Annotated in this window: 164 protein-coding genes and 2 pseudogenes; 86 read left to right on the top strand and 80 right to left on the bottom strand. The window is 69.3% G+C overall.

Features of this window, described 5'->3' with window-relative positions:
- The coding region (locus tag GGR04_RS16960) for a hypothetical protein (RefSeq protein ID WP_183201117.1) at nt 1-395 on the bottom strand (395 nt) is incomplete at its 3' end.
- A gap of 639 nt (nt 396-1,034) precedes the next feature.
- Here GGR04_RS16960 and GGR04_RS16955 point away from each other — a divergent pair.
- From GGR04_RS16955 to GGR04_RS16905, 12 genes are all read left to right on the top strand, one after another.
- Nucleotides 1,035-1,967: an NAD(P)-dependent alcohol dehydrogenase gene (locus tag GGR04_RS16955; protein WP_183201116.1), complete on the top strand. Its 933-nt coding sequence runs from the start codon at nt 1,035-1,037 to the stop codon at nt 1,965-1,967.
- Nucleotides 1,968-1,970: 3 nt separating this feature from the next.
- Nucleotides 1,971-2,669: a helix-turn-helix transcriptional regulator gene (locus GGR04_RS16950; RefSeq protein WP_183201115.1), complete on the top strand. Its 699-nt coding sequence runs from the start codon at nt 1,971-1,973 to the stop codon at nt 2,667-2,669.
- Between the two features lie 230 nt (nt 2,670-2,899).
- Nucleotides 2,900-4,684, top strand: a complete 1,785-nt coding sequence (locus GGR04_RS16945; protein WP_183201114.1) for an IucA/IucC family protein — start codon at nt 2,900-2,902, stop codon at nt 4,682-4,684.
- Complete coding sequence (locus tag GGR04_RS24020) at nt 4,668-6,368, top strand: IucA/IucC family protein (protein ID WP_312857476.1); 1,701 nt, start codon at nt 4,668-4,670, stop codon at nt 6,366-6,368. Before GGR04_RS16945 ends, GGR04_RS24020 begins: the two co-directional genes overlap by 17 nt.
- A 20-nt stretch (nt 6,369-6,388) precedes the next feature.
- A complete protein-coding gene (locus GGR04_RS24015; RefSeq protein ID WP_246393244.1) occupies nt 6,389-7,657 on the top strand; it encodes an AMP-binding protein in 1,269 nt (422 codons plus the stop codon).
- Entirely contained in the window at nt 7,654-8,964 is a 1,311-nt protein-coding gene (locus tag GGR04_RS16935) for a DUF6005 family protein (protein WP_183201113.1), read from the top strand. The genes GGR04_RS24015 and GGR04_RS16935 overlap by 4 nt, the downstream gene beginning before the upstream one ends.
- Nucleotides 8,961-9,803, top strand: coding sequence for a sugar phosphate isomerase/epimerase family protein (locus tag GGR04_RS16930; RefSeq protein ID WP_183201112.1), 843 nt, complete (start codon nt 8,961-8,963; stop codon nt 9,801-9,803). The genes GGR04_RS16935 and GGR04_RS16930 overlap by 4 nt, the downstream gene beginning before the upstream one ends.
- Before the next feature lie 60 nt (nt 9,804-9,863).
- The gene (locus tag GGR04_RS16925; protein ID WP_183201111.1) at nt 9,864-10,142 is read left to right on the top strand and encodes a DUF2218 domain-containing protein; all 279 of its coding nucleotides are present in this window, start codon (nt 9,864-9,866) and stop codon (nt 10,140-10,142) included.
- Nucleotides 10,143-10,195: 53 nt separating this feature from the next.
- Entirely contained in the window at nt 10,196-11,113 is a 918-nt protein-coding gene (locus tag GGR04_RS16920) for a siderophore ABC transporter substrate-binding protein (RefSeq protein ID WP_183201110.1), read from the top strand.
- Between the two features lie 15 nt (nt 11,114-11,128).
- Complete coding sequence (locus GGR04_RS16915; protein ID WP_183201109.1) at nt 11,129-12,091, top strand: ABC transporter permease; 963 nt, start codon at nt 11,129-11,131, stop codon at nt 12,089-12,091.
- On the top strand, nt 12,081-13,049 hold the full coding sequence (locus GGR04_RS16910) for an iron chelate uptake ABC transporter family permease subunit (protein WP_183201108.1): 969 nt from the start codon (nt 12,081-12,083) through the stop codon (nt 13,047-13,049). Before GGR04_RS16915 ends, GGR04_RS16910 begins: the two co-directional genes overlap by 11 nt.
- Nucleotides 13,046-13,804: an iron ABC transporter ATP-binding protein gene (locus tag GGR04_RS16905; protein WP_183201107.1), complete on the top strand. Its 759-nt coding sequence runs from the start codon at nt 13,046-13,048 to the stop codon at nt 13,802-13,804. Before GGR04_RS16910 ends, GGR04_RS16905 begins: the two co-directional genes overlap by 4 nt.
- 130 nt (nt 13,805-13,934) lie before the next feature.
- On the opposite strand, the gene GGR04_RS16900 is transcribed toward GGR04_RS16905, so the two are convergent.
- From GGR04_RS16900 to GGR04_RS16890, 3 genes are all read right to left on the bottom strand, one after another.
- The gene (locus GGR04_RS16900) at nt 13,935-16,232 is read right to left on the bottom strand and encodes a TonB-dependent receptor (RefSeq protein WP_183201106.1); all 2,298 of its coding nucleotides are present in this window, start codon (nt 16,230-16,232) and stop codon (nt 13,935-13,937) included.
- 344 nt (nt 16,233-16,576) lie between these two features.
- A complete protein-coding gene (locus GGR04_RS16895) occupies nt 16,577-17,575 on the bottom strand; it encodes a glycerophosphodiester phosphodiesterase family protein (RefSeq protein ID WP_183201105.1) in 999 nt (332 codons plus the stop codon).
- Nucleotides 17,576-17,816: 241 nt separating this feature from the next.
- Nucleotides 17,817-18,524 carry an OmpW/AlkL family protein gene (locus GGR04_RS16890; RefSeq protein ID WP_183201104.1) on the bottom strand — a complete coding sequence of 236 codons (708 nt, stop codon included), beginning with the start codon at nt 18,522-18,524 and terminating at the stop codon, nt 17,817-17,819.
- A gap of 372 nt (nt 18,525-18,896) precedes the next feature.
- On the opposite strand from GGR04_RS16890, the gene GGR04_RS16885 reads away from it, so the two are divergent.
- Nucleotides 18,897-20,087, top strand: a complete 1,191-nt coding sequence (locus GGR04_RS16885; protein WP_183201103.1) for a GGDEF domain-containing protein — start codon at nt 18,897-18,899, stop codon at nt 20,085-20,087.
- 198 nt (nt 20,088-20,285) lie between these two features.
- Here the strand turns inward: GGR04_RS16885 and GGR04_RS16880 are convergent, their stop codons facing one another.
- The 4 genes from GGR04_RS16880 to paoA all read right to left on the bottom strand — a co-directional run bounded on the left by GGR04_RS16880 (nt 20,286) and on the right by paoA (nt 24,812).
- On the bottom strand, nt 20,286-20,891 hold the full coding sequence (locus GGR04_RS16880) for a flavodoxin family protein (protein ID WP_183201102.1): 606 nt from the start codon (nt 20,889-20,891) through the stop codon (nt 20,286-20,288).
- Between the two features lie 114 nt (nt 20,892-21,005).
- Entirely contained in the window at nt 21,006-23,216 is a 2,211-nt protein-coding gene (gene paoC, locus GGR04_RS16875; RefSeq protein WP_183201101.1) for an aldehyde oxidoreductase molybdenum-binding subunit PaoC, read from the bottom strand.
- A 4-nt stretch (nt 23,217-23,220) separates the two neighbouring features.
- Complete coding sequence (locus GGR04_RS16870; protein ID WP_183201100.1) at nt 23,221-24,171, bottom strand: FAD binding domain-containing protein; 951 nt, start codon at nt 24,169-24,171, stop codon at nt 23,221-23,223.
- Complete coding sequence (paoA, locus tag GGR04_RS16865; protein ID WP_183201099.1) at nt 24,168-24,812, bottom strand: aldehyde dehydrogenase iron-sulfur subunit PaoA; 645 nt, start codon at nt 24,810-24,812, stop codon at nt 24,168-24,170. The genes GGR04_RS16870 and paoA overlap by 4 nt, the downstream gene beginning before the upstream one ends.
- Nucleotides 24,813-25,125: 313 nt before the next feature.
- On the opposite strand from paoA, the gene GGR04_RS16860 reads away from it, so the two are divergent.
- From GGR04_RS16860 to GGR04_RS16850, 3 genes are all read left to right on the top strand, one after another.
- On the top strand, nt 25,126-26,034 hold the full coding sequence (locus tag GGR04_RS16860; RefSeq protein WP_183201098.1) for a LysR substrate-binding domain-containing protein: 909 nt from the start codon (nt 25,126-25,128) through the stop codon (nt 26,032-26,034).
- Between the two features lie 428 nt (nt 26,035-26,462).
- Nucleotides 26,463-28,160, top strand: a complete 1,698-nt coding sequence (locus GGR04_RS16855) for a methyl-accepting chemotaxis protein (RefSeq protein WP_183201097.1) — start codon at nt 26,463-26,465, stop codon at nt 28,158-28,160.
- Nucleotides 28,161-28,549: 389 nt separating this feature from the next.
- Nucleotides 28,550-30,145, top strand: coding sequence for a hypothetical protein (locus GGR04_RS16850; RefSeq protein ID WP_183201096.1), 1,596 nt, complete (start codon nt 28,550-28,552; stop codon nt 30,143-30,145).
- Between the two features lie 147 nt (nt 30,146-30,292).
- Here GGR04_RS16850 and GGR04_RS16845 read toward each other — a convergent pair whose 3' ends face one another.
- Nucleotides 30,293-31,357 (bottom strand): spore photoproduct lyase family protein, encoded by a 1,065-nt coding sequence (locus tag GGR04_RS16845; RefSeq protein WP_183201095.1) that lies wholly within the window; start codon nt 31,355-31,357, stop codon nt 30,293-30,295.
- A 178-nt stretch (nt 31,358-31,535) separates the two neighbouring features.
- Here GGR04_RS16845 and GGR04_RS16840 point away from each other — a divergent pair, with 178 nt between their 5' ends.
- Nucleotides 31,536-33,059, top strand: a complete 1,524-nt coding sequence (locus tag GGR04_RS16840; protein WP_183201094.1) for a YcaO-like family protein — start codon at nt 31,536-31,538, stop codon at nt 33,057-33,059.
- Here GGR04_RS16840 and GGR04_RS16835 read toward each other — a convergent pair.
- The 9 genes from GGR04_RS16835 to GGR04_RS16795 all read right to left on the bottom strand — a co-directional run bounded on the left by GGR04_RS16835 (nt 33,042) and on the right by GGR04_RS16795 (nt 44,837).
- Nucleotides 33,042-34,004: a carbohydrate ABC transporter permease gene (locus GGR04_RS16835; RefSeq protein WP_210291842.1), complete on the bottom strand. Its 963-nt coding sequence runs from the start codon at nt 34,002-34,004 to the stop codon at nt 33,042-33,044. The genes GGR04_RS16840 and GGR04_RS16835 overlap by 18 nt on opposite strands.
- Nucleotides 33,998-34,870 carry a carbohydrate ABC transporter permease gene (locus GGR04_RS16830; RefSeq protein WP_210291841.1) on the bottom strand — a complete coding sequence of 291 codons (873 nt, stop codon included), beginning with the start codon at nt 34,868-34,870 and terminating at the stop codon, nt 33,998-34,000. Before GGR04_RS16830 ends, GGR04_RS16835 begins: the two co-directional genes overlap by 7 nt.
- A 34-nt stretch (nt 34,871-34,904) precedes the next feature.
- Nucleotides 34,905-36,173, bottom strand: a complete 1,269-nt coding sequence (locus tag GGR04_RS16825; RefSeq protein WP_183201091.1) for an extracellular solute-binding protein — start codon at nt 36,171-36,173, stop codon at nt 34,905-34,907.
- 355 nt (nt 36,174-36,528) lie between these two features.
- Nucleotides 36,529-37,683 (bottom strand): mandelate racemase/muconate lactonizing enzyme family protein, encoded by a 1,155-nt coding sequence (locus GGR04_RS16820; RefSeq protein ID WP_183201090.1) that lies wholly within the window; start codon nt 37,681-37,683, stop codon nt 36,529-36,531.
- Between the two features lie 39 nt (nt 37,684-37,722).
- Nucleotides 37,723-38,931, bottom strand: a complete 1,209-nt coding sequence (manD, locus tag GGR04_RS16815; RefSeq protein WP_183201089.1) for a D-mannonate dehydratase ManD — start codon at nt 38,929-38,931, stop codon at nt 37,723-37,725.
- Nucleotides 38,932-38,941: 10 nt separating this feature from the next.
- Entirely contained in the window at nt 38,942-40,666 is a 1,725-nt protein-coding gene (locus GGR04_RS16810) for an ABC transporter ATP-binding protein (protein WP_183201088.1), read from the bottom strand.
- Nucleotides 40,663-41,826: an ABC transporter permease gene (locus tag GGR04_RS16805; RefSeq protein ID WP_183201087.1), complete on the bottom strand. Its 1,164-nt coding sequence runs from the start codon at nt 41,824-41,826 to the stop codon at nt 40,663-40,665. Before GGR04_RS16805 ends, GGR04_RS16810 begins: the two co-directional genes overlap by 4 nt.
- The gene (locus GGR04_RS16800) at nt 41,823-42,809 is read right to left on the bottom strand and encodes an ABC transporter permease (RefSeq protein ID WP_183201086.1); all 987 of its coding nucleotides are present in this window, start codon (nt 42,807-42,809) and stop codon (nt 41,823-41,825) included. Before GGR04_RS16800 ends, GGR04_RS16805 begins: the two co-directional genes overlap by 4 nt.
- A gap of 87 nt (nt 42,810-42,896) precedes the next feature.
- Nucleotides 42,897-44,837 (bottom strand): ABC transporter substrate-binding protein, encoded by a 1,941-nt coding sequence (locus GGR04_RS16795; protein WP_183201085.1) that lies wholly within the window; start codon nt 44,835-44,837, stop codon nt 42,897-42,899.
- Nucleotides 44,838-44,966: 129 nt separating this feature from the next.
- Here GGR04_RS16795 and GGR04_RS16790 point away from each other — a divergent pair, with 129 nt between their 5' ends.
- From GGR04_RS16790 to GGR04_RS16765, 6 genes are all read left to right on the top strand, one after another.
- A complete protein-coding gene (locus GGR04_RS16790; protein ID WP_183201084.1) occupies nt 44,967-45,728 on the top strand; it encodes a GntR family transcriptional regulator in 762 nt (253 codons plus the stop codon).
- Between the two features lie 329 nt (nt 45,729-46,057).
- Nucleotides 46,058-46,729: an amino acid ABC transporter permease gene (locus GGR04_RS16785; protein ID WP_183201083.1), complete on the top strand. Its 672-nt coding sequence runs from the start codon at nt 46,058-46,060 to the stop codon at nt 46,727-46,729.
- Nucleotides 46,729-47,400: an amino acid ABC transporter permease gene (locus GGR04_RS16780; protein WP_183201082.1), complete on the top strand. Its 672-nt coding sequence runs from the start codon at nt 46,729-46,731 to the stop codon at nt 47,398-47,400. Before GGR04_RS16785 ends, GGR04_RS16780 begins: the two co-directional genes overlap by 1 nt.
- Before the next feature lies 1 nt (nt 47,401).
- Nucleotides 47,402-48,136, top strand: coding sequence for an amino acid ABC transporter ATP-binding protein (locus GGR04_RS16775; RefSeq protein ID WP_183201081.1), 735 nt, complete (start codon nt 47,402-47,404; stop codon nt 48,134-48,136).
- A 3-nt stretch (nt 48,137-48,139) separates the two neighbouring features.
- Entirely contained in the window at nt 48,140-49,057 is a 918-nt protein-coding gene (locus tag GGR04_RS16770) for an isoaspartyl peptidase/L-asparaginase (RefSeq protein ID WP_183201080.1), read from the top strand.
- A gap of 22 nt (nt 49,058-49,079) precedes the next feature.
- On the top strand, nt 49,080-49,871 hold the full coding sequence (locus GGR04_RS16765) for a transporter substrate-binding domain-containing protein (RefSeq protein ID WP_183201079.1): 792 nt from the start codon (nt 49,080-49,082) through the stop codon (nt 49,869-49,871).
- A gap of 39 nt (nt 49,872-49,910) precedes the next feature.
- Here GGR04_RS16765 and GGR04_RS16760 read toward each other — a convergent pair whose 3' ends face one another.
- Nucleotides 49,911-50,930 carry a LacI family DNA-binding transcriptional regulator gene (locus tag GGR04_RS16760; protein ID WP_246393242.1) on the bottom strand — a complete coding sequence of 340 codons (1,020 nt, stop codon included), beginning with the start codon at nt 50,928-50,930 and terminating at the stop codon, nt 49,911-49,913.
- Nucleotides 50,931-51,100: 170 nt separating this feature from the next.
- On the opposite strand from GGR04_RS16760, the gene GGR04_RS16755 reads away from it, so the two are divergent.
- Together GGR04_RS16755 and GGR04_RS16750 are read left to right on the top strand one after the other, a co-directional pair.
- Nucleotides 51,101-52,111, top strand: a complete 1,011-nt coding sequence (locus tag GGR04_RS16755) for an SIS domain-containing protein (protein ID WP_183201077.1) — start codon at nt 51,101-51,103, stop codon at nt 52,109-52,111.
- 37 nt (nt 52,112-52,148) lie between these two features.
- Nucleotides 52,149-53,096, top strand: coding sequence for an ROK family protein (locus GGR04_RS16750; protein WP_183201076.1), 948 nt, complete (start codon nt 52,149-52,151; stop codon nt 53,094-53,096).
- Here GGR04_RS16750 and GGR04_RS16745 read toward each other — a convergent pair.
- Nucleotides 53,063-53,431, bottom strand: coding sequence for an ArsR/SmtB family transcription factor (locus GGR04_RS16745; RefSeq protein WP_183201075.1), 369 nt, complete (start codon nt 53,429-53,431; stop codon nt 53,063-53,065). The two genes, GGR04_RS16750 and GGR04_RS16745, sit on opposite strands and share 34 nt — an antisense overlap.
- 103 nt (nt 53,432-53,534) lie before the next feature.
- Between GGR04_RS16745 and GGR04_RS16740 the strand changes: the two genes are divergently transcribed.
- The gene (locus GGR04_RS16740; RefSeq protein WP_183201074.1) at nt 53,535-54,626 is read left to right on the top strand and encodes an NADH:flavin oxidoreductase/NADH oxidase; all 1,092 of its coding nucleotides are present in this window, start codon (nt 53,535-53,537) and stop codon (nt 54,624-54,626) included.
- 73 nt (nt 54,627-54,699) lie between these two features.
- On the opposite strand, the gene GGR04_RS16735 is transcribed toward GGR04_RS16740, so the two are convergent.
- The gene (locus GGR04_RS16735) at nt 54,700-55,569 is read right to left on the bottom strand and encodes a DMT family transporter (protein ID WP_183201073.1); all 870 of its coding nucleotides are present in this window, start codon (nt 55,567-55,569) and stop codon (nt 54,700-54,702) included.
- A gap of 114 nt (nt 55,570-55,683) precedes the next feature.
- Between GGR04_RS16735 and GGR04_RS16730 the strand changes: the two genes are divergently transcribed.
- Nucleotides 55,684-57,108 carry an aminotransferase-like domain-containing protein gene (locus GGR04_RS16730; RefSeq protein WP_246393235.1) on the top strand — a complete coding sequence of 475 codons (1,425 nt, stop codon included), beginning with the start codon at nt 55,684-55,686 and terminating at the stop codon, nt 57,106-57,108.
- Here GGR04_RS16730 and GGR04_RS16725 read toward each other — a convergent pair.
- A complete protein-coding gene (locus GGR04_RS16725; RefSeq protein WP_183201072.1) occupies nt 57,089-58,285 on the bottom strand; it encodes an aminotransferase class V-fold PLP-dependent enzyme in 1,197 nt (398 codons plus the stop codon). The genes GGR04_RS16730 and GGR04_RS16725 overlap by 20 nt on opposite strands.
- Before the next feature lie 98 nt (nt 58,286-58,383).
- On the opposite strand from GGR04_RS16725, the gene GGR04_RS16720 reads away from it, so the two are divergent.
- Nucleotides 58,384-59,208: an IclR family transcriptional regulator gene (locus GGR04_RS16720; RefSeq protein WP_246393233.1), complete on the top strand. Its 825-nt coding sequence runs from the start codon at nt 58,384-58,386 to the stop codon at nt 59,206-59,208.
- A 32-nt stretch (nt 59,209-59,240) separates the two neighbouring features.
- Here the strand turns inward: GGR04_RS16720 and GGR04_RS16715 are convergent, their stop codons facing one another.
- The 18 genes from GGR04_RS16715 to GGR04_RS16630 all read right to left on the bottom strand — a co-directional run bounded on the left by GGR04_RS16715 (nt 59,241) and on the right by GGR04_RS16630 (nt 76,914).
- Complete coding sequence (locus tag GGR04_RS16715; RefSeq protein WP_183201070.1) at nt 59,241-59,732, bottom strand: RidA family protein; 492 nt, start codon at nt 59,730-59,732, stop codon at nt 59,241-59,243.
- 53 nt (nt 59,733-59,785) lie between these two features.
- Nucleotides 59,786-60,787, bottom strand: coding sequence for an ABC transporter ATP-binding protein (locus GGR04_RS16710; RefSeq protein ID WP_183201069.1), 1,002 nt, complete (start codon nt 60,785-60,787; stop codon nt 59,786-59,788).
- Nucleotides 60,784-61,848, bottom strand: coding sequence for an ABC transporter ATP-binding protein (locus tag GGR04_RS16705; protein WP_183201068.1), 1,065 nt, complete (start codon nt 61,846-61,848; stop codon nt 60,784-60,786). Before GGR04_RS16705 ends, GGR04_RS16710 begins: the two co-directional genes overlap by 4 nt.
- Nucleotides 61,845-63,041: an amidohydrolase/deacetylase family metallohydrolase gene (locus GGR04_RS16700; RefSeq protein ID WP_183201067.1), complete on the bottom strand. Its 1,197-nt coding sequence runs from the start codon at nt 63,039-63,041 to the stop codon at nt 61,845-61,847. Before GGR04_RS16700 ends, GGR04_RS16705 begins: the two co-directional genes overlap by 4 nt.
- Before the next feature lie 3 nt (nt 63,042-63,044).
- Nucleotides 63,045-63,914, bottom strand: coding sequence for an ABC transporter permease (locus GGR04_RS16695; protein ID WP_183201066.1), 870 nt, complete (start codon nt 63,912-63,914; stop codon nt 63,045-63,047).
- Nucleotides 63,914-64,855 (bottom strand): ABC transporter permease, encoded by a 942-nt coding sequence (locus GGR04_RS16690; protein WP_183201065.1) that lies wholly within the window; start codon nt 64,853-64,855, stop codon nt 63,914-63,916. The genes GGR04_RS16695 and GGR04_RS16690 overlap by 1 nt, the downstream gene beginning before the upstream one ends.
- A gap of 78 nt (nt 64,856-64,933) precedes the next feature.
- A complete protein-coding gene (locus tag GGR04_RS16685) occupies nt 64,934-66,463 on the bottom strand; it encodes an ABC transporter substrate-binding protein (RefSeq protein ID WP_183201064.1) in 1,530 nt (509 codons plus the stop codon).
- 301 nt (nt 66,464-66,764) lie between these two features.
- A complete protein-coding gene (locus GGR04_RS16680; protein ID WP_183201063.1) occupies nt 66,765-68,081 on the bottom strand; it encodes an MFS transporter in 1,317 nt (438 codons plus the stop codon).
- A gap of 200 nt (nt 68,082-68,281) precedes the next feature.
- The gene (locus tag GGR04_RS16675; protein WP_183201062.1) at nt 68,282-68,446 is read right to left on the bottom strand and encodes a hypothetical protein; all 165 of its coding nucleotides are present in this window, start codon (nt 68,444-68,446) and stop codon (nt 68,282-68,284) included.
- A 137-nt stretch (nt 68,447-68,583) separates the two neighbouring features.
- Nucleotides 68,584-69,357, bottom strand: coding sequence for an SDR family NAD(P)-dependent oxidoreductase (locus GGR04_RS16670; RefSeq protein ID WP_183201061.1), 774 nt, complete (start codon nt 69,355-69,357; stop codon nt 68,584-68,586).
- 17 nt (nt 69,358-69,374) lie between these two features.
- Nucleotides 69,375-70,052 (bottom strand): class II aldolase/adducin family protein, encoded by a 678-nt coding sequence (locus GGR04_RS16665; protein ID WP_183201060.1) that lies wholly within the window; start codon nt 70,050-70,052, stop codon nt 69,375-69,377.
- Entirely contained in the window at nt 70,049-71,485 is a 1,437-nt protein-coding gene (locus tag GGR04_RS16660; RefSeq protein ID WP_183201059.1) for a rhamnulokinase, read from the bottom strand. Before GGR04_RS16660 ends, GGR04_RS16665 begins: the two co-directional genes overlap by 4 nt.
- Nucleotides 71,485-72,210, bottom strand: a complete 726-nt coding sequence (locus GGR04_RS16655; protein ID WP_183201058.1) for an SDR family oxidoreductase — start codon at nt 72,208-72,210, stop codon at nt 71,485-71,487. Before GGR04_RS16655 ends, GGR04_RS16660 begins: the two co-directional genes overlap by 1 nt.
- A gap of 14 nt (nt 72,211-72,224) precedes the next feature.
- A complete protein-coding gene (locus GGR04_RS16650) occupies nt 72,225-73,286 on the bottom strand; it encodes an ABC transporter ATP-binding protein (RefSeq protein WP_183201057.1) in 1,062 nt (353 codons plus the stop codon).
- Between the two features lie 124 nt (nt 73,287-73,410).
- Nucleotides 73,411-73,650, bottom strand: coding sequence for a DUF2160 family membrane protein (locus tag GGR04_RS16645; RefSeq protein ID WP_183201056.1), 240 nt, complete (start codon nt 73,648-73,650; stop codon nt 73,411-73,413).
- A gap of 4 nt (nt 73,651-73,654) precedes the next feature.
- Nucleotides 73,655-74,491 (bottom strand): carbohydrate ABC transporter permease, encoded by an 837-nt coding sequence (locus tag GGR04_RS16640; RefSeq protein ID WP_183201055.1) that lies wholly within the window; start codon nt 74,489-74,491, stop codon nt 73,655-73,657.
- A complete protein-coding gene (locus tag GGR04_RS16635) occupies nt 74,491-75,372 on the bottom strand; it encodes a carbohydrate ABC transporter permease (RefSeq protein WP_183201054.1) in 882 nt (293 codons plus the stop codon). Before GGR04_RS16635 ends, GGR04_RS16640 begins: the two co-directional genes overlap by 1 nt.
- A 108-nt stretch (nt 75,373-75,480) precedes the next feature.
- A complete protein-coding gene (locus GGR04_RS16630) occupies nt 75,481-76,914 on the bottom strand; it encodes an extracellular solute-binding protein (protein WP_183201053.1) in 1,434 nt (477 codons plus the stop codon).
- A 385-nt stretch (nt 76,915-77,299) separates the two neighbouring features.
- On the opposite strand from GGR04_RS16630, the gene GGR04_RS16625 reads away from it, so the two are divergent.
- The 4 genes from GGR04_RS16625 (at nt 77,300) to GGR04_RS16610 (ending at nt 81,138) form a co-directional block, all read left to right on the top strand.
- The gene (locus GGR04_RS16625) at nt 77,300-78,184 is read left to right on the top strand and encodes a sugar phosphate isomerase/epimerase family protein (protein ID WP_183201052.1); all 885 of its coding nucleotides are present in this window, start codon (nt 77,300-77,302) and stop codon (nt 78,182-78,184) included.
- A 125-nt stretch (nt 78,185-78,309) separates the two neighbouring features.
- Nucleotides 78,310-79,551, top strand: coding sequence for an ROK family transcriptional regulator (locus tag GGR04_RS16620; protein WP_183201051.1), 1,242 nt, complete (start codon nt 78,310-78,312; stop codon nt 79,549-79,551).
- A gap of 62 nt (nt 79,552-79,613) precedes the next feature.
- Nucleotides 79,614-80,378: an SDR family NAD(P)-dependent oxidoreductase gene (locus GGR04_RS16615; protein ID WP_183201050.1), complete on the top strand. Its 765-nt coding sequence runs from the start codon at nt 79,614-79,616 to the stop codon at nt 80,376-80,378.
- Between the two features lie 31 nt (nt 80,379-80,409).
- Nucleotides 80,410-81,138 (top strand): SDR family oxidoreductase, encoded by a 729-nt coding sequence (locus GGR04_RS16610; protein WP_183201049.1) that lies wholly within the window; start codon nt 80,410-80,412, stop codon nt 81,136-81,138.
- A 27-nt stretch (nt 81,139-81,165) separates the two neighbouring features.
- On the opposite strand, the gene dhaK is transcribed toward GGR04_RS16610, so the two are convergent.
- The gene (gene dhaK, locus GGR04_RS16605; protein WP_183201048.1) at nt 81,166-82,863 is read right to left on the bottom strand and encodes a dihydroxyacetone kinase subunit DhaK; all 1,698 of its coding nucleotides are present in this window, start codon (nt 82,861-82,863) and stop codon (nt 81,166-81,168) included.
- Between the two features lie 219 nt (nt 82,864-83,082).
- On the opposite strand from dhaK, the gene GGR04_RS16600 reads away from it, so the two are divergent.
- The 3 genes from GGR04_RS16600 to GGR04_RS23730 all read left to right on the top strand — a co-directional run bounded on the left by GGR04_RS16600 (nt 83,083) and on the right by GGR04_RS23730 (nt 86,251).
- The gene (locus GGR04_RS16600; protein ID WP_183201047.1) at nt 83,083-83,664 is read left to right on the top strand and encodes a TetR/AcrR family transcriptional regulator; all 582 of its coding nucleotides are present in this window, start codon (nt 83,083-83,085) and stop codon (nt 83,662-83,664) included.
- On the top strand, nt 83,661-84,494 hold the full coding sequence (locus tag GGR04_RS16595) for an EamA family transporter (RefSeq protein WP_183201046.1): 834 nt from the start codon (nt 83,661-83,663) through the stop codon (nt 84,492-84,494). The genes GGR04_RS16600 and GGR04_RS16595 overlap by 4 nt, the downstream gene beginning before the upstream one ends.
- 551 nt (nt 84,495-85,045) lie before the next feature.
- A complete protein-coding gene (locus GGR04_RS23730) occupies nt 85,046-86,251 on the top strand; it encodes a hypothetical protein (protein ID WP_210291840.1) in 1,206 nt (401 codons plus the stop codon).
- Here GGR04_RS23730 and GGR04_RS16580 read toward each other — a convergent pair.
- The 3 genes from GGR04_RS16580 to GGR04_RS16570 form a co-directional block, all read right to left on the bottom strand.
- Nucleotides 86,248-86,739, bottom strand: a complete 492-nt coding sequence (locus GGR04_RS16580) for a GtrA family protein (RefSeq protein ID WP_183201043.1) — start codon at nt 86,737-86,739, stop codon at nt 86,248-86,250. The two genes, GGR04_RS23730 and GGR04_RS16580, sit on opposite strands and share 4 nt — an antisense overlap.
- Complete coding sequence (locus GGR04_RS16575; RefSeq protein ID WP_183201042.1) at nt 86,736-87,812, bottom strand: glycosyltransferase family 2 protein; 1,077 nt, start codon at nt 87,810-87,812, stop codon at nt 86,736-86,738. Before GGR04_RS16575 ends, GGR04_RS16580 begins: the two co-directional genes overlap by 4 nt.
- An 87-nt stretch (nt 87,813-87,899) precedes the next feature.
- Nucleotides 87,900-88,298, bottom strand: a complete 399-nt coding sequence (locus GGR04_RS16570) for a hypothetical protein (protein ID WP_183201041.1) — start codon at nt 88,296-88,298, stop codon at nt 87,900-87,902.
- A 288-nt stretch (nt 88,299-88,586) separates the two neighbouring features.
- On the opposite strand from GGR04_RS16570, the gene GGR04_RS16565 reads away from it, so the two are divergent.
- The 5 genes from GGR04_RS16565 (at nt 88,587) to GGR04_RS16545 (ending at nt 94,243) form a co-directional block, all read left to right on the top strand.
- Complete coding sequence (locus GGR04_RS16565; protein ID WP_183201040.1) at nt 88,587-89,654, top strand: LacI family DNA-binding transcriptional regulator; 1,068 nt, start codon at nt 88,587-88,589, stop codon at nt 89,652-89,654.
- Nucleotides 89,655-89,734: 80 nt separating this feature from the next.
- Nucleotides 89,735-91,021 carry an ABC transporter substrate-binding protein gene (locus GGR04_RS16560; RefSeq protein WP_183201039.1) on the top strand — a complete coding sequence of 429 codons (1,287 nt, stop codon included), beginning with the start codon at nt 89,735-89,737 and terminating at the stop codon, nt 91,019-91,021.
- Nucleotides 91,022-91,060: 39 nt separating this feature from the next.
- On the top strand, nt 91,061-92,002 hold the full coding sequence (locus GGR04_RS16555; RefSeq protein ID WP_183201038.1) for a carbohydrate ABC transporter permease: 942 nt from the start codon (nt 91,061-91,063) through the stop codon (nt 92,000-92,002).
- A gap of 11 nt (nt 92,003-92,013) precedes the next feature.
- A complete protein-coding gene (locus GGR04_RS16550) occupies nt 92,014-92,856 on the top strand; it encodes a carbohydrate ABC transporter permease (RefSeq protein ID WP_183201037.1) in 843 nt (280 codons plus the stop codon).
- Nucleotides 92,857-92,926: 70 nt separating this feature from the next.
- Nucleotides 92,927-94,243, top strand: coding sequence for an alpha-glucosidase/alpha-galactosidase (locus tag GGR04_RS16545; protein WP_183201036.1), 1,317 nt, complete (start codon nt 92,927-92,929; stop codon nt 94,241-94,243).
- 34 nt (nt 94,244-94,277) lie between these two features.
- Here GGR04_RS16545 and GGR04_RS16540 read toward each other — a convergent pair whose 3' ends face one another.
- Nucleotides 94,278-95,273, bottom strand: coding sequence for a LysR family transcriptional regulator (locus GGR04_RS16540; RefSeq protein ID WP_183201035.1), 996 nt, complete (start codon nt 95,271-95,273; stop codon nt 94,278-94,280).
- Nucleotides 95,274-95,484: 211 nt separating this feature from the next.
- On the opposite strand from GGR04_RS16540, the gene GGR04_RS16535 reads away from it, so the two are divergent.
- The 6 genes from GGR04_RS16535 to GGR04_RS16505 all read left to right on the top strand — a co-directional run bounded on the left by GGR04_RS16535 (nt 95,485) and on the right by GGR04_RS16505 (nt 102,316).
- The gene (locus GGR04_RS16535) at nt 95,485-96,783 is read left to right on the top strand and encodes an MFS transporter (RefSeq protein WP_183201034.1); all 1,299 of its coding nucleotides are present in this window, start codon (nt 95,485-95,487) and stop codon (nt 96,781-96,783) included.
- A complete protein-coding gene (locus tag GGR04_RS16530) occupies nt 96,780-97,745 on the top strand; it encodes an amidohydrolase family protein (RefSeq protein WP_183201033.1) in 966 nt (321 codons plus the stop codon). The genes GGR04_RS16535 and GGR04_RS16530 overlap by 4 nt, the downstream gene beginning before the upstream one ends.
- Before the next feature lie 161 nt (nt 97,746-97,906).
- Complete coding sequence (locus GGR04_RS16525) at nt 97,907-98,263, top strand: DUF2946 family protein (protein WP_183201032.1); 357 nt, start codon at nt 97,907-97,909, stop codon at nt 98,261-98,263.
- A 272-nt stretch (nt 98,264-98,535) separates the two neighbouring features.
- Entirely contained in the window at nt 98,536-99,981 is a 1,446-nt protein-coding gene (locus GGR04_RS16520; protein WP_183201031.1) for a PepSY-associated TM helix domain-containing protein, read from the top strand.
- 104 nt (nt 99,982-100,085) lie between these two features.
- On the top strand, nt 100,086-100,598 hold the full coding sequence (locus GGR04_RS16515; protein ID WP_183201030.1) for a copper chaperone PCu(A)C: 513 nt from the start codon (nt 100,086-100,088) through the stop codon (nt 100,596-100,598).
- Between the two features lie 131 nt (nt 100,599-100,729).
- On the top strand, nt 100,730-102,316 hold the full coding sequence (locus tag GGR04_RS16505; RefSeq protein WP_210291839.1) for a copper resistance CopC/CopD family protein: 1,587 nt from the start codon (nt 100,730-100,732) through the stop codon (nt 102,314-102,316).
- Nucleotides 102,317-102,338: 22 nt separating this feature from the next.
- On the opposite strand, the gene GGR04_RS16500 is transcribed toward GGR04_RS16505, so the two are convergent.
- Both GGR04_RS16500 and gbd read right to left on the bottom strand, forming a co-directional pair.
- On the bottom strand, nt 102,339-103,193 hold the full coding sequence (locus GGR04_RS16500) for an amidohydrolase family protein (protein ID WP_183201027.1): 855 nt from the start codon (nt 103,191-103,193) through the stop codon (nt 102,339-102,341).
- Nucleotides 103,194-103,260: 67 nt separating this feature from the next.
- Nucleotides 103,261-104,373, bottom strand: coding sequence for a 4-hydroxybutyrate dehydrogenase (gbd, locus tag GGR04_RS16495; RefSeq protein WP_183201026.1), 1,113 nt, complete (start codon nt 104,371-104,373; stop codon nt 103,261-103,263).
- A gap of 172 nt (nt 104,374-104,545) precedes the next feature.
- On the opposite strand from gbd, the gene GGR04_RS16490 reads away from it, so the two are divergent.
- From GGR04_RS16490 to GGR04_RS16480, 3 genes are all read left to right on the top strand, one after another.
- Complete coding sequence (locus tag GGR04_RS16490) at nt 104,546-105,271, top strand: GntR family transcriptional regulator (RefSeq protein ID WP_183201025.1); 726 nt, start codon at nt 104,546-104,548, stop codon at nt 105,269-105,271.
- 163 nt (nt 105,272-105,434) lie between these two features.
- Nucleotides 105,435-107,006: a GMC family oxidoreductase gene (locus tag GGR04_RS16485; protein WP_183201024.1), complete on the top strand. Its 1,572-nt coding sequence runs from the start codon at nt 105,435-105,437 to the stop codon at nt 107,004-107,006.
- A 46-nt stretch (nt 107,007-107,052) separates the two neighbouring features.
- Nucleotides 107,053-107,847 (top strand): SDR family NAD(P)-dependent oxidoreductase, encoded by a 795-nt coding sequence (locus GGR04_RS16480; protein ID WP_183201023.1) that lies wholly within the window; start codon nt 107,053-107,055, stop codon nt 107,845-107,847.
- Between the two features lie 42 nt (nt 107,848-107,889).
- On the opposite strand, the gene GGR04_RS16475 is transcribed toward GGR04_RS16480, so the two are convergent.
- Nucleotides 107,890-108,735 carry a helix-turn-helix transcriptional regulator gene (locus GGR04_RS16475; protein ID WP_183201022.1) on the bottom strand — a complete coding sequence of 282 codons (846 nt, stop codon included), beginning with the start codon at nt 108,733-108,735 and terminating at the stop codon, nt 107,890-107,892.
- 99 nt (nt 108,736-108,834) lie between these two features.
- On the opposite strand from GGR04_RS16475, the gene GGR04_RS16470 reads away from it, so the two are divergent.
- Nucleotides 108,835-109,716, top strand: coding sequence for an SDR family oxidoreductase (locus GGR04_RS16470; RefSeq protein ID WP_183201021.1), 882 nt, complete (start codon nt 108,835-108,837; stop codon nt 109,714-109,716).
- A gap of 58 nt (nt 109,717-109,774) precedes the next feature.
- Here GGR04_RS16470 and GGR04_RS16465 read toward each other — a convergent pair whose 3' ends face one another.
- Genes GGR04_RS16465 through GGR04_RS16455 form a run of 3 tightly spaced genes read right to left on the bottom strand, consistent with a single transcriptional unit; the run spans nt 109,775 to nt 115,064 of the window.
- On the bottom strand, nt 109,775-112,846 hold the full coding sequence (locus GGR04_RS16465; protein ID WP_183201020.1) for an efflux RND transporter permease subunit: 3,072 nt from the start codon (nt 112,844-112,846) through the stop codon (nt 109,775-109,777).
- Nucleotides 112,843-113,919: an efflux RND transporter periplasmic adaptor subunit gene (locus GGR04_RS16460; protein WP_312857475.1), complete on the bottom strand. Its 1,077-nt coding sequence runs from the start codon at nt 113,917-113,919 to the stop codon at nt 112,843-112,845. The genes GGR04_RS16465 and GGR04_RS16460 overlap by 4 nt, the downstream gene beginning before the upstream one ends.
- Nucleotides 113,916-115,064: an efflux RND transporter periplasmic adaptor subunit gene (locus GGR04_RS16455; RefSeq protein WP_183201019.1), complete on the bottom strand. Its 1,149-nt coding sequence runs from the start codon at nt 115,062-115,064 to the stop codon at nt 113,916-113,918. Before GGR04_RS16455 ends, GGR04_RS16460 begins: the two co-directional genes overlap by 4 nt.
- A gap of 116 nt (nt 115,065-115,180) precedes the next feature.
- Here GGR04_RS16455 and GGR04_RS16450 point away from each other — a divergent pair, with 116 nt between their 5' ends.
- Nucleotides 115,181-115,909 (top strand): TetR/AcrR family transcriptional regulator, encoded by a 729-nt coding sequence (locus tag GGR04_RS16450; protein WP_183201018.1) that lies wholly within the window; start codon nt 115,181-115,183, stop codon nt 115,907-115,909.
- Between the two features lie 610 nt (nt 115,910-116,519).
- Here the strand turns inward: GGR04_RS16450 and GGR04_RS16445 are convergent.
- The 3 genes from GGR04_RS16445 to GGR04_RS16435 form a co-directional block, all read right to left on the bottom strand.
- The gene (locus GGR04_RS16445) at nt 116,520-117,422 is read right to left on the bottom strand and encodes a GGDEF domain-containing protein (RefSeq protein WP_183201017.1); all 903 of its coding nucleotides are present in this window, start codon (nt 117,420-117,422) and stop codon (nt 116,520-116,522) included.
- A gap of 506 nt (nt 117,423-117,928) precedes the next feature.
- Nucleotides 117,929-118,678: a PspA/IM30 family protein gene (locus GGR04_RS16440; RefSeq protein ID WP_183201016.1), complete on the bottom strand. Its 750-nt coding sequence runs from the start codon at nt 118,676-118,678 to the stop codon at nt 117,929-117,931.
- Complete coding sequence (locus GGR04_RS16435) at nt 118,675-119,106, bottom strand: YjfI family protein (protein ID WP_183201015.1); 432 nt, start codon at nt 119,104-119,106, stop codon at nt 118,675-118,677. The genes GGR04_RS16440 and GGR04_RS16435 overlap by 4 nt, the downstream gene beginning before the upstream one ends.
- A 93-nt stretch (nt 119,107-119,199) precedes the next feature.
- Between GGR04_RS16435 and GGR04_RS16430 the strand changes: the two genes are divergently transcribed.
- The 4 genes from GGR04_RS16430 (at nt 119,200) to GGR04_RS16415 (ending at nt 122,093) form a co-directional block, all read left to right on the top strand.
- Nucleotides 119,200-119,868, top strand: a complete 669-nt coding sequence (locus GGR04_RS16430) for a DUF2491 family protein (RefSeq protein ID WP_183201014.1) — start codon at nt 119,200-119,202, stop codon at nt 119,866-119,868.
- Between the two features lie 71 nt (nt 119,869-119,939).
- Nucleotides 119,940-120,341 (top strand): DUF350 domain-containing protein, encoded by a 402-nt coding sequence (locus GGR04_RS16425; protein ID WP_183201013.1) that lies wholly within the window; start codon nt 119,940-119,942, stop codon nt 120,339-120,341.
- Nucleotides 120,342-120,354: 13 nt separating this feature from the next.
- The gene (locus GGR04_RS16420) at nt 120,355-120,933 is read left to right on the top strand and encodes a DUF1190 domain-containing protein (protein WP_183201012.1); all 579 of its coding nucleotides are present in this window, start codon (nt 120,355-120,357) and stop codon (nt 120,931-120,933) included.
- A gap of 2 nt (nt 120,934-120,935) precedes the next feature.
- A complete protein-coding gene (locus GGR04_RS16415; RefSeq protein ID WP_183201011.1) occupies nt 120,936-122,093 on the top strand; it encodes a glutathionylspermidine synthase family protein in 1,158 nt (385 codons plus the stop codon).
- Nucleotides 122,094-122,097: 4 nt separating this feature from the next.
- On the opposite strand, the gene GGR04_RS16410 is transcribed toward GGR04_RS16415, so the two are convergent.
- The 4 genes from GGR04_RS16410 to GGR04_RS16395 all read right to left on the bottom strand — a co-directional run bounded on the left by GGR04_RS16410 (nt 122,098) and on the right by GGR04_RS16395 (nt 127,245).
- Nucleotides 122,098-125,283, bottom strand: a complete 3,186-nt coding sequence (locus GGR04_RS16410) for an efflux RND transporter permease subunit (RefSeq protein WP_183201010.1) — start codon at nt 125,281-125,283, stop codon at nt 122,098-122,100.
- Nucleotides 125,284-125,310: 27 nt separating this feature from the next.
- Entirely contained in the window at nt 125,311-126,528 is a 1,218-nt protein-coding gene (locus GGR04_RS16405) for an efflux RND transporter periplasmic adaptor subunit (protein WP_246393231.1), read from the bottom strand.
- A 62-nt stretch (nt 126,529-126,590) separates the two neighbouring features.
- Entirely contained in the window at nt 126,591-126,815 is a 225-nt protein-coding gene (locus tag GGR04_RS16400) for a hypothetical protein (protein WP_183201009.1), read from the bottom strand.
- 103 nt (nt 126,816-126,918) lie between these two features.
- A complete protein-coding gene (locus GGR04_RS16395) occupies nt 126,919-127,245 on the bottom strand; it encodes a hypothetical protein (protein WP_183201008.1) in 327 nt (108 codons plus the stop codon).
- Between the two features lie 385 nt (nt 127,246-127,630).
- On the opposite strand from GGR04_RS16395, the gene GGR04_RS16390 reads away from it, so the two are divergent.
- Nucleotides 127,631-128,224 (top strand): TetR/AcrR family transcriptional regulator, encoded by a 594-nt coding sequence (locus GGR04_RS16390; protein WP_183201007.1) that lies wholly within the window; start codon nt 127,631-127,633, stop codon nt 128,222-128,224.
- Between the two features lie 377 nt (nt 128,225-128,601).
- Here the strand turns inward: GGR04_RS16390 and GGR04_RS16385 are convergent, their stop codons facing one another.
- From GGR04_RS16385 to GGR04_RS16365, 5 genes are all read right to left on the bottom strand, one after another.
- The gene (locus GGR04_RS16385; protein WP_183201006.1) at nt 128,602-128,784 is read right to left on the bottom strand and encodes a DUF3606 domain-containing protein; all 183 of its coding nucleotides are present in this window, start codon (nt 128,782-128,784) and stop codon (nt 128,602-128,604) included.
- A gap of 18 nt (nt 128,785-128,802) precedes the next feature.
- Nucleotides 128,803-128,970, bottom strand: coding sequence for a hypothetical protein (locus GGR04_RS16380; protein WP_183201125.1), 168 nt, complete (start codon nt 128,968-128,970; stop codon nt 128,803-128,805).
- Nucleotides 128,971-129,177: 207 nt separating this feature from the next.
- Nucleotides 129,178-130,053, bottom strand: coding sequence for an SDR family oxidoreductase (locus GGR04_RS16375; RefSeq protein WP_183201005.1), 876 nt, complete (start codon nt 130,051-130,053; stop codon nt 129,178-129,180).
- 135 nt (nt 130,054-130,188) lie between these two features.
- Nucleotides 130,189-130,482 carry a hypothetical protein gene (locus GGR04_RS16370; protein WP_210291838.1) on the bottom strand — a complete coding sequence of 98 codons (294 nt, stop codon included), beginning with the start codon at nt 130,480-130,482 and terminating at the stop codon, nt 130,189-130,191.
- Between the two features lie 87 nt (nt 130,483-130,569).
- On the bottom strand, nt 130,570-131,649 hold the full coding sequence (locus tag GGR04_RS16365; protein ID WP_183201003.1) for a helix-turn-helix transcriptional regulator: 1,080 nt from the start codon (nt 131,647-131,649) through the stop codon (nt 130,570-130,572).
- 289 nt (nt 131,650-131,938) lie between these two features.
- On the opposite strand from GGR04_RS16365, the gene GGR04_RS16360 reads away from it, so the two are divergent.
- Nucleotides 131,939-133,300 (top strand): ABC1 kinase family protein, encoded by a 1,362-nt coding sequence (locus GGR04_RS16360; protein WP_183201002.1) that lies wholly within the window; start codon nt 131,939-131,941, stop codon nt 133,298-133,300.
- 128 nt (nt 133,301-133,428) lie between these two features.
- Here GGR04_RS16360 and GGR04_RS16355 read toward each other — a convergent pair whose 3' ends face one another.
- Nucleotides 133,429-134,502 carry an MBL fold metallo-hydrolase gene (locus tag GGR04_RS16355; protein ID WP_183201001.1) on the bottom strand — a complete coding sequence of 358 codons (1,074 nt, stop codon included), beginning with the start codon at nt 134,500-134,502 and terminating at the stop codon, nt 133,429-133,431.
- Nucleotides 134,503-134,628: 126 nt separating this feature from the next.
- Nucleotides 134,629-135,366 (bottom strand): RDD family protein, encoded by a 738-nt coding sequence (locus tag GGR04_RS16350; protein WP_183201000.1) that lies wholly within the window; start codon nt 135,364-135,366, stop codon nt 134,629-134,631.
- 693 nt (nt 135,367-136,059) lie between these two features.
- On the opposite strand from GGR04_RS16350, the gene pqqA reads away from it, so the two are divergent.
- The 5 genes from pqqA to pqqE are packed head-to-tail and all read left to right on the top strand — an operon-like array spanning nt 136,060 to nt 139,339.
- Nucleotides 136,060-136,167 carry a pyrroloquinoline quinone precursor peptide PqqA gene (pqqA, locus tag GGR04_RS24590; RefSeq protein WP_376769870.1) on the top strand — a complete coding sequence of 36 codons (108 nt, stop codon included), beginning with the start codon at nt 136,060-136,062 and terminating at the stop codon, nt 136,165-136,167.
- 7 nt (nt 136,168-136,174) lie between these two features.
- Nucleotides 136,175-137,176 (top strand): pyrroloquinoline quinone biosynthesis protein PqqB, encoded by a 1,002-nt coding sequence (gene pqqB / locus GGR04_RS16345; protein ID WP_312857474.1) that lies wholly within the window; start codon nt 136,175-136,177, stop codon nt 137,174-137,176.
- Nucleotides 137,173-137,943: a pyrroloquinoline-quinone synthase PqqC gene (pqqC, locus tag GGR04_RS16340; RefSeq protein WP_183200999.1), complete on the top strand. Its 771-nt coding sequence runs from the start codon at nt 137,173-137,175 to the stop codon at nt 137,941-137,943. The genes pqqB and pqqC overlap by 4 nt, the downstream gene beginning before the upstream one ends.
- Before the next feature lie 29 nt (nt 137,944-137,972).
- Nucleotides 137,973-138,236, top strand: a complete 264-nt coding sequence (gene pqqD / locus GGR04_RS16335) for a pyrroloquinoline quinone biosynthesis peptide chaperone PqqD (protein WP_312857477.1) — start codon at nt 137,973-137,975, stop codon at nt 138,234-138,236.
- Nucleotides 138,233-139,339, top strand: a complete 1,107-nt coding sequence (gene pqqE / locus GGR04_RS16330; RefSeq protein ID WP_183200997.1) for a pyrroloquinoline quinone biosynthesis protein PqqE — start codon at nt 138,233-138,235, stop codon at nt 139,337-139,339. The genes pqqD and pqqE overlap by 4 nt, the downstream gene beginning before the upstream one ends.
- 137 nt (nt 139,340-139,476) lie before the next feature.
- Here the strand turns inward: pqqE and GGR04_RS16325 are convergent, their stop codons facing one another.
- The 4 genes from GGR04_RS16325 to GGR04_RS16310 form a co-directional block, all read right to left on the bottom strand.
- On the bottom strand, nt 139,477-140,226 hold the full coding sequence (locus tag GGR04_RS16325) for an ATP-binding cassette domain-containing protein (protein ID WP_183200996.1): 750 nt from the start codon (nt 140,224-140,226) through the stop codon (nt 139,477-139,479).
- Complete coding sequence (locus GGR04_RS16320; protein WP_183200995.1) at nt 140,219-141,298, bottom strand: ABC transporter permease subunit; 1,080 nt, start codon at nt 141,296-141,298, stop codon at nt 140,219-140,221. The genes GGR04_RS16325 and GGR04_RS16320 overlap by 8 nt, the downstream gene beginning before the upstream one ends.
- A 106-nt stretch (nt 141,299-141,404) precedes the next feature.
- Nucleotides 141,405-142,403 (bottom strand): ABC transporter substrate-binding protein, encoded by a 999-nt coding sequence (locus tag GGR04_RS16315; protein WP_183200994.1) that lies wholly within the window; start codon nt 142,401-142,403, stop codon nt 141,405-141,407.
- A gap of 204 nt (nt 142,404-142,607) precedes the next feature.
- Nucleotides 142,608-143,504: a sugar-binding transcriptional regulator gene (locus GGR04_RS16310; protein ID WP_183201120.1), complete on the bottom strand. Its 897-nt coding sequence runs from the start codon at nt 143,502-143,504 to the stop codon at nt 142,608-142,610.
- Between the two features lie 137 nt (nt 143,505-143,641).
- Between GGR04_RS16310 and GGR04_RS16305 the strand changes: the two genes are divergently transcribed.
- Both GGR04_RS16305 and GGR04_RS16300 read left to right on the top strand, forming a co-directional pair.
- The gene (locus GGR04_RS16305) at nt 143,642-144,556 is read left to right on the top strand and encodes a tagatose-bisphosphate aldolase (RefSeq protein WP_183200993.1); all 915 of its coding nucleotides are present in this window, start codon (nt 143,642-143,644) and stop codon (nt 144,554-144,556) included.
- Between the two features lie 6 nt (nt 144,557-144,562).
- Nucleotides 144,563-146,077, top strand: coding sequence for an ROK family protein (locus GGR04_RS16300; RefSeq protein ID WP_183200992.1), 1,515 nt, complete (start codon nt 144,563-144,565; stop codon nt 146,075-146,077).
- 246 nt (nt 146,078-146,323) lie between these two features.
- Here the strand turns inward: GGR04_RS16300 and GGR04_RS16295 are convergent, their stop codons facing one another.
- The 3 genes from GGR04_RS16295 to GGR04_RS16285 form a co-directional block, all read right to left on the bottom strand.
- Complete coding sequence (locus tag GGR04_RS16295) at nt 146,324-147,388, bottom strand: YdcF family protein (protein ID WP_183200991.1); 1,065 nt, start codon at nt 147,386-147,388, stop codon at nt 146,324-146,326.
- 569 nt (nt 147,389-147,957) lie between these two features.
- A complete protein-coding gene (locus tag GGR04_RS16290; RefSeq protein WP_183200990.1) occupies nt 147,958-149,190 on the bottom strand; it encodes a Gfo/Idh/MocA family protein in 1,233 nt (410 codons plus the stop codon).
- 185 nt (nt 149,191-149,375) lie between these two features.
- A complete protein-coding gene (locus tag GGR04_RS16285; RefSeq protein ID WP_183200989.1) occupies nt 149,376-150,119 on the bottom strand; it encodes a TetR/AcrR family transcriptional regulator in 744 nt (247 codons plus the stop codon).
- Between the two features lie 128 nt (nt 150,120-150,247).
- Between GGR04_RS16285 and GGR04_RS16280 the strand changes: the two genes are divergently transcribed.
- The 10 genes and pseudogenes from GGR04_RS16280 (at nt 150,248) to GGR04_RS16235 (ending at nt 161,124) form a co-directional block, all read left to right on the top strand.
- The gene (locus tag GGR04_RS16280; protein ID WP_183200988.1) at nt 150,248-151,531 is read left to right on the top strand and encodes an ABC transporter substrate-binding protein; all 1,284 of its coding nucleotides are present in this window, start codon (nt 150,248-150,250) and stop codon (nt 151,529-151,531) included.
- A gap of 89 nt (nt 151,532-151,620) precedes the next feature.
- Nucleotides 151,621-152,487: pseudogene (locus GGR04_RS16275) on the top strand (carbohydrate ABC transporter permease); the annotation flags it as partial.
- Nucleotides 152,480-153,370, top strand: coding sequence for a carbohydrate ABC transporter permease (locus GGR04_RS16270; protein WP_183200986.1), 891 nt, complete (start codon nt 152,480-152,482; stop codon nt 153,368-153,370). The pseudogene GGR04_RS16275 and the gene GGR04_RS16270, both read left to right, overlap by 8 nt.
- 17 nt (nt 153,371-153,387) lie before the next feature.
- On the top strand, nt 153,388-154,398 hold the full coding sequence (locus GGR04_RS16265) for a Gfo/Idh/MocA family protein (protein WP_183201119.1): 1,011 nt from the start codon (nt 153,388-153,390) through the stop codon (nt 154,396-154,398).
- Nucleotides 154,395-155,468 (top strand): Gfo/Idh/MocA family protein, encoded by a 1,074-nt coding sequence (locus tag GGR04_RS16260; RefSeq protein WP_183200985.1) that lies wholly within the window; start codon nt 154,395-154,397, stop codon nt 155,466-155,468. Before GGR04_RS16265 ends, GGR04_RS16260 begins: the two co-directional genes overlap by 4 nt.
- A 31-nt stretch (nt 155,469-155,499) precedes the next feature.
- Nucleotides 155,500-156,579 carry an ABC transporter ATP-binding protein gene (locus GGR04_RS16255; RefSeq protein ID WP_183200984.1) on the top strand — a complete coding sequence of 360 codons (1,080 nt, stop codon included), beginning with the start codon at nt 155,500-155,502 and terminating at the stop codon, nt 156,577-156,579.
- A gap of 376 nt (nt 156,580-156,955) precedes the next feature.
- Nucleotides 156,956-158,482, top strand: coding sequence for a sensor histidine kinase (locus tag GGR04_RS16250; RefSeq protein WP_183200983.1), 1,527 nt, complete (start codon nt 156,956-156,958; stop codon nt 158,480-158,482).
- Nucleotides 158,479-159,927: a sensor histidine kinase gene (locus GGR04_RS16245; RefSeq protein WP_183200982.1), complete on the top strand. Its 1,449-nt coding sequence runs from the start codon at nt 158,479-158,481 to the stop codon at nt 159,925-159,927. Before GGR04_RS16250 ends, GGR04_RS16245 begins: the two co-directional genes overlap by 4 nt.
- Nucleotides 159,924-160,301 (top strand): response regulator, encoded by a 378-nt coding sequence (locus tag GGR04_RS16240; RefSeq protein WP_183200981.1) that lies wholly within the window; start codon nt 159,924-159,926, stop codon nt 160,299-160,301. The genes GGR04_RS16245 and GGR04_RS16240 overlap by 4 nt, the downstream gene beginning before the upstream one ends.
- 61 nt (nt 160,302-160,362) lie before the next feature.
- Nucleotides 160,363-161,124 carry a ZIP family metal transporter gene (locus tag GGR04_RS16235; RefSeq protein ID WP_183200980.1) on the top strand — a complete coding sequence of 254 codons (762 nt, stop codon included), beginning with the start codon at nt 160,363-160,365 and terminating at the stop codon, nt 161,122-161,124.
- 50 nt (nt 161,125-161,174) lie between these two features.
- On the opposite strand, the gene GGR04_RS16230 is transcribed toward GGR04_RS16235, so the two are convergent.
- A complete protein-coding gene (locus GGR04_RS16230; protein ID WP_183200979.1) occupies nt 161,175-162,068 on the bottom strand; it encodes a LysR family transcriptional regulator in 894 nt (297 codons plus the stop codon).
- Between the two features lie 148 nt (nt 162,069-162,216).
- Here GGR04_RS16230 and GGR04_RS16225 point away from each other — a divergent pair, with 148 nt between their 5' ends.
- From GGR04_RS16225 to GGR04_RS16205, 5 genes are all read left to right on the top strand, one after another.
- The gene (locus GGR04_RS16225) at nt 162,217-163,653 is read left to right on the top strand and encodes an arabinose transporter (RefSeq protein WP_183200978.1); all 1,437 of its coding nucleotides are present in this window, start codon (nt 162,217-162,219) and stop codon (nt 163,651-163,653) included.
- Nucleotides 163,654-163,807: 154 nt separating this feature from the next.
- Entirely contained in the window at nt 163,808-164,272 is a 465-nt protein-coding gene (locus GGR04_RS16220; protein WP_183200977.1) for a (R)-mandelonitrile lyase, read from the top strand.
- Between the two features lie 109 nt (nt 164,273-164,381).
- Nucleotides 164,382-166,781, top strand: coding sequence for a membrane-bound PQQ-dependent dehydrogenase, glucose/quinate/shikimate family (locus tag GGR04_RS16215; RefSeq protein WP_183200976.1), 2,400 nt, complete (start codon nt 164,382-164,384; stop codon nt 166,779-166,781).
- Between the two features lie 27 nt (nt 166,782-166,808).
- Nucleotides 166,809-167,573 (top strand): glucose 1-dehydrogenase, encoded by a 765-nt coding sequence (locus GGR04_RS16210; protein WP_183200975.1) that lies wholly within the window; start codon nt 166,809-166,811, stop codon nt 167,571-167,573.
- Nucleotides 167,574-167,611: 38 nt separating this feature from the next.
- Nucleotides 167,612-168,316 (top strand): isochorismatase family protein, encoded by a 705-nt coding sequence (locus GGR04_RS16205; RefSeq protein ID WP_183200974.1) that lies wholly within the window; start codon nt 167,612-167,614, stop codon nt 168,314-168,316.
- Nucleotides 168,317-168,513: 197 nt separating this feature from the next.
- Here GGR04_RS16205 and GGR04_RS16200 read toward each other — a convergent pair whose 3' ends face one another.
- A complete protein-coding gene (locus tag GGR04_RS16200; RefSeq protein WP_183200973.1) occupies nt 168,514-168,882 on the bottom strand; it encodes a hypothetical protein in 369 nt (122 codons plus the stop codon).
- A gap of 308 nt (nt 168,883-169,190) precedes the next feature.
- On the opposite strand from GGR04_RS16200, the gene GGR04_RS16195 reads away from it, so the two are divergent.
- The gene (locus tag GGR04_RS16195; RefSeq protein ID WP_183200972.1) at nt 169,191-169,910 is read left to right on the top strand and encodes a response regulator; all 720 of its coding nucleotides are present in this window, start codon (nt 169,191-169,193) and stop codon (nt 169,908-169,910) included.
- A complete protein-coding gene (locus tag GGR04_RS16190; RefSeq protein ID WP_183200971.1) occupies nt 169,907-171,415 on the top strand; it encodes an ATP-binding protein in 1,509 nt (502 codons plus the stop codon). Before GGR04_RS16195 ends, GGR04_RS16190 begins: the two co-directional genes overlap by 4 nt.
- Nucleotides 171,416-171,459: 44 nt before the next feature.
- On the opposite strand, the pseudogene GGR04_RS24585 reads toward GGR04_RS16190, so the two are convergent.
- A pseudogene (locus GGR04_RS24585) lies at nt 171,460-171,729 on the bottom strand (4'-phosphopantetheinyl transferase family protein); the annotation flags it as partial.
- A gap of 227 nt (nt 171,730-171,956) precedes the next feature.
- Here GGR04_RS24585 and GGR04_RS16185 point away from each other — a divergent pair.
- The gene (locus tag GGR04_RS16185; RefSeq protein WP_183200970.1) at nt 171,957-172,208 is read left to right on the top strand and encodes a DUF6894 family protein; all 252 of its coding nucleotides are present in this window, start codon (nt 171,957-171,959) and stop codon (nt 172,206-172,208) included.
- 7 nt (nt 172,209-172,215) lie between these two features.
- Here the strand turns inward: GGR04_RS16185 and GGR04_RS16180 are convergent, their stop codons facing one another.
- From GGR04_RS16180 to GGR04_RS16170, 3 genes are all read right to left on the bottom strand, one after another.
- On the bottom strand, nt 172,216-172,428 hold the full coding sequence (locus GGR04_RS16180; RefSeq protein WP_312857473.1) for a DUF2934 domain-containing protein: 213 nt from the start codon (nt 172,426-172,428) through the stop codon (nt 172,216-172,218).
- Nucleotides 172,425-172,952 carry a MarR family winged helix-turn-helix transcriptional regulator gene (locus GGR04_RS16175; RefSeq protein WP_183200969.1) on the bottom strand — a complete coding sequence of 176 codons (528 nt, stop codon included), beginning with the start codon at nt 172,950-172,952 and terminating at the stop codon, nt 172,425-172,427. Before GGR04_RS16175 ends, GGR04_RS16180 begins: the two co-directional genes overlap by 4 nt.
- Nucleotides 172,953-173,117: 165 nt before the next feature.
- Nucleotides 173,118-173,393 carry a hypothetical protein gene (locus GGR04_RS16170; RefSeq protein ID WP_183200968.1) on the bottom strand — a complete coding sequence of 92 codons (276 nt, stop codon included), beginning with the start codon at nt 173,391-173,393 and terminating at the stop codon, nt 173,118-173,120.
- Between the two features lie 159 nt (nt 173,394-173,552).
- Here GGR04_RS16170 and GGR04_RS16165 point away from each other — a divergent pair, with 159 nt between their 5' ends.
- Complete coding sequence (locus GGR04_RS16165) at nt 173,553-173,813, top strand: hypothetical protein (RefSeq protein ID WP_183200967.1); 261 nt, start codon at nt 173,553-173,555, stop codon at nt 173,811-173,813.
- Here the strand turns inward: GGR04_RS16165 and GGR04_RS16160 are convergent.
- Nucleotides 173,810-174,052, bottom strand: coding sequence for a DUF6894 family protein (locus GGR04_RS16160; protein ID WP_183200966.1), 243 nt, complete (start codon nt 174,050-174,052; stop codon nt 173,810-173,812). The two genes, GGR04_RS16165 and GGR04_RS16160, sit on opposite strands and share 4 nt — an antisense overlap.
- 110 nt (nt 174,053-174,162) lie before the next feature.
- On the opposite strand from GGR04_RS16160, the gene GGR04_RS16155 reads away from it, so the two are divergent.
- The 3 genes from GGR04_RS16155 to GGR04_RS16145 all read left to right on the top strand — a co-directional run bounded on the left by GGR04_RS16155 (nt 174,163) and on the right by GGR04_RS16145 (nt 175,974).
- Nucleotides 174,163-174,450: a hypothetical protein gene (locus GGR04_RS16155; RefSeq protein WP_183200965.1), complete on the top strand. Its 288-nt coding sequence runs from the start codon at nt 174,163-174,165 to the stop codon at nt 174,448-174,450.
- 209 nt (nt 174,451-174,659) lie between these two features.
- Nucleotides 174,660-175,421 carry a Crp/Fnr family transcriptional regulator gene (locus tag GGR04_RS16150; protein ID WP_183200964.1) on the top strand — a complete coding sequence of 254 codons (762 nt, stop codon included), beginning with the start codon at nt 174,660-174,662 and terminating at the stop codon, nt 175,419-175,421.
- A 79-nt stretch (nt 175,422-175,500) separates the two neighbouring features.
- Entirely contained in the window at nt 175,501-175,974 is a 474-nt protein-coding gene (locus GGR04_RS16145) for a MarR family winged helix-turn-helix transcriptional regulator (RefSeq protein WP_183200963.1), read from the top strand.
- Nucleotides 175,975-176,514: 540 nt separating this feature from the next.
- Here GGR04_RS16145 and GGR04_RS16140 read toward each other — a convergent pair.
- Nucleotides 176,515-177,414, bottom strand: a complete 900-nt coding sequence (locus GGR04_RS16140) for a dihydrodipicolinate synthase family protein (protein ID WP_183200962.1) — start codon at nt 177,412-177,414, stop codon at nt 176,515-176,517.
- Nucleotides 177,415-177,801 lie beyond the last annotated feature (387 nt).

Raw genomic sequence — 177,801 nt, 5'->3', positions numbered from 1 at the left:
TCGCGGCTGATCGTGCCGCCGAGAGACTCGAACGCCCTCGACGCCTGTTCCTCGCGCATTTCGCCGAACCCCACCAGAATGGCGCGGCTGGGCTGTCCGATGAACGTCTCGCGGGGGTTGCGCCGAAGCAGGCACCCTTGCGTGATGAAGCGGATGCTGACGAGGTCCGCCTCGAACTTCGGGACGGTTCGGAAGCCCTCGTTCGCCCGGGTGTGCCACAGGCAAAGAAGCTCCTTCTTGGCGCCGGCGATCTCCATGCGCCCGGCCATCGCCTCGAGCCGGATCGCCAGACCTTCGGCTTCGTTCAACTGCTCGATCTGTCGCGCGCCTTCGATGCGGTGGGCAAAGTAGCCTTGTGCCTGCGGAGCGGCTCGGATTTCCGTAGCGAGTGTCATCTTAGACGGCTCTTCGCGCTTCTTCGGTCAAGACCAACTTCCCACCTTCGGCGCAATGCATGACCACCATCGCCGAAACAAATCTGACGAGTGCTTTGTAGCATGTAAGACTTATCGATTCACAAACAAAGAGATCAGAAAGCATCCATCTCGGACGGCGATGATGGTTCACACCTCGATCACCAGCCAGCAGACGATGGCATCCATCTCACTAAGACCGAATTCGAGATTTTTGGACGTACGATTTGCTGGCCTACCCATCCTAACCGTCGGTAACCTTACCGTCGATGTCGAACGAATATCTGGACCCTTGGCACCGTGGTCGCCAATTGCAGCGTTCAATCAGGATTGCTTGGCTAGAATAAGATGGGAGCGCCGGAGGCCGCATGGAGACCGGCCGTCTACCGTTGGCATCCTGCGGACTCATTGCAACCAAAAGACGAAGTGCAGGAAGAACGACACGCAGTCGAAAGATTGTTGGCTGATCGTGTCCGTTCGGCGAGCGACGCTGCCGAATGAAGCGGGCGCGCCCCAGCGAGGCGGGCCCGCACCATCGGTCGGGAGGCCAGACCCATGGTGACAGAAATTGGCACCACTGGGATCTAAGGTCCCCTCGCCCCTCTTCGAAAAGAGCCCGAGATGAAGCGCATTCAATATCACGCCTATGGCGGACCCGAGGTCATGCGGCTGGAGGCGTTCGTGCCCGAAACGCCGGGGAAGGGCGAGGTTTCCGTCGCCGTCCGATTCGCCGCGATCAACCCGATCGACTGGAAGATGCGCGCCGGCGCGATGAAGATCGTGACGGGACGTTCCTTTCCGCGTGCCATGGGCATGGACCTCTCGGGGACGGTCGTCGCGGTCGGCGCCGGCGTGACGCGCTTCGCGGTCGGCGACGCGGTGTTCGGGATGGCGAGGTTCAAGCAGGCCGGCGCGCTCGGCGAAGTGGCGATCGCTAGAGAGGTCGCACTCGTCCGGAAGCCGGACGGCGTGTCCTTCGAGGATGCAGCCTGCCTCGCCACGCCCGGCGTCACCGCCTGGAACGGCCTCGTCGACAAGGCCCGGCTGGCAGCCGGCCAGCATGTCTTCGTCAACGGCTGCGGCGGCGCGGTGGGCGAGGCGGCCGTGCGGATCGCGATCTCGCGCGGCGCCCGCGTGTCCGGCAGCTGCGGGGCGGAGGCGATGGAGCGGGCCCGCTCGCTCGGGATGCACGAGGTCAGCGACTACCGGGTCACCGATCCCGCGAAGTTCCGCGGCGCCTTCGACGTCGTGTTCGACGCGGCTGCGACGATCCCGACGGCGGTCGGCCTCGCCATGCTTCGCAAGGGCGGCACCTTCACCACCGTGGACCCGACGCCGGCGCGGTTCGTACGCGCGCTGTTCGACCGCCGGATGAAGCCGATCGTCGCGACGCCGCGTGCCGACCTGCTGGACGCGCTCGCCACGGCGGCAGCCGAGGGGACGTTCCGCCTTCCCATCGCCGAGATCGTTCCGCTGACGCAGGCCATCGCCTTGATCGGCGATCTCGAAAAAGGGAGAAAGCTGCGCGGCAAGGCCGTCGTCGCGATCGGATAGCCGATGTCCCGCAGCCACCGCCTCTTCGACCTTCTGCAGAACCTGCGGCGACATCGCGGGGTCGTCTCGGGCGCCGTCCTGGCGGCCGAGGCCGACGTGTCGCTGCGCACCATCCGCCGCGACATCGCCCTCCTGCAGGCGATGGGTGCCGACATCGACGCGCAGGCGGGCGTCGGCTACGTTCTGCGACCCGGTTTCCTGCTGCCGCCCCTCTCGTTCACCGAAGAAGAGCTGCATGCCCTCGTGGTGGGCGCACAATGGGTCGCGCGCCAGCCGGATGCCGCCCTCGCCCATGCCATCCGCAACGCGCTGGCCAAGATCGACGGCGTGCTCGCGCCGGAGATGCGCTCGGCGCTCGACGACAGCAGCTTCTACGTCGGCAACGGCACGAGACGATCCGCCGAAGGCCTGGACATGGAGCAATGTCGCCGGGCCCTGCGCGAACAGCGCAAGATGAAGATCGCCTATCGCGAGGGCGACGCCGTCTCGGAGCGGGTCGTCTGGCCGATCATGCTCGGCCTCGCCGAGGCCGATCGCAGCGTCGCCGCCTGGTGCGAGACGAGCGGCGCTTACGTCGTCTTCCGAAGCGATCACGTCGTTCGTGCGGACGTGCTGGAGGAGCGGTACCGCCGGAACCGGCGGCAGATGGTGAAGGAGTGGCGCGCGAGCCCGGAGCACCCTTGCACCCGCGCCAACGCATGAAAGACGCCTGAGCGGACGAGGCTCGATCGCATGCTCACTGCCGCGATCGGCACGGCGGCCGTTGCTCGATAAGGCGTCCGACCCAGTCCGAGAGGGTCGGCGCGTCGCGACCGCGGTTCCAGTCGCAATCGCGTGACCGCGGGATTGCCGGTTGCGGTTAAAGTTGAGTGCGTTTATCAGCTTTCATCGTCGTGGACCGCCGTTTCGGGGTTCGGGTTGGGTTCCGTCGCATGCAGCCGTCACCACAGAGCCTTGCCGAGGCCGCCGCGTTCGCCAGCTTCGCGAACGGATACCTGCGGGAGATCGATGCGGGCATCCGGGTGCATCACGCCGTGTCGGACGGGCCGCCGGCGCGCTGCGTGGAATGGAGCCTGCGTGCGCAGCGCGCCGCCATCCGCGCCGAGATCGCATCCCCGTCGCTCTGCGGCGCGCAGCGCTTCGGGGCGATCTGGACCCGCCACCTGCACGAGCCCCGCTGGCGGCCTGCGGCGCCGATGGACGCGGTCGCGGTGCTTCTCCGCGAGGCCTACGCGAGCGTCGAGACCGGCGCGGACGAGACAGTCCGCGCACGCGAGCTCGAGCTCCTCGGCCGCGTTCTCGACAGCTATCGCGAGACCGCGCGCCAACTGGAACTCGCGAGCGCTGCGCCGAGCGACGACACGAGCTTCATCGGGGCCGAACGCTCGCTCGTCTTCGGTCACTGGCTGCATCCCACCCCCAAGAGCCGGCAGGGACTGACAGCCTGGCAGGCGCGCGCCTACGGACCCGAGGAGGCCGGAACCTTCCAGCTTGCGGTCTTCGCGGTGGATGCGGCGCGGGTGCGCCAGGGCTCGGTCGCCGCCCGCCCCGCCCCGGCGATCGCGCTCGACCTCCTCGGGGTCGATCGCGCCGCGCTGGCGCTCGAAGCCCACGAGATCGCCGTGCCGATGCACCCGTTGCAGGCCGAGGCGCTGATGCTGGAGCCCCATGTCGAGGCGATGGTGCGGGCCGGGCACGTGCGCCCGCTCGGCGCCTTCGGCCGCCGCTTCACCGCCACCTCCTCCTTGCGCACGGTCTACGCGGAAGACGGCCCGTGGATGGCGAAGTTCTCGCTGCCGGTCACCCTCACCAACTCGCTGCGCGTCAACCGCTTCGCCGAACTCGAGGCCGGGGTCGCCATGGCAAGGCTGATCGCGCGCTCGGGCTTCGCGGAGCGCCATCCCGACTTCCGCATCCTCGCCGATCCCGCCTATCTGGCGCTGCGCTGCGAGGGGCGCGCGGAGAGCGGCTTCGAGACGGTGTTCCGCGAGAACCCGTTCCGCGGCGGGGCGGAACGAGGGATCGCCACGCTCGCCGCCCTCACCGCCGAGGCGCTTCCCGGCCGCCCCTCGCGGCTCGAAGCGCTGCTCCGCGGGCTCGCGCCCAGTGGCGGCGATCTCGCCGGCACGGCGCGCCGCTGGTTCGCCCGCTATCTCGACTGCATGCTGGAGCCCGTCGTCGCGCTCTACGAGGCGCACGGCATCGCGCTCGAGGCGCACCAGCAGAACGCCCTTCTCGACGTCGCGGCCGGCTGGCCGCGGCGCAGCTTCTACCGCGACAACCAGGGCTTCTACCTGTCCGAGGCGTTCCGGCCCGCACTCCTGCGCCATGCCCCGGAAACCGCGTCCATCCCCTCGCTTTATTTCGAGGACGGCGAGATCCGACGGCGCCTCGCCTACTATCTCGTGGTGAACCAGATCTTCTCCGTGGTCGCCCGCATGGGCCATGACGGGGTGATCGGCGAGGCCGTGCTCGTCGCCGACCTCGCCGCCCGGCTGGAGGCGATGGCGCGGCGCATGACCGGCACGGGACGCGCCTTCGCCCGCTCGGTCCTCGACGGCGCCACGCTCTGCACGAAGGCGAACCTGCGCATCCGCCTCGCCGGCCGCGACGAGCTGGATGCGGGCGCGGAGGCCGGCCTCTACATCGACATGCCGAACCCGCTGGCGCCCTTCGCCTCGGGCCGCCACGAGACGCCCCGTGCCGCTGCCTCTTGAGATCAGCGGGCAGCCGGAAGAGCGCGTCCTGCGCCAGCTCAGCGAAGCTCTCCTGTTCGAGGGCATCGCGCATCGCGACGCGCCCGATGCTGGCGCGCCCGGCCGGCTGCGATGGCGGCTCGGCGCTCGGTGCTTCCGTGCCACCGGCACGATCGGCCCCTTCGCGCGCCCACGCCTCGAACCCGCGACGATCGAGACGGCGGGGACGGACGGGCGATGGCGGGCCGCCGATCTCGCGGCGCTCGTCGACGCGATTCCAGCCACGCCGGAACGCCTGGCGCAGCTTGGGGCGGAACTGCGGCAGACGGTCGAGCTCTGCCGCTGGAACGCGGCGAACGTCGCCGCATCCGAGCGCCGCGCCCTGCCCTTCGCCGCGCTCGACGCGGCGCTGGACGAGGGCCACCCCTATCACCCCTGCTTCAAGGCGCGCACCGGCTTCACCTTGGATGACCACCGGCTCTACGGGCCCGAGGCGGCCCGGCCGTTCCGCCTGGAATGGCTGGCGATCCGGCGCGACGCGGTCGCCCTCGCGCTCCCCGAGGCGGACGCCGACGTCGGACGGCGCGAACTCGGCGATGCGCTGGACGTGCTGAATGCGCGCCTTCGCGAGGCCGGCCATTCGCCGGAGACCCATGCGTTGCTGCCCGTCCATCCCTGGCAGTGGCACTACCTCCAGAGCAGCCCGCTGGCGCTCTGGCTCGCCGACGGGCGCGCCGTCGCGCTCGGCCCTGCCGGCGCGTGCTACCGCGCCAGCCAGTCGCTGCGCACGCTGCACGATTGCGACGATCCCGCGGCCGCCAGCGTCAAGCTCGCGCTCCACGTCGTCAGCACGTCGAGCCTGCGCACGCTCGATCCCCATTTCGTGCTGACCGCGCCGGCCCTCTCGCGCTGGCTGGCGGCGGTCGTCGCGGGCGATCCACTGCTGCGCGGGCGCTACCGGCTGGATCTCCTGCCGGAATATGCCGCCGTGCTCGCCGACCGCGACGGACCGCTGCGGGGCGAGCTCGCGGCGATCTGGCGCGAGAGCCCCCGGCTGGCGCCCGGCGAGGCCGCCGTGCCCTTCAACGCGCTGACGGCGGTGGAGCCCGACGGCGCGCCCTTCGCCGCGCCCTGGATCGCGCGCCATGGCCTCGACGCCTGGCTCGATCGCCTCGTCGAGGTCGCGGTGCTGCCGGTCTGGCATCTCCTCGTCGCCCACGGCATCGCGCTGGAGGCGCACGGGCAGAACATGATCCTCGTGCATCGCGGCGGCTGGCCGGAGCGGGTGATCCTGCGCGACTTCCACGAGAGCGCCGAATACGGCGTGGATTTCGTGGCCGATCCCGCCGGGGTGCCGGATTTCGGCGCGATCGACCCCGCCCATGCCGGCCCGGTGGACGACCGGTTCCACGCGATGCGCTCGCCGGCCGTCCTCGCCGAACTCGTGACCGACAGCCTCTTCGTCTTCAACCTCTGCGAGGTCACGCACGCCCTGCGCCTCGCCTACGGACTGGACGAGGCGGGCTTCTGGCACGGGCTCGGCGCCCGCCTTCGCCGCCATGCCCGCGAGCACGGGCTGGAGGATCGGCTGGCCCGGCTCGGGCTGGACGCGCCGACCCTCAAGGTCGAGCCGCTCCTGTCGCGCAAGCTCGGCCTGCCGGGCACGGCGGGCGGCCTCCTCGTGCCCAACCCACTCTGCCCATGACCCTGCCTTCCGGAGCCCCCATGATCGAGATCGACGCACGCACGCTTTCGGCCGACGAGATGGACGCGGCCGTTCTTCGGGTCAGCCAGGAAGCCCGCCTTGCCGGCGGCAGCGGCGAGCGCGTCGCCGCGCGTTTCCGAGACACCACCGAGAGCCTCGCCTTCATCCTCGCGGCGCGCCGACTCGGCGCGACGCTGCTGCCGATCCATCCGGCGCTGCCGGACGAGGGCGCGCGCCGCCTCGCCGAGCGCGCCGGCTGCCACCGCCTGTTCCTCGACACGACCGAAGGCGAACCGGTCGAGGGCGCCGCGCCTCCCGTGCCCGGCGAGGGCGAACTCCTGCAGATGAGTTCGGGCACCACGGGCGAGCCCAAATGCATCGCGCGGCGCTGGAGTGCGGTGGAGCGCGAGATCGAGAGTTACGTCGCGGCCTTCCCCGAGCCGGACACGATGACGCCCGTCGTCGCCTGCCCGATCACCCATTCCTACGGCCTGATCTGCGGGGTCTTCGCGGGGCTGCGCCGCGGCCGGGCGCCGGTGGTGGTCGATCCCACCAATCCGCGATACCTGCTGCGCCGGCTCGCCGAGATCGAGCGCCCGCTCCTCTACACCTCGCCCGCCATGCTGCACACGCTGGCGCGCCTTCTGCCCGAGGGCGAGCGCATCCATGCGGCGATGACCTCCGGCACGCTCCTGCCCGGTCCTTGGTTCGCGGCGATCCGCGCGCGCGTCGAGCATCTCTTCCAGCAGTACGGCTGCTCGGAAGCCGGCTGCATCGCGGTCAACCCGGACTTGCGCCAAACCGACGCGATCGGCCGCCCGCTGCCGCATCACGTCGTGCGTGCCGGCGCGAGCGCCGAGGAGCCGGCGGAGATCGTGGTGGAGGGCGAGGCCGGCACGGTCCGCACCGCCGATCTCGGCTATCTCGACCCCGACGGCATGCTGGTCTTCCTGTCGCGCATGGACGACACGATCAACGTCTCCGGCCTCAACGTCTATCCGCGCGAAGTGGAAGACGTCGTGATGGCGATGCCCGGCGTCACCGATGCCGTGGCCTTCGCGCGGCCCGACGCCTTCGCCGGCGAGCGGGTGACGCTTCTCTTCAGCGCCGAGGCTCCGGTGCCGCCGCGCGACCTGCAGGAGTGGTGCCGCCGTTGGCTGGCGGGCCATCAGGTGCCCGGCGAGGCCGTGCAGGTCGCCGTCCTTCCGCGCCAGGCCAACGGCAAGATCTCGCGCCGCGAGGTGGCCGAGCGCTATTCGAACGGCGAGACGACGGAGGCCCGGCCATGAACCGCATGGCCGTCGTCGAGGCCATCGGCACCATCCTGCGCGAGGAGATGCGCCACGCCCATCTCGACGGCTTCGGGCCGCAGGCGCGGCTGAACGAGGACCTCTATCTCGATTCCGTGCAGCTGCTGCAGCTCATCCTCGCGCTGGAGCTCACCCACGGGCTGGCGATTCCCGAAGAGGCGATCGCCCGGCAGGACGTCGCCACCGTCGCCGATCTCGCCGCGCTGCTGGCGCCGGACGACGGCGAACCGGCGGCCGAGCCGACCGTGCCGGAAGCCTCGCCCGAGGGCGTGCACGGGGAGATGCCCTACGACCTCAAGATCCACTGCTTCGTCAGCTGCGTCTGCCATGGGCTGAAGGCTGAGGGGATCGACCACCGCCCGTTCTACGCCCTCGTCTGGGACGCCGAGTTCACGATCACCGAGGAATTCCGGCTCGCCTACCACTCGGATACGACCGACCACGAGTCCTTCCGCTACTGGTTCGAGCGGCTCTACGGCGTGCCGCTCGACGCCTGGTACGACCATTCGCGCTCGAAGGAGGAGAACGTCGCGGCGCTTCTCGGCATCCTCGCCCGTCGCGCGCCGGATGAGTGCGTGATGGTGATGCTCGACATGTTCCACCTGCCGGAGCGCGAGAACAAGTTCAACCAGAACCCCTTCCCGCACTACCTGCTGGTGGAGCTGACGGACGATCCCGCCCTCTGGCAGGTGTGCGACCCCGACTTTCGCTGGGAAGGGCGGATCGAGCGTGACAAGCTGCTGCATGCCATCCACCAGCCGAGCGTCGCCGGCGGCTACCGCTACGATCCCTCGCTTGCCCGCCCGCCGCGGGATGCCGATCTCGCCGCCTTCTTCGCGGCGTGCTTTCGCCCCGACGCCAATCCGCTGATCGACGCGGTGCGCGCCATCGTCGGCGCCCATGCCGACGAGCGCGGCGGGCTCGATCTCGGCGACGTCGGCGAGGCCCTGCGCGAACTGCCGGTCGTCACCATCCGCAAATGGGCCTACGAACATGGCTTCGCCTTCTTCTGGCGGGCGCTGCGCTGGCCGCATGCCGGGTTCGAGGCGATCTGCGACGAGATCGAGCGGCTGGTGGAGGGGCTGACGGCCCTGCACTACGCCGTCCTGAAGCTTGCCAAGACGCGGGAGCGCGCCGAGATCGCATCGATTCTCGCTCGGCTCGACGCGCTCGACGCGCTGGAATTTTCGATCAAGCGCCGGCTCGACGCCGCCTTCGAGGCGTGGCGGACTGCCCGCCCGAGCCTCGGCGAGGGCGTGCCCGCGCGCGAAAGGATGCCGGCATGAAGGTCTCGCTCTGCACCATCAGCTTCCGGCACCATCTCGTGTCGCTGCGTGAGATCGCCGGCTTCGCGGCGGCCAACGGGTTCGACGGTATCGAGCTCTGGGGTATCCACGCGCGCAACCTCGGACCCGGCCTCGACGCCGACGGACTGGCCGCCCGCGGCTTGCGCGTGCCGATGATCAGCGACTACCTGGCCCTCGACGCCCCCGACGACGTGTTCGAGAGGCGCACGGCCGAACTCTGCGCCCTGGCGGCGCGGTGGCGCGCGCCGCGCCTTCGCACCTTCGCCGGGGCCAAGGGCAGCGCGGCCACCTCGCCGGAGGAGCGCGCGCATGTCGTGCGACGGCTTCGCCACGCCGCAGGGGTGCTGGCGGGCCATGGCCTGCGGCTTCTCGTGGAGACGCATCCCGGCACGCTCGCCGACACCACGGCCTCGCTGCTGCGCCTTCTCGCCGAGGTCGATCACCCGGCGCTGAAGGTCAATTTCGACGTGCTGCATGTCTGGGAAGGCGGCGACGATCCGGGAGAGGCCCATGCGACGCTGGCCGGGCATATCGACTATTACCACCTCAAGAACGTGCGCGGGCGCGCCGATCTCGCCGTGTTCGAGCCGGCCAACGTCTATGCCGCCGCCGGTCGGCGCGAGGGCATGACCGCGCTGTTCGAGGGCGTCTTCGACTACGCCCCGTTCCTGCGCACGCTGGAGCCGGAGGCCGAGGGCTCGCTCGAATGGTTCGGCGACGCCTGCTACACCGTGCTGGCGGACGACCTGTCGAAGCTGCGCACCGTCACGGCCGCCCGCCCGCACGAAGCTGCGCCTCGCGTCCGGGCCACGGCCTGACGCAAACCGGATGACCCCAACCGAGCGGCCGCCTCGGCCGCCGATCAGCAGGATGACCGCATGCCCGACACCCGCGCCGTCGTCGCCACGGCCCACGCCTCGCGCTATCTCCAGCAGCTCTGCAAGCACTGGGCTCACAAGTTCGAGACCGAATTCACGCCGACGGACGGCCGGATCGTGCTGACGGTCGGCGAGGCCCGGCTGGCCGCCGACGCGGAAACCCTGACCGTCGCCCTCTCCGCCCCCGACGAGGAGGCACTCGCGCAGTTGAAGGACGTCGTCGCCGTCCACATCGAACGCTTCGCGTTCCGCGAGACGCTGCGGTTCGACTGGACCTGACGGGCCGCCACTCCGCCCCGAACGCTTACGCCCTCTCACCGGAACCCGTCGCCATGCCGAACGCCGCTCTCCGTCTCGCCGCCGCCCTCCTCCTCGGTCTCGCCGTGATCGCACCCGCACGGGCCGAGCCGATCCACGTCGAGCATGCGCAGGGCGTCACCGAACTCGCGGCCCCACCGAAGACCGTCGCCACCTTCGACCTCGCCTCGCTCGACACGCTGGACGCGCTCGGCATCCCCGTCGCGGGCGTGCCGGTGATCGCCATGCCCGCCTCGCTCGCCCAATATGCCGACGCCGCGACGCCGAAGATCGGCTCGCTCTTCGAGCCCGACTTCGAAGCCGTGAACGCGCTGCAGCCCGATCTCGTGATCGTCGCCAGCCGCTCCGCACCGCAGTACGAGGCGCTCTCGCGCATCGCTCCGGTGATCGACCTGACGCTCGACCCCGCCGACACGATCGGCAGCGCCGAGCGCAACATTCGCACCCTCGCCCGCCTCTTCGGCAAGGACGAGGAAGCGGAAGCGAAGCTCGCCCGGCTCGACGGCTCGATCGAAGCCCTGCGGGCCGAGACCGCAAAGGCGGGAACGGGGCTGATCGTGATGGCCACGGGCAACCGCCTCAGCGCCTATGGCCCGGGCTCGCGCTTCGGCGTGCTGCATTCCGAGTTCGGCGTGGCGCCGGCCGACCCAAAGCTTGCGAGCGCCATCCACGGCGAGGCCGTCTCGAACGAATACATCCTCGAGACCGACCCGGACTGGCTCTTCGTGATCGACCGCGACGCGGCGATCGGCCAGGGCAGCGCCGCCGCCCTTCTCGACAACGAACTGGTGCGCCGGACCAAGGCCTGGCAGAAGGGGCAGGTCGTCCAGCTCGATTCCGCCAACTGGTATCTCGTCGGCGGTGGCCTGAGCGCCCTGCAGGCGAGCGTCGATCAGCTGGCCGCGGCGATGGCCGGCAAACCCGCGAACTGACGGCCCGCCCGCTCCATGCCGATTCGCCTTCTCGCTGCGCTCGCGATCTGCGCCCTCGCCGTCGCCAGCCTCTTCGTCGGGGTGAGCGAAGTGACGCCCGCCGCGCTCCTCGATCCAGCATCGAGCGCCCGCGCCTTCGAGATCCTCTGGGCGAGCCGCGTGCCGCGCACGCTGGCGCTGATCCTCGCCGGCGTGTCGCTCGCCGTCGCAGGGCTCCTCATGCAAATGCTGACGCGCAACCGCTTCGTCGAACCCTCCACCGCCGGCACCGTGGAATCGGCGAGCCTCGGCATGCTGGCCGCGACGCTGCTCCTCCCCGAGGCCTCGATCCTGACGCGCATGCTCGTCTCCGCCGGCTTCGCCCTGGCGGGCACGGCGCTCTTCCTGCGCATTCTCGCGCGCGTGCCGCTGCGCTCGCCCCTCGTGGTGCCGCTGGTCGGGCTGATGCTCGGCGGCGTCCTCTCGGCCGTCACCACCTTCCTCGCCTATCGCTACGACCTCATGCAGGCGCTCGCCGCCTGGACCACCGCCGACTTCTCGGTGGTGCTGCGCGGACGATACGAACTCCTCTGGATCGCGTTCGCGCTGGCGCTCGCCGCCTATGTCGCCGCCGACCGCTTCACCGTGGCCGGCATGGGCGAGGACTTCACCACCAATCTCGGGCTCGACTATCGCCGGCTGATGGTGGTCGGCCTCGTGATCGTTTCGCTGGTGACGGCGAGCGTCGTCTCGACGGTCGGCATCATTCCCTTTCTCGGCCTTGTGGTGCCCAACGTCGTCAGCCTCTTCGCGGGCGACAACATGCGCCGCACCCTGCCTTGGGTCGCCGCGCTCGGCGCCGCGCTGGTGCTCGCCTGCGACCTCATCGGCCGTGTGATCCGCCCCCCCTACGAGATCCCGGTCGGTACGGTGTTCGGCGTCGTCGGCAGCGCCGTCTTCCTCGCGCTCCTCCTCAACCGGCGCGCCCGTGTCGCCTGAGGCGCGGCGGCGGCGCGAACGCTTCGTCATCGCCGGGCTGGCGTTCGCCTGCCTCGTGGCGGTAACGCTCTTCCTCACCGTCGGCGCGCGCGGCAGCTGGAGCTTCGTGCTGGCCTTCCGTGGCACCAAGGTTCTCGCCATGGTGCTCGTCGGCACGGCGATCGCGGTCTCCACCGTCCTCTTCCAGACGGTGACCGCCAACCGCATCCTGACGCCCTCGATCATGGGCTTCGACGCGCTCTACGCGCTGATCCAGACGCTTCTCGTCTTCGGCCTCGGCGCGGCCGCGACCTCCACGCTCGATCCCCGCCTCGTCTTCGCGGTGGAGGTGGCCGTCATGGTCGGCCTCTCGACGCTGCTCTATCGCTGGCTCTTCTCCGGCGGCCTCGGCTCGCTCTATCTCCTCGTCCTCGTCGGCCTCGTCTTCGGCACCCTGTTCCGCTCGATCTCGGGGCTGCTCCAGCGGCTGATCGACCCCAACGAGTTCGTGGTGCTGCAGGACCGGATGTTCGCCTCGTTCAATGCGGTGGACGGCTCGCTCCTCGCCGTGTCGAGCGCGGCGATCGTCGCGATCCTCGCCTTCCTTGCCCGGCGCACCGGGCGGCTCGACGTGCTCGGCCTCGGGCGCGAGGCGTCGATCAATCTCGGGCTCGACCATCGCCGCGAGGTGACGATCGCGCTCGTTCTCGTGTCGCTGCTCGTGTCGATCTCGACGGCGCTCGTCGGACCGGTGACCTTCTTCGGGCTGCTCGTCGCCAATCTCGCCTATCTCGCGGTCCGCTCGCACCGCCACGCCGCGGTGCTGCCGGCGGCGGCACTCATCGCGATCCTCGCGCTGGTCGGCGGCCAGTTCGTCTTGGAACGGGTCTTCCGCTTCGACACCGCGCTGTCGATCGTCATCGAGTTCGTCGGCGGCCTCGTCTTCCTCGTCCTCCTCGTCCGGGGTCTCAACCGATGATCGACATCCAGGCCGTCACCAAGCGCTACGGCCCGCAGACGGTGGTGAACGGCGTGACGCTGACCCTGCCGACGGGCGGCGTCACCGCCATCGTCGGGCCGAACGGCGCCGGCAAGTCGACGCTGCTCTCGGTGATGAGCCGGCTGATGAAGGCCGATGCCGGCCGCGTCCTCGTCGACGGGATGGACGTCGCGGCGACGCCGGGCGACGTGCTGGCGCGCCGCATCTCGGTGCTGCGGCAGGACAACGCGCTCGCCGCCCGCCTCACCGTCGCCGATCTCGTCGCCTTCGGGCGCTATCCGCATTCCAAGGGTCGCCTCACAGCAGCCGACCGCGAGCCGATCGAGCGCGCGGTCGGGTTTCTCGGGCTCGAGGCCTATCGCGACCGCTTCCTCGACGAGCTGTCGGGCGGGCAGCGCCAGCGCGCCTTCGTGGCCATGGTGCTGGCGCAGGACACCGACGCCATCCTTCTCGACGAACCGCTGAACAATCTCGACATGCGCCACGCCGTCGCGATGATGCAGATCATGCGCCGCGCCGCCGACGATCTCGGCAAGACCGTGGTGGTGGTGCTCCACGACATCAACTTCGCCGCCAGCTATTGCGACCGCATCGTCGCCATGCGCGAGGGAGCGGTGGTGCGCGACGGGACGCCGGACGAGATCGTGACCCCGGAGGCGCTGCGGGCGATCTACGACATGGAGATGCAGGTCGTGCGCATCGACGAGCGCCCCGTCTGCGTCTTCTGGCGCTGAAGGCGCGAAGGCTTCGTAAGGCCGGGAGGGCGAACGCGAAAGCGCACCGCCCGACATTCGCTTCGGGCGGTGCGTTTGGCTATCGGGCGATCGGACGGCGAGGCGGATCGCGCCTCGCCGTGAGGCGTCTTCAGAACTCGATCGAGGTCGAGAGCATGAAGGTCCGGGGCGCGCCGGCCGCCAGGAACCCGCGGGCCGACGAGGCCCAGTAGTTCTCGTCGAACAGGTTCTCGATATTGGCCTTGATCTCGACCGGCTTGTCGTAGGGGCCGACGAAGCCGTAGCGCGCGCCGATGTCGACCCGCGTCCAGTCGTCCACGCGCTGCGTGTTGGCCTGGTCGTAGCGCGTGCCGCTGGTGTAGATCACGCGGCCCGTGGCGGTGAGGCCGGGGGCGATCCAGGGCAGGTCGTATTCGCCATAGATGTTGAAGGCGGTCTTGGGAACGCCGGGTGCGCTGTTGCCGTCGAAGCGCCCGCCGAGCGTGCGCGTCAGTTCCGCGTCGATGAAGGTGACGCCGCCGAGCAGGCGCAGATTGTCGGTAACCTCGCCGAACACGCTGATCTCGATGCCCTGGTTGGTCTGCAGCCCGTCCACCGAGAAGAGGCGCGAGGCCGGGTTGGTGAAGCCGCTCGGCTGCTCGATCTCGAACAGCGACGTCGTGAAGCCGAACGTACCGAAGTCGTACTTGACGCCGACCTCCTTCTGCTCGCTCACGATCGGCGCGAAGACGGTGTTGGCGTTCAGCGCGGTCGAGGGCGCGGTTGGACCTTCGGTGAGCGACTCGATGTAGTTGCCGTAGACCGAGAAATGGTCGGTGAGGCGCACCACGGCGCCGACCGCGGGGCTGAGGCGCGAGTCCTCGTAGAAGTAGTTGATGTCGCCGACCGGCGCGGTGGCGATGCCCGGACGCGTGTTGAAGCCGCGCGAGCGGATTTCCTGGTAGCGCCCGCCGAGCGTCAGCAGGAAGCGGTCCTCGCCGAAGGACAGGGTGTCGGAAACGGCCAGGCTGTTGGCGAGAATGTCGGCGAAGGGAATGAGATTGCTCGCTCGCGGCAGGCCGTCAAGGCTCGGCGGCGTGCCCGTGAAGAGCACGGGATCGTAGATGTTCGTGGTGTAGGAGGGGAAGCGCAGGTTGCGCGGGTTGAACTCGCCGCGATTGTTCTCGTTGCGTGCGCTCGACGCGGCGACGTTGACCTGATGGCCGATCGGGCCGGTGTCGAAGGTGGAGCGCAGGCCGATCTCGCCGGAGCGGCCCTCGATCTCCTGCGGGTTGAAGCCGAAGTCGATCTGCGCGTCGCCGACGCGGGCGTTGCGAATGCGGCTGTCGCCGATCGTGTAGGAGCTGGTGAGGAAGTCCTCGCGGTAGCGGCTGGTGCCGGCGGCGGCGTAGATCGTGGTGTTGTCGAGAATGTCGAACTCGATGCGGCCGGCGGCCATGTTGTAGTCGGAGTCGATGAACTCGAACGAGTTCGAGGTGTTGACGTCGCCGTTCGGGGCGCTCGGGATGGGAACGCCGGGCGCCGCCGCGTTGAACAGCGAGGTCGGCGCCTGGATCTTCTGGTCGGAATGGTTGAGATCGATCGAGGCCCGCACCCGCTCGCCGCGATAGTCGGCACCGAGCGCACCCACCACCACCTCGTTCTCGTTGCGCTCCAGCGCGGTGTCGCCCTCGCGATAGGAGCCGTTGACGCGAATGCCCCACTCGCCCGTCGGCCCGAAACGGCGGCCGACGTCGAAATGCGGCCAGATCTGCGAGTCGCTGAGATAGGTCGTGGTGAGGCGCGCCAGCGGCGCGTCGCCGGCGCGCTTCGGCACGAGGTTGATCGTGCCGCCGACCCGCCCGACGCCGCCGTTGAGGAGCGCCGTCGGGCCTTTGAGGATCTCGACGCGCTCGATGCCTTCGAGGAAGTGGCGGCGCGGATTGGCGATGTAGAAGAGCCCGTCATAGGCGGTGTCGAGATTGACCACCGAGAAGCCGCGAATGAAGAAGCTGTCGCGCTCCGAGAAGGCCGGCGCGTCGTTGCGCACGGACGGGTCGTTCAGGACGACGTCGGCGAGCGAGCGGGCCTGCTGGTCACGGATCAGCTTTTCGGTGAAGCTCGTGACGTTGAAGGGCGTCTCCAGGATCGAGCGGTTGCCGAGCGCGCCGAGGCGCGCGCCGGAGCCGACCTGCCCACCCGCATAGGGTGCGGGCGGCTGCCCGACGGTGCCGGTCGCCGGCGGACCGCCCTCGCCTCCCGCCCCTTCCACCACCACCGTGTCGAGCACCACGGTGCCCGGCGAACTCGCACGACGCTCGGCCTGCACCGCTTGGCTTGGTGTTGGCGTACGACGCGGTTCCTGCCCGAGAGCGGAGCTGGACGTCAACGCGACGAGCGACACGCCCACGAAGAAGGGATGGAACGATGCGATCTTGCGCGTCGGCATGGGGAGCTCTCCGGGTCGCAGGCCGTTCGCCTGCAGGTTCTACCGTCTCCCGCCATACGAGAGCGCCCGTCTTCGCTTCAACGAAGAACGTTTCTAAAATATGATAAAGTTACTCATGATTGCAACACGGCAACATCAAGTCACAAATGCGGCATTTGGATGCCATATAATCAGTTCTACTGATGACCTGTGTCTTGACGCGCGACGTCCTTCTCGGAACACGGCGATCGTCTCGCCCTTTGCGACCGATGACGAGCGTGGGCCGCATGCGCAGGCGAACCGCCAGCGAACTCGCGACCGTCGTCCTTGCATGGTGCATCTCGCCGATGGCGCCGAAACGAGACCTACTCGTAGGGTTTGCGGGCGCCGATCGACTGCAGATACGCGACGAGCGCTTCCGGCTCGTCGGTCTGAAGCATCGTCGCGCCGGCACGGACCCAGAACCCCCATCCGTCGTCCGTCGCCCCCGGGCCGACCGCCAGAGGATCGCCGCGCCCGCCCGCCAGATTGGCCTTCGCCCCCTGGAATAGCGTGTTCACCCAGAGATGCGTATCATGGGCGACTGCGAGCGCCTTGGCTTCGGGGGCGAAGTTCAGCCCGCCGTCCGCCGTCAACGGAGCCCCCGCCGGCCAGCGGTTGAGAACCTCGATCGCCTCGGGCCGGAAGGCCTCGTAGGTCGCGCGGATCTGCTCGATGCCGGTGACGTCGCGATCGTCGAGAATGGGCATGAAGACGGCATCGGCCTCGATGCGCCGCAGCGTCGCCTTCGCCGCCTCGATCTCCGCCGGCTTGCCGGTCCGCGCCTTGGTGACGATCTGCCGGTCGATCCCCATGCCGCGCGCGATGCGAACGACCTCGGCGAGTTCCTCGACGCCGAGCTTGATGTCGATGTTGAGGAGGATACGCCCCCGGACGGCGTCGTAGACCTGTTCGAGCGTCGGAACGGTCTCGCTCGTCTGCCGTCCCGTTCCCTCAACGACGAGGCGACAAGCGCCGAGTTCGGCCAGCGTCTTCTCCACTACGGGCCCCTTGCAGGACGTGGTACGATCCAACGTCTCGTCATGCAGCATGACGAAGCGGCCGTCGGCGGTCTTCTGGACGTCGAGTTCGACCATCTCGACGCCGAGCGAGACGGATCGCTCGATGGAGGCGATGGAGTTTTCCGCCTCGACGATCTCGCCGTCCTTCCACCAGCTCCCGCGATGCGCGACGACCATCACGTGGTCGCGATGCGCGTTGGCGTGGAGGAGACGATCGAGGATCTGGTCGACCCGGCTTTCCTGGCCCGCGGACGCACCGCAGAATGCGAAGACGAGAACAAGCGACGCGAGAAGACGTTTCATGGACATCGGTCCTCGTTGGAGATGCCGCTGTCCTTAGGGCGACGCCATGTCGGCCGAATGACGGACGCCGCCCTGCCGATCCCGCCCCGTCGATCAGTCCCTGCCTCGCGCTCCTACTTGCAGGCGACGATCAGCGCCCCGTACGGTTCGGGCACGGGCGCCGCGAGATCGCCGCTTCCCGTCTGGAGAAAGCCCGCCATCACCCCGTGAGCGCTCGGGCCCGCCCCGAAGGCCGCGTCGTCTAGAAGCGGTAGCCGATGCCGGCGCCGACGAAGACCATGTCGGCATCCGAGGTGAACGTCGCCCCCCCACCCTCGTAGACGGTCTCGGGAACGAGCATGTATTTGGCGGCCGCGTTGGCGAACCAGTTTTGCGAGATCTGGTAGTCCGCGCCGGCCTGCACGATGAGGCTGACCTGCGGCTTCACGTCGAAGTCCGAGACGCGCTCTCCCGGCTTGATCGAGAAGGCATGGGAGTAGCTGGCGCCGACGCCGACATAGGGGTTGAAGCGCGCCTCGGGAAGGAAATGGTACTGAACGGACGCGGCCGCGGCTGCGCTCCAGATGGTGCCGATGTCGAGATCGCCGATCGCCGAATCGACGATCCGGGGGCGCGTGCGCACGACGCCGGCCTGGCCTTCGACCGAAATGTGATCGGTGAGGAAATAGGAGATCAGCACGTCGGGAATCACCATCTCCGGCGTCACGATCCGGCCGCCGATCAGCCCGACCGTGGACGTCTCGTCCACCGGCAGCAGCGCGGCGACCCGTGCGCGCACCAGCCAGTCGCCGGCCCGCAATCCCGTCAGCGGCGCTTCCAGGGAGGGAGCCGGCGCGACGACGTCTTCCGAAGCGGACGCGACGACGTCGGCGGCGGACGCGAGGGAGGCCGAAGCCGCCACGGCGAACAGAGCCGAGCAGACTTCAAGGATCGAGCGGCGAATGATCATGATGACTTATCTTTATGTTATAGTAATACTCACCAGCCACGTCGCACTTGAAGCACAATCGATGGCGCCTACTTCGACAATGATACTCACATCGTCAGAATTCGATTAATTCCAGCCAATATTTTATTCGAACCAAATCCCGTCGCAGCCAGCGCCATGCGGCCATGCGGGGACCGCATTCGTTAATGCTCACTTCACGAACCTATGTTTTAGTGGTTCCAGATACACGATAACCTTCAATCCGTTGAAGTTTCTGATGCAATTCCGAAACCCTGATAAGGCGGCAAGCGAAAACGCGCCGCACTGAAATTCCCGCATCCCATCCGCCATCGGGATGTCGCGACATTGGGCGATCGAGGCGGTGAGCGCGCGATGCAACTAGACCTGGAAACCCTCTACATCTCGAGCGCACTGGGTCGTGGCGCCTATTTCGTCGTGTTCGCGATCGTGGCGTTGCGGCGGCCTGGGGAGACGTGCCTCTGGCACTGGATCGGCGCCATTCTGACATCCACGATCGGATCGGCGATCATGTCGTCCATACCGCCCAACCGATGGCTGACGTTCGGCGAGGCCTGGATCGTCTACCTGTTCTTCGCCGCCAGCCTGACGCTCTCCTGGAGCGGGCTCCGGCTGTTCAACGGCCGCAAGATCTCGCTGGTCACGGTCGGGTGCGCCACGCTGCTGCCGGGCACCGTCTACGCCGCGACGGTCCTCGTCGGCATGCCCATGCGCATCGCGCTCGCATCGATCTTCGCACTTTGCGGAGCCTATGCCGCGGCGGGCGCGTACGAGGCCGTGCGGCGTTCGCGCGAGCAACGCCTGTGGTCGGCCTATATCGTGGCGGCGTCGCTCGGCTCCTACGCCCTGATGCTGCTGCTGACCCTCGGCATGCTGGTCGCCACCGATCTGCCGATGAACACCTCCGAAAGCTCGATGATGTCGATGATCCTCGATCAGGCGTCGGGGATCCTCATCTATTTCGGCTACATCGCCATGGCGAACGAGCGCGCGGTTCTGACCATCGAACGCCTGGCCGACACGGATCCGCTGACCGGACTCGTCAACCGGCGCGGCCTGCAGGCCGCTCTCGCCCAGTTGAAGCCGATGGTGGCGCCGTATGGCTCCTCCGGCGTCCTGCTCGCCGACATCGACCATTTCAAGATGATCAACGACACCCACGGCCACCAGGCGGGCGACGCGGTGCTCGTCGCCTTCGCGAGCCGCGTGCGCGAGGCCCTGCGCGTCGGCGACATCCTTGCCCGCTGGGGGGGCGAGGAGTTCCTGGCGGTCCTGCCGCAAACGGAGGCCGGCGAGCTCGCCGTCGTCGCCGAACGGTTGCGGAGCTCGATCGAGAGCGAGCCCTTCACCCTGCCGAACGGTTTGGCGATCAGGGTGACGGTGAGCGTCGGCGTCAGCGAGATGGCGCCCGTCATCGGCCATCTCGAGGCGGCGACCCGCGAGGCCGACGCGGCCCTCTACGAGGCCAAGCAGAACGGGCGCAATCAGGTCAGTTGGGCGCACCGGGTCTCGGGCCCTCCGATCGGCGTCAGCGCCGCCGCCTGAACCAACGGAACGGGCCGCCTGCGGGGCGGGACCGGAGCGCTTCCCCCTCGCCGGCAAGACGGCGCGAAGGCTCGGGGCCCGCCGCCAGAACGTCGGATGCGCCCCCGGCGGCGACGTCGCGGGCATGCCGGAGAAGACGCGGTCGCGCCGCCTGGTCGGCCGCCATGACATCGCGTCACGGCGGCTTCGAATGCGGTGCTAGACGCTCGCCACCACTTCGGTCGTCGCAACGGCCCTGCCGCGTGCCAATCGGTCGGCGACCTCGGCGACGCGTTGGCCGAGATGGGCGGCGGTCTTCAGGTCGCTCTCGATCGGCGCGACGTCGGGCCCTTCGTCGATGTTGGACTGCGCCATCGCCCCGAGCCAGCTTCCCAGACGATTGAGGTCGTGGACGCTGGATCGGCTGCCGCTGTTGCCGGGCTTCAGGTCGAGACCGACCCAGATCATCGCGTGCTGGGCGGCGAAGAGGGCCATGGAGGTCAGCGTGTTGAGCTTGTCGCCGTTCTGGGCCCCCGAGTTCGTGAATCCGGCCGCCACCTTGTCGCGCCACTTCAGATCGTTCCAGGCCGCCTTCGTGGAGTCCTCGAAGACCTGCTTCAGCTTGGCGCTGAGCGACCCGTTATAGGTCGGCGAACCGAAGATGATGGCGTCGCTGCGCTCCAGCGTCTCCCAGGGAACGGGCCCGGCGCCGACGGGGATCAGTTCCGCCTTCGCGCCCGGAAACCGGGAGACGCCCTCGGCGACGGCCTGAGCCTGCTTCGCCGTATGGCCGTAGCCGCTGTCGTAAACGATCGAGACCAACATGGTCGTCGCCTTCCTTCTTCATGTGCAGATGACGCTCGGCTTCTCGCCGAGCGCTTCGAAACGAACCATCGACTTGGCGGCGCCGGCTCCGAACGCTTCGAGCCGGGCCCTGCCTCAGACCAGTGCCGGCAGGCGGTCGAGCATCTTGTCGAGGGTGACGGGATAGCGGCGCACCCGGATGCCGGTGGCGTTGTAGACGGCGTTCGCCACCGCCGGCGCGACGCCGGTGAGGCCGAGTTCGCCGACGCCCTTGGCCTTCAGCGGCGAGATCGTCGGATCGACCTCGTCGAGGAAGATCGCGTCGAGATGCGGGATGTCGGCATGCACGGGAACCTCGTAGCCGGCGAGGTCGTGGTTGACGAAGAAGCCGAGCCGCTTGTCGACGGCCATCTCCTCCATCAGCGCGGCGCCGACCCCCATCACCATGCCGCCGATGATCTGGCTGCGCGCCGTCATGGCGTTGAGGATGCGACCGGCCGCGCAGACCGCCAGCATGCGGCGCACGCGGATCTCCCCGGTATAGGCATCCACGGCCACCTCGGCGAAATGGGCGCCGAACGTCTGCAGGGCGTATCGCTTCGACAGGTCGCCGAACTCCATCACGTCCTCGACGGTGAGGTCGCCCGCCGCGGCCGCCTGGCCGAGCGGCACCGCGCGGTTGCCCGACCGCACCTCGCCCTCGGCGAAGACGACCTCGGCGGAGTTGAAGCCGAGCTGCTGCGCCACGGCCTCGCGCAGTTTCACGCAGGCCGCATAGACGCCGGCCGTGGCCGAGGCCGCGCCCTGCTGCCCGCCGGAGCCTGGCGTCTCCGGAAAGCGGGAGTCGCCGAGCCTGACGGCGATCCGGTCGATGCCGACCCCCATCATCTCGGCCGCGGTCTGCGCCACGATCGTGTAGGAGCCCGTGCCGATGTCGGTCATGTCGGTCTCGATCGTCACGATGCCGTCGCGATCGAGCCGCGCCCGCGCGCCGGCCTTGCTGATCGGCCCGCCGCGGATGGCGCCGGCCATGCCCATGCCGACGAGAAGGTCGCCCTCACGCATGGCTCCGGGCGTCGCCTTGCGGTCGCCCCAGCCGAACCGCTCGGCGCCGGTGCGCAGGCATTCCACGAAGTTGCGCACGGAAAACGGCCGCTCCGGCTTCTCGGGATCGACCTGCGTGTCGTTGCGGATGCGGAACTCCACCGGGTCCATGCCAAGCTTTTCGGCCATCTCGTCCATGGCGATCTCCAGCGCCATCAGGCCCGGTGCTTCGCCGGGCGCCCGCATGGCGTTGCCTTCCGCGAGGTCGAGAACCGCGAGGCGGTTGCGCGTCATGCGGTTCGCGCCGGCATAGATCGCGCGCGTCGAGAGCGTCGAGGGTTCGGTTCGCCCGCCCGGCAGGTTGCCGTTCCAGTTCTCGTGGCCGATGGCGGTGATCGCGCCGTCGCGCGTCGCGCCGATGCGGATGCGCTGGATCGTCGCCGGACGATGGATCGTGTTGTTGAACATCAGGGGCCGCGTCAGCGCCACCTTGACCGGCCGGCGCACGGCCCTGGCCGCGAGCGCCGCCATCACCAGATCGGACTGGACGGTTCCCTTTCCGCCGAAGCCGCCGCCGATATAGGGCGACTGCAGATGGATGGTCTCCTTCGGGATGCCGAGCGTCTGGGCGAGGTCGCGGAGACCCCAGTTCATCTGCTGGATGGAGGTGCGGCACGTCAGCTGGTCGCCGTCCCACCAGGCGATCGTCGCGTGTGGCTCCATCATCGCATGGGCCTGGTCGGGCGTCTCGTAGGTCTCGTCGATCTGCACGGGCGCAGCGGCGAAGGCGGCGTCGAAATCGCCGACCGCGGTTTCCGGTGGGCCGCCGAACTCGGCCTGCGGCGCGACCGGCGCGCTCTCCAGCTGGGCGGCGAGATCGAACGCGCCGGCCTCTCGGACGTAGCGGACGCGAACCAGCGCCGCGGCGGCGCGAGCGCCCTCGAAGCTCTCGGCGACCACCACCGCGACCGCCTGGCCGTAATGATCGACCTCGGGCGCGGCGAGGAAGCGCTGGACGTAGAAGGCACCCTTACCCAGCGGCCCGGCATTCTCGTGGGTCACGACGGCGAGGACGCCGGGTGCCCGCAGGGCATCCTGCGCGTCGATCGAGGCGATCCGTCCCTTGCCGATCGCGGCGCCGAGGACGTAGCCATAGGCGACGCCGGCGGGCAGGTCCTTCCATTCGTAGGCGTAGGTCGCCGTACCGGTCACCTTGAGCGGGCCCTCGATGCGCTCGTAGGGCTGGCCGACGATCGTCATCCGGTCGATCGGGTTGGTGGTGGCGGGTGTGTCGAACTTCATGGGATCAGATCCTCGCCTGCGCCATCACCGCGCCGAGCGTGCGCTCGACCAGCGGAACCTTGAACGCGTTGTGCTCGCTCGGCCGGGCATCGGCCAGCAGCCGGCCCGCCGCCGCCTTCGCGCCGCGCGCCATCTCGGCGTCGGCTTCGGCGACGCGCCACGGCTTGGGTGCCACGCCGCCCACCGCAAAGCGCCCCGTGCCGTCCGGCTGCACCACCGCCGCCACCGAGACGAGCGCGAAGGCGTAGGATGCGCGGTCGCGCACCTTGCGATAGATGTGGCGACCGCCGAGGGGCTTGGGCACCGTCACCGCGGTGATCAGCTCGCCCGGCTCCAGCGCCGTCTCGACATGGGGCGTGTCGCCGGGCAGGCGGTGGAAGTCGGCGATGGCGATCGCCCGCGTCGCGCCGTCCGGCTTCACCGTCTCGACGACGGCGTCGAGCACGCGCAGCGCGACGTTCATGTCGGACGGGTTGGTCGCGATGCAGGCCTCGCTGACGCCGACGACCCCGAGCTGGCGCGAATAGCCCTCGATCGCCGAGCAGCCGGAGCCCGGCTGGCGTTTGTTGCAGGCCATGTTGGTGTCGTAGAAATACGGGCAGCGCGTGCGCTGCAGGAGGTTGCCGGCCGTCGTCGCGCGGTTGCGCAACTGGCCCGAGGCGCCGGCGACGATCGCCCGCGTCAGCACGGCGTAGTCGCGCTTCACGCGCTCGTCGCTGGCGAGATCGGTGTTGCGCACGAGCGCGCCGATGCGCAGACCCCCGTCCTCGGTCGGCTCGATCGTGTCGAGGCTCAAGCCGTTGACGTCGATGAGATGCTGCGGCGTCTCGATCTGCAGCTTCATCAGGTCGAGAAGGTTGGTGCCGCCCGCGATGAACTTGGCGCCGGGCTTGGCGGCCGCGGCCTCGGCGGCGTCGGCGGGCGAGGTCGCGCGCTCGAAGGTGAAGGACTTCATGCGGGCCTCCCGGCAACCTCGGTCATCGCCTCGGCGATGTTGGAATAGGCGCCGCAGCGGCAGAGATTGCCGCTCATGCGCTCGCGCAGTTCGGCGTTCGAGGCTTCGGGGGCGGCGGCGAGATCGGCGGTGACGTGGCTGGGAATGCCGGCCTTCACCTCGGCGAGCACGGCGACGGCCGAGACGATCTGGCCGGGCGTGCAGTAGCCGCACTGGTAGCCGTCGTGCTTGAGGAAGGCGTCCTGCATCGGATGCATCCGGTCGGGCGTGCCGAGGCCCTCGATCGTGGTGATCTCGTCGCCCTCGTGCATCGCGGCGAGCGACAGGCAGGAGACCATGCGCTGGCCGTTGACCATCACGGTGCAGGCGCCGCACTGGCCGTGGTCGCAGCCCTTCTTGGTGCCGGTCAGGTGCAGGTGCTCACGCAGCGCATCGAGCAGCGTCGTGCGCAGGTCGAGATCCAGAGCCCGCGCCTCGCCGTTCACGCGGAAGGAGATCGGGGAAACGACGGGGGGCGATGTCGGGTTCGGGGGCACGGTCTGGCTCGTCGCAACGGAGGGCAGGGTCATCACGAAGGTGGATGCCGAGGCCCCGACGAGAAGACCACGCCGGTTCAGTTCCAGGTTGCCGGGGCTCTGCATGATGGTCTCCGATTCACGGGTGCCGCAGCACGATCCTTCCGCCGGGGCAGACGGATCACGACGCGTATCCACCAGATAGATCGCAGGGGCGCCCTGGATTAGGTGCGGATCCGTTCATGCCATGATGAGCGATGGTCATCATGACACCCCCGAGGGTGGCCGGCCAATTGTTCGATTCGTCCGATTTTCCGCCTCGTCCAGCGGGAACATGGAGGGGAACTCTCGTCCGAACTCACGGGATGTTGAACATTCTGCATCGTCTGATGGGGATAGTGCGTTCGAGCGAGACGATCCACGCCAGGCAGAGGCCGCCATGAAGTTCAGCCGCTCGGACCTCGCCGACTTCACCTACTTCCTGGCGATCGCCCGCCATCGCAGCTTCCGGCGGGCCGGTCTGGAACTCGAGGTCAGCGCCTCGGCGCTCAGCCATTCGCTGAAGGGGCTCGAAGCCCGACTGGGAATCCGGCTGCTCAACCGCACCAACCGCAGCGTCACCCTGACGGCCGCCGGCGAGGCGCTGCTCCACGAGATCCAGGATCCCTTCGAGGCCATCACGCGCGCCGCCGACGGCCTCAGCCGGTTTAGGGACGCGCCGGCCGGCCGCATCCGCCTGAACGTCGTGGGCGATGCCGCGCCGCTGCTGCTCGGCCCCGTCCTGCCGACCTTCGTCGATCGCTACCCCGAGGTCGAACTCGACATCTCCGCGACCAACCGGATGATGGACGTCATCGAGCACGGGTTCGACGCCGGCATTCGCTACGGCGGAACCGTGCCGGAGGACATGGTGGCGCAGCGCCTCTCCGCCGACATCCGCTGGACGGTCGCGGCCTCGCCCTCCTACCTCTCCACCTTCGGGGTTCCTCTTCATCCGAGCGACCTTCTCCGGCATCGCTGCCTGAAGGTGCGGCTCGGCGACGACCGCATCTATCGCTGGGAGTTCGAGCGGGACGGCGAGGAACTGGCGATCGACGTTCCGGGAACGATCACCACGGACGACACGCGAACCGCGCTGCCGCTCGTCGCCGGCGGCGCCGGGCTGATGTACGGCCCCGAGCCGGCCATCCGTCCGCTCGTCGAGGCGGGCGCCGCTTCGTTCGTGCTCGAGGACTGGGCGGTCACCGGGCCCGGCTACCACATCTACTATTCGAGCCGGCGCCATGTGCCCGTCGGGCTTCGGCTGCTGATCGATCTCGTCCGGGAGATGCGTCCGCTCGGACTTTGACCGGAGGCAGCCGACGCGTGATCGCGCGATGACGGCCGCCCTGCCCTGCCATGCCATGCCATGCCGGGCGATGTGGGTCTTGGCCTCCAAAGAAGCCATCGACGCCGCGACGAGCGGATCGCGCTGCCGGAAAGAACCGAAAAACTCGTCTGCGCCAATCGAACAACGACGCATGAACCATATGCTGGAGTTGCCACGACAAGCCCAAAGGTTGCATTGCGCGCTAGACGCGTAACCTCTTGGTGTAGTAAACCATATGCAATACAAACTATTTTCTCTGCAGACAGTCCTTCAAACTGACAAAACACCTGCGGCGCAATCGCGTGTCACTCGCGTTAAGAGAGCATTGGCGCAGTTCTGCGCATATAATCTTCATTCTTTCGGCCTAATACATTCCTGGATTGCGAACGGCCTCGAAGGTGTCAGCCATGAAATTGAAGACCAAGATTGCCTTATCTTTTTCGTCGGTGCTGATCCTGTCGGGCACGGCCGGCTATTACGGCATCGCGAGCCTCGAAGCCGCCGACAAGAGCATGGTGTCGTTCGTCGAGCGACCTTTCTCCCAGTCGCTGCGCCTGGGTGAAATCTGGGCTCAAGCCGAACAGATCGGGCGCTCGCTGAACGCCATGACCTTCCTGTCCGAGACCGATCAACGCACGCAGATGCATGCCGAGACGATGCGCGAGATCGATCACAACGTCGAGGACTTCAAGACCTACCGCAACCTGATCGACCCTGCCGACACCGACGTGATCGCCAAGGCAACCGCCGTCATCGACGCCTGGGCCGTCTACCGTACGGCGGCGGCCGACGTGATGACGAGGCTCGAGTCCTCCGACCCCGCGATCATCGCCCAGACGATCGGGCATCTCAGAACCGTCGTTCGCCCTCAGTTGCAGTCGCTGGTCGAGCAGACCAAGAGTCTCCTCGCCTACGAACAGACCGTGGCGAAGCGGATCTCGGACGAAGTGCACGATGGGCAGGTCTCGACACGCAACGTGCTGATGGCTCTTGTCGCGGCCGCTCTCGCCATCGGCGCCGGCGCCGCGACCTGGCTCGCCATCTCGCTGTCGAAGGGCCTGAACCTCGCCATGCACCACGCCCGCAAGGTGGGCACCGGCGACATCTCGGAGCGGATCATCCATTCCCGCAAGGACGAGATCGGCGAGCTGCTGACGACGATCTGCCAGATGCGCCTCAAGCTGAACGAGATCGTGTCCGAGATCCTCGCCTCGTCCTCGCAGGTGGCCGCCGGCTCCCAGCGCTCGGCCGACACCGCCAACCAGCTCTCCTCCGGCTCGACCCAGCAGGCCGCAGCCTCCGAAGAGGCCTCGGCGGCGGTGGAGGAGATGACCGCCAACGTGCGCCAGAACGCCGACAACGCCTCGACCACCGAGAAGATCGCCGCGCAGGCTAGCCTCTCCGCCGAGCGGACCGGCGTCGCCGTGGCCCATTCCGTCGAGGCCATGCGCGTCATCGCCGAGAAGATCTCGGTCGTCCAGGAGATCGCCCGCCAGACCGACCTTCTCGCGCTCAACGCGGCGATCGAGGCGGCGCGCGCCGGCCAGCACGGCAAGGGCTTCGCGGTCGTCGCCTCGGAAGTGCGCAAGCTGGCCGAGCGCTCGGCGACGGCGGCGCAGGAAATCGGCGAACTCTCGGCGCGCACGCTGATCTCGTCGGAAGAGGCCGGCCAGATGCTGACGGCGCTCGTGCCGGACATTCAGCGCACCTCGGAGCTCGTGGCGGAGATCTCGGCGGCGTGCCGCGAGCAGTCGGTCGGCATCGAGCAGATCAATCTGGCGATCCAGCAGCTCGACCAGGTGACGCAGTCCAACGCGGGCGCGGCCAACGAGATGTCGACGACGGCCGGAGAGCTGTCTACCGAGGCAGGACGCCTCGCCGACAAGGCCGGCTACTTCAAGCTCGAGCAGGGCTTCGCCACCGTGGCCGCCGCGTCGCCGCGCCAGGCCAGCGTCCAGGCGCTGCAGGCGAAGGTCCAGGCCTTCGGCGCCGCCCATGCCGGGCGCAAGCCTGCCGCATCCCCGGTTCGCAACCAGGCGAGCCAGGGCGGCCAGGGCATGGATCTCATGCTGGATGGCGATGGCTTCGAGAAGATGAGCGCCTGATATCAGGCACAGGGTCTGGCTGGGTGGTTCGGCCCTCTCGCCGATCGTCTTCCCGGCCGTTCCATCGATCTCCCGCCAGCAACGAAGCCGATCCGAGACGCGCTGCGATCTCGGGTCGGCTTTTCACGTCGCGGCGGCAAGCCTTGCCGACCTCGCCTTCCCTCTCGAACGCTCCGACCCCGAAAGGCCCTTTCCGTCCGAAGCCCCCAAGGGCTGTCCTGAAAATCCCACCCCTCCTCCGTCGCGGCCGTGCACGACAGGTGATTTCACTGCGAAAGCCGTGATACGTCTCCTTCAGCCGCCAGGACACACGCAGCGTGCGCCCCGGGAGGCGCGGACCCGCGTCGCCGCTCGGGCGACCCGTGACAGGACCTCGAGGGGGACACCGCATGCATCATCGTTTCAAGGCGTCGGCACTGGCTCTCTGGCTCGCCTGGCTGCCCGCCGGTCCGGTCCTCGCGCAGGACGGATCCATGCAGCCGGCGCCGGCGTCGGCCGGTACGATCGAGGAAGCGGCCTCGCTCCAGACCGCGCTCACCGCCTATCTCACCGGCGTGCCGTTCGAGAAGAAGCTGCTGCGGATCGAACCCGATCCCCACGGTCACCGGATCGTCCTCGATCCCGCCGCCGTGCTGTCCGACCTTGCCGGGACGCCCGTTTCGTTCGCGCCCCTGTCGCTGGTCGTCAGCGAGCGTGACGACGGGACGTGGAACGTCTTCACGCGGGATCCCGTCGTGGTCTCCGGCGCCTTCGACGTGGAAGGGCAGACGCAGCGCTTCGAGTATTCGCAAGGCTCGCAGCTGTTCAAGGGCGTCTATTCGCCCGCCCTCGCCACGTTCCTCTCCGCCGAGGCGCAAGTCGGCACCACCACCAACCGCTCGAACGACGCCGTCTCGGACAGCGTCGCCACGATCGGCGCGACGCGGTTGACGGTCGCCGCGACGCCGGCCGCGGACGGCGGAGCCGACGTCGCGTTCACGCAGGTCTACGACGCCGTGTCGCAGACGACCACCGTCCGGTTCCCGGTGGAGGAAGGCGCCCCGCCCTCCTCGTTCGGCTTCGAGATGGGCGCCAAAGGGGTGGAGACCCGCGGCTCCTTGAAGGCGGCGCGCACGCGCCCGATTCTCGATCTCTACGCGCTCGTCCTGTCGAACGCCGCCGATCTCGAACGCGACGCCAAGGGCACGCTCGCCGGCCCCTTCGGGATGGCGCTGAAGGACAGGCTCCGCTCCGTCCTGCCGCTCTGGTCGAGCCTCGATGGCACCGCGTCCGCCCGCGACGTCAAGGTCGCCTCGCTCTACGGCGAGTTCGGCATCGGCGAGGCCAGCCAGACGGTTCACCTCAGCGGCATCGCCGCGGACGCGTCCTTCGACATGGACGTGGCGCTGCGGGGCCTCGCGGTGACGACGCCGATGATGCCGGCCTGGGGCGCATCCCTCACGCCGGATCTCGTCGAACTCGGCGTCGCCGTTTCGGGCGTCGATCTCGCCACGCCGCTGGAGATGGCGCTCGAAAAGGCCGACTTCGCGAGCGATCCGCCGCTGACGCCGCAGGTGCAGGCCGACGTTCAGGCGGCCTTCGCCCCGGAACGCATCCGCGTGCGGATCAAGCCGAGCCGCATCCGCTCGCGCGATCTCGACGTCGCCTTCAGCGGCGAGGTCTCGCTCGCGTCCGGGCTGCCCGTCTCGACGATGGCGATCGACGTCGGCGGACTCGACACGGCGATCGCGACGCTTCAGGGCGCCGCCGCAAGCGATCCCAACCTGCATCAGGCCGTCGGCATGCTGCAGTTCGCCAAGGGTCTGTCGCGACCCAAGGACGGCGGTCGTCTCGAATGGGTGGTGGTCTCCGCCGGCGACGGCTCGGTCGCGATCAACGGCACGATGCTGAAAGGCCCGGACGAGCCGCCCGCCCTGGAGACCCCCGACGGCGAGACGCCCGGCGACGAGATGCCGGCCGTCGAAGTGCCCGCCGACGAGCTCTGAGACGCACCGCGGCATGGCCGCGACGGATCCTCCATGCGGGATCGGTCGCGATCGACGCGACGAAGCCGAACCGCAGCTCTCGCGAGGGAACGGCCCGTCGCCGCCCGGCACGCCCGCGCACCTCACCGCCCAAGTGACGCGGCGTCTTCAGAAGGCGTAGCGGACGGTGCAGTAGGGCATGGTCTGCGCCATCCATCCTAGAAGCTGGTCCAGCCACCGGCGCTTCCAGGCGACCTTGTAGCGAAGGTTGACCATGCCGCCCTCGCTGACCTTGCGTTCCTGCAGGTCGGGACGCCACAGCTCGTCCTCGCCCTTCGGGTGCCAGGCGAGATTGACGTCGTGCAGCGCCTCGTTGTGCGTGAGCATGATGACCTCGCACTTGAGCTGCGCCTTGGCGGCCGGCGTCAGCACGTCGTCGATCTCCTGGAAGAGCCGACGCCACTCCGCCTCCCAGCCCTCGTGGACGATCACCGGGCTGAAGTTCACATGCACCTCGTAGCCGGCGGCGACGAAGTCGTTGACGGCGGCGATGCGCTCGGCCATCGGCGAGGTGCGGATGTCGACGACCTTCGCCATCTCCGCCGGCATCAGCGAGAAGCGGACGCGGGTCCGGCCCTGCGGCTCGTAGGCGAGGAGATCGCGATTGACCCATTTGGTGGCGAAGGATGCCTTGGCGTTCGGGATCGCCCGAAAGGCGGCGACGAGATCCTCGACGTTGCGGGAGATCGTCGCATCGACCGAAAGATCGCCGTTCTCGCCGAGATCGTAGACCCAGGCCGCGGGATCGACCGTGTTGGGCTCGGTCTTGGGTCCGAGCCTGGCGGCATGGCGCTCGAGCGAGCGGACGATGTCGTCGACGTTGACGAAGACGCTGACGGGATTGGCGTAGCCCTTGCGCCGCGGCACGTAGCAGTAGGAGCAGGCCATCGCGCAGCCGTTCGAGGAGGACGGCGCGATGAAGTCGGCGCTGCGGCCATTCGGGCGCAGCGTCATCCCCTTCTTGACGCCGAGCACGAGGACGTCGCGCTTCAGCTTGAGCCAGTCCTCGGCGGCGGCGGCGGCGCGGTAGAGTTCGGGGTTGCGCCAGTGGCTGTCGATCTCGACCTGCCGGGCTTGCGGGAAGCGCGCGAGGATCTCGCGGCCTCGCGCGTAGGCGCGCACGGCGGGCTCCAGATAGATCAGTTGCGGGTCCAGAAGCGGGCGGAGCGTCATGTCCGCTACATGGCGCCGAACCGCGCGGCGGCCATGCGACGCAAGGGTTCGGCCCGGCATCGCCGACGCTTCGACGAGATCGTTCGGCCCGCGACGGTTTGGCGCCCCCGCGCGATGCGACGAATGCCGAGGCGCCGCTACATCAAGCCGCATCGAAGAACGGAAAACCCGAGGGTCCATGGCCGATCTCCCGCCGCTTCCGCCGGCCGCGCAAGCCTATCGTGCGGCCCTTCCGAAGGGCCGGTTCGTCGGCTTTCCGCTCGACGGACTCGACCGCACCGGCGTCAAGGCGTGGAAGGTCGCGCTGTTTCTCGACGACGCCGCCGCCCTGCCCGGCAATCTGCCGTCGGGCTATGGCTACGGCTTCGACGACGAGACCGCGCTGATCGGCGCTTTCGCGGAGATCGCCGAGGCGATCCTGCCGACCCTGCGGCTGATGGAGGAGCCGCGCTGGATCGGCTCCTACCGCGCGCTGCGAAGCGAACGGGGCGCGCGCGGCATCGTCGATCCCTTCACGCTGTGCCTGCCGGCCGGCAGCCCGGTCACGCACGACACGGAGCTCGCCTGGATCGAGGCCCGGCGCCGCGCCACCGGCGAGCCGGTCCTCGTGCCGATGGACGTCGCCGCCACCGACGTGTTCGAGTTGCCCGCCGGCTACCGGCCCTTCACCACGCTCATCACCAACGGGCTCGGCGCCGGCCCCGATCTCGAATGGGCGGTCGGGCACGGGCTGCTCGAACTCCTGCAGCGCGACGGCAACGGCTTGGGCTTCCGGGCGCTCGACCGGGGCGAGGTGCTCGACATCGACCCCGCCGATCTCGACCCGCCGACGCGCGAGCTGCTGCGCCATCTCGACGAGGTGGGGATCGACGTGCTGCCGAAATTCGCGAGCGACGCGTTCGGCCTCGCCAACGTCTATGTCGTGGGCTGGGACCGGCTGGGTTTCGGGCCGCGCACGCCCATCATGCTCTCGGCCTGCGGCGAGGCCTGCGATCCCGACCGCAGCGTTGCGCTGCGCAAGGCGCTGCTGGAGTTCTGCTCGGCGCGGGTTCGCAAGACCTACGCGCACGGGCGCATGAGCGAGCCGCGCAGCGTCGCGCCGGACGGGTTCGTCGAGGCCTTCCTGCAGGGTGCCATGCCGAGCCTCGTCGACGGCGAGAGCCGGGCCTTCACAGCCATGCGCGACTGGGCGACGCGCGAGGCGGCGGACCTGCGGGCGACCCTCGAGCGGACCGTCTATGCCCGGCGCACGATGAAGCCCTTCACCGAGCTGCCCGCCACCGCCCTGCCGACGACGCGCGAGCGCGGACGCTTCGCGGCGGAGGCGCTGGAGGCGGCAGGCTTCGACGTGCTGGTGGTCGACGGCTCGCCGCGGGACGGCAGCGTCGGGGTGGCGAAGGTCATCGTGCCCGGCCTCGAGGTGGAGACGATGAGCTACTACCGGATCGGCGAGCGCAACACGCGCCGCCTCATCGAGCGCGGCAGCGACCTCGTGCGCTTCGGCGAGCCGAGCGAGACGCTTCGCCCCATCCGCCTGACGCCGGAGGCGCTGGAGCGGCTCGGCGGCCGTCCACCGCTTCTCGACATCGAGGCCGTCGATCGCACGGTCGGGCCGCTCTATCCGCTCTACCGCGAGCCCGAGGCGCTGCATGTCGCCTGGAGTCTGGAGCGCGAGGTGGCGGGGTCAGCCAACGCGCCGTGACGGCCCGGCGACGGCGCTGACGTAGAAGCGTTGCAGCGCCAGGAAGACCGCGATCACCGGCGCGATGGTGACGAGGATCATCGCCTGCTGCAGCGACTGCTGGGCCTCGGTGTCGAAGGCGCCGCGCACCATGTAGATGCCGATCGGCGCGGTCTGGAGGTCCGGCGCGCTCTGGGTGACCGTCAGCGTCCAGGCGACCTCGTTCCAGTGGTAGACGAAGACGAAGAGCGCGAGCGTCGCGGCGGCCGGGCGCACGATCGGCAGCACGATCGACCAGAGGATGCGGAGCTCGCCGGCGCCATCCATGCGGGCGGCCTCGATGAGATCGTCGGGCACGCCCACCAGGAACTGGCGCATCAGGAACACCCCGTACCAGGAGACCGAGAAGGGCAGGATCAGCGCGGCGTAGGTGCCGAGCAGCCCGGTGCCGCCATGGCCGAAAAGGTCGTTGCCGCCGAGGAGCGGCCAGTAGCGCAGGATGAAGACGAGCGGGATCAGGAACAGGAAGAAAGGGAAGAGCTGCGCCACGATCACGAAGCGCAGGAGAAGATCGCGGCCGCGGAAGCGGAACTTCGCCAGCGCGTAGCCGGCGGTGACGCTGGTGGCGACCTGCAGCACGGTGATCGCCACCGTGACGACGACGCTGTTGAAGATCCAGAGGGCGAGCGGATAGCGCGCGAAGACGTCCGCGAAGTTCTGCCAGACCGGCGTCGCCGGCCAGTAGCCGGGCGGGCGCATCAGGCGCTCGGCGGGCGTGCGCAGCGCCCCCAGCAGAAGGTCGAGAAACGGCACCACCATGATCGCGGCGCCGACGAAAAGCACCGCGAACCCGGCCCAGCGCCAGGGCGAGGATCGGCGTCGGCGTGGCACCGACGGGGCAACGGGCGAGGCGTCGGCCAGGGGGGCAGCCAGGGAGGGAGCGGAGGCGACGGGCTGCATCACCATGCCTCCAGCCCGCCCCGGCGCATCGCGCGCAGGAGCACGAGCGCGATCGCGAAGACGAGAGCGAGCAGGACGTAGGCGCCCGCCGACGCCATGCCGAGGCGCAGGTCCGCAAAGGCCATGTTGTAGAGATGCAGCGCCGCGACGTTGGTGCTGTTCACCGGCCCCCCGTCCGTCAGCACCAGCATGAGGGCGAAATAGCCGATGCCCTTGATCATGTTGCTCATGACGATGAGGAGGATCGTCGGCTTCAGGAGCGGCAGCGTCACGTACCAGAGCACGCGCCAACGGCCGGCACCGTCCATCTCGGCCGCCTCCTCGCAGCGCTCGTCGACGGCGTCGAGGCCGGAGGCGAGCAGCATCATGTCCTGCCCGACATGGAACCAGACGAAGACCACGACGAGCGCCGCCATGGCGTAGCCGGGATCGGCGAGCCAGGCGGGGCCGGCGAGCCCGAGCGCTCCGAGGAGGCGGTTCACGAGGCCATAGGGGTCGGCGAGCAGGAACTGCCAGATATAGGCGACCGCGACGACGTTGGTGACCATCGGCAGCCAGAAGGCGCTGCGCCAGACACGCTGGAACCGGCTGCGCCGGAAGGCGAGTGCGAAGGCCAGCGCCAGCGGCACCCCGACCGCGATCGTCGCCCCGACGAAGGCGGCGGTGTTGCGAAGGCTGAGGAAGAACAGCGGATCGCGGGAGAGGAGATAGCGGTAGTTCGCGAGCCCAACGAAGCGCGGCGGCGCGAGCGAGTTCCAGGTCGTGAAGCTCAAACCCAGCGACAGGGCCAGCGGCAGCACGAAGAAGACGAGGCCCGCAACGAGCGTCGGCGCGAGGAAGAGATACGGCGCGAGCCGGCGTCCGAGCGTCATGCGGCGGGGTGGTGGGCCATGGGCGACGCGACGATCACTGCGGCAGGGCCAGGAGGTCGGTGATCTCGCGGTCTGCCTTCGCGAGCGCATCGGCCGGCGCGAGGCGGCCGAGCCAGGCCTCCTCGATCGCGGTGCGCAGGACCCGGTCCATTTCGGCGGTCTGCGCGATGTTCGGGTCGCTCAACGCGCGGCCCGAGCGTAGCGCATCGACGAAGGGCCGGCTGAACGCGTCGCCGAACTCCGCCTCGGACGCCGCGAGATCGGCCTTGTTGGCCGTGAGGCTGCCGAGCGACACCAGCATGTCGCCGACGCAGGAGCGCTGACCTGCGGCAGCCGGCGTGTTCAGCCAGCGCAGGAAGGTCCACGCCTCGGCGGGATGGGGGCTGTTGGCGTCCACCGCCTGATAGAAGGAATACTGATAGGTCTTCCAGTCCGGCCAGCCGGGGATCGGCGCGACGCCGACCACGGCGTCGAGCTTGTCGCCGAGGCCCTCGCGCATCAGCTGCTTCATCCAGTTGGCGCCGATGATCATGCCGATGCGCCCGGCCGGGAAGTCGCGGATCTGGTGCGAGGCGCTGGTCAGGCCGTCGCGGAACAGGCGCGCCTGCCCCTCCAGCACCTCGACGGCGGCGGGCTCGGTGAGGTGCGTTCCCGCAAGATCGTCGGTGAGGATCTGCGAGCCCTTCGAGAAGAGCAGCGTGCGGAACGGATGCGCGGCGTTGGCGACGCTCGGCCCGAACGCGTAGCCGGCGACCTCGACGCGCCCGAGGGCGTCGCGCTTGGCGATCTTGCCGGCAGCGTCCATCACGCCGGCCCAGTCCTTCGGCGGCTCGGCGATCCCCGCCTCGGCGAAGAGCTGCTTGTTGTAGATCAGCATGTAGACGGCGACTTCGGCAGGAATGCCCCAGAGCCGATCGTCCACCACCGCCGACTGGACCGTGCTCGCCTCGAAGCCGTCGGCGATGAAATCGGCGATCTCGCGCGGCGGCTCGGCGAGGATGGCGTTGTCGACGAGGCGTTTTCCCCAGATCGAATAGACGTTGTAGATGTCGGGGCTCGCGCCCGAGATCCGCGAGGTCATGACGTTCTGCATGAAGTCGGCGATCGGGGTCTGGCGATAGGCGATGCGGACCCCGGGGGTCTCGCTCTCGTAGCGCCGGAAGCAGGCGGTGAGCGGCGCCATCTCGGCATCGGTGTAGTGCGCGGCGAAGGTGAGGGTCACCGGCTCCTGTGCGCCAGCGGCGGCGGTGGCCAGGAAGAGTGCGGACAACGCGGCGATCGCATGCTGACGGACCTGATGCATTTCGCGCTCTCCCTCGGCTTCCGAATTCGGCGCGAACATGCCGCATCGCGCGCCGTCTCGACACCCGTTCCGAGGGTGATCGCCTCGCGCAAGACGTTATGTCGCAAGATGGGAAGGGACGCGCGGCGTCAGCGTCGCCTTGGGGCCGATCTCGGAGAGACGCCCCGGCGAACGAGGCATCTTATTCGACGAGAAGACCCGCTCGGGGGAGGACCGAGCGGGCCGGGTCGACGCATCATCTGGGAGGACACGATGCCAGGACAGGATGCCACCGAAAGCTGACGCGGAGCCGATCCGGTGGGATCGGCGGCTGTCGCCCGCTTCGCGACCCGGCGCCGCAATTCGAGGAACCCTGCTACCAGTTGGTGACGGAGCCGTCGGGTCGCTTGAGATGGGGCGCCTCCCAGAAGCGGAAGGGCTCGCGCGTCAGCGCCTTCTCGTCCACCTCGATTCCGAGACCGGGCGCGTCGGAGACCGGATAGACCGCGCCCTCCAACCGCGGCTGCACCGGGAAGATCTCGCTGGAATCGAAGCCCAGATGCCGCTCGACGGGCGAGGAGCGCGTCTCCAGCCAGGCAAAGTTCGGCACCGCCGCCGCGAGGTGAATGGTCGCCGCCGTGCAGACGGGGCCGAGCGGATTGTGCGGCATAAGGTCGACGTAATGCGCCTCGCTCCAGCCGGCCACCTTCATCGCCTCCGTCAGCCCGCCGACATTGCAGACGTCGATCCGGTTGAACTGGTGGATGTCGCGCTCGATGAAGGGCAGGAACTGCCATTTCGAGGCGAACTCCTCGCCGATGGCGAAGGGAATGTCGGTGAGGCGGCGCAGCGCCTCGTAGGCGGCGGGGGTCTCGTCGCGGATCGGCTCCTCCAGGAAGTCGAGCGTTCCCATGGGCATGCGCTGGCAGAAGGAGGCGGCCTCGGCGACGCTGAGACGATGGTGGTAGTCGATGCCGAGCGCCACCTCGGTGCCGAGCGCCTCGCGTGCCCGCACCATCCAGCTTGCCGTCTCGGCCAGCGAGCGACGCGGGTCGAGGCGGTCGGGGCTTTCTTGCCCGGCCGACATGAAGCGGATGCAGTCCCAGCCGGCGTCCATGAGCTCGCGCGCCTGCTCGATCATCGCCTCGCCGGGCGCGGCGGCCGTGGTGGCGAAGGTCGGCACGTGGTCGCGCTGCTTGCCCCCGAGAAGATCGTAGACGGGCACGCCGAGCGCCTTGCCCTTGATGTCGTGGAGCGCGATGTCGATCGCCGACATGGCGGCGGTGAGGACGCGCCCGCCCTCGAAATACTGCGAGCGGTACATTTCCTGCCAGAGCGCGCCGATCCGCATGGGATCGCGCCCGACGAGGAACTGCGCGTAGTGCTCGATCGCGCCCGCCACCGCCTTTTCGCGGCTGGACAGGCCGGACTCGCCCCATCCGAAGACGCCCTCGTCGGTCTCGATCTTGACGAGGAGCTGGTTACGCGTGCCGACCCAGACGGGAAACGGACGCACGGCGACGATCTTCATGGGCGGTGCCTCGAAGCGGGGACAAGGAAAGGGGGTGGGCTACCAGTGCCAGAGCGTGCCGTCGGCGAGACGGTTCACGGGCAGGTAGGCGCGCTCGTAGGGGTAGCGGGCCGCGAGCGTCTCGTCGATCTCGACCCCGTGGCCCGGCCGGTCGCCGGGGTGGAGAAGGCCGTCGGCGAAGCTCCAGGCATGCGGAAAGACCTCGTGCGTGGCGTCGGTGTAGCCGGAATATTCCTGGATGCCGAAGTTCGGCGCCCAGAGGTCGAGATGGAGGTTGGCGCCGAGACACACCGGCGACATGTCCATCGCCCCGTGGCAGCCCGTGCGAACGCCGTAGACGGCGGCGAAATCCATGATCCGGCGCAGCGCCGTCGGCCCGCCCGCATGCACGGCGGTGGTGCGGATGTAGTCGACGAGCTGCTCCTCAATGAGGAGCCGTGCGTCCCAGATCGTGTTGAACACCTCGCCCACCGCCAGCGGCGTCACGGTGTGCCGGCGGATGAGGCGAAAGCTTTCCTGATGCTCGGCGGCCACCGCGTCCTCCAGCCAGAAGAGGCGGTGGGGCTCGAGATCCTTGCCGAGGCGCGCGGCCTCGATCGGCGTCAGGCGGTGGTGGGCATCGTGCAGGAGATGGAGGTCGAAGCCGTAGGCGTCGCGCAGCGCCGCGAAGAGCTTCGGCGTGTGGACGAGATATTTCGCGGTGTCCCAGGCCTCCTCGCGCGGCAGCGCGTCGGTCGCGGCGCTGGTCGAGAGCGAGAAGGCGCCGGTGCCGTAGACGTTCGGCAGGCCGGGAATGCCGGACTGGGAGCGGATCGCCCGATAGCCCTCGGCCTGGCGCCGGCCGACGGCCTCGACCGTCTCCTCGATCGTGGTGCCCTGCGCGTGGCCGTAGCACAGCACGTGCTCGCGCGAGGCGCCGCCGAGCAGATCGTAGAGCGGCATCCCCGCCGCCTTGGCCTTGATGTCCCAGAGCGCGGTGTCGATGCCCGCGATCGCCGCCATGGTGACCGGCCCGCGCCGCCAGTAGGCGCCGCGATAGAGATACTGCCAGACGTCCTCGATGCGGGCGGGATCGCGCCCGAGGAGGCAGGGGATCACGTGCTCCTCCAGGTAGGCGACGACAGCGAGCTCGCGCCCGTTCAGCGTGGCGTCGCCGATGCCGGTGAGCCCCTCGTCCGTGACGATCTTCACGGTCACGAAGTTGCGGCCCGGGCAGGTCACGATGACCTTGATGTCCTGGATCTTCATGCGACGTCTTTCAGGCGGTGTAGCGGAAGCGGGTGTGGAGGCGGCGCTCGCGCGGGTCGGGGCGTGGAATGGCCGAGAGCAGCGCCTTGGTGTAGCCGTGCTGCGGGTCGTCGCAGACCTGGTCGGTCGGGCCGGTCTCGACGATGCGGCCGCGATACATCACGGCGACGCGGTCGCACATGTAGCGGATCACCCCGATGTCGTGGCTGATGAAGACGTAGGAGAGGTCGAGCTCGTCCTGCAACCGGATCAGGAGGTCGAGCATCTGGGCGCGCAGCGACACGTCGAGGGCGGCCGTCGCCTCGTCGGCGACGATGAGGCGGGGCTTCAGCGCGATGGCGCGCGCGATCACGATGCGCTGGCGCTGCCCGCCCGAGAAGGCGTGCGGATAGCGCTCGCGCCAGGCGGGTTCCAGCCCGACCTGCGCGAGCAGCGCCGACACCCGCTCGTCGAGCTCGCGACCCTTGGCGATGCCGTTGACGTAGAGCGGCTCGCCGACGATCTGGGCGACCGTCATGCGCGGGTTGAGCGAGGAGACCGGGTCCTGGAAGATCATCCGGATCTCGCGCCGGCAGTCCTTCAGCGTGCGCCGGTCGGCCGTGACGAGATCGGTGATCGAGCCGTCGGCCCGGCGATAGTCGATCGAGCCCGAGGACGGCTCGTAGACGCGCAGGAGGCAGCGCCCCATCGTCGTCTTGCCCGATCCCGACTCGCCGACGATGCCGAGCGTCTCGCCGGGCGCCACCGCGAGCGAGACGTCGTCCACCGCGCGCAGCGGCGTCGGCCCCTTGCCGAAGGTCATGGAGAGCGAGCGCACCTCGATCAACGGCGCGGCCGGCGCGGTTCTCGCGGGGCGGTCGAGGCGGATCTCGGCCTTCTGCTCGAGCTTGCGCGCCGAGCGGATCAGCATCCGCGTGTAGTCGGCGCGCGGCGCGTGGAAGATGCCGTCGGTCGGCCCGGTCTCGACCAGCCGGCCCGCGTGCATCACCGCCACCTCGTCGGCGATCTCGGCGACGACGCCCATGTCGTGCGTGATGAAGAGGACGCCCATGCCGTGCTCGCGCTGCAGCTTGGCGATGAGGTCGAGGATCTCGGCCTGCGTGGTCACGTCGAGCGCCGTGGTCGGCTCGTCGGCGATCAGCATGGACGGATTGCAGGCGAGCGCCATCGCGATCATGGCGCGCTGGCGCATGCCGCCGGAGAACTCGAACGTGTAGCGGTCGGCCGCCGCGGCGGCGTTGGGAATCTCGACTTGACTGAGAAGCTCGACCGCGCGCCGCCGCGCCTCGGCGCCCGACAGCCGCAGATGGACGCCGAGCGCCTCCTCGATCTGGTTGCCGATCGTGTGGACCGGCGAGAGCGAGGACATCGGCTCCTGGAAGATCATCGCGATCTCGCGCCCGCGCACGGCGCGGATCTCGCGCCCGCGTGGGTCGAGCGCGGCGAGGTCGACGCTCGTCCCGTCCTGGCGGTGAAGCCGCATCGAGCCGCCCACGATCCGCCCCGGTCGATCGACGATCTGGAGGATCGAGCGCGCGGTGACGCTCTTGCCCGAGCCGGACTCGCCGACCACCGCGAGCGTGCGTCCGCGGCGCACGTCGAAGCTGACGCCGTCCACGGCCTTGAGGACGCCCGTGCGGTTCTCGAAATGGGTCTGGAGATCGCGCACCTCGAGGACGAGCTCGGGGATGGCGGCAGCGTCGGGGGCGATTGCGGCGTCGGGGGTGTCGGTCATCGGCTGTAGGGGTCGGCGGCGTCGCGCAACCCGTCTCCCAGGAAGTTGAGGGCGAGCACCGCGATCACCACCGCGCCGCCGGGAACGAAGAGGAGCCAGGGCGCCTGGCTGACGGCGCGGATGTTCTGCGCCTCCTGCAGCAGCACGCCCCAGGAGACGATCGGCGGCTGCAGCCCGATGCCGAGAAAGGAGAGCGAGGTTTCCGCCAGGATCATGGTGGGGATGGCGAGCGTCATCACCGAGATGATGTGGCTGGCGAAGGAGGGCACCATGTGCCGCAGGATGACGCGAGCCTCTGAGGCCCCGTCGAGCCGCGCGGCGAGGACGAAGTCCTCGGTGCGAAGGCTGAGGAAGCGGCCGCGCACTTCGCGTGCGAGACTCGTCCAGCCGATCAGCGAGATGATCAGCGTGATCATGAAATAGGTGCGCACCGGCGGCCAGTTCAGCGGCACCGCGGCGGCCAGGCCCATCCACAGCGGAATGGTGGGCACCGAGCGCAGGAACTCGATGACGCGCTGGATCGCGGTGTCGATCGCCCCGCCGTAATAGCCGGAGATGCCGCCGAGGACGACGCCGAGCACGAGGCTCATGGCGACGCCGACGAGGCCGATCGAAAGCGAGATGCGCGCCCCGTAGACGACGCGGCTGAAGATGTCGCGCCCGAGCCGGTCGGCGCCGAGAAGGTAGAACGGCTTGCCCGGCTCCAGCGAGCCGATCAGCTTGCGCTGCATCGGCACGAGGCCGGCGAGCTTGTAGGGCGCGGAGGGCACGAAGAAGCCGACGCGCACCGGGTTCTCGGGGTCGGCCTGGAAGACGCGGCGCATGGCGACGCGGTCGATCTCCATCTTGAGGCCGGCGGCATGCGGGGCGAAGCGCGTCCCCTCCCCGTCCGGCAGGAACAGCCCGATGCCCTGCGGCGGCGCGTAGGTGTAGCGCGCGTTGGCCGCGTTCGGGTCGAAGGGCGCGATGAAGTCGGCGAAGAGCGCGACGAGATAAAGGAGCGCCACCACGACGAGGCTGACGACGGCCAGCTTGTGGCGCCGGAACTTCAGCCAGAACAGCGTCCACTGGCCGGCGACGGCGAGATCGCGACGGCCGGTCTCGAGCGGCGAGGGCTGCGGGGCGATCGGTTCGCCGAGGGTGGTCGCGATGTCGCTCATTGGAAGCGGATCCTCGGGTCGGCGATGGCGAGGAGGATGTCGGAGACCAGCGTCCCGACCAGCGTCAGGACGCTCACCATCAGGATGATCGAGCCGGCGAGATACATGTCCTGCGCCAGCAGCGCGCGCAGCAGCATCGGCCCGGTGGTCGGCAGGCTGAGCACCACTGAGACGATGATCTCGCCCGAGACGAGCGCCGGCAGGATCCAGCCGAGCGTCGAGATCAGCGGGTTGAGCGCGACGCGCACCGGATACTTGAGGAGCAGCCGGAACTCCGAGACGCCCTTGGCGCGGGCGGTGGTGACGTAGGGCTTGTGCAACTCGTCGAGGAGGTTGGCGCGCATGATGCGGATCAGCGAGGCGAGGCCCGCCGTGCCCACCACCAGGATCGGCAGCCAGACATGGGCGAGGAAGTCGGCGAACTTCATCAGGCTCCAGGGCGCGTCGACCATGGCGGGCGAGAAGAGCCCGCCGACGCTCGTGCCGAAATAGCTGACGGTGACGTACATGAGCACGAGCGCCAGCAGGAAGTTCGGGATGGCGAGGCCGAGAAAGCCGAAGAAGGTCGCGACGTAGTCGCCGATCGAATATTGCCGCACCGCCGAGTAGATGCCGATCGGCAGCGCCAGCGCCCAGATGAACAGGAGCGTGCAGAAGGAGATCAGGAACGTGTAGCCGAGCCGGCCCCAGATGACGTCGGTGACCGGCCGGTTCAACTCGAACGAGATGCCGAAGTCGCCGCGCGTCACGATGCCGGAGATCCAGTAGAAATACTGGATCCAGATCGGCTGATCCAGGCCGTAGCGCTCGCGCAGCACCTCGACCGTGCCCATCTCCACCGCGCCGCCGCCGCTGGCCCAGTCGGCCATGAGCGTCGTCAGGTAGTCGCCGGGCGGCAGCTGGATGATGACGAAGGCGACGATCGAGACCGCGAACAGGGTGGGAACCATGTACGCGACGCGTCGCAGGATGAAGCGGAGCATCCCGGTGTCCTTACCGTTGTTCGAGAGTGGACCGACATTCGCGGGGGCGACTGCCGCCCGCCGGGCAGCCGCGGCGCGCTCAGCGCCTCACGGCGCCGGCCGGTCGAAGTACCACTGGGTCAGCGTCGGGGCGGGGTGCCAGAGATTGCCGGTGATCGGGATCGGCTCGACGACGTTCTTGATGTCGCGGTTGATCAGCGCATATTTCGGCATCGGGCGCGAGATGCCGATCGTGTAGAAATTGTCGGCCGCCTTCTCCAGGAAGACCTTCATGGCCGCGAGCCGCGCCTCGTCGGTCACCGCCTCGTTGACCTTGTCGTAGAGCGCCATCTGTTCCCTCACGGGCGCCGGCGGCTCCTCGCCCTTGGAATGGTCGGCGTACCAGTCGGCCCATTTCGAGGCGAAGAAGATGTCGGCCTTCTGGAAGGGCATGTAGCAGCGCACGTCGGTATAGGCTTCGGCGCGCCCGCCCACGCAATTCCAGATGTAGGCGTCCTGCTCGTTGGCGTACCACATGGAGTTGAGGCGGGCGCGGTCGGTGGTGCGGATCTGGATGTCGAGCCCGACCTCGGCCGCGTATTGCTGCACCATCTGCATGATGTCGGGGTAGGACAGGCCGAAGACGTCGGCGACCATGAAGGTGATCGTCAGGCGCTTGCCGTCGGGCCCGAGCCGGAAGCCCTGCGCGTCCTTCTGGTCGAGGCCGATCCGGTCGAAGATCGCCTTGGACTGTTCGGGATCGTAGGCGACGTACTGGTCGGAGAGGCGCTGGTTGTAGAGCTCGTGCTCGGGCAGCGGGCCGACCTGCGCCGGCGAGCCCTGCCCGACATAGACGAGGTCGATGATGTCCTGCCGGTTGATCGCGTGGCTCAGCGCGATGCGGAAGTCCTTGGTGTTGAAGAGCTTGTTCTTGACGGGGTCCTGCACGTTGAGGTTCAGGATCAGCGTCGCGTCGTTGGCCGGCAGGTCGGCGACGTCCATCAGACGGTAGTGCCCCTGCTCCTGGGCATCGTAGAGCACCGACTTGTAGGTCGAGTTGTTGATGTGGCGGAAGGCGTAGTCCAGCTCGCCGCTGGTCGCGCGCAGGAGCATGAGCTGGACGTCGTCGAGCTTGGCCCAGGTGATCCCGTCGAGATAGGGCAGCTGGTTTCCTGCGGGATCGACCTTCCAGTAGTAGGGATTGCGGCTCGCCACCACGCGGTCCTGGTCGGCATAGGGCACGGTCAGAACCCAGGGGTTGAGCGTGGGAAGCTCCAGGTTCTGCCAGTAGACCGGCTGGAAGTTCGGCGAGACCTTCGAGTTGAACAGCGAGACCCAGTCGCCGACCGAGGGGTTCTTCGCCAGAAGGGCGGGGATGCCCTCCTTGTTATACTTTTCGTGGAACTGCGAGAGGTAGTGCTTGGGATAGATGATCGGAGCATGGCCCTGCCCGTAGGCCAGCTGCTGCAGGAACAGGCCGTAGGGGCTCTCGAAGCGGAAGACGACGGTCTCGTCGTCGATCTTCTCGACCACGGCAGGCTTGCCGGCGACCGTGAAGGTCTGGTTCTTCGACGGGGTCAGGGCCGGGTTCGAGAACACGTCCTCGTACCAGAACAGGATGTCGTCGGCGGTGAAGGGCGCGCCGTCCGACCAGCGCATGCCCTTGCGCAGCTTGAAGGTGAAGGTCTTGGCGTCGGGCGAGGCGTCGACGCTCTCGGCAATGGACGGAACGACCTTCGTCCAGTCCGGCGTCCAGCGCACGAGGGTCTCGTTCGCGATGGTGCGGGTGATGTTGTACTGGTCGCCGCCGCCGAGAATCGTGGTGCGCAGATTGCCGCCGTAGCGGCCGGGACCGTCGATCAGCGTCTCCACGAAGGGCGCCTGCGGCAGGCGCTCGGCCACGGCGGGCAGGCTGCCGTCGGCGACCTTGGCGTCGAGCATCGGCGCCTGGCGGTAGTCGGCCGCGAGCGCCGGGGAGCCCAGCGTCAGCGCGAGCGTCGAAACGAGGGCCCAATGCCAGGACAGGCTTCGCCGAACAACAGACGTCATCGCTCTTCCTCCCGTCGGAGCCTGCTTTGCGCAGTGTCTCCTGGTTTCATGCCGGCTCTCTTCGGAGAGCAATTGCCATCATAACGAACAGATCGTACATTATCTGTCAAACGGAATGTGTGAAGAAATATGTCTCCCGAACGTCTGGCCCTCCGGTCTTCACCGGACACCGAGAGCGAAGCGCTGACGCCGGCGGCGTCGAGCCGCATCTACGACCGGCTGCTCGCCGACATGCTGGCCGGCCGCATTCCGGCGGGCGCGCGGCTCAAGGTGAGCGAGCTCGCGGCCCGCTACGGCACGAGCACCAACCCCGTGCGCGAGGCGCTGCAGCAGCTGCGGGGCGAGGGCTTCGTGGTGATCGAGCCCAACCGGGGCGCCCGCGTGCGCCCGATCGACGAGGGCTTCGTGCGCGACATGTACGAGATCAACGCGCTTATCGAACCCTATCTCGTGCGCTGGTTCAGCGACTACGCGACCGATGCCGAGATCGGCCGCATGGAGGAGATCCAGGACGAGATCGAAGCGCTCGGCTTCGAGCGGCACGATCGCTACAGCCAGCTCGACGACGCCTTCCATCTCGTCGTCTACGACCGGCACTACAATCGCAACGCGGTCGAGCTCTGGCACCGCCATCGCAGGACGCTGAGCACGATCAGCCGGGACATGGCGATCGGGCGCTCGCGCTATGCGGCGCGGCAGGCCGAGCACCGCGAGCTGATCGCCTGTCTGAAGCGTCAGGACGCGGACGGCGCGGCGCGCGCCATCGAAACGCATGTGCGCGGCTCGGGCCGCCACATCATCGATCTGCTGCGCTCCGGCGGCGGCCGGAACGACACGGCACTTTCTGCGGGAGCGGACCCCGCACGGATGCGGGGGCTCGACAAACCCTGACGCGCGACGCCGCGGCCGGGCCTTGCCGGCGCCTTCCGGCACGAGGAAGGTTCGGAGCGCCGCGGCCGGGATGGCAACGGGGTCCGCGATACGGAGCCAGGGCACGGCTCCTCGCGACGGTGGGCCCGCGTCGATGCCCGAACTCTCTTGGGGTGGGACCGCCTGAGCCTGTCCTCCAGCCCAAACGACGGCATGAGCACGCGAAGCCAGCCGGCGCACCCAGGCTTGGCGTGGCAACCACCGAACCCGTTCGAACGCGTCGATCCGCGCTTGACAAGAACCGCCGCACGATCCCAGACTGAAATCGGTTTCATGAGGGGATCGGGGACGTGCAGCTGGATCTGTCGGTGCTGTTGCCCCACTCTGGCGTCCTCTGGCGAGGCGCCTTCCTGTCGGCGGAAGTCTGCGTGCTCGCCATCGTCGGCAGCACGGTGCTCGGCGCGCTCATTGCCATCGCCCGCACCTCCTCGTCGCGCTGGCTCCGGGCTCTCGCCTATGCCTATGTCGACCTCTTCCGGAACGTGCCGTTCCTCGTGCAGCTGTTCTTCCTCTATTACGGGCTGCCGGAGATCGGCCTCTACATCGACGCCTTCACGACAGGCGTCGTCGCGCTCTCGGTCTCGGGCGGCGCCTTTGCCTCCGACGCCATCCGTTCGGGCATTCTTGCCATCGAGCCCGGCATTCTGGAGGCTGCCGAGGTCAGCGGCTTGCCGCGCCGGGTGATCTTCACCCGCATCGTGCTGCCGATCGCGCTGCGCACGGCGGTCCGCCCGCTCGGCTCGGTGCTGGTCAACCTCATCCTCACCTCCTCGATCCTCTCCGCCATCACGCTGAACGAGCTGACGGGAACCGGGCGCATCGTCGCCTCCGACACCTTCCGGCCCTTCGAGGTCTATGCGGTGCTGCTCGTCGCCTATGCCCTGCTCACCTGGGCCGTCTCGGTCGGCGTCAATCTCCTGCACCGACGCCTGAACCACGGCATGGCGCAGGACGTCGCCTGATGCGCTACACCGAGTTCACGTCCTACGATCTGATCCTCCTCGCGCAGGGGCTCGGCGTCAGCCTCGGGCTGTTCCTCGCGACCTCGGCGATCGGTCTCGTGCTCGGCACGCTCTGGGCAGTGGCGCGCTTCTACCGCGTGCCCGTGCTCTCGCAGGGACTGACGCTTCTCGCCGAGCTCCTGAAGAACTCGCCGGTGCTGGTGCAGCTCTTCCTCGTGTTCTTCGGCCTGCCGGCCTTCGCGCGGATCAACGTCACGCCCGTCGAGGCCGCGCTCATCACGCTCTCACTCAACACCGCCGCCTTCGTCTTCGTGATCGCCGTCTCCGGCATCGAGGCGGTGGGGCGCGATCAGATCGAGGCGGCGCGGGTCTTCGGCCTCACGCGCTGGCAGGTGCTGCGCCGCGTGGTCGGGCCGCAGGCGATCGCCTTCGGCATCGGGCCGCTGATCGCCCTTCTCGTCAACCAGCTGCAGGTGACCTCGCTCATCTCGGTGATCGGCATCACCGACCTCACCAAGGTCGGCAACATCCTGAACCTTCGCACGCTCAAGCCCTTCGTGGTCTGGAGCGTCGTCGGGCTTCTCTACTATGGCGCGGCGAAGCTCGTCGCCCATCTCGGCGCGCGCCTCGAGACGCGGCTGCGCGCCCACAATTCCTGGCGGGGGCTCTGACATGCTGACCGTGGAGAACGTGCGAAAGGTCTTCGGCGCCGCCACCGTGCTGGGCGGGGTGGACCTCGCGATCCGGCCCGGCGAGGTCGTCTCGGTGCTCGGCACCTCGGGCTCGGGCAAGTCGACGCTGATCCGCTGCATCAACGGGCTGGAGCGGCTCGACGGCGGGCGCATCACGGTGGACGGGTTCGACGTCTCCAAGCCCAAGGAACTCGCCGAGGCGCGCAAGCGCTCGGGCACCGTGTTCCAGCTCTTCAACCTCTACCCGCACATGACGGCAGTCGAGAACGTCATGCTGGCGCCGGTCGAGGTGCTGAAGCGCCCGCGGCGCGAGGCGGAAGCCAAGGCACGCGAGATCCTCGCCTCGGTCGGTCTCGCGCCGCGCGCCGACGCCTATCCCGCGCAGCTTTCGGGCGGCCAGCGCCAGCGCGTCGGCCTTGCCCGCGCGCTCGCCATGGAGCCGCGCTACCTGCTGCTCGACGAGGTGACGAGCGCGCTCGATCCCGAGATGACCGCCGAGGTGCTGGCGATCCTCGCCGAACTCGCGAAGACCGGCACCACCATGCTCTTCGTCACCCACGAGATCGAGTTCGCCCGTCGCATCTCCGACCGGATCGTCTTCCTCGACGCCGGGCGCCTGCTCGTGGACCTGCCGGCGGCGGAGTTCTTCAGCCCCGCCGGGGGCCTCGCCAACCCGCGCATCGCGCAATTCCTCTCCAAGATGCACAGGGACTGAAGCATGCTGCTTCTCGCCAACGCCGAGGCCTGGCCGGGCTTCGCCACCAGTGTGGACCGCCTGCGCGGCGGAATGCCCAGCCTCGACGCCATGGTGGAGGGCATCGGCCTCGTGGAGCGCGAGACCAAGGTGCGCAGCGTCGGCCATGGCGGCTGGCCCAACATGATCGGCCGAATGGAGTTCGACGCCGGCGTGATGGACGGCACCACCCGCGAGGTCGGCGCGGTGGGCGCCGTGCCCGACACGCTGCCCGTCTCGAAGCTGGCGCTCGAGGTGATGCGCCGCCTGCCGCACGTCATGCTCACCGGCGACGGGGCGCGGCGCTTCGCCACCGAGATCGGCTTTCCCCACGACGAGACGCTGCTGGACGACAGCCGCCGCGTCTGGTGGGAGCGCCTCCAGCGCGAACTCTCGCCCGAGGATCTCGCGCGCTTTCCCGACATCCCGCTCGTGCCGCTCAGCCGCACCATCACCGATCCCGAGCGGGTGCGCGACACCACGGTCTTCCTCAGCGCCGACCGTGATGCGGGCATCCACGCGGCGACCTCGACCTCGGGCTGGGCCTGGAAATATCCCGGCCGTCTCGGTGATTCGCCCATTCCCGGCGCCGGCTTCTACGCCGACAGCCGCTTCGGCGCCGCGGCCTGCACGCATACCGGCGAGATGACGATGCGCTGCGGCACCGCGCGCACGATCGTGCTCGCCCTGCGGCTCGGCCATACGCTGCACGACGCCGTGCGGCTGGCGGCCGAGGAGCTCGCCGAGCTTCGCGAGGGGTTCCTCGCCGGCGTCGTGATCCACGCGGTGGACGCGCACGGGCAGCACGAGGTGGTGAACTTCCGATGCGAGGGCGAGATCAGCTACTGGCTCTGGACGGACGGCATGGCCGAGCCCGAGCTTCGGCCCGCGACGACGCTTTGAAACCGAGGAGAGAGGGAACACCATGAAGCGCCTACTGACTGCCATCGCCGCGCTCGCGCTCGTTGCCGGCGCCGCCCTGCCGGCCTCCGCCGGCATGATCGACGACATCCGCTCGCGCGGCAGCGTGCGCATCGGCGTCTCGCTCGGCGGCGAGCCGATCGGCTTCCGCGACCCGCAGAACAATCCCGTCGGCTACGACGTGGACGTCGCCAACCGCCTCGCCGAGAAGCTCGGCGTGCCCGTCGAACTCACCGACGTCTCGGGCGACGCGCGCATCTCCATGCTCGTCTCGGGCCAGCTCGACATCGTGGTCGCCAACACCTCGGCGACGCTGGAGCGCGCCAAGACCGTCGACTTCTCGATCCCCTACAACCGGGCGGGCCTGCGCGTCGTCGTGCAGCGCGACGCCGGCATCACCTCGCTCGCCGATCTCGCGGGCAAGAGCGTGGTGGTCGGGCGCGGCACCACGGGCGAGGCCTTCCTCAAGCGCGAGGCGCCGGGCGCCGAGATCGTCTATGTCGACAATTTCGCACCCGACGGCGTCTTGCAGCTGCAGCAGCGCCGCGTGGTGGCGGCGGTCGAGGATTCCTCGCTGGTCGACTATCTCGCGACCCAGAACGACCAGCTCGTCACCCTGCCCGAGCTCTACTCCAACGACCCGATCGGCATCGCGGTGGCCAAGGGCGACCCGGCCTTCGTGCGCTGGCTCGACATGTTCGTCTCCGACTACATCCAGTCGGGCGCCTACGAGGCGAACTACAAGAAGTGGTGGGGCGAGAACGCCAACCCGCCGAAGCTGAACCCGCTCTGGTAGCGCCGAAGCTTCGAGCCTTCCGCGCCCGGCCGGCGCCCTTCAGCCGGTGGCGCGCGGGACGAAGCGGGTGGGCACGCCGACGGGCGGCGAGCCCGGCACGAAACGCTCGGGATCGACGACGAAGCGCAGGATATGATCGACGAACTCAGCCTTGTCGAAGCCGATCGAGCTGATCGGATAGGCGTCGGTGTCGGTGAGGCTGAGATTGTCGAAGCCGTAGAGGCGAAAGCGCGTCGGGCGGTTGCCGGGAAACAGCGCGCGGCAGCCGTCGAGGACGCCCATCGCCATCGCGTCCGAGGTGCAGAACACCGCGTCGGGTGCCTCGTCCCGCAGGAAGGCGTCCGACGCCGCGCGCCCGCTCGCATAGGAATAGTCGCCCTGCAACACCTCGACGAGCGCGATGGCGTTGGCTTCGAAAGCCTGGCGATAGGAGGCGACCCGCGCCTCCTCGATGCGCGAGGAGGCGCGGCCGGTGACGAGCGCGGCGCGGCGCACGCCCTGGCCCGCGGCGCTCGTCACGGCCTCGCCGATCCCCGCAGCCTCCTGTGGCACCACCGCCGGCGACAGGGCGTCATGCCGGCCGTTCATCATCACCACGGCGTCGGAGCGGAACATGCGCCGCACCGTCGCCGCATCCGCGAAGTCGGACCAGACGAGCGCCGCGTCGACATGGTGCGCGACGCCGTCGCGCAGGAACTCCTCCACCCGGTCGACCGAGCCGACCTTCAGGAGCAGCACCTGCTTGCCGACGCCCTGGATCTCGCCGAGCAGGCGGTCGAAGAGGTCGAGATCGGAGAGGTCGTGGATGTGGTTGACGACCACCGCGACGAGGTTGACCCGCTTGGTGGTGAGGCTCCGGGCGAGCAGGTTCGGGCGGTAGCCGAGCGCCTCGGCGGCCTGCAGCACCCGCGCGCGCTTGTCGGCCGAGACCGGGCGCGGCGAGGCCGAGAGGGCGCGCGACACCACGGCGCGCGATACTTTGGCCAAGGCCGCCACGTCGGCCACGGTGGGCGGATCGGCGCGCCGGTCTTCGGTCTTCTCGTCGCTCTGTTCGGTCAAGGTTCGGCTCGGGTGATGCGGGCGCGCGTCGCCCTCCTTCCATGCGCCGCCCGGCGCCGGGGTGCAACCGAGGGCACTACCGTGACCGGGACGCGCATTCCGTCGGCGGCGCGGACCGACCGAAGCGACCTCTCGGCCTCTCATTCCTCCATCGAACGAACGGAGCTTCCATGACGCACCATCCCGGCCTCGACCTGATGCTCGACGAAATGCGGCGTCAGGGGCCCGACGCGATCGCGACGATCGAAAGGGCCGGCCCGGGCGCGGCGAGGATCGCCGAAAGCGCGCGCCGCACCGGGCGGCTCGTCCTCTACGCCATGGGCGGGTCGCACCACGTCAATCGCATCGTAGAGCCGCTCTACCGGGATCTCGGGCTGGACGCGCGCGCCCTCAACGCTTCCGAAGCGCTGCTCTCACCCCTGCCCGACACCCCGCGCACCGCGCTCGTCGTCTCGCAGTCCGGCGAGTCCGGCGAGATTCGCGATATTCTCTCCATTCCCGCGGGTCGGGAAGAGCGCTTCGGCCTGACCTTGGAGCCCGAAAGCACGCTGGCGCGCAGCGTTCGCGGCGTGATCGTCGCCGCAGGCGGCACGGAGCGCGCCTTCGCCGCCTCGCGCTCGATCGCGCTGACGCTGGCAATGCACGGCGCCGTGCTCGAAGCGCTCGGCGCGCCGCAGCCCGAGCTTCGGGCGGCCCTTGCGCACACGAGCGACCCCGCCGCGATCGCCGCCGCCGACGCGGCGCTGGCCGGGTCGCACGTCTATGTCTTCGCCGGGCGTCACGCGATGGCGGGCGTCGCCGAGAGCGCGGCTCTCTCGATGATGGAACTCGCCCGCGTGCCGACGATTGGCTTCGAAGGCGGCCAGTTCCGCCACGGCCCGTTCGAGATGCTGCGGCCGGGCCTCGGCATCCTCCTGTTCCGCAGCGCCGGCCCGGATGCCTTGAGCGTCGCGGCGTTGGCTCGCGCACCGGCGGAAGCCGGCTGCCGCGTCGTCGTCTTCGACGCCTCGGGCGCGGAGGCGATCCCCGGCGTCGTCACGGTGGCACTGCGTCAGGCCCGCGGCCTCGGCGCCGCGGCCGCCATGATCCTCGCCCTGCAGCACCTCAACATCGCCGTCGCGCGCCGAACGGTTCCCGAGGGGATCGGAACGCCGCAGCGCACCACCAAGGTCACCGCCTGACATCGGCACCGTCCGTTTCGGACAGGAAGGCACAGTCATGCCCGACGCCTCCTTCATCGGCATCGACCTCGGGGGAACGCAGGTGCGGGCCGCCGCGATCGAGCGCGACGGCACCATCCTAGAGCGGCGCACCGCGCCGACCGACCGGGCCGGCGGGGTCGCCGGCGTCGTCGCGCAGATGGAGGCGCTGATCGCGGGCGTGCGCTCGCCCCGCACCCGCGCGGTGGGCATCGGCATTCCCGGCGCCTTCGACGCCGCCCGCGGCACGGTGCTGGACATTCCCGCCCTGCCCGGCTGGACCGACATCCCCTTGAGCGACATCGTCGAGGCTAGGACGGGCCTGCCGACAGTCCTCGAGAACGACGCCAAGATCGCGGCGCTCGGCGAGTGGCGCTCGGGCGGCGGCCGGGGCCTCGCCAACTTCGCCTACGTCACCGTCAGCACCGGCATCGGCGGCGGCATCGTCCTGGAGAATCGGCTGATCCGCGGCCATCGCGGGCTGGCGGGCGAGGTCGGTCACACCCGCATCACCGACCGCTCGGCCCCCTGCTCCTGCGGCCACCAGGGCTGCTGGGAGGCGGTCGCCTCGGGCACCGCGCTGGCGCGCGCGGCGCAAGCGGCCGTTACGCTGGAGCCCGCCTCGCGCCTCGCCACCCTCGCGGGCGCCCGCCCCGCCACCGGCGAGGACGTGACGCAGGCCGCGCGGGACCGCTGCCCCGTCGCCGGCCAAGTCCTGCGCGAAGAGGCGGCGTGGCTCGCCGCGGGCTTCGTCAACGTCCAGCACCTCTATGCGCCCGAGCGGATCGTGATGGGCGGCGGCGTGTCGAAGGCGCTCGACCTGATGCTGGCCGATATCCGGCGCGGCATGCGCGAGCGCCTGCTGCCCGGCCACGCCGTTCCCGAGATCGTCGCGGCCCAGCTCGGCGACGATGCAGGACTGGTGGGCGCGGCCTATCGCGCGCTGGAGCTCTGGACCGGGCGCTGAGGCGCCGGGTCGTCGCGCGCCGCATCGTCGGTGATGGCGCCGGCGGCGAGCACCGCCTGCAGCAGGCCGGGAAACCGCGCGTCGATCTCGCCGCGCCGCAGCTCGTTCATGTGGGCGGCGCCGTCGGTGCGCGTGCGCACGAGGCCGGCCTCGCGCAACACCCGGAAATGGTGCGACATGCTCGATTTCGGACGGCCATGGTCGAGCGCCCCGCACGTCGCCTCACCCTCGCGCGCCAGCTGGCGCACGACGCCGAGGCGCACGGGATCGCTCAGTGCGTAGAGCACCTGCGTCAGCGCGATCTCGTCGATCGGGGGGTGTCGAATGGCCCGCATGCGCCACAACTAGCATGCCCTTGCCGGAGGCTCAATGTTCGACTATTTTCGAACGATCGAATACGAGGCAGCCGCTCGGGCCGCTTCTCGTCAGGAGTCTGACATGTCATCCCTGTTCACGCCCTTCCGGTTGAAGGATGCGGAGTTGCGAAACCGCATCGTCGTCTCGCCCATGTGCCAGTATTCGGCCGAGGACGGGGTGATCAACGACTGGCACCTCGTCCATCTCGCCGGTCTGGCGCGCGGCGGCGCGAGCCTCGTGATCGCCGAGGCGACCGCCGTGTCGCCGGAGGGCCGCATCACGCCGGGCTGCGCCGGCCTCTGGAACGATGCGCAGGCCGAGGCCTGGAAGAGGGCCGTCGCGGCGATCAAGGCGGCGGGCGCCGTGCCGGGCATCCAGATCGGCCATGCCGGCCGCAAGGCAAGCGCCAACCGCCCCTGGGAGGGCGACGACCACATCGCCGCGGGCGACCCGCGCGGCTGGGACACGATCGCTCCCTCGGCCGTCGCCTTCGGCGCCAACCTGCCGAAGGTTCCGCGCGCCATGGAGCTCGCCGACATCGATCGCGTGAAGGCCGACTTCGTGGCGGCCGCCCGCCGCGCCCGCGCGGCCGGCTTCGAATGGCTGGAGCTGCACTTCGCCCACGGCTATCTCGCGCAGAGCTTCTTCTCGACCTGGTCCAACAAGCGTGAAGACGCCTATGGCGGCGATCTCGACGGGCGCGGTCGTTTCCTTCTCGAGACGCTGGCCGCCGTGCGCGAGGTCTGGCCGGAGAACCTGCCGCTAACCGCGCGCTTCGGCGTGACCGAGTTCGACGGGTCGAACGATCTGGACGAGGGCATCGAGATGGTCCGCCGCTTCCAGCAGGGCGGGCTCGACCTCATCGACGTGAGCATCGGCTTCTCCACGCCGACCGCGGAGATCCCGTGGGGCCCGGCTTTCATGGCAGAGACCACTGAGCGCGTGCGCCGCGAGACCGGCCTGCCGGCCACCACGAGCTGGTTCGTCAGCCAGCCCAAGCAGGCCGAGGCGCTGATCGCCGAGGACAAGGTCGATCTCGTGTCGCTCGGCCGCCCGCTCCTCGCCGACCCGCACTGGCCCTACCGCGCGGCGACCGAACTTGGGCTCGACAAGGCCGCCTGGACGCTGCCCGCGCCCTACGCGCACTGGCTGGAGCGCTATCGCGCGGCCTGAAGCCGCCGAACACCTGCCTTCGGCCCGCGGCAGCGCAGGGCCGGAGGCGCTCCCCCCGCTTCGCCGGACGGGCTCAAGGCCGTCCAGCGAAGCGCCTGGCGCCGAAGACGCAGAGCACCACGAGCGCGGTGACGCCGAGCATCGATCCCGCCACCGGCTCGCCCAAGAGGAGGGCCGCGAGGGCAAGCCCGAAGAAGGGCTGGAGCAGTTGCAACTGGCCGACGCCCGCGATGCCGCCGAGCGCGAGCCCGCGATACCAGAACACGAAGCCGACGAGCATCGAGAAGACCGAGACGTAGGCGAGCCCCAGCCATTGCGAGGCGGTGACGGCGCTCCACGTGGCGGGCAGCGTCGCGAGCGCGACCGCCGCCATCGCGGGGAGCGCCAGGAGCAGCGCCCAGGAGATCACCTGCCAGCCGCCGAGACGCCGGGCGAGCGTGCCGCCTTCCGCGTAGCCGAGGCCGCAGAGGAGAATCGCGGCCACCATCAGGGCGTCGCCCGTCCGCGAAGAGCCGCCGCCTTGGCCGAGGGCGAAGCCGGCGACCGCCCCGGCGCCGAGGATCGAGAACAGCCAGAAGGCGGGTTTTGGGCGCTCGCCGCCGCGCAGAACCCCGAACAGCGCGGTCGCCAGCGGCAGCAGGCCGATGAAGACGATCGAATGGGCCGAGGTGACGTGGCGCAGCGCGAGCGCGGTGAGCAGCGGAAAGCCGACCACCACGCCGAGCGCCACCACCGCGAGCGGCAGGAGATCGGCGCGCGCGGGCCGCGCCTGTCGCAGCACGGCCAGCAGCGCCGCGCCGAGAAGCGCCGCGATCACCGCGCGCGCCGAGGTGAGGAAGAGCGGCGTGAAGCCGCCCACGGCGACGCGGGTGGCCGGCAGCGAGCCGCTGAAGATGACGACGCCGAGGAGGCCGCTGCCCCATCCCGCGCGGGTTCGATCCATATCCCGAGCCTTTCCGGTTTCTGCCCGGCTTCGTAGCGGCCGGCGGCTGGCGAGGACAGGCACGGTTCGTTACGGTTGCGCCGATCTGTATGGGCCGGAGGATCCGAACGGTTGATGGCATCTTCGGACAAGGCGAACCCGCCGGCGACGCGCACCGAGGCGTTGATGGAGGAGATCCGACGGCGCATGGCCCGGCGCGCGCTCGGCGTCGGCGACAGGCTGCCCTCCGTTCGCGCCTTCGCCCGCGAGATGGTCGTCTCGCCCTCGACGGTGGTGGAGGCCTATGCGCGGCTCGTGGCCGAGGGGCTGATCCGCTCACGCCCCGGCTCGGGCTTCACCGTCGCGGGCCCGTTGCCGCCGCTGACGCTCGCCGAGATCGAGCCGCGGCGCGAACGGGCGATCGATCCGCTCTGGGTGTCCCGGCAGTCGCTGGATGCGGAGGCCGGCGTCCAGCGCCCCGGCTGCGGCTGGCTGCCGGCCGACTGGATGCCGCACGAGGCCGTTCGGCGTGCCCTTCGCACCATGGCGCGGGCCGACGACGGCCTGCTGGCGGACTACGGATCGACCCAGGGCTCGCCGGCGCTGCGGCGGCTCCTGGCGCGCCAGTTCGCGGCCGAGGGGATGGATGTGGCGGCCGGCCAGATCCTTCTCACCTCGTCGGGCACGCAGGCCCTCGACCTCCTCTGCCGCCTCTTCCTGCGCGCCGGCGACACCGTGCTCGTGGACGATCCCTGCTACTTCAACTTCCAGGCGCTGCTGCGCGCGCACCGCGTGCTCGTCGTCGGCGTGCCCCGGACGCCGCAGGGGCCGGACCTCGCGGCCTTCGCAGAGGCGGTCGCGGCCCATCGCCCCCGTCTCTACGTCACGAACTCGGCGATCCACAATCCGACCGGCGGCACGCTCTCGGCGCAGGCCGCGCACCGCGTGCTGACGATCGCAGGCGCCGGCGAGATGATCGTCGTCGAGGACGACATTCTTGCCGATTTCGAGCCCGAGCCCTCGCCCCGGCTCGCGGTCCTCGACGGGCTGGACCGCGTCGTGCGGATCGGCAGCTTCTCGAAGACGCTCTCGGCCTCCGTGCGCTGCGGCTACGTCGCGGGGCGCCGCGACTGGATCGAGGGGCTGGTCGATCTGCAGGTCGCCACGAGCTTCGGCAGCGTCGGTCCGCTCGCGGCGGGGGTCGTCGAGACCGTGCTCGGCGAAGGCGGGTACCGCCGGCACATGGCGCAGCTCCGCCAGCGGCTTGCCCGGCAACGCAAGGCGGCCATCGCCGCGCTCGCGCCCCTCGGCATCGAGCCCTGGACGATCCCGCGCGGCGGCTTCTCGCTCTGGTGCCACCTGCCGGAGGGGTGCAGTTCCGTCGAGCTTGCCCGCGCGGCACTGGAGCGCGGCATCGTGCTCGCCCCCGGCAACGTCTTCAGCGCGAGCGAGAGCGCCGACGCCATGATGCGCTTCAACGTGGCGCAGATGGGCGACGGCGTGATCGAGGCCCTCGGTGCGCTCCTCGGGCCGGCGAGGCTCAGTCGGGCCAGCGGTTGACGGCGCGGCGCTTGCGGCGCTCCGCGAAGTCGCTGGCGATCACGTCGTTGGAGCGCCGGGCGGTCTCGAGCTCCTCGCGCAGGCGCTCCGCCACGATCTCGGCCTGGCCCGGATGGAGGTTGCAGGGGTCGAGATAGAAGTAGCCGTGCTCGACCTCGTGATCCCGCACGATGATCGGCTGACGCTCGTGGCGCGCCAGCGCGTCGGCGAGATCCCAGGCGGTGATGTGGGCCTCCGCCGGCTTGACGTGGACCTTGAGGCGGTCGAGCGGATTGTGCGTCGGGTCGGGGTCGATCACCGGGTCGACGCCGGCAAAGCCGGTGAGCGTCGTCTGCCAGAGATCGAGCGCCGCGCTCTCGCGGGCGCGAATGCCGGCGTGATCGCGCGTCTCCCAGGCTTCGAGCGCCGCGATCGTGCCGACGATCCCCTCCTTGCCGACCTTCATGCCGCGGCCGACGCCGCCGTTCTGGAGATAGGCGGCGCGCACGAGATCGCGCCGTCCGGCGACGATGCCCCCGGTCGGGCCGCCCAGGAACTTGTGCGAGGAGTAGAGCGCGAGGTCGGCGCCGGCGGCGAGGAAGCCGCGCAGGTCGTATTCCGACGCCGCGTCGACAATTACCGGCACGCCGTGGGCATGGGCGACCTCTATGAATTCGGCGAGGCCCATCTGCCCGTACTGCACGGTGTGGTGCGAGACGACGAACATCGCCGCGGCGGTGCGCGCGGTGATGGCGCCGGCCATCTGGTAGGCTTCCGCGCTCGTCGCCTGGCCGACGCGCACCGCCTTGGCGCCGCAGAGGCGGATGCCCTGCTCCACCGGCGCGCCATAGCCGACCATGTGTCCGGCCTGGATCAGCACCTCGTCGCGCGCGAGGCGCCCCGTCTCCGGCAGGCGCTCGATCGCGGCGAGGTCGTCGCCCGTCATCGTGCCGGCCACCGCCAGCGTGATGGCGCCGGCGCAGGAGGCCGTGACGAAGCCGGCTTCCCCCCCGGTCAACCGGGCGATCGTGCGGCTCGCGAGCCGCTGCAGGTCGCCGATCTCGATGAACTGCGGCAGCGCCGCGGCGATGGCCTCCACGGCCTGCGGCACCACGATGGAGGCGCCGAGCGAGGTCATCGTGCCGGACACGTTGATGATCGGGCGAAGGCCCATCTGGAGGCGGATGTCGTCGCTCATGGGGCAAGATCCTTGCGTGAGGCCCGGACGGTTTCGCCCGCGGCGTCGGAACGGTATGATCGGGCCGGATGAGCGGGCTTCGATCGGATGGAATGACCATGGCAGGAGCGGCGATCGCCCCGGTGCGGGAGGACGAGGCGGGGGGCGCGCCGGAGGTGGCACGGCGTTCGCGCGTCAGCGGCATCGACCGGGCTTTGCAGATCTTCGACCAGTTGCGCGACACCGGTCGCCCGGCGACGGCCTACGACCTCGCCCATTCGGTGAAGGCGCCGCTCTCCACCGTCTACACGATCGTCGACGATCTCGTGGACAAGGGCCTGCTGCAGCGCGGCGAGGACGGCACGGTGTGGCTGGGCCCCCGGCTCTACCATTACGGGCTGGCCTACGAGCGCTCCATCGACCTGATGGCGATCGCCAAGGAGGAGATGCTCGATCTCAACCGCGAGCTCGGCGAGACCATCCAGATCTGCGGGCGCGACGAGGACATGATGGTGGTGCTCGCGATGGCGGAGGGGCGCGACCATTTTCAGGTCACCTCGCGCGTCGGCTCGCGCGTGCCGCTCAACTGGGTGGCCTCGGGGCGGCTGCTCGTCGGCCACCTGCCGCAGGCCGAACGCGTCGAGATCTTCCGCCGCTGCTCCAAGGCCTCGCCCACGGGCCGCGCCGAGCTCAACCCCGAGACGCTGGCGATCCGTTCGGCCGAGGCGCTGAGCGAGCGGCTGTCGATCCAGGCGGGCGAGTCCGCCTATTCGGTGGCCTGCGTCGCCGCGCCCATTCTCGACCGGAAGGGCGCCTGCGCGGCCACCGTCTCGGTGGTGCTGCCCGACTTCAAGGTGGCGGAGGCGCGAGAGCGCTACGCCGAAGCGGTCCGCCTGTCGGCGCGGCGCATCGAGGCGCGCCTCGGCTGGGGCGGGCAGGGCTGACGGGGCCGGAGGGGAAAGTCGCACGGCGCCGCTCAGTCGATCGCCACGATCGCCTCGATCTCGACGGTGATGCGCCCCGGCAGCGAGCCGAAGCCGACCGCCGAGCGGGCGTGGCGACCGGCCTCGCCGAACACGGCGATCATCAGGTCCGAGCAGCCGTTGATGATCGAGGGGTGATCGTCGAAATCGGCGTCGGCATTGACCATGCCGAGGAGCTTGACGATGCGCCGGACGCGGCCGAGATCGCCAAGCGCCTCCTGCATCACCGAAAGGAGGTTGATCCCGGTGAGGCGGGCATGGCCGTAGGCCTCGGCCACCGAGACCTGCGACCCGACCTTGCCCGTATGAAGGGTTCCGTCGGCCTCGCGCGGCCCCTGCCCCGACAGATAGAGAACCCGGCCCTCCACGACATGCGTGACGAAATTGGCGATCGGCGGCGGCGCCGGCGGCAGGACGATGCCGAGCGCGGCGAGCCGCTCGTAGGGGGCGGCGAGACCGGCGCGGGCCGGAAGGGTCGTGGACATGGGCGGCAGTTCCGGAAGATATGAAATCGGGAATAGGCGGGCGCCGAAGCGGCTCAGAGACGGCCGGCGGCGGTCAGTTCGCCCTGGCGCAGGCAGGCGGTGAAATGGCCGGGCCCGACCGCCTCCTCCGGCGGCACGGTGGCGGCGCAGATCTCGGCCGCCTCCGGGCAGCGCGTGCGGAAGACGCAGCCGGACGGCGGGTTCATCGGGCTGGGAATGTCGCCCTTGAGCACGATGCGCTCGCGCGTCAGCGTCGGGTCCGGCACCGGCGCCGTAGCGATGAGCGCCTTGGTGTAGGGATGGCGCGGCCGGGCATAGACCGCGCGGCTCGGGCCGCGCTCCATGACCTTGCCGAGATACATCACCACCACCTCGTCGCAGAGATATTCCACCACCGAGAGGTCGTGGGCGATGAACAGCATGGTGAGGCCGAACTCGCGCTGGAGATCCTGCATCAGGTTGAGAATCTGCGCCTGCACGGAGACGTCAAGCGCGGAGACCGGCTCGTCGGCGACGACGAGGTCGGGCTCGACGGCGAGCGCCCGCGCGATGCCGATGCGCTGGCGCTGGCCGCCGGAGAACTCGTGGGGAAAGCGCTTGGCATGGTCGGGCGCGAGGCCGACGCGGGTCAGCAGTTCGGCGATGCGCGGCGCGCGGCGCGCGCCCTGGGCGAGCCCGTGCGTGTCCAGCGCTTCGGCGAGGATCGCGCCCACCCGCATGCGCGGGTTCAGCGAGGAATAGGGATCCTGGAAGATGATCTGCAGGCGGCGGCGATAGGCGCGCATCTCCTTGGGCGAAAGCTCCATGAGGTTGCGCCCCTCGAACATCGCGCGCCCGCCGGTCGGCTCGATCAGCCGCAGGATGGAGCGGCCGACCGTGGTCTTGCCCGATCCCGATTCGCCGACGAGGCCGACGATGCTGCCGCGCCGGACGGTGAAGGACACGCCGTCCACCGCGCGCACCGTGCCGTGCGCGAGGGGGAAATGCGTCGTGAGGTTCTCGACGGACAGGAGGATGTCGGCGGCGGCGGCCGGCAGGGTCTCGGCGGCGCTCATAGGAGTTCGGTCCTCAGGCAGCGGCTGAGATGGGCCGGGGCGACGGTGAAGAGCGGCGGCACTGTGCTGGTGCAGGCCGGCGCGGCGTAGGCGCAGCGCGGCGCGTAGGTGCAGCCCGGCGGCAGCGCGGTGATCGGCGGCACGCTGCCGGGGATGGGCAGCAGCGGGCGGCGCGCTCCGTCGGCGCCGATGTCGCGCGAGGCGTTCGGCGTGCAGGCCAGAAGCCCCTCGGTATAGGGATGGCGCGGCCGCGCGAAGAGGTCGCGCACCGGAGCCTGCTCGACGACGCGCCCCGCATACATCACCACCACTTCGCGGGCGATCTCGGCGACGACGCCGAGATTGTGGGTGATGAAGAGGATGCTCATGCCCATCTCGCGCTGCAGCCGGCGCAGGAGATCGAGGATCTGCGCCTGGATGGTGACGTCGAGCGCCGTGGTCGGCTCGTCGGCGATGAGGAGCGAGGGCGTGTTGGCGAGCGCCAGCGCGATCATCACGCGCTGGCGCATGCCGCCCGACATATGATGAGGATAGTCGTGGAGGCGGCGGCGCGCGGCGGGAATCTCGACGAGTTCGAGCATGTCGCCGGCCCGTTCCAGCGCCGCGCGCCGGTCGATGCGCTCGTGCAGCAGGATCATCTCGGCGATCTGGTCGCCCACCGTGAAGAGCGGGTTGAGGCTCGTCATCGGCTCCTGGAAGATCATCGCGATCTCGGTGCCGCGCAGCCCGCGCATCTCGCGCGCGCTCGCCCTGGCGAGATCGCGCACCACGCCCTTGCGGTCGCGGTGGAGGATCTCGCCCGCCACGATGCGGCCGGGATCGGCGAGGAGGCGCATGATCGACAGGCTGGTGACCGACTTGCCGGAGCCGGACTCGCCGACCACCGCCACCGTCTCGCCCCGCTTGAGATCGAAGGTCACGCCGTCGACGGATCTGGCGGTCTGGCGGCGAGAGACGAAATGCGTCCGGAGATCGCGCACCGAGAGCACGACGTCCGGCGCGAGCCCCGCCGTCGCCCCGCCGCCGCCGCCCCCGCCGAGACCGCCCGCCGCCGCCGTCATCCGTGCGCCCCGCAGGTGCAGACGCTCGCCGTGCCCTCCTTGGGCATGTGCCGGGAAGCGCGCACGAGCTGGGCACCCCGCACCGCCCAGCGCGGCTCGAACATCTTGTGGAGCTTGGCCGTGGCGCCCTGGCTGTCGCGCACCGAGAGATCGCTGTCGACGAGATCGAAGACGGTGAGCTCGGCCACCTTCCCGATCCCGAGGAGATCGTCGGTCGCCAGTTTCACCGCCGACATCGGCGCCGTGGTCGAGGCCGTCACCACCGCCTCGAAGGGCATGCCGACCGACAGCAGCTTCGACATGGTGGTGGCCATGTCCCAGACCGGGCCGTTCAGCGAGTGGTCGTGGAGGTCGGTGGAGATCGAGAACGGCAGGAGGCCGCGCTGGATGGCGATCTCCGCCACCTTGAACGAGAAGGACGCCCCGCCGTGGCCGACGTCGAGGCGGATGCCCTGATCGGCGCATTTCGTCACGAGGTCCCAGAGATCCTCGTCCTCGACGATCGAGCCGCCGGCCTTGCCGTTGAAACAATGAGTGATGATGTCGCCGGGGCGCAAGAGTTCCAGCACCTCGTCGTAGGTCGGCGGCGGCTCCCCGACATGGATCATCATCGGCAGCTTCAGGATCTTGGCGACCTTCTTGGCCACCTTCACCGGTGTGATGCCCCACGAGCCGAGGATGACGTGGCTCGCCCGGCACTTGATGCCGACGATGAGATCGCGGTTGGCCTCCACCACCGCGATCGTGCGGTCGATGTCGATCGAGCGGATGTCGATGAGTTCGCTGACGCGGTTGCAGGCGACGAGCCCGATCGAACCGATGTTGAGAAAGGCGAGGATGCGCTCGTCGGCGGGCTCGATGATATATTCGCGAAACCCGTGGAAGGTCGCTTCGCCGGCCGAGCCGGCATCGACGATCGTGGTGACGCCGCGCTGCATCCCCGCGAGCTTCGGGCGGATCGAGATGTCGGTGCCGCCGTGCCAGACATGGGCGTGGAGGTCGGTCCAGCCGGGCGAGACGTAGGCGCCGCCGCCCTCGACGATGCGCGCGCCCGGCGTGGGCGGGAGCGCGGGCCCGACGGAGCGGATGCGGCCGTCGGCGCCGACCAGGATGTCGGTGGCGGCTGCGGGCGCGGCGCCCGGCGTGAAGCCGACGGGGCGCACGTTGCGGATGAGGATGGCTTCGGTTTCCACGGATCAGATATCCTTGGCAAGGCGTGGGTCGAGGAGATCGCGCAGCCCGTCGCCGACGAGCTGCAGCGAGAGGACGGCGAGAACGATGGCAAGGCCGGGGAAGAAGAGGATCCAGGGGGCCTGATCGAGATACTGGCGCCCCTGCGCGATCATCGTGCCCCAGGTGGGCACGCTCGGCGAGACGCCGACGCCGAGGAACGACAGCCCGGCCTCGGCCAGCATGGCGCTGGCGAAGATGAAGGTGCCCTGCACGAGGATTGGCGAGAGAAGGTTGCGCAGGACGTGGCGCACGAGGATGCGCGGGGTCGAGACGCCGAGAGCCCGCGCCGCCTCGACATAGGGCAGCTCGCGGATCACCAGCGTCGAGGCCCGCACCACGCGGGCGAGGCGCGGCGCGTAGACGATGCCGAGCGCGATCACGACGTTGACCACCGAGGGGCCGAGCGCGGCGACGAGCGAGATGGCGAGGAGAATGTCGGGAAAGGCCATCATCGCGTCGATCAGCCGGGCAAGCGGCGCGTCGAGCCGGCGGAAGAAGCCGGCGAGAAGCCCGAGCGTGACGCCGAGAACGCAGGACACCGCCACCACCGACAGCCCGACGACGAGCGACAGCCGCCCCGCGATCGCCGCACGCGTGAAGACGTCGCGCCCGAAATCGTCGGTGCCGAGAAGATTGACCCCGGAGGGCGGCTTCAGCCGGTTGGCGAGCGAGAGCTTCGAGGGCGAATAGGGCGAGAGCATCGGCGCGAAGATCGCGAGGATCAGGATCGCCGCGAGCACCACGAGCCCGGCGACCACGGCCTTGCTCCGCAGCAGCGCGCCGAAGAACTGCCCGCCGGCGCTGCCCGGCGCGGCCATCGCGGCGGCGGCCATCAGGTGCGCACCCGGGGATCGACGAGGATGTAGAGCATGTCGATCCCGAAATTGATGAGGACGTAGAGCCCGGCCACCACGAGCAGCGCGCCCTGGATCACCGGATAGTCGCGCCGCAGCACGGCGTTGACGACGAGATTGCCGACGCCCGGCAGCGAGAACACGGTTTCCGTCACCACCGCGCCGGAGATGAGGAGGGCCGCCGTCAGCCCGACGATCGTCAGGATCGGGATCAGCGCGTTCTTCAGCGCGTGGCGCAACACGACGCGGCGCTCGCTCATGCCCTTGGAGCGCGCGGTGCGCACGTAGTCGTCGCCGAGCACGTCGAGCATCGAGGCGCGGGTGAAGCGGATGATCAGCGCCGAGGAGACGATGCCGAGCGCGAAGGCGGGCAGCACGAGATGGTGCAGGCGCTCGGCGAGCGTCGTGCCCGGCCCGCCATAGCCCGAGGTCGGGAACCAGCCGAACCTCACCGCGAAGACCTGGATCATCAGGAGCCCCAGCCAGAAGCTCGGGATGCTGGCGGCGAGCATGGCGATCGTCGTCGCAGCCTGATCGAAGAACGAGCCGCGGCGATAGGCCGAGAGGATGCCGATCGGCAGGGCGATGGCGACCGCGATGGCGAGCGCGAAGAGCGTGAGGAAGAAGGTCGGCTCGGCCCGGTCCGCCAGCGCCGAGAGCACGGGCTGGCCGAGGAAGATCGACTGACCGAAATCGCCGCGCAGCACGTCGAAGACGTATTGGCCGTATTGCACGAGCATCGGCCGGTCGAGGCCGAGCTGGGTGCGCAGGGCCGCGATGTCGGCGGCGTTGGCGTCGGGCCCGAGCATCACGGCGGCCGGATCGCCCGGCGTGACGCGAACGATCACGAAGACGATGGTGACGACGATGAGCATGACGACGATCATGCCGACGAGGCGATGGGCGATGGTGCGGATCATGGGTTCAGACGTCCGGAGGCGGGCGGCGGGGGCCGGACGCGGGAATCGTTTTCCGCGTCCGGCCGGGCGGCGTCGGCCTTACTTCGCCAGCGAGGCGTTCCAGAAATAGGGCCAGGGCGCCGGCGTCACGCCTTCGAGCGCCGGCAGCTTGGCGGCGACGGCGTTGAAGTCGCCGACCTTGAAGGCCGGCACCTCGTCGTAGAAGACCTTCTGCACGCCCGCGAAGAGCGCGGCGCGCCGAGCCGGGTCGGCCTCCGAGTTGAACGCCTTGAGCGCCTCGGTCTTGGCCGGGCTCGTCCACCAGCCGGGCGAGGTATCCTGCATGACGCCGATGAGCGAGGGCTCGGGCAGGAAGGGCGAGTGGGTGATGTAGATGTCCCAGAGCTTGGGATCCTGGCGGCGCTGCGTCAGCGTCGCCCAGTCGACGACGTCGAGCTGCACTGGGAAGCCGGCGAGCTTCAGATACTCGGCGGCGACCTCGGCCATCTTGTAGTGGAACTCGTACTGGCGGCTGGTGAGGATGCGCAGCGACGTGGTGCCGTCGTAGCCCGCCGCCTTCAAGGCCTCGGCGGCCTTCTCGGGATCGCCGATCCCGTAGGCGGAGGTGCCCTCCTGCGTGTGCCAGCCGTAGCCTTCCGGATAGAGCGCGCCGTCCACCGCGTAGAAGTCGGCGGTGCCGAAGCCGGCGATCAGCATGTCCTCGGGGTTGAGGGCGGTGAGGACGGCGCGCCGCTTGGCGACGTCCGACATCAGGCCCTCCTTGGTGTTCATGATGAACACGGGCCAGCCGAAGGGCTTCAGCGTCACCGCCTCGGACTTGCCGGAGGAGAGGCGCCCCACCGACTCGACGGGAATGGAATCGACATAGGCGAACTGCCCGGCGACGGCGCCCTCGACACGCGTGTTGGGATCGGGCACCGGCACGAAGCGGATCTCGTCGAGATACTGGTGCCGCGCGCCGCCATAGCCGTTGGAGGCGTCCTCGCGCGGGCGATAATTCTCGAAGCGCGCCAGCTGGATGTACTGGTCGGGCTTGCGCTCCTTCAGCCTGTAGGGCCCGGTGCCGACGACCTTTTCCATGGGCGCCGCCATGTTCTCTTCGGGCAGCACCACCGCGGCGGCGTTGTTGAAGGCCAGCAGCGACAGGAGCGGCGCATAGGGCTCGGTCAGGGCGATGCGGATCGTCGAGGCGTCCGGCGCCTCGATCGAGGCGATGATCTTGGCAGCCTGCTGACCGCGCGAGGCGACGCTCTGCCAGCGCTTCAGCGAGGCCAGCACGTCGGCCGAATCCATCGTGGATCCGTCGTGGAAGGTGATGCCCTGGCGCAGCTTGATCGTGTAGACGCGCCCGTCCTCGCCGACCTCGGGCAGGCTTTCGGCCAGAAGCGGCACGACGCTCCAGTCCGCGCCGAACGTGTAGAGCGTCTCGAAGATGTGCTGCGAGACGATGCCGACGAGATCGGCGGTGGAGGCCATCGGATCCAGCGTCGGCGGCTCGCCGATCGTGGCGACGTCGATGATCCCGCCGCGCACGGGCTCGGCCGCGAGGGCCGGAAGGGAGAGGGCGGAGGTGGCCGCCATCAGGCTTGCAGTCATCCAGTGCGTCATGCGGCGACCCCGTATTACATAATTAAATAATACATTCTCCAATAAGGATCTAAGCGGATCTCGGACGCGGGGTCAATGCGCCGAGGCCCCTTCCGTTGAAGGATCGTCAGTCTGCCTTCTCGATGACAAGTCGCGCGCAATCGCGCGCCGCCTCAGCGCTTCGCCAGTGAGGCGAGCCTTCGGGGACGAGTCGATGGCGATCGCGCGAAACCGCACGCGCGGGCGATCCCGCCCGACGACCTTGCGAGGTCGTCGGCACGGGTGCCCGTCCGCGTGCGGTGCTGGTGCGTTGGTGCGTCCGCTAGTCCAGCGCGAGTTGGCGGGATTCGACGTCCACGCGCCACACGCAGAGGGCGGCAGCCGCGAGGACGCCGGAGATCACCGCGAGGGCCAGCACGAAGTTCGTGGCCATGACGGGCGCGATGATCGAGGGCGCGAGCAGCCCGCCGACGCGCGCCATCGCACCGGCCGCGCCCATGCCGCTGGCGCGAAGGTTCGTCGGGTAGAGCTCCGGCGTGAAGGCATAGATCGCGCCCCAGGTGCCGAGCAGCGCGAAGCTCATCAGGAGCGTCGCGCCGACGACGACCGCGGCGCTCGAACCGAGGCTGAAGAGAAGGCAGCCGGCGGCGCTGAGAAGCAGGAAGCCGATCAGCGTCGGCTTGCGGCCCCAGGCCTCAACCCCATAGGCGGCGAGCGCGAAGCCGGGAAGCTGCACGAGGGCCACCAGCACGAGGAAGGTCTGGCCGCGCAGGAAGCCGAACCCCTCGGAGGCGAGCCGCACCGGCAGGTAGACGAAGACGCCGTAGTAGGAGATCGAGATCAACAGCCAGGCGATGAGAATGAAGGTGGAGCGGCGGCGCAGCAGCGGCGAGAACAGCGCCGTCATCGACGTCCTGACCTTCGGCTCCGGCCGCAGCGTGCCGATGACGGCCGCCGAGCCGTTGGCCGTCGCCACCCGCTGCAGCACGGCGCGCGCCTCCTCCGCCCGGCCCTGCTTGGCAAGGTAGAAGGGCGATTCGGGAATGGAGAGGCGCAGCACGATGCCGACGAGCGCGGGCAGGCCGGTGAAGAAGAAGATCGTGCGCCACGCCTCGCCGCCTTGCGAGCCCGCGGCGAGGGCGAGGAGCGCGAGACAGATGGTGCCGACGGCCCAGAAGGATTCGAGCAGCACCAGCCAGCGGCCGCGCCGGCCGGCGGGCAGGAACTCGGCCATCATCGTGTAGTCCACCGGCAGCGTCGCGCCGACGCCGATGCCGGTGAGGAGGCGCAGCGCCAGCAGCCAGCCGAAATCCGGCGCGAAGGCCGAGGCGATGCCGAACACGGCGTCGATGAGGATGGCGATCAGCAGCACGGGGCGCCGGCCGATGTGGTCGGCGAGACGGCCGAAGACGAAGGCGCCGATCAGCATGCCCACGAAGAACAGCGTCCCCGTCTCCAGCGCCTGGCGCACGGTGATGCCGAAGCTCGCGGCGATCGAGGGCGCGGAGAAGCCGATGGCCAGCACCTGCATCGCGTCGGCGGCCCAGACGAGCCCGAAGATCACGAAGAGTCGCCGCTGGAACCGCCCGACGCCGGCCGCCTCGAGCCCCTGTTCCACGGATATGACCGATGATGGCATCGACGCGTCTCCTCGAGCGTTGCGGCGCGTTCCCGATAGCCTATTTTTACGCGCGACAAAATGACCCAACTTGCCTCCACCTCGTTGGAGGACATGCCCGCATCATCACCGGCGGCGCATGGCCGTCGAACTGCGTCGCAGGACACCCGCGGGCCGAGGGTGCAGGTCGATGGGGAGCGCGAAAAGCGCGGCGCGACGCGTCAGGTCTTGGCGTCGCCGAGGATCTTGCGGCGCGCGAGCGCCTTTCGCGTGTCGCGCTCGATCCGCGCCGTCTTGGCGCTCTCGGCCTCCTGTCGCGCCGCCTTCAGCCGCTCGGTCTTCTCTCTCGCGGTCTCGGGCGCGGTGCGGCTGGCGGGATCGGTCATGGCATCTCGTCCTGGCTCTGGCGCCGCGCGGGTGCGTGTGCGCGGCCTGCCCTCGATAGCGCGCGGGGCCGGGCGGCGCGAGAGTGGCCTCGCGCTTCCCCGCTCCGCCCCGCCTCGCGAACCGCGAGCCGCGTCGCCTACCAGCAGGTGAAGCCGGCGTCGGCGAGGACGGTGGTGCCGGTCATCAGGCTGGAGGCGTCGGAGGCGAGGAAGTGCACCACCGAGGCGATCTCGTGGGGCTGGCCCATGCGATGCATCGGCGTGTCGCGCAGCCAGACGTCGAGCATGCCGTCGTTGCCGTCGCGGTAGCGCGTCATCTCGGTCTCGATGTAGGTTGGCGCGACGGCGTTGACCCGCACGCCCCGGTCGGCCCATTCGGCGGCGAGCGAGGAGGTCATCTGGTGCACGGCGGCCTTCGAGGCGTTGTAGTAGGTCTGCTTCTGCGGCCGGTTGGAGATGTAGCCCGACATCGAGCCGATGTTGACGATGGCTCCGCCGCCGGCCCCCAGCATGTGGCGGCCGAAGGCGCGGTTGCACCAGAAGACGCCGTTGTAGTTGACGTCGTTGACCTGCAGCCAGCGCTCGTCCTCGGTGTCCTCGGCGGCGACGCCCGAGAGGGCGATGCCGGCATTGGCGACGAGGATGTGGACGCGGCCCTCCGCCTCCACCACGCGCCGCGCGAAGGCCTCCACCTCCTGCGGCTTCGTCACGTCGAGGACGTGCGCGCTGGCTTCAAAGCCCTTGGCGCGCAGCGCCTCGCGGCCGGCCTCGGCGATCTCGGCGTCGATGTCGGCGATGACGATGCGGGCGCCGAACTCGGCCAGCGCCTCGCCGATGGCGAGGCCGATGCCGCGCCCGCCGCCGGTGACCACGGCGACGCGTCCGTCCAATCTGAGCTTCTGGGAAAACATGGCGAACTCCTGATCTGTCAGCGGTCGATGAAGGGATGGCGGCCCGGCGCGGGGAACCGCTGGTTCTTGAGGGCGACGAGGCGGTCGACCTCGTACGGGTCGAACTCGTGCGCGCCGCCATATTGCGAGGCGAGGAAGACGACCTTGGCGTAGTAGTCGAGCGCCTCCATCTTGAACCAGGCCGACTGCAGGTCGTGGCCGCAGGTGAGCGCGCCGTGGTTCTGGAGAAGCAGCGCGTCGTGGCGCGCGAGATAGGGGCGGATCGCGTCCGAGAGTTCGTCCGTCGAGGGCAGGCCGTAGGGCGTCAGCGGCACCTCGCCGAGAAACATCGTGGATTCCGGCATGATCTGCTGGGTCAGCGGCTTGCCGCAGATCGCGTGCACCGTGGCGTAGACGGGATGGGCATGCACGACGGCGCGCACGTCGTCGCGCGCCTCGTAGACGCAGAGATGCATGCGCGTTTCCGACGAGGGCTTCCAGCGGCTCTCCTCCACCGGCGCGCCCGTGCGGTCGATGCGGCAGATCATGTCGGGCGTCATGAAGCCCTTGGAGGTGTTCGTGGGCGTGCAGAGCAGCGTGCCGTCGCCGAGCAGCACCGTGACGTTGCCGTCGTTGGCCGCGCCCATGCCCTTGTCCCAGGCGCGGCGGCCGATGTCGCAGATCGCCTGTTTCAGCGCGGGAATGTCGTCGGTCATGCCAGATGCTCCTCGGGGGCCGGCTCGAAGCGGCGAATGGGAAGGCGTGCGGCGAGCGCGCGGCGGCCGGCCTCGATCGAGGGAAAGCGGCCGAGCGCGGCGAACTGCACGAGCGCGTTGCCGAGCGCGCTCGCCTCCACCGGGCCGGCGAGCACGGGGCGCCGCGCGGCGCTCGCGACCAGCGTGCAGAAGGCGGCATCCTGCGCGCCGCCGCCGCCGAGCCGGACGGCGCAAAACCGTCGGCCGAGACAGGTTTCCAGCGTATCGAGAGCGCCGGCGACCTCGCGGCCGAGCCCCTCGTAGAGCGCGCGCGCCAGGGGGCCGGGCTCATCCTGCGACAGGCCGGGGCATTCGGCGTGTAGCGCGGCGAGAAGGTCGGGCGGATCGAGAAAGGCGGTGCGCGAAAGGTCGGGCACGAGGGCGGCCGGGGGCGCGGCGAGCGCCAGCGCGGACCAGCGCGGGAAGTCGATGTCGGCGCCGTGGCGCCGCGCCCATGCCGCGCGCAGCCGGCGCAGGAGATGCATGCCGGGCAGCGAGCGCAGGAGAAGCCCCCGCCCCTCGACGCCGCCCTCCAGCCCGAAGCCGGCCGCGCGCGCTTGCGTCGAAATCGCCCCGTCCGGCACCTCGGCACCGACGAGGTTCCACGAGCCCGCGACGAGGAAGGCCTCGTCATCGCCGGGAGCCAGCGCCAAGGCCGCGCTCGCCGTGTCGTGCGCCGCGACCGCGATCACCGGCACGGGGCCGAGACCGGTGCGCGCGGCGAGCTCCGGTGCGAGGGGTCCGAGTATGGTCCCGGCCGGCACGAGACGGCCGAAGGCTGCAGCGGGCAGGCCCGTGAGCGCCAGGATCTCGCGATCCCAATCGCCGGTCGCGAGATCGACGAGCCCGGCGGTGCGCGCCAGCGTGCGCTCGCAGGCGGCGACCCCGGTGAGATGGTGGGCGACCAGATCGGCGATCATCAGGAACTGGCGCACGCCCGCCGCTGCGTCGCGGTTGCAACGGGCCCAGTCCACGAGGTGAAAGACGCTGACGATCGGCAGCGGCTGCGCGCCGGTGCGCGCGGCGATCAATTCGTGATGGGCCCGCAGCGCCTCGAAGCCGTCGAGGCCGCGCGGATGGCGATGGGTGCGCGGGGTTTCGAGCGGACGCCCGTCCGCCCCCAGCAGCGCGAAGTCGACGCCCCAGCCGTCGACGCCGATCGAGCCGATTCTGCCGGCCGCGGCCGCGGCCGCGAGCCCCGCCTCGACGCCCCCAAAGAGCGCATCGAGATCCCAGGCCGGGCCGTCCACCACGCGCGTCTCGTAGCCCGAGAAGCGGTGGAGTTCGGTGAGCGCGATCGCCCCGCCCTCGCCGCACTCGGCCAGCATGGCCCGCGCCGACCCGCCGCCGAGATCGAGGACGAGCGCCCGATTGGCCCCTCCGGCGCCGCGCATCAGGCGATCATGTAGCCGCCGTCGACGGGCATCGACAGGCCATGCACCATGCGGGCGGCGTCCGAAAGGAGGAAGAGGATGACCTCGGCGATGTCGTCGGGCTCGGCGAAGCGCCCGAGCGGAATGCGCGCCATCATGCCGGCAGCCTTGGCCGGGTCGCTCCACGCCTTCAACGCCATCGGCGTCAGCGTCACCGTCGGGTGCACGCCGTTGACGCGGATGCCTTTGGGGCCGAGTTCTTTCGCCATGACGCGCGTCAGCCCGTCGAGCCCGGCCTTCGAGGCGCAATAGGCGGCATGGTCGGGAATGCCGACGAAGGCGGCGCAGCTCGACACGTTGACGATCGCGCCCTTTCGGCCCGACGCCACGAGTTCGCGAGAAAATTCCTGCGCCACGATCATCGGCGCGCGCGTGTTGACGGCATGGAGGAGATCGAAATTCTCGACGGTCACGTCGAGGAAGGATTCCAGCTCCGTGGTGCCGGCGCAGTTGACGAGGAGGTCGGCCGGCAGGGCTTCGAGAGCCGCCGCGCGCGTCGCCTCGGCGTCGGCGAGATCCACGGCGATGCCCCGGCAGCCGGTCTCGGCCTCCAGCGTCGCGAGATCGCTTGCGGAGCGGGTGAGCGCGACGACGCTCGCGCCGCGGCGCGCCAGCATGATCGCCGTGGCGCGGCCTATGCCCTTGCCCGCGCCGGTGACGACGACGCGCTGTCCCTGGAAGTCCATCGCACCGCCCTCCTTCAGAGCCGCTTCGTGGTCTCGCGGTCGAAGAGATGGGCGCGGCGCGGGTCGATGCGGAACGACACCTCCTCGCCCGGGCGCACCGAGATGCGATCCTTCACCACGGCGTCGATCGAATCGTCGCCGATGCGGGCGAAGACCTGCGTCTCAGAGCCCGTCGGCTCCAGCACCGAGACGCGCGCCGGCACGCCGCCGGGGCCGATGTCGATATGCTCGGGCCGGATGCCGTAGATCACCGGGCGACCCGGCTCGGCGCGCACCTCGTCCACCGGCAGCACGGCGCCGCCGTCGGAGACGAAGACGCTCCGCCCGTCGCGCGCCTCGATGCGGCCCTTGACGAAGTTCATCGCGGGCGAACCGATGAAGCCGGCGACGAAGACCGTGTTGGGCCGGTCGTAGAGCTCCAGCGGAGGGCCGATCTGCTCGACGCGCCCGTCGCGCATCACCACGATCTTGTCGGCCATGGTCATCGCCTCGATCTGGTCGTGCGTGACGTAGACGATGGTGGTGCGAAGGCGCTGGTGCAGTTCCTTGATCTCCACCCGCATGGCGACGCGCAGCTTGGCGTCGAGATTGGACAGCGGCTCGTCGAAGAGGAACACGGCGGGGTCGCGCACGATGGCGCGGCCCATGGCGACGCGCTGGCGCTGGCCGCCGGAGAGTTGCTTCGGGTAGCGGTCGAGGAGCTTGCCGAGATCGAGGATCCCGGCGGCCTTGTTCACCTTGGCGGCGATCTCGGATTTCGGCGCGCCCTTGATCTTCAGCGAGAAGCCCATGTTCTCGGCGACCGTCTTGTGCGGATAGAGCGCGTAGGACTGGAACACCATGGCGATGTCGCGGTCCTTGGGCAGGACGTCGTTGACCACCCGCCCGCCGATCGAGATCGTGCCGGCCGAGATCGCCTCCAGCCCGGCGATCATCCGCAGAAGCGTGGACTTGCCGCAGCCGGACGGGCCGACGAGCACCACGAACTCGCCGTCGGCGATGTCGACGTCGACGCCGTGGATGACCTGCGCGCTGCCGTAGCGCTTGACGATGCCCTTGACGATGACCTGTGCCATGAGGGGAACTCTTCCGATGCGGCTTGGAGAGACCGGGCGCTCGCGCGGAGAGGCGCCCGGATGCGGGGGATTCTGGCGTGGCGGCGGCGTCGCTTCCCGATGGCGGGGAAGGCGGCGGGGGCGATCAGCCCTTCCAGACGATGAGGACGCCGAGCGCCAGCGCCAGGACGTGGCAGACGGTGAGCGGGATCGTGGCTTCGAGGAAGCGCATCCAGAGAAGCTCCAGCGCCACGAAGAGGTAGATGCCCATGAACAGCCGGTCGAACCAGTTGGTGACGATCGGCAGGAAGCCCTCGGGGGCCGGGCGGCGGGCCGCGAGGGCGAGTTCCTCGTCGGCGGCGTCGAGATCCACGGGATGATCCATCGCTCTACTCCTTCACCGCGCCGAAGGTCAGGCCGGCCACGATATGGCGCTGCACCACCGCGAAGACGACGAGCGCGGGGATCAGCGTGATGATGGCGATCGAGGCCATCGTGCCCCATTCGGTGCCGGTGGTGGTGACGTATTCCGAAAGGCCGGTGGTGATGGTGCGCGCGTTGAAGCTGGTCAGCGTCGCCGCGAGCAGGAACTCGTTCCAGGCGAAGACCCAGGTGAGGATCAGCGTCACCGCGAGGCCCGGCCGGGCGAGCGGGAACACCACCTCGCGGATCAGCGTCCAGGTCGAGGCGCCGTCCACCGTCGCGGCCTCGTCGAGCTCCTTGGGAATGCCGTCGATGGTCGGGCGCAGCGTCCAGATCGCGAAGGGCAGGTTGAACGTGCAGTAGAGAAGGATCATCCCGATACGCGTGTCGTAGAGCTTGAAGTCGCCGATCGCGAAGACCTGCGTGAACAGGAGGAAGAACGGCAGCAGGAACACCGCGGCCGGCGCCATGCGGTTGGTGATGGTCCAGAAGAAGATGTTCTCCTTGCCGCCGAGATCGTAGCGCGACAGCGCGTAGCAGGCCATGAAGGCGAGCGTCGTGCAGAGCAGCGCGTTGCCGCTGGAGATGATCACCGAGTTCAGCATGTAGCGGCGTAGCGTCTCGTTGCCGAGAACGTTGGAATAGTTGGTCCAGTAGGCGGTATCGAGGAAGAGGCTGGGCGTGGTGAAGAGATCCACCGCCGGCTTCACCGAGATCACGAAGAGCCAGTAGATCGGGAACAGCGTGAGCACGCTGAGCAGCACCCAGAGCACGACGTTGAAGAGCGGGCGTTCCTTTTGCATCACAGGCTCCTCTTGCGGGCGCGGGGCGCGACGAGCGCGACGTAGAGCAGCCAGCACATGACCAGCGTGAGGTAGAGGACGACCACCGAGATGGCCGAGCCGTAGCCGTAGTCGGTCTTCGGGAAGACGACCTTCCAGATGTGCAGGCCGATGTAGCGGGTGGCCGCGCCCGGGCCGCCGCCGGTCAGCATCCACACCTCGTCGACGGTGCGCAGCGCGTCCATCAGGCGGATGAAGACGGTGGCGAGGATCGCCGGCCGGATCATCGGCAGCGTGATGTGCCAGAAGATCTGCAGGCGGCTGGCGCCGTCGATCTGCGCCTGCTCGAAGGGCTCCTTGGGCAGCGAGGCGAGCGCGGCGAGCAGCGTCAGCGTCACCAGCGGCGTCCAGTGCCAGATGTCCATGATGACGGTGAGGATGAAGGCGGCGTTGGCGTCGCGCCCGATGTTCATCTCGTAGCCGAACCAGGCGTTGAGATAATACGGGATGATGCCGATCGAGGGCGTCGTCATCAGCCGCCAGACCGAGCCCACCACGATCGGCGCCACGATGAGCGGCAGCGTGTGGATGGTCCGGAAGAAGCCGCGGCCGGGAAACTCGCGCATGAAGAGCTGCGCCAGCAGGTAGCCGATCACGATCTCGCTGAAGACGGCGAAGAAGGCGAATTTCAGCGTGTACCAGATGGAGCGCAGGAACTCGGCGTCGAAGACGAGGCGCCGGAAGTTGCTGGCGCCGTTGAACGCCATGAAGGGGCTGGCGCCGAACGGGTTCCATTGGTGGAACGCGACGTAGAGCACGTAGAAGAAGGGCACGATGCCGAAGGTCGCGAGAATGACGAGCGTCGGCGCCAGCAACAGCCAGCCGACCTTGTTCGAGCGCATGGAAGCCACCCTCCCAGAAGGCTACGGTACACGGATGGGCGTGATGCCCGGCTCGGGGGTGGAAGCGCGCGGGCCGCTGGGCGCGAAGGCGGCGGCCCGCGCCGGCTCCTACTTGCGGTAGCCGAGGTTGGTCAGCTCGCCCTCGGCGGCCGTCGCCATCTCGTCCAGCCCCTCGTCCGGGTCGACCTCGCCGGTGAGGATCCGGTAGAAGATCGGCGCCACGGTCTCGCGGACCTGCGCATGGAACGGATATTTCGGTGCGCCGGCGAAGAGCTTGCCGTCGTTCTTCAGCATCGTGTAGTAGCCGCCGAGCTTGGCATCCATCTCCGTCACCTTCGGGTCGTCGTAGGTGGCGGTGTTGGTGATGCGCGGCGCGGCGACGGCCCAGTCGGACTGCACCGAGTCCTGCCCGATATACTGGAGGAACAGGAGCGCGGCCTCCTGGTTCTTGGCGGAGACGGGCACGCCGAAGGCGCCGCCGTCGTAGTAGCCGATATAGCCCTTGCCCGATTCCGCATCCGCCATGACGCCGTCCGAGAGCGGCGGCAGCGCGACGCCGACATTCCCGACGACCTTCGACTTCGAGGCGTCGGAGGCGATCCAGGCGGCGTTCTCGCCGTAGACGAGGCCCTGCGCGGCGCGGCCGGCGGCGAACGTCGTCGCCACCTCCGACCAGGTGCTGGAGGCCGATTCCGGCGGCGCGATGTCGCGCAGATGCAGGAAGTACTTCAGCGCCGCCTTGGCCTTGTCGCTGTTCATCGTGCCGCCGTTGGCGACGCTGGCGGCGTAGTTCTTGTCGGCGTCGATGCCCCAATTGTAGACGCCGAAGGTCGGCGCCACCGACTCGACATATTCGTACCAAGAGGCGGGATGGCCGGTATGGGCCTGCGAGGTCGTGCCCCAGAGCTCCTGGCCCTTGTCCTTGCCGTACTTGGTGAAGAACTCCGCGATCTCAGTGTAGTCCTCGTGGGTCTTGGCCGGCGCCAGATCCTTGCCGGTCTCCTTCTTGAAGGCCTCCTTGATCGCGGGATCGTTGAAGAGGTCGGTTCGGTAGAGGTAGATCTTGATGAAGGCTTCCATCGGCACGCCGAACAAGTGATCGCCGGTGCCGCGGAAGTCGTTGGCGAAGGTCGTGAAGTTCTTCTCGTCGAAGGTCGGCGCCTTCAGCGAAGGGTCGTCCGCCAGCGTCTTGGTGATGTCGGTGAGGAAGTTGCGCTGCAGATAGGCGTAGACGATGTCCTGCTCGATATAGACCATGTCATAGATGCCGGTCTTGGCCTCCATGTCCTTGATCGCCTTGTCGTACATCTGGTCCCAGGAGGTGGTCTCCAGCTCGACCTTGATGCCGGTTTTCTCCTCGAACTGCTTGGCCAGCACGTCCTTGACGTAGTTCGAGGGGGGCGTGCTCTCGGTGACGCCATGCAGGGTAACGCCCTTGAACTTGGCGCCGGCCTCCGACCAGAAGTCGGCCCTCGCCGACCCGACGCCGCCCATCAGCGCGATCGTCAGCGCGAGCAGACCCGTTCCCAATCCATGCTTCATGTTCAGTCCTCCCAGAATGAATGATGTCAGGCCGGCGATGTCTTCCGCTCTGCAGCAACGGCACGCGGTCTTCTTGGGAGCGGACCCGCTTCGTCTCCGCCGAACCCTGCTCCGACCGAACGCTAACGCAGTTTCAAGACCTGCACAACATTTGTTGCGACGAGCTTCAAATTATCTCGCGTCAGCCGCAGACTTGCGGGATCGGAGGGTCCGTCGCGCTTGGCATCAACGTGACGGCAGGGCGAAATCGCCCGTTTCTATTGCGGTGCAGTCCGAGGGTTTGCTGCATCGCATCGTCCGATGATCTACGACGACTTGACAGAAGATCACGCTCACTATTTTGTTGCCCATAACAACAATATGGGACTGCGGGAGAGATTCGGTCATGAGGCGCTTGGGCATTCATTCGTTCGTCTGGACCGGCGGCGGAACGCAGGACGCGCTGGAGACGGCGCTCGAACAGTCGGCCGACTGCGGCTACCGGCTGATCGAGTTCGCCTATCTGCGCCCCGAGCGCTTCGATCTCGATCGTCTCGCCCGCAAGGCGCAGTCGCTCGACGTCGAGATCGCCGTGACGATGGGCCTGCCGGTCTCGGCCGATGTGTCGAGCGAGGACGCGGCAACGGTGCGGGCCGGCGAGGCGCTGCTCGCCGACGCCGTGAAGGCGGTGCGCGACGTCGGCGGCAAGACGCTCGGCGGCATCCTCTATTCCGCCCACACCAAATATTCGACGATGCCGACAGAGCGCGGCCGGCAGAACTCGGTCGCCGCCATCGCGCGCACCGCCGAGATCGCCGAGGCCGCCGGGGTGGACCTCGTGCTGGAGGTGGTCAACCGCTTCGAGACCAACCTCCTCAACACGGCCGCGCAGGGGCTCGCCTTCATCGAGGCGACCGGCTCGGCCGCCGTGACGCTCCATCTCGACACGTTCCACATGAACATCGAGGAGGCCAATCCCGCCGCCGCCATCCGCCTCGCCGGCGACAGGATCGGCTATTTCCACATCGGCGAGAGCAACCGGGGATATCTCGGCGACGGCGTGATCGACTTCGACCGCATCTTCGACGCCCTGCTCGACATCGACTATGCCCGCAACATCACGTTCGAATCCTTCTCCAGCGCGGTGGTGGACGAGGCGCTGTCGCTCGCCTGCGCGATCTGGCGCGACACCTGGACCGACAACGTGCCGCTCGCCCGGCATGCCAAGGCCTTCATCGATCTGAAGCGCGAGGAGGCGGCGCGCCGGCGCGAGACCAACGCCCGGCCTTGAAGGCGGACGCTCTGCCGTCCAGGGTACGGCCCAATGCTGCGAGCCGCGCGGTACGCCTGCCGTGCCCCCGGCTGCCGAAGCGGCGGGGGACGCCTCGCCCTGCCATCCGTTCCGGAGTGTCCCTCTTGCTCGATCCGGGCTCCATCGCCAGCACGCCGCGCCGCATCCGCCTCGGCAACGAGGTGGCCGCGCTCAGTGCGCTCTACCGGTCCGGCCGCCTCAGCCGCGCCGATCTGGCGCGCGAGCTTCGCCTCAACCGGTCCTCCTCCGGCCACATCGTCGCCGGCCTCACCGCCGGCGGCCTCGTGCGCGAGGTGGCGGTGGCGCGGGCCGGCGGCGCGGCCCAGCGCGCGGGCCGACCCGGCATCCTCCTCGAACTCGTGCCCGACGCCGCGGTTTTTGTGGGCATTGAGATCGGCGTCGAGCATCTCGGCTTCGTCGAGCTGGATTTGGCCGGCAACGTCGTCGACCGGGGCATCGAGCCCTATGACGGGCCCTCGATCCCGCTCGACGAGGCCTTCGCGCTGGCCGGCCGTTGGGCCACCGGGCGCCTCGCACCGGAGCGCTGGGCGCGCTGCGAGGGGGTGGGCGTGTCGGTTCCCGCGCAGATGGACAAGACCGGCTTCATCCGCATCGCCCCGCTGCTCGGCTGGCGGGACGTGCATCCCGCCGAGCGTCTGCGCGGCGCCCTCCCGTCCGGCGTTCCCGTGCTGGCGCAGAACGACGCCAACGCCTTCGCGATCGGCGACACCTACATGCGCGGCGCGCCGCGGGGGGGCGTGACGCTGTTTCTGGTGATGGAGAGCGGCATCGGCGGCGGCATCGTCGTCGACGGCACGCTGTTTCGCGGCGGCAACGGGCTGGCGGGCGAGATCGGCCACCTGCGCATTCCCTATGAGGCGGGCGGCGAGCGCAGCCTGGAGCAGGTGATCGGGCGGGAGGCGATCCTCTCGGCCTACCGTGCCCTCTCGCCGCGCTCCGATCCGAGCTTCGAGCAGTTTCTCGCCGACGTCGAGCACCGCGCCCCGGCCGCCGTCGCGATCGGCGAGACCTGGGCGAAGGCGTTGGCCTTCGGCCTCGTGCAGGCCTGCCGCATCGTCGATCCCGACCGCATCGTGCTCGGCGGCTCCGTCGCGCTGCTCTATCCGCTGGTGGCGGCGCGCGTGGCCCTTCATCTCGCCGAGATTCAGGAGCCGAGCTTCCCGCTGCCCTTGATCGTGGTGAACGAGAACGCCGCCTTCGGCTCGGCCTTCGGCGCGGCCTGCATGATGCACCAGCGCTATCTCTCGCTGGAGAGCCAGCGCTTCAACGAGGATGTCGTGCCGGCCGATCTGCCGGCGGCAGGGGATGATCCGGCCATGCCCTGACGGCACGGCGGTGTTCGAGACAGGCAAGCCGGCCCGATCGGGGCCCGGCGGAAGGAGAAACCATGACGCTCGGCCAATTCAGACTGGACGGACAGGTGGCGCTGATCACCGGCGGCAACCGGGGCATCGGCCTCGGCATCGCGGAGATCTTCGGCGAAGCGGGCGCGAAATGCGTGATCACCGCGCGCCGCGATCATCCCGAGGGCGAGGCGCAGCTGCGCGCCGCCGGGGCCGAGTTCGATTTCGTCTCGGCCGACGCCACCGACCCGGCCACCCCCGAGCGACTGGTGCGCCACACGATCGAGCGCTACGGACGGATCGACATCCTCGTCAACAATGCCGGCATCGCCCGGCACGGCGACACCGAGGATTTCGACGACGAGCGGCTGGAGGCGATCCTCGCCACCAACGTCGCGCAGGTCTTCCGCTTCTCGCGCGCCGCCTTGCCGGCGTTCACGGCGCAAGGATCGGGCGTGATCCTCAACGTCGGCTCGATCTCCGGGCTCGCCTCCAACGTTCCGCAGAACCAGGCCGCCTACAACGCCTCGAAGGCGGCGGTGCACATGATGACGAAGAGCCTTGCCAGCGAGTTCGCGGCGCGGGGCGTGCGCGTCAACGCGGTGGCGCCCGGCTATATCGACACCGACATGTCGCGCGGCGGTTTCGCCAATCCCGACTGGGATCCGATCTGGCGGCAGATGACGCCGATGGGCCGCTACGGCACGGTGGAGGAGGTGGCGAACGCCGCGCTCTTCCTATGCTCGCCGGCCGCGAGCTACGTCACCGGCGCGGTGCTGGCGATCGACGGCGGCTATCTCACGCGCTGAGCATCCAGGAAGCAACGAGGGAGGACCAACCATGGCCAACGAACTGACCGGCAAGGTCGCGGCGATCACAGGGGGCGCATCGGGCATCGGGCTCGAATGCGCGCGGACGATGCTGGGGGCCGGCGCGACGGTCTTCGTCGTCGACAGGGACGAAGACGGACTCGCCAAGGCGGTGGCCGATCTCGGCACCGGCGCGCGGGCGCTGCGGATCGACATCACCGATCCGACCGAAGTCGCCGGCATGCTGCCGCAAATCCTCAAGGAGGCCGGCCAGCTCGACATCTTCCACGCCAATGCCGGCTCCTATGTCGGCGGCGACCTCGTGGACGGCGATCCCGCCGCCTTCGACCGGATGCTGAACCTCAACGTCAACGCCGTGTTTCGGGGTGTCCATGCGGTGCTGCCGCACATGATCTCCCGCGGCACCGGCGACGTGATCGTCACGAGTTCGGTGGCCGGCCATCAGGCCATTCCGTGGGAGCCGATCTACTCGGCCTCCAAGCACGCGGTGCAGGCCTTCGTCCATGCCACGCGCCGGCAGGTGGCCAAGCACGACGTGCGCGTCGGCGCGGTCGCGCCGGGCCCGGTGGTGACGCCGCTGGTCAAGGACTGGCCGCCCGAGAACCTGAAGCGCGCCATCGCCAACGGCGCCCTGATCGAGCCGGTGGAGGTGGCCGAGGCCGTACTCTTCATGCTGACACGGCCGCGCAACGTGGCGATCCGCGACCTCGTGATCCTGCCGCGCAACTTCGACATCTGACGCTTGCGGGCCCGCCGGAGGCGGCCTCTACCGATCCGCCCCGGCGAGCGCGTCGCGAAGGGCGCCGAGCCAGACGAGAACCGCCTCGGCGCCGGGATCGGGCGTGCCGATCGCGCGCTCGCCGAGATAGCTCGAGCGTCCGCGCCGCGAGGCGATCGCGGCGGTCGCCGCAGTGCCGCGGCGTGCGGCCTCCAGCGCGGCGTCGAGCGCTCCCGATTCGCCGACATGCGCCGCGAGGGTCTCGGCGGCCGGCAGCAGCGCATCCAGCATCGTGCGGTCGCCGAGCCGGGCATCGCCGAGCGTGGCGATCGCCTTCGTGCCGCTCGCGAGGGCGGCGGACCAGTCCCGCGCCGCTGGCGTTTCGATCCCGTCGAGCTCGCGTGCGGCGCGCAGGAGGCCCGCCGCATAGAGCGCGCCGGACGTGCCGCCGACGCTCTTGCGCAGCGTCGCCGAGAGGAACCGCAGGATCGAGGCGGCATTTGCGCTACCGTAGGCGTCGATGCCGGCGAGCACGTCGCAGGCGCCGCGCGCGAGATTGAGCCCGAGATCGCCGTCGCCGACCCGCCCGTCGAGATCGGTCAGCCGCGCTTCCTCGGCGACGAGGGCCTGCGCCGCCGCCCGCACGGCGGCGACGATCGCCGCGCCGTCGCCAGGCACCGGCACCGCGGCGGGTTGTTGCGCCTGCGCGATCATCGCGGGTGCGCCACCGAGCGGCCCGGCGCCGCGTCCCGGCCAGGCGGGCGCGGAGGCTGGCGCATCGAGATGCGCCAGAAGCGCGTCGCCGAGCCGCATCACCGAGACCGAGCAGCCGGCCATGTCGAGCGCGGTGAGGAACGTGCCCGCCCAGACCCGCTCCACCGCGAAGCCCCGCGCCCGCGCGGCTTCGACCACGCCGGCCGCGGCGATCGAGATTTCCATGGCGGGCGTCGCGCCGAGATTGTTGACGAGCACCGCGATCCGATCGCCGCGCGCCAGCGGCAGTTCCCCGGCGATGCGCTGGAGGATGGTCTCGACGAGTTCGCGCACCGGCCGCATCGGCATGCGGCGCACGCCGGGCTCGCCGTGGATGCCGAGGCCGAGCTCGATCTCGTCGTCACCGAGCGTGAAGCCCGGCTTGCCCGCGGCCGGCACCGTGCAGGCCGAGAGCGCCACGCCCATGCTGGCGACGGCGGCGATCGCCTGGGTGGCCATGGCCTTGACCTCTTCGAGCGAGGCGCCGCCGGCCGCCGCCGCGCCGGCCACCTTGTGCACGAGAACGGTGCCCGCGATGCCGCGGCGCCCGGCGGTTTCGGGGCCGGCTTCGAGCGCCACGTCGTCGGCCACGACCACCATCTCGACCGCGAGGCCCTCGGAGCGGGCGATCTCGGCCGCCAGACCGAAGTTCAGCCGGTCGCCGGTGTAGTTCTTGACGATCAGCAGCGTGCCCGCCTCCCCCGTCACGGCGCGGATCGCGGCGAGCACGGCATCGGTGGAGGGCGAGGTGAACACGTCGCCGCAGACCGCGGCCGTCAGCAGGCCCTCGCCGACATAGCCGGCATGGGCGGGCTCGTGCCCCGAGCCGCCGCCCGAGACCAGCGCGACGCGCCCGCTCATGCGAAACGCGTCGATGTCGGCGCGCACGACCACGCGCTCGCCTTCGAGTCGTGCGAGTTCCGGATGGGCGTATGTCAATCCCGCCAGCATCTCGTCGACGACGGCCAGCGGATCGTTGATCAGCTTCTTCAATGGATTCTCCCCGAGACCGGCTCCCGCCCGTGCCGCATGGCTGCGAAACGGACGTTCCCACGCCTGCCGATGCGGCAGCCTAGGCGCATGCGCCCCGCCGTCAACGTCCGATGGGGCAGGCGATACGGACATGCCGGCCAAACGAAGCGATATCGACTTGCGTATCAGCACAGGCCCGCATCAAATGAGACAGACCTGTCTCATCCCTTGGAGCTTGCCATGCCGTCTATCACGCCCGCACCGGACAAGCGGCAGCAGATCGTCGAGACCGCCGACCGGCTGTTTCGCCGGGACGGCTACCACGCGACGGGCATCGATCGGATCATCGTCGAAGCCGGGGTCGCGAAGATGACGATGTATCGCCACTTCCCCGGCAAGGACGGGCTGATCGTCGAGGTGTTGCGCCACCGCGCCGCCCGCTTCGACGATCGGCTCGACCGCCTGACCGCAGCGGCCGATTCGGCGTCCGGCCGGATCGAGGCGATCGTCGGCTGGTACGGGCGCTGGTTCGCGCGAGAGGATTTCCGCGGCTGCGCCTTCGCCCATGCGCTCGCCGAGTTCGGCACGCCCGGCCATCCCGTGCTGGGAGCCGTCATCGAGCAGAAGAGCGCCTTCCGCCGGCGGCTCGAGGCGATCGTCGCGGACGATTTCGGCCGGGAAAGGGCGCGCTGCGTGGCCGCGAGCCTCTTCATCCTGTTCGAGGGCGCGACGCTTCTGGCCGAGATCGGCGCGACCGCCGACGCGCTGGCCGGACTTCGCGGCGGCGTCGCGTCGATCTTCGCCAATGCCACGCGACCATGAGCCCGCTCGTCGTCGCGCTCGCCCTGTCGGCCGCGCTCGCGCATGCGACCTGGAACGCGTTCCTGCGCTCCAGCGCCGATCGCCTTCAGGTCGTCATGGTGATGAGCCTGGCGATGGTTCCGGTGGCGCTGCCCTTCGCGCTCGTGCTGCCGCTGCCGCCGATGGGCGCCTGGCCGTTCATCGGCCTCTCCAGCGCGCTGCAGGTGGCCTACAGCCTGTTTCTCGTCGCAGCCTACCGGCACGGCGACCTCGGCCAGGTCTATCCGGTGGTGCGCGGCACGGTGCCCGTTCTCGTGTCGCTCGGCGGCTTCCTCGTCGTCGGGCAGACCTTGTCCTCCGCCTCCGTCGCGGGCATCGCGCTGATCGTCTTCGGCATTCTCGGGCTGACGGGAGGCCGCGGCCGGATCTCCGCCGTCTCGCTGCTCTGGGCGACGGGGACCGGCGCGATCGTCGCGGTCTACGCCACCGTGGATGCCCTCGGGGTGCGCACGGCAGGCGACCCGCTCGCCTACACGGCGTGGATCTGCCTTCTGTTCGGCACGCTTCTGCCACTGGCCGTCTGGGTCGCGCGCGGGCGGCTCGCAATCGATCTGCGCTCGCGCGAGACCTGGAAGGCGGCCGTCGGCGGCTTCGTCTCGCTCGCCGCCTACGGGCTGGTGATCGCCGCCTTCGCCCTCGGGCCGGCCGGCCCGGTGACCGCCCTTCGCGAGACCAGCGTCGTCTTCGCCGCGCTGCTCGGCTCGGCGTTTCTGAGCGAAGCGCTCAGCTGGCGCCGCCTCCTCGCCTGCATCGCCGTCGCCGCCGGCGCGATCTCGATCGGCCTGTCGTGAGGATGTCGTGGCCGGACGGCAGGCTTTTCGGTTCTCGCGGCCGTGTCGTGCCACGAATTCCGGCTGACGGCACTCGCCCTAGCTGCGCGCGCGCTGCAATGGACGATGCCCGCTTCCTTTGATAGGACCGGCCTCGACCCCGTCGAAACGTGTACTTGCCGAGACTCGACGGTCATCAGCAGCCCTTTCCCGCCAACGACGACTGGATCCTCATGGAGCAGACGCCCCCTTCACTTGGCCGCGAGCATGTCGCTTCTGCGGGAACGGCCGTTGCAACCTCGCAGGTAGCGCTTCTATCCGGAGCGCCATCCAGCCCGTCGTCCCTCTTTGTGGTCGCGGCGATGGGCGTGCCACTCGTGGTCATCGCATTGTTCGCAGGGCTTGTGCCCCTCGGAAAATGGCAGCTGGACGAATACGACACGATCTTCGACCTACGAGTGGGCGGAGCGCAGGCCTTCATCGATCGACTGCTGAACTTGAGTTTCAGGCCGGTCTCCGAGGCACTTCTATACGTCTATGCCCGTTGGGTGGAAGCGACGGGGCAACAAGGAATGACGCGCTTCCTGGGCTTCGCTTGGCTCGTCCTCATCGGCGCGATGGTGCTTCCTGCCGTTTGGCAGCTGTGGCGCCGGCGCGTTCCGGTCGGCTTGCCGCTCCTGTTTCTAGCCCTTACGACGCTCGTCCTCTTCCTCAACAGCCAAGAGGTCGGCGAGGCTTTCTACTGGCCTCAGGGCTCTTTTGCCTACATGCCAGCCATTGCGGCCCTCGCCTTCGCGACGCTTTGGATCGTCGGTCATGATGGCGACGGCCCCGCGATCGGAATCGCCGTTCCCGTCGCGCTCGTCGTAGCAGCCTTCTCGAACGAGATGGGCGCGATGGTTGTCTTCGCCTTCTCCGTTTCTTTCCTCGTATTCGTCGTCGCGACGAATCGGCGGAACCGAGATGAACGAAGCTTTCTTCGGATCTGTGGACTTCTGGCCGCCCCGATCGTCGCCAGCCTCTCGGTCTTCGGTTTCATCGTTCGAGGACGCTTGAGGATCACGAACGAGAACGTCGCAGGAGCGGACACCCACGATCTAGCCGGCAGTCTCGTGCAGGCGCTTCTCCGTTTTCCGCAGGAAGTAACAGGGTGGACGGGCGAAGGGCGCGACGCTGTCTGGATCACCGGCATGTTCATGGCGCGGATCGCGCTCTTCGTCGGTGCGCTCGCGCTGTTCCGCACACTCGCGACGCGCTCGCGCATCCGGCTGTTGGAAGCGCTTGCTCTCGTCGCCGGTCTGTTCGGCGGGGCCTTCGCCTCGCTGCTTGCCAGCTATTACCAGTTCGGCGCTCCCTGCTGCCAGCGCCATTCCACCATGCGCGAATGCCTGTTCGTGCTCGGCATCCTCGCCCTCGCGCGGGTGGCCTCGCTGCTGCTCCCGGCGCGAATGGGCGATGGCGCGGGCCGCGGCTCCGTCACGCTCGTCGCGCTTCTCGCCGCCACGATGCTCGCGACGACCCCGAACGCCGCTCGGCTTCGCGCCGACTATGCCGACTACGACCGGGCGCTCGCCGCCCGCGCCGCCACCTGGGCCTCGGGATCGGACACCGGGCGCACCATGGTCTTCACGCAGCCGCCGAAGCTGCAAATCGTCGGCGGACAGGAATGGCCCCCCGGCCTCCACGAGCGCGGCGAGAACACGAACTGGATCGTCCGCATCATCATGGATTTCTTCCGCAAGGACGTGGTCGACATGCGCCCCGCCGGCGCCGGCTAGGGCGCGTCCGGGCGAAGCGCGGCGGCGTCGCCGTTCGGCGAGGTGGCGCTCCGCGCGCCGTTGAAGGCCCAGAGCTTGCCGAGGACGAACTGCAGCGCCGCGATCGCCACGATCGTGGCGAGCATTACGGCGCGAAACGGCAGCCCGAGAATCTCGGCGAAGACGACGACGCTGGCCTGGTTGAGGCTGAAGCCGACCAGCGCCAGAAGGGTGAAGCGCGAGAGGGTGGCGCGCGAGACCGCCGACGCCCGGCCGTTTCGGCGCGCCGTGAAGGTCAGGTAGGAATGGCCGAGATAGCTGACCGGCAGGGCGCAGAGGAAGGCGCCGATATTGGCCTGCCAGGGTCTCAGAGCCGCGATCTCGACCAGCAGCACGGCGATCGCCAGATGCACGAGCGAGGCCGCCCCGCCGACCACCAGGAAGACGCCGATCTCGCGAAGCCGCTCAGTTCCGGGGCGGGGCGCCGGGTTTCCGGCGAGGGTCGTCATGCGGTTTCCACTCGTTCGCGCCGATCGGAACGAGCGATCTCCGGCGTCTCGAACCCCTCCATCTCGTTCACGAGATAGAGGGGACGGCGCTTCACCTCCGTGAATACCCGCGCCAGATACTCGCCGATGACGCCGAGACTGATGAGGATGATGCCGTTGGAAAACAGGATGACACACATCAGCGAGGCGTAACCCGGCGTGTCGCCGCCCTCGACGATCGTGCGCACGATCAGGAACAGCATGTAGACCGCGGCTAGCGCGCTGATCCCGAAGCCGAAATAGGACCAGATCTTCAGCGGCAGCGAGCTGAACGAGAAGAAGCCGTCGAGCGCGAACTGCCACAGCTTGAAATAGTTGAAGCTCGTCGTTCCCGCGCGCCGGGTGGCGCGCACGTAGTCGATCGTCACCTGCCGGAAGCCGACCCAGGCGAACAGGCCCTTCATGAAGCGCGAGCGCTCCGGCAGCTGCTTCAGCGCCTCCACGACGACGCGATCCATCAGCCGGAAGTCACCGACATCGGGCGTCATGTCGAGGCGGGTCAACCGGCCGAACGCCTTGTAGAACCCCGCCGAAGTCGTCCGCTTCAGCATCGTGTCGGCCGAGCGGTCGGTGCGCCGGGCGAGCACCACCTGCGCGCCCTCCCGCCAGCGCCGCAGCATCGTGTCGATGAGTTCGGGCGGATCCTGGAAGTCGGCGTCGATCGGGATCACCGCGCGGCCCCTCGCGAGGTCGAGACCCGCCGTCAGGGCGGCCTCCTTGCCGAAGTTGCGGGACAGGTTGACGATCTTCACGTTCGGCCGGGAGACCCGCGCGATCTTGAGCTTCGCGAGCGTGTCGTCCGAGCTTCCGTCGTTGATGCAGATGATCTCGTGCGAGGCGGCACAGGACGCCAGCAGCGCATCGACCGTCGCCAGAAACTCGAGGCAGCCCTCGCCCTCATTGTACATCGGCACGACCAGCGACACTTCGACGTCGGGGTTTCCAGTTGTCTCGACCACCACGACTCCACTGCAACGCCGGCGATCGAAGGCGCCGGAGCCGGACGCCCGAAGCCCGGACGCGATCTCGCACATCTTCGGTCCTGCCCGCGTTCATACAGGATCTCCCCTGCGGGAGTCACGAGCGCCGGTTCCCCCCTGCCGCGAGCGAACCGGGCTCCCTCACGCCGCGGGCGGCACCAGCCCGACGCTCTTCAGCACCACGGCCTGCAGCAGCATCACGCCCAGCCAATGCCCGGCCTCGACGAGAATCGCGCCCGCGCCGGCCCGTCGCCGGCCGAGCGACACCGCGAAGGCCGGTAGGATGAAGCCGATCCAGATGACGATCGGCGTGGCGATGGCCATCACGGAGGCGGGCGCCTCGGGCGGGGCGAGGATCAGCGCCCCCGCAAGGATCGAGGCAAGCCAGAACTCGGCGACGACGGCCAGGAGCGCGAACGCCGCACTGGGCACCGGCGACGGATGCGAGCCGCGAAACACCGTCCACCAGCCCAGCCCGAACAGGAGGCCGGCCAGCGTTGCGGCCAGGATGGGGATGGCATTGTCCACGATGTAGAGCATGGGCGGCAGATCCGACTTCGGGGTTCACGGACGGCGACGGCGAGATCGGGATCGGACGCGTCATCCTCGCGATGGGTTGAAGCCTCGTCGGCTCCCGGAGGTTCCCGGTGTGGCGGCCAAGGTCCCGACCGCGGATGTGCTCCGTGCCGGGAGCGGTGACTTCCGTTGCACGCCCCACCACGGCACTCGCTCTGGCGACCCCGCAAACCGTGCGTCGAACTCCGGTTGACAGGAACGATCATCTCGACTTACCTTTGCTAATACGTATTAGCAGTGTTGCAGCGCGACATGACGAGATCTCGAACCCAGGCTGACGGATCCCGTGCTCCCACGAGCGCCGACGTCGCGCGTCTGGCCGACGTCTCGCAGACCACCGTCTCGCAGGTTCTCAACGGCAAGGCCGGCATCACCCGGATCTCGGCGGAAACACGGGAGAAGGTGATCGCCGCCGCCGCCCGGCTCGGCTACACGCCGAACCACGCCGCCCGATCGCTGCGCCAGCGCCGCACCAAGCTGATCGCGCTCGTGCTTCCGACGCTCGACAACCCATATTTCTCCGACGTCGTGAACGCCGCTCAGGAAGCGGCGCGCGAGCGCGGCTACGCCGTCACCGTGATGCCGATCCGAGAGGGCGACGGGTTCCGCGCTTCGTCCCTCCTGCAGGGGGCGGCCTGCGACGGCATCATCGTCGCCGGACACGAGAACTGCGCCTCGCCCGAACTGCGGCTCCTACAGGCGCGCGGCCTCGCCGTGGCGGTGCTGCAGGAGCAGAGCCCAGACCCCGCGATCTCCAGCATCAGCGTCGATCTCGAAGCGGGCGGGCATCTGGCGACGCGCCACCTCGTCGCGCTCGGGCACCGGCGCATCGGCCACGTCACCGAGCGGCTGCGCCCGGCCGCGAACGGCATGAGCCGCATCGACGGCTACCGGCGCGCGCTCGCCGAAGCCGGGCTCGCCTTCGACCCCGCGCTCGTGGTCGTCACCGAGAATTCCATGGCGGGCGGCGCGACGGGCGCCGAGCGGCTGCTGGCGACTGAGGGCGAGCCGGCCACCGCGGCCTTCGTCTACAACGACCAGCTCGCCGTCGGCGCGCTCGCGCGGCTGCGTGAGCGCGGCCTTCTCGTGCCCCGCGACTTCGCGGTGGTGGGGTTCGACGGCCTCGCGGTCGGCGGCTTCACCGCGCCGCCGCTGACCAGCGTCGACAGCCCGCGCGGCACCCTCGGGCGGCTGGCCGCGGAGGTCCTCATCCGCGCCATCGAGGCCGGGAGCCCGATGGCCGAGACCCATCGCCTGCCCGTGCGCCTTCTCGTGCGCGGGTCGTGCGGCGGGCAGGAGCCGGGCGACCCGCCCCCTTGAGACGACCCGGTCTCCGCCGCCTTGGGAAGGGGCCGCGGGGAACGTCCGACATCTTCGAAAACGCTTCGGGAGGAAGCCGCATGACCCAACTCATCGATCGACGCAGCATTCTGAAATCCGGCTTGGCGCTGGGTGCCGGCCTTGCCGCCGGTACGCTCGCCCGGCCGGCACTCGCGCAGGCCACCGAGCTGACGCTCGCGGTCTGGGGCAGCGACGCCGAGGTCGCCGCCTACAATGCCGCGATCGCGCGTTATCAGGCGGCCAATCCCGGCACCACGATCCGCCTCGACGTCATGCCCTTCGGCCAGTTCTACCAGCAGATCGACACGCGTCTCGCCGGCCGACAGGCGCCCGACCTCTTCCGCGTCACCTACCAGCAGGTCGGGCGCTACGCCTCCGGCAAGGCGGCGATCGACCTCTCGCCCTATCTCGAAGCGGGTGCGGGCGAGGCCTTCACGCCCGCCGTCTGGAGTGCGGTGACGCTGGACGGGGCCGCTTACGCGCTGCCCCACCACACCGACACGTTCGCGCTCTACTACAATGCCGACCTGCTGGATCAGGCGGGCATCGCCATCCCCGGCAGCCTCGATGCCGCCTGGACGTGGGGCCAGTTCATCGACAACGCCCGGCTCCTGAAGGAGCGCCAGCTCGGCAGCTATCCCTTCGCCATGGCCTGGCAGAACGGCGCCGTGCACCGGTGGCTCGTCTATCTCTACCAGCACGGCGGCCGGCTCCTGAACGACGACCTCACGGCCTCGGCGATCAACTCGCCCGAGGGCATCGAGACCATTCGCTGGACGCAGAGCTGGTTCAAGGAGGGCCTCGTGCCGCCCTCGACCTCGCTGAAGAGCTCGGAGCGCATCCAGAACCTCTTCGTCAACGGCACCATCCCGATGATGCTGAACGGCAACTGGCAGATCCCCTTCGTCGAGGCTCAGGCCAGCCGCTTCAAGTGGGGCGTCACCTACCTGCCGCGCGACAAGGCGATGGCCGACGATCTCGGCGGCACCTGCGTCGCCGTCTCGCGCGACGCCAAGAACCCGGAGGCGGCCGCCGCCTTCCTGCGCTTCCTCACCGACGAGGCCAACATGCGCGACTTCGTCGACAGCGCACAGTTCCTCCCCGTGCGCCGCTCGCTGGTCGATGCGGGCATCGACTACAAGCTTCGCCCCGAGGAAATGCGCGTCTTCGTGGAGATGACGAAGACCGTGCCCGAGCATCTCGTGAAGACGGTGACGCGCCCGACCTGGGGCCGCTTCAACCCGCGCTTCGCCGACCAGCTCGATCTCGCCTTCACCTCCGGCCAGTCGCCCGAGGAGACCGCCGAGACGATCGCGGCCGACGTCGATCGCGTCCTCGTCGGCTGAGGCCGGGATCCCACCCCTTATCCATCGGGAGGCGCGTCGATGACGCAGGCCATCACCATCGATCGGGAGCGGACCGCGGTCCGCTCCGCAGGGCGCGGGGCCGCGCGCTGGCAGCGCTTCAAGGCGCGCGCCACGGCTTACGCCTTCATCGCGCCGAACCTCGTCCTGTTCAGCGTCTTCATCTTCTTTCCGCTGTTCTACGCCTTCTTCATAAGCTTCCACGAATGGTCGCTGATCGACACGCCGCTCTACACTGGCGTCGACAACTACACACGGCTTCTGGAAGACCGGCAATTCTGGCAGGCGCTCGGCAACACCGTGCTCTATTCGCTGGCCACGGTGCCGACCAGCCTCGCGATCGGCCTTGCCGTCGCGATCGGCCTCAACCGCGAGCTCTTCGCGCGCACGCTGCTGCGCAGCGCCTTCTTCCTGCCGGTGGTGATTTCGAGCGTCGCAACGGCCGTGATCGCAGCCTGGTTGTTCAACGACAATTACGGCGTGGTGAACACCATCCTCGGCCGCGTCGGCATCAGGCCCGTGGCCTGGCTCTCCACCACGCAATGGGCCCTGCCCTCGATCATCGTCACCACGCTGTGGACCCGCATCGGCTTCTGCATGGTGGTGTATCTGGCGGCGCTGCAGTCGATCTCGCCGAGCTACTACGAGGCGGCGCGCATCGACGGCGCCTCGCGCTGGCAGCAGTTCCGCTTCGTCACCTGGCCGCTGCTGCGCCCGACCACCTTCCTGCTGCTCATCCTCAACGTCATTCATTCCTTCCAGGTCTTCGACCTCATCTTCGTGATGACGGGCGGCGGTCCCGGCTTCTCCACCACGATGCTCGTCCAGTACATCTACCAGGCCGCCTTCGTGACCTCGGAAATGGGCTACGCCAGCGCCATGGGCGTCGTCCTCTTCCTTCTCGTGCTCGTCTTCACGCTCATCCAGTGGCGCGTGAACCGGCGCACCGAACAGTTCATCTGAGGGAGGCTTCCATGATCGTTTCCACCACGGGCGCGACCCGCCACAAGATGGAACGGGTCGGCCTCTGGCTGCTGCTCGCGGCCGGCGCGGCGGTGATGCTGTTTCCCGTCTACTGGATGTTCGCCACCGCTATCCGTCCCGCGAACGAGATCTTCAGCGGCGAGACGAGCCTCGCTCCCACCGGCTGGGTCTGGGGGAACTTCCGCGCCGCGCTCGACGCCATGCCCTTCCTCTCCTGGGCCTGGAACTCCACGGTGATCGCGGTGGTGGCGGTGGTCATCACCGTCAGCCTCAACCTCCTCTGCGGCTACGCCTTCGCCAAGTTCCGCTTCGCCGGGCGCGACATCCTGTTTCTCGCGGTGATCAGCGCGCTGATGATCCCGATCCAGGTCATCATCGTGCCGCTCTTCCTGTTGCTCGCCGACATCAACCTCCTCAACAGCTACTGGGGCGTGATCCTGCCGCGCGCGGCCGAGGCCTTCGGCATCTTCATGGTGCGCCAGTTCATGCTCGGCATTCCCGACGAGCTTCTGGAAGCCGCGCGCCTCGACGGGGCCTCGGAGTTCCAGATCTTCCGCCGCGTGGTGCTGCCGCTGTCGCGCCCGATCATCGCGGTGCTGATCATCTTCACCTTCATGTGGCGCTGGAACGACTTCGTGCTGCCGCTCATCGTCCTCACCGACCAGGACTTGTACACGGTGCAGCTCGGCCTGAACTTGCTCAAGGGTCAGTACAATGTCGAGTGGAACAGCATCATGTCGATCGCGCTCCTCTCGCTCGTGCCGATGCTGGTGATCTTCGCCTTCTTCCAGCGCCAGCTCATTCAGGGCATCGCCGGCACCGGCCTGAAATAGCGCCCTCCCCCTTCCCAATGCTTCGCATCTCAGGGCCGCCCCCAAGGCCTGCATCGACAAGGAAAACGCCATGTTCAAGGTCACCATGATCGGCGCCGGCAGCGTCGTGTTCGTGAAGAACCTCCTCACCGACATTCTCGACTTCGACGCGCTTCGCGACGTCACCATCGCGCTGCACGACATCGACGCCGAGCGCCTCGAGACCGCCGGCATGATGGCGCGCTGGACCGCCGCGCAGTTCAAGGCGAGCCCTGGCATCGAGCTGCACGCCGACCGGCGCGCGGCGCTGGAGGGCGCCGACTTCGTCATCAACATGGTGCAGATCGGGATGCACGAGGCGACGCTCCTCGACTTCGACATTCCCCGCAAGTACGGCCTGAAGCAGACCATCGCCGACACGCTCGGCATCGGCGGCATCTTCCGGGGTCTGCGCACCATCCCCTTCATGACCGCGCTCGTCGCCGACATGCGCGAGCTCTGCCCGGACGCGCTGCTCCTCAACTACACCAACCCGATGAGCATCCTGACGCAGGCCGTCTACGAGGCCTATCCCGACCAGAAGGTCGTCGGCCTCTGCCACAACGTCCAGAACACGGCGCGGGATCTCGCCTCCTATCTCGGCGTGCCGGTGGAGGCGCTCTCCTACGACTGCGCGGGCGTCAACCACATGACGTGGTTCCTCAAGCTGCGCGTCGGCGCCGAGGACGCCTATCCGCGGCTGCGCGCGGCGATGGAGGATCCTGCCATCGTCGCCAAGGACAAGGTGCGCTTCGAGCTGATGCGCGTCTTCGGGCGCTTCATCTCCGAATCCTCCGAGCACAACGCCGAGTACACGCCGCACTTCCTGCGCTCCGAGAAGGAGATCGCCCACTACGACGTGCCGGTGGACGAATACGTGCGCCGCTCCGAGCGCAACCTGCGCCGCTACGCCGAGACGCGGCGCAAGCTTCTGGCCGGCGAGCCCTTCCCAATCGAGCGCAGCGTCGAATACGGCTCGCTGATCATCCACGCCATGGTGACGGGCGAGGCGCGCGTCATCTACGGCAACGTGCGCAACACCGGGCTGATCACCAACCTGCCGGACGGGTCCTGCGTCGAGGTGCCGATCCTCGTCGACGGCAACGGGTTGCGCCCCTGCCATGTCGGCGACCTGCCGCCCGAGCTCGCCGGCTACTGCGCGCCGCACGTCTTCGTGCAGGACCTCACCGTCAAGGCGGCGCTGGAGGGCGACCGCGAGCAGGTTCACCGGGCGGCCGTGCTCGACCGCAACACCGCGAGCGTCCTCTCGATCCGCGACATCCGCGCGATGGTGAACGAGATGCTCGAGGCGCATGGCGACGCGATGCCCGCAGGCCTCGCCGTGCGGCGCCGCGCCCAAGCCGCCTGACGGGGAGACGGCAAGACCGACGGGCCGGGCGCGCTCAAGGCACCGCGCCCGGTTCGTCCGAGCCCGGCCCGTCCGCACCCGGCTCGAACGCCCCGAGCGCACGCTCCGACAGGACGAGACCGAGCGTCTCGAGGAAGAGCCGCACCGCGGGATCGCCGTCCCGGTCGCGCCGCGTGAGGATCGCGTAGGGCCCCATGCGCGGATAGGGCTCCACCGGCAGCGCCTCGATGAAGGGCTGGCCGAACGTGCTGTGCAGCACGTCGCGCGGCAGCAGCGACAACGCGTCGCCCTGGATGAGGAGCGAGATCACGAGGAGGAAGGAGGCGGTCTCGGTGAGATCGTCGGGCTCCTGCGTGCCGCCGCCGCGAAAGGCGCCGGCGAGGATCTGGCGCATCGGCGAGCCCTCGGGCAGCGCCACCCAGGGCCAGCGCGACAGCTCCGCCCAGCTCGCCCGCGTGCCGCGCGCGAGCAGCGGATGGCCGCGCCGGCAACAGGCGACGAGATCCTCGTCCACCGTGCCGTGCACCGCGAAGCCGGGCAGGCTGTCGGCGTCGAGAACGCGCCCGAGCGCCAGATCCAGGCTGCCCTGCGCCAGCGAGGCCATCAGGAGATTGCTCGTGGCAACCTCCACGAAGACCCGCAGGCGCGGGTGGCGCCGCTTCAGCCGCGCCACCGTATGGGCGACGAGAAACGGCACGGCGCTTGGAATGGCGCCGATGCGCAGCGTGCCCGCATAGCCCGACGACAGCGCCGCGATCTCGCCCATCATACGGTCGAGCTCGGCGCGCACCGAGCGCGCGTGGCGGATCATCACCTCGCCCATCGCGTTCGCCCGAAGGCCGCGCGGGTGGCGCTCGAACAGCGTGTGGCCGACCGCCGCCTCCAGGTCGTGCAGCAGCCGGGTCGCCGCCGGCTGGGTGGCGCCGGCGGCCTCGGCGGCGCGCCGCAGGCTGCCGTGCTCGGCGAGTGCCAGCAGCAGCACCAGCTGGCTCGACTTGACGCGCCGCATCAGCGCCTCGCCCGTCTCCATTCGTCGTCGGCACCCTTGCGAATCGACCGATGCCCGATCGGCATCGGCCCATAGCAAATCATGATTGGTCGCCCGCGGCGAGCGAAGCTAACCTTAGTTTTCGCGCGACGGACATCCGTGGCGCGCGGTGAAGGGGCGATGCGGGAAGAGCATCGGTCCGCCGCCGGGGCCCGCGCGGGGAGCGCCGGTCCCGTCCTGGGGAGGAACAGGCATGACATCGACAGCTTTCGCGCGTCCGGCGGGACCGGCGACCGGGGTGCGCTGGCGCATCTTCGTCGTCATCTTCGCGCTCGTCGTGATCAATCTCGTGGACCGCGTCGCCCTGTCGATCGCCATGCCCACCATCGCGAAGGAGTTCGAGCTCTCCGCGACGATGCAGGGCCTCGTGCTGTCGTCCTTCTTCTGGAGCTACGCGCTGCTGCAGCTTCCCTCCGGCTGGATGATCGACCGGTTCGGGCCGCGCGTCATGGTCACCGCCGGCACCGTTCTCTGGGGGCTGTTCCAGTCGCTCGCCGCGCTCGCCACCGGCGGCATCTCGCTGCTCCTCACCCGCGTCGGCCTGGGCGCGGCCGAGGCGCCGCTGTTTCCCGCCGGCGGCAAGCTGAACGCCGCCTGGCTCGCGCCGGGCGAGCGCGGCCGAGGCGCGGTGATCATGGATTGCGGCGGCCCGCTCGGCGCCGCCATCGGCGGCATCCTCATCTCCTGGCTCATCCTGACGCTCGGCTCCTGGCGCATCGCCTTCCTCGTCGCCGGCCTCGTCACGGTCGCCATGGGCCTTCTCTCCTGGTGGTACCTGCGCGACCGGCCGGAGCTGCATACCGGCGTCAACGAGGCCGAACGCGCCCATATCCGCGATGCCGGCCCGGCCGGCTCTGCGGCGGCGGCGGCGCCCACCCATCTCTCGCGCCGCTCGCTCGCGGCCCTCTGCATCGGCCGCTTCGGCTGGGCCACCGTGTTCTTCGGGCTGATCACTTGGGGCCCGAGCTACCTCTCGGCGGCGCGTGGCATGGACCTGAAGGCGATGGGCTACGCCACCTTCGCGATCTTCCTCTGCGGCGCCGCGGGTTCGCTCGCCGGCGGCTTCCTCGCCGACGCCCTCGTCAACCGCGGCTACGATCGCGGCCGCGTCGCCAAGACCATGCTGTCGCTCTCGGGTCTCGTAGCGGCGCTGTCGCTCCTCGTGCTGCCGCGCATCGCCGATCCCGTCCACGCCGTGGCGCTGCTGTCGGTCACCGCGTTCTTCCTCCTCTGGGGCAGCCTCTACTGGAGCTTCCCGCCGGTGCTGGCGCCGGCCGACAAGGTCGGCTTCGTCGGCGGCGCGATGAATTGCGCGGGATCGATCTCGGGCATCGTCATCCCCATCCTCATCGGTGCGATCCTCGACCTGTCCGGCCAGTCCTACGGCAGCGTCCTCGCCTTCTTCGCCGCCTCCGCCGCGCTCTACGTCGCGGCGACCCTCCTCATCGACCTCGGCGGCGGGCGCGGCCCCGCCGCAGGAACGGCACGATGAGCGGCGAGGCGCCACGCCTCTACGAGGGGCCGGTGGTCGATGCCCACCAGCACTTCTGGGACCCCGTGCGCAACCACCACCCGTGGCTCACCGAGGCCGGGATCATCCCCTTCCGCTACGGCGACTATGCGGCCATCCGGCGCCCCTTCCTGCCGCCGGAATACCGCGAGCTGACGCGGGGTCACCACGTCGTCGCCACCGTCTATGTCGAGACGGAGTGGGATCCCACGGACCCCGTCGGCGAGCTACGCTACGCCGAGGGCCTCGCGCGCGAGCACGGCTGGCCGAACGCGGTGGTGGCGCAGGCCTGGCTCGACCGCGAGGACGCCGCCGATCTCCTCGGAACCTACGCCGCCGCGCCGCTGGTGCGCTCGGTGCGCCACAAGCCCGGCGGCCCGCCCTCGCCCGGCGAGGTCGGCACCCTGCGCACGCTGATGTCGGACGAGCGCTGGCGGCGGGGCTTCGCGCGCCTCGCCCCGCTCGGGCTGCGCTTCGACCTGCAGACGCCCTGGTGGAACGCCGAGGAGGCACGCCGGCTGGCGCTCGACTTCCCGGACACGACGATCGTCCTCAACCATCTCTGCCTTCCCTCCGACCGCAGCGAGGAGGGCCTCGCCGCTTGGCGCCGCGGTCTCGCCCGCATCGCGGAGGCCGAGAACACCCGCGTGAAGATCTCCGGCTTCGGCCGGCCGGGCGTGCCCTGGACGGTGGAGGACAATCGCTGGATCGTGCGCGAGGCGATCGCGATCTTCGGCCCGGAGCGGGCGATGTTCGCCAGCAACTTCCCGGTCGACAGCCTCTGCGTCGATTTCGACACGCTCTATCGCGGCTTCAAGACGATGGTGGCGGACCTGCCGGAGGGGGCGCAGCGGCAGCTATTCCACGACACGGCCTGCGAGACCTACGGCCTTCCGCCCGGCCTTTCGGAGCCGTCGTCGGCGATCGCTGCGCATCCCCGGTGAGATCGGCCCGCCGCCCGCCGAGCGCATCCCGCCCGGCGTAGCGCGACGGATGCGACGACGTCCGGCGTAGGCAAGGCGCGGGCCTCATGGTATGTGGGCAGCGACCCCCGAACCGGAGACACCCGATCGTGACGGCATGGCGCAGCGGAGCGACCGGATGGATGGGGCGTCTCGTCGCCCTCCTGTTCCTCGTTCAGGCGTCGCTCCTCGGCCTTTCGCTCGGGGCCCATGCCGAGATCATGCCGCGCGACCAGTTCGGCAACGTCCTCTGCAGCCCCGGCGCCGACGGCACGACCCACGCGCCCTCGAAGCCCGGCGGCCATTCTTCGGCCCTTTCGGACTGCTGCACGCTGGGTTGCACCATGTTCGGCGGGCCGCTCGCGCCGCCGCCGACGCCGCTCTCGCGCCTCGAGCGCCGGCCGCTGGTTCTCGAGACCCCCTTCGTGCTCTTCGAGGGCGTGGGGTCGGGCGCCGTCGAGACGCCCCGCAACACCCGCGGACCGCCCGCCCGCGCCTGAGGGCGCCGTCGTCGCGCCGGTCCTTACCTCGCGTCCGCCAGCCTCTCGACCTCGAAGTCACTGACATCGGTCCGTCCGGGTCGACCTGTCGCCGACCGTCGCCGAGGCCCATGTTCGCAACGCTCTTGCGGCATCCCGGCCACCCTTGCATCGCGACCTCTCCCCCGTTTCCCGTCTTCGCCGCGCCGGCGGAGATCCGATCGCCCGCTCCCCACAGCCGCCGTCGCGGCCGGGGCGGGCTCGCGCCCCTCTTCGTCCGGAAGCCCGCCCGCATGTCCGATCTCACCCTGCCGCCCGCGGCCCGCACGGCGCGCCCGCCCGCCGCCGCCGCCGATCTCTACCGCGCCGTCTGGCGCTGGCACTTCTATGCCGGCCTCTTCGTGCTGCCCTTCCTCGTCACGCTGTCGCTCACGGGCGCGCTCTATCTCTTCCGGGACGAGATCGAGGCGGTGGTCCATGCCGATCTCAAGCGCGTCGCGATCACCGAGGGCGCGCCCGGCGTCGCGCCCTCCGCGATGATCGCCTCGGCGCTTGCCGCCCGGCCGGGAACGGCGGTCAAGTTCACCACCCCCGCCGGTCCCGGCGCGTCGGCCGAGATCACCGTGAAGGCGGCCGACGGCGAGCGGCTCGCCGTCTATGTCGATCCCCAGGACGGCCGCGTGCTCGGCTCGCTGCCCGATCGCGGCACGGTGATGTGGCTGGTGCGCTCGCTGCACAGCCTGTCCTTCTTCGGCCCGGTGGCGCGCGGGGTCATCGAGATCGCCGCCGGCTGGGCGATCCTCCTCGTTCTCACCGGGATCTACCTCTGGTGGCCGCGCGGGCGCACGGGCGGCGTCGTCACGGTGCGCGGCACGGCGCGAACGCGCGTCTTCTGGCGCGATCTGCATGCCGTCACGGGCCTCGGCGCCGGGGGCATCCTCGTCTTCCTGGCGATCACCGGCATGCCGTGGTCGCAGGTCTGGGGCGGGCAGGTGAACCAATGGGCCAACGGCTCGAACTTCGGCTATCCCGCGGGCGTGCGCGTCGACGTGCCGATGTCCGGCCGCAAGCTCGCCGAGGACGGATCGACCTCGTGGTCGCTGGCGCAGGCGCAGGTTCCGACCTCCGGCACCTCTCACGGCTCGCACGGCGCCCACGGATCGCATGGCGAGGCAATGCCGGACAGCGCGCCCGCCGCGCCCACACCCTTCGTCGGCATCGACCGCGCGGTGGCGCGCTTCGACGCGCTCGGTCTCCACGGCGGCTATGCGGTGAACCTGCCGGCCGGCCCCACCGGCGTCTACACCGGATCGGTCTATCCCGACGATCTCGCCGCGCAGCGCGTCGTCCATCTCGACGCCTATACGGGCGAGCCGCTGCTCGACATGAGCTACGCCGACTACGGGCCGATGGGCCGGGCCCTCGAATGGGGCATCAACGTCCATCTCGGCCAGCAATACGGGCTCGCCAACCAGCTCGTCCTCCTCGCCGCGTGCCTTGCCAACGTCCTCCTCGCGGTGTCGGCGGCCATCATGTGGTGGAAGCGCCGGCCGGCGCGGGCGATGGGCGTGCCGCCGATGCCGCGCGATCCCCGCGTGCTGCGCGGCCTCGTGGCGCTCCTCGCCGTCGGCGGGCTGATCTTCCCGCTGATGGGCGCCTCGCTCCTCGCCATGCTGGCGATCGACCGGGCGGTGGCGCATTTTGGCGGTGCCGGTCCCGACCGACGCGAGCCCGCATGAGCCTCGATGTGCTACCGAACGGCGCGCATCCGCCTCGCCGCTCATTGCCCCAGCCGACGCGCGGTCGGCACCCGCGCTTTCCCCCTTCCTCCAGGATCTCGCCCATGACCGCCTCTTCCCGCCTCTCCCGTCTCTTCGCCGCCGGCCTGCTCCTCGCCGCTCTTGCCGGGCCGGCCGCGGCGCACGGCTTCAAGGTCGGCGCGATCGAGATCGAGCATCCCTGGAGCCGGGCGACGCCGCCGGGCGCGCGCACCGGTGCCGGCTATCTGGCGATGTCGAACGCGGGGCCGCAGGCCGATCGCCTCGTCTCCGCCCGCTCCGCGCGCGCCGAGACCGTGGAGGTCCACCGCATGTCCGTGACGGACGGCGTGATGACGATGCGCCGGGTCGAGGACGGGGTGGAGATCCCCGCCGGCGGCACGGCGGCGCTCGCGCCGGGATCGCTCCATCTGATGCTGATGGGGCTGAAGGCGCCGCTGCGCGAAGGCGAAATGGTACCGGTGACGTTGACCTTCGAGAAGGCCGGCGAGGTCGAGGTCGAGCTGCAGGTCGAGGCGATGGGCACCAAAGGCCCGGCGCACGGCGGCGAGGCGGCCGGCGAGGCGCACGCGCATTGAACCGCGCTGCCGCGACGCCTCGAAGGACGGCGCGCGGCGCCGGGCCCTCAACAGATGGCGACCGGCCGGCCCGCGCCGGTCGCGCATCGCATCCGCGCGGCGATCTCGCGGCGCCGCGCCTCCGCGCTGCGATGCTCGGGCTGATCTTCGCGCTTCTCGGCCTGCTGAATGCCGGAACGAACGCTCACGCCCATGCCGGCCTCGTGTCCGCCGATCCCGCTGAGGCGTCGATGCTCTCAGCGGCGCCCGCCGACTTCGAGCTCGTCTTCAGCGAACCCGTCACGCCGCTGCGCATGACGCTGGTCGGGCCGGACGGCGCGAGCCGCGACCTTCCCGGCCCAAGTGCGACGTCGGCGACGCTCACCGTTCCCGCGCCCGCCGGTCTTGTCGCCGGCAGCCATCTCCTGCTCTGGCGCGTCGTCTCGGCCGACGGGCATCCCGTGGGCGGCACGATCCGCTTCGCGCTCGGAGCCCCCAGCGCCGTGCCGCCGGCCGCGCCTGCGGACGAGCCGGCCAGCGTGCTGGTGCTCGTCTGGGCCTCGCGCCTCCTCGTCTTGGCTGGCCTCGTCTTCGGCATCGGCGGCGCGGTGGCGGGGCTGCTTCTTGGCCCGCGCAGTGCGCCGGCGCGCGGCCCCGTGCGCCTCGCCCTCGCGCTCGGCCTTGCCGCCGTGCCGCTCGCGCTTCTGGCGCAGGGGCTCGACGCGCTCGGCGCCCCGCTGGCAGCAGTGGCGCAGCCGGCCGTCTGGCACGCGGGCGCGGCCACCAGTCTCGGCTCCGCGCTGGCGCTGGCAAGCGCGGCGATGGCGCTGGCGCTGGCCGCCACCCTTCGGCAGCGCCCGGCGAACGGGACGCGTCTTCCGAAGGCGCTCTCATTCGCCGCGCTTCTCGTGGCCGGGTTCGCCGTCGCCGCCAGCGGCCATGCCGCCAACGCGGCGCCGCAGGCGCTCATGCGGCCCGCCGTCTTCATCCATGCGCTCGCGATGATGCTCTGGATCGGCGCCCTCGCGCCGCTCGCCGCCTCCTTGCGCGGCGGTGCGAGCGGGGGAGCCGCTGCGCTGCGCCGCTTCTCGCGCGTCATCCCCGCCGTCGTCGCGGCGCTCGTCGCGTCCGGCGCGGCGCTCGCCGCCGTGCAACTGGGCTCGCCGGGGGCGCTCTGGAGCACGGCCTATGGCCGGGTGCTCCTCGCCAAGCTGGCGCTTCTCGCGCTGCTCTTCGCCCTCGCCGCCGGCAACCGCCACCGCCTGACGCCTCGGGTGCTGACCGGCGAGACGGGGGCCACGCGGACGCTCCGGCGCGTCGTCGGGGCCGAGATCGCGCTGGCCGTGCTCGTGCTCGGCACGGCCGCTCTCTGGCGCTTCACGCCCCCGCCCCGCGTCGCCGCCGCGATCGCGGCCGAGCCCGTCACCGCCCATGCCACCGGCGCCTCGCTCATGGCCGATCTCGCGCTCCAACCCGGTCGGGCCGGGCGGGCGAGCGTGTCGGCGATGCTGATGACGATCGACTACGGGCCCGTCGCGCCCGCCGACGTCGCCTTCACCCTCGCCGCCCCGTCGGGAACCACGCCGCCGCTGCGCGTGGCGGCGGTCAATGGCGGCGACGGGTTCTGGCGGGCCGAGGTGACGCTCCCCGAAGGCGGGATCTGGCGCGTCGCCGTCGAGGTCGGGCTCGGGGCCGGTGCGCCGGAGCGGCTCGAGACGGTGCTGAAGGTGCGCCCCTGAACCTCGGTGCCCCGAGCCGGCGCTACGCCACCTCGACTTTGTAGAAGCGTGCGGCGTTGGCGCCGAAGATCTTCGTCATGCCCGCCGGGCCGAAATGCGCGCCGAGAAGCGCCCGCGCGGCATGCGCCACCTCGCCATAGGGCGCGGCGAGAAGCGCCACCGGCCAGTCCGATCCGAACATCAGCCGGTCCTCGCCGAAAACGGCGGCGACATGATCGACGAAGGGGCGCAAATCCGCGAGCCGCCAGTCGGCGCCGGCCTCCGTCACCATTCCCGACACCTTGCAGGCGACGTTCGGAAAGTCGGCGATCGCGGCGAGATCCCTCCGCCAGGGGTCGAGCGTGCCCGCCGCGATGGCCGGCTTGGAAATGTGGTCGATCACGGCGCGAAGGCCGGGCACCGCCTCCAGCGCCTTCGCCACATGCGGCAGGTGCCGGGGGAAGGTGAGGATGTCGAAGGCGAGATCGGCTTCCGCCACCAGCTTCAGATGGTCGAGAACACGCGGTCGCAGGATGAACGCGTCGTCGGGCAGGCCCTGCAGCATCGGGCGGAGCCCGACGAAATGCGGATTGCGGCGGTAGTGCGCGAGGCGCTCGGGAAAGCCGGCATCGTCCATGTCGAGCCAGCCGACGACCCCGGCGACGAAGTCGGTCTGCGCGGCGATCTCCAGCAGGAAGTCGGTCTCGGCCTGCGTCTCCGCCGCCTGCACCAGAATGGTGCGGTCGATGCCGGCGCGCGCCAGCAGCGGTCGCAGGTCTTCGGGCAGGAAGTCGCGCAGGATCGGCGCGACGCTCTCGTCGAGCCAGCCATAATCGCCGCGCGACACCTTCCAGAAATGCTGATGGCTGTCGATCGTGAGGCTCGGGGCTCTCGTCATGGCGGGATCACGGCCTTCGCGCAGGAGGAAGAGAATCGCACCGGCCGGCGCGACGGTGCACCAAGGCTTAGCGCGACCCGTGCAGAAGTTCGAGATACTCCTCGCGCGTGGCGATCCGCGGATTGGTGGCGTGGCAATGGTCCTTCAACGCTTCGCCCGCCACGCGCTCCATCATCGGCTGCGTGACGCCCATCGCGTCGAGCCCCGCGGGCAGGCCGATGTCGCGGGTGAGATCGGCGATCACACGGTCGGGCTCGCCGCCGAGGATGTCGGCGAGGACCTGCCACTTGGCCTCCACCACCTCGCGGTTGAAGCGCAGCACGGCAGGCGTCAGCACGGCGTTGAGCGTGCCGTGATGCAGGTTCAGCTCGCGGATGGCGCCGAGCGGATGGGTGAGCGCGTGCACGGCGCCGAGGCCCTTCTGGAAGGCCATGGCCCCTTCGAGCGCGCACATCATCATCTCCCAGCGCGCGGGCCGGTCGCTCCCGTCCGCCACCGCACGGCGGATCGCGGGAAAGCCGCGCTTCAGCCCGTCGAGCGCGATGGCGTCGGCCGGCGGGTTCACCGCGGGCGCCATGTAGGTCTCCAGGCAATGCGAGATCGCGTCCATTCCGGTGGCGGCCGTGAGGCCGGCGGGCAGGCCGTAGGTCAGCTCGGGGTCGCAAAGCGCCACCGAGGGCAGCATGTGCGGCGAGACGATGCCGAGCTTGCGCCCCTCGGCGGTGATGATGACGGCGGCGCGCCCGACCTCCGAGCCGGTGCCCGAGGTGGTCGGCACGGCAACGAGCGGGCAGATGCGCCCGTGGATCTTCGCCGCCCCGCCCTCGACGGCCGTGTACTGCGCGAGCGGCCCTTCGTGGCCGGCGAGGAGGCGCACGGCCTTGGCGAGATCGATCGAGGAACCGCCGCCGAGCCCCACGATGCCGTCGCAGCCTTCCGACCGGTAGAGCGCGAGCGCGTCGTCGACCGCGGCTTCCGTGGGGTTGGCGGGCGTGTCGGAGAAGATCGTCGGGCGCTCCGCCAGAAGCACCGCCACGCGATCGACCAGACCGGAGGCCACAAGCCCGCGATCGGTGACGACGAGCGGGCGCCGCACGCCGAGCCCTTCGAGGATCGACGGCAACTTGGCGACCGCACCTTCGTCGAACTCGATGCGGGTGAGATAGGTGATGAGGGCCATGGCTGCCGTGCTTTCGAGGGAATGCGGCACCCGAAGGCGCAGGCCGAGCCCGCCCGGCCGGCGAGTTCGTGGTTCGATCCGTCGTATCGAATTGCGCCTTGCACCGTCAACCGATATATGAGTTAGAAGGGGAATGGAGAACGTCCCCCATCGTCTCTTCGGCGGAAGCCCCATGAATTCGAACGCTAACGCCCAGAGACTGCCGCGCCTCTTGCCGGATCGCCCGACCCAGAAGGCCCAGAAGGCCGAGCAGATATATGAGACGCTGCGGCAGGATATCGTGCGGCTCGCCATGGTGCCGGGCGCGGTGATCTCGGAAAAAGAGCTGTGCCTGAAGTTCGGGGTGTCGCGCACACCGGTGCGCGAGGCGCTGAAGCGGCTCGTCGACGAGGATCTCGTGGACGTGTTTCCCCATTCCGGCACCTACGTCTCGAAGATCTCGTTCGAGGTGGCCGAGGAGGGCTTCGTGATCCGTCGCGCGCTCGAGATCGAGAGCATCCGGCGCGCCGTGCGGCACGTGACGGACGCCGACATCGCCGGGCTCGACGCGCTGATCGCCGAGATGCGCGCCATTCTCGATCGCGGGGCGCTCGGTGACTATCTCGAAGTCGACGACGCCTTCCACTCGGCGATCGCCACGATCAGCCGCTATCCGCGCATCGGCAAGTTCATCAACCTGGTGAAGGCCCATCTCGACCGGATGCGCCAGCTTTCCGCCCCCGTGCCCGGCCATCTCGCCGAGGTGACCGAGCAGCACGCCGCCATCGTGCGGGCGCTGGCGCGGCGCAACGCCGACCAGGCGGAACTCGCGATGAAGATCCATCTCGAGGCGTCCTTCGCCGTCATGTCGGCCCTCTACGAAGACGGCCGCTACTTCAAGCCGCGGGAAGCCGGGTGACGAAGCACTGACGCCATCCGGCCGCGAGCGCGCCTCGGAGAGCGCTTCGCGGTCGGCACCGAGAACGACGACGACCGTACACCCGGCGGCCCGGCGCGGGTGATGTGAGGACAAGCGGACGCGGCGGGCCATCGGCCCCGGGGTCCGTGGGAGGGAGGAACCCATGAGCGAACTCAAAGACAGCTACGACATCGTCATCATCGGCGCGGGCGTCGGCGGCGGGGCGCTGGCCAATGCGCTGGCCGAGCCCGGCCGCGAGATCCTGATGATCGAGCGCGGACCGCGCCTGCCGCGCGAGCCCGACAACTGGAGCGTCGACGCCGTCTTCCACAAGCGCAAATATGCCACGAAGGAAGAGTGGCGCGACAAGAACGGCGAGCTGTTCAGCCCCTCGACCTACTACTATGTCGGAGGCAACTCGAAGTTCTTCGGCGCCGCCACGGTGCGCTTCCGCCAGGAGGATTTCGCCGAGCTACAGCACGAGGGGGGCGTGGCGCCGGCCTGGCCGGTCTCCTATGCCGAGTTCGAGCCCTATTATGCGCGCGCCGAGCGGCTGATGGGCACGCACGGGCAGGCCGGCATCGACCCGATCGAGCCGCCGCGCTCGGGGCCCATGCCCTATCCCGCGATCGGCCACGAGCCGGAGATCGCGGTGTTCGAGCGCCGGCTGCGCGCGAAGGGCCTGCATCCCTTCCCGCTGCCGATCGCCATCGACTACCATGACGGCGGCGCCTGCGCGCGCTGCGCGACCTGCGACGGCTTCGCCTGCAAGATCGGCGCCAAGGGGGACGCCGAAGTGCGGCTCGTCGATCCCGCGCTTGCCAAGGGCGGGGTGACGCTCCTCACCGAGGCCTTCGTCCATCGCCTCGTCACCGACGCGGCGGGCGGGCGCGTCACGGCGGTGGAGCTCGAGCATGGCGGCGTCCGGCACACGGTCTCGGCGAAGATCTTCGTCTCGGCGGCGGGCGCCATCAACTCCTCGGCGCTGCTGCTGCGCTCGAAAAACGACCGCCATCCGCGCGGGCTCGGCAACAACGGCTCCGACCAGCTCGGCCGCAACTACATGGCGCACAACAACACGGCGATGATGGCGGTCTCGCCCTTCAAGAAGAACCGCGTCGTGTTCCAGAAGTCGATGGCGATCAACGACTTCTACCTCGCCAACAAGGAGCGGCCCTACCCGCTCGGCAACATCCAGGGGCTCGGCAAGCTGCAGGGCGGCATGCTGACGGCCTCCGCCAAGTGGGCGCCGGAAAGCATGATGTCGCTCTTCGCCGAGCGCTCGGTGGACTGGTGGCTGATGTCGGAAGACCTGCCCGACCCCGAGAACCGCGTCTCGCTCGATCCCGACGGCAAGATCCGCCTCGCCTACACCGCCAACAACCTGAAGGCGCATGGCGAGCTGGTGAAGGTCTGGAGCCGCACCATGCGCTCGCTCGGCTATCCCATCATCATCACCCAGAAGATGGACGTGAAGGTCTCCATGCACCAGTGCGGCACCGCGCGCTTCGGCACGGACCCGGCGACCTCCGTCCTCGACACCGACTGCAAGGTCTGGGACGTCGACAATCTCTACGTCGTCGACGCCTCGTTCCTGCCCTCGTCCACCGGCTTCAATCCCTCGCTCACCATCGTGGCGCAGGCGCTGCGCACGAGCGAGCGCATCGGCCGCGAACTCGGCGACAGCCTCGTGGCGATGCCGCCGATCACCCTGCCCCAAACGGTTGCCGCCTGAACGAGCGACCGAGAACCGACGACCCTCCGGGAGGAACCTCGACCCCATGACGCCGAAGCGCGACTACGCACGCCTGTTCGATCTCACCGGCCGCAAGGCCATCGTCACCGGGGGCTCGCGCGGCATCGGCCGGGCGCTCGCCGAGGCGCTCGCCGCGCAAGGGGCCGACGTCGCGATCGTCGTGCGCTCGTCGCTGGCGCTCGCCGAAGCGCTCGCCGCGACGCTGAACGCGGGCGGCGGCGACAGCTTCGCCGTGCAGGCCGACGTCTCCAAGCCCGACGACGTCGCGCGCGTCGCGGCCGAGGTGGAGCGCCGCTGGGGCCGGGCCGACATCCTCGTCAACAATGCCGGCATCATCCATCCCGGCCCGGCCGAGGACTTCCCGCTCGATCTCTGGCGCGACACGATGGCGGTGAACGTCGAGGGCGTGCTCCTGATGAGCCAAGCCATCGGCGCGATGATGATCCGCCAGAAGGCGGGCTCGATCGTCAATGTCGGGTCGATGTCGGGGCGCATCGTCAACTGGCCCTTCCGGCACGCCGCCTACAACGTCTCGAAGGCCGCCGTGCACATGCTCACCAAGTGCCTCGCCACCGAATGGGCCGAGCACGGGGTGCGCGTCAACGCCATCGCGCCCGGCTACATCCTCACCGAGCTGACGGAGGAGGTGCTGCGCGAGAACCCCGAGGTGGTGAAGAACCACTGGGCGGCGGGCGCCGTGCAGAACCGCATCGGCACGGTGGACGAGCTCGCCGGCGCCGTCGTCTATCTCGCCAGCGACGCGGCCTCCTTCACGACAGGCGAGATCCACACGGTGGACGGCGGCCTGACGCTGCGCTGAGGCGTCGCTTTCGCGTTCCGTCCACCCGGCGAGCCGGCGGCCTCAGGCGGGAGACTCGGCGCCGTCCGAAACGGGCGTCGCCCCGAGGAGCGAGCGGATGCGCTCGGCATCCTCGCGGCTCGTGGGATTGTAGACGAGCATCGACAGGTCCGGGCGCCCGTCCACCGCGAAGGCGGAATATTCGATGGCGATCTCGCCGAGCACGGGATGGCGAAGGTGTTTGACGCCCTCGCCGAAGCCCTGCACGTCGCCGTCGTCCCAGAACGCCGCGAACTCGGGACTGCGCTGGCGCAGCTCCTCGACGAGCGGCGCGGCGCTGGCGACCGCCCCGGCCCGCGCGGCATCGGCGCGGAACACGCCGACCACGAAGCGGGCGACGCCCTCCCAGTCGCGGTTCATGGCGCGCGAGCGCGGATCGAGAAAGATCAGGCGCAGCACGTTGCGCTCCTCCGGCGGCAGCCGAGAATAGTCGGTGAGCATGGCGGCCGCCGCCCGGTTCCAGGCGACGACGTCCCAGATCACGTTGCGGATCAGCGCCGGGCTGGTGTCCATCGCGTCGAGCACCCGCTGCAGGCGCGGCGTGACGCCGCCGGCCGGGCGATAGCGCACGTCGGGCAGCCGCCCGAGCCCCAGGAGAAACAGGTGCTCGCGCTCGACCTCGGTGAGCATCAGCGCGCGGGCGAGCCGGTCGAGCACGTCGGCAGACGGTGCGCCGCCTCGCCCCTGCTCGAGCCAGGCGTACCAGGTGGCGCTGATATGGGCGCGCGCCGCCACCTCCTCGCGCCGCAGGCCGGGCGTTCGGCGACGCGCGGGCGCAAACCCGAGCGCCGCCGGATCGAGCCGGCCGCGCCGCTCTCGAAGGTAGCCGCCGAGGGAGGTGTCGGACATGGGAGATCCTGTTGGTCACCATACTAGGATAAGATCCCGACTTTAACACGATAGTTTGGAGGTGCAGAAGGATCGTCATCAGGAAAGGGAGATGATCTCATGCGTGTTTTCGTGACAGGCGCCACGGGCTGGGTCGGTGCGGCCGTGGTGGAGGAGCTTCTGGGTGGCGGTCATCAGGTGCTCGGCCTCGCCCGCTCGAAGGAGAAAGGCGATCGTCTTGCGGCAGGAGGTGCCGAGGTGCTGCTCGCGACGCTCGACGATCTCGCCGCGCTGCGCGGGGCCGCCGCGGCGGCCGACGCGGTGGTCCATCTCGCCTTCAACCACGACTTCTCGCGCTTCGCCGAGAACGCCGCGCAGGACCGGCGCGCCATCGAGGCCCTCGGCGAGGCGCTGGCAGGATCCGACAAGCCGTTCCTCGTGACCTCGGGCGTGGCGCTCATAGCGCCCGGCCGCGTGGCCGTGGAAACCGACAGGCCGCCCCGGGACGCGTCGTTTCCGCGCCGCTCGGAGGTGACGGCGGCGGCGCTTGCCGAGCGCGGCGTCCGCGCCGCGACCGTGCGCCTCGCACCCTCCGTGCACGGCGTCGGCGAGACCCACGGCTTCGTGCCGATGCTGATGGACCTGGCGCGCCGCAGCGGCGTCTCCGCCTATCTCGGCGACGGCGAGAACCATTGGGCGGCCGTCCACGTCTCGGATGCCGGGCGGCTCTACCGGCTGGCCCTCGAAAGCGACGTCCGGCAGACGGTCTATCATGCGACCGACGAGGAGGGGATCGCCTTCCGCGACATCGCCGAGGCGATCGGGCGCAAGCTCGGCCTGCCCGTCGCCCGGCGCGACCGCGAGCATTTCGGCTGGTTCGCCGACTTCGCGTCCGCCGACATGCAGGCCTCGAACCGGCTGACGCGCGAGGCGCTCGGCTGGCAGCCGACCGGCCCCGCGCTTCTCGCCGACATCGCCGATCCCGGCTACTACGCCGGTTGAGCCAATGGCCCGGCCGTCGCCGCGATGAGCGCGGCCGGGCTTTGGCGCCGGCGGCCCGTCAGGCGCTTGCCGCGTGCTCCGCGCGTTCGCCGCGCGGCGTCGGCTTGATGCGGAACCAGGCGACGTAGAGCGCCGGCAGGAACAGGAGCGTCAGCACCGTGCCGACGATGATGCCGCCCATCATCGCGTAGGCCATCGGCCCCCAGAAGACCTCGCGCGAGATCGGGATCAGCGCCAGCGAGGCGGCGGCGGCGGTGAGGAGGATCGGCCGCATCCGGTGCTCGGTGGCGTCGAGCACGGCATCCCATTTCGTCTGCCCGTCCGCGATGTGGTCCTCGATCTGCACCACGAGGATCACCGAGTTGCGGATCAGGATGCCGATGAGCGCAAGGACGCCGAGGATCGCCACGAAGCCGAGCGGGGCGCCGGAGGGCAGGAGCGCCGCGACCACGCCGATCAGCCCGAGCGGGGCCACCGCCACCACGAGGAACAGGCGCTGGAAGCTCTGCAGCTGCACCATGAGCAGCGTCGTCATGGCGATGAGCATCAGCGGCGCGATGGCGACGATCGGCCCCTGCCCTTTGCCGCTTTCCTCCACCGCGCCGCCGGTGGCGATGCTGTAGCCCGGCGGCAGCTTGGCGGCGAAGGCGTCGAGCTGCGGCTGCAGCGCAGCCACCACGGTGGCTGGCTGCTCGGCCGTGAGGAGCCCGGCCTTGACGGTGATCGTCGGCGTGCGGTCGCGCCGCCAGACGATCGGCTGCTCCAGCTCGTAGCGGAAGGTGGCGATCGCCGCGAGCGGGAAGGACCGGCCGTTCTGGGCGGGAATCTGCAGGTTCTCGAGCGTGTCGATCGAGCTTCGCTCGGCGGGCAGCGCGCGGCTGACGACGTCGACGAGATAGATCGAGTCGCGGATCTGCGTCGCCGTGGACCCGCCGACCACGCCGTTGAGGACGCTCGCCACGTCCTGCGAGGTGATGCCGAGCTGGCGCGCCTTGTCCTGGAGGAGATCGACCTTCACGACGCGGCCCGGCTCGTTCCAGTCGTAGGTGACGCGGGCGGTGTTCGGGTTGGTGCCCACGATCGCCGCCACCTCCTGCGCGAGGGTTCGCACCTTCTGCAGGTCGGGGCCGCTGACGCGATACTGGATGGGGCGCCCGACCGGCGGTCCGATGTCCAGGGGATGCACGAAGACGTCGGTGCCCACGAACTGGCGCTCGCCGATCTCGCGCAGCCGCGCGATGACGCGGTCGCGCGCCTCCAGGCTCTTGGTCATGATGACGACCTGCCCGAAATTGGGGCTCGCCGGCTGGACATCGTAGGAGAGGACGAAGCGCTGCGCGCCGGTGCCGACATAGGACGACCAGTAGTCGATGTCCTCGTCGCCGACGAGCCGCGTCTCGAAGCGATCCATCTCGGCCCGCGTTTCGAGGATCGAGGCGTTCTGGCGCGCGGTCCAGTCGACGATCACCTCGGGCCGGTCCGAGGTCGGGAAGAACTGCTGCTGCACGAAGCCCATGCCGAAGAGCGCGCCGGCGAAGAGACCGATCGTCACGAGGATCGTCAGCCACTTGAAGCGCACGCAGACGAGAAGCAGCGCCCGGAAGCCGCGGGTGAACCAGCCCGGCCGGTCGTGGTGCTTCTTCATCGTCTTGGGCAGGAAGGTGACGCCGAGCAGCGGCGTGAACACCACCGCGACCACCCAGGACACCACGAGCGACACCGCGATCACCACGAAGAGCGTGAAGGTGAACTCGCCGGCGCCCGAATTGTTGAGCCCCACCGGAATGAAGCTCGCGACCGTGACGAGCGTGCCCGTTAGCATCGGAAAGGCGGTGGAGGTGTAGACGTAGGTCGCCGCCTTCTCCAGCGTGTCGCCGACCTCCAGCCGCGACACCATCATTTCCACGGCGATCATCGCGTCGTCGACGAGGAGACCGAGCGCGATGATCAGCGCGCCGAGCGAGATGCGCTGCAGCGAGATGCCGAAATACTGCATCGCCACGAAGGTGATGGCGAGCACCAGCGGGATCGACAGCGCCACGATGAAGCCGGCGCGAAGCCCCAAGCTGATGAAGGACACGGCGAGCACGATGGCGATGGCCTCGCCCAGCGCCTTGGTGAAGCCGCCGACGGCCTCCTCCACCACATGCGGTTGGTCCGATACGAGGTGGATGCCGACGCCGACCGGCAGTTCGCTTTCGATGACACGCATCTCCTCCACCAGCGCCTCGCCGAAGGTCAGGAGGTTGGCCGAAGGCTTCATGCCGATGGCGAGGCCGATCGTCGGCTGGCCGTTGTAGCGAAACAGCGAACTCGGCGGATCGACGTAGCCGCGCGTGATCGTCGCGACGTCGGAGAGCCGGAAGAAGCGGTTGTTGATCCAGAGATTGACGTCGCCGAGCTCGCGCTCGGACGCGAACTGGCCGTTGACGCGCACGGAGACGCGCTCGCCCTCGGCCTCGATCGTGCCGGAGGGAGCGATAGCGTTCTGCTCGCTCAGGGCGTCGATCACGGTCTGCTGCGTCAGGCCGAGCGCGGCGGTGCGGCGGGTGGAGAATTCGAGATAGACGACCTCGTCCTGCGCGCCGACGAGATTGACCTTGCCGACATTGGGTACGGTAAGGATGCGCGCGCGCGCCGCCTCGACATAGTCGCGCAGCTGGCGCTGGGTCAGCCCGTCGGCAGTGAAGGCGTAGATGTTGCCGAAGACGTCGCCGAAATCGTCGTTGAAGAACGGCCCCTGGACGCCGGACGGCAGCTCGCCCTTGATGTCGGTGAGGATGTTGCGGACCCGCAGCCAGGTGTCGGAGACCGCGCGTCCTTGCGTCGTGTCGAGGAGGTTGAGGAAGATCGTGGTGCGGCCGGGCGAGGTCTGGCTCTTGGTGTAGTCGAGGGTGGTGATCTCCTCGAGCTTCTTCTCGATCCGGTCCGTGACCTGCTCGACCGTGTCCTCCACCGAGGCGCCCGGCCAGGTGGCGGTGATCAGCATCGTCTTGATCGTGAAGTTCGGGTCTTCCTCGCGCCCCAGATTGACGTAGGCGAGCACGCCCGCCACCGAGGCGACGAGCATGAAGTACCAGACGAGCGAGCGGTGATGCAGCGCCCAGTCGGAGAGGTTGAACGGCTTCACGGAACGATTCCCCCGTCGAGCTTGACCGCCTGACCCTCGGTCAGGCTATGGACGCCGGCGGTGACGACGCGCTGGCCGACCTCCAGCCCGCTCGCGATGCGGGCGGTCTCGCCGATCGCGCCCTCCACCTCGACGGCCCGCCGCGACACCGTCCCGGCGGCCTCGTCCACCACCCAGACGAAATGCCGGCCCTCGGCATCGAGCAGCGCGCTGGCGGGCAGGTCGAGCCGCGACGCGTCGCCGTTTCTCGCCCGCACCTCGAGCGTGGTGCCGATGCGGAAGCTCGCCAGCGGATCGACCAGCGTGATGCGCACGCGCCGGGTGCGCGTGGCGGCGTCCGCCTCCGGCGCGACCTCGCGCACCGCCCCCCCGGCGACGACGCCGGGATCGACCTGCAGGATCGCCTCGAACGGATCGCCCGGCGCGAGGCGCTGGGCGATCGCGTCGGGCATGTCGATGACGGCTTCGCGCACGCTCGCCTGCGCCACCGTGAACACGGTCTGGCCGGCCGTCACGGTCTGCCCGATCTCGGCGTCGACAGCGGTGACGACGCCTTCGGTCTCCGAAAGGAGGCGCGTGTAGGAAAGCTGCTCGCGTGCCTTGTCGAGGCTGGCCTGCGCCCGCGTCAGCGTCGCGGCCGCCGTCGCCGCCGCCTCGTCGGCGGTGTCGAGCGTCGCCTGCGAGCCGACGCGCTGGGCGAGGAGCGCCTCCTGGCGGTCGCGCGTGGCGCCGGCATTGGAAAGCTGCGCCTCGGCCTTCGCGAGATCGGCCTCGAGCGAGCGCACGCTCAAAGTCAGCGCTGTCGGATCGAGCGAGGCGAGAAGCTGGCCGGCCTCGACGCTCTGGCCCACCTCGACGTTGCGCGCCACGATGCGCCCGAGGACGCGGAAGCCGAGATCGCGGGAGTAGCGCGGCTGCACGGTGCCGATGAAGCTCTCGGCCGTCACCGGCCGGGGCTCAACGCGCATCGACAGCACCGGACGGATCACCGGCGCCGGGGCCGGCTCCTCCTTCGAGCAGCCGCCGAGAAGCGTCAGCATGACGAGCGCGAGAGGGGTGAGCGCGCGGGTCACGAGGCCGCTCCCGCGTCGTCGAGCGTCACGACCTGGCCCTCGCGCAGCAGCTGGCCGCCTGCGGTCACCACGAGATCGCCCTCGCTCAGCCCATCCCGCACCAGGATCTCGCCGGTGCGGTAGCGCTCGACGCCGACAGGGCGCAGCGTCACCGCCTTCGTGGCGGGGTCCACCACCCAGACGGCCGGCCCGCTCTCTCCCGCGCCGAGCGCCGTCCAGGGCAGCGATACGAGGTTCTGCGGCGCCGCGAGGCCGGTGCCGGTGACCGCCGCGCCGAGGCTCATGGCGGGCGGCGGGTCGGCCAGCGTCATCTTCACGCGCACCGTTCCCGTGGCGGCATCGAAGGTCGGCGAGACCTCGCGCACGCTCGCCCGCGTCTCGACGGCGGGGTCCGAGCCGAGCCGCACGACCACGCCCTCGCTCGGCGGGGCGCCGGCGAGCAGCGCCTCGTCGATGTCGAAGATCGCGTCGCGCGCGCCGTCCTGCGCCACGGTGAAGACGGTCTGCGCCGCCGAGACCACCTGGCCCGCCTCGGCTTCGCGGGCGGTGACGATGCCGTCGACGTCGGCTTTGAGTTCGGTGAAGGAGAGCTGGTCGCGCGCGGTGGCGAGATCCGCGCGAGCCGAATCCGCCGTGCCTTCCGCCGAGCGAAGCTGCTCCTGCGCGTCGTCGAAGACGCCGCGGGTGATGTAGCCGCCCTCGAAGAGCCGGCGCTGGCGGCCGAAATTCGTCTGCGCCTGCGTCAGCGTCGCCTCCGCCGAGCGGAGCGTCGCCTCCGCCGCCTCGACGTCGGAGACCTGTTCGCGCGTGTCGAGCGTGGCGAGCACGTCTCCGGCCTTCACGTGGTCGCTGACGTCGACGTTGCGCCGGTCGATCCGGCCGGCGACGCGAAACGACAGATCGCTCTGGATGCGCGCGGCGACCGTGCCGGTGAGGGAGATCGTGCGCGACACCGGGGCGTAGGCCGCGATCTGCACCGCGACCCGCTCCGGAACCTGCGCGGCCGGTGGCTCGGCCGGACTGCAGGCGACGAGCACCACGAGAAGCGCGAGCGCCCCCGCGCCCTGTGTCGCATGGCGTGCGAGGGCGACGGCGCGTCGGAACGACCGGGCGGCGGGGGGACGACGGGAGAACAGCGAGCGCATGGAAGCCTCGAGAGGATAAAACTGAACGGTTCAGTTCAGTCTTGACGGATGCCTGTCCGCAGGACCAAAGTCAACGGGCGCCGACGATCCGGTCGGCTCGGAACACCGGAAACTCGATGCAGCCTCGATCGACCCTGCTCCCGCCGACCTCGGACGGGTCGGACGCGACCGGGATCGGGGTCGCCGCCAGCTCGGTCGGGAACGAGGTCGAGGTCGGCGAAGGATCACGGCCGGCGGGACCCGACCGGACCAACGCCAAGGTGCGACAGGTGCTCGACGCGGCGCGCGCGCTGTTTCTCGAACAGCCCTACGACGCCGTCAGCACCGACGCGATCGCCCGGCGCGCCGGCATCTCTAAGGCGACGCTCTACGTCCATTTCGAGAGCAAGGAGATGCTGTTCGCGACGCTCGTCTGCGACCAGTGCCGCGCCATCGAGGAGGCCGTCTGGTCGGCCGGCGGTCCCGGCGGCGACGTCGAGGCCGTGCTTCGCACGATCGCGCGCAACTTCATGGCGATGCTCGCGGGGCCGGAGGCCATCTCCCTCTACCGCACCATCGTGGCGCAGGTGCCGCGCCGGCCCGAGCTCGGACGGGTGTTCTACGAGGCCGGCCCGAAGATCCTGCAGGCCCGCATCGCGCAGTTTCTGGAGCGGGCCTGCGAGCGCGGCGAGCTTCAGGTGCCCGATCCCCGGCTGGCGGCGGTGCAGTTCCTACAGCTCGTGGCCGGCGACATTCCGATGACCGGGCTCCTGGCCCTCCGCCCGCTGACGCCCGAGCACGTCGCCACCACGATCGAGAGCGGCATCCGCGTCTTCATGGCCGCTCACCGGCCAAGCTTGGGCTGACGGGGCACGGCCTTGCGGCGCTGCCTGCCGGGACGACGAGCGGACGCCGTCACCGGCCGCTCGCCGCCCGCGGCGCAGGCTTTCGCGTCGGAGCCCGCAAGGCACGGCGCGTCATTCCGGACCGGCCAAGCCTTACCCGAACCCCGCTGAAGGCATTGCGCCGCTCAGCTTACCATCACCACCACGAACGGCACGGCGAAGACCAGCATGCCCGCCATGATGCCGAGCGTCGGGGAGCGTTTCATCGCGTTCATAAGAGGCCTCGATGTCCTGTTTCGGTGCGACCAGGGTCGGCCGATGCGGTTAATGGAAGATAAAGACCGTACCGGGCGCCCGTCGCACCGCCGTGCCCTGACCGGGACCGGCGCCATTGGACGCGGGGTCCGGAGCGTTCGGCCGGCGGTCGATGGAGGTGACGGGAGGATGAGAGGCAGGCGGCGGGGGCAACGGCGAGAACCCCGGCAGGGTCGCCGTCGGGCGTTCCCGCACACTCGGTTCTTGGGTTGGCGAGCAACCTCCCATGCGACCCCGCCGCTCCCTTGGCAACGCGTCGGCGTTCTCGTCCGCCCCGATGCGTGTGAACGTCCTGGAAGATGGGAAGGGCCGCGTCTTACCCGCAGACCAGACGGTCGCGCCCCGCGGCCTTGGCTTCGTAGAGCAGTCTGTCGGCGCGAGACAACACGATGCGCGCGTCGTCCCCCATGCATATCTCGGTCATTCCGACCGAGGTCGTGAGCCTCAGATCCGGATGGAGCGATGAGAGACGGCAGGCTCGCAGCGCATCCAAGAGCCCTTCGACGACGAGCCTCCCCTCGGCAAGCGACCGGTTCGGCAGAATGAGAATGAACTCCTCGCCGCCGAGGCGACCGAACGCATCCTTGACCGGAAGCGTCGCCCGAGCGCAGCGCGCGACCGCGATCAGCGCCTCGTCCCCGACCTGATGCCCGTAGGTGTCGTTCAGACGCTTGAAATGATCGATGTCGAGGATGCAGACGCATCCATGCCTGAACCCGCCGACGGCTTGCCCGGTGACGAACGCCTCGAGCATCGACATCATGTGCCGCCGGTTGGAAACACCGGTCAGATCGTCCGTCTGCGCTTCGCGCAAGGCCCGATCGCGAGCCTTTCTCAGGGCCCTGTCATGCAGCCGCAGACCCGTGATGTCGCTTCCGACGAACATGCCCCAGCCGCTCGCCACCGTCGTCTCCACGATCCAGAGCCAGCGCCCGTCGACGAGGTCGGATTCGAAGCTGCGGTGGGCAAGCTTGGCACGACGGGAGAGGGTCGCGACAAGCCAGCCCTCGAAGTCGGGCGCGTCGATGCGCGAGCCTCGTCCCAAGCGATGATTGCGTCTCATGAGATCGCACCAGAGCGGGCGCTCGTCATGTCCGAGGAAGAACGCGGATCGAAAAGCCGGGTTGGCATAGGAGACGCGATCGTCCGGGTCGTAGACGCACACCAACGATCCGCTTTCGTGATGGAGCGCTTCGATGTGTCCCAGGATCGTCTGCATCTGAACTCTGATTGGTCGACTTGGCGGGCCCTGCCGTACCACGATCCACCGAGGAAATCCTTGCACGGCTACGAAGCCGTTTGACGGGGAGACGAAGACGGTCGGGGTCTGCGCCGCTCGCGGGCCCGAAGCCTCCAATGTCGTACGGGCCGACGGGCGCGATGCGCCATGGTGACGCGAGAGGGATCGAAGGGCAACTTCCCGAACAAAGGCCCGGCCCGGTGTCGAGCGGACTTGGCGGCAGTCGGCGCGACGGGTGGGCGACCAAGGATCGGACGCGTGCCGTCGCGAGAATTCCACGATGCGGCTCGATGGCGCGTGATTTTGCAAGGCGCGGCAAAGCCGAAGCCGCAGGTGACCGGGGATGCGGCGTCGGGCGCCGTCTTCGCCCGATCGACGATCTCGGCGAGCCGTCGGACAGGTGCCCGAACCGGCGAAGCCGGCATCGATGCTGGCGATCGGTGGCGGATCCGCCCTCTGGTGGAGGTCGGATCCGCCAACTTCGTTCAGGGCTTGGGGTCGAAGCCGAGCTGGCGGTCCGGCGCCGCGGGGCCCGAGATCGCCGGCGCCTTCTCGCCGCGCAGAAGCTCGGCGAAGACGTCGTCGGAGGAGTGGCGCCCGCCCCCGATGCCGGCCTCGAGCAGCGCCCGGTCGAGCGCCGAGCCCGATTCCAGCGACTGCAGCTCGGCGCCGGCCTCGATGCGGCCCGCCGTCATCTCCTGGCGCTTCTTCACGCGCTCCAGCGATTCCATCGCGCTGCCGAGGCGCGAGTTGACGCCGGCATGGCTGGAGGCGATCGCCGACTGCGCCTTGAGGAGCGATTCGTTGGCCTTCACGCCCTCGATCTCGCGGCGCATCGTCTGGATGCGGGTCTCGGTGTCCTGCACCGCGCGGATCATCTGCGCCTGGCTCGCCTGCAGGCGCTCGTGCTCGGCCTGGTCGCGCGCGGCCTCGGCGCGGTTCTTCGAGACGCGATCGGCCAGCCCGCGGGCGAGATCCTCGCGCCCCGCGGCCATCGCGGCGCGCGCCGAATCCATGTCCTTGGCGTCCTTGGCCTGCGCCTCCTCCACCTTGCGGGCCAGCGACTTGGTGGTCGCCATGATGCCCGCGAGATCGGAGCGCGCGCGCCGCAGCGCGGCCTCGGCGTCGCGGATCTCCTGGTCGAGGATGCGCAGGGCCTGCGCGTCCGCCGCGCCCTCCGCCACCTCGTTGACGCCGCCGCGCACGGCGGAAAACAGCTTGCCCCAGACGCTCATTCCGCGATCTCCCCGTTCTTCCATTCTTCGATGAGATGGGCGGCGTCCTCGGCATTGGCCGCCAGCACCGCCACTTCCTCGACCACGATCTCGGCCGGCGAATGGGCAGAGAGCGAGCCGAACAGTTCGTACCATTCCTCGCCGTTGATGATGGAGATGCCGAAGGTCGACAGCGGCACCAGCTTGTGGGTCTTCAGCACCAGCCGCTCGAAGGCCTCGCGGCGCGGCACGCTGGCGGCGGGCGCCAGCATCACGCTCGCCAGCACCTGGTCGCCCCCGGCGGCCACGAACACGTCGAGATGGCCGCGCTCCTTCAGCGTCACGCGGATGACGTCGCCTTCCGGCGGGATGGTCACGTCGACGTCGCCGAGCGCGGCCGGATCGGACGCGAACAGCTCGGTCAGCGAGGCGAGATTCCAGACAGCCAAGATCGCTCTCTCCCTTGTGGTCGTTCCCACCTTCAATTCGAGGTGGCCGCGAGGTATCTAACGATTGTACGAGACAGGACCAAGGCGGCAATCATGATCGGACGCCTCTTCGGCTGGGGGTCGCAGGACAAACCGGCCGACACGCCCCCCGAGCGCGGGCCGCTCGGCATCGCGCTGCGCGGCGGCGTCGAGATCGACACGCTGAGCCTGCAGGCGGAACTCGCCGGCGCCGCCCCCGCCATGCCCGTTCCCGCCGGCGGCATGATGCTCGTCGCCGCCTATGGCGAGGCGCGGCTCGACGCCACCACCGTGCTCTCGCGCTACTACGGCGACGACGACAGCATCCTGCAGGTCATGTCGCCCACCGGCGCGCCGGGCGAGGAGATCTTCGACGTCAGCCTCTACCGGCCGTGGGACAGCGTGGTGCCCGCGAACGAGCGCGAGTGGGCGCAGTGGCGCGGACCCGCGGGCGTCGTCGGCCAGCCGCGCTACGACGCCGACGGCCTCGTCTTCGAGCGCTTCTGGGGCGAGGGCGAGGGCCGAGCCGATCTCGTGGAGTTCGTCGAGGACATCGAGGACGCCCGCGGCCGGCGCTCGATCCACCAGTCCTGCATGCTCTACGCGCGCGCCCTCGCCAACGCGCGCGAGATGCTGCTCATCAACATCGAGCGCGATCTCGGGCAGGACGCGAGGCGCCAGGGCGCCTCGGTGGAATTCATCATCGGCTACGGCCTGCTGCCCGGCGACGTGCGCCGGCTCTGACACCTCGCCCCTTTTCCCTCTGGCGGAACCGTCGATCGGACCGCTCCCACCCTTCGAGGATTGCGACCCGCATGTTTGGATATGTCGCCGGATTGCCGGCGTTCCTGGCCTATTTCGTCACCGGCCTCGCGGCGCTCGCGGTCTTCGCCACCGTCTATTCGGCGGTGACGCCGCATCACGAGCTCCGGCTGATCCGCACCGGCAACAACGCCGCGGTGGTGGCCTTTCTCGGCGCCATCATCGGCTTCTCCCTGCCGCTCGCCTCGGCGGCGGCGAACTCGGTCTCCATCGTCGACTTCCTGATCTGGGCGCTCGTCGGCGCGGTGGTGCAGGCCATCGCCTTCCTCGGCGCGGCGCTCACCATGAGCCGCCTGCCCGGGCGCATCACCGACGGCGAGGTCGCCGCCGGCATCTGGACGGCGGGCGTGGCGGTGGCGGTCGGCATGCTCAACGCCGCCTGCATGACCTATTGAGCCGGAGGACGGCATGACCCGACGCTTCACCGCCCCGCGCCGCCCGCTCCTCGCCCTCGGCACGATCGCCGCCGGCGGCCTCTCGCTCGCTGCCTGCGGCGACGCGCCCGCGCAGGACGCGGCCTATTCCTCGCCCGCCCAGTGCATCGAGGCCGGCGTCGATGCCGAGACCTGCGACGCCGAATACCAGCAGGCGATGCAGGCACACCTGAAGAACGCGCCGAAATTCGACGGACAGGCGGCCTGCGAGGCCGAGTACGGCGCCGGCCGGTGCCTGGAGACCCCGGCGGCGGCGACGGGCACGCAGGGCTCGGGAAGCGGCAGCTTCTTCATGCCCTTCATGACCGGCTACCTGATCTCCTCGGCGATCTCCAACCTCTCGAACTACGGCGCCTATCAGCGCCAGCGCGAGTCCGGCGGCTACTCGTCGGTGCCGATCTACACCAACCGGTCGGGCGTCTCCTACCGCTCCGACCCGGTGGCGATCGGCCAGGCGCCGCAGCAGCGCCCGGTCAACGTCAACACGCGCACCGTCTCGCGCCAGGGCTTCGGCGGCATGTCGTCGAGCCGCGGCTCGTCGTTCGGCGGCTGAGGATGAAGCGCACGGCGATTCCCGAGCGCGAGGGCTGGCGGGCGAAGGCCGAGAGCGTCGGCTTCGGCTTCCACGAGATGTATGGCGAGCCCTACTGGCTCGACGACACGATGTACGTCTTCACGATGGACGAGATCGAGCGCGAGGTGGAGGGGCCGAGCCAGGAGATCCACGATCTCTGCATGGATCTCGTGGCGGACGTCGTGGAGCGCGAGGAGGATCTCGAACGCCTCGCCATTCCGCCAACGCTGTTCGACGTGGTGCGCGACTCCTTCCGCTCGGGCCAGCGTCATCTCTACGGGCGCTTCGATCTCGCCTATCGCGGAGAGGGACCGGCGAAGCTCCTCGAATACAACGCGGACACGCCGACGGCCGTCTTCGAGAGCGCCTACTTCCAGCACAACTGGCTGCAGGACCAGATCGAGCTCGGCCGCCTGCCCGAGGGCGCCGACCAGTTCAACCTCCTGCAGGAAAGCCTCATCGAGGCCTTCGCCGCCTTCCCGCCCGGCCCGATCTTCCACTTCGCCGCCGTCACGGCCAACGACGAGGACCGCGGCACCGCCGCCTATCTGATGGACTGCGCGGTGCAGGCGGGGCACCGCACGGCGCTGATCGACGTCGCGGCGATCGGCGTCGATGCGCTCGGCCGCTTCACCGACCCGATGGACCGTGTGATCGACCGCTGCTTCAAGCTCTATCCGTGGGAGGACATGATGCGCGAGCCCTTCGCGGTGCATCTGGCGGGGTCGGGCACCGAATGGGTGGAGCCGGCCTGGAAAGCGATCCTCTCGAACAAGGGCATCCTGCCGCTACTCTGGGCCCGCCATCCCGGCCATCCCAACCTCCTGCCGGCGTTCTTCGCCGACGACCCGCGCGGCGGCGAACTTCCCGACAGCGTCCGCAAACCGCTGCATTCGCGCGAGGGCGAGAACGTCGCGATCACCGAAGGCGGCGCCGAGACCGAGGCCTCCGAGGGCGACTACGGCGAGGGGCCGGCGGTGGTGCAGGCGCTGACGCCGCTCTTCGAGGCGGACGGCCAGTTCGCGGTGCTCGGCTCCTGGGTGGTGGGCGACCGCGCCTGTGGCCTTGGCATGCGCGAGGACCGCTCACGCATCACCCGCAACCTCTCGCGCTTCGTGCCGCACGTCATTCTCGACTGAGGCGTCACGGCACGAGCGCGTGCGCCTCCACGACGGGTGCCGGGGCGAGCGTAGGCGCCTTTCCCCGCCCGAGGCGGCGCACGAGCACGTAGAAGAGCGGCGTCAGGAACAGGCCGAACAGCGTCACGCCGATCATGCCCGAGAACACCGCGACGCCCATCGCCGAGCGCATCTCGGCGCCCGCGCCGGTGGAGAGGACGAGCGGCAGCACGCCCATGACGAAGGCGAGCGAGGTCATCAGGATCGGGCGCAGCCGCAAGGCGCTCGCCTCGATCGCGGCCTGGAGAGGCGTGCGGCCCGCCCCTTCCAGTTCGTGCGCGAACTCGACGATGAGGATGGCGTTCTTCGCCGACAGTCCGACGAGGACGATGAGGCCGATCTGCGTGAAGACGTTGTTGTCCCCGGCTGTCCACCAGACCCCCGCCATCGCCGCCAGCAGCGCGAGCGGCACGATGAGGAGGATGGCGATCGGCAGCGTCAGGCTCTCGTATTGCGCGGCGAGCACCAGGAACACGAGAAGGATCGCCAGCGGGAAGATCACCAGCCCGGAATTGCCGGCGATGATCTCCTGATAGGTCAGCTCGGTCCATTCGAAGGCGAAGCCCGGCGGCAGGGTCTCGGCCGCGATGCGCTCCACCGCGGCGCGCGCCTGGCCGGACGAGAAGCCCGGCGCGGCGTTGCCGTTGACGTCGGCGGCGAGGAAGCCGTTGTAGCGCAGCGCCCGCTCGGGGCCCGCCACCGTCTCGACGTTCATGAGCGCCGAGAGCGGGATCATCGCGCCCGAATCGGCGCGCACCTTCAGGGCGCCGATGTCCTCGGCCCGCGCCCGGAACGAGGCGTCGGCCTGCACCCGCACCGAGTAGGTGCGGCCGAACTCGTTGAAGTCGTTGACGTAGAGCGATCCGAGATAGATCTGCAGCGTGTCGAAGATCGCGGTGATGGGCACGCCCAGCTGGCGCGCCCGCGCCCGGTCGACGTCAGCGAAGAGCTGCGGCACGTCGATCTGGTAGCCCGAGAAGAGACCCGTCAGTTCGGGCGCCGAGCGGGCCGCGGCGAGGAAGCCCTTCACCGCCGCGTCGAGCGGCCGGTAGCCCTGGCCCGCACGGTCCTCGATCTGCAGCTTGAAGCCGCCGATCGTGCCGAGCCCCTGCACCGGCGGCGGGGGGAAGATCGCCGTGAACGCCTCCTGCACCCCCGCGAACTCGCCGTTCAGCCGCCCCGCGATGGCGCCGGCGGAAAGCTCGGGCGTCTGCCGCTCCTCGAAGGGCTTCAGCGTCAGGAACACGACGCCGGCATTGGAGGAATTGGTGAAGCCGTTGATCGAGAGGCCGGGGAAGGCGATCGTGCTCTCGACGCCGGGCACGTCGAGGGCGATGGCGGTCATGCGGCGCACGACCTCCTCCGTCCTGTCGAGCGAGGCGCCGTCGGGCAGCTGGGCGAAGCCCACGAGATACTGCTTGTCCTGCGCCGGCACGAAGCCGCCGGGCACGGTGCGGAAGAGCACGACGGTCAGGCCGACGAGCACGAGATAGAGCGCCATCGTCACGCTCTTGCGCGAGATGATGCCGGCGACACCTCGGCCGTAGGCGCGCGTGCCCGCCCGGAACACGCCGTTGAAGCCGCGGAAGAACCAGCCGAGGGTGAAGTCCATCGCCCGCGTCAACCGGTCCTTCGGCGCGTCGTGGCCGCGCAGCAGCAGGGCGGCGAGCGCGGGCGAGAGCGTCAGCGAGTTGAAGGCCGAAATCACGGTGGAGATCGCCAGCGTCAGCGCGAACTGGCGGAAGAACTGCCCCGTCAGGCCGGAGATGAAGGCGAGCGGCACGAAGACGGCGACGAGCACCAGCGCGATGGCGACGATCGGCCCGGAGACCTCGCGCATCGCCTGATAGGTCGCCTCGCGCGGGGCCAGCCCGTTCTCGATGTTGCGCTCGACATCCTCCACCACCACGATCGCGTCGTCCACGACGATGCCGATCGCCAGCACCAGCCCGAAGAGGCTCAGCGCGTTGATCGAGAAGCCGAGGAGATGCATCACCGCGAAGGTGCCGACGATCGACACGGGCACCGCCAGCAGCGGAATGATCGAGGCGCGCCACGTCTGCAGGAAGAGGATCACCACGACGATGACGAGCAGCACGGCTTCGAGCAGCGTGTGGACCACGGCGTCGATCGAGGCGCGCACGAACTGCGTGGTGTCGTAGACGATGGCGTAGTCGACGCCGTCCGGCATCGTCCGCTTGATTTCGGCCATCGTGGCGCGCACCTCGTCGGCGATGGCGATGGCGTTGGAGCCGGGCGCCTGGAACACCGGAATGGCGACGGCGGGCTCGTTGTCGAGGAGCGAGCGCAGGGCGTATTCGGCAGCGCCCAGCTCCACCCGGCCGATGTCGCGGATGCGCGTGATCGCGCCGGTGGCGGCGTCCGTCTTGACGATGATGTCGGCGAATTCCTCGGTGCCCTTCAGGCGCCCCTGCGCGTTGACGGAGAGCTGGAAGTCGACCCCTTCGAGGCTTGGCGAGGCGCCGACGACGCCGGCGGCGGCCTGCACGTTCTGCTCGCGGATGGCGGCCACGACGTCGCCGGCCGAGAGGCCATGCTCGGCGGTCTTCTCGGGGTCGAGCCAGATCCGCATCGAATAGTCGCCGGCGCCGAAGAGCTGCACCTGCCCCATGCCGTCGATGCGAGCGAGCCGATCGCGCACGTTGAGGAGCGCGTAGTTGCGCAGATACGTGAGGTCGTAGCGCCCGTTCGGCGAGGTCAGGTGCACCACGAGCATCAGGTCGGGCGAGGACTTGATCGTGGAGACGCCGAGGCGGCGCACCTCCTCGGGCAGGCGCGGCTCGGCTTGGCTCACGCGGTTCTGCACGAGCTGCTGCGCCTGGTCGGGGTCGGTGCCGAGCCGGAAGGTGACGGTCAGCGTCATCAGCCCGTCCGTCGTCGCCTGGCTCGACATATAGAGCATGCCCTCGACGCCGTTGATCGCCTCCTCCAGCGGCGTCGCCACCGTCTCGGCGATGACGGCCGGGTTGGCGCCCGGATAGTTGGCGCGCACCACGACGGATGGCGGCACCACGTCCGGATACTCGCTGATCGGCAGCGCGAAGATCGCGAGCAGGCCGCCGAGGAAGATCAGGACGGAGAGGACGCCGGCAAACACCGGCCGGTCGATGAAGAAGCGGGAGAAGGTCATGGCGGCAAAGTCCCTTCGGGACAGTGGTTACGGCTGCGCGGGCTCGGCGGCGGCTTGCAGGCTGGGGTCGCCCGCCCCGTCCATCGCCACCATCTGCGGCGCGAGAAGCGCGCCCGACCGGATGCGCTGCAGCCCGTTGACGACGACGCGCTCATTGGCGTCGAGGCCCTCGGTGACGATGCGAAGGCCGTCGACGGCGGCGCCGAGCGTGACGCTGCGGTACTCGGCCTTGTCGTCGCGATCGACGACCAGCACGTATTTGCGGTCCTGGTCGGTGCCCACGGCCCGCTCGGACACGAGCACGGCGGGGCCGGCCTGCGGCTCGCCGAGGCGAAGCCGCGCGAACTGCCCGGGCATCAGCCGGCCGCCGGGATTGGGGAAGCTGGCGCGCACGCGCACCGTGCCGTTCACCGGATCGACCGCGGGGTCGATCATCTGGATGCGGCCCGCCGCGACGGAGCCGTCGCCGCGGTCCATCTCCACCGCGATGGCCTCCACCGCCTCGCGCCTGCCATCCGGCAGCGCGGCGAGCGCCCGGCCGACGGTGGCCTCGTCGACGTCGAAGCTCGCATAGATCGGATCGACGGAGACGAGCGTCGCCAGAACCGGCGAGCCCGCGCCGGCGGCGACGAGATTGCCGGGATCGACCTCGATGCGCCCGATGCGCCCGGCGATCGGCGCGCGGATGCGCGTGTAGGAGAGATCGAGCTCGGCCGTGCGCAGCGCCGCCCGGGCGGATGCGAGATCGGCGGCGGCTTCGAGGCCGGCCTGGACGCGGCGCTCGACGTCGCTGGCGGCGAGCGTGCGCGTGCCCTGCAGGGCCAGACCGCGCTCGCGCTCGCCTGCGGCGAAGGCGAGCCGCGCCTCGGCGCCCTCGACGGCGGCCTGCGCCCGCAGGACGGCGGCCTCGAACGGGGCGGGATCGAGGGTCACGAGGAGATCGCCTCGGGCGACGAGCGCGCCCTCGCGAAAGTGCGTGGCCTCCAGCGCCCCGGCGACGCGCGCGCGCAGCTCCACCCGCTCCACCGCCTCCAGCCGGCCCGAGAGCTTCGTCCAGGTGGCGACGCGGCGGGCTTCGACCCGCGCGACGGAGGCGGGCGTGGCGCTCGGCATCGCGGCCGCTGCGGGCTTGTCGGCACGGGCCGCATCGCCCGCCCCCGGCCCGAAGCCGGTGCCGCCGAAAGCAGCGCCGACGAGCGCCACGGAGGCGAGCGCCCATTTGATCGAAGGATGCATCGTGGACATGGGGAAACCTCGAAGGAGCGGAAAGCGGCCGGACGAAACGGGTCCGGCGGACGGCGCGCTGTTCAGAGAAGCAGGGAACTGACGGCGCCGGGCTCATGGCCGGCCGGCCGGGCGCCGGGGTCGCCGGATCGGCGCGTCGTCATGGGGCCCGGCACGGCGCCGGGATCGCCGAGCGCGATCAGGTGCCGGTCGAGCCGGACGAGCGCCTGCATGGCGCGGCGCCACAGGGCGGGCGCCGGGCTTCGGGCGGCGAGAAAGGGGATGGGGGATGCGGTCGGGTTCGGCACGCGCGTCTCCTCGAGCGATGGGATGCGGGGGGTCGGGCGGGTCGCCAAGAGGCGAAGGGGGGCGGCGGCTTGCGAAGGAGTCCGCGAGCCGCCGCCCTCCGGCTCAGAAGCTGTCGGAACCAGGAACGAGAGCACCCACCGCCGGGGCGGGCCGGCGAGTGCCGTCGCCCGGGCCGCGCACATCATCGGTGCGGGCCGCGTCGTTCCGCTGGCTTGGAGTGGGAGCCGCACGCGGGGTCACGGGATAGCCGTAGCCGCGCTCGGCGGAGGCCGCCGGATCGGCGAACCGGCCGATGCCGACGGAATTGTCCTGGAACGCCTGGGCGTCGCGCGTTCCGGTGTCGGAGCCGGGAACGAGCCCTTCGGCGGAAGCCACCGAAGCGGCGAGAAGGGCGGCGAGCGGGAGAGCGACGAGGAGAGAGCGGGTCATGGGGTGGGATCCTTCTGCGTCGGGACGAGCGTGCACGATCCCGCGACCGGCAAGGGTCGAAGGGGGAGCCACGGCGGGTCCTCGATCTCAAGGGTTGGTGGAGAACGTCGGCCTGAGCCGGCGTCGGTCGTCGAGCCCGTGAGGGGCGGGCGGATTGGCGGATGCTGCCGGGCGGCGGTGCCGCATGACGAGGTCCCGGAACCCTTCGGCCGCTTTTTCGTCTTGATCGAAGGTCGATCGCACCGGGCGAGCCGTCGGGACTTCCATACCAATCGGTAAGGATCGAGATAGGGGCTTGGCTTCCGCCTGTCAACGGATTATTTTACCGATCGATATAGAAGTCGGAAGCGGCCATCGCTGCCCAAGGAGAAGGACTGGAAATCAGATGGGTATGGGTCGCCCGCGAGAGTTCGACGCCGACAAGGCCCTCGACCAGGCGCTCGACGTCTTCTGGCGTCGGGGCTACGAGGGCACGTCGCTGAGCGACCTGACGGAGGCGATGGGCGTCACGCGCCCCAGCCTCTACGCCGCGTTCGGCAACAAGGAGGAGTTGTTCCGCAAGGTGCTCGACCGCTACGGCGCGATGCGCGCCGACCCGTCCTGCGACGTCCTGAACGAGCCGACCTCGCGCCGGGCGGTGGAGCGGCTGCTCATGAGCTTCGCGGGCGCGGGCGACGACGCCCCCCGCGGTTGCCTGATGGTGCAGGGCGCGCTCGTCTGCAGCGAAGCGAGCGACGGCATCCGCGAGGAACTCAACGCGCGGCGCGCCGCGGGCGAAGCGCGCCTCTGCGCCCGCCTCGAAGAATGGAAGGCCGCCGGCGACCTCCCCGCCGACGCCGACCCGCAATCGCTCGCGCGCTACGTCATGGCGGTGGCCAACGGCATGTCGGTGCAGGCCACGGGCGGCGCCAGCGCGGACGAGTTGAAGCGCGTGGTGGACCTGACGATGAAGGGCTGGCCCTCGCCCCCCGCCCCCTGACCTCCAGACTGCGAGAGCGAGGCCGCGACGACACGCGGGCCCGGCGCCCGACCGGATGAGCCCGGTCGGTGCGAAGCCGAGAGGCCCGAGAGGCTGGAGCCGACATGCCGTTCGATCGGGTGGATCGTCCGGCAGCGTCGGCGATGGCGTTTTCGTCGCCTCCGGCGAACACGTCTGCGACCGCCGAGCCTTCGTGCCGGGCATCTCGATGACGCCCGGCAGGCTCGAACGGAGCCTGCCGGGCGGACGAACCGCATCCATCCCGCCTTCCCGCGCCTGCCGAAAGAGACGAAAAGGCCCCGGCGAACGGATCGACGGGGCCTTTTGATCGTCATGCACTTGATCCAGCCGGCGCCGCCGGCGGTCTCGTCAGCGGCTTACGCCTCGCGCGCGGCCATGTAGGAGTCGAGCTTCTTGCGCGACGGGCCGTAGCGTTTGATGATGGTCTTCGCCTCGCTCGGCGGGATGCCGTATTTCTGCGAGAAGGCCGTGGGATCGTAGGGCAGTTCGGCCGCCACCTTCTGGGCGGCGGCCGAGGCCGGGGTCTTGGGGGATGCCATGGGGGTCGCTTTCAGCGATCAGGTCTTCGCCGCGTCGGGCTGCCGGTCGGCGTCCTCGACGGGGGTCTCCTGCGTGCGGGTTTCGGTGTCGCGCTTGGCCGACTTCGCCTCGGCCTTCTCGGCCTTCCTGGCGTTCTTGGCCCGGTCGCGCTCCTGGCGTTCGAAATTGTAATTCGGTGTCCGCATGGGCGCGCCTTCCTCTGGAAACGTTAGAGAGTTGATATGGGACAGAAGTCGGCCCCGCGCCAGACGTCCCGGCGCTGCGATCGCCATTAGGCGGGCCATCGCACGTGCATTCGGCGGGTCTCGGCATCCGCAGGCGGCATCCGAACGCGATCGCGCAGCACCTGCGCCGGAGGCCAGAGGCCATCCGGCGCCCGTCTCGTCGGGCGATCAGTACATGGGAATGCCGCCGGTGACGGGAATCACCGCGCCGCTGATGTAGCTGCCCTCGCCCGACGCCAGCCAGACATAGGCGGGCGCGAGTTCGGCGGGCTGGCCGGCGCGGCCGAGCGGGGTGTCGTTGCCCAGCACTTCCAGCTCGTCCGTCGGCTTGGCGATCGGCTGGATCGGCGTCCAGACCGGGCCGGGCGCCACCGCGTTCACCCGGATGCCCTTGGGCGCCAGAAGGTTGGACAGGCCGATCGTCAGGCTGGAGATCGCACCCTTGGTGGCGGCGTAGACGATCATGCCCTCCGAGGCGACCTTGGCCTGGATGCTCGTCGAGTTGACGATGGCCGAGCCCGGCTTCATGTGCGGCACCGCCGCCTTGGCCAGGCGGATCATCGCGTAGACATTGGCCTCGAACGCGCCCTGCATCGCGGCGTCGTCGATGTCGGCGAGGTCGTCGTTGACGGTCTGCGCCGCCGCGTTGTTGACGAGGATGTCGAGGCCGCCGAGTTCGCCCACCGTGCGCTCCACGAGAGCCGCGCAATGAGCGGGGTCGCGCAGGTCTCCCGGCACGAGCAGGCAGCGCCGTCCTGCCTTCTCCACCCAGGTCTTGGTCTCCTCGGCATCCTCCTGCTCCTCGGCGAGATAGGAGATCGCGACATGCGCGCCCTCGCGGGCATAGGCGATCGCTACGGCCTTGCCGATGCCCGAATCGCCGCCCGTGATCAGCGCCACCCGTCCCTCGAGCAGCCCCTTGCCGCGATAGGTCTCCTCGCCGTGGTCGGGCCGGGTGCGCATCTTCGACTCGAAGCCCGGGGCCGACTGGTGCGGCTCGCCGGGAAATCGGGTCGGCTGGCTGGTGCGCGGATCGTTGGTCATGGGGCATCCCTTGCGTGCGTCGAAGACGAGGGCCCAACGATCGACCGCCGGGAACGCTCCGCCCGAATACGACATGGCTTCAGCCCGGACGTCTCGCCGCACCGTCGCATGGCCCTCGCAGCGACGCGGACGCTCTCAGAGGGCCTTGATGGCGCCGGACGCGACGTCCTCGGTGATGTCGATGACGCAAGGGCTCTCGCCGGCGCCGGGGTCGCCGCCCCAGCGCAGGACGTCCTCCGGGTCGAGCTCGATCCGGTAGCTCTTCTTCGACCGCTCGAAGCCGCCGCGCTTCATCGTCTCGCGCCACGACACCGTTCCCGTGTAGCGATCGGGCGGCAGCGTGACGGCGCCGCCGATCTGCGTCTCGGTGGAGACGGCGAACTGCATCGGGCCGCCTGCCATCCGTGAGCCCGTCCGCAGTCGCGCCATCGCCGTTCCCGTCCCGCTGTTCGATCCGCGCGGACGCTGCCCGCATCCGCGCGGAGAAGGCAAGCCCTTGCGTCCGGCCTTGCCGGATCACACGCGAGGCAGGCCCGAGACGAGCCGCACGAGATCGACCTGGCGCGCCACGCCGGTCTTTCGGAAGACCGCCTTCATCTGCGTCCGCACCGTCTCGTAGGAAATGGAGAGCGCCTCGGCGATGAGGGCGGTCGGCACGCCTTCCACCACCTTGCGGGCGACGCGCGATTCGGCCGGCGTCAGGTCGAACACCGCCTCGAGCAGCGTCGTGCCCGGCACGCCGCCCTGCCCGATCCGCGACAGGATCATGAGCGCGTCGCCCCGGCCGAAGATGTCGCGCGCGGTCGCGACGAGCGGGATCAGATGGGCGACCACGGGCTGCCCCTCGTCCGGGCGCATCGCGAAGGTCATCGGCGGCAGCGGATGGCCGCTTCCCCGGCACAGTTCCTTCAAGGCAAGGCTCATCGCGCGCTGCGCGGCGGGATCGGCGAGCGAGATCCGGTCGAACGCGCCCTGCAGGACGACGTCCGACATGGCCTCGAGCTGGGCGTTGCCCGTGATCATCGTTCCCGACGCCGTGACCACCGCCGCCGCGAGGCCGATGACGTTCAGCCCGCTGACCATGCCCCGGGCCCGCTCCAGCCCGAAGCGGGCGGCGGTGAAGGCCGAGCGCGCCAGATGGGGGCGCAGCGGGTCGAGCCTGTCTTTCACCGCGACCTCGACGGGACCGCGCCGGTAGGCCCGCTCGAAGCTGAGAACGAGGACGTCGCCCGTCATCGGAACGATCGAGGTGCCGATGGACCAGCCGAGCCCGCGGGGCCGGAAGAAGTCGCGATAGATCGGGCTGGCCTCGATCTCCTCGGCCGTGAGCGTGTCGTGGTCGGTGACGAAGCTGTTCAGGCCCTTGCGGAACGCCGCGTCGCCGCGGTCGTTTCGCGCCGCCCACCCTTGCGTGACGAAGGCCTCCATATGGGGGCGCATGCGCTCCGACGAGGTCCATTTCGGCGCGCCCGTGCCGGCGGCGAACAGGACGCCGCCTTCGGCGCCCGCGACGTCCGCCATGCCGTCGAGAACGTCGGGCCAGAGCTCGGAATTGACGGCGGCCTCATAGATGCGATCGATCAGGGTTTCGGGCATGCCTGCACTCCGATGACGCGGTGTCCGGAAGGCGCCCGGGACTGGGGCGACGCCGCCCTGCACTATGGCAGCGGGGGGTATGCCGCGCCACCGCCGCATGGGGTCGCGCGCTGCGTCGCCGTCCGCCCCATGCGGGGCCGAACGCGGGGCCGCGAGCGATCATGCCGCACCGGCCGCGAGCGCCGATCGCCCCGCTCGGGCTTGCCGTCCCCTCGGGTGGACGCAGGTCCCTGCCAGGAAGAACCGGGCGCGCACCGCCAGGTCCCCTCGCCAAAAAAGGGTCATCGCCATGGCGCCTCGCGTTCCCCCCTCCGCCGGCTCGCCCGTTCCCGGCGGCCGCCTGTCGCGGCTCGCGCGGCTCGGCGGCATGGCGGCGGGCGTCGCCGGCGGCATGCTGGCCGAGGGGGCCGGTCGCCTGGCGCGCGGCGAGCGCCCGCGCCTCGAAGACCTCTTGATGACCCCGACCAACGTGCTGCGGGTCACCGGGCAGCTGGCGAACCTGCGCGGCGCCGCGATGAAGATGGGCCAGCTGATCTCGATGGAGGCCGGCGACATCCTGCCGCCCGAGCTCGCCGCCATCATGGCGCGGCTGCGCGCCGACGCCGAGCCGATGCCGCGCGCCCAGGTCCAGTCGGTGCTCGACCGCGCGTGGGGGCCGGGCTGGCTGGAACGCTTCGAGCGCTTCTCGTTCCACCCGATCGCCGCCGCCTCGATCGGGCAGGTGCACCGGGCGAGGACGCACGACGGGCGCGATCTCGCGATCAAGATCCAGTATCCCGGCGTGCGCCGCGCCATCGACAGCGACGTCGACAATGTCGCGACGCTGCTGCGTCTCTCCGGCTTGGTGCCGCGGCATCTCGACGTCGGCCCGCTCCTGCGCGAGGCCAAGCGCCAGTTGCACGAGGAGGCCGACTACGAGCGCGAGGCGGACTGCCTCGAGCGCTTCGCGGCGCTCCTCGCGGAGGATCCGGACTTTCGCGTGCCTGCCGTCCATCGCGACCTCACCGGCCGCGACGTCCTGGCAATGGACTATTGCGACAGCGTGCCGATCGAGACGCTGGAGCGCATGCCCCAGGACGAGCGCGACCGTGTGGCGGCGCGGCTCGTCGATCTCGCGCTGCGCGAGCTCTTCGTCTTCAGGCTCATGCAGACCGACCCCAATCTCGCGAACTACCGCTACGAGCCGCAGACCGGGCGTATCGTGCTGCTCGACTTCGGCGCCACCCGGGCCTTTTCCGCGGGCTTCGTCGAGCCCTGCCGGGCGCTCGCCGTGGCGGGCCTCGCCGACGACCGCGCCGGCGTCGCGGCGGCGCTGACGCGCATGGGCCTCGTCGACGAGCGCCTGCCGCAGCGCCACCGCGACAGGATCCTGGCGATGTTCGACCTCGCCAAGGCGCCGCTGCTCGGCTCGGACCTTTTCGACTTCGGCGACGCCGCGATCCTGCGCCGCCTGCGCGAGGCGGGCCTGGAATTTGCCGACGAGCGCGAGTTCTGGCGCCTGCCGCCGACCGACGCGCTGTTCCTCCAGCGCAAGGTCGGCGGCACCTACCTGCTGGCCGCCCGCCTCAAGGCCCGCGTCGACGTCAAGGCCCTGGCCGCGCGGTACGTGCCACCTCGCGTCGATGCCGGCGACGAAGCACCGCTCGCGTGACCGGCTCGCTTGCGCTCGGCCACCCAACGCTGCAACCGGTTTGACGGGAGCCGGCGCGATCGACATCCACACGGGCTCTGCCGGAAGGTCCATCCTGGCGAGCGATGGAGAGACCCCGTCCCGCGCGCTCAGGCGACCGGCGGAACGTCCCAGGTTTCGCCGGGGATCAACGGCCGGAAGCGCTCCTGCGCGATGGCCGCGTCGTCGAGGGCGGAGCGAAGCGCCGTTCTCGGCGCCTCGATCGCTTCGTCGGTGAGTTGGAACGTGCCCCAATGGTGGCCGACGGCATATGGGCTGCCGAGCAGCTTGAAGCCCTCCACCGCTTCGGCCGGGTTCTGGTGCTGCGGCTTCATGAACCAGCGCGGCTCATAGGCGCCGATCGGCAGGCATGCGAGCCGGAAGCTGCCGTGCCTGCGCTGCGCCTCGCGGTAGTTGATCCCGGAATGAAAGCCGGTATCGCCGACATGGTAGATGCGGCCCGCCGGCCCCTCGACGACGAAGGAGGACCAGAGCGCCTTGCGCCGATCGAGCAGGCCTCGCGCCGACCAGTGGTGCGTCGGCTCGCAGTGGACGGTGAACGCCCCGAGCGAAAACGTGTCGCCCCAGTCCTGCACGTGCATGCGCAGGCCGGGCACGCGCGGGGCGACGATGAGGTCGTTGCCCAATGGGGTGACGACGAGCGGGTCGTGGGCCGCCTTGAGCCGCGCCAGCGTGTCGAGATCCATGTGGTCGTAGTGGTTGTGCGTGAGGAGAACGAGATCGATCGGCGGCAGGCGCTCGAAGGGAACGCCCGGCGCGTTGACGCGCTTGGGGCCGGCGAAGGCGACGGGGGAGGCGCGATCCGAATAGACGGGATCGGTCAGGATGTTGAGGCCCTCGGTCTGAATCAGCAGCGAGGCGTGGCCGATCATCGTGACGCGTAGCGTATCTCCGGACACCCGCGCCTCCGGCGTCACGGAGCGAGGCGCCTCGGGCCAGGCCTCCGGCCAGGTCGCGCGCTCGCCGTTGAGGCGCCAGCGCAGGAGGTCGCCGAACCCGTTCGGCTCGGTGCCGCCGGGATTGAAGAAGCGCGTTCCGTCGAAATGATCGCTGATCGGCCCCTGATAGCGCGCACTGGCCCCGTAGACCTTCGCCGCGGCTCCCGCGCCGATCGACGCGGCACCACCGAAGGCCGCGAGCTTCAGGAATTTGCGTTTGTTCATGGCTCGACCCCTCGGCGGCGGACTCCACGCCGTCACCATGCGCAGATAGACGTGCGATGGATATCGGCCAGCAGCGGTTCATCGTGGCGCCGTCCAGCGCGGGACGCGTCGAGAGCAACCCGACCGTCAGCGCCGTTCCACGGAGGTGCCGACGGGGCGGTCGTAATAGGCGGGGCGGCGCGCGTTGATCGACACGACGTTCCAGAACAGGAGCGCGAAAATGGCGAGAATCGGAAGCAGCCCGACGCCGATGGAAAATCTGGACCCGTCGGATGACCAAACATCGGGGGCGCCGGGTATAAGGTCGAGATAGCCGATGCCGATCGGGATCGAATAGAGAAGGTATCTGCGCCAGAGACGCGAGAAGGAGGCCCTGCGACCGGTCGCGCCATCCACCACGGCGATGCCGCAGATGCGCCGCCCCGGGCTCCGCGCGAATGTATCGAGGACAAGGCGGAACAGGACCAGGAGCGCTTCCGTCGGAGTGCGGTTGACGTCGCCGCCTTCCGTCATCCTATCCGCATCGATCGCCAGCCTCACATTGCGATTGATCGTCACGTACCCGTCGACGGTGCTTTCGGTCAGCGTCAGGATCTGGGCGGCCGGCCAGCCGAAGATGGTCTGGCGGCAAAACCTGGCCTGGTTCGGGTTGAAACCCGGAAACGTCAGTCCGGAGGGAACGGGATCGACCTCCTGACACCCGCGGGGAACGAGATCCGGGATGAATTGCGAGCGCCCGTTCGTTGCAGCGAACAGAAGGACGGCGTAGCAGGCCAGGAGCAAGGCGCAGATCGCCCAGTCGATCAGGAATGCCGCCACCCGGCGCCGGAAGCCCGCGAGTTCGGTCGCGCTCGAAGGCTCCATCGTCAGACACACTCCACCATACCAGGAGACGGATCAACGCACGAGCAGAGCGGTGACGCAACGTCAGATTCGGACGGATCGCCAGATAGATTGCAGCAAGAATTGGAAAAGGTGAAGAAGATCGGCATGGGCACGTAACTCATCGTGTCCAGACCGACGAACCCTTGATAAGTCTCGGAACCGAATCATCGTTAAAAGGCAAGTGTCCCAACTCGTTCCGTTTTCAGCCAGAGAACACTTGGGAACGACCGTCCGATGCCACGTGCCCATCCCTCGCATGAGACATACGCATGGTTTGAAAGCCCGAACGGCGTTGTCATCTGCCTTCCCCTACGGAAGATCGAGGCCAGGACGGTTCGTTGCCGCTCGACGGCGACGGCGATGAACCCGAAAGCGACCATCGGTTTCGGGCGCGCTCGTCGGTTCGCGGGCACGGCGGGGAGCCGGCCCCCGCCTCTGTGGAAAGCCGTCTCGATCGACGACCGGCTCCAGCGCCGTCAGTTTGCGGCCGCGGACTCGTTCCGATCGGCAACGCATGCCGGGTTCGGGACGGACGCCGATCCGATCGCGTTCCCCTTCCACGCGGCACCTCTGCATCAACATGCTTTGATGCGCCTGCGGTTGGCGAACGAGCGCCCTCGACCCTAGTTCTCTCTCCAGGCCGGATATCCCGGCGTGAAATGGAGCAGTCCCATGACCAAGACCTGGAAGAAGCCGCAGATGTGCCAGGTGGCTGCCGGCTTCGAGATCACCCGCTATGCCGAAGCCGAGATCGCGGTCCGCAAGGACGCCGGCAAGTAAGGATCTCTTGAAGATCCTCACGACGGCTCGCCGCCCGCGCGGCGGGCCGTTTCGTTTGATGCAGGGTGAGTTCGGCATGCGCTTGAAGGTTCTGGGATCGGCCGCCGGTGGCGGCTTCCCGCAGTGGAACTGCAACTATCGTCTGAGCCGCGCGGTGCGCGCCGGCGCGGCGGGGCTGCGGCCCCGCCTGCAGTCGAGCCTCGCGGCCACCTCCGGCGAGGGCGGGGGCTGGGTTCTCTTCAACGCCTCCCCCGACATCCGTCAGCAGATCAACGAGACGCCGGAGCTTCGGCCCGCGCCCGACGCGCCTTTGCGCTCGACGCCGATCCGCGCCGTCGTGCTGACGAATGCCGACGTGGATCATCTGGCGGGCCTCCTGTCGCTGCGCGAGCGCCAAGCGTTCCATCTCTATGCCACGGCCCGCGTGCTCGCCGTGCTGGAGGCCAACCCGATCTTCCGCGTGCTCGACGCCGCCCATGTGCGCCGCCTGCCCGTCGCCCTCGGCCAGCCCTTCGCGATCGAGGGGCTGGACGGGGCGACGGGGCTCACCGCCGAGCTCTTCCCCGTGCCCGGCAAGGTCGCGCTGTTCCTAGAGACGGGCGAGGCCGATCGCGACTTCGAGGCCGATCCCGAAGACACCGTGGGCGTGCGCATCACGGACGCCGCCGGCCGGTCGGCCATCTATGCACCCGGCTGCGCGCGCGTCGATCCCGCCTTCCTCGACCGGATCGGGGGTGCCGACGCCCTTCTCTTCGACGGAACGGTCTTCACCGACGACGAGATGGAGCGGGCGGGCGTCGGCACCAAGTCGGGCCGGCGCATGGGGCACATGCCGATCGAGGGCGAGGGCAGCTCTTTGCAGGCGCTGGCGAGCGCCCGCGTCGCGCGGCGCGTCTTCGTCCACATCAACAACACCAACCCGATCCTCGACGAGACCTCGCCCGAGCGCCGCATCGTGGAAGCCGCCGGTTGGGACGTCGCGTTCGACGGCATGGAGATGGTCCTGTGAACTCCGACCTTGCCGGCCCCGATTTTCGCCTAAAGCGGGTGCTCGTCCCCGACGATCTCGAAGCGGTGCTTCGGCAGGTCGGCACGGAGCGCTACCACATTCGCCACCCCTTCCACCGCCTGATGGTGGAGGGCGCGCTGACGCGCGGGCAGATGCAGGCCTGGGCGCTCAACCGCTACTGCTACCAGGCGGTGATCCCGCGCAAGGACGCGATCATCCTGTCGCGCATCGAGGACCGGACCCTGCGCATCGCCTGGCGGGAGCGGATTCTCGACCATGACGGCGACGGCACGTCGCCGGGCGGCATCGAGCGCTGGATGCGGCTCGCGACCGGCCTCGGGCTCGACGCCGAGGCCGTCGCCTCGCAGCGCCTCGCGCTCCCCGCGACGCGCTTCAGCGTCAACGCCTATCTGACGCTGGTGGAGAAGCGCACGCTTCTCGAAGCCATCGCCTCCTCGCTGACCGAGATGTTCTCGCCCGAGGTGATCGGCGAGCGCGTGTCGGCGATCCTCCAGCGCTACCCCTACGTGAACGAGGACACGCTCGGCTACTTCACGCCGCGCCTGACGCAGGCGCCGCGCGACGTCGACGTGGCGCTCGCCTATGTGCGCGAGCACGCCCGCACGCTCGAAGCGCAGCAGCTCGTGGTGGATGCGCTGATCACCAAGTGCGAAATCCTCTGGACCATGCTCGACGCGCTGCATTTCAGCTATGTCGAGCCGGCGCTCGCGCCGCCGGGCGCCTTCGCCCCGGGAGCGGACGCGTGAGCGCGGTGCGGACTCGGCCCTTGGCGCAGGTGAGCTCGCGTCCCCGGCTGCCGCGCCATGTCCGCCTGCATTTCGACGCGCGCCGCGAGGCCTTCGCCATCCTGTCGCCCGAGAAGGTCCTGTGGCCCGACGAGATCAGCCTGGCGATCCTGCGCCGCTGCGACGGTCGCACCGAGGCGGGAGAGATCGCGGGCGCGCTGGCGCTGGAATACGGGGCCGACCTGCAGGAGGTGCAGACCGACGTCCTCGCCTTCCTTCAGGACTGGAGCGACCGCATGGTGGTGCGCCTATGAGCGCGAGCGATCCCGGGCTGCCGATCGGCATCCTGGCCGAGCTGACGCATCGCTGCACGCTGCAATGCGCCTACTGCTCCAACCCGCTCGAGCTTCTGAAGGCGGATCGGGAGCTCGGCACCGACGCCTGGGTGTCGATCTTCGAGCAGGCCGCCGATCTCGGCATCCTGCAGGTGCACATCTCCGGCGGCGAGCCGACCCTGCGGCGCGACCTTCCCGAACTCGTGGAAACGCTCGCCCGGCGCGGCGTCTACAGCAACCTCATCACGGCCGGCGTCGGCGTCGACGCGCGGATGGTCGAGCGCCTGGCGCGGGCCGGTCTCGATCACGTCCAGATCTCGTTCCAGGGCGCGAGGCCGGAGACGACGGAGCGGATCGGGCGGCTGCGCGGCGCGCACGAGAAGAAGCTCGCGGCCGCCCGCGCCGTGCGCGAAGCCGACCTGCCGCTCACCGTCAACGCGCCGATCCACCGGCGCAACATCGACGAGGTCGAACTCTTCATCGAACTGGCGCTGGACCTCGGCGCCGAACGGCTCGAGATCGCCAACGTCCAGTACTACGGCTGGGCGCTCCTCAACCGCGCCGCGCTGATGCCGCCGCGCGAAGCGATGGAACGGCAGATCGCGGTGGTGGAAGCGGCGCGCACCGCGCTTCGCGGCGTGCTGGCGATCGATTTCGTGGCGCCCGACTATTACGCGCTCTACCCCAAGGCCTGCATGGGCGGCTGGGCGCGGGACGCCTTCATGATCACGCCCGACGGCACCGCAATGCCCTGCCACGGCGCCGCGGCGATCCCCCATCTCGCCTTCGAGAACGCCGCGAAGGTGCCGCTCGCCGCGATCTGGACCCGCTCGCCCGCCTTCGAGGCCTATCGCGGAACCGACTGGATGAAGGATCCCTGCCGAAGCTGCGAGCGGCGCGAGATCGACTTCGGCGGCTGTCGCTGTCAGGCGATGGCGCTGGCCGGCGACGCCGCGGCGACCGATCCCGCCTGCTCGCTCTCGCCGCTTCACGGCCGCATCCTCGCCCTCGCGCAGGAGGAGGCGGCCGGCGACATCGACGACGTCCGCCACCGTCGCATCGGCGCGGCCGAGCCGGCCTGAAGCTCGGCCGGCAGGCTCAGAGGCGGGCAAGCTCCGGCTGGCAAGCTCAGGGCAGCCGGCCGCGTCCGTCCGACGCGCCGAAACGCGCCGGCGAGCCCGACATCCTTTCCAAGAGTGCCCGGGCCGCCGGCCGGTCGTCAGCCGCTGACCATCAGCTTCACCACCTCGTCATGCGTCGTCTCGGCGATGCGGCGCTCGCCCGCCATAACGCCGCGGCGCATCACCACGATGCGATCGGACACGGCGAAAATGTCCTGCAGGTTGTGGGAGATGAAGATGATGCCGCGTCCCTGCGCCTTCAACTGGTGGATCAGCGAGATCACCTTGCGCTGCTCGGGCACGCCGAGCGCGGCGGTGGGCTCGTCCATGATGAGGAGCCGGGCGTTCCAGTAGACCGCGCGGCCGATCGCCACCGCCTGCCGCTGCCCGCCCGAGAAGTTCGAGACGGGGGCGTCCATGCGCGAGACGTGGAAGTCGAGAAGCGCCATCGTGTCTCGCGCCGCCTCGGCCATCTTGCGCCGGTCGAGCACCGGCAGGAAGCCGAACTTGCGCCGCATCGGCTCGCGCCCGAGGAAGATGTTGGCGCCGATCGTCAGATTGTCGGCGAGCGCGAGGTCCTGATAGATCGTCTCGATGCCGCTGGCGCGTGCCTCCTGGGGCGTGGCGAAGCTCACCGGTCGTCCCTCCAGGCGGATCTCGCCGGCGGTCGGGCGGAAGACGCCGGAGATCGACTTGATGAAGGTCGTCTTACCGGCGCCGTTGTCGCCGGCGAGCGCCACGACCTCGCCCGGTCGGATGCTCAGCGAGAAGTCGTTGAGCGCGCGAATGGCGCCGAAATGCTTGGAGAGGTTGGAGACTTCGAGGATCGGGGTGGCGGTCTCACTCATCGACGCGTCCTCCGGTGAAGCGGCGTTGGGCCTGGTCGATCAGGACCGAGATGATGATGACGACGCCGACGCTGATGAACTGCCAGAAGGGCTCGACGTTCACGAAGACGAGGCCGTACTGGATCACCGCGATGACGAAGGCGCCCGCGACGGTTCCGAGGATCGTGCCGGAGCCGCCGAACAGGCTCGCCCCGCCGATGACCACGGCCGCGACGCTGTCGAGGAGCAGCGGCTCGCCGGCTTGCGCCGCGCCGGCGTTGAAGCGCGCCGAGTAGAGGACGCCCGCGAGGCCCGCGCAGCAGGCCGTCAACACGTAGAGGCGCAGGAGGTGCCACTTGATGTCGATGCCCGAACGTCGGGCGGCCTGAACGTTGGCGCCGATCGCGTAATTGTGCTGGCCGAAGCGCGTCTGGCTGAGGAGGTAGTGCATCGCCAGCACGAAGACCGCGGTGATCACGACGATGAGGGGAACACCGAGGATACGCCCGTTGCCGATCGTGGCGAAGAAGCCGTTGGCGACGGGAACGGTGGTGCCGCCCGCCAAGAGGAAGGCGACGCCGCGCGCCACGCCGAACATGCCGAGCGTACCGATGAAGGGCGGCACACGCAGGCGCGACACCAGGAGGCCGTTGATCAGACCGGGGATCGCGGCCACCAGCACCGCGACCAGCGCCCCGAAAAGCACCGCGAGCGGAAGGCCCATGCCCGGCGTCGCCCAGTTGATCGCATGCGCCGCCACCACGGCGGCGAGGCCCATGATGAAGCCCATCGACAGGTCGATGCCGCCGGAGATGATGACGAAGGTCTGGCCGGTGGCCAGCAGCAGCGGCGCCACCGCGAAGATCGCGATCGACTGGATGTTGAACGGGTTGAGGATGAAGGTGCCGCCGAACTCGGAACGGGCCCAGATCTCGAAGCCGAGGATCAGCGCGGCGAGGAAGAGCCAGGCCCTGAGATCCGCGATCCGGTGAAGGATCGTCTTGCTGCGGTCGGCATGGTCGGCCTGCGGCCTGACATGGGAGGTCTCTCCCGGCGGCCCTCCGGCCGCGGTTGGGGTCGCGCTGCTTGTCATGGGGTCACCCGCATGGCCGAGCCGGGGCCTCGCCCGGTCTCGCACCGATGGAACCGAAGAAACGAACGAGGGCGGCTTCCGGCGCCTGCCGAAAGCCGGAGAGGGCCTATTCCGAGTAGACGTACTTCACGACGTTCGGATCGGTGATGTTGGTCTTGTCGATCACCGTGAAGCCGGTGCCGATCGAGACCGGGACGGACTGGCCGGTCAGGTGGGCATAGGCGGACATGACGCCGTAATAGCCGATCTCGGCGGGATGCTGGGCGATCGCGGCATCGACGAGGCCGGACTTGATGTTGTCGACGATGGAGCCCGGCGCGTCGAAGGCGACGACCTTGACGTTGCCGGACTGTCCGGCCTGGCTGACGCCGTTGCCGGCACCCAGTGCCGAGAAGAGATTGGCCCCGAACACGCCCTTCAGGTCGGAATTGCGGGCATAGACCGCCTGCAGCTGGCTCGCGGCCCGGTTCGCGTCGTTCTCGTTGTACTGCGTCTCGAGCACGGTGATGGCGGGGAAGTTCTCCGCGAGTTCCGCCTTGAAGCCGGCCTCGCGCTGGTCGGTGGTGGAGATGCCCGGCTTGACGTTGGAGACGTAGACCTTACCGCCGCCCTCGCCGATGGCCGTCGCCAGCGCGCGGGCCGCCATGCGCCCACCCAGAACGTTGTCGGAGGCGATGTAGCTGACGGGGAAGTCGGCGTTGCCCGCACCCGTCTGGTACTTGCCTTCGCCGATGAACGTATCGACGGTAATGACGGCGATGCCTGCCTCCGACGCCCGGCGCAGGGGCTCGACGAGCTGGGTCGTGTCGGTGGGGGCGATCAGGATCGCATCCGGCTTGCGGGCGATGGTGGCGTCGAGAACGGGAACCTGCAGGACCGGATTGAACTCCGGCGCGCCTTGGAAGACGAGCGTCACGCCGAGCGCGTCGGCCGCGGCCTGGGCGCCCTTGCGCATGGTGATGTAGAAGGCGTCGGTGGTCAGGCCCGGAATCAGGGCGACCGTATAGGTCTTCTTGTCCTGCGCGTGGCCGGGTACGGCGGACAGGCCGATGGCCCCGCCGAGAGCCAAGGCGGCCACGGTCTTCAAGATGCTGCGGCGCTGCATGTCGATCTCCTCCCGAGACGAGCCGGTTTCGGTGCGCGCTCCCACACGTTTTCCACCGATCGTGAGATCCCCGCGGGATCTCCTGGCCCAACGGCGATCATGCTCGTCCGGCATCCCTCTCTTCGTCAAGAGAAATATCTCTGAAATTTATTGCAACAGGCGCCGTTGCTGCTGAATTGCTTCCATGGAGGGCTGTACGGCGCCTCAAGCCATGTCGAGGACGGCGTTGGCGGTGCGCGTGTCCGTTGCCAACGCCGAGATGAGGCCGGCTCGTGCGGCCCCGCGAATCGCGCCGGCCTTGGCCTCGCCCGTCGCCACGCCGATCACGAGCGGCGCGCGCCGAAGCTGGTCGCGCGACATCGCGATCATGCGACGCTCGCCCTCCCATTCGACGGGCTGTCCCTCGCCGTCGAAATAGTGGCGGATGACGTCGCCGGCCGCCTCGCCGAGCGCACGCTCGTCCGGCGTCGAGGCGCCGGCATAGGGCGAGTTCGGCAGGCGGGGCAGCCCGATGCCGACCAGCGCGACGTCTACCCTCTCCCATAGGGCGACCCCGTCCCGGATGGCGGGATCGGCGAGGAAGGCCTCGCGCGACGCGGCGGAGGGCAGGTAGGGCGCGTGCACGAAATGCGGAACGCCGGCGGTGCTCGCGGCCGCCGCCCGCACGAACTCGTTGACCTGGAAATGCGGGGCGTGCTGCTGCATGCCGCCGGTCGCCGGCACCGCGAGAATGCCGGCGAGTTCGGGAAGCCCGGCCTCGACCACGGCCCGGATGGCCCGCCCCCAGCCAATCGCCAGGACGCCGCCGGGCTTGAGCCCGGCTCCCCGCAGGAGATCTCCCACCGGCGCCGCCAGCGACTCGGGCGCACCGGCCGAGGGCGTCTCCACCACGGCGGCGGCCTTGAGGCCGAGCCTCTCGCAGAGCGCCTGCACGAGTTCGTCGGAGGTCAGGAGATCCCGAACCTCGATGCGCACGATCCCTTCCGCACGCGCCCGTTGCAGAAGGCGCGAGATCGTCGCCGTCGAGAGCGAGAGCCGCCGGGCGATGTCCACCTGGCTCATGTCGGCCTCGTAGTGAAGCTTGGCGACGGTGTGCAGCAGCGTACGGGGCGGGGTGGGACCGATAGCCAGGTTGCAATTCCTTGCAGAGAGATGTTACAAGTTGGCGCAGGGCCATTCCGTTCCGGGCTATGACACCGGCAGGGAGACGGGTCGACCCAAGCGAGGAGGAGCATACTATGGCGCAGATGACCACGGCGGAACGGCGAGGATATCATCAGATCTGCGGGCGCGACGGCGCGATGATGGTGATCGCCTGCGACCAGCGCGGCGGCATGCGGACGCTTCTGGCGAGCGATCCCGCCGAGCAGGCGGCGATCGGCAACGAGGTTCTCGGCGACACCAAAGCCGACATCACGCGCTATCTGGCGAGCGAGGCCGGATGCGTGCTGGTGGATCCGATCTGCGCCGTTCCCCATCTCGTCGATCAGGGGGTTCTGGCGCGCGACACCGCGCTGCTCATCGGGCTCGACGCCTCGGGCTGGGACACCTCGCCCGAGGGCTATCGCCTGTCCAAGATGGTGGAGGGCATCGACGCCCGGCGCGTGCGCGAGCTCGGTGGCACCGGCGGCAAGATCATGGTGTATCTGCGCTCCGACACGCCCGAGGCCAACACCCAAAATCTCGCGATCCTACGCGACGCCATCGCGGATTTCGCCCGCGAGGATCTCCTGCTCGTGGTCGAGTTCTTGACCTACGCGCTGGAGGGCGAGGATGCCGAGGCCTACAAGGCGAAGATCCCCGAACTCATCCAGGGCGGGTCTCGCCTCTGCCTGGAACTCGGATCCAAGGTCCTGAAGATCCCCTATCCGGGTTCGGATGCGTCCTGCGCCGAGGTCACGCGTCTTTCGGGCGACGTGCCCTGGGCGGTGCTGTCGGCGGGTGTCGACCATGCGACCTTCCTCGGGCAGGTCGAAAGCGCGATGCGCAACGGCGCGTCCGGCGTCATCGCGGGGCGTTCGCTCTGGAAGGACTGCATCTCGCTCGACCGCGCGACGACGCGCAGCCGGCTGACGAGCGTGGCGGTGCCGCGCCTGCGCGAGATCCAGGCGGTGATCGCCCGCTACCGGGCACCCGCGGCCAAGGTCGCCTGAGGCCCCATGCCGGCGAGCGCGATCGGCATCGACATCGGCGGCACCCATATGAGGGCCGCCCGCGTCACTCTGGACGGCGTCATCGAGGCGCGGGCTCGGGCGCCGAGCGGGCGCGACCCGCAGCTCGTGCTTCGCCGGATCGAGGAGCTGATCGCCGAGATCGACGACGCCTCGGTGGTCCGCATCGGCATCGGCGTGCCCGGACGGGTGGATTTCGAGGCCGGCCGGGTTCTGTCCGGTGGCTACGTGGATCTCTCCGGGATCGACCTCGCCGATCGACTGACAGGCCGGTTCGGCCGCCCGGTGGTGATCGACAACGACTGCAGCATGGCGCTCGTGGCCGAGGCGGCGGTGGGCGCGGCGCGCGGCGCGCGTCACGTCGTGATGCTGACCATCGGCACCGGCATCGGCGGCGCCATCCTCGATTCGGGCCGAATTGCGCGCGGACGCGGCGCGGCAGGGCAGCTCGGGCACGTCATCGTCGATCCGGCGGGTCGGGCGTGTCTCTGCGGGCGGCACGGCTGCATCGAGACGGTGAGTTCGGGTACCGCGCTCGGCGTTCACATCCGCGAGGCCGGCCTCCCGGCGACGGTCACCGCGAACGAGCTTCTGACGCGGCGCGCCGAAGGCGATGACGCGGCACGGCGCGTGCTGGAGGCCTGGGCAGCGCCCCTGCGGCTCGCGATCGACAGCCTCGTCGCCGTCCACGATCCCGAGTTGGTGGTTCTGGGCGGGGGGCTCGGCGAAGCGGCCTCTGCCGCGCTGGCGGGGATCGAAGCGCCGGCCTCGTGGTATGCGAGCCCGGTGGTGCCGGCTCGTCTCGGCGACGATGCCGGCGTGATCGGGGCCGCGCTCGCGACCCCGCCGGCTGCGCGCGGACCCAAGCGCGTCGTCCTCGTCAACGGCGTTCCCGCCAGCGGCAAGAGCACGGTCGCGGCAGGTCTCAGCGAAGCCACCGGCTGGCCGCGCATTGCCCTCGACACCGTGAAGACGCCGTTCCTCGAAGAGATCGAAGGCGTCGACCGCCCGTTCAACCGCGTGCTCGGCCGCGCCAGCCTCAAGGCGATGTTCGCGGTCGTCGCCGAGGCGCCCGCTGGAACGACCTTCGTGCTGGACGCCTGGTTCGGGTTCCAGCCCCGCCCGCTCGTCCTGGCGCTTCTGGCGGCGTCCGGCGCTGCCGAGGTCGCGGAGGTCTGGTGCACGGCGCCGTCCGCGACGATCGGCGAGCGCTACCTGCGGCGGGTCGGCACGCGCGCCCCCGGCCACCCCGGAGCGGACTACGTGCCCGAACTCGTCGCGCTCGCCGAACGAGCGGAACCCGTCGGGCTTTGCACGCCGGTCGCGATCGACACGCAGCTGCCCCTCGACGTCGACGCGTTATGCGAACGTCTCACGCGCGGCTGGGTGCCGATGCCGACGCCGGACATGACAGCCGTCGAAGACACGCAGAAGGTCGAACGGTCACCAGTCGATGTCGAAACTGCAAGGGTGCGCGGGATGGCAGGGAACGCATCCGCGTGATGGTGCAACCAGGCGGGTGTCGGAACGAAGTTCTTCGACGCGCCTGCGACGGACATCGACGCGCTCTTCCCTTCCCTTCAAAGGCGACAAACGCCCGGACGGACGGCCGATGAAGCGCCCCCCGATCGAACCTGCCGGACCATTCACCTCGGAGCGGAACGAACCCTTCTGGAACCTCGATATCGTCTGGAAGCCCCGAATGGCGTTGCCGGCCGTCTTCCGAGATTGGAGGCGCGGTTCCCTCGGCTACTGCTGAAGGCCCGGATAGGCCCAGAGACCCGAGACGCGCATGAGGTCGCGGTAGACCACCAGGCGCTCGTCCGTCGAGGCCTTCGCAGCCTCCTCCATGCTGGGCGCGTCGAGGGCGACGACCGGCAGGACGGCGGCGGAGATCCCCGTCTGAGAGAGCGCCTCTTCCAGCACCGCCCGCGCCCGGCGCATGTGGCTCGAACTGGTGACGAGGATCACGGTGTCGGCCGTGTGGCGTCGCAGGAGGTTGGCGACGTTCAGCATGTTGCCGACCGTGTCCTTGGACTTGTCCTCGATCAGGATGCGGTCGCGATCGATCCCGCGATCGACGAGCCACTTCATCATGACGTCGCCCTCGGTCACGCCCGCCTGGGGTTGCCCGCCGGTCACCATCACGCGCGCCGCCGGGTTGGCCCGGGCCGCTTCCAGCGCCACATCCAGCCGATCGAGAAGCGGCTTCTCGGCGGTGCCGTCCTTGGCCAGCGCATAGCCGAGCACGACGATCGAGGTCTTGCCGGCGACCTCGGTGACCTCCGCGTTCGGCTTGTCGGCGATGATCTGCTCGACGCGCGCGAACAGGCGGCGATAGGTCTCCGCTCGTTCCCCGTCCATCCCGGCGAGGGACTGGTGCGACAGGGAGGCGAGCGCCCCGTCGTTCCCGATCCGCGCCAAGGCCTCGAGCCAGGCCTGGGCTTCGAAGGAGTTGGGATCCTTGGCGAGGATCGCGCGATAGGTGGCGGCGGCCTCGGCGGTCTTCTTCTGCAGGATCTGCGAGGAGGCGACGGCGAACAGGAAATCCAGCCGCTCGGGCGCCAGCCTAGCCGCCTCGGCGAAGGACTGCTCGACGACGTCGTAGCGGCCATGAAGCGTGATGCCCTTGAAGATCTCGGCCTCGGCCTTCTTCACGTCGCCGCCGGTCCAGTAGTAGCGCATGCCGGTGTCGACCAGCGTCTGGATCCGCCCGGCATCCGCCGGGTCGAACGCCGCCGCGCTGGAGGCCAGCCCAATTGCCAGGACGATGGCGCTCAGGGCGCCGATGGGGGCGAGCCGCTTGGCGATCATGGCATCTCTCTCCGGTCGATCGATCAGTCTCCCTGTCGTTCAGATCAAAGGACGGCCGGGGTGTCCACCGCCGTGATGCCACGTCGCATGTCGCCGTGGGCTGTCGCGACCGATCGGGCGATGGTCAGATCGGGAAGATTTCGGCACGCGTAGCCAAATTCGCTCACGGGAGTTCGGCCTGCAGATGAGCGTTCACGCCGCCAAGACCCAAACCTTCCAAACGCATCGAGGCGGCCCCGGCGAGCGAAGAGGTGGTGATCGCGAAGCCGCCGCAGCGCCTCGTCCGGCGGAAGGGCGTGGGCATCCGGTCTGTCAGTTTTCGTGGATTGGGAACGAAGACTGCGAGGACGCCGGGTTACGCGAAGCCGCGCCCTTCGTTGCATGACGAGAACGGAGCCGACTGGATTGCGTCTTGCCTCACCCCAATGAGGCATTTCAGTCAGATCACTTGAGTGAGCAACCGAACGCCGACCGGGAAGGCAAGCAAACTGCGAATGAACGGTTGGCCCTTTCTCGCTTGGAAGCACGCGCTCGATCCGACGGCTCCCCCCCCCCGGATCAAGCGGACTTCAGAGCAGCGTCGGCAGCGTGGCTGAGCCCCCGGTGCGCGAGCTTTCCAGCGCTGCCAGTCCGCAGAGGACCGACATGGCGCCGGCGCGCGAGCCCGCACGCTGACGCAACCGGTCGTTCGAGCCGGGCTTGAAGATCATGTCGCGCATGCGGTTGTCGCCGCCATAGTGCCCTCCCGCCTCGTGCGGCACCCAGATCCGCTCGACGCCGCCGCCGAAGCTCTTCATCAGGACGATCTCGTCGGCCGGCGGCTCGGTCCAGGGTTGCTTCTCGTACTGGCGAAGCTCGATGCGCCCGCGATGGCCGTTGAAGGCGATGTGGTGCCCCTCGATCGGCATGTAGGTGTTCAGCGAGTAGGAAACTTGCACGCCGCTGCGGTAGCGGATCGCCGCCGTCATCGTGTCGGGAATGTCGATGTCCTCGCGGTAGACGCAGGCATCGCGGTGGTAGCCGTCGAGGGCGGACGGATCCTCGTAGAGCGCGTCGAGAAACGGGTCCGCGGCCAGATCCAGGTAGTAGTCGCACTCGCCCTTGTGCGGGCACGTCTTGCAGCGCACGCCGCGGAACGGCCCGTTTCGGCCGTAGTGGACGAGTTGGCCGAAGCCCTTCACCTCCACCGGATCGGAATCGAGATACCAGTTCAGAAGGTCGAAGTGATGGGTCGCCTTGTGGACGAAGAGCGAGCCGGAATGCGCGCCGTAGGCGTGCCAGCGCCGGAAGTAGTCGGCGCCATGCCGGTTGTCGAGATACCAGTGGAAGTCGACGGACGTGACGTCGCCGATCGCGCCCTCCTCGATCAGTTCCTTGATGCGTGCGGCGGTCGGCGAGAACCGGTAGTTGAAGGACACGTCGACACGCCGCCCGGTGCGCGCCTCGGCCTCGCGGATGCGCTCGATCTTGCCGGGCGTCGTCGTCATCGGCTTCTCCGAGATGACGTCGGCGCCTGATTCCAATGCGCGGATGATGATGTCGTCATGCGTGTCGTCGGGCGTGCAGACGATCACCAGCGCCGGCTTCAACTCCTCCAGCATCAGCGCGAAATCCTCGTAGAGCGGCGCGGACGAGCCGATCATCGACCGGGCGCGTTCGGCCCGCATGAGGTTGAGGTCGCAGATGCCCACGAGTTCGACGAACTCGCTCCACCCGGCCAGGAGTTCGCGGCCCCACATCGTGGTGCCGCGATTGCCGGTGCCGACGAGCGCGTAGCGCACCCGCTTCAGTTCCTGTGCCATGTTGAGTCCGTCTCCCATGGGGCCTTCGGTGGCCCTCGTTCGCGAATTGGATCGTCGCGTGTTCCCGCTGCGCCGACCGAAAGGTCGCCCTCTGCGATGGGCCTCGCCCGCAGCGCCCGATCTTGTAACCATCTGGTTATTTGTGACGATGCGATGCCATTTCTGTCAACCGCAATTTGGCGTTCCTAGACCCGAACGGACGCGACCACGGTCGCGGCGATATGGTCGCCCCAACGTTCGAGCGCCGCGGGATCGAGGAGATCGCGCTGGAAGATCGTCGAGTTCGTGTAGCGGTTGGCGAGGTAGAAAAACCCGAGCGAGGCGATGGTCATGTAGACCGAGACGGGATCGAGATCCCGGCGGAAGATCCCGGCCTCCGCGCCTCGCCTCAGGACGTCCTCCAGCTCGCTGCGGAATTTGGAATGGATCTCGAGGATGCCGTTCGCCCGCTTCAGGTAGCGGGCGCGATTGAGGTTCTCCGTCGTCACGAGACTGAGGAATTCCGGGTGATCCAGATAGTAGTGCCAGGTGAAGAGAGCGAGTTCGCGCAGGCCCTCCACGGGCTCGCGGCGGGTCAGATCCAATCGGCGCTCGGCGAAGCGGATATGGCGATAGTTCTCCTCGATCACCGCCAGGTAGAGCGCGTCCTTGTCGCCGAAATAGTGGTAGATCATCCGCTTGTTGGTTCCCGCGCGCCGGGCGACGACGTCGATGCGGGCACCGGCCAGACCCTTGTCCGCGAACTCCCGGCGGGCCGCCTCGAAGATCGCGGCCTTCGTGCGCTCGGGATTGCGCGTCGGCCGCGGCGCGGCCGCCGTGCCGGCCGGGACGCTCGCAGAAGGAGCGTCGCCGCGAACGCCCTCGACGCCGACCGCCACGTCGCTCGTTGCCACCCCGGCAACGGCCGCTGGCGATTTCGTGTCGTCCATTTCAGGCACTCCGGCTTGACAAGGCCCTCATCGAAGGACACGCTTGTAACCAAATGGTTATAAGTCGGCAACAAGCCGGATGCCAAGTATGCCTGACAAACAGGCGACGGATCTCGGGAGGACGAACGATGTCGTTGACGCGGCGTAGCGTATTGCAGGGTGGCGTCGCCGCCTTCGCACTGGCCAGCCTCGGGGGCCGCGTGGCCTTTGCAGAGGATGCGCGACTGCGCTTCCTCTGGTGGGGCTCGCAGGAGCGGGCCGACCGCACGAACGCGGCGATCCAGGCCTTCCAGTCGGCCCGGCCCGGCACCAGCATCGTCGGAGAGTTCGCCGGCTGGTCGGACTATTGGCCGCGTCTCGCCACACAGGTCGCCGGCCGCAACGCGCCCGACCTCATCCAGATGGATTACCGCTACATCTTCGAATACGCGCGGCGCGGCGCCTTGATGCCGCTCGACGACGAGATCGGCAAGGCGCTGCAGATCGCCGATTTCGGCGCAGCCAACATCGATTCCGGGCGGGTCGACGGCAAGCTCTACGGGATCAATCTCGGCGTCAACGCCTCGTCGATCGTCTACGACGCGGCGACCTGGGAAAAGACCGGCGTCGCGCCGCCGAAGGCGGGCCAGACCTGGGAAGAGCTCGCCGCGGCCGGCGCCGCCTTCGCCAAGAACAAACCCAAGCCCGGCATCTTCGCGCTCGCCGATGCCGGCGGCGTCGAGCCCTCGTTCGAACTATGGCTGCGCCAGAACGGCAAGTCGCTCTACGCCCCCGACGGGGGCCTCGGCTACGAGCCGAGCGATGCGGCGGCCTGGTTCACGCTGTGGAAGGACATGCGCGAGGCCAGGGCCTGCGTGCCCGCCGACGTGCAGGCGCTCGACCAGCAGAACATCGAGTCGAACGCCATCACCACCGGCAAGGCCGCCACCGCCTTCATGCATTCCAACCAGTTCGTGGGCTACCAGAAGCTCAACAAGGCCAAGCTGGCGCTGGCGCCCTATCCCATCCTCAAGCCCGGCGCGCCCTCGGGCCACTATCTTAAGCCCTCGCAGCTCGTCAGCCTCTCGGCGACGACCGCCTCGCGCGAGGCCGCCGTCGCCTTCGCCAACTTCCTGGTGGCCGATCCGGCCGGCGTGAAGGCGCTCGGCACCGAGCGCGGCGTTCCCGCCTCGGCCGCGATGCGCGATCTGCTGACGCCCGACCTCAACGAGGTCGACCGCATCATGGTGGACTACATCGCTCTCATCACGCCGGACGTCGGCCTTCTGCCGCCCTCCCCGCCGCCCGGCGCCGGTGAGCTCGCCTTCGTGCTCAAGCGCCTGAACGAGGAGATCGGCTTCGAGCGCACCAGCCCGGCCGATGCCGGCGAGGCCCTCGTGCGCGAGGCGAACGCCATCCTCAAGCGAGGCTGAGCGCGATGTCGGTCCGCTCTTCCCCGGTGGAGCTGGCGACGGCGCGCCCGCCGGCGGCGTCCTCGGCCGCTCGCCTCTCGTTCAACCGCAACGGCGCGGCCTATCTCTTCCTGTTGCCCTGGCTCGTCGGCTTCTTCGGGCTGACGCTCGGGCCGGCGCTCGCCTCGCTCTATCTGTCCTTCACCGACTACGACCTGATCCGCTCTCCCAACTGGGTGGGCGCGGCCAACTACGTGCGCATCGCCACCGCCGATCCGAAATTCGGCGCGGCGATGCAGGTGACGTTCCTCTACGTGCTGCTGTCGGTGCCGTTGAAGCTGATCTTCGCGCTGCTCGTGGCGCTCGCCTTCAACCGCGGCCTCAAGGGGCTGCCGGTCTACCGTGCCATCTTCTACCTGCCCTCGCTGCTCGGCTCGTCCGTGGCCATCGCCGTTCTCTGGCGCCAGCTCTTCGCCTCGGACGGTCTGGTGAACATGGCGCTCTGGCAACTCTTCGGCATCGAGGGGCCGAGCTGGATCTCCAACCCCGACTATTCGCTCTACACGCTGGTGATCCTGTCGATCTGGCAGTTCGGCTCGCCGATGATCATCTTCCTCGCCGGCCTGCGCCAAGTGCCGGCCGACATGTACGAGGCCGCCGAGATCGACGGCGCCTCGAAGATGCGGCAGTTCTTCAAGATCACCCTGCCGTTGCTCACCCCCGTGATCTTCTTCAACGCGGTGATCCAGACGATCGACGCCTTCAAGGCGTTCACGCCGGCCTTCGTCATCTCGGAGGGCACCGGCGGCCCGATCAACTCGACGCTGTTCTATACGCTCTACCTCTACCAGGAAGCGTTCGGGTTCCTGCGCATGGGCTACGCCTCGGCGCTCGCCTGGATCCTGGTGGTCATCATCGCCGCCTTCACCGCCTTCTCGTTCCTCTCGGCGCGCTACTGGGTGCACTACGATGACTGACGCGGCCGCCCTTCTCGCGGCGCCCGCCGCGCATCCCGATGCGCGCGCCAAGCGCTCGCGTCGGCGATCGATCGTCATCCATCTCGTGCTGACGGCCGCGTCGATCCTGATGCTCTACCCCATCCTCTGGATGCTGTCGGGATCGGTACGGCCCGACGACGAGATCTTCGGCACGTCGTCGCTGATCCCCTCCTCCGTCAGCTTCGCCTCCTACTGGCGCGGCTGGAACGGGCTGCAGGTGAGCTTCGGCCAGTTCTTCTGGAACTCGCTGACGATCTCCGTGCTGGCGACGATCGGCAACGTCGTCGGCTGCTCGCTCGCCGCCTTCGCATTCGCGCGGCTGCGCTTCGGCGGGCGCAACTTCTGGTTCGCCCTGATGCTGGGCACCCTGATGCTGCCCTACCACGTCGTGCTGATCCCGCAGTACATCATGTTCCTCGAACTCGGCTGGGTGAACACGCCGCTGCCGCTGATCGTGCCGAAATACCTCGCCACCGACGCGTTCTTCATCTTCCTCATGGTGCAGTTCTTCCGGGGCATCCCGCGCGAACTCGACGAAGCCGCGATCATGGACGGCTGCTCGCCCTGGCGGATCTACTGGCGGGTCATGCTGCCGCTCTCGATGCCGGTGCTGGCGACCGCGGCGATCTTCTCGTTCATCTGGACCTGGGACGACTTCTTCGGGCCGCTGATCTACCTCAACGACATCGACACCTACACGGTGCAGCTCGGCCTGCGCTCCTTCGTGGACTCCACCGGCGCCTCGGACTGGAGCGCGCTGTTCGCCATGTCGAACCTCTCGCTCGTTCCCGTCTTCCTGTTCTTCCTCTTCTTCCAGCGCCTCCTCATCGAAGGCATCGCCACCACCGGCATGAAGCGCTGAAGCCAAGTATGAGCCCTATGAAACCGATCCGCTTCGCCGTTCTCGGCCTGAACCACGACCACGTCTTCGGGCAGGTGAACTGCCTTCTGGAGGCGGGCGCCGAATGCGTCGGCTACCATGGAACGGGCGAGGATCTCTCGGCCGACTTCGCCGAGCGCCATCCGGGCGTTCCGCGCCTCGACGATGCGCGGCGGGCCCTCGAGGACGAGACCGTCGACCTCGTCGTCACCGCCGCGGTTCCGGCCGACCGGGCCGCGATCGCGCTCGCCGCCATGCGCCACGGCAAGGACGTGATGACCGACAAGCCGGGCATGACGACGATGGCGCAGCTGGCCGAGCTTCGCGCCGTGCAGGCCGAGACCGGCCGCATCCTGTCGATCCTCTATTCCGAGCATTTCGAGAACCGGGCCACCGTGAAGGCGGGCGAACTCGTCACTGCGGGCGCCATCGGCAAGGTCGTCTCCACCGCCGGCTTCGGGCCGCACCGGATCCGCAAGGCCGAGCGCCCCGCCTGGTTCTTCGAGCGGGAGCGCTATGGTGGCATCCTCGTCGACATCGGCTCGCACCAGTGCGAGCAGTTCCTGTTCTTCACCGGAGCGAGCGAGGCCGAGGTTCTCTCGGCGCGCGTCGCCAACCGGGCGAACCCCGACCGGCCGGGGCTTCAGGACACGGGCGAGCTGCATCTCGCCACGCGCGAGGCCACCGGCTTCGTTCGCGTCGACTGGTTCACCCCGGCGGGCCTGCCGGTCTGGGGGGACGGGCGCCTGTTCATCACCGGCACCGAGGGCATGATCGAACTGCGCAAGTATGTCGACCTGGCGGGGCGGCCGGGCGGTGACCACCTGTTCCTGACGGATGCGAGCGGCGTCACCCATATCGACTGCTCGAACGTCGACCTTCCCTACGGGCGGCAGCTCTGCGCCGACATCAGCGAGCGCACCGAGACGGCGATGCCGCAGGCCCGCTGCTTCGCGGCGATGGAGATCGCGCTGCGGGCGCAGGCGATGGCCGAAGGAGCGCGCACATGACGAAGCGCTTCAACGTTGCCGTGATCGGCTGCGGCATCGGCCGCTCGCATATCAAGGAGGGCTACCGGACCCATCCCGACCTGTTCGAGGTTCGTGCCCTGTGCGATCTCGATCCCGCGCGTCTCGCCGCCGTGGCCGACGAATTCGGCATCAAGCGCCGCACCGCCTCGTTCACCGAGGTGCTGGCGATGGACGACGTCGACATCGTCGACATCTGCACGCCGCCGGCGACCCACAAGGGCATGATCCTCGACGCCCTGGCGAGCGGCAGGCACGTGATCTGCGAGAAGCCGCTCGTCGGCTCGCTGAAGGAGATCGACGAGATCATCGACGCCGAGACCCGCGCCCGCGGCCGGCTGATGCCGATCTTCCAGTATCGCTACGGCGACGGCGCCATGCAGGCCAAGCGGATCATCGCGGCCGGCATCGCCGGAAAGGCCTATGTCGGCACCGCGGAAACCTTGTGGAAGCGCACCGCGGACTATTATGACAACCCCTGGCGCGGCCGCTGGAAGAGCGAGCTGGGCGGCGTCCTGATGACCCACGCCATCCACATGCACGACCTCGTCACCTTTCTCCTCGGCCCCGTGGACCGGGTGTTCGCGCGCACGGCGACGCGCGTCAACGCGATCGAGGTCGAGGACTGCGTCTCCCTGTCGCTCGCCATGGCGAGCGGCGCCTTCGTCTCCGCCACCGCGACGCTCGGCAGCCAGGACGAGATCAGCCGCCTGCGCCTCGCCTTCGAGAACGTGACCTTCGAAAGCGCGCACGAGGCCTATTCGCCCGGCGACGGCCCCTGGACGATCCTCCCCGCCAACGAGGCGGTGGCCGCCGAGATCGCCGCCTGCCTTGCCGACTGGACGCCGGTCGGGCGCCGCTTCGAGGGACAGATGGCCGCCTTCCACGCGGCGCTCGTCGCCGGCGCTCCGCCCCCCGTCACCACCGCCGACGCCCGCCGCTCGCTCGAACTCGTGACTGCCGTCTACCACTCGGCCGACACGAAGGCCGACGTACTGCTGCCGATCGGCGCGGGTCACGAGAAATACGCCAGCTGGCTGCCCGACGCCTGACGCCCTCCCCCTACTGCCGCAGGAGAGATCCATGGCGACCAGCATCCATCTCGACAAGATCACCAAGACCTATGGCCAGCTTCCCGTCATCCACGGGATCGACCTCCAGATCGATCCCGGCGAGTTCACCGTCTTCGTCGGCCCCTCGGGCTGCGGCAAGTCCACGCTGCTACGCATGATCGCCGGACTGGAGGAGATCTCCGGCGGCGAGCTGCGGATCGACGGCCAGCGCATGAACGAGGTGCCGGCCTCCAAGCGCGGCATCGCCATGGTGTTCCAGTCCTATGCGCTCTACCCGCACATGAGCGTCTACAAGAACCTCGCCTTCGGGCTGGAGACCGCCGGCACGCGCAAGGACGAGATCCGCCGACGCGTCGACGCCGCCGCCGACATCCTGCAGATCGGACCGTTGCTGCAGAGGAAGCCGAAGGCGCTGTCGGGCGGGCAGCGCCAGCGCGTCGCGATCGGCCGCGCCATCGTGCGCGAGCCCAAGATCTTCCTGTTCGACGAGCCCCTGTCCAATCTCGACGCCGAACTGCGCGTGCAGATGCGCGTCGAGATCGCGCGCCTTCACCAGCAGCTCGGCAACACGATGATCTACGTCACCCACGACCAGGTCGAGGCGATGACCATGGCCGACAAGATCGTGGTTCTGAAGGAAGGCCGCATCATGCAGGTCGGCCGCCCTCTCGATCTCTACAACCATCCCGCCAACCGCTTCGTCGCCGGCTTCCTCGGCTCGCCCAAGATGAACTTCCTCGCCGCGCGCCTGTCGCCCGACGATGGCTCGCGCCGGACGATCGACATCGCCGGCCGCCGGTTGACCCTGGAGCGCCCGGTCGAGGCACGCACCGACGAGGCCCTCACGTTCGGCGTGCGCCCCGAGCATCTCGTCGTCGGCGGCGGCAAGGCGAGCCTCGGCGACGCCTCGATCCAGCTCGTCGAGCATCTCGGCGGCTCGACCGTGGTCTATACGAACACCGCCGACGGCCAGGGCTCGACCGTCCTTCTCGATGGTCAACGCCCGATCCGCAGCGGCGAGACCATCCCCCTCGGCTTCGATCCCGCCCAGACCCACCTTTTCGGCGACGACGGACGGAAGGTCTGGTAGGGCACGTCCGACCTGCGCTTCGACCGGCTTCGTCGAAGGTAACGACTGGCTTGCAAGCGGGAACGGCGTCAATTGCCTGTGATCGCTGCGGTCTGCTTCGTCTCCTCCAAATCGTCGGCGGGGCATCGTTGACCTGTTTGACGTTTTCAAGCGCCGAACATTTGAGGCGCCTCCCAGCCGTGAGAACGGCCGGTCTGCCGGTCGCGGTCGAGTAACCGCGGCCGTCGGGAACGGCATGATGCGTCGCTGATCCAGCGCCGGGTCCGGGTGACAGGAGCGATCGACGGACGAGCGCCTCCTACGCTTTGCGTTTGGTGTCCCATCCTTCTATGCATGCCCGTCGAGTTGTTCGCGGTCGAACCTGGAAGGCATACCCTTGTCGAGCGCCATTCCATCGCCTTGCGGGGAGGAGACCGAGCGGTCGGCCGCCCTTCACAGCTACGGCCTTCTCGACACACCGCGGCAACAGGATTTCGACGACATCGCCCGCATGGCCTCGCAGGTCTGCGGGACGCCCATGGCCGTGGTCAACCTCGTCGACACGCGTCGCCAGTTCTTCCTCGCCGAGGTCGGTCTGGGGGTTCGCGAGACGCCGCTGGAGACCTCGTTCTGCGGTCGGGCGATCCTCGAGCAGGACATGCTGGTCGTCCCCGACGCGCGGCGAGACCCGCGTTTCGACGGCAACCCGCTGGTGCACGGCGAAGCCGGCCTCAAGTTCTACGCCGGCGCCCTCCTGAAGACGGCCGACGGCATCACCATCGGGACGATGTGCGTTCTCGACACGAAGCCGCGCGAACTCGACGAGCACCAGATCGAGATGCTGCGTTTCCTCGCCCGGCAGGCCATGACCCAGATGGAATTGCGGCGCTCCCTCGCGGCGCAGGATCGGCTGCTGGCGCAGGCCCGCGCCTCCGAGGCCCGCCATCGGCAGATCCTGGACAGCGCCGTCGACTTCGCGATGTTCACCTCGGATCTCGGCGACGAGGTGACGTTCTGGAGCGTGGGCGCCGAACGCGTCCTCGGCTGGTCCGAGGGGGAGATGCTCGGCCGATCCGCCGATGTCATCTTCACGCCCGAGGATCGCGCGACCGGCGCTCCCGACCGGGAGCGGGCGGCGGCCCGCGGCGAAGGACGGGCCCTCGACGAGCGATGGCATCTTCGCAAGGACGGCGCCCGCTTCTGGGCGTCCGGCGAGATGATGCCGTTGATGGACGACGCGGATCGACATGTCGGCTACGTGAAGATCCTCCGGGACCGCACGGAACAGCGCAAGTCCGAGCTTCAGCGCGAGGAGCTGACGCAGGAACTGGCCCACCGGATGAAGAACACGCTGGCCATGGTGCAGGCCATCGCCACCCAGACCTTCCGGACCGCGAAATCGCTCGACGAGGGCCGCGACGCCCTTTCGGGCCGGCTGATCGCGCTGGGGCGCGCTCAGGACATCCTCACGGGATCGGGCGCCGACGCGACCGAGATCCGGCATCTCGTCGACGACGCGCTGCGCCCGCATCGCTCCGGCGAGGGGCGGATCGTCGTGGCGGGGCCCTCGCTCGAACTGTCGCCCGACCAGGGCCTGGGACTGTCGCTGGCGATCCACGAGCTGGCGACCAACGCGGCGAAGTACGGGGCGCTCTCGGTCGCGGAGGGCGAGGTGTGGATCGACTGGACGATCGCGGCGGACCGCTCGTTCACGTTCCACTGGCGCGAGAGCGGCGGGCCTGTCGTCGAGACGCCGACGAGGACGGGGTTCGGATCCCGCCTGATCGAGCGCATCGTCGCGCCCTATTTCGACGGCACGGGAAAGCTGACGTTCGACCCGTCGGGCGCCCGCTTCGACCTGACCGGAACCATCGCCCCCCCGTGCGACCGATCCCCTCAACAGCCGAGGCATCGCACCCCATGAGCTTCGATCTCAGCCAGACCGACCACGCGGCGATCCTCGCCGGCATCCCGCAGCCCTACCTCGTGCTCGACGCCGACCTGACGATCGTGGCCGCGACCGACGCCTATCTGAGGACGACGGACCGCACGCGCGAGGACATCGTCGGACGCCACATCCTCGAGGCGTTTCCGGAGAACCCGGACGAGGTCGGCGCGGTCGAGCAGGGGCCGCTCGAGGTCTCGCTGCGCCACGTCCTGCGGACGGGCGAGCCGCACGAGATGGCGGTCATCCAGTACGACATTCCCCGGCCGGCGAGCGAGGGCGGCGGCTTCCATCAACGCTACTGGACCCCGGTCCACACGCCGGTGAAGGGTGCCGACGGCGCGGTTCGCTACATCGTGCAGAACCCGATGGACGTCACCGACAGCGTGCGGCGCACGCGCGAGGCGGACGCGCGTCTGCGCGTGGCGCTGCATGCGGCCGATCTCGGATCCTGGGAATACGAGCCGGAGACCGACATCTGGCGTCGCAGCGCCACGGTCGACGCCATCTTCGGCTTCAAGCCGGGAGAAGGCGGATCCGTCGCCGCGCCCTTCTTCGCCCTGATGCATCCCGACGACCTGCCGGCCGTGACGAAGGCGGTGCGCGACGCGCTCGAAAGCCCGGACCAGACCGTCCTGCGGTTCGACTACCGCGTGATCGACCGCACCAGCGGCGAGACCCGGCACATCGCGTCGCGCGGCGAGGTTCTGCGCACGTCGAACGGCAAGCCGCGGCTGATCGGCGTGATGATGGACGTGTCCACCGATCGTCTGCGCGAGGCGGCGCTGGCCGACGCCGTGAAGGTGCAGGAGACCCTGCTGCACCAGAAGGACGTCCTGCTCGCGGAGGTGAACCACCGCGTCAAGAACAGCCTGCAGCTCGTCGTCAGCGCGCTGAGCCTGCAGGCCCGGCGCCTGACCGATCCGGCCTCCAAGGTCGCCTTCGACCAGGCGATCTCCCGCGTCCGGGCGATCACCTCCGTCCATGAGCGCCTCTACCGCACCGACAACCCGCTCGTCGTCGACATGGCGGACTACCTGGAGGGCCTGTGCGCCGATCTCGCCGCGAACTCGGAACTCCGGGATCTCCTCCGGGTTGAGGTGCAGCCTCTTCGGATGAAGACGGAACGCGCCATTCCGATCGCCCTCATCGTCAACGAACTCGTGACCAACGCCTTGAAATACGCCTATCCCGAGGGAACCACGGGCCCGATCGTCCTGTCGCTCCACCCGGCGGGCGAGGGCCTGCTCGAGCTCGCGGTCGCGGACGAGGGGATCGGCTTCTCCGGCGACGCCAGCACGCACGGGCTGGGAACCCGCCTGGTGAAGACGATGGCCGCGCAGCTGGAAGGACGTGTCGAGATCCAGCCGGCGGAGCGCGGCTATCGAACGGCGGTCGTCTTCCCGGCGGAGGCCTCGCAGTGAGCCTCTGCATCATGATCGTCGAGGACGAGATGCTGCTGGCGATGGATCTCGAGGACATTCTCACCGGCGTCGGACACACCGTCGCCGGGCAGGCCTCGGACATGAGCCAAGCGGTGGCGATCGCCGAACGCGTCGGCGACCATATCGACGTCGCCATCATGGACGTGAACCTCGCGCGGGGATCGAACGGGGTGGAGACCGCCGCGGTGCTGCGCCAGCGTTGGGGCATCCCGTCGCTGTTCGTCAGCGGCAATCTCGACGAGCGGACGCGCGCGCTGGCGCTCGAATGGAAGCCGATCGGCTTCGTCGGCAAGCCCTACTCGGAGCGCGAAGTGCTGGCCGCACTGGCGAAGGTGGGCGCCGAGACCATCTGAAATCCGAACGATCCGGGGCGCCCATTGCCGCCGATCGCCGGACTCATTCGAGATCGACGTCATGCCGCTCACCCTTCAAGCCGGGCTCTGGGGCCTTCTCGGCGGGTCCGCCCTCGTTCTCGGCGCCCTGATCGCCTACACCGTCTCGCTCCCTGCACGCGTGATCGCCGCCGTCATGGCGGTCGGGTCCGGCGTGCTGATCTCGGGCGTGGCCTTCGAGTTGATGGACGAAGCCTACCGGCAGGGCGGTTTCGATTCCACCGCGATCGGGTTCGTCGCGGGCGCCATCGTCTACACCGCCGCCAACGTCGCGATCACCCGGCGCGGCGCGAGGCACCGCAAGCGGTCCGGTTCCAATCCCGACGAGAGCCAGCAGCACGGAACCGAGGGATCGGGCCTCGCCATCGCGGTCGGCGCGCTGCTCGACGGCATCCCCGAATCCGTCGTGATCGGGGCGAGCCTTCTCGGCGGCAACGCGGTGAGTCTCGTGACCGTCGCGGCGGTGTTCCTGTCGAACGTGCCCGAGGGCCTGTCGAGCGCTGCGGGCATGCGCAAGGCCGGCCGCTCCGCCACCTACGTCTTCGGCGTCTGGGGCGGCATCGCGCTGGCGTCCGGCATCGCCGCGCTCGTCGGCAATCTGGCCCTGGCGGGTGCCGACCCGGAGATCCTGGCGGTGACGAACGCCGTCGCCGCCGGGGCGATCCTCGCCATGATCGTCGACACGATGATCCCGGAGGCGTTCGCCGACACGCACGAGTATGCCGGTCTCATCACGGTGTTCGGCTTCCTCGCGGCCTTCGCCTTGTCCAAGCTGGGCGGTTGACGTCGCGAGGCCCCCGCGGTGCGCGCCTGCATCGGGACGACCTGTTGCAGCTAGCCGCGCTCGCGCAGCGCTTCGAGGACGATCTTGAACGCGGCGGAGGCCTGGCGGCGGCTGGGATAGCAGAGGTGGTAGCCGGGGTAGGACGGGCACCAGTCGCCGAGGACCTGCACCAGCCGGCCGGCCTCGATATGTTCGAGGGCCAGTCCGTCGGGAATGAAGCCGAGCCCGTATCCGTCGACGGCCGCCGTGATGATCTGGTTGACCCCGTTGAAGATCAGCTGTCCGTCGACGCGCACGCGAACCTCCTCGTCGTCCTTCTCGAACTCCCAGACGTAGAGGCCGCCGTGAGTCGGCAGCCGGAGGTTGATGCAGTCGTGCGAGGTCAGATCCTGCGGGGTGGTCGGCGCCGGGCGGGTCGCGAGATAGGCCGGCGAGCCGACCACGATCATGCGTTGATCCCGGCTGATCCGCATCGAGATCATGCCCTGCGAGACGATCTCGCCGAGACGCACCCCGGCGTCGAAGCGCTCCGCCACGATGTCGGTGAGACCGTAGTCGACGACGAGCTCGACCTTGACGTCGGGATGGTCGCGCAGGACCTTGCGCAGCTTGGGCCAGAGCACCTTGTCGATCGCGTAGTCCTCGGCCGTGATGCGGATCGTGCCGGCCGGCTTGTCGCGCAGATCCGTCAACGCGACGAGTTCGATCTCGATCTCCTCGAAGCGGGGGCCGATCGTCTCGAGCAGGCGCTCGCCTTCGGTCGTCGGCGAGACGCTGCGCGTCGTCCTCGTCAGCAGTCGGACGCCGAGCCGCTCCTCGAGCCCGCGGATGGCGTGGCTGAGGCCGGACTGGGACATGCCGAGCTTGGAGGCGGCCTTCGTGAAGCTCTGCTCGCGCGCCACGGCGATGAAGGCGAGCAGATCATCGACGTTTCCTCGCAGCATTCATGCCTCCCGCGCATAAGCTCTTGCGAGCCGGTCCAGATCATCACCTAGCGCGACGCGCGCTAAGGTCGCGCCCATTCGGCCTACGAGCGGCAGCCGGACCATGGAATCGCAGCAGCCGATGTCTCCATCAACGCACGAGCCTGGCATGTCCCCAACGACCGCACTGTCGTCCCCCGTCGCCGCGCGCTCGTTTGCATCCGCCGTCCTTCCCGTGATGGCCGTGGTGCTGCTCGGCTTTGCCGTGATCGGCCTGGCCCTTCCCGTGCTCCCGCGGCACGTCCACGACGGTCTGGGGTTCGGTCCGTTCACCGTCGGCCTCGTCACCGGCGCGCAGTTCGCGACGTCGCTGACATCGCGGTTCTGGTCGGGGGACTTCGCCGATCGCCGTGGCGGCAAACGGGCGATCGTCCTCGGGCTGGCGGCCGCCGCCGTGGGTGGCGGCCTGTACCTTCTGTCGCTTCCCTTCGTGGAGCGGCCCGTCCTCTCCGTCTCGATCCTGCTGGCGGGTCGCGCCGTCATCGGCGGAGCGGAAAGTCTGATCATCACGGGCGCGATGAGCCTCGGTCTCTCCCGCGCCGGACCGTTGCAGACCGGGCAGGTGATCGCCTGGGTCGGCACCGCCATGTTCGCCGCGCTGGCATTGGGCTCTCCGTTGGGTGCCGCCATCGACGACGCCTTCGGCTTGCGCGCGATCGCGCTGGCAACCGTGGCCTTGCCCTTCGTGGCGATGATCGCCCTCGCGCCGCTGGAGGCGCCGCCGGTCCGGGGCCGCGGGAGGTCGTCGATCGCCCATGTCCTTGGCGGCGTATGGCTTCCGGGGTTGGGCGCGGCGCTCGGCAGCGTCGGCTTCGGTTCGATCCTGACGTTTTCGGTTCTTCTCTTCGCGGACCGGGGCTGGGGGCTGGGCTGGCTCGCGGTCACGTCCTTCGCAGCGGCGCTCATCGCGGCGCGCCTGCTTCTTGGCCAGCTTGCCGATCGGTTCGGCGGCGCCCGCATTGCCGGGATCGCCGCTCCGGTGGGCGCAGCGGGACAGGCGTTGGTCTGGCTCGCCCCCGCTGCCTGGATCGCGCTGGCCGGGTGTGCGCTCACCGGGATCTGCTGGGCGCTCGTCTATCCGGCGTTCGGTGTCGAGGCGGTGCGGCGCTCGCCGCCGGAGAACCGGGGGCTGGCGATGGGCGCCTACTCGGCATTTCCCGATCTCGCGCTGGGATTGTCCGGTCCCGCGCTCGGGCTGCTGGCCAGCGGGGTCGGCCTCGATCCGATCTTTCTCGCGAGCGGGGCCCTGATGCTGTACGCGGTACCTGCGGCGATCGTTCTCCAGCGCGGCAACGCGGTTTCCCGCCCTCTCCCCGGGTGGCTGAACGCCCCGCGGGGTTCGCTCCTCGTGCCCTCCCGACCGCTTCCAGCCCGTTCGCCGATGCGCCCAGGACGAGCCGAGGCTCTCGTCGCCGACGAGCGGATCGCCGAAAGACCCGGCGAGTCCAAGGTCCGTCGAGGACGTGCGCTCGCGCGACCGATCGTGAACCGCTGGGCACTCGGCCTTCGATGCCCCTGCGCCGGTGCCTTCATGCGTGCCTGCTGAGCGGCTGCAGACTCATGTGCGCCTCGCATAGGTCTATGCAGCGACGCCGCTCTAATCCGCCGGGGCCCCCTCCCATACCTCTCCTGTCAGATCGACCGCCGGGTTCTCCCGTTCCCGGCTCTGTCGCCCCGAAGCTGGAAGGACGAGAACCGCCATGAAGCGCATTGCCGCCGCCACGATCCTGATGGGCCTCGCCGGAGAAGCCCCCGCCCTCGCCGAAAGCTCCGTCATCTCGCCGAACGGTTCCCGCGCTTCGATGGCGGGTCCAGAGGCGAACTTCACCGGCGCCGTCACGGTGGAGCCGCTCTATGCGCCGAACGATCAGACCGCCTCGTCGGGCGGCACGGTGACGTTCGCTCCCGGGGCCCGTTCCGCCTGGCACACCCATCCCGCCGGCCAGATCCTCGTCGTCACCGACGGCATGGGCTGGGTCCAGGAAGAGGGCGGCGAGAAGCGCGAGATCCGGCCGGGCGACGTCGTCTGGGCGCCGCCGGGCGTCAAGCACTGGCACGGCGCGACCGCCACCACGCAGATGCGCCACATCGCCATCACCAACATGGTCGGCGGCAAGAATGTCGACTGGATGGAGAAAGTCGACGACGCCGACTACGGCGGCTGATCGCCCCTCCCCGCGCCCGTTCCCTCCGTGTGCCGCCGTGCCGAGCCGCAGGCTCGCATGCGGTAGCGCTGGCCCCTTCCCCCTGCCCTCTCAAGATGAGCCCGTCCTGATGACAGCGCCCCATCCACCCTCCGATCCCGCTTCAGGCCGCTGGACGCGCCGCCTCTACGCGGCCTTCCTCGCGATCGTCGGCGTCTCCCTCCTCGCGGGCGGCGTCATGCTCGTCTTCGCCGGCGGCTCGCCCTACTATCTCGTGGCCGGTCTCATGACGCTGGGCAGCGGCGTCCTGATCTGGCGCGGCGACCGTCGTGGTGCCTGGCTCTACGGCGCCCTTCTCGTCGGCACGCTCGGCTGGTCCGTGTGGGAAGTCGGCTTCGAGGTCTGGCTGCTGGTGCCGCGCCTCGTCGCGCCGTTCGCGCTCGGGCTCGGGCTGCTTCTGCCCGGCGTGCGCCGAAGCCCGCGGCACGCCCCGGTGCTGGCGTCCGTGCGCGGCTGGCCGGCCTTCTCCGGCGGCCTCGTCGCCTCGCTCCTCGTCGGAACCGGCCTGAACGCCGTCGGTCCGGCCAAGCCCGCCGATCCGCTGTGGCAGACCGGGGCGCGTGTCGCTGCCCCCGAGCGGCTGGCCCGGCCGATCGCCGACGTCGAGGGCGGCGAGTGGCCCTTCTACGGCAACGACCGCGGCGGCACGCGCTTCAGCCCGCTCGACCAGATCACGCCCGCCAACGTCGCGAACCTCGAGGTCGCATGGGAGGCCGAGACCGGCCCCGCGATCGAGGGGCCGACGGGCGGCCTCGAAGTGACGCCGATCATGGTCGGCGACAGCGTCTACGTCTGCAACGGCTACAACTCCGTCATCTCCTTCGATGCCGAGACGGGCGCTGAGCGGTGGCGGCACGCCATGACGGGTTCGACGGAGTCCGGGAAGCCCTGTCGCGGCGTGTCCTACTACCGTGTTCCGGGTGCCACGGGCCCCTGCGCCGAGCGCATCTTCGCGCCGAGCCAGGCGCCCGACCTCATCGCGCTGGATGCCCGCACGGGCCAGCCCTGCGCAGGCTTCGGCGACAACGGCCGCGTCTCGCTGATGGAGGGGCTCGGCGAGGTCTCCTTCGGCCTCTACTACCTCAGCTCCGCCCCGCAGCTCGTGCGCGGCAAGGTCGTGGTGGGCGGCAGCGTCCTCGACAACCAGCTCTGGGGATCGCCCTCCGGCGTCATCCGCGCCTTCGACGCGGTCACCGGCGAACTCTCCTGGGCCTTCGACGTCGGCCGCCCCGACCGCCGCACGGCGCCGCCCGTGGGCGAGACCTACACGCTCTCGACGCCCAACAGCTGGGCGCCGCTCAGCGCCGACGAGGACCTCGGCCTCGTCTATGTGCCGACCGGCAACTCGCCGCCCGATCTCTACGGCGGCCAGCGCCGGCCCTTCGACGACGAGTTCAACAGCTCGGTCGTTGCGCTCGACGCCGAGACGGGAGCGCTCCGCTGGCACTTCCGCACGATGAACCACGACCTCTGGGACTACGACGTGCCGTCTCAGCCGACGCTGGTGGACCTGCCGACGCCGAGCGGCGTTCGCCGGGCGCTGATCCAGCCGACCAAACGCGGCGAGACCTTCGTGCTCGACCGCGAGACCGGCGAGCCGATCAAGCCCGTCGAGGAGCTTGCCGTGCCGCAGGGCGGCACCGTTGCGGGAGAGCGCCTGTCGCCGACTCAGCCCTTCTCCACCGGCATGCCCGTGTTCCGGGGGCCGACGCTGCGCGAGGTCGACATGTGGGGGATGACGCCCATCGACCAGATGATCTGCCGCATCAAGTTCCGGAACGCCCGCTACGAGGGCACGCTGACGCCGATCGGCCTCGACCGTGCGACGATCATCGATCCCGGCTACGGCGGGGGCGTCAACTGGGGCAGCGTGTCCATCGACGCCGACCGCGGGATCATGGTCGCGAGCTGGATGCGCCTGCCGACGCAGGCCCAGCTCGTCACCCGCGAGGTCGCGGACGAGCGGGGCATCGAGATCGTCGACGGCAAGGGGCCCGTCAACGCGCAGGCGCCGATGGCGAACACGCCCTTTGCTGCCCTCGTCGGACCTTTCCTGTCGCCGCTCGGCACGCCCTGCAGTCCGCCGCCCTGGGGTCTCATGACGGCCGTGGACCTCGCCACCGGTCAGGTGATCTGGACGAAGCCGTTCGGCACCGCCGAGGACACCGGACCGCTCGGCATTCCCTCGAAGCTGCCGATCACCATGGGCGTGCCCTTCTCGGGCGGCTCGATCACGACGCGGGGCGGGCTCGTCTTCATCGCGGCCTCGGTCGAGCAGGCGATCCGGGCCTACGACGTGACGACCGGCGAGGAAGTCTGGAAGGCCCGCCTTCCCGCCGGCGGCCAGGCGACGCCGATGACCTACCGCGCCCCGAGCGGACGCCAGTTCGTGCTCGTCGCCGCCGGCGGCAAGCCGACGCTGAAGACGACGCGGGGAACGACGATCGTCGCCTATGCCCTGCCGAACTGAACTCCCGCCTTTCCGAGGACTGAACCCATGACCTACGACTTCAGCGGTAAGGTCGCCCTCGTGACGGGCGGCGCTTCGGGAATGGGCCTCGCCGCCGCCAGGGCCTTCGCCGCGGCGGGTGCCGCGGTCGCCATCGCGGACCGCAACGGTGAGGCCGCGAGGGCCGCGGCCGCCGCCCTCGCCGACATCGGCCACAAGGCGATCGGCATCGGATGCGACGTCACGGACGAGGCGTCGGTGAAGGCGATGGTCGAGGAGACCGTCGCAGCCTTCGGACGGCTGGACGCCGCCTACAACAATGCCGGGGTCCAGGCCCCCGTCGCCGAGACCGCCGACGCGACCGCCGCGGATTTCGACATCGTCAACGCGGTGAACATGCGCGGGATCTGGCTGTCGATGAAGTACGAACTGATCCAGATGCGCGCGCAGGGCGAGGGAGGCGCGATCGTGAACTGCTCCTCGCTCGGCGGGCTCGTCGGGATCGGAGGCAGGGCCGCCTACCATGCGGGCAAGCACGGCGTCATCGGCATGACCAAGAGCGCGGCCCTCGAATACGCGGCGCGCGGCATTCGCATCAACGCGATCTGCCCGGGCATCATCGACACGCCGATGGTGGCCGAGATGAAGGAGACGCAGGTCGAGGCGATGGCGGCGCTGATGAAGGAGGTCCCGATCGAGCGGCTCGGCCGCGCGGACGAGATCGCCGACGCGGTGCTCTGGCTCTGCGGACCCGGATCGACCTTCGTCATCGGTCACGCGCTGGCGGTGGACGGCGGTTACACGGTTCGCTGAGGCGGCCACCCTTTCGGCAACGAGCAAGGATCGACGACATGAACCAGACGACCAGACGCCGGGACGTGCTCCGTGGCGGCTTCGCCCTGTCCTTGCTGGGGCTGGGCGCGGGCAGCCTGACCGCGACGCCTGCCGCCGCGCAGGATGCCGCTTCGGGGACCGCGGTTGCTCCGGTCGGCGGCTCGATCCTCGATCCCCGCGACGTTCAGATCCTGTTCGCCGATCTTCAGGTGCCCTTGGTCGCGACGAGCCGGACGGTGACGGCGGAGCCGCTCGGCCGCTCGGCAGGCGTCCTGGCGAAGGTCGCGTCCATCCTCGAGATGCCGATGCTGTTCAGCGTGGTGGGCGAGCCGACACCGCCCCTGATCCCCGAGCTCCTGCCGTTCGCGACGGATGGCAACACCATCTTCCGCAAGCCGGCCAGCCCGTTCTCGCATCCGCCGACCGTCGAGGCCTTGGCCGCAAGCGGGCGCCGGACGCTCGTGATCGCAGGCTTTGCGGCCGAAGTGGTCGTGCTGCACGCGGCGCTGGACGCCATCGCGGCAGGGTACACGGTCTTTACCGTCGTCGACGCCATCGGCAGCCAGTCGGAGAGAACGGAAGCCGCGGCCTTCCGCGAGATGGAGCGCGCCGGCGCCGTGCCGACCTCCGTGCTCAGCCTGACGACGCGCCTGGCGCCCGACTTCGACACTCCTCCGGGGTCGCAGACCTTCGCCGCGCTTCGGCCGTTGCTCGGCGGCTGACGCGCGCCGTTTCGAACAAGCCGCATTCCCTCGTTCTCGCCGTCCTCGACACGTTCTCCGGCTGCGCCGGCGCTCGCCGAGATCGGGCGGGCTTGTCCGCCGCTTGAGCCCTGGCGCGTCGACCGGCCAAGATGCAGGCCGGCGGCAGTCGCCCGAGGATCGAGCGGACCTGCCGCCGCGCGAGGCGGTCGTTCGTCTCAGAAGCTGTCGGAACCCGGCACCATGCGCCCAGTCCAGCCCGCGGCGGGGGCACGCGCGCCCTGCGGGCGGCCGGTGACGACGCTCATGATGGCGTCGCCGTCCGCGGCCTCGTCGCCGACGCTGGAGCCGGGCACGAGATCGCGGGTCGAGCGGGTCGCGCCGGCGATCGGGTAGCCGTAGGACCGGCTTTGCGCCGCGGTGCCGCTGGCGCCGGACGAGGCGCCCTCGACCACGGACTGGCTGGCGGCGGTGTCGCGGGCCCGGTCGTACGTGTCGGAGCCCGGCACCACGGCGTTGGCGGCGGACATCGTGCCGAAGGAGGCGGCGGCGAGAAGGGCGGAGGCGAAGAGGCGGGTGATGGTCATCGCGAAGGTCTTTCCTTGGGGGCCGCAGGGGGCCGTTGCATCGGGGGAAGTCTGGCGGGTGGCGTCTGGCCTCCCGCTGCGGACCGTCTTGGCGCCGCGCTTCCGTTCCCGTGTTTCACGAGGATCAAACTACCCGCGGCTTGTCGCAGCGCTGTGCCGCGCGCGTCTGAAATTGTCCCAAAATTGTATCGTCTGCGGCCGTCGAACCGAAGCAACGTCCGATCCTGCGACAGGTTGATACAGTTTTTCGCGGGCGTTCACGGCGATGCGGCTTTATAGTGGCGGTCGATCCCGCTTCGAGGCCATCGATGGACAGCGTCCCCCACATCATCGTCGTCGACGATCATCAGGACATTCGCGATCTCGTCGCGACCTATCTCGAGCAGCAGGGATACCGCGTCGGCGTCGCGGAGAACGGCGCAGCGCTGCGCCGGCTTCTGGAACGAAGCGTGCCCGACCTGATCGTCCTCGACATCATGATGCCCGGAGACGACGGCCTGACGATGTGCCGGGAGATCCGCATGGCCGGCGACACGCCGATCATCTTCCTGACGGCGCGCGCCGACGAGACCGACCGCGTGATCGGGCTGGAACTGGGCGCCGACGACTATCTGACGAAGCCCTTCTCGTCGCGCGAGCTTCTGGCGCGGATCAAGGCGGTGCTGCGCCGCGCCCGCCCCGCCCACCCGCAGCGCCCGGGCCGCCGGCCGACCATGCTGCGCTTCGACCGCTGGACGCTCGACGTCGGCCGCCGCGAACTGCAGGACGAGGACGGCGTCGGCGTTCCCCTGAGCACCGCGGAGTTCCGCCTCCTCAAGGTGTTCGTCGAGCATCCCGGCGCCGTGCTGACGCGCGACCAGTTGCTCGACCTGACCGTGGGCCGGGAAGCCGAACCGTTCGACCGTGCCATCGACAACCAGGTCAGCCGCCTGCGCAAGAAGGTCGAGACCGATCCGAAGAACCCGACGATCATCCTGACCCATTGGGGCGGCGGCTACAGCTTCGTTCCCGAGGTGACCTCGCCATGAGCCTTGCCGGCGATCTCACCTCCCTTTGGGGCCCGCGCGTGCGGCTCTGGGCCGGCGCCGCCGCACGGTGGCGCGTCACGCACTGGTGGCGCAAGAGCTTGACGATCCAGCTCCTGGCCTCGATGCTGCTCGCCTTCTTCGCGAGCCAGGCGATCTCGCTCGTCGTCTCCTGGGACGGCTACAAGAGCGCGCTCCAGACCGCCGCGCGCAGCGAACTGCACAGCCGCGCCGCGGCCGTCGCACGCCTCGTCGAGGTGGCGCCGCCGGAGCTGAAGGGCGAGCTCGCCCGCGTCAGCAGCACCGAATACACGCGGTTCTGGATCTCTTCCGGCGGTGCTCCGCAGATCGACGCATGGGTAGACGACGCCTTCGCGCGCTTTCGTGTGCCACTCCACGATCTCTTCGACATCGGCGTGGAGAACACCCCGGTCGGCAGTCCCGCGGCGAGCTTCCTTCTGGCGCCTGACGCGACCGTCGCGGTGTTTCGCGAGGGCGCCAGCTGGAGCACGGCCGCCATCGGCGGGCCGGAAGGCGCCGACTTCCCGGCCCGGGCGCGCTACCTCGACTACGCCGAGATGGACGGCGCGGGGGTGATCGTTCCGCTCAGCGACGGGCAGGCCCTGAACGTCGCCTTCTACAAGCACATCGTCCCCTCGATCTGGACGACGCCGCTGCCGATGACCCTCGCGCTGACGGCCGGGCTCGTGGCGCTGGTGGGCGCCGTCACGGCCCGGCGCATCGCCCGCCCGCTGCGCCAGCTGACGACGGCGGCCGAAGCCCTCGGGCGGGGCGAGGCCGTGGAGCCCCTCTGCGAATGCGGCCCGGACGACATCCGCCGCACCTCGGAGGCCTTCAACCGCATGCAGGACCGGCTCCACCGCTTCGTCGAGGACCGCACGCGGATGCTCGCCGCGATCAGCCACGACCTGCGCACGCCTCTCACCACGCTGCGCCTGCGCACCGAGCTGGTGGAAGACCCGGCCCTGCAGGGCCGGATGCTCTCGACGATCGACGAGATGCAGGCGATGGCCGACGCGACGCTGTCCCTGATCCGGCAGGAGACGACCGTCGAGGCCACCCGCACGGTCGATCTCGCCGCGCTGGTCGAGAGCACCTGCGAGGATCTGGCGGAACTCGGCTACGACGTGACGTTCGATCCCGCCGAGCGTCTGCCCTATCGTTGCCGTCCCGACGGCCTGCGCCGCGCCGTTCGCAACCTCGTCGAGAACGCCGCGCGCTACGCCGGCCAGGCGCGCGTTCGCATCCTCGCCACGCGCACCACGGTCGAGATCGTCGTGGACGACGACGGCCCCGGCATTCCCGCCGACAAGCTGGACGATGTGTTCGCGCCCTTCTTCCGCCTGGAAGGATCGCGCTCGCGCGACACGGGCGGCGCCGGGCTCGGCCTCTCGATCGCGAGAGCGATCGCCCGCCAGCACGGCGGCGACATTCTCCTGCGCCGGAGATCGCCGGGCCTCAGTGCCGCCGTGACGCTGCCGGCCTGACGTCCCCGTCGATCGGCGCGAACGGAGAAGGAGGTCGGCGAGTATCGCAAGCCGAGGCCGGTCGCCTTCGTGACCGCTTCCTCCCGCGTCCACGAGCGGCACATCGCCTCCGTCTGACGCTCGTTCGGCAGGAGGGCCGCTTCCTCGTCGGCGAGGATCGGTTCGATCAGGGCATCGAGATCGTCGAGACGCCGCCTCTGCTCGACATCGATCCCAACCGGTCCGTCGCGGGCCCGGCAACGACGCCGATCTCGTGGCTGTGCGAAAGGTTGAATTGGATCGCGTCGGACGGGGGCAGAACGGGCCGTTTTCAAGGTCGTCGATGCCGATATCGACGGCTTCGGACGCCGGACCCAGATGTCGGGACAGGGTGCGTCTGATCTTGTTCACCCCGCAGAAGCGTTCATCATTTCAAGTACAGGCTGCGGACCCCCTTCGAGTTCTCGCGTCGCAGGGAAGCGTACGGTTCTGACCGTGCAAAGCCCTTCGCGTCATGACACTGGTAGCCGCGTGCGAGCCTGCACCGGCGAGGCGACCCACGATGCGGTACTATTTCAACCAGATCAAAGGCGACGGAGTGGTCCTCGACCACGAAGGCAGCGAGCATCCCGACCTCGCGGCGGCGCTGACCGAGGCCGTCGATGCCGCGCGCGAGATCATGGCGGTGGCGGTGCGGTCGGGCTGGGACATCTCGCACGAGGCCTTCGAGGTGCTGGACGAGACGCACCAAGTGCTGGCCCGCGTGCCCTTCTCGACCGTCCTCAGCCAGCGCGAGCCGAGCACGAAGCTCTAGCGATCTCCTAACGCGCAACGATCCGGTCGGGGTCTTCCGTCGGCCGGGACTCGCCTTCGATCTCGAGCGAGGCTCGAGCCCAGAACTCGTGCTCGCGTCCGCAGGGGCGTCCCGCCTTCTCCCAAAGAAAATAGGCGCGGTCCCGAACCCGCCGCGTGCTGTCCTCGAGGTTGCCGGTCGCGATCGAGCAGGCCGCGCCCTCCAGAAGCGGCTCGCTCACCGAAGCCGCCGAAGGCGCTGGTGGACCGTTCCGTTGAGAAGGGCGACGCCTTTCAGCATCGTGCCGATCTCCTCGTCCTCCACGGCGGCGGTCAGTTCGGCCTCGACATTGTCGCACACCGCCGCAACCTGCTCTGTCAGCCGATGGCCTTGCGCCGTGAGATCGAGAAAGCTTCGACGCCGGTCCACCGGGTCATCCGATCGTTGCACGAGCTGCTTGTCGATCAACCGGTCCGCCATCTTGGAAACCGTCGAGGGACGAACGCCGAGTTCGCTGGCCAGGGCGGAGACGCTCATCCGCGGATGACGGGAGAGGACGATCAGCAACCGGTCCTGGCCGGACGACAAACCCAGCGGCGCGAGCTTCAGGCCGAGCAAGGCCCGGATCGCCTGGGCGGTGGAAAGGGCGAGAGGAAGAAGCGAGGGAGAGGCGGGCGCGCTGCCCGGCTGCGGCTTGTTCGAAGAAGCGAGGTGGCCGAGCTGCAAAGCGGCCGACCGATCGCGGGTGATGACATCGCTGTCCATCGAAGGTTCCTTCCGACAGAGGAGTTTTACGCAGCATTCCTGAGTGATCCGCCAAACGCTACCCTTGCATCCGGCTTCGTACGATACCGGACGAACGCATCTGCCGGGACGCGTCGGTGACCGCCAGCCGATCTCCCTCGATGCGAAGGGCTGGACGAACGGCGGTCAGACCCCTCGTCTCGAAGCCACGATCGGTCGAGCTGAGGAGGCCAGTGCTTCCAGCAGCCGGTCTCGAACGTCGAGAAGCCGGGCAGAAGCGGCGTCGGTCGCCCCCCCGATCGCCTCCAGCACGGCCGCGGTCTCGGCAACGAGATCGGCGGCGATGGGGATGCTGCCGATCGGCGTCGCAGCCCTCGCCGCTTCAGCACCCGTCTGATGCGCGGCCAGCCGCAGAGCGTGGGCGAGGCGAAGGCAGTCGGTTCGCCGGATGCTCGATGTCATGATCATCACTCCGTTGGCGATCCATTCCAGTGTGCCGCAGTCCTGGCGTCCCAATCGAGCCCAAACGGGTCGAAGGTCCGCTTGGTACGGTCCTGTACGAAGCGGGTCGGCGCGTTTGAAGAGCGAGGCTCGGCGACCAAGATCGATCGGACATCGAGGATGGAGGACGCCGTCATGCCGAGCCGAAAGGACCTGCTCGCCCGTCGCTTCGGGCTGGTCATGAGCCCCGCGCCCGATGAGATCCGGCGTTGGGAGGAGCAGGCCGACGAACTGGTCAAGGCGGGGCGCACGCTCGACAGCGCCTGCGAACTGGCCGCGCCGATCGCCTTCCGGACCTGCGGGCTCGGTCCGCAGGACAGGTCGGTGTCCGTTCGTCGTCTGTACGGGCTGGACGACCGCGGCGTCCCCTCTCCGCTCTAATCGCCCTTCGGCAGGCGCAACTCGTCCCTGAAGAGGATCGTGTCGACGAGGCGGTCGTTCTCGTCGCAGATCTCGATGGACTGGCCATCGAGAACATCGCCGCGCTTCAAGCGTTCGGCGAGGAGATCCCGCACGCCTCTGACCGCCTCGCGCCGGGCTGCGGCAAGGTCCGGGTACTCCGCTCCTTCCAGGTCCTCGATCCGAGTTTTGCCAGTCCAGATATGCAGGAAGTATCGCATCGAAGAGTCCGTCGTCCAAAACGCGTCTGAGGCTATCGCCAAGTTAGCGCCACCAAGTGGAGCTGCTAGCCTGGCGGTGGGAGCATTGGCCCTCGACCGCGAAGTCCATCATGAGCAGCGCCGACAACATGCAGCGCATCGATTTCGACTTTGTCGAGCCTTCGCCCATCCTCGATCTCAATCCGGTCCACCGGGGGCGGCGGATCGACTGCCCGCCGGAGTGCCGTCCGCAGGAGGACGGGTCCACGACGCGCGCAAGGATCGCCGGTGACGATGACCGAGGGCCGGTCGAGATCGAACGCGGGGAGCGACCCATCTTTCTCCGCCCGCATGGCGGAATGGTCAGAAAAGCATGGCGATGCCGCTGGAGCCACCAGGCATCGAGAAGGGTACGCTAACGGACAAAGGGATCGGGCGTCAGACAAAAGGATCGGGCGTCATACGTCGGGCCCGGTCCCCTCCCCCGCCGGGCCGAAATGTCAGAACCGTACGGTTCCCGCGTGGTATCTGGAGGAAGACGCATCCTTCCCGCATAAGCTGCCGATCACCTGTCGCGCACCTGCGAGTTGGGGTGCCGAGATCGGGCTCCTCCCCGAAGGAGCGGATCATGGCCCCCGTTTCTCGTACCAGCGTCCGCAATCTGCTGCTGAAGGCTCTTCCGGACGAGAGCTTCGCCAAGCTCCAGCCGCATCTGGAAGAGGTGCCGCTGCCGACCAAGGCGGTTCTGGTGGAGAGCAACGAGCCGACCGAACACGTCCACTTCCTCGAGAGCGGACTGGCCTCCATCGTCGCCACCAGCCACACCGACGGGGAAGAGATCGAAGTCGGGCATATCGGACGCGAGGGGCTGTCCGGCTTCCATGTCGTTCACGAGGTCGACCGGACACCGCAGCGCACCTTCATGCAGGCGGCCGGAGCAGGGCTGCGGATGCCCGCGGCGGCTTTGAAGGACGCGTTGAAAGACGACCTCGCCCTTCGCCATCTGCTCCTGCGCTACATCCACACCTACGAGGTGCAGCTCTCGCAGTCGGCGCTGGCGAACGGGCGCTACAACATCAACGAGCGTCTGGCGCGCTGGATCCTGATGTCGCACGACCGACTCGACGGCGACGACCTGCCGCTGACGCACGAGTTCCTGTCGCTGATGCTGGGCGTGCGCCGCTCGGGCGTGACGAACGAGATCCACATTCTGGAGGGGGTCGGCTTGATCAAGGCCACCCGCGCCTGCATCCAGGTCCTCAATCGCGAAGGGCTCCTGGACCTGGCCGGCGGCTGCTACGGCGTGCCGGAAGCCGAGTACGAACGGTTGATCGGATCCGCCACCCCGTCGGATGCCGACCCGGCGGGACCGGCACCAACCACGGTGTGACGGAACGACGATCCATCCTTCGACCGGGCGTCCGTCGACGTCGATATCGGCAACGCACCAACCTCGAATGCAATCCCGTATGTCTCAGTTCACTTCAGCGAACGCGTTTGGTTTTCTATTGGCGGACTGCGCGCGGCTTTTTCAACAAATGTGCGACAAGAAACTCTCCGAGGCCGATATGGGCCTTTCGACGGACCAAATTCGAGTTCTCGACTGCGTCATCCAGCATCGAGCCTCCACCGAGTGGAATTTGGCAGCGCGCCTGGCCATGACGGCCATGACCCTCTCGGCCTCGCTGGAACAGCTCGAGAAAGACGGATTGATCGCTCGGGTCACGGGACCGGACGAACACGCGATCATCGTCAATCCGACGGCTGAAGGCATTGCCGTCTTCGAAACAGTTTCTCCTGTCTTGGATGACGTCATCATCCAGGGGTTGGAAGCGATGGGCGATGCGGAGATCGCGATATTGGCAGGTGCACTGATAAAGATATGCCACAATCTGACGAAACATCCGGATCTGTTGATGAGCACTGATGAATTGATCCATTGAGGTCAAACAAGATCCTATCGCAAACCCGGCAAGGCGGTCGATCATCGAAATGCCGGAGCTCGAACGACACGCTCATATCCAAGCCTTCGCTGCTCATTGCTTCCAGATCGCCGAGCTTGCACCCTCGTCGGCTCCTTGATGGTGTGGATCGGCCCTTCGAGGCGGCATCGGTGCCTCCAGCGGCACGGCATATCCAGGTTGCCGGATGTCGAGGATGAACCGCACCATCGAGGATGCGACCGTCAGACGCTTCCGCTACGAAGGCCATGATCATGTCCATGCGCAACTGGCTGAGGCAAAGGCGCATCGGGCCGTCGTCCCCTTCGCTGACAGCCAAGCCGTTCCACCCTCGAGCCGAGAGCCTCGAGGCGCCTGAACGTCATCGAGCGACGGGTCTGTCGCCTCGACAACGGGAGGCGCATTGCGACCCGGTACGATCGCTTTGCCGCAACGACCTCGCAGGCCTCGCCCTCGTTTCCATCCTCGCAGCATGGACCTGATCGCGTCCCCCGAAGCGACGCGACGTCGGCGGACGACCCGTCATCCGGCGACGAGCAGAGGCTCTGCCGCGGCCAGGACTTCGCGGCGAGCCTCGGCTCCGAGCGGCAGGATCGGGCGCGGCGGCGCCGAGTGTCCGAGCCCGAGGATGTCGAGGAGCACGTACATCACGCGAAGACTGCCATAGGTTCGGAAGGTCTTCCAAAGAGGGGCCAGTTCTGCGTCGAGACGACGAGCATTCCCCACGTCGCCGGATTGCGCGGCACGGACGAGGGCGGCGACCGGATCGGGCAGCGTGCCGCCGAGGACGCTGTAGAAGGCGTCCGCTCCCGCCAGCACGGCGTCCGCCGTCCCCCAGTCGCCGCTGTAGCCGACCGCAAGACCCGTACGGCGACGCAACTCGGCGATCTCGCCCGCATAGTCGCCATCGGCGGGCGGCGGCATCTTCACGGCCTGCACCGACGGGAGGCGGTCGAGCCGCTCCAGGAGCGGCAAGCCGAACGTGAAGTGCGTGGTGCCGGGATTGTCGTAGATGCAGAGTGGCAGGCCGGACGCCTGCGTCACCGAGCGATAGTGCTCGAAGGCCTCGTCCTGGGTCAGTGGCGTATAGGAGACGGGGGCCATCAGCAGCGCATCGGCGCCTGCGGCCTCCGCATCCCGTGCGAGATCGCAGGCCTCCATCGTGCGCAGCGCTCCGACGCCGACCACGAGCGGCACGCGCCCGCCCACGCATTCCACCGCTGCCTCGATCGCACGCCGGCGTTCGCTCCGCGACAGGTAGGCGTAGATGCCGGTCGAGCCCAGAAGCCCGATGGAGTCCACGTCCGCGCCGCAGAGCCGCTCCACGAGACGAGAAAGCGTTTCGGTATCGACGCGGCCCTGCTCGTCGGCGGGCGTGATGGGGAAGGCCGACAGGCCATGGAAGGGTGAGGTCTGTCGCAAGGTCGTCTCCGGCGAACGGGATCGGGGGATCAGGCGCCAGCGGATGCCGGCACCCACGAAGACGATGGCGAGGACATCTTCGATCCATCGGCAGCCAGATGCGGACCATCGGCACCGCCGAGAACGGGAAGGCGTCTCCCAAGAAGATCGACGCGCCGAGCGGCGCGCGATCCTTGATCGCCGCTGCCATCGTCTCTTTCAAGCGCAAAGCGTCTGCCGAGTGGCCCAATTCGACAACTCGAGCGCCCTTCATCGTGGGGAGATGCCAATAGTATAAGCCGCCCCAATTTTGGGTTCTCCCGCAAACTGTGTGAAGTTGATGGGCCATTTTGGGTGCGGGCGACATATCGCGGGATTGGCAATGAACCCGAGATTCTGCGATGTCCC

Source organism: Aureimonas pseudogalii, from assembly GCF_014196835.1.
Classification (GTDB): domain Bacteria; phylum Pseudomonadota; class Alphaproteobacteria; order Rhizobiales; family Rhizobiaceae; genus Aureimonas; species Aureimonas pseudogalii.
This window is presented reverse-complemented; position numbering and strand designations above follow the sequence as displayed.

Bases quoted from the DNA above. Each gene is read 5' to 3' on its own strand.
- GGR04_RS16895 (WP_183201105.1), bottom strand. From the start codon at position 17,575: ATGAAACGTCTTCTCGCGTCGCTTGTTCTCGTCTTCGCATTCTGCGGT.
- GGR04_RS16660 (WP_183201059.1), bottom strand. From the start codon at position 71,485: ATGCGCGGCGCCGGAGGGGCCAATCGGGCGCTCGTCCTCGATCTCGGC.
- GGR04_RS16190 (WP_183200971.1), top strand. From the start codon at position 169,907: ATGAGCCTTGCCGGCGATCTCACCTCCCTTTGGGGCCCGCGCGTGCGG.
- pqqE (WP_183200997.1), top strand. From the start codon at position 138,233: ATGAGCGCGAGCGATCCCGGGCTGCCGATCGGCATCCTGGCCGAGCTG.
- GGR04_RS16500 (WP_183201027.1), bottom strand. From the start codon at position 103,193: ATGACGAGAGCCCCGAGCCTCACGATCGACAGCCATCAGCATTTCTGG.
- GGR04_RS16170 (WP_183200968.1), bottom strand. From the start codon at position 173,393: ATGACATCGAGCATCCGGCGAACCGACTGCCTTCGCCTCGCCCACGCT.
- GGR04_RS16370 (WP_210291838.1), bottom strand. From the start codon at position 130,482: ATGGCGCGACTGCGGACGGGCTCACGGATGGCAGGCGGCCCGATGCAG.
- GGR04_RS16705 (WP_183201068.1), bottom strand. From the start codon at position 61,848: ATGACGGCGGCGGCGGGCGGTCTCGGCGGGGGCGGCGGCGGCGGGGCG.
- GGR04_RS16755 (WP_183201077.1), top strand. From the start codon at position 51,101: ATGACGCACCATCCCGGCCTCGACCTGATGCTCGACGAAATGCGGCGT.
- GGR04_RS16810 (WP_183201088.1), bottom strand. From the start codon at position 40,666: ATGACCGACACCCCCGACGCCGCAATCGCCCCCGACGCTGCCGCCATC.
- GGR04_RS16615 (WP_183201050.1), top strand. From the start codon at position 79,614: ATGACGCTCGGCCAATTCAGACTGGACGGACAGGTGGCGCTGATCACC.
- GGR04_RS16880 (WP_183201102.1), bottom strand. From the start codon at position 20,891: ATGTTGGTCTCGATCGTTTACGACAGCGGCTACGGCCATACGGCGAAG.
- GGR04_RS16555 (WP_183201038.1), top strand. From the start codon at position 91,061: ATGACGCAGGCCATCACCATCGATCGGGAGCGGACCGCGGTCCGCTCC.
- GGR04_RS16575 (WP_183201042.1), bottom strand. From the start codon at position 87,812: ATGTGCGAGATCGCGTCCGGGCTTCGGGCGTCCGGCTCCGGCGCCTTC.
- GGR04_RS16270 (WP_183200986.1), top strand. From the start codon at position 152,480: ATGACTGACGCGGCCGCCCTTCTCGCGGCGCCCGCCGCGCATCCCGAT.
- GGR04_RS16520 (WP_183201031.1), top strand. From the start codon at position 98,536: ATGTCCGATCTCACCCTGCCGCCCGCGGCCCGCACGGCGCGCCCGCCC.
- GGR04_RS16450 (WP_183201018.1), top strand. From the start codon at position 115,181: ATGCAGCCTCGATCGACCCTGCTCCCGCCGACCTCGGACGGGTCGGAC.
- GGR04_RS16550 (WP_183201037.1), top strand. From the start codon at position 92,014: ATGATCGTTTCCACCACGGGCGCGACCCGCCACAAGATGGAACGGGTC.
- GGR04_RS16205 (WP_183200974.1), top strand. From the start codon at position 167,612: ATGAACCAGACGACCAGACGCCGGGACGTGCTCCGTGGCGGCTTCGCC.
- GGR04_RS16930 (WP_183201112.1), top strand. From the start codon at position 8,961: ATGAAGGTCTCGCTCTGCACCATCAGCTTCCGGCACCATCTCGTGTCG.
- GGR04_RS16545 (WP_183201036.1), top strand. From the start codon at position 92,927: ATGTTCAAGGTCACCATGATCGGCGCCGGCAGCGTCGTGTTCGTGAAG.
- GGR04_RS16790 (WP_183201084.1), top strand. From the start codon at position 44,967: ATGTCTCCCGAACGTCTGGCCCTCCGGTCTTCACCGGACACCGAGAGC.
- GGR04_RS16355 (WP_183201001.1), bottom strand. From the start codon at position 134,502: ATGAACAAACGCAAATTCCTGAAGCTCGCGGCCTTCGGTGGTGCCGCG.
- GGR04_RS16530 (WP_183201033.1), top strand. From the start codon at position 96,780: ATGAGCGGCGAGGCGCCACGCCTCTACGAGGGGCCGGTGGTCGATGCC.
- GGR04_RS16740 (WP_183201074.1), top strand. From the start codon at position 53,535: ATGTCATCCCTGTTCACGCCCTTCCGGTTGAAGGATGCGGAGTTGCGA.
- GGR04_RS16935 (WP_183201113.1), top strand. From the start codon at position 7,654: ATGAACCGCATGGCCGTCGTCGAGGCCATCGGCACCATCCTGCGCGAG.
- GGR04_RS16765 (WP_183201079.1), top strand. From the start codon at position 49,080: ATGAAGCGCCTACTGACTGCCATCGCCGCGCTCGCGCTCGTTGCCGGC.
- GGR04_RS16595 (WP_183201046.1), top strand. From the start codon at position 83,661: ATGAGCCCGCTCGTCGTCGCGCTCGCCCTGTCGGCCGCGCTCGCGCAT.
- GGR04_RS16480 (WP_183201023.1), top strand. From the start codon at position 107,053: ATGACGCCGAAGCGCGACTACGCACGCCTGTTCGATCTCACCGGCCGC.
- GGR04_RS16720 (WP_246393233.1), top strand. From the start codon at position 58,384: ATGGCAGGAGCGGCGATCGCCCCGGTGCGGGAGGACGAGGCGGGGGGC.
- GGR04_RS16210 (WP_183200975.1), top strand. From the start codon at position 166,809: ATGACCTACGACTTCAGCGGTAAGGTCGCCCTCGTGACGGGCGGCGCT.
- GGR04_RS16860 (WP_183201098.1), top strand. From the start codon at position 25,126: ATGAAGTTCAGCCGCTCGGACCTCGCCGACTTCACCTACTTCCTGGCG.
- GGR04_RS16145 (WP_183200963.1), top strand. From the start codon at position 175,501: ATGTCTCAGTTCACTTCAGCGAACGCGTTTGGTTTTCTATTGGCGGAC.
- GGR04_RS16610 (WP_183201049.1), top strand. From the start codon at position 80,410: ATGGCCAACGAACTGACCGGCAAGGTCGCGGCGATCACAGGGGGCGCA.
- GGR04_RS16230 (WP_183200979.1), bottom strand. From the start codon at position 162,068: ATGCTGCGAGGAAACGTCGATGATCTGCTCGCCTTCATCGCCGTGGCG.
- GGR04_RS16800 (WP_183201086.1), bottom strand. From the start codon at position 42,809: ATGCTCCGCTTCATCCTGCGACGCGTCGCGTACATGGTTCCCACCCTG.
- GGR04_RS16155 (WP_183200965.1), top strand. From the start codon at position 174,163: ATGAGCAGCGCCGACAACATGCAGCGCATCGATTTCGACTTTGTCGAG.
- GGR04_RS16735 (WP_183201073.1), bottom strand. From the start codon at position 55,569: ATGGATCGAACCCGCGCGGGATGGGGCAGCGGCCTCCTCGGCGTCGTC.
- GGR04_RS16675 (WP_183201062.1), bottom strand. From the start codon at position 68,446: ATGACCGATCCCGCCAGCCGCACCGCGCCCGAGACCGCGAGAGAGAAG.
- GGR04_RS16870 (WP_183201100.1), bottom strand. From the start codon at position 24,171: ATGAAGTCCTTCACCTTCGAGCGCGCGACCTCGCCCGCCGACGCCGCC.
- GGR04_RS16505 (WP_210291839.1), top strand. From the start codon at position 100,730: ATGCTCGGGCTGATCTTCGCGCTTCTCGGCCTGCTGAATGCCGGAACG.
- GGR04_RS16320 (WP_183200995.1), bottom strand. From the start codon at position 141,298: ATGACAAGCAGCGCGACCCCAACCGCGGCCGGAGGGCCGCCGGGAGAG.
- GGR04_RS16485 (WP_183201024.1), top strand. From the start codon at position 105,435: ATGAGCGAACTCAAAGACAGCTACGACATCGTCATCATCGGCGCGGGC.
- GGR04_RS16690 (WP_183201065.1), bottom strand. From the start codon at position 64,855: ATGATCCGCACCATCGCCCATCGCCTCGTCGGCATGATCGTCGTCATG.
- GGR04_RS16635 (WP_183201054.1), bottom strand. From the start codon at position 75,372: ATGCGCTCGAACAAGGTCGGCTGGCTGTTGCTGGCGCCGACGCTCGTC.
- GGR04_RS16440 (WP_183201016.1), bottom strand. From the start codon at position 118,678: ATGAGCGTCTGGGGCAAGCTGTTTTCCGCCGTGCGCGGCGGCGTCAAC.
- GGR04_RS16365 (WP_183201003.1), bottom strand. From the start codon at position 131,649: ATGCCCGAAACCCTGATCGATCGCATCTATGAGGCCGCCGTCAATTCC.
- GGR04_RS16890 (WP_183201104.1), bottom strand. From the start codon at position 18,524: ATGATCATTCGCCGCTCGATCCTTGAAGTCTGCTCGGCTCTGTTCGCC.
- GGR04_RS16540 (WP_183201035.1), bottom strand. From the start codon at position 95,273: ATGGAGACGGGCGAGGCGCTGATGCGGCGCGTCAAGTCGAGCCAGCTG.
- GGR04_RS16900 (WP_183201106.1), bottom strand. From the start codon at position 16,232: ATGCCGACGCGCAAGATCGCATCGTTCCATCCCTTCTTCGTGGGCGTG.
- GGR04_RS16220 (WP_183200977.1), top strand. From the start codon at position 163,808: ATGAAGCGCATTGCCGCCGCCACGATCCTGATGGGCCTCGCCGGAGAA.
- GGR04_RS16245 (WP_183200982.1), top strand. From the start codon at position 158,479: ATGAGCTTCGATCTCAGCCAGACCGACCACGCGGCGATCCTCGCCGGC.
- GGR04_RS16565 (WP_183201040.1), top strand. From the start codon at position 88,587: ATGACGAGATCTCGAACCCAGGCTGACGGATCCCGTGCTCCCACGAGC.
- GGR04_RS16885 (WP_183201103.1), top strand. From the start codon at position 18,897: ATGCAACTAGACCTGGAAACCCTCTACATCTCGAGCGCACTGGGTCGT.
- GGR04_RS16405 (WP_246393231.1), bottom strand. From the start codon at position 126,528: ATGTCCACGATGCATCCTTCGATCAAATGGGCGCTCGCCTCCGTGGCG.
- GGR04_RS16685 (WP_183201064.1), bottom strand. From the start codon at position 66,463: ATGACGCACTGGATGACTGCAAGCCTGATGGCGGCCACCTCCGCCCTC.
- GGR04_RS16925 (WP_183201111.1), top strand. From the start codon at position 9,864: ATGCCCGACACCCGCGCCGTCGTCGCCACGGCCCACGCCTCGCGCTAT.
- GGR04_RS16195 (WP_183200972.1), top strand. From the start codon at position 169,191: ATGGACAGCGTCCCCCACATCATCGTCGTCGACGATCATCAGGACATT.
- GGR04_RS16445 (WP_183201017.1), bottom strand. From the start codon at position 117,422: ATGCAGACGATCCTGGGACACATCGAAGCGCTCCATCACGAAAGCGGA.
- GGR04_RS16300 (WP_183200992.1), top strand. From the start codon at position 144,563: ATGCCGGCGAGCGCGATCGGCATCGACATCGGCGGCACCCATATGAGG.
- GGR04_RS16165 (WP_183200967.1), top strand. From the start codon at position 173,553: ATGGAGGACGCCGTCATGCCGAGCCGAAAGGACCTGCTCGCCCGTCGC.
- GGR04_RS16715 (WP_183201070.1), bottom strand. From the start codon at position 59,732: ATGTCCACGACCCTTCCGGCCCGCGCCGGTCTCGCCGCCCCCTACGAG.
- GGR04_RS16840 (WP_183201094.1), top strand. From the start codon at position 31,536: ATGGCCGATCTCCCGCCGCTTCCGCCGGCCGCGCAAGCCTATCGTGCG.
- GGR04_RS16805 (WP_183201087.1), bottom strand. From the start codon at position 41,826: ATGAGCGACATCGCGACCACCCTCGGCGAACCGATCGCCCCGCAGCCC.
- GGR04_RS16200 (WP_183200973.1), bottom strand. From the start codon at position 168,882: ATGACCATCACCCGCCTCTTCGCCTCCGCCCTTCTCGCCGCCGCCTCC.
- GGR04_RS16830 (WP_210291841.1), bottom strand. From the start codon at position 34,870: ATGACGCTCGGACGCCGGCTCGCGCCGTATCTCTTCCTCGCGCCGACG.
- GGR04_RS16600 (WP_183201047.1), top strand. From the start codon at position 83,083: ATGCCGTCTATCACGCCCGCACCGGACAAGCGGCAGCAGATCGTCGAG.
- GGR04_RS16665 (WP_183201060.1), bottom strand. From the start codon at position 70,052: ATGACCGACGACATTCCCGCGCTGAAACAGGCGATCTGCGACATCGGC.
- GGR04_RS24015 (WP_246393244.1), top strand. From the start codon at position 6,389: ATGATCGAGATCGACGCACGCACGCTTTCGGCCGACGAGATGGACGCG.
- GGR04_RS16235 (WP_183200980.1), top strand. From the start codon at position 160,363: ATGCCGCTCACCCTTCAAGCCGGGCTCTGGGGCCTTCTCGGCGGGTCC.
- GGR04_RS16855 (WP_183201097.1), top strand. From the start codon at position 26,463: ATGAAATTGAAGACCAAGATTGCCTTATCTTTTTCGTCGGTGCTGATC.
- GGR04_RS16395 (WP_183201008.1), bottom strand. From the start codon at position 127,245: ATGACCCGCTCTCTCCTCGTCGCTCTCCCGCTCGCCGCCCTTCTCGCC.
- GGR04_RS16820 (WP_183201090.1), bottom strand. From the start codon at position 37,683: ATGAAGATCGTCGCCGTGCGTCCGTTTCCCGTCTGGGTCGGCACGCGT.
- GGR04_RS16955 (WP_183201116.1), top strand. From the start codon at position 1,035: ATGAAGCGCATTCAATATCACGCCTATGGCGGACCCGAGGTCATGCGG.
- GGR04_RS16150 (WP_183200964.1), top strand. From the start codon at position 174,660: ATGGCCCCCGTTTCTCGTACCAGCGTCCGCAATCTGCTGCTGAAGGCT.
- GGR04_RS16535 (WP_183201034.1), top strand. From the start codon at position 95,485: ATGACATCGACAGCTTTCGCGCGTCCGGCGGGACCGGCGACCGGGGTG.
- GGR04_RS16680 (WP_183201063.1), bottom strand. From the start codon at position 68,081: ATGCCATCATCGGTCATATCCGTGGAACAGGGGCTCGAGGCGGCCGGC.
- GGR04_RS16185 (WP_183200970.1), top strand. From the start codon at position 171,957: ATGCGGTACTATTTCAACCAGATCAAAGGCGACGGAGTGGTCCTCGAC.
- gbd (WP_183201026.1), bottom strand. From the start codon at position 104,373: ATGGCCCTCATCACCTATCTCACCCGCATCGAGTTCGACGAAGGTGCG.
- GGR04_RS16905 (WP_183201107.1), top strand. From the start codon at position 13,046: ATGATCGACATCCAGGCCGTCACCAAGCGCTACGGCCCGCAGACGGTG.
- GGR04_RS16560 (WP_183201039.1), top strand. From the start codon at position 89,735: ATGACCCAACTCATCGATCGACGCAGCATTCTGAAATCCGGCTTGGCG.
- GGR04_RS16490 (WP_183201025.1), top strand. From the start codon at position 104,546: ATGAATTCGAACGCTAACGCCCAGAGACTGCCGCGCCTCTTGCCGGAT.
- GGR04_RS16835 (WP_210291842.1), bottom strand. From the start codon at position 34,004: ATGGTGATGCAGCCCGTCGCCTCCGCTCCCTCCCTGGCTGCCCCCCTG.
- GGR04_RS16580 (WP_183201043.1), bottom strand. From the start codon at position 86,739: ATGACGACCCTCGCCGGAAACCCGGCGCCCCGCCCCGGAACTGAGCGG.
- GGR04_RS16775 (WP_183201081.1), top strand. From the start codon at position 47,402: ATGCTGACCGTGGAGAACGTGCGAAAGGTCTTCGGCGCCGCCACCGTG.
- GGR04_RS16640 (WP_183201055.1), bottom strand. From the start codon at position 74,491: ATGCAAAAGGAACGCCCGCTCTTCAACGTCGTGCTCTGGGTGCTGCTC.
- GGR04_RS16655 (WP_183201058.1), bottom strand. From the start codon at position 72,210: ATGGACTTCCAGGGACAGCGCGTCGTCGTCACCGGCGCGGGCAAGGGC.
- GGR04_RS16325 (WP_183200996.1), bottom strand. From the start codon at position 140,226: ATGAGTGAGACCGCCACCCCGATCCTCGAAGTCTCCAACCTCTCCAAG.
- GGR04_RS16750 (WP_183201076.1), top strand. From the start codon at position 52,149: ATGCCCGACGCCTCCTTCATCGGCATCGACCTCGGGGGAACGCAGGTG.
- GGR04_RS16770 (WP_183201080.1), top strand. From the start codon at position 48,140: ATGCTGCTTCTCGCCAACGCCGAGGCCTGGCCGGGCTTCGCCACCAGT.
- GGR04_RS16260 (WP_183200985.1), top strand. From the start codon at position 154,395: ATGACGAAGCGCTTCAACGTTGCCGTGATCGGCTGCGGCATCGGCCGC.
- GGR04_RS16410 (WP_183201010.1), bottom strand. From the start codon at position 125,283: ATGACCTTCTCCCGCTTCTTCATCGACCGGCCGGTGTTTGCCGGCGTC.
- GGR04_RS16725 (WP_183201072.1), bottom strand. From the start codon at position 58,285: ATGAGCGACGACATCCGCCTCCAGATGGGCCTTCGCCCGATCATCAAC.
- GGR04_RS16290 (WP_183200990.1), bottom strand. From the start codon at position 149,190: ATGGCACAGGAACTGAAGCGGGTGCGCTACGCGCTCGTCGGCACCGGC.
- GGR04_RS16265 (WP_183201119.1), top strand. From the start codon at position 153,388: ATGAAACCGATCCGCTTCGCCGTTCTCGGCCTGAACCACGACCACGTC.
- GGR04_RS16215 (WP_183200976.1), top strand. From the start codon at position 164,382: ATGACAGCGCCCCATCCACCCTCCGATCCCGCTTCAGGCCGCTGGACG.
- GGR04_RS16390 (WP_183201007.1), top strand. From the start codon at position 127,631: ATGGGTATGGGTCGCCCGCGAGAGTTCGACGCCGACAAGGCCCTCGAC.
- GGR04_RS16225 (WP_183200978.1), top strand. From the start codon at position 162,217: ATGTCCCCAACGACCGCACTGTCGTCCCCCGTCGCCGCGCGCTCGTTT.
- GGR04_RS16350 (WP_183201000.1), bottom strand. From the start codon at position 135,366: ATGGAGCCTTCGAGCGCGACCGAACTCGCGGGCTTCCGGCGCCGGGTG.
- GGR04_RS16420 (WP_183201012.1), top strand. From the start codon at position 120,355: ATGACCCGACGCTTCACCGCCCCGCGCCGCCCGCTCCTCGCCCTCGGC.
- GGR04_RS16295 (WP_183200991.1), bottom strand. From the start codon at position 147,388: ATGATCGCCAAGCGGCTCGCCCCCATCGGCGCCCTGAGCGCCATCGTC.
- GGR04_RS16695 (WP_183201066.1), bottom strand. From the start codon at position 63,914: ATGGCCGCCGCCGCGATGGCCGCGCCGGGCAGCGCCGGCGGGCAGTTC.
- manD (WP_183201089.1), bottom strand. From the start codon at position 38,931: ATGAAGATCCAGGACATCAAGGTCATCGTGACCTGCCCGGGCCGCAAC.
- GGR04_RS16515 (WP_183201030.1), top strand. From the start codon at position 100,086: ATGACCGCCTCTTCCCGCCTCTCCCGTCTCTTCGCCGCCGGCCTGCTC.
- GGR04_RS16850 (WP_183201096.1), top strand. From the start codon at position 28,550: ATGCATCATCGTTTCAAGGCGTCGGCACTGGCTCTCTGGCTCGCCTGG.
- pqqA (WP_376769870.1), top strand. From the start codon at position 136,060: ATGACCAAGACCTGGAAGAAGCCGCAGATGTGCCAGGTGGCTGCCGGC.
- GGR04_RS16795 (WP_183201085.1), bottom strand. From the start codon at position 44,837: ATGACGTCTGTTGTTCGGCGAAGCCTGTCCTGGCATTGGGCCCTCGTT.
- GGR04_RS16280 (WP_183200988.1), top strand. From the start codon at position 150,248: ATGTCGTTGACGCGGCGTAGCGTATTGCAGGGTGGCGTCGCCGCCTTC.
- GGR04_RS16305 (WP_183200993.1), top strand. From the start codon at position 143,642: ATGGCGCAGATGACCACGGCGGAACGGCGAGGATATCATCAGATCTGC.
- GGR04_RS16625 (WP_183201052.1), top strand. From the start codon at position 77,300: ATGAGGCGCTTGGGCATTCATTCGTTCGTCTGGACCGGCGGCGGAACG.
- GGR04_RS16825 (WP_183201091.1), bottom strand. From the start codon at position 36,173: ATGCATCAGGTCCGTCAGCATGCGATCGCCGCGTTGTCCGCACTCTTC.
- GGR04_RS16455 (WP_183201019.1), bottom strand. From the start codon at position 115,064: ATGCGCTCGCTGTTCTCCCGTCGTCCCCCCGCCGCCCGGTCGTTCCGA.
- GGR04_RS16430 (WP_183201014.1), top strand. From the start codon at position 119,200: ATGATCGGACGCCTCTTCGGCTGGGGGTCGCAGGACAAACCGGCCGAC.
- GGR04_RS16730 (WP_246393235.1), top strand. From the start codon at position 55,684: ATGGCATCTTCGGACAAGGCGAACCCGCCGGCGACGCGCACCGAGGCG.
- GGR04_RS16670 (WP_183201061.1), bottom strand. From the start codon at position 69,357: ATGTTTTCCCAGAAGCTCAGATTGGACGGACGCGTCGCCGTGGTCACC.
- paoA (WP_183201099.1), bottom strand. From the start codon at position 24,812: ATGCAGAGCCCCGGCAACCTGGAACTGAACCGGCGTGGTCTTCTCGTC.
- GGR04_RS16945 (WP_183201114.1), top strand. From the start codon at position 2,900: ATGCAGCCGTCACCACAGAGCCTTGCCGAGGCCGCCGCGTTCGCCAGC.
- GGR04_RS16360 (WP_183201002.1), top strand. From the start codon at position 131,939: ATGGCGCCTCGCGTTCCCCCCTCCGCCGGCTCGCCCGTTCCCGGCGGC.
- GGR04_RS16255 (WP_183200984.1), top strand. From the start codon at position 155,500: ATGGCGACCAGCATCCATCTCGACAAGATCACCAAGACCTATGGCCAG.
- GGR04_RS16470 (WP_183201021.1), top strand. From the start codon at position 108,835: ATGCGTGTTTTCGTGACAGGCGCCACGGGCTGGGTCGGTGCGGCCGTG.
- GGR04_RS16745 (WP_183201075.1), bottom strand. From the start codon at position 53,431: ATGCGGGCCATTCGACACCCCCCGATCGACGAGATCGCGCTGACGCAG.
- GGR04_RS16315 (WP_183200994.1), bottom strand. From the start codon at position 142,403: ATGCAGCGCCGCAGCATCTTGAAGACCGTGGCCGCCTTGGCTCTCGGC.
- GGR04_RS16710 (WP_183201069.1), bottom strand. From the start codon at position 60,787: ATGAGCGCCGCCGAGACCCTGCCGGCCGCCGCCGCCGACATCCTCCTG.
- GGR04_RS23730 (WP_210291840.1), top strand. From the start codon at position 85,046: ATGACGCGCTTCCTGGGCTTCGCTTGGCTCGTCCTCATCGGCGCGATG.
- GGR04_RS16915 (WP_183201109.1), top strand. From the start codon at position 11,129: ATGCCGATTCGCCTTCTCGCTGCGCTCGCGATCTGCGCCCTCGCCGTC.
- GGR04_RS16425 (WP_183201013.1), top strand. From the start codon at position 119,940: ATGTTTGGATATGTCGCCGGATTGCCGGCGTTCCTGGCCTATTTCGTC.
- GGR04_RS16375 (WP_183201005.1), bottom strand. From the start codon at position 130,053: ATGACCAACGATCCGCGCACCAGCCAGCCGACCCGATTTCCCGGCGAG.
- GGR04_RS16160 (WP_183200966.1), bottom strand. From the start codon at position 174,052: ATGCGATACTTCCTGCATATCTGGACTGGCAAAACTCGGATCGAGGAC.
- GGR04_RS16475 (WP_183201022.1), bottom strand. From the start codon at position 108,735: ATGTCCGACACCTCCCTCGGCGGCTACCTTCGAGAGCGGCGCGGCCGG.
- GGR04_RS16175 (WP_183200969.1), bottom strand. From the start codon at position 172,952: ATGGACAGCGATGTCATCACCCGCGATCGGTCGGCCGCTTTGCAGCTC.
- GGR04_RS16385 (WP_183201006.1), bottom strand. From the start codon at position 128,784: ATGGCATCCCCCAAGACCCCGGCCTCGGCCGCCGCCCAGAAGGTGGCG.
- GGR04_RS16570 (WP_183201041.1), bottom strand. From the start codon at position 88,298: ATGCTCTACATCGTGGACAATGCCATCCCCATCCTGGCCGCAACGCTG.
- GGR04_RS16415 (WP_183201011.1), top strand. From the start codon at position 120,936: ATGAAGCGCACGGCGATTCCCGAGCGCGAGGGCTGGCGGGCGAAGGCC.
- GGR04_RS16380 (WP_183201125.1), bottom strand. From the start codon at position 128,970: ATGCGGACACCGAATTACAATTTCGAACGCCAGGAGCGCGACCGGGCC.
- GGR04_RS16285 (WP_183200989.1), bottom strand. From the start codon at position 150,119: ATGGACGACACGAAATCGCCAGCGGCCGTTGCCGGGGTGGCAACGAGC.
- GGR04_RS16845 (WP_183201095.1), bottom strand. From the start codon at position 31,357: ATGACGCTCCGCCCGCTTCTGGACCCGCAACTGATCTATCTGGAGCCC.
- GGR04_RS16920 (WP_183201110.1), top strand. From the start codon at position 10,196: ATGCCGAACGCCGCTCTCCGTCTCGCCGCCGCCCTCCTCCTCGGTCTC.
- paoC (WP_183201101.1), bottom strand. From the start codon at position 23,216: ATGAAGTTCGACACACCCGCCACCACCAACCCGATCGACCGGATGACG.
- GGR04_RS16650 (WP_183201057.1), bottom strand. From the start codon at position 73,286: ATGGCACAGGTCATCGTCAAGGGCATCGTCAAGCGCTACGGCAGCGCG.
- GGR04_RS16950 (WP_183201115.1), top strand. From the start codon at position 1,971: ATGTCCCGCAGCCACCGCCTCTTCGACCTTCTGCAGAACCTGCGGCGA.
- GGR04_RS16525 (WP_183201032.1), top strand. From the start codon at position 97,907: ATGGGGCGTCTCGTCGCCCTCCTGTTCCTCGTTCAGGCGTCGCTCCTC.
- GGR04_RS16780 (WP_183201082.1), top strand. From the start codon at position 46,729: ATGCGCTACACCGAGTTCACGTCCTACGATCTGATCCTCCTCGCGCAG.
- GGR04_RS16630 (WP_183201053.1), bottom strand. From the start codon at position 76,914: ATGAAGCATGGATTGGGAACGGGTCTGCTCGCGCTGACGATCGCGCTG.
- GGR04_RS16645 (WP_183201056.1), bottom strand. From the start codon at position 73,650: ATGGATCATCCCGTGGATCTCGACGCCGCCGACGAGGAACTCGCCCTC.